We start from the raw sequence: 230,686 nt of genomic DNA on the forward strand, positions 1-230,686 counted from the left end.
ATCGAGGTGATCCCGCAGTGGCCGGGGTTGTGGTCGCTGCCGAGTGCCACGGTGACACCCTGGGCGAGCATGCGGCGGACCGGTGGCAGGCTGCCGCGCTGCAGTGCGGTGCCCGGGCAGACCACGGCGGGGACGCCGTAGCGGGCCAGGATCGCGATGTCCTCGTCGGTGGTGTGGTGGAGGAGGTCGGCGGAGGCGCAGCCGAGTTCGGCGGCGAGCTGGACGGCGCCGCGGCGGCTGTAGGCGCCGGCGTGGACGCGGGGCAGCAGGCCGACGTTACGGCCGGAGCCGAGGACCCAGCGGGCCTCCTCGGTGGTGAAGTGGCCCTCGTCGCAGTAGACGTCGACGCTGTCGGCGCCGGCCGCGGCGGCGTCGGCACACCAGGAGCCGACGGCTTCGATGTAGTCACGCTGGCGGCCGAAGTATTCCGGCGGGACGACGTGCGCGGCCATGAAGGTCACGTGCACCCGCGGCATCATCGGCTCTTTCTCGAGCTCGCGCAGCAGCCGCACGTCGGCCAGCTCACCGTCGCGGGTGAGGTGGTAGCCGGTCTTGGCCTCGACGGTGGTGGTGCCGCTGAGCAGCCAGTCGTGCAGTCGCTCGCGCACGCCGTTGCACAGGGTCCATGGGTCGGTGCCACGGGTCACCGTGACGGTGGAGCCGATGCCGCCGCCGGCCGCGGTGATGGCGGACGGCGTGGAGCCACTGGAGCGCATGGCCATCTCGGCGTAGCGGTTGCCCGCGTAGACCGGGTGGGTGTGGGCGTCGATCAGACCAGGTGTGACCAGCGCGCCACCCAGGTTCTCGACGTGGTCGACATCGACGATGTCGTCCACCACGCCGGGCACGCTCTGCGGCAGGTCGGCCGCGCGGCCGACCCAGGCGATTCGATCGTTGTGAACGAGGATCGCCGCGTTGCTGAACACGTCATTGCCGGTCCAGAGCCGGCCAATGTTGGTCAGAAGGCGGACCGTCATCGCATCACCGCCTTGTGTGCAGGGGAAGATACTGGGGAGGGGACCACTGCCGGGCGGGGGGAGCCGACCCAGACACCGCCGGGCGTTGTGCCCATCAGGCCCGCTCTGAGTACGGACGACATCGGGGGTCTCCTGCTCTCATCCGCGTATCTGTTGTGCGGCGACAGTATCGCCGAGATCATGATCGGGCGATTTCAGTTCAGTTACGTTATTTCACAAGTCAGCTCGTTGTACAGGCTAATGAGGAAGAACGCCGCTTCGCCGCGACCGCTTCTGGCCTACGGTTCCCCGGTCGCATCGAGCCTCGAGCGGCTTTTCACAGCTCAGACTACTTCTTCCTCGCCTGTCACAGTAGTCGCCAGAGCAACTTGCGTCATAGCATCTCGTTAGATTTGCCTTATGGTAGCAATCCAAACCTTGGTCGACCACTGTCGCTTTTGTGGCTTTTGTACGGTTTTGGAGCTCCTGTAGTGCAGCCCATGAGACCCGTTGAGCGCAAGCCCGCCCATTGAACGACGACCCCCGATCCGCCTACGCTGTTAATCGGAGGGGGCAAGCGGTGATCCCGAGGCCGACCCCGCGTCGCCGATCGGCTCGCCGCGCCGCGGACGCGGCCCGTGATGTCGTGACGGACCGTGACACCGGCTCGGGCGTGGTGCCGATGCGGGGTGTGATACAAGCGTGGCCGAGACCGCTGTGCCGACCCGGGCAGGCGTCGATGCGGTATTTGTGCCAGAACCGAGAAGGCGGTGACGATCCCATTCTCCCCGGCCTCTCCCCCCGAGGCCATATCCCTGGGAAGATTCTCGAAGTACGTAGTGGGGTCGACCAACCCGCTCTCGCATTCAGCCTGTCCGGTCTCGGATCGAAACAGGTCTCGCCGGACCCTCATACAGGCCCTAAGCAGGGCATTTCATGTAATCTTTCGTGCGAGCCATCCATAGGCCGCACGTATGGGAGTCACCTTGTCCATCCCCGCGGACGCCGGTCGGCGTCGCATCGAAGAGCTTCTCCAGGAGAACGAGGACCGCGTCTTCAAGCGCTGGCTTGAGATAGCCGCCGGTTCCGCCTCCGGCGGTCAGGTGGACCGCAGCAGCCTGGCCGGCCAGCTTCGTGAGCTCTACCAGGCCCTACGCCGGTCGTTCGGCGACTCCGGAGATCTGAGCGATCTGCGCGGTCTGCTCGCCGAACTCTCACGGACCCGCGCCCGCCAGGGGTTCACCTCGTCCGAGACCGCCGTCGTGGTCTTCGGGTTGAAGGAGGCCCTCTACGAGAGCGTCGAGGCCGACGGATCTCCGGAGGCCCTGAGAGGTTTCATCTGGTTCTCCCAGGTCATTGACGACCTTGGGCTCTTCACCGTGGAGACCTACGCGACGGCCAGGGAAAAGGTCATCCTCGACCAGGCCGAGCAGCTTCTCGAGCTCTCCACCCCGGTGGTCAAGCTCTGGGAGGGCATCGTCGCGGTCCCCTTGGTCGGCACGCTCGACTCGGCCAGAACGCAGGTGGTGATGGAGAAACTGCTGCAGATCCTGGTCGACACCGGTTCCGAGCACGCGGTCATCGACATCACCGGCGTGCCCGCCGTGGACACCCAGGTCGCCCAGCACCTGCTCAAGACCGTGGTGGCGGCGCGGCTGATGGGCGCGGAGTGCGTGATCTCCGGCATCCGCCCGCAGATCGCCCACACCATCGTCACCCTCGGGATCGAGTTCGGCGACATCGTGACCAAGGCCACGCTCGCCGACGCGCTCGCCCACACCCTGCGGGCGAGCGGCGTCGAGGTCAGCAAGGGCAGAGGGTCCCGCATCGCCGTACGGACGGTGGAGGACTGATGGACCGCGTGCCCATCCTCAAGCTCGGGGACATCCTCATCGTCTCCATCCAGATCGACCTTCAGGACCAGAGCGTGCTCGCGCTTCAGGAGGACCTGTCGGAGCAGGTGGTCGCGACCGGTGCCCGAGGGGTCATCATCGACATCAGCGCCGTGGAGATCGTCGACTCCTTCATCGGCCGCATGCTGGCCACCATCGCGGGGATCTCCCGGATGCTCGACGCCGAGACGGTCGTCGTCGGCATGCGACCGGCGGTGGCGATCACCCTCGTGGAGCTGGGCCTCTCACTCGGCGGGGTGCGCACCGCCCTCAACCTTGAGAAGGGCGTCGCACTGCTGAACCACATCGAGAACGTCCAGATCGCCGCGGTCACGCGGTGACGACGGCCGACGAGCTGCCCGTGAACAGCAACAGCGACGTGGTCATGGTGCGTCAGCACGTCAGGACCGCCGCCGTCCAAGTGGGGCTCTCCCTCGTCGACCAGACCAAGGTGGTGACCGCGGCCAGCGAGCTGGCCCGCAACGCGCTGGTCTACGCGGGAGGCGGCCAGGTGCGGATCGAGGTCGTGCAGAAGGGCGTGCGACAGGGGCTGCGGTTGACCTTCAGCGATGACGGACCGGGCATTCCCGACATCCAGCAGGCGCTCACCGACGGATGGACCACCGGCGGCGGGCTCGGCCTCGGCCTCAGCGGCTCCCGCCGCCTGGTCGACGAGTTCGACCTGCGGTCCGCTCCGGGAGAGGGAACGCTGATCACGGTGACGAAATGGGGCCGGTGATCCTTTCTCAGAACGACACCTGGGTAAGGACCGAGGACGCCAGCGCGATCGGCGCCCTGCGTCGCTCCGCCGTCGGGCTCGCCGAGCTGCGCGGGTTCGGCGAGGAGGACGCCGGACGGGTGGCCGTCGCCGTCAGCGAGGCCGCGTCGAACCTGGTCAAACACGCCGTCGAGGGGGTCATGCTGATCCGGCTGCACCCCGAGCTGGACTCGGCGATCGAGGTCATCGCGATCGACCGGGGGCCGGGGATGCACGATGTCTCCCGCGCCCTGCGCGACGGCTACTCCACGGCGGGAACGCTCGGCATCGGGCTGGGCGGCATCGCGCGGATGGCCAGCGGGTACGAGGTTCACTCCCTGCCCGGCCGGGGCACGGTGCTCGGCATGTACTTCATCGCCCAGAACGCTCCGCGGCCCGCGTCGCGGGTCAGCGGGGTGACGCGTCCGATCGGTGAGGAGTCCGTCTGCGGCGACGCCTTCGCGATCCTCGAGAACGGCGCCACGACGACGGTGATGCTCTGCGACGGCCTGGGACACGGCACCGCGGCGGCCCAGGCCTCGCAGGAGGCGGTACGGCTCTTCCTCGACCACGCGGACGGCCTCTCCCCGGTCGCCGTCCTGGAACGCATCCACAACGGTCTCGGCCAGACCAGGGGCGGGGCGGTCGCCGTGGCCCGGATCGACGGGCCGGCGGGCACGGTGAGCTTCGCCGGCGTCGGCAACGTCTCCGCGTGGATCGCCCATCAGGAGGGCCGCCAGGGGATGATCTCGGTTCCGGGCATCGCCGGTTACCAGGTCAGGACCCTGCGCCAGTACGAATACACCGTGCCGCCGCACAGCATGGTCGTGTTTCACTCCGACGGGCTCTCCGAGCGCTGGGACATCACCTCCTATCCCGGACTCCTCACCCGCGCCCCCTCGGTCGTCGCCGCCACGTTGCTGCGCGACGCGGGCACTCGCAGGGACGACGCCAGTGTGATCGCCGTGAGGCCGGAGTCGTGACCGCGGAAGAGCTGATCCGCATCCGGGTCCAGAACGACCAGGATGTGTTCGCCATGCGCAGGCTGGGCCGGGAGGTGGCGGAGACGGTCGGGCTGGAGGCCCAGGACCAGATCCGGGTGGCCACGGCGCTGAGCGAGATCGGCCGGGAGGTCCTCGGCGAGGGCATCGACGCGTCGGTCGCCTTCCTGATCCAGCAGGAAGGCCTGCTCATCACGATCGGCTTCGCCGCGGAGGCCGGCTTCCGCCCCTCGGACGGTGTGACGCTGGCGGGCCGTCTCATCGATCTCATCGAGCTCGATCCCGCCCAGGGCAGGATAAGCATGTTCAAACGGCTCCCACCCGGCCGCCCCAGGCCCTCGGCCGAGAACATACGGGCCAGGCTCGCCAAGCTGGCGCCCACGACGGCCCTCGACGAGCTGCGCCAGCAGAACCGCGAGCTCGCCGAAACCCTGGAGGAGGTCCTGCAGCTCAACACCGAGCTGCAGGAGACCAACCAGGGGGTGCTGGCCCTGTACAACCAGCTGTCGGAGGAGATGGAGGAGACCAACCGCGGCGTCGTGGCGCTCTACGCGGAGCTGGACGAGAAGTCCGGGCAGCTCAGGGAGGCGAGCGACGCCAAGAACCGGTTCTGGGCCACGGTCAGCCACGAGCTCCGGACCCCGCTCAACTCGATCATCGGGCTGGTCCGCCTCCTGGTGGGTCCCGGCGGCGAACCTCTGGCCGAGGAGCAGCTCCACCAGATACAGCTCATCGGCTCCTCCGCGGAGACGCTCCTGTCGCTGGTGAGCGAGCTGCTCGACATGGCCAAGGCCGAGTCGGGGCGCCTTGATCCGCAGTCGTCCGAGGTGGACCTGGTCGCGCTGGCCGAGCGGTTGCGCATGACGCTGCGTCCCACGGCCGGGACCGACGAGGTGGCGCTCACGGTGGAGGTGTCGGAGGCGTCGCCGGAGATGTTCGTGGACGAGGTCATGCTCACCCGGATCCTGCGCAACCTGCTCTCCAACGGGCTGAAGTTCACGGAGGCGGGCGAGGTCAGGCTGGCGGTGAGCCTCGACGACGCCACCCACGAGATGGTCTTCGAGGTGGCGGACAACGGGATCGGCATCCCGGAGGAGCACGTGGAACGCGTCTTCGAGGAGTTCTTCCAGGTGCCCGGACCGATCCAGGGACGGGTGAGGGGCACCGGGCTCGGCCTGCCGTACGCCCGCCGTCTGGCCGAGGCGCTCGGGGGCACGCTGCACCTGGCCAGCGCCGTCGGCGCCGGGACCACGGCGACCCTGCGGCTGCCGCACCGTCACGGCAGTGCCCCGGTGGTCGGGCGGGTGCTCCTCGCCGACGACGACGAGGAGTTCCGCATCACCGTCCGGCGGATGCTCACCGGCTTCGCCGCCCACATCGACGAGGCTTCCGACGGGTTGGTGGCGTTGGAGACGATGGCGGCGAACCCGCCGGATCTGGCCCTGGTGGACCTGCTGATGCCCCGGCTCGACGGCGCGGCCCTGATGGCGCGGATGGCCGACGACGAGCGGTTGCGAGAGGTCCCGGTGATCGTCGTGACCGTCGCCACCTCACGCCAGTATCCGCGGGAGGCCCATACGGTGATCTCCAAGCACGGGCTGCGCAGGGACAACCTGCTGGAGAGCATCCAAAACGCCCTGGGGCGCGGAGACCGGGGAGCGCCGGCCGAAGAGCAGGGGAAAAGCCCTGGAGCGCGAAGATGAGCGAGAGCGCGGCGACCGTGCTGGTCGTGGACGACACGCCGACCAAGCTCTACATCCTCTCCAGCTGGGTGCGCCGGTCGGGGCATCAGGTCGTGCAGGCCACCGGAGGTCTGGAGGCGCTCGCCAAGGTCAGGGAACTGCGGCCGGATCTGGTCATCCTCGACGTACGGTTACCCGACATGAGCGGCTACGAGGTCTGCGAGCAGATCAAGGCGGATAAGACGACGGCCTCGATACCGGTGATCCAGATCTCCGGAGCGGCGATCGCTCCCGCCGACCGGGCCCACGGGCTCGAACGCGGGGCCGACGCCTATCTGGCGGAGCCGGTCGAGCCCGACGAGTTCGCCGCGACGATCGAGGCCACGCTGCGCTATTACCGGGCGCGGCAGCGGGCGGAGCGGATGGCCGAACGGCTGGCCGCCCTCACCGAGGTCACCCTCTCGATGAACTCCGCCGAGACGTTCGACGAGCTCCTCGCCACTGCCGTCGAAGGCACCCGCAGGATCCTCGGACGCCCGGCGGGGACACTCGCGCTCCCGCCGGACGGCCGGATTCGCAGATTCGCCGCCATGCCTCCGGAGGGCGACGCCGTCTCCAAGGCCGCGGTGTCGAGCACGCTGCTCTCCCTGAGCGCGATGTCGCTGGGCAGTGCCGCGGGGACCCGGGTCTTCACGGTGCCGGCCGCCGACTGGATGAAGCTGATGCCCGACGCGGACATCGGCGGCGACGTCGCGGCCATCGTCTGCCGCACCAAACTCGGCAGGCCGCCCGTCTACCTCGGGGTCGACGCGGTGCCGCCGCTCGACGCGGACGAGTCCAACACCCTGCGCCAGCTCGGCCAGGCCCTGGCGCTGGCCGTCGACGCCCTGCGCGCGTACGCCGAGGAGCACGCGATCGCCCTCACCCTGCAGCGAAGCCTGCTGCCCGCGCAGTTCCCCGAGACCCCGGGCCTCACGATCAGCTGGCGGTACCAGCCCGCCGTCGACAACGTCGAGGTCGGCGGCGACTTCTACGAGGTTCTGCGGATGGGCGAGCGGGTGCTCATCGCCATCGGCGACGTCCAGGGCCACTCCCTGCGGGCCGCGACCGTCATGGCCGAACTCCGCCACGCGTTGCGCGCCTCCGTCATCGGCACGGAGGACCTGGGTGCGTTGATGGCCCTGCTGAACGAGGTGCTGCGGCGCTACCACCCTCGCATGACCGCCACCGTGTGCCTGCTTCTCATCGACCCGTCGACGGGAGAGATGGAGGTCGCGAACGCGGGCCACATCCCGCTCCTGTTCATCCACGACGGTGAGGCCCGCTATCACCGGCTGGGCAACCTCCTGCTGGGCGTGGCGCGGGAGACCTACCGGGTCGACCGGCTGACCCTGCCGGAGGAGGGCGCCGTGCTGATGTTCACCGACGGGCTCATCGAGGATCGCGACAAGCTGCTCGACGAGAGCCTGGAGATCGTACGGCATCTGGCGGAGAGCACGGGGGAGGATCTGGAGCTCTTCTGCGACCGGTTGATCCAGCGGTTCGGGGCCCGGGAGGACGACGTGGCACTGGTGATGTTCCGCCGCGAGATCGCGCACCACCGTATCGGCCCCTGAGGGAGGGGAGGGCGGGTGCCCGCCACCCGGTCCTTCCACGCGGAGCGCCGTTGCCGGTCCCCGGAAAGGGGCGCGGCACGGGTGGACGGAATGTGAGACGCCCGCCGTACCGGCCTCCGAAGAGAGGCGCGGCACAGCGGGCGGCGGTGTGCGGACGGGTCAGGCGACCTCGACGGTCTCGACGGGCTTGGAGGTCTTCTCCAGCTCGGCGAAGAGGCTGGGCAGAACCCTGGCGTGCAGGATCGTGCCCTCCTCGGTGTGCTCCACGTCGAGGACCTCGCCCTCCTGGTGGGCCCGGGAGATCAGGTCACCGCGCTGGTAGGGCACCAGCAGCTTGATCTCCTGGTCGAAGCGGGGCAGCTCGCGCTCGATGACGGCCATCAGCTCGTCGATCCCGGCACCGGTGCGGGCCGAGACCACGACGGTGTGCTTCTCTCGCGCGGTCAGCTGGGCCAGCACCACCGGGTCGGCGGCGTCGGCCTTGTTGATGACCACGAGCTCCGGGATGTCGCGCGCGCCCTCGATGTCGGAGATCACCTCTCGCACCGCGGCGAGCTGCGACTCCGGGTCGGGGTGCGAGCCGTCGACCACGTGCAGGATCAGGTCGGCGTCGCCGACCTCCTCCAGCGTGGAACGGAACGCCTCGACCAGCTGGTGCGGCAGGTGCCGGACGAACCCCACGGTGTCGGCCAGCGTGAACAGGCGGCCGTCGGGGGTGTGCGCCCTGCGGACCGTCGGGTCCAGCGTGGCGAACAGCGAGTCCTCGACCAGCACGCCGGCGTTGGTCAGCCGGTTCAGCAGCGAGGACTTGCCCGCGTTGGTGTAGCCGGCGATGGCCACGGCCGGAACCTCGCGCTCCAGCCGCCGCGACCTCTTGGTCTCGCGCGAGGTGGTCATCTCGCCGATCTGGCGGCGCAGCTTGGCCATCCGCTCGCGGATCCGGCGACGGTCCAGCTCGATCTTGGTCTCACCGGGACCACGACCGCCCATGCCGACGCCGCCCGCGGCGCGTCCGCCGACCTGACGGGACAGGTTGCCACCCCATCCACGCAGGCGCGGCAGCAGGTAGTTGAGCTGCGCGAGCTCCACCTGCGCCTTGCCCTCGCGGCTCTTGGCGTGCTGGGCGAAGATGTCGAGGATCAGCATGGTCCGGTCGATGACCTTGACCTGGACGACCTCCTCAAGCTGGCGGAGCTGGCCGGGGCTCAGCTCACCGTCGCACACCACGGTGTCGGCACCGGTGGCGGCGACGATGTCGGCGAGCTCCTGTGCCTTGCCCGAGCCGATGTAGGTCGCCGTGTCGGGCTTCTGGCGGCGCTGGATCAGACCTTCCAGCACCTCCGAACCCGCGGTCTCGGCGAGAAGCTTGAGCTCCAGGAGGGAGTTTTCGGCGTCGATCGCCGTACCCGAGGTCCAGACGCCGACGAGGACTACCCGCTCAAGCCGCAGCTGGCGGTATTCGACCTCGGTGACGTCCTGGAGCTCCGTGGAGAGCCCCGCCACCCGGCGGAGGGCCTGGCGCTCGGCCAGATCCATCTCGCCGTTCTCAAGCAGATCGTCGAACCGATCGATATCCAGCGGCTCACGAGTGTCTATGTCGTTCTCCTTCAAGGTTTGGTGCATATGCGGGTGGTTCGTATGCGTTCACTCATAGGAGTCAACGCTCGCGCACCCCGGGTCTCTTCCCTCTGATGGTGCCACGCGAACCTTTCGGCATCACCTGGTTATCGGTTCCGGATCGGTTCAGCCGAGCAGAACCTCGGCGTCGCCGGAGCCGGTCTGCACCGAGACGGTCCGGGGCGCGGAGGGGTCCTTGGTGACCTCGACGGTCTGGCTGCCGGACCCGGTCCTGGTGGTCACGTTGTAGGCGCCCTGCGGCAGCCGCGCCGTGACATCGCCCGAGCCCGTCTCGAGGTCGACCTTGTCGGGCATGACGGCGAACTTCGCCTGGATGTCACCGGAGCCCACGGCGGCGACGAACTGCTTGGCGCCCAGGGCGTTGGCCTCGATGTTGCCGGAGCCGGTGGCGGCGCTCACTCCCCCGGTCAGCCCGCGCAGCGTGACGGTGCCCGAGCCGGTGTCCAGCTTGACCTCGACACCCTTCGGGATCTCGACCTTGTAGTCCACCGAGCAGAACGACACGCACTTGTTCCGGAGGGTGAGCGTGCCGGCGTCGACGGGGTGCTCGGTCGCGGGCTTCTCGTTGCGCCAGTGGATCGTCTCGGTCACGCGGATACCGGACCGGCTCGACTCGTTGATCACGATCTCGCCGGCGCCGGAGGAGATGTCCAGGGCGCTCACCGTGTCGGTGACGTCGTAGGAGGAGACGGCCTCCTCCCCTCCTCCGAGGCTGAGATCGAGCTGGCAGCCGGAAAGCACGAGTGTCGAGCCCAGGAGAGCTCCCGCGGCGAGCATGTTCTTCTTCATGAGCTCAGTCCTCAGTTCGGGGAAGCCTGCCGCTTCCGTCTCCGCAACGACCCCTCGATGGAGGAGCTGATCTCACTGTGACCGAGTATGGCCGCCGGTTCATCAGGGAAGCCCCCCAGACCACCCCCAGTACACCCCCTGCTTTTGACCGGGATGTGATCGTAACGTAGCGTTGATTCCACAATTCAGAAGAGGTTTTCCACTAGACGGAAAGAGGGCTCATGGACGGCGTTGAGATCAGCGGCCCCCTGCACGACAGGTTCGACGAGATCCTCACGCCGGAGGCGCTGGCCTTCCTGGCCACCCTCCAGCGCGAGTTCGGCGCGCGACGCGTGGAGTTGATGGAGGCCCGCCAGGCCCGCCAGGCGGAGCTGTCGGCCGGGGGCACCCTCGACTTCCTGCCCGAGACCAGGCACGTGCGCGAGTCCGAATGGCACGTCGCCCCGCCCGCTCCCGGCCTGGACGACCGCCGCGTGGAGATCACCGGCCCGGTGGACCGGAAGATGACGATCAACGCCCTGAACTCGGGGGCCAAGGTCTGGCTCGCCGACTTCGAGGATGCCAACGCCCCCACCTGGGACAACACCGTCAGCGGCCAGCTCAACCTGCGGGACGCCCTGGACCGGGCCATCGACTTCGAGGCCGGCGGCAAGAGCTACGCGCTCGGGCCCGACGACAAGCTCGCCACCGTCGTGGTCCGCCCGCGCGGATGGCACCTGGAGGAGAAGCACCTCACCCTCGGCGGCGTCCCGCTCTCCGGCGCGCTCGTCGACTTCGGCCTCTACTTCTTCCACTCCGCGCGCAGGCAGATCGCCAAGGGCAAGGGCCCCTACTTCTACCTGCCGAAGCTGGAGTCGCACCTGGAGGCCCGCCTCTGGAACGACGTCTTCGTCAGGGCCCAGGAACTGCTCGACATCCCCCAGGGCACGATCCGGGCGACGGTCCTCATCGAGACCTACCCCGCCGCCTTCGAGATGGAGGAGATCCTCTACGAGCTCCGCGACCACTCCGCGGGTCTCAACGCGGGACGCTGGGACTACCTGTTCAGTGTGATCAAGAAGTTCCGCACCCGGGGCCGGGAGTTCCTGCTTCCCGAGCGCAACGCGGTGACCATGACCGCCCCGTTCATGCGGTCCTACACCGAACTCCTGGTCCGCACCTGCCACAAGCGCGGCGCCCACGCCATCGGCGGCATGGCCGCGTTCATCCCCTCCCGGCGCGACCCCGAGGTCAACAAGGTCGCCCTGGAGAAGGTGAAAGCCGACAAGACCCGCGAGTCCGGCGACGGCTTCGACGGCTCCTGGGTGGCCCACCCCGACCTGGTGCCGATCTGCCGCGACGTCTTCGACGGCGTCCTCGGGACCCGGCCGAACCAGCTCGACCGCCTGCGCGAGGACGTCTCCGTCTCCGCCGCCGACCTGCTGGCGGTCTCCAAGACCCCCGGCGACATCACCGAGGCGGGCCTGCGCAACAACGTGGACGTGGCGCTGCGCTACCTGGCCGCCTGGATGGGCGGGCTGGGCGCGGTGGCGATCCACAACCTGATGGAGGACGCCGCCACCGCCGAGATCTCCCGTTCCCAGATCTGGCAGTGGATCCACAACGACATCACGCTCGCCGACACCGGAGCCGTGGTCACCAAGGAGCTCGTCGAGCGGATCATCGACGAGGAGCTCGCCAAGATCAAGGCCGAACCCGGCTACGACGAGGCCCTTTACTCCCAGGCCACCGCGTTGTTCAAGGAAGTCGCCCTGGACGACGACTTCGTGGAGTTCCTCACCCTCCCCGCCTATGCCCGTATGCCGTGACATGACCGAACCGGTGGTGGGAAATCCTTCCTCCGAGAGGGGGATTTTCCACCCTGCCACCCGGATCGGGCCTGATGCGAACCCCGGCGACGACCGCTACTTTCCATGCATGGGCGATCACACGAACGGCGCGGGCGGCGACTCCGCCGACTGTGGAGACCCGCTCGACGCCGTCACCCGTGAGGTCGCCGGCGGCGAGCCGATCCGCCGGTTCGGATGGTCAAGGATCCCCATTCCCCCGGTCCGCTCGACACCAGTCGCACGGCCGGAAGGGGATAGCGGTGTTCCGTACTGAGCAAGAATGCGATATGAGAGCAATGTCCTCGATCAACCCGTAGGCAGGGGCGACGAGGACACGGGCGCAGCCAAGGTCCCGCGCACTCCGGAGGAGGAACGATGTCGACGATGACGCTGCAAGAGCCCGCCCGCAGGTTCGGGGAGCTCCTCGGCCACGGGGCGGTCATCACCGATCCCGTACGGCTGCGCACCTACGAGTGCGACGGGCTGACCCATCACCGCGTCACGCCCGGCATCGTCGTGCTGCCGGAGACCGCCGAGCAGATCGCCTCCGTGGTGAGGGCCTGCAACGAGTACGGCCTGCCCTTCGTGGCCCGCGGCGCGGGAACGGGGCTGTCGGGCGGGGCGTTGCCGAGGTCCGACGGCGTGCTGATCGTGACCTCGAAAATGCGGCGGATCCTCTCCGTCGACCTGGCGAACCGGCGGGCCGTGGTGGAGCCGGGCGTCACCAACCTGGCGATCACCGAGGCCGTCCGCCATCTGGGCTACTACTACGCACCCGACCCGTCCAGCCAGCAGGTGTGCACCATCGGCGGCAACGTGGCGGAGAACTCCGGCGGGGCGCACTGCCTGAAGTACGGCTTCACGGCCAACCACGTGCTCGCCCTGGAGATCGTCACCCCCGACGGTGACCTCGTCGAGCTGTCGGACGACGATCCCGGCTACGACCTGCTGGGCGCCTTCATCGGCTCGGAGGGCACGCTCGGCATCGTCACCAAGGTCACCGTACGGCTGATGCGGGCGCCGGAGACCGTGACGACCCTGCTCGCGGCGTTCAAGGACATCGAGCAGGGCGGTCAGGCGGTGTCGGCCGTCATCGGCGGCGGCATCGTGCCGGCCGCGATCGAGATGATGGACGCCCTGGCGATCGAGGCGGCCGAGGCGGCCGTGGCCTGCGCCTACCCCGAGGGGGCCGGTGCGGTGCTCATCGTGGAGCTGGACGGTCCCGCCGAGGAGGTCGCGCACCAGTTCGGCGAGGTGACGCGGATCTGCGAGGAGAGCGGCGCCTTCGAGCTGCGCGTCGCCGACGACCCGGCGGAGCGGGCCGCGATCTGGAGGGGCCGCAAGTCGGCCTTCGCCGCGGTGGGCCGGATCAGCCCCGCCTACATCGTCCAGGACGGCGTCGTCCCCAGGACCGCGCTGCCCGAGGTGCTGGCGAGCATCGACCGGCTGTCGCGGGATCACGGCATCCGGGTGGCCAACGTCTTCCACGCCGGGGACGGCAACCTGCATCCCCTGGTGTTGTTCGACGACGCCGAGCCCGGCGCGGGCGAGCGGGCCGAGATCGTCTCGGGGAAGATCCTCGACCTCTGCATCGAACACGGCGGATCGATCACCGGCGAGCACGGGGTCGGCGTGGACAAGTCCCGATACATGCCGAGGATGTTCTCCGCCGAGGATCTCGACACCATGCAGCTGGTGCGCTGCGCCTTCGACCCCCGAGGTCTGTCGAACCCCGGCAAGGTCTTCCCCACCCCGCGTCTGTGCGGCGAGGTTCCCGGGGTTCGCAAGGGTGTGCACCCCCTGGTCGAGTCAGGACAGGCGGAGCACTTCTGATGAAAGCACTGCGGCATGAGGCGGAGGCCCTGAGCAAGACGGGCGTGACGATCCGGGAGGCGGATCCCGGCGACGCCGTGGCCGGCGTGCCCCCTCGCTGGGTGGCGCTGCCCGAGAGCACCGCGGAGGTCGCCGCGCTGATGCGGGTCTCAGCCGAATACGATCTCGCCGTGGTCCCGGTCGGCGGCGGCACCAAGCTGCACTGGGGCGGCCCGCCCGAGCGCTGCGACCTGCTGATCGACACCTGCTGCCTGAACGAGGTGCTGGAGCACGCCACCGGTGACCTGATCGTCCGTACCCAGACGGGCGTGACCATGGACACCCTGGCCGAGACCCTCGCGGGCGGGGGCCAGGAGCTCTCCCTCGACGTCCCGCTCGACGGCGCCACGATCGGGGGCACGATCGCCACCGCCGCCGCCGGTCCCCGCAGGTTCCGGTACGGCACGCCCCGCGACCTGCTGATCGGTATCACGGTCGTGCTGGCGGACGGCACGGTCGCCCGGTCCGGCGGCAAGGTCGTCAAGAACGTCGCGGGCTACGACCTGGGCAAGCTCTTCAGCGGCTCCTACGGCACGCTCGGCGTCATCACCGAGGCCACCTTCCGCCTCCACCCCGTCCCCGCGGACCGTCGCTGGATCACCGTGGAACTGCCCGCGACCGAACACCGGGAAGACGGGGCGGGCGAGATGGTCACGTCCCGGCGGCAGAGCTTCCCCGGCGGCCTGGAGTCGCTCGTCGCCGGGCTCGCGGCGTCCCAGGCCGAGCCGAGCGCCGTCGAGCTGGACTGGCCGGACGCCCGGGGCGGGGCCGCCGTGACCGTCCTCGTCGAGGGAACGGCTGCCCGAGGACGGGCCCTCGCCGTGCGGACGCTGATGGGCGAGCACGGGACCGCCGGGATCGCCGACGCCCCTCCCGGCTGGTGGGCGACGCCGCCCGGCGAGGACGTGCTGCTCGAGCTGCGGATCCCGCCCGCCCACGCGCACGTCGCGCTGCGGGCGATCGCCGCCCGCGGACTGCCCGCGCGCGTGCGCGGATCGATCGCCTCGGCGGTCCTGACGGTCGCCCTGCCCGCCGACGTCGGCGAGGTGGCGTTCGCGGAGTTCGTGTCGGGCCTGCGCGAGGACCTCGGCCCTCTCGGTGGCAGGCTGACCGTGCTCGCCGCTCCGCCGGAGCTCACGCACCTCCTCGACCGCTGGGGCCCGGCGAGCGCGCTGCCGCTGATGCGACGGGTCAAGGAGCGGTTCGACCCCGGCCGGAGACTCTCCCCGGGCCGGTTCGTGGGAGGGATCTGACGTGGACCTCGATCTGATCAACGACTGCGTGCACTGCGGGTTCTGCCTGCCGTCGTGTCCGACCTACGTCCTGTGGGGCGAGGAGATGGACTCCCCCCGCGGCCGGATCCACCTGATGAAGCAGCATGTCGAGGGCACCGTGCTGACCCCGGAGATGGCGGGGCACTTCGACGCCTGCCTGGGGTGCATGGCGTGCGTGACGGCCTGCCCCTCCGGGGTGCGGTACGACCGGCTGATCGAGCAGACCCGGGCCGAGGTGGAGCGCGAGCACGTCAGGGAGCCGGACGACCGGGCGCTGCGGGCGATCGTCTTCCAGCTGTTCCCCTATCCCCGGCGTCTGCGGGCGATGCGGCTGCCGCTGCGACTCAGCACGGGACTGCGCCGCAAGATCATCCCTAGGCTGGAGCGGATCAACCCGTCCCTGGCCGCGATGGCCGACCTCGCGCCTCCGGTCTCGGCGAGGGTACGGCTGCCACACAGGATCGAGGCGAAGGGCCCGCGCAGGGCCACGGTCGGAATGCTCACCGGATGCGTGCAGGGAGAGTTCTTCCCGCAGGTCAACGCGGCCACGGCCCGGGTGCTCTCGATGGAGGGCTGCGACGTGGTGATCCCGCCGTCGCAGGGCTGCTGCGGAGCGCTGTCCCTGCACTCCGGCCAGGAGGAGCAGGCCAAGCGGTTCGCCAGGCGGACGATCGCCACCTTCGAGCGAGCGGGCGTGGACACGATCGTGGTCAACGCGGCGGGGTGCGGATCGACCATGAAGGACTACGCCGAGATCCTTGAGGGCGAATGGGCGGACAGGGCGCGGGCGATCCGGACCGTCGACCTGGCGGAGTATCTCGCCGAACTCGGCCCGGTGGCCGAGCGGCATCCGCTGCCGCTCACCGTGGCCTACCACGACGCCTGCCACCTGGCCCACGCGCAGGGGATACGGTCCCAGCCCCGTGAGCTGCTCTCCGCCATCCCCGGCCTGGAGCTGAAGGAGATCTCCGAGTCGGCCATCTGCTGCGGCTCGGCGGGAACCTACAACCTCTTCCAGCCGGAGGCCGCCCGAGACCTCGGTGACCGCAAGGCGGAGCGGGTGCTCGCCACCGGCGCCGACCTGCTGGTCTCGGCCAACCCCGGCTGTACGATGCAGATCACCTCGGCCATCCGCCGCCGGGGCGCCCAGGAGATCCCCGTGGCGCACACCGCCCAGGTCCTGGACGCCTCTCTCCGAGGGCTGGGGCACGTATGACCCACACTCCCCCTGAGAGACCCGAGGTCCTAACGGTTGCGGCAGGACGCCCCGGCGCTCCGGCCGACGGGCGAGGACCCGGGGAACGAGCGGACGGGCGAGCGAGGCAGGACGGAATGGACGGGCAGCCGCCGGTCACCGCCCGTCCGGACCGCGCGAACGGGGCGGGCCCCATCGGCACGGTGCAGTCGGTCGACCGCGCGCTGGACGTGCTGGAGGCGCTGGCGAAGCAGGACGGGGAGGCCGGGCTGTCGGAGATCGCGGCCAGGACCGGCCTGCCGTACGGAACGATCCACCGGCTGCTCCGCACGCTGCTCGCGCGAGGTTACGTGCGCCAGGAGTCGGACCGCCGTTACGCGCTGGGCGGTGCGCTGGTACGGCTCGGCGGGGTGGCCGAGCGCATGGTCGGCGTCTGGGCGCAGCCGTACCTGACGAGGATGGTCGAGCTGTCCGGCGAGACGGCCAACCTGGCGGTGCTGGAGGGCGACTTCATCGTCTACGTCGCCCAGGTGCCCTCGCCGCGACGGCTGCGGATGTTCGCCGAGGTCGGCAGGCGGGTGCTGCCGCACAGCACGGCGGTGGGCAAGGTCCTGATGGCCGACCGCGCCGACGCCGAGGTGACCTCTCTGATCAGGCGGACCGGCATGCCCCGGCGAACCGCCAACACGATCACCGACCTGCCCGGCATGCTCGCCGAACTGCGGCGGGTGCGCGAGCGGGGATACGCCATGGACCTGGGCGAGGAGGAGCTCGGCGTGCACTGCCTGGCCGTGGGGGTGCGCGACGGGACCCGCACGGTCGCCGCGCTGTCGGTGTCCGGCCCGGCCGAGCGGATCAACGCCCTCGACCGGGAGGACCTCGCCGAGGGCATGCGGAGGATCGCGCACGACTTCGGGGCCGAGCTGGGACCCGGCCCCGCGTGAGGAGCGGCACACGAAAGACGGGCGGGCCAGGTCGCCGTCGTCCCCGCTAGGGCTTCGGGTTCGGCGGGGTGATGTTGAGGTTGCTGCCCTGGGGAACCGGCACCACGGAGACCTGTCCCTTCTGGATGGCCTGCCAGAGCACGGCGCCCTGCGGGCCGAGGACCTTGACGAGGTCCTTGATGGATTCGATCTCGGTGCGGACCTTGGCGTTGCGCTGGAGCTGGGCCGCGTTCTCCGCCTTCGCGGCCTGCTCGGCGGCGAGGGCGCTCACCAGCGCCTCCGGCGGCTCGGGCTTCTGGATGGTCAGGGAGATGTCCGCGCACTCGCCGACGCCCGCGTAGTTCTGGTTGCAGAAGTAGTCGGCCCCGGCCGACGCCTTGATGAACTGCCGGGCCAGCACGCCGACCCTCGACTCCCAGGCCTGCTTCACGTTCGGGTCGTTGAACAGCCCGCGCCACTCGAACTCCTGCGACGCGGCGTCCATCGCGCGGTCCAGCGGCACGCGCATGTAGATGTTGAGCATCTGCCGCCATCCCGAGGACTCGCCGTCCTCGTAGTAGGCGCCGTACTTCAGGCCGATCTTCTCGTGGAACTGCTGCAACGTCTTGCAGTCGGTGTTCAGCGTGAACGTCGCCACCCCGGAGACGGTCATCTCGACGTTGTCCTTCGAAACGACGGACAACGGCTTGGACTCGGCGTCACCCATTCCGGAGAAGTCGAAGGTCCTCTGGCCGAACGGGTAGGAATACGCCGTGTCGCCCGGGCCGAGCAGCGTTGCGCCGCTGGAGGGATTGATGCACTCCTCGAACTTGATGGGCTCAAAGATTCCGCCCGCGTAGTGCAGGACCACCTCGTCGGGCTGGGTGCTCACCCGCGTGCATCCACTGAGAACGAAGCCGGACACCACCACCGCGATGACCGCCAGCACAAAACCCTTTAACAGCCACCGTCTGCCGCCGGCCTTCTGGGCGTTCATTGACTCTCCCTTTTGCGCCGCTTCACCGAATGCGGATCCTAGTACCGCGGAACCGCGGGCAACGGGGAAAATCAGTGTGCGCGCCGGCTTCCCCGGACGCGCTTTCGAGAGGGCTTTCATGCCCTGGACCGGCACGGTTTCCGGCGACCGTCCTGATGATCACACGCGGCGACTCCCGGCTCTGCCCTGGAGGGCGCCTCCCGGCCAAGGAGCGCCACCGCTCCGCGCTCCTTGACGATCTCCGACGGGCACCGGCGGACCACCGTGCCGGGAAGCTCGGCCGATTCCCGGTTGCCCGGATCCGGGCAACCGGGAAGTGCTCACCGTGCGGGACCGGCGCCACGGGGAATGCGGCCCCCATGCGACGATCAATCCGCCGAATGACACTCCCGGCCCGCGGCCGCGCCTTCGACGGCGATGACGCCCTCACAGTAGAACGGCACGGGGTTGCTGCTGAAGAGCATCATGCCCCTGCCGTCTTGAATGGCGGTGCAACCGGTCCCCACGGTCGCCGGATTGACGTCGCCGTCGATGGTGACGCTGCTGACGCGTGGTCCCTCCAGGCACTGGTACGACCGGGGCGGGCCTGCGTGGGCGGCGGAGACGAGGGTGAACGGGACGGCGATCGCGGTGACTGCGGCGGCCAGGCCCAGGGTGGCGCGGCGGGTGCGTGAAGACATACGGGATTCCTTCTGTTGGTAGGAGGCCCCGACCCGTTGTGCAAGGGTTGGCGACATGCGTCCCAGCACTGAATGCCAACACTCCGGCACGTGAGGGTGCGGAGGCGATCATGATGGTGTCGACCAGCGGAATTCGCTGTATGTCATCAAGCCATCACAGTATGGAGTGATGCCGCCAGCTGACACGCCGCTCGTAGGCTGATCGGCTGTCAGAACCGGACGCGTCCCGGGGTTCGATCCTCAACCGCGTGGCCGCCGCCTCGCGGGCGGCCGGCCGTACCTCGGCGGAACGCCCTTCACCGGCACCCTCTCGAAAACGTGAAGGCCGGATGGAGGCGGTGGGAACCGAATGGGAGCGTGCGACGGAGTAGGGGGTGAGGGCGCGGACGCGCCCCGTGAAAGGACCCCTCCCGATGACTGGACGAAACGGGTGGTGACGTCGGCTCTCCCCCACCGGGCGGAGCTGCCCGCACCTCCCCCGACCTCCGATGACACCGCCCTGATCAGGGAGTCGCTGACGGACCCCGACAGGTTCGCCGGGCTCTTCGACCGGCACGCCGATGAGATCCACCGGTACGCGGCACGACGGCTGAACGACGTCACCACGGCCGACGACGTGACGGCCGAGACGTTCCTCGTGGCTTTCCGGAAGAGAACCCGATACGACCTCACCAGGAGCGACGCCAGACCCTGGCTGTACGGCATCGCCTCCAAACTGATCTCCGGCCACCGCAGGGCCGAGATCCGCAGGCTCAAGGCACTCGCCCGGCAGGCCCCGGAACGGGCGGCCGAGTTCGAGGATCGCAGCGCCGAACGTCTCACCGCCGCCCGGCTCCGTCCCGCGCTGGCCGCCGCGCTCGCCGGGCTCGGCTCCGCAGAGCGGGACCTGCTCCTGTTGGTGGCCTGGGCCGACCTGACCTACGAGGAGGCCGCACAGGCCCTCGGCATTCCGATCGGGACCGTACGGTCCCGGCTCTCCCGCACCCGAACCAAGATCCGCCGCTCCCTGGAGTCGCACGCATGAACCACGATGAGATCCAGTTGGTGGCGGAGATCCGCCCGGACGCGCCTCCGTACGAGCAGGAGGCGAAGGCCGCGGCCCGGCGGGGGCTGGTCGCGGCCGCGAGGCCGAAGACGGTGAAGGCGATCTGGCGCAGGCCGTACTCGATGGTGCTGGCCGGAGCGCTCGCGGTGGCGGTCGGCGCGACCGCGGTCACGCTCGCGCGGACCCCGGGCGCCGGGCCTTCGGGAAAGGCCGAGGAGGTCGTGGTGACGATGCCGAGGATCGTCAACCTGTCGGCGAGCGAGGTGCTCGACAGGGCCGCGAAAGCCGCCTCCAGGACCGACCTCGCCCCGCGGGACGACCAGTTCATCAAGGTCGAGTCGCAGACGATGTACGGCTCCTTCGGCGGCGGAGCCGTCAACGGCGAGACGGGTGCGACCAGCGAGGAGACCCGCTACCTCTACCGGACCAAGCGGGTCATCTGGCAGTCGGCGGACGGCACCAGGGACGGCGCGCTGACGATCGAATACCTGAAGCCCAAGGCGTATCCGGGCTGGCCCATCCCCGAGCAGGCCTACGAGGACACCGGCACGGCGGAGCTTCCGCTGCCCATCTGCGGGGGAAAGATCCCCGACTACATGCGGACCGACTACGCGAGCCTGAAGAACCTTCCCTCCGACGCCGACGGGATGCGCGCCCACCTCTACACCGGCGACCGCGGCGGCGGCTCCAAGGACGGGGCGGCCTTCACCGCGGCGGGTGACATGCTCAGGGAGACCTACATGCCCCCGGCGCAGCGGGCCGCGCTGTTCAAGGCCGTGGGCACGATCCCCGGGGTCGGCGTCATCGAGACCGCCGAGGACGCGGCGGGGCGCAAGGGCATCGGCGTGGGCCGGGCCGGCCTGGACGGTGTCCGGCAGGATCTGATCTTCGATCCGAAGACCTACGAGTTGCTCGGCGAGCGCGGGATCGTGGTGGACGAGAAGGCCGCCAAGTCTCCCGTGGGGAGCCTGGTCGCCTCGACCGCCCAGCTCTCGGTCACCGTGGCCGACGAGGCTCCCGCGTTCAAGGACAAGAACGGGACCACCAGCGGCTGCGGCTGATCGCTCAAGGACGGCGTCACCGCCGGTCAGCCGGAGGCGGTGACGTCACCGGCCGAGGACGATGCCACCGCCGCCGGACGTTCGGGGCGGAGGCGCCACCGGCCGGAGCCGATCCCTCGGAAAATCGCGCCGTCGGCGCTGCATGTCGTTCGGGCATGTCGTTCGGGCGTGGCCGGTCAGTCGTGGATCCGGTGGATCGGTGATCCGTCGGCCGAGCAGCGCACCTCGACCTTGGTCTCCGCCTCGTCCGACTCGAACTCGACGCGGGCCCTGCCGGCCGGTCCCCGTTCGACCTTGTCCACGTGGAAGCCCTGCGCCGGACTCCACGCCCGGAGCGTGACCAGGCCGTCCTCGCATCGGGCGATCACATTCCCGCCCGCCGTGTCGATCACCCCGCTCCTGCCGGCCACCGGCTCGGCGGGCGGGGGCGTGGAAGCGGACGGAGACGGGGACGGGGACGTCGGGGTCGCGGCGGCCTGCGGCGTGGTGCGCGCGAGGGCCTCGTCGATCTCGGCCGGGGAGCGCGGGCGGAGGGCGGAGGTCGTCAGCGGCTCGCCGAGCAGGCCGATCACCGTCACTCCCGCTCCGGTGGCGATGAGTCCGGTGATCAGCCATCCGGCCACGACAAGGGGGAGACGCCTGCGCATGCGCCCACTTTCCCACCGCGAACACTAAGCCAGGGTTAAGGTGGAGATAATGCACTTTTGGCGCAGGTCAAGACGGTACTAACGTGGCGGCAAATGTCCAATGTGCTGCTCATCGAAGATGATGCCGCGATCCGTGCCTCGCTGACGCGGGGGCTGCGGGAGCGTGGCCATGCCGTGTCCTCCGCCTCCGCCGCTCTCGACGGCCTGCGGCTGGCCGTCGAAGAACGTCCCGACCTCATCGTGCTCGACCTGGGCCTGCCCGACATGGACGGCCTGGACCTGCTGCGCATGCTCCGCGCGGTGAGCCGGATCCCGGTGATCGTGGCGACCGCGCGGGACGGCGAGGCGGAGATGGTCACGTTGCTGGACGCCGGGGCCGACGACTACGTGATCAAACCGTTCGGTTCCACCCAGCTCGACGCCCGGATCCGGGCCGTGCTCCGGCGGGCGGGCGAGAGCCGCGCCGACAGCTCGGTCACCGTCGGCGGCCTGCGGGTGGATCCCCGTACCCGGGAGGCGACCCTGGACGGGGTGCCGCTCGATCTCAGCCCGAAGGAGTTCGATCTCCTTCACTACCTGGCCGCCCGGCCGGGCGAGGTGATCACCAAGCGCGAGCTGCTCACCCACGTCTGGCAGATCCCGTACGGCGGGGCCGACAAGACCGTGGACGTCCATCTCTCCTGGCTCCGCCGCAAAATGGGTGAGACGTCCTCCGACCCCCGCTACCTGCAGACCGTACGGGGCGTCGGCATCAGACTGGCCGCGCCGGCATGAGGCGCTGGCTGGCCCTGCTGGTCGCGGCTACCACCTCCCTCGTCCTCGTCGCCCTGCTGGTCCCGCTCGCGCTGCTGGTCCGTACGGTGGCCGAGAGCGGGGTGGTGAGCGAGGCGGGCGCCGAAGCCGACTCGGTGGCGGTGGCGGTGGGAACGGTGGACGCCGACACCCTGCGGCTCACCGCCGAGCGTGCCGCGCACCCGGTCACGATCTTCCTTCCCGACGGCCAGGTGATCGGCGTGCCCGCTCCCCGGTCCGCCGCCGTCGAGCTGGCGTCCCGCGGTCACAGCGTCACCGCCGCGGTCGCCGGCGGGCGGGAGATCCTGGTCGCGGTCCAGGGGGCGCCGGGAGGCACCGCCGTGGTCCGGGTGTTCCTGGACGACGCCGAGCTGACCCGGGGCGTGCCCCGGGTGTGGGCCGGGCTGGCGGCGCTCGGCCTGGTCCTGGTCGGGCTGGGCATCCTGGTCGGCGACCGGCTCGCCCGCGCGCTGATCAGGCCGATCATGTCGCTGGCGGGAGTGTCGCACCGGCTCGCGGCCGGCGACCTGTCCGCCAGGACGGTGCCCGAGGGGCCGCCGGAGGTCCACGCGGTGGGTCTCGCCCTGAACCACCTCGCCGGACGCATCACCGGCCTGCTCGCCGAGGAACGCGAGAACGTGGCCGACCTGTCCCACCGGCTGCGCACCCCGCTGACCGCCCTGCGGCTGGAGACCGAGTCCCTCGAAGACCCGGAGGAGGCCGCCAGGATCGAGGCCCGGGTGGACGCCCTGGAACGAGCCGTCACCTCGGTGATCACCGAGGCCAGGCAGCGGGCGCGGGATCGGGCCGAGTGTGACGCGGTGACGGTGACCGGTGCCCGGGTGGCGTTCTGGTCGGTGCTCGCCGAGGATCAGGCGCGGCACTTCACGCTCCATCTGTCCCCCGGCCCGCTCCTGGTCGCGGTCGCCGCCGACGAGCTCGCCGCGTGTGTGGACGCGCTGCTCGGCAACGTGTTCGCGCACACGCCCGAGGGGGTCCCGTTCTCCGTACGGCTGGAGCCCGCCCCCGGCGGCGCGCTGCTGACCGTCTCCGACGCCGGGCCGGGCTTCGCCACGCACGCCTCCCTGGAACGCGGTGAGAGCGGGGCCGGATCGACCGGGCTCGGCCTCGACATCGCCCGCCGCACCGCGGAGTCGTCGGGCGGCTCCCTGTCCCTCCGGAGCTCCCCGGAGGGCGGCGCAAGCGTGATTCTGTTCTTAGCGGAGGCTTAGCGCGCCCCTATCGTGATCGCGGCGAACCTGGATCCATGAGACAGATCACCAGAATGACCATCGCGACCATCGGAACCGCGGCCCTCCTGACCGGCTCGGGCGGCGTCGCCCTCGCCGCGCACCAGTCGGCCACCACGACGGCCACCGCCCGGACCACCGCCGCGACCACCGTCACGACCACGACCGTGGCCGCGCCGGCCTCCGCGGCGGCCATCTCCTACAGCAGGGCCCTGCAGATCGCCAAGAAGCGCGTCCCCGGCGCGCGCGTGACCAAGGCCGAGCGCGAGGTGGAGCACGGCCACCGCACCTGGAAGTTCGAACTGCGCAAGGGCGGATGGGAGTACGACGTCTACGTGTCGACAAAGACCGGAAAGATCATCAAGTTCAAGAGCGATCACGACGACAGCGGCCGTCACAGCGGCCGCGACGACAGCGGCCACCACGGCGGCGGCCACGACTGATCGGCGGTAGCGGGCCGATCAGCAGCCCGTGAGCGTTCCCCGCGGGGCGTTCTCGACCGGGTGTCCTTGGTCGGGTGTTCTTGACCGGGCGTGCCGCAGGGCACCCTCGATCGGCGGTCCTTGAACGTCCTCCGCGGGGCGTTCCCGATCAGCAGGCCTTGAACGTCCTTCGCGGGGCGTTCTCGATCAGCAGGCCTTGAGCACTTTCTGCATGGCGTCCTTCTCCGCGGACGTCACCCACAGGTCGTACTTGACCTTCACCTCGATCTGACGCTCGACATAGGTGCACCGGTAGGCGCGGCGCGGCGGCAGCCAGGTCGCCGCGTCACCGGCGCCCTTCTGGCTGTTCAGCGGCCCGTCCACGGCCATCAGGTTCAGCGGGTCGTTGGCCAGTTCTCGGCGCTTGGTCTCCGACCACTGCTGGGCGCCCTTCTGCCAGGCGTCGGCGAGCGCGATCACATGGTCGATCTGCACCGCCATGCTGGACGTCTGGCCGCGCTCGAACTTGATGGTCTTACCGCTGTACGGATCATTCAGGACGCCGCTCAGCACGATGCACTCCTTGGCGCCCTTCTTGAAGGTCTCATCCGTCAGGTCGCGCTTGAGAATGTCGTTGCGGGTGTCGCAGCCGTTGTGGTCGACGTCGCTCCACGCGGGCCCGAATTTGTCCCGGTCGTACCCGGTCATCGGGGCACGACCCTTGACCTGCAATTCGTTCAGTTCCCTGAGACCCGCCTCAGCGGACTGTGCCCCGCCTTCGTTACCGGGGGGCTGCTTGCCGAGCTCTCCCCCCGTGAGACCACAGCCTGCCAACGTGAACATGATCGTCGTGACGACCACACCTCGTCTCAGCGCAGTCCGCACCTTGCCACCCTTCACGCATAATCACTACCTCTGAGGTGGCAAATTACCCTAGAAAGCGTTCTTAACCTTAAAAGCCTCACCCAGTCTTTCCGGGAATGGGCGAGCCGTGACACCGCTAATCAGTCTCTCAGCGCCATGCGCGGCATATCACCACGTCAGCCGCCCTATCGAAAGGCGGTTTTCCGCTCGCGGTCGATTATCCGCTGCGCGATGAACTTCGCCCGTGAGGCACGCGCTCCGGGAGGGCGACGGCGCGCCCCTTCGAAGGCGCGCGTCTCCGGAGGGGTGGGGCGGTGCAGGCATGACCGCCTCGTGTCGGTCGGCGCCGGGTTCGGAAGCGCCGGCCCCAGCAAGCCGATCACGGCGGCCACCGCATGCGGCTCAGGTGATCAGAATGCCGCCGTCCACCGGGATCACCGCTCCCGTCACATAGGACGAGGCGTCGGAGGCAAGGAAGATCGCCACCGCCGCGAGCTCGGACGGGTCACCGGGGCGCTTCATCAGCACCCGGTGTTCGAGCTGCCAGGCCATGTAGCTCTCCGCGTACTGCTCGGTCATCTCCGAGGCGAAGAAGCCCGGCTCGACGCAGTTGACGCGGATGCCGCGCCGTCCCGTCCACTGCTGGGCCAGGTCGCGGGTGAGCCCGACGACCCCCGCCTTGGAAGCGCTGTAGGCGGCCTGGGGCAGACCGGCGGTGGTCTCGCCCAGGATGCTGCCGACGTTGACGATCGACGAGCCGGGCCTCATGACCTTGGCGCAGGCCTGTGCCATCCAGTAGGTGCCGTACAGGTTGATCTCGACGACCTGACGGAACTGGTCGGGAGTCTCCTTGAGCGCGGGCACCGCCGTACCGACACCCGCGTTGTTGATCAGAACGTCCACCGCGCCCAGCTCGGCGACCGCCGCCTCGACCAGCGCCTGGCAGTCCTCGGGCTTGGTGACGTCGGTGACGACCGCCACGCACCGCCTGCCGGTCTGCTCGACCAGCGCCCTGGTCTCCTCCAGGCGGTCCTTCCGGCGCGCACCGATCACGATGTCAGCGCCCGCCTCGGCCAGGCCTCTCGCGAACGTGACGCCGAGCCCCGAGGAGGCCCCGGTGACAATGGCGACCTTGCCGTCCAACCGGAATCGGTCCAGCATCCGGATTCTCCTTCGCCCGAGAACACACCGGAACAGATTCTAGAGCTGAAGAACAACACCGCCCGCGGGGGGATCCCCCACGGGCGGTGTCCTGTCGCGGGACGCCGAGCGGCGAAGAAGGCGACGCTCGGGCCGGTTCTCACGGCCCGGCGAGCCACACGGCCAGGGCTACAGGCCGTACTCCTTGGTGATGCGCTCGTGCCGCTCCACCTCGAGGCCGACGGCCTTGGCGAGTTCGAGCCAGGCCAGCGGGTGCACCCAGCGCTCGGTGGCGTCGTCCAGGAGCGCGTCCACCTCGACCGGGCCGACGTCCGGCGGGACCGCGATCCAGCCGAACACACCGGGCAGCGGCTCGCCCGAGGTGGGGTGGGTCACCCTGTAGTTGTCGTCGCTGTAGACCCACATCGGCCAGCCGCGCTCCGCCAGGACCTCGTTGAACTCGGTCCAGTCGGCCTCGCTGGGAGCGGCGCCGTCGAAGAACCAGCTGGTGTAGCCGCCGGGGCGGAGCATGCTGACCGCGGCGAAGGGCGGGACGAAGTTCTCCTGCTCGGCCGGGCTCTCCGGGATCGGCTCCAGCAGCTGCGGCTCGAAGACGACCAGGTCGCCCGCGTTGTAGTCCATGCCGGGAGGCTGCGGAATGGCCAGGCGCGCCGTCGCGGGGCCGGTGCGCAGGCTGATGACCTGACGCTGGGTGCCGTCGGGCGCGGGGAGGATGAGGCGCACCAGGCCCATCTCCTCCTCGATCGGCCCCTCGGTGGACTGCAGCGGCATGCCGACCTTGGCGGCGCCCAGGCGGACGGTCTCCCAGTCTTCGGCGGCCGTCGCCATGGTGATCATCCGCCAGATGTCCTCGCCCTGGATGTCCTCGGAGTCGAGGACGTCACGCAGGATGGCGGCACCCTTGGCGTTGTCGTCGGTCTGCTGCACCGCCGCGGACCACAGGCGGCTCGCCTCGATGCCCGCACCGGCGGCGACCGCCGCCTCACCCTCGGCCGCGGCCTGCTCCCAGCGCTCCCGCGCGCGGTGCAGACGCCCGAGGGCCAGGTGACGCTGAGCGTCGGGGAGCCGCTCGGCCATCTGCTCCAGGCGCTCGTCCTGGCGGGCCTCGATCAGCAGGCCCGTGAGGTAGGAGACGTCCTGCGGATCCGCGGTCTCGATCGCACCGGACTCGACCAGCATGGTCCAGTAGATGTCGGCGCCCTTGGCCGGGTAGCCGAGGAACCCCAGCGTGGTGGTGTGCCTGCGGGTGGCCTCCAGGTCACGGCCGGACAGGGGGGTCAACCATCCCACCCACCGCTCGGGGTCGGCGTTGAACCCGTCGGAGGCGTCGAAGGCACCGACCAGGTCGGCCTGCGGGCTGGGGGCCTTGGGCAGTTCGACCTTGTCCGCGGCGGTGCGCAGAGCCGCGATCCGCTCGGCGACGTCTCCGGGCTCCTTGAGCTCACCGGCCGCCGACTCGGCGATGTCGGCCAGCAACCGGGCCTGCCAGGCGCCCTGACGGGCGATGGCCAGGTCGCCGGCGACGAGCGTGAGCTCGACCCGCGCGCGGTAGCCGCCCATCATGGCGAAGTAGTCGATCCACTGCTTGAGCACCCTGCCGAGCTGCCAGGTGTTGGTGATCTGAGCGGTTCCCGCGAGCGCGCGGATGGCGTGCGCCCACTCGACCCAGACACGCGGGTGGTCGCCGACCACGTCGAGGTCGGGCAGAGCGTCGACGGACTCCTGCACCCGGCCCAGGGTGGCGAGCACGAGCGCGCGAAGCACGCCCTCCCTGTGCGCCTTGGCCACCGGGTCATCGGGCTTGAACCCGGTCGCGGCGTCGAGCGCGGTGAGCGCGTCCTCCGCGCGGCCGGCGGCGAGCAGCGCGCGGGCCGAGGCGGCCCCCAGCTCCCAGCTCGCCTCACGGCCCGCACCGCCCAGCTCCGCCACCGCCGCCTCGGCGTGGATGACGGCCTCGTTGACGCGGCCCGCGTCCACCAACGCCGCGACGTACTGCTCGGCGACGGCGGCGAAGGCCAGCGAGTCGGGCTCGATGTCGACCGCGGCGAGGAGCGCGAGCCGCTTGTCCGCGTAGCCGGGTCCGTCGGCGTTCGTCTGGGCGACGGTCAGCGCCACGAGGGCACCGAGCGCCGCCGGACATTCACGGACGTCGTCGCGCTTGGCGAACTCGACCAGCGTCTCCGCGTCGGCGATCGCCACCGCCCCCTGCGCACGATCGCCGACGCGGCCGATCAGATGCCAGTAGCGGGCGTAGAACTCAAGCCATGGCAGTTCGAGGTTCTCCGCCTGCTGCGCGATGGCGGGCGCGAGCACGTCGAGCTGTGAGTATCGGCCCTCCAGCGCCTGCGCGGGCACATCTCCGATCGCCATAGCCAGACCGGTGTTTCCTGCTTCGTGCAGTTGCCGCTGGGTGTCGCCAACCCAGGCCCAGATGTCCACGTCCATGAGACGTCAGTCTGCCAGGTAGTCGAGCATGCCCCAAACGACTGCTCGACTACCTCACCTTGATGGGTGATTCGACTGGTTCGACCGAGCCCGTCTCGTCACGTTCCTCCGGTATGGAGACCCCGGCTCTGCCCTCCGGAAGAAACGGGCGACGGTCACGCACGGTGTTTGGTACGGTACTGACTGCCCGAGCGGCGGAAGGCCGGGTCACCGGACCTGCCGCCCGAGACCACCGGCCTCACAGATCGAGGTCTCCCGAGGCGACCAGAACCGCCGGGCCCGCGAGATAGCTCGTGTGCTCGTCGAGGGTGACGGTGACGGTGCCGCCCAGCACCTCGACCGCCCAGGTGCCGGTGCTCTCCCCCGCCTGGTGCGCGGCCGCCACGGCCGAGGCGACCGCTCCGGTGCCACAGGATCGCGTCTCACCGGCGCCCCGCTCGAAGACCCGCATCACGACCCGGCGCGGCCCCACCGGATTGAGCAGCTCGATGTTGACCCCCGAGGGGAACCTCTCAGGGTCGAACACGGGCTGGTGACCCAGGTCGAGCTGGGCCACCGGATCGCCGATGACACAGGCCAGATGGGGGTTGCCCATGTCGACGTGGAGTCCTTCGTACTCACGTCCGGACACGCTCGTCCGGCTCGAACCCAGCACCCGGGGCAGACCCATCTCCACGCTCACGTCACCGGTCTCGGCGAGCCGCACACGCTTGACCCCTCCACGGGTGGCCACGCCGAACTCACCCGCGGCGGCCAGCCCCGTGTCCACCAGGTAACGAGCGAAGACCCGCGTCCCGTTACCGCACATCTCCGCGACGCCGCCGTCGGCGTTGCGATAGTCCATGAACCACTCGGCGTCACCCGCCTGGTCGGCCACCTCGGGACTGCGCTTCGTCCGCATCACGTGCAGCACGCCGTCGGCGCCGATCCCCGCACGCCGGTCGCACATCGCCGCCACGAGCGTCGCGGACAGTTCCAGTTCGCCTTCGGGGTCGGGAAGGATCACGAAGTCGTTCTCGGTGCCATGTCCCTTTGCAAATCTCATCCCTCAACTCTATCCACGCCGCCGATCGCCTCTCCGGCGTGGACGCCCGCCCTCGTCGCACCGGGCGGGCGGGGATCCGAACCTCCCGGAGCCCTCGGTGCGGGGAGCCGTCAGCGCCGGCGAAGCCACCGAGGGCGCGGGGTCACCGAGGGCGGGGGGGTCGCCGGGGTCGCCGGGGTCGCCGGGGTCGCCGGGGTCGCCGGGGTCGCCGGGGTCGCCGGGGTCGCCGGAGGTCAACGCCCGCCGGGTCCTCGCCGGTTCAGATCACCGGCGCACCGCGGCGAGCGCCCGGTCAAGGAGGCCGGGAGCCTGCTGGGGAAGCCAGATCACCCGAGGGTCGCGGCGGAACCACGACTCCTGACGGCGGACGAACCTGCGCGTCGCCCGGATCGTCTCCTCCCTGGCCTGCTCCTCGGTCCACTCGCCGTCGAGGAACCGCAGGACCTGGGCGTAGCCGAGGGCGCGGCTGGCCGTACGGCTTCCGGCGAGCCCCTGTGCGGACAGGCGCCGGACCTCCTCCACCAGCCCGGCCTCCCACATGCGTTCCACCCGCGCCTCGACCCGGGCGTCCAGCACCTCTCTCGGCACCTCCACCCCCAGTTGCACGCTGTCGTAGACGGCGTCGTAGGACGGCATCGTGGCCGAGAACGGCCGCCCGGAGAACTCGATGACCTCCAGCGCTCGGACGATCTTGCGGCCGTTGCTCGGCAGGATCGTCTCGGCGGCCTTCGGATCACGCTCCCTGAGCCGCTCGTACAGGACGGCCGTGCCCTCGCGCTCCAGCTCCGCCTCCAACCGGGCGCGGATCTCCGGATCGGTGCCGGGAAACTCCAGATCGTCGAGTGCGGCCCGCACGTACAGCCCGGACCCGCCGACCAGGATGGGCACGATCTCCTTGGCCAGCATGGCGTCCATCAGCGGACGGACCAGCGCCTGGTACTCGGCCACGCTCGCGTCCTTGGTCACGTCCCAGATGTCGAGAAGGTGGTGGGGAACCCCGCGCCGTTCCGTCATCGACAGCTTCGCCGTCCCGATGTCCATTCCCCGGTAAAGCTGCATGGAGTCGGCGTTGATGACCTCGCCCCCCAGTTCGAGGGCGAGATCCACGGCGAGGTCGGACTTTCCGGCCGCGGTGGGTCCGATGACGGCGATGACTGGTAGTTGACGCACGGGGACAAGTGTGCCAACTCGCCGGGGTGCGAACGCCGGTTCGGCGTTCGGGGGGCGATCCCGGCGCTCGAAAGTTCTCGAAATTTTTGGGAGGCGCCGGGACGCGAGGTCAGTCCCAGTCGAGCGTCGGCTGCAGGTAGCCCTCCATGGTCAGCAGCCACCGCTTGGACTCCACACCCTCGCCCCCGCTGAACCCACCGAGCCCGTTTCCCGCGATCACCCGATGGCACGGCACGATGACGGGGATGGGATTGGCTCCCATGATCGATCCGATGGCCCGCGCGGGCACGCCCGTCTGACTGCGAGCGGCCAGTTCGCCGTAGGTCACGGCCTTGCCGTAGGGGACCGTCTCGTGCAGCGTGCCCAGCACCCGGCGCTGCACGGGCGAGGTCAGCCGCCAGTCCACCGGGACGCTGAAGGTCCGCAACCTGCCCGCGTAGTAGTCGCCGAGCTCACCGAGCACGGCGGCCGTCCTGCCGGGATCGTCCACCTCGGCCAGGTCGAGCTGCTCCAGCACGCGGGCCCTGACCCTGCCCCCGTCGCCCCAGCCGCCCCGGTGGCCCCAGCCGACGCTCGCCACGCCCTCCTCAGTGACGGCGACGAACATGTCTCCCAGCTGCGTGGGGACGCTCCCGAACGCCACTGTTCCTGTCATGTGAGATGTGTCCCTTCGGATCTCGTCGCTCTCGGCCCCCGGCCGTGTTCCCGCCTTCTCACCGTAACCACTCGGCCGGCAGGCGGCGGACGGCGGCGTCCTCATGCGCGCGGGCCATGCCATACGGGAGGCGTACCGCTCCTCCCGAACCCGGCGGCGCCCGCGTGCGCACGGGCCGTGCGGATGACCGGATCCGTTCGGGACTGCGAGGTCTTCGATCGCTCAACGATCTCCAACGTCCCCGTGGCCGAGGGGCCTCCCGGCCCGCTTCCGGGGGCGTTTCCGGCGGGCTCCGGTGGGTGCGAGCTCACTCCGTCCAGCGAACGGCGAAGTAGCCGACCCCGTAGGGGGCGTCGTCGTAGAGGACCTCGCCGTTGAGGGAGCCCCCGGTTCCGGCGAGGACCTCCAGGGCCGCGCGGCCCGCGAACCACAGCTCGGCGGCCTCCGCGGGGTCGAACTCCAGAACCTCGCCCCGCGCGAGTGCCTTGACGGCCGCCTCGTTGAGAGGCCGTGCGCGAGGGTCCAGGAACCCCGGGGACTTCTCGGTGAGGCGGGCCGAGCCGTCGGCCATGACCAGCATCGCCACGCGTCCGGCCAGGTCCGCCAGCCGCCCGCCGAGCGCGGCGCAGTTTTGCGAGGTGGCGTCGAAGGGGATCGCGTGGAACTCCGCGGCGGCCAGGTTCGTCCTTTCGAGGAGCCAGCGGCCGATCGACAGGGAGAGCGGCAGGACTGGCTCGCCCTCGCCGGTCCGCACGTCGACGCCCCAGGGCGCCAGGGTCCCCGCGGCGTCGGCGCCGTAGGCCCCGGCCCGATCGGCGCCGCCGACCACCACGATCACGTCGGGCTCGGCGTCCCGCAGGGCACTCACCGCCGACGCACAGGCCGCCCGGAGATCGTCGAGCTCCCCGGCGGCGGCGCCGGCCAGCTCGGGGACCAGCAACGGAGGGTGCGGGCACACGGCCGCGGCGACAAGCACCTCGCCAGACTAACGGAGGCCGCCCGCCTCACGACCGCGAGGACGCCGGGGCACGGTGGAGAAGCCCGTGTCCCGGCGTCACAGGCGGGCCGTTCGAAACGGGGTCAGTATCCGGAGACGGGCCCCTGGGGCGCGACGTAACCGGTGTCGCCGTCGGAGCGCGGGTCGGTCTGCTCTCCCGGCGGCTGTTGCTGCGGGCTGCTCTGCGATTCCTTCGCCGGCTTGTCGGTCGCGGGTTTGTCAGCCGTGGACGTGCCGCCGGAGCCGCCGTTGCCCGCGCCCGTGTCGGCACCGGTTCCGGTTCCGGTTCCGGTTCCGGCGTCGGTGCCGCCGCCGGTGCCCGTGTCCGTGCCGGTGCCCGCACCGGCGTCCGCGCTCGACGCGCCGTCCTGATCTGACGGGTCGTCCGCCGCCCCTTCCGAGCTCTCGCCCGATTCGGGGTTCTGCTGGGCCTCCGGGGGGTTCTCCGGCGACTGTGACACCGAGACGCCGCCGGAGCCGGTCGGCGTGTCTTCGGCACCGCCGAGCACGACGTAGACGATGCCTCCGCCCAGGATGGCGGCGCCGAGGACGGAGAAAGCGGCTATGGCCAGGCCGTTTCTCCCTTTCTTCCGGCGTGAACGGGGCTCACCTGTGGGGCCGGTGATGACCTCCGTCTGTCCGACGGGACCGTTGAACGCCTCAGGACGAGGAATGTTGAACGTTCCGGGATGGGGACCGTTGAACGTCTCAGGACGAGGGCCGTTGGACGTTCCGGGGTGGGGACCGTTGAACGTCTCAGGACGAGGGCCGTTGGACGTTCCGGGGTGGGGACCGTTGAACGTCTCAGGACGAGGGCCGTTGGACGTTCCGGGGTGGGGACCGTTGAACGTCTCAGGACGAGGGCCGTTGAACGTCTCAGGACGAGGATTGTTGAACGTTTCGGGATGGGGACCGTTGTGTGCTTCGGGCTCTCTTGGACGGCCCGAAGCCGGAGGGACGTGCATGGGAACAACTCCCTGCGGTTCTCGAGGGGAAACCTCCACGGCTTCCGAGGGTGCGGAACCACATTAGCCACAGCGGGGAAATGCTCGCGCAACAATCACGGACGAATTACGAGTTACTACGCATTGAGGGATCTTTGCGATCTTCATCGACATCCGCCCTGGCAGTAGCGGTGGAGATCACCTGAAGCACCGATTTCCGCAGGGCACCCGAGGTCTCGCCTCCCGAATTCATCCGGCTCCGAATGCGCTTCCCGCCCCCGAATTACTCAAGATCGAAATTGTCCGGAACATTCAGATCATCAGGAGGGAACGGAGCAGCCGGAGGCCTCCGGAAGCGGGGCGGGACGGCCGACGGAGGGCATGCCGAGCATGACTCCGGGGCCCCCGGTCGCCGGGACGCCCTGCCGGGCCTCCCACGCGTCGCCCGCGCGCGTACGGCGGAGCTTCAGGGCGGGGCCGTCGGCCACCAGGTGGTGAGGCGCCGCATAGGTCACCTCGACACTCACCACGTCGCCGGGACGCGGAACCTCGGTCTCCGGAGCGCCGCCCCGCAGGTTCGGCACGAAGTGGACCAGGCGGTTGTCGGCGGCACGGCCGGACATCCGGTGGGTCGCCCCGTCCTTGCGGCCCTCGCCCTCGGCCACCAGCACCTCAAGCGCGCGGCCGACCTGCTTCTTGTTCTCCGACCAGGCGATCTCGGTCTGCAGGGCGACGAGCCGCTCGTAGCGCTCCTGCACGACCTCCTTGGGGATCTGGTCGTCCATGGTGGCGGCGGGGGTGCCCGGCCGGATGGAGTACTGGAACGTGAACGCGTTGGCGAACCGCGACTCGCGCACCACGTCGAGGGTGCTCTGGAAGTCTTCCTCGGTCTCGCCGGGGAAGCCCACGATGATGTCGGTGGAGATGGCCGCGTCCGGCATGGCCGCGCGGACCCGCTCGATGATGCCCAGGTAGCGCTCGGCCCGGTAGGAGCGGCGCATCGCCTTGAGGATCCGGTCGGATCCGGACTGCAGCGGCATGTGGAGCTGGTGCATCACGTTGGGCGTCTCGGCCATGGCCGCGATGACGTCGTCGGTGAACGCGGCCGGGTGCGGGCTGGTGAAGCGGACCCGCTCCAGGCCCTCGATGGTGCCGCAGGCCCGCAGCAGCTTGCCGAAGGCGAGCTTGTCGCCGAACTCCACGCCGTAGGTGTTGACGTTCTGGCCGAGGAGGGTGACTTCGAGCACACCCTGGTCGACCAGGGTCCGCACCTCGTTGAGGACGTCGCCGGGGCGGCGGTCCTTCTCCTTGCCGCGCAGCGCCGGCACGATGCAGAACGTGCAGGTGTTGTTGCATCCGACCGACACCGACACCCACGCGGCGTAGGCGGACTCGCGCTTGGTCGGCAGCGTGCTCGGGAAGGTCTCCAGGGATTCCTTGATCTCGACCTGGGCCTCCTGCTGGATGCGCGCGCGCTCCAGCAGCACCGGCAGCGAGCCGATGTTGTGGGTGCCGAACACCACGTCCACCCAGGGCGCCTTACGGACGATCTCCCCCTGGTCCTTCTGCGCCAGACAGCCGCCCACGGCGATCTGCATGCCCGGGTTGCTCATCTTAGAGGGACGCAGGTGCCCGAGATTGCCGTAGAGCTTGTTGTCGGCGTTCTCCCGCACGGCACAGGTGTTGAACACGACCACGTCGGCCGTCTCCCCCTGGGCGGCCGGAACGTATCCGGCGTTTTCCAGCAGGCCCGACAGGCGCTCGGAGTCGTGCACGTTCATCTGGCACCCGTAGGTACGAACCTCGTACGTGCGGGCGCTCTCCACGGTGACAGTCATCTCAAGACAAGGGTAGGCGCTCCGCCGACCTTCGGGTACGGCCCGGTGTCCTCCGCCCCGGGGGCGACGAACCGGGCCACGCGCCGAGGATTTCGCCCGGCCGGAACTCCGGGGCCGCACGCGGGGGGGCCGACGGCCCCGACTCACAGGAAACTCACAGGGGCGGCGGTGCGCCCGGGGCCTCGAAGCCCGCTGCGATCGGCTCCCGCCGTCGTGTCCGGACCGTTCGCACCCACCCGTCCCAGGCCTGTCGGCCGGGGCCGGAGGGCCGGGAGGCGAGGAGGCCGTGATCTGATCGGTACCGCAGGGTTAGCCCCAGGTGGCCTGACAGAATTACGTTGTCCACCATGACGCAGAACGGGGACAAGACGCCTCTGGTCGTTCTAGAGGATGTCAACAAGCATTTCGGCAGCCTGCATGTCCTTCGCGACATCAATCTGACGATCTCCCGGGGCGAGGTCCTCGTCGTCATCGGTCCTTCCGGCGGCGGCAAGTCGACCCTGTGCCGGACGATCAACCGGCTGGAGACGATCGATCAGGGGACGATCACTTTCGACGGGCAGCCGCTCGCGGTGGAGGGCAAGACCCTGGCCAAGCTCAGGTCCGAGGTCGGGATGGTGTTCCAGTCCTTCAACCTGTTCGCGCACAAGACGATCCTTGAGAACGTCACACTCGGACCGATCAAGGTCCGTGGCATCGCCAAGGACGAGGCCGAGCGGCGGGGCATGGAACTCCTGGAGCGGGTCGGCATCGGCGCCCAGGCCTCCAAGTATCCCGCGCAGCTTTCGGGAGGCCAGCAGCAGCGCGTGGCCATCGCCCGCGCCCTGGCCATGGATCCCAAGATGATCCTGTTCGACGAGCCGACCTCCGCGCTGGACCCGGAGATGGTCCAGGAGGTCCTCGATGTCATGATCGGCCTCGCCCAGGAGGGTATGACGATGATGGTCGTCACCCACGAGATGGGCTTCGCCCGCCGCGCGGCGAACCGCGTGGTGTTCATGGCCGAGGGCCAGATCGTGGAGGAGAACACTCCCGAGGAGTTCTTCACCAACGCCCGGACGGATCGGGCCAAGGATTTCCTTTCCAAGATCCTCACCCACTGAAGCTCTACAGCCGGCACACCCCAATAGAGAAGAAGAGGTAACGGAACATGCGAGTATTACGTGTTGGCGTGGCGCTGGCGGCTGCGAGCGCGCTCGCTTTGGGCCTCACGGCTTGTGGTGGCGAGGAGAGCTACGCCACCGTCGCCGACAAGGTGAAGGGTGCCAAGAAGATTGTCGTCGGCACCAAGTGGGACCAGCCGGGCCTCGGCCTGAAGAAGGGTGCGGAGCCCGAGGGCTTCGACGTCGACGTCGCCAAGTATGTCGTCAAGGAGCTCGGCGGCGGTGAGAACGTCGAGATCGAGTGGAAGGAGTCCGCCTCCTCCAACCGTGAGCCCTTCCTCGCCAACGGCACCGTGGACATCATCTTCGCGAGCTACTCCATCACCGACGAGCGCAAGACGAAGGTGACGTTCGGCGGGCCGTACATCGTGGCCCACCAGGACACCATGGTCCGCGCCGACGACGCCTCCATCACCAAGTCCGCCGACCTGGCGGGCAAGCGGATCTGCCAGGCCGCCGGCTCCAACTCCTACAAGCGGATCACCGACCCGCCGCCGGACGGCAAGCTCGACCTCGACGCCCAGCTCGTCGGCGCGGCCAACTACTCGGAGTGCGTCGCCAAGCTGAGCGGCAGCAACCTCGACGCCGTCACCACCGACGACCTCATCCTCGCCGGTTTCGCCACCCAGGCCGCCGCGTCCGGTGGAAGCTTCAAGGTCCTTGGCGACCCCTTCACCGACGAGAAGTACGGCGTCGGCCTGAAGAAGGGCGACACCAAGACCTGCGAGGCCGTCAACGCGGCGATCACCAAGATGTACCAGGACGGCACCGCCAAGCAGCTGCTGGACAAGTGGTTCGGCAAGACCCAGGGCCTCACGCTGCCCACCGAGCCTCCCGCGTTCGAGCCCTGCGCCTAGTCCGATCTCTCACGTAGCGGCCGGTGACCCGGCTTTCCGGGCACCGGCCGCTTGCCGTCCTCTGGTGGAGCACGATGGATGAACTGATCAAATACGCGCCGGACCTGCTGGGAGGTTTTCTGCACAATGTGCAGCTCTCCCTCGTCTGCGCGATCCTGTCGCTGATCCTCGGCACGATTCTGGTGTCCATGCGGGTCTCGCCGACACCGGTCCTGCGGGCGGTGGGAACGACCTATGTCAACGTCGTGCGGAACACGCCGCTGACCCTGGTCCTGGCCTTCTCCGCACTCGGGCTCAGCGACACCCTGGGCCTGGCCTTCTCCGACGAGCCGAGCAGCAACGCCTTCTGGCTGGTGGCGCTGGGGCTGTCGGCCTACACCTCGAGCTTCGTCTGCGAGGCGCTGCGCTCGGGCGTCAACACGGTCCCGCTGGGACAGGCCGAGGCGGCTCGCGCGATCGGGCTCACCTTCTTCCAGTCACTGCGGATGATCATTCTTCCGCAGGCCTTCCGCGTGGTCGTCGCCCCGCTGGGCAGCGTGATGATCGCCATGATCAAGAACACCACCGTCGCGATGGCCGCCGGCTATCTGGCGGACGCGGCGTTCATCATGAAGGAGACCTTTGACACGACCGGCGCCTCCATTCCCATCTTCCTCGGCCTCATCGTCGCGTTCATGGCGGTGACCCTGCCGATCGGCTTCCTCACCGGTTGGCTGGCCAACCGGCTGGCGGTGGTCCGATGAGCTCCCAGGCGAGTGTCCTGTTCGACGCGCCGGGGCCGCGCGCGCGGTTGCGCAACAACGTCCTGACCCTGCTCGCGACCGTCGCGCTGGTGGCGATCGTCTACTTCGTCTATTCCAGGTTCGACGCGAAGGGCCAGTGGGAGGGCAGGATCTGGCGGCCGTTCCTCGAGGCCTCCACCTGGATCGACTACATCATTCCCGGCCTGCTCGGGACCCTGAAGGCCGCGGGGCTCGCCGCGGTTCTCGCCCTCCTCTTCGGCGTGGTCTTCGGCATGGCCAGGCTCTCCGACCACAAGTGGATCCGGGTGCCCGCGGGCGCGGTCGTCGAGATCTTCCGGGCGATCCCGCTCCTGCTGCTGATCTTCTTCATCTTCTATCTCCTGCCCAGCGTGCTCGGGGGCGGCGACTACACCCTGATCGCGCTCGTGGCCGGCCTGACCCTCTACAACGGTTCGGTGCTGGCCGAGATCGTCCGCGCCGGCATCCGCTCCGTGCCCAAGGGGCAGTCGGAGGCGGCCTACGCGATCGGGCTGCGCAAGGGCGGCGTGATGACGCTGGTCCTGCTTCCGCAGGCCGTCACCGCGATGATGCCGGCGATCGTGAGCCAGTTCGTCGTGCTGCTCAAGGACACCGCGCTCGGCTACATCATCGCCTACGTCGACCTGCTGAACATGGGTTTCAAGATCATCCCTGCCGTCAACTTCGGGTCTCTCATCCCCGCCGCGATCGTCATCGGGATCATCTACGTCGGCCTCAACATGGTGCTCAGCTCCTTTGCCACCTGGCTGGAAAAGCGCAGCCGCCGCAGCCGGAAGACCTCGGCCCGGCCGGTCGCCCCGCCCGGGGCGGTCGTCGGCGCCGGACCCGCCGTAGCGGTCGACTGAGCCCGCTCCTCCCCTCTCGCCTCCCCGATCGCCCGCGCCGGAACAACGGCCTTCGGGGAGGCGGACAGGCCGCTGCGGAGGCGGCCCCGCTCCGCGCCCGCGCCGTGATCGTTCCCGACGGGGCGTCACCGCGTTCGGCGGCCGTCCTCACCGTCGTCTCCCCGCCTCCGGACACGCGGCTCACCTCACGCGAAGACACCCGGGACACGGGATGAGCGCCATACCGGCGACACGCGGCGCGTTATCGGGCAGGATTGCGGCATGTCCCCCGAGCAGGTCGTCCTGCCGTACGCCACCTGGCCTTCTCCGATCTCCACCTCCGGCGTGGCCCGGTCAGGGCTGCGCCTCGGGTTCCCCACGACGCTCGGCGAAGAGGTGTGGTGGACCGAGGACCGCCCCACCGAGGGCGGGCGGAGCACGATCGTGCACCGGGGAGCCGACGGCACGCACCGTGAGCTGCTGACCGCACCGTGGAGCGCCAGAACGCGGGTCCACGAGTACGGCGGGCGGTCGTACGCGGTGGTCCCCGATGGGGGCGTGGTGTTCACGAACTTCAGCGACCAGCGGATCTACCTGCTGGCACCCGGCGCCGAACCCCGGCCGATCACGCCCGAGCCCGAACTCCACGCCGGGCTCCGCTACGCGGAAATGGTCGTCCGCGACGGGCAGATCTGGTGCGTCCAAGAGCGGCACCACCGCAACGGCCGGGTGAGCCGTTCGATCGTGTCCATTCCGCTGCACGGCGAGGACGAGCCGCGCGAGTGGGTCAGCGGGAGCGACTTCTACGCCTCCCTCACTCTCTCCCCCGACGGCGAGCACCTGGCCTTCATCTGCTGGAACCATCCGCGCATGCCCTGGAACGGCACGGAGCTGCGCGTCGTCCGGCTGGCCGACGGCAGTTCCTGGACGGTCAAGGGCGGCTCCGCCGAGTCGGTGCTCGCCCCGCAGTGGCGTGACGAGCGGCACCTCTATCTGATCTCCGACTGGTCGGGCTGGTGGAACCTCTACCAGGTGGAGATACACGGCACCTCGTCCCAGGCGCTCTATCCGGTGGAGGAGGAGTTCGCCGGTCCCCTGTGGCAGCTGGGCGCCCTGCCGTACGCCGTGCTGGACGGCGGAGGTCTCGCGGTCCTGCACGGGCGGGGCAATCTACGGCTGGGCCTCTTCGACCCGGACAGCGGCGTGCTGAGCGACCTGGACGTGCCCTATGACGGCTGGGATCCGGTCCTGGCCACGGACGGACACACGGTCGTCGCGATCGGGTACGGCCCGGCGCTGCCTCGGTCGATCGTCCGGATCGACCCCGCCACCGGTCGGTTCGAGGAGCTCCGCCGCGACGTCGACGTGCTGCCCGACGCCGCCTACCTGCCGCTCCCCCGTGCCGTGGAGATCGAGGGCCGGTTCGGCCGCCCGGTGCACGCGTTCGTCTACCCGCCGTCGAATCCGCGGGCCCGCGGCGACGGCGCCCCGCCGTACATCGTGTTCGTCCACGGCGGGCCCACCGGTCACAGCACCAGCGCGCTCGATCTGGAGAAGGCCTTTTTCACCAGCCGGGGCATCGGCGTGCTCGATCTCAACTACGGCGGTTCCACCGGCTACGGTCGCGCCTACCGCGAACGGCTGCACCGCCAGTGGGGTGTGGTCGACGTCGAGGACTCGATCGCCGCGGCTGAGTGGCTGGCGAGGGAGGGCCTGGCCGATCCGGGACGAATCGCGATCCGGGGCGGCAGCGCGGGCGGCTGGACGGTCATGGCGGCCTGCTGCGCGTCCGATACCTTCGCCGGCGGCGTCTCCTACTACGGAGTGAGCTCGCTCCTCCCGTTCGTCGAGACCACCCACGACTTCGAGTCCCGCTACGTCGAGTGGCTGGTCGGCCCCGCCGACCCCGTCCTGTACAGCTCGCGCGAACCCCTCGGGCGGGTCGCCGGAGTGACCTGCTCCATGCTGCTCCTGCAGGGACTGTCCGACCCGGTGGTCCCTCCGGCCCAGTCCCAGGCGTTCGCCGACGCCCTCGCCGAACGCGGCATCCCCTGCACCTACCTCACCTTCGAGGGGGAGGCCCACGGCTTCCGCCGGGCCGAGACCCGCAGCGCGGCCCTGGCCACCGAACTCGCCTTCTACCAGCAGATCTTCCGCTCCTGACGCCTGGTCCACCTACCAGGAGTTTCGCAGGACGGCTTCGTGAGGCCGTCAGCTCAGCACCGAGCCGGGCAGGGACGTGGTCAGTGGGTGAGTGCGCCGGGGTGGGCCGAGGATGTCGAGGATCTCGGCGACGACTTCGCCGCCGGGTTTGAGGTGGCGCGATGGCGCGGGGATCGCTGTGCCGACGGGAGACCTCGGAAAGCGGTCGGGCGACGGAGGCCGGGAGACCCGCGGCGGTCATGTACGGCTGCCCGCGCGGGTTCGGCTCACAGGTCGCCACGGTGCCAGGCCTCGGTTTCGGCCGCCAGCGCGTCTTCGTCGAGCTTTGGTGGTTCCGCCCGCTCGATCCAGCGGCGTAGAAGAAGCGTGAGTTGATCCAGAGTCTGGAGTGTCGCGGTCCCATGGACGGCGAAGTAGGTGACGATCGGTCCGGTCGTTGGATCTTCCGCGTCGCAGCGGGTGCACAACAGCACCTGCGTGTTGCCGCGCACCCGCTTTCCGTTCGCGGTCGTCCAGCCGTTGGGGATCCGCAACGCGGCGAGAACGGTGTCCTGACCGCACCGGGGGCACGCCCACGCCGGATCGGTCATCGTGTCGACATCGACCGGCTGTATGCCTCGGCCGGTTCGTGGTGGTCGAGCCGTCATGCTCTGCCGATCGAGTTCGCACCCAGCAGGGATTTGACGTCGCCGTAGAACGCCGGCTCCGGGTTGACCTGGAACCATTCGAGGTTCACCAGCAGGCTCTTGGCTCCGGGTCGCCGCAGCCGCAGGTGCACGGGTGCGTGACCGGGGTGGGAGGCCAGGATGTGTTTCAGTTCCTGGACGAGTCGCGGGTTCACCCGGGTCTCCGCGAGAGAGATCACCACAGGCGGTTCGCCTCTGGTGGCCTGGGACACGTCGAGGACGGCGACGTCCTCACCGTAGATGTTCAGTGCTTCATCTCGCACATTGATCCGTCCTCGGATGGATACCACCCGGTCTTCGGTCAGTGCCTCGCTGTAGAGGAGGTAGCTCTTGGGGAAGATCAGGCATTCCACGGTGGCATCGTGATCTTCGAGGTTGACGATCGCCCAAGAGCTGCCCTGCTTGGTGACCTTGCGTTGCAGGCCCGAAATGATCCCGCTCACCCGCACCGTTCCGTCCTGGCGTCCGGATGTGAGGAGATCGGCGATGGTGGTGTCCCGATGGGCGTCCAGCACGCGTTCCGCCCCGTCAAGGGGATGGCTCGACACGTACAGGCCGAGCATCTCCCGTTCGAAGGCCAGCAAGGTGGTCTTGTCCCACTCTCCGTCAGGGATCTCCACCGAGAAAGCGGTGTCACCCGGCTCGTCGCCCGCACCGAACAGCGAGTCCTGTCCGTGGGCCTGATTGCGTTTGACGTCGATGATCGTGTCAACGGCCTGCTCATGGACCAGGACGAGGCCCTGACGGTGATGCCGCAGGCCGTCGTACGCGCCGGCCTTGACCAGCGACTCGATGACCCGCTTGTTGCAGACGACCGATGGCACCTTGGTGAGAAAGTCGTTGAAGTCGGTGTAGGCGCCTTTCTCTTCGCGGGCCTTGACGATCGCCTCGACGACGTTGGATCCGACGTTGCGGATCGCTCCCAGGCCGAAGCGGATGTCTCCGCCGACCGCGGCGAAGTCGAGTTCGCTCTCGTTGACGCAGGGAGGCAGGACCTTGATGCCCAGACGACGGCAGTCAGAGAGATAGACGGCCATCTTGTCCTTGTCGTCTCCGACAGAGGTGAGGAGTGCGGCGAGGTACTCGGCGGGGTGGTTGGCCTTCAGATAGGCGGTCCAGTACGACACGACGCCGTATCCGGCGGTGTGGGACTTGTTGAAGCCGTAGCCACTGAAGGGGACGAGGACGTCCCAGACCGCCTTGACGGCCTCGTCCGAGAAATTCCGATCCTTCATTCCGGCCGAGAACTTGTCCCATTCGGCGTCCAAGACCTCCTTCTTCTTCTTGCCCATCGCCCGGCGCAGCATGTCGGCACCGCCGAGGGAGTACCCGGCGAGCTGCTGGGCGATGGCCATGACCTGCTCCTGGAAGACGACCAGGTGGTAGGTGTCACCCAGGATCGGCTCCAACGCCTCCTTCAGATCGGGGTGGAGGGGTTCGACCTGCTGCTTGCCGGTCTTGCGGAGCGCGTAGTTGGTGTGGGCGTTCATCTCCATCGGCCCGGGCCGGTACAGGGCGGACACGGCGGCGATGTCGTTGAACTCGCTGGGCTGCATCAGTTTCAGGAGCGTTCTCATCCCGCCGCCGTCGAGCTGGAACACCCCCAGCGTGTCGCCCCGCGCCAGCAGCTCGTAGGTTCTGCTGTCGTCGAGCCGGACTTCGAGGATGTCAATGTCGATGTTCTTGTTGGCTTTGACCCCTGCGATGGCGTCGTTGATGACGGTGAGGTTGCGCAAACCGAGGAAATCCATTTTCAGCAGGCCCAAATCCTCGGCCTGAGCAAAAGGGAAACCCGTGATGATCGGACCGCCCGCTTTCGGCCTGACGAGCGGCAGCACGTCGATCAGCGGATCGGCGGACAGAATCACACCGGCGGCGTGGACGCCGGTCCCGCGAGTCAGGCCCTCTACGCCGACGGCGGTGTCGACGACCCGTTTGACGTCGGGTTCTTCCTCATACATCCGCCGTAGTTCCGCGGCCTCATCGTATCGGGGGTGGGTTTCGTCGAGGATGGCCGCGAGAGGGATCTCCTTGCCGCCGACCGCTGCGGGGAAGGCTTTGGTGATCCGGTCGCCGAGTGCATAGGGGTGGCCGAGCACCCGGCAGGAGTCCTTGATCGCGGCCTTGGCTTTGATCGTGCCGAAGGTGACGATCTGACAGACGTGGTCCTCGCCGTATTTCCGGGTGACATAGTTGATCATCTCCTCACGACGCCGGTCGTCGAAGTCGAGATCGATGTCGGGCATGGTGACGCGCTCGGGGTTGAGGAAGCGTTCGAAGATCAGCTTGTGCTCGATCGGGTCCAACCCGGTGATGCCCGTGCAGTACGCGACCATCGACCCCGTGGCTGACCCGCGGCCGGGGCCCAGCCCGACCCCGTTCTCGCGGGCGTGCCGGCAGATGTCGGAGACCACGAGAAAGTAGCCGGGGAAGCCCATGTCGTCGATGACGGACAGTTCGTAGTCGATCCGGTCCAGGACCTCTTGGGATGGTTCGCCGCCGTACCTACGCCGAGCGCCCCGCAGTGTCTCCCGACGCAGCCACGACGATTCGGTCTCCCCCTCCGGGACGGGAAACCTCGGCATCAGGTCCCGGTGGGAGAACACCTCGCCGTAGTCGCCGACGCGCTCGGCGATCAGCAGCGTGTTGTCGCACGCGTCCGGGACCTGCGCGTCCCACATCGCCCGCATCTCCCGGGCCGATTTGACGTAATAGCCGCTGCCGCTGAACCGGAAACGGCCCGCCTCGGCGAGCTGCTTGCCGGTGCCGATACACAGCAACGCGTCGTGCGCTCCGGCCTGAGTCTCGGTAACGTAATGCGAGTCGTTGGTGGCCAGCGGCGGCAGCCCGAGATCCTTGCCGATCTTCAGGATCTCGTCACGAACCCGACGCTCGATGGCGATGCCGTGATCCATCAACTCCAGGAAGTAGTTCCCCTCGCCGAAGATGTCCCGATACCGGGCAGCGGCCTCGATGGCCTTGCCGTACTGACCGAGTCGTAGGCGGGTCTGCACCTCCCCGGACGGGCAACCGGTCGTGGCGATGACGCCCTGCCCATGTTCGGCGAGCAGTTCGTCGTCCATCCGGGGGTATTTCTGCACGTGCCCCTCCAGCCACGCCCGTGACTGGAGCCGGAACAGGTTTCGCAGGCCCTGCGCGTCGGCGGCCCACATCGTCATATGGGTGTAGAGGCCACGGCCGGAGACGTCACCGCCCTCCCCTGTCACGTCATTGGACCTGCGCAGCGCGAGGTTGTCGCTCCAGAAGACCGGCTTCCTGTGGTGCCGCGATCCCGGTGCGACGTAGGCTTCGATACCGATGATCGGCTTGACGCCGGTCCTGTTCGCCGACTGGTAGAACTCATACGCCCCATGGACGTTGCCATGATCACTCATGGCCACAGCGGGCATCCCCTGCTCGGCCACCTCGTTCATCAGCGGGCCGATTTTCGCCGCACCGTCGAGCATCGAGTACTCAGTGTGCACATGCAGATGAACGAAGGAATCCATCACCCACTCCTCAAAGTTGTAGGGTTTCTTCGGCCTCCGCATTTGACCTGAGTAGGAGCAGGGTTGTCCAACAATCGACACCCCAAAGTAGACAACCAAAAGTTGTTGAAGGGGGCAGGATGGAGCTGGATCCCGGCGCGGTCCGCGCCTTCGCCGCCATCGCCGATGACCGCTGCTTCGGTGAGGCGGCCGCCCAGTTGGGAGTGCTTCGGCCGCGCCACCGGCCCACTCCACGAAGCGATCGAACACACGCCCGCCCACCCGGAGCCACTGCACATCCTGGTCAGCCGCCGGCACAGACTCGCCGACCGCTGCCGGGTGCAGATGTCAGACCTGGCGGGCGCGACGGCCTGGATGCCCGGCAATGCCCGCGACAGTGAGTGGGCCGGGTCCTATGGTTTCCTCAACGCTGGTTTCGCCGTTGACATCGACACGTCCGGCCCCACCTTCGGCATGGAACACTTCGTGGAGAGAATCAGCGGATCAAGCGACCTCCGCAGCTTCGTCGACGAGAAGACACGGATACCGTGGCACTCCGACGTCGCCCAGATCCCGATCACCGAGCCCACACCGGTGTTCCCCTGGTCGCTCCCCCGGCGCTCCCAGAACGGCCACCCAGCGCCACCCCCGCTCATCACCCACATCAAGAGCAGACACCGGCCACCATGAATGGCTTCCGGCTCCGGATCAGGCCCTGTTCCCGGTAGGAACGACCCATCCCAAAGCCCTCCACCCGGGGCCCGTATCACCAGGGGCACATTGGCTCTGCCCGTGTCTGGCGCCTGGTCCACACCGCCTCAGCGGCTGCCCGCGGCACGCTATCGGGCGAACTCGGTGGACCGGGACTCACGCACGACCGTGATGCGGATCTGACCGGGGTAGGTGAGCTCCTCCTCGATCTGCTTGGCGACGTCACGGGCGATCACCTGGGCCTGGATGTCGTCGACCGCCTCCGGCTTGACCATGACCCGGATCTCGCGGCCCGCCTGCATGGCGAAGACCTTGTCGACCCCCTCGTAGGAGACGGCGATCTCCTCCAGCCGCTCCAGGCGCTTGACGTAGGCCTCCAGCGACTCGCGCCGGGCACCCGGGCGGCTGCCGCTGATCGCATCGGCGGCCTGGGTGAGGACCGCTTCGACGGTCTTGACCTCGACCTCGTTGTGGTGGGCCTCGATCGCGTGGACGACGTCCTCATGCTCGCCGTAGCGCCTGGCGATCTCGGCGCCGATGAGGGCATGGCTCCCCTCGACCTCGTGGGTGAGAGCCTTGCCGATGTCGTGCAGCACGGTGCAGCGCTTGAGGAGCGTCGAGTCCAACCGCAGCTCAGCCGCCATGATCCCGGCGATGTGGGCGGACTCGACGAGGTGGCCGAGCACGTTCTGGCCGTAGGAGGTGCGGTAGCGGAGCTGGCCGAGGAGAGTGACCAGCTCAGGGTGCATGTCGGTGATGCCGAGCTCGACCAGGGCGTCCTCGCCCGCGCGCACGCACAGCTCCTGGACCTCGGCCTTGCTGCGCTCGTGGGCCTCCTCGATGCGCTGAGGGTGAATGCGCCCGTCCAGGACGAGCTTCTCCAGTGTCAGCCGTGCGGTCTCCCTACGGACCGGGTCGAAACATGACAGCAGCACCGCTTCGGGCGTGTCATCGATGATCAGGTTGACCCCCGTGGTCGACTCGAAGGCCCGGATGTTACGGCCTTCGCGACCGATGATGCGGCCCTTCATCTCGTCACCCGGCAGATGCAGCACGCTGACGACGGACTCGGCGGTCTGCTCGGTGGCCACGCGCTGAACCGCCAGCGTGACGATCTTGGTGGCGCGCTTCTCGCCCTCCTTACGGGCCTCGCTCTCGATCTCCCTGACGATCAGCGCGGCCTCGCGCTTGGCCTGATTCTCGATCTCCCTGACGAGCTCCGCCCTGGCCTGGTCGCTGGTGAGCCCGGACACCCTCTCCAGAATGGCCTTGCGCTCCTGGGAGACCCGGTCGAGGTCCTCGCGACGGTCGGCCAGCTCGGTCTCCGTCTCGGCGAGCTTGCGGGCCCGTTCGGCCTGGCGTCTGGCCTCCTCGTCAAGGCGCTGCTCACGCTCGGCCAGCCGGCTCTCCCTGCGCTCAAGGTCGGCGCGAAACTCCTTGAGTTCGTACTTCAGCACCCGGCCCTCGGCCTCCGCCTCCTTGCGCAGCTCGGCCGCGGCCTCAACCGCGATCTCGGACCTGCGCAGGATCTCCCCGGCATCGCTCTCCGCCTTGGTACGGATGTCGGCGGCCTCGTGCCTGGCCTTTTCCAGCTCGGCGAGGATCTCCGCCTCCTGCTCAGGGGAGGGACCGCTGACCTTGCCGCCCGCATCGCCGATGCGACGCAGCAACACGATCAGCACGGTTATCGTCATCACGGCAAGGGCCACAACCGCCACTACTGCCAATGTGACGACCACAACCGGATCCATACGCGCCTCACATTCCTCGCGTCGCAGATATCAAGCACGCGAGGGGTCACACCCACGGCACGGAAAGCCAAGACGGTGGCGTCATCAGGACAGATGTCAACTCAGGACCCGCTCCGCACCAGCTGTACCGCCAGTCCAGCGCCCGCCCGCACCGCCAAGCCTGCTCATCCGTAATGCACCGCTATGACAATCCGCACTGCGCGGAGTAACTCCTCACTGTCGTTGAGATTAAGCGTCAGAGAGGTAACGAGCAAGCAAAGACCCGCTGATAAGCAGCTTTGGGCTAGTCGAGCGGGAAGTCCACATCCGTAGGAAAAACAGGACTTTCCGGCTCCTCGTCCTCCAAGGCTTCGCGGATCACCCTAAAGGCCAGGCCGGGTCCGTATCCCTTCCTGGCAAGCATGCCGGCCAGTCTCCGGGTCCTGACCGCGCGCTCCAGACCGCGAGTCGACGAGAGCTTGCGCTCCACCAGGCGGCGGGCGGTCTCCGCCTCCTGATCGGAGTCGAGCTGCTCCACCGCTTCCTTCACGACCTCTTCGTCCACCCCGCGGTGACGGAGCTCCGAGGCGAGAGCCCTGCGGGCGAGACCTCGCCCGGCATGGCGCGAGCTCACCCATGCGGCGGCGAACGCCTCGTCGTCGATGAGCCCGACCTCGGAGAACCGCTCAAGCACGGCCTCAGCCGCCTCTTCGGGCACCTCACGCTTACGCAGCGCCTCCGCGAGCTGAGCCCGTGTGCGCGGCGCCATGGTCAGCAGTCGCAGGCAGATCCCTCGTGCCACCGCCTCCGGATCGGCGGCGGGCCCTCGGCTCGCCGGAGATCCCTCGACCGGCCCGTCGGGAACAAGCCCCCGGGAACCGCCTCGCGACCGTTTTCCGCCCGTGTCCTTGCCCCCGGTGAATCCCTCCCAGGCGCTCGGCTGATCCCTGCGCGAACGCCGAGACCGGCCACCTTTTCGCCTGCTCGCCCCGGAGGCGCCGGCCTCCGGATCGTCGGGCCAGGCACCCCAGTCTCTCGGCCCGGCCGCGTCAGCCGGACCGGAGTCAGGTTCCGTCATCGTCGATCAGCTCAGATCAGACGTCACCCGGCTTGACCTCCACCGGCTTGGAGGCGGCGGCCTTGGCACCACGACCAGACGCGGCGGGGACCGGAGCCGGAGCGGCGGGCGGCGGAGTGGCCGGACTGTCGACTCGGGGGCCGACGCCGAGCTTCTCCTTGATCTTCTTCTCGATCTCGTTGGCCATATCGGGGTGGCTCTTCAGGAAGTTACGAGCGTTTTCCTTGCCCTGGCCGAGCTGGTCGCCCTCGTAGGTGTACCAGGCGCCGGACTTGCGGACGAAGCCCTGCTCGACACCCATGTCGATCAGGCCGCCCTCGCGGGAGATGCCGACGCCGTAGAGGATGTCGAAGTCGGCCACCCGGAAGGGCGGGGCCATCTTGTTCTTGACGACCTTCACCCTGGTGCGGTTGCCGACCGCCTCGGTGCCGTCCTTCAACGTCTCGATGCGGCGGATGTCGAGACGAACCGAGGCGTAGAACTTCAGCGCCTTTCCACCGGTCGTGGTCTCGGGCGAGCCGAACATGACGCCGATCTTCTCGCGGAGCTGGTTGATGAAGATCGCGGTGGTGCCGGTGTTGTTGAGCGCGCCGGCGACCTTGCGCAGCGCCTGGGACATCAACCGGGCCTGGAGACCGACGTGGCTGTCGCCCATCTCGCCCTCGATCTCGGCCTTGGGCACCAGGGCCGCGACCGAGTCGATGACCAGCAGGTCGACCGCGCCGGACCGGATCAGCATGTCGGCGATCTCCAGCGCCTGCTCTCCGGTGTCGGGCTGGGAGACGAGCAGCGCGTCGGTGTCGACACCGAGCTTCTGGGCGTATTCGGGGTCGAGCGCGTGCTCGGCGTCGATGAACGCGGCGATGCCGCCGGCGCGCTGGGCGTTGGCCACCGCGTGCAGGGCGACCGTGGTCTTGCCCGAGGATTCGGGACCGTAGACCTCGACGATGCGTCCGCGCGGGAAGCCACCGATGCCGAGGGCGATGTCGAGCGCGATGGAGCCGGTGGGGATCACCTCGATGGGCGCCCGGGTCTCGTCGCCCAGGCGCATGATGGAGCCCTTGCCGAACTGCCGCTCGATCTGAGCGAGCGCGGTCTCGAGCGCCTTCTCGCGGTCGTTAGCTGCCATGGGAGCCCCCTGAAGGGTTGCGGGTTGAATCGGTTGCCAGAAAGCTACGGGGTGCCACCGACATTTTCGGAGGGGCACGCCACGAGCGCAGACATGTTCAATATAGCCGAACGACTGTTCGATCGTGGCCCAATGACATCACGTGTTCCCAGGAAGCACAGGCCGCGGTTTCCGGGGCGCTCCAGGCCGTGCCGGCCCGGCCACGGACCCGCGGCGAATCCCGCCACAGGCGCGGCGGACACCGGCGAGTCCCTCGCGAAAGGCCGCCGACCCCATCCGGGAGGCGACATTCCCGGGAATTCCGCCGGACGTGTTGTCACCGAGCTGACCTGGAGTGATCCTGAAGGCAAAGGATCCCGAGGTGCCCTCAGTGCCCAGCGCGTTCACGCAGCAACGCCTAGCCCATCTTGAGTCCCTGGCCGCCGAACTGCCCGACCGGGGGCTGGTCAGCCGCATGCTCGGAGGCGATGACCCCGTGCTCTGGGTGTGGCATCCGGGCAGCGGGAGACAGACGATCGTCTTCGCCACCCCCGCCAAGGACGGCTGGCTGTTTCTGTGGTCGCCGGCCGGTCAGGAGAGCGCCGACGATCCCGGGCACGTGGCCGACTCGGTGGGGAAACTGCTCCGCGCCGACTCCTAGCCCCGCTTCTTCGCACATGCCGTGTCGCCGCGGGTCGATGAGTGATCATCACAGGTCAACGGAGTGATGTGCGAAGAGCGGCCTAGCGGAGCCTGGGCGAGACGTCGGTCACCCCGCACACGGCGTTCCAGACCTCCTTGGCCCCGACGCCGTCGGCCAGCGCCTGGTTCGCGGTCCGGCCGCCCAGGTCCGCGATGACGTAGTCGCGAGCCCACGACTCGGCGTACGGATCGCCGAAGTGCAGCTTCATCCGCTTCCAGAACTCCGACAGGCGCATACCTCAAGTATGGGTGCCGCCGGAGGTGGAACCGCCGCCCCCGGGAGATCGGCCGGAGACTTCGAGCCGTCAGAGAACGCGGGAGCCGTACATCTCACCGAGCGGGTCGGCGAGCAGTTCGAGGCGGGCCCCGTCGGGGTCCGTGAAGTAGATCGAGGTACCGCTCTCGACCTGGTGCGGCACGCCCGCGGCCTCCAGCTTGCCCCGCAGTCGCTCCCAGGCCGCCGGGTCCACCGAGATGGCGATGTGGTGGAGCCCGCCGAGGACCTCCTTGTAGGGGCCGAGGTCCAGCCCGGGGAAGTCGAAGAAGGCGATCAGGTTGCCGTTGCCGATGTCGAAGAAGAAGTGGTTGGAACCCCGGTAGTCACGGTTTTCGATGATCTCCGTGAGGGGGAACTCCAGAAGATCCTGGTAGAAGGCGATCGTCTTCTCGACATCCGAGGAGATCAGGGCGAAGTGATGCAAGCCTCTCGCGCTGCTCTGCGGACGATGCTCTCTCACGTGTTCCGTCTTGATCCGCTCACGTGTCGCCTCGATGGCCTGATAGTCGATGCTCACCGTTAGCCCACCGCTCACTGCGTCGTATGTCTGTCAGTCGTATGTCTGTCAAAGGCTTCTGCCCCGAGGCCGGGGAAGGCCGGCCTCCTGCCGGTGGCCGCCCCGGGACGCCCCCGGGCTCCTCGGTGATTTAAATTTAAAGGAAAACGCCCAGTACTGGAACCCAGCCCCGAGGCGGCCCCGCTGACCCGGCCGATACGGCCGGAGCTCCCGGCGGCTGGACCTGACCGGGTCACCGCCTCCTCCGGAGGCATGAAGGGCTCGGAGACCGCGTTGACGCCAGGTCGCCGTAGCACCGGGTCTCCCTGGCCTCGGGGCCGCCACTCGCCGCGCCCTTCGCCGAACTGGTCCGGGGCGCCGGCTCTCTCCACGACGGTCTCGGGGCGCCTGAGCGGCCCCCTCAGCGTCCTCATGCGGTCTCATGCGGTCTTGGGGCGCCCGGAACGGCACCTGCGACGGCCTTCCGGCGATCCAGGAGCTCCGAAGCGGACCTTACGACGACCTCACAGCGGTCTCAGGGGCCCGGGAACGGCCCTTGCGGTGATCTCGCGGCAGCCCGCTCCGAGGCTACGGCCCCGCATCCCCTCCCCGCATCCTCTCCCTGTATCCCTTAGCCGCGTCCTCTCCCCGCATCCTCTCCCTGCATCCCTTAAGCCGCGTCCCCTCACCGCGGGTCTCACCGCGGAGGCGCCGGTGCTCACCTCCTACGGCCCGGCCGCCGATGACGGATTCTGTCGGTGAGGGGATGCACTATGGAGCCGTGACCCGAATGGGGCGATCACGTCGGCAGGGGGAGGCACGTGATGAGCGAGGCGGGCCGTGAACCGGCGAGCGGCGACGGGGCGCTCGGCCACTTCACCCAGATGACCAGAGACTGGTTCACCGGGGCCTTCGCCGCGCCCACCGCCGCGCAGGAGGGGGCCTGGGCGTCGATCGCCAGAGGCGACAACACCCTGGTGGTCGCGCCCACCGGGTCCGGCAAGACGCTGGCCGCGTTCCTGTGGTCCCTCGACCGGCTGGCCTCCGAGCAGGCGTCCGCCGGCGAGGTGCCCGCCGCGGGCGTCAAGGACGGGCGAAAGCGCTCTGGAAAGGACGAGCCTCCACGACGGTGCCGGGTGCTCTACGTGTCACCGCTCAAGGCACTGGCGGTGGACGTCGAGCGCAACCTCCGGGCGCCGCTGGCCGGGCTGAGGCAGACCGCGCGGAGGCTGGGTCTTCCGATGCCGGACATCTCGGTGGCGATCCGGTCGGGCGACACCTCCCCCGAGGAGCGGCGCCGGTTCGCGGCCAAGCCGACGGACATCCTCATCACGACCCCCGAGTCGCTGTTCCTGCTGTTGACCAGCCAGGCCCGTGAGGCGCTGCGCGGCGTGGAGACGGTCATCATCGACGAGGTGCACGCGGTGGCGGCCACCAAGCGCGGCGCGCACCTGGCCCTCAGCCTGGAGCGGCTCGACGCCCTGCTGTCCCGGCCCGCACAGCGCGTCGGCCTGTCGGCGACCGTGCGTCCGGTGAGCGAGGTGGCCGCCTTCCTCGGCGGCCCCCGCCCGGCGACCGTGGTCCAGCCGCCCTCGGAGAAGGTGATCGAGGTCGAGGTGATCGTGCCGGTCGAGGACATGACCGAGCTCGACATGCCCCCCTCCCCCTCCGTGCCCGGTGACGACGACCACTGGCCGGCCGAGCCCCCGGCCCGGCGGTCCATCTGGCCGCACGTCGAGGAGCGGCTGTTCGATCTGATCGGCGGCCATCGTTCGACGATCGTGTTCTCCAACTCCCGGCGGCAGGCCGAGCGGCTGTGCACCCGCCTCAACGAGCTGGCCTGGGAACGCCGGACCGGCGACCCGGAGCGGATCGAGCCAACCAGGCAAGCAGGACGGGCGCGGCCGGGCGGGCAGATAACAGAGGCCGCAGGGCAGGCGGAGGCGGCCGGGCAGGCGGAGCCGGTGCACTGGGCGCAGGGGTTTCCCGGCCCTCCGGCGTCCCTCTCCACCCCGGCGGGGGTGATGGCGCAGGCGGGGACGGCCAAGGGCGTGGTCCCGGAGATCGTGCGAGCCCACCACGGATCGGTGTCGAAGGAGGAGCGGTCCCAGATCGAGGAGGCGCTCAAGTCGGGGCGGCTGCCCGCCGTGGTCGCGACCTCCAGTCTGGAGCTCGGCATCGACATGGGCGCGGTGGATCTGGTGGCCTGCGTGGGGGCGCCGCCGAGCGTGGCGAGCGGCCTGCAGCGGATCGGCAGAGCCGGGCACCAGGTGGGAGCCGTCTCACGGGGAGTGATCTTCCCCAAATACCGCGGAGACCTGGTCCAGACGGCCGTGGTGGCCGAGCGGATGAGGAGCGGGGAGATCGAAGACCTCCGTTACCCGCGCAACCCGCTCGACGTGCTCGCCCAGCAGATCGTGGCGATGACCGCGCTGGACGAGTGGACGGTTGACGAGCTGGAGAGCGTGGTACGGCGCGCCGCACCGTACCGGGCCCTGCCCAGGAGCGCGCTGGAGGCGACGCTCGACATGCTCGCCGGGCGCTATCCGAGCGAGGAGTTCGCCGAGCTGAGGCCCCGCATCGTCTGGGACCGGGTCACCGGCACGCTGCAGGGCCGTCCCGGAGCTCAGCGGCTGGCCGTCACCAACGGCGGCACGATTCCCGACCGCGGGCTGTTCGGCGTGTTCCTGGTCGGGGAGAAATCCTCCCGGGTGGGCGAACTGGACGAGGAGATGGTCTACGAGTCGCGTGCCGGAGACGTGTTCGTGCTGGGCGCGACCTCCTGGCGGATCGAGGAGATCACGGCCGACCGGGTGCTGGTCACCCCCGCCCCCGGGCAACCGGGCAAGCTGCCGTTCTGGCACGGCGACACCGCGGGGCGTCCGGCGGAGCTCGGGCGGGCGATCGGCGCGTTCCTTCGCGAGATGTCCGCGGCGGGCGCGGACTCCGGGGCCAGGCCCGGTTCCAAGGCGGAGACGAACTCCGGGTCGAAGCCTGGTTCGGAGACCGGCACGACCTCCACGACGGATGCGGCCGACGGGTCGGGCACGACCTTCGCCTCGGGCCCGGACCTCACGTCAGGCGCGACCTCCGCGATGGGTACGGCCCCCGGCATCGGCGTGAACCCTGGGGACGGTCAGGCCCCCGCGAACGGTCAGGACTCCGGAGACGGTCAGGTTCCCGCGAACGGTCAGGACTCCGGAGACGGGCGGGGCTCCGCGAACGGTCAGGACTCCGAAGACGGGCGGGGCTCCGCGAACGGTCAGGACTCCGAAGACGGGCGGGGCTCCGCGACGGATGCGCGATCCGGGACGAAGCCCGGCTCCAAGGGACGTCCGGCGGAGCGGAAGAGCCCGGCCCGGGACGGGGCCCTGGAGCGGATCAGGGCGGCGGGGCTGGACGAGTTCGCCGCGGCCAACCTGCTGTCCTATCTGGCGGAGCAGCGGCAGGCCACCGGATACGTGCCTGACGACAGGACCCTGCTGGTCGAGCGGTTCCACGACGAGCTGGGCGACTGGCGGGTCGTGGTGCATTCGCCGTACGGCGCGAGAGTGCACGCGCCGTGGGCGCTGGCGATCGGGCGGCGGCTGCGGGAGCGCTACGGCGTCGACGTGCAGGCCATCCACTCCGACGACGGGATCGTCCTGCGCATCCCCGACACGCTTTCCGATCCCCCGTCGGATGTCGCGGTCTTCGACGCGGAGGAGATCGAGCAGATCGTCACCGAGGAGCTCGGCGGCTCGGCGCTGTTCGCGGCGCGCTTCAGGGAGTGCGCGGGGCGGTCGCTGCTGCTTCCCCGGCGCACGCCCGGCAAACGGACCCCGCTCTGGCAGCAGCGGCAGCGGGCCTCGCATCTGCTCACCGTGGCCGGCCGCTACGGGTCGTTCCCCGTCGTGCTGGAGACGATGCGCGAGTGCCTGCAGGACGTCTTCGACGTGCCGGGGCTGGTGCGGCTCATGCGGGACATCGCCGCGCGGCGGGTCCGGCTGGTCGAGGTCGAGACCGGCCAGGCGTCGCCGTTCGCGGCGTCACTGCTGTTCGACTACATCGGCGCGTTCATGTACGAGGGGGACGCCCCCCTGGCCGAGCGCCGCGCCCAGGCCCTCTCGCTCGACACGAGCCTGCTGGCCGAGCTGCTGGGCCAGGCGGACCTGCGTGAGCTGCTCGACCCCGACGTGATCGCCGACACCGAGCGTGAGCTGGCCCGGCTGGACCGGCCGCTTCGTGACCTCGAGGGCCTGGCCGACCTGCTCCGCTCGCACGGCCCCCTCCTCGCGGCCGACGTGAGCCTGCGCGAGGGCGACCCGGCGTGGCTGGCCGAGCTGGAGACCGCCCGCCGGGCGATCAGGGTGCGGGTGGCCGGGCAGGAGCAGTGGGCGGCGATCGAGGACGCCGCCCGGCTGCGTGACGCGCTCGGCGTGCCGTTGCCGGTGGGGGTGCCGCACGTCTTCCTGGAACCGGTGGAGGACCCGCTCGGCGACCTCCTCGCCCGGCACGCCCGCACGCGCACCCCCTTCCTCGTGAGTACGGCCGCCGCCAGGTTCGGGCTGGGCCCCGCGGTCGTCATCGACGCGTTGCGCCGCCTGGCGGCCTCCGGACGGGTCGTGAACGGCGAGTTCCGGCCCGGCGGGCGCGGTGAGGAGTGGTGCGACGCCGGGGTGCTGCGGATGCTGCGCCGCAGGTCCCTGGCCAGGCTCCGCAAGGAGGTGGAGCCGGTCTCCGCCGAGACCCTGGCGGCCTTCGCCCCCGCCTGGCACGGCATCACCGGCTCTCCGCAGAAGGGCAGGCCGCCGATCGACGCGCTGGTGGGCGCGATCGAGCAGTTGCAGGGTGCGGCGGTGCCCGCGTCGGCTCTGGAGACGTTGATCCTGCCTTCGCGGGTGCCCGGCTACGACCCGTCCCTGCTGGACGAGCTGACGTCCTCGGGCGAGGTCATCTGGGCGGGGCAGGGATCGCTGCCGGGCGGAGACGGCTGGGTGGCGCTGTATTTCGCGGACACCGCCCCCCTGCTGATGCCGGAGCCGGCCGAGATCACCATGACCCCGGTGCACGAGGCGGTCCTGGAGGTCCTCGGCGGCGGAGGCGCGCTGTTCTTCCGTGAGCTGGCGGGCCGGGTCGGCTCTCTCCTGAGCGGCGCGGCCACCGGCGACCTGCCGTTGGCGGCGGCGGTGTGGGATCTGGTGTGGGCGGGGCGGATCACCGGCGACACGCTGGCCCCCCTGCGGACCACACTCGGCACGGGACGTCCCGCGCACCGCCCGGCCCCCACGCGCAGACGACGGGCGGTGCTGCCCACCCGAAGCGGGCCTCCGACCGTGGGCGGGCGCTGGTGGACGCTGCCCGGCCCGGCGGACGACACCACCCAGCGGGCGCACGCCCAGGCCGAGGTGCTGCTGGAGCGGCACGGGGTGGTGACCAGGGGTGCCGTCACCGCCGAGCGGCTGCCCGGCGGGTTCGCCGCCGTCTACCAGGTGCTCCGCGCGTTCGAGGAGAGCGGCCGGTGCCGCCGGGGTTACTTCGTCGAAGGTCTGGGGGGCGCCCAGTTCGCCCTTCCCGGCGCCGTCGACCGCATGCGGGCCACCTCCACGTCACCGCAGGTCACGACGCCCGCGCCCGACCCGTGGAGCGGGCGGAAACCGGCCGAGGACACGCGGCGGGCGGTGGTGCTGGCGGCGGCCGATCCGGCCAACCCGTACGGCGCGGCCCTGGCATGGCCCGCCCATCCGGGCGAGGTGTCCCACAAACCGGGAAGGAAGGCGGGATCCCTGGTCGTGCTCGTGGACGGGCATCTGGTGCTCTACGTCGAACGCGGCGGCAAAACCCTGCTCTCCTTCGTCGACGGCGATCGCCTCCAGCCCGCCGTGGACGCCCTGGCGCTGGCCGTGCGCGACGGTGCCCTCGGCAAGCTCACCGTGGAGCGCGCGGACGGCACGGCCATCAACGACTCCCCTCTGGGAGCCGCCCTGGAATCGGCCGGGTTCCACCCGACTCCCCGGGGGCTGCGCCTGCGGGCCTGAGCCGGCGGGTCCTCACCCGGGGAGATCCTCAGGGTGAGGATTTGACGACCCGGCTCGGGTCAGGACGTCAGGTCCCGGCGCCGGAACAGCGCCGTTCCCGCCGCCGCCAGCGCCGCCGCCGTCACCACCAGTGCCACGATCGGCCCGGCTGAGACGTCCACCGCCGGAATCGACGGCACGTGACGGAAAGGCGACAGGTCGCGCACCGCCTGGGGCAGTCCGAGCACGTCCCCGAGCAGGCCGCCGGCGATGCTGACCGCCAGCCCGGCCCAGGCCAGCGTGACCGCGAGCCGGGGCAGGGCGCCGAACACCAGCACCACGAACCCCGCCAGGACCAGCGCCGCCGGCAACTGCGCCAGCCCGGCACCGATCAGCGTCACCACTCCCGTGTCACCACCCGCGGCGGCGTCCGCGATCCCGGCGCCGGCACCGGCGAGCACCAGCATCGCCGTCGCACCGCCGACCGCGCAGGCCAGATGCGAGGCCACCCACCGCGCCCGGCCGACCGCCGTGGCCAGCACCGCCTCGGCCGGCCCGCCGGCCTCCTCGGAGCGCAACCGCAGCAGTGCCTGGACGACGAAGCCCGCCGCGAGCACACCGAACACGTTCATCATCGCGGCGAAGAACAGGTCCACCAGGTCGGCGCCACCCGCGTTGGCGAGCTGCCCGATCAGCTTGGAGGCGCCCGTGTTGCCGGACATCGCGTCGTTCACCGTCCTGCCGAGCGAGCCGACCCCCACGCCGAACACGGCACTGCCGATCACCCAGCCGAGTGTCAGGCCGCGGTTCAGCCGCCAGGCCAGCCCGAGCGGGCTGAGCAGAGCGCGTGAGCCGGTCGCCGGTCCCGGCCTGTCGGGGATCAGACCGGCGCCCAGGTCCCGGCGGCCGACCAGGAGGAAGGCGCCCAGCACGCAGACGACGAGCAGCACGACCGGCAGTGCGAGCACCCACCAGCGCTCCTCCCCGTACGGGCGCACCTGCATGCCCCAGCCGATCGGGGACAGCCAGGACAGCCAGGTGCCGGTCACCTGGATGCCGTCCGGCGCCCGCTCGCCGAGTGCGTCACCGAGGCCGCGGACCAGGTAGGCCACCCCGACGGCGGTGGCGGCGCAGGCGTTCGCGGTGCGGGCGCTCTGGAACAGCTGCGCGGCGACGGCGGTGAGCCCGGCGAAGGCCGTCCCGGTCACGGCGCACGCGGCGCCGAACGCCAGCGCGCCGTCCGCCGCCAGGCCGGAGCCCAGCAGGGCGCCGGTCAGCGCCGCGCCGAACAGCAGGTTCGCGCCGGACGTCACGGCCAGCGCGGCGGTCAACCCGGCGTGCCGGCCCACGCCGCCCGCGCCGATCATCTCGGCCCGGCCGGTCTCCTCGTTCTGGCGGGTGTGCCGGATCATCGCGAACGTGCTCATCAGCGCGGCCAGCACCAGCATGAACGCGTAGTTGCGGAAGTTCACCGTGGCGCCGAGGTCGGTGCCGACCGGCGCGCCGCGCATCAGCAGGACGGCGGCGCTGCCGCCGGCGCCCCGGAGCGCGGCGACCCGTTCCGCCTCCTCGGGGAACTCGTCGACGACGGCGGCGACACCGGCCGCCAGCACGGCGGCCGAGCCGGCGATCCAGATCGGCAGCTGGACGCGGTCGCGGCGTACGGCCAGCCGGATCAGCCGGCCGGTGCCCGCGTAGGCGCTCATCGGGATGTCCCGGCCACGGGTGCGTCACCGTAGTGGCGCATGAACAGCTCCTCCAGCGTCGGCGGCCGGCTCGTCAGCGCGCGCACGTCGAAGCCGGCCAGGTGGCGCAGCACACCGGGCAGCTCCGCCGAGTCCACGTCGAACCGGGACCTGGTGCCGTCGGCCACCAGATCGTGGACGCCGGGCAGCCCGTCCAGCCCGGTGATCGGCTCGGCCGCCTCCACGTCGACCGCGGTCCGGGTCAGGTGACGCAGCTGCGCCAGCGTGCCGGACTCGACGGTGACCCCGTCCCGGATGATGCTGACCTTCGAGCAGAGCGCCTCCACCTCGGAGAAGATGTGGCTGGACAGCAGCACGGTCGCGCCGTTGCCGCTCACCTCGCGGACGGTCCGCTCGAACGCCGCCTCCATCAGAGGGTCGAGGCCGGAGGTGGGCTCGTCCAGAACGAAGAGTTCCACGTTGGAGGCGAACGCGGCGATCAGCGCCACCTTCTGCCGGTTGCCCTTGGAGTAGGTGCGGCAGCGCTTGGTCGGGTCCAGGTGGAAACGCTCCACCAGTTCCTTCCGCCGGGCCTTGTCCAGCCCGCCGCGCAGCTCGCCGAACAGGTCGATGGCCTCGCCTCCGGACAGGTTCGGCCACAGGTTCACGTCGCCGGGCACGTAGGCCAGCCGGCGGTGCAGCCGCACCGCGTCCTTCCAGGGATCGCCGCCGAGCACGCTCACCTGGCCCGCGTCGGCCCGCAGCAGGCCGAGCAGCACCCGGATCGTGGTCGTCTTGCCCGCGCCGTTGGGACCGAGGAAGCCGTGCACCTGGCCGGTGCCGACGTTGAGGTCCAGGCCGGAAAGGGCCTGGGCCGAGCCGAATGTCTTGACCAGACCGGCCACCGCTATGGCGTCAGTCATCGAGGTCCTCCTGGGACGGGGGCGGGGGTGGGGTGTTCTGGAGCCGGTCGAGGGCGGCCCGCACCAGGGCGGCGTCCTCCAGGCTCATCAGCGGGTGGGAGTAGATGTCGATCAGGGCCCGGGACAGCAGCAGGTCTCCCTCGGGGCTGAGCAGGTCGACGCCGACCACCCGGGACACCTGACGGTTCAGCACCGCGACGGCCAGCGCCATCGCGGTGCCCACCGCCGCTCGGGTCCGGAGGTCGACGTCGGGAGGTTCGGGGCGGTTCTGATCGGCCTCGGCGAGCCATTCCTCGGTCAGCCGGACCATCTCGTCGAACAGCGGTTCGGCCGACCCCTCGGCCAGGGCTCGGGCCATGTACTGCTGGTACGGCCTTGTCGCGGCGCGGGCGGCGGCCACGTAGTTCACGTCGGCGTAGGTGGTGTCGGCCCGGACCTGGTCGTTGAGCCGGCGGACCATCTTGACCAGGTGGGCGTCGCACGCCTCACGCAGTTCCTGCTTGGAGCCGAAGTGATGGCGCACCAGTCCTGAGGACACCCCGGCGGTCGCGGCGATCTCCCGGATCGTGGCCCGCTCGAACCCGTGCTCGCCGAAGTGCAGCATCGCGGCGTCCCTGATGCGGGCGCGGGCCGTGAGGTCCTCGGGGTCCGGTCCGGCTGTCGTCACTACTACCCGCCTATTCGGAGATATAGCCAACTACTCATACGTAAAGGAAGCTACACCCATGTGTAGTCCACGTCCAGGGGTGGGCAATGACCTCTCCGTGCGCCGCCCGGACCGTCTCCGAAGGACCGCTGCAGGAGGCCGGCGGCGACATCCGCGTCTCGGTGGTCTCGCCGGGCGTCACCGAGTCGGAACCGATCATCTCTTTGGCGGCTTCCCGGATTCGTTCATGGCCCCTACCGTGGACTCCACGGGGCACGGCTTGTGGATCAACGAGATGTGACGGGAGGTTCGGCGCGCAGGCGGATCGCCGAAAGCCGTGGGTGGGTATCTCCAAAAAGCGCGCATTTCCCCAGGAGGTTCTCCGTGATCCAGGAGCATCGTTACGTTGTGGTCGGCGCGGGTCCGGCCGGACTGCAGATCGGCTACTTCCTGCAGGCGCGGGGGGCCGACTATCTGATCGTGGAGCGGGAGCGTCTCGCCGGAGGCTTCTTCAGCCGGTTCCCCCGGCACCGCAGGCTGATCTCGCTCAACAAGGTGCACACCCTGTCGGACGACCCGGAGACCCAGCTCCGCTGGGACTGGAACTCACTGCTGAGCGACGACCCGTCGCTGCTGTTCCCGCAGTACAGCGACGACTACTTCCCCTCCCCCGACGACCTGCGCCGCTACCTCCACGACTTCCACACCACTCACGACCTGCGCATCGCCTTCGGCGTCGGGGTCGACCGGGTGGTCAAGGAAGGGGACGGGTTCCGGCTGGAGACGACCGGCGGGCCCGAACTCCGGGCCGAGTGCCTGATCTGGGCGGGCGGGTGGGGCTCGCCCAACATTCCCGGCATCCCCGGTATCGAGTACGCCGAGGGATACGAGGACATGAGTGTCGACCCCGAGCAGTTCCGCGGCAAGCGGGTGCTGATCCTCGGCAAGGGCAACTCCGCGTTCGAGACGGCCCACGAGCTCCTCGGCCACGCGTCGATGATCCACCTGGCCAGCCCCCGGCCGGTCCAGCTCGCCTGGAACACCAGGCACCCCGGGGACGTGCACGGCATGTACGGCGCGCTGCTCGACAGCTACCAGTTCAAGACGCTCCACGCCGTACTGGACTGCACGGTCGATCGGATCGCGTTCGACGGCGAGACCTACACCGTGGACATCTCCTACAGCCACGCCGACGGCGAGACCGCGACCCTGGAGTACGACGCGGTCCTGCGCTGCACCGGCTTCCGGATGAACACCGAGATGTTCGCCGACGGCCTGAAGATGGCCCCCTGCGAGAAGCTGCCCGCGGTGCGGGCGGACTGGGAGTCGGCCAATCTCGACAACCTCTACTTCGCGGGCACGTTGATGCAGGCCCGCGACCTGAAGCAGGCGTCCTCCGCGTTCATCGAGGGCTTCCGCTACAACCTGCGGACGATGGACCGCCTGCTCGCCGAACGCTACGACGGCATACGGCTGCCGCGCACCGCCGTCCCTCTCGACGAGCTGACCGGGTCGATCCTCGACCGGCTCAACGGGAGCTCGGCCCTGTGGACCCAGTGCCAGTATCTGGTCGACGCGCTGGTGGTCGCAGGCGGAGGCGTCGACCGCTACGAGGATCTGCCCGAGGACTACGCGGTCGAGCGCTTCGGAAACGTGATCACCGTGGGCCTTCGCTGGGGCAGCGGCCCGTACTCCGACGTGTTCGCGGTCGAACGCCATCCGGTGCCGTCGAGGGCGGCCGAGAGCTCCTTCATCCACCCGGTGGTCCGGGTGTTCGAAAACGGCGTGCTCGCCGAGGAACTGCACCTCCTTGAGGACCTCCTCGCCGAGTGGCGCCACCCCGACCGGCACGTGGCGCCACTGGAGGAGTTCCTGCGTCGGCTGCTGCCCCGCTGAGGTCCTCGTCCGACCGCGACGAGGTCAGCTCCGGACGGCGACCGCCTCGGCGGGCGTTTCACCGGATTCCCGCTCGCGGCGCCTCTGGATGGTCTGGAAACCGACCAGGTCGTCCGGGAGCGCGTCCGGCACGTCCACGTCGAACCGCGACAGCGTCCGGGTCCGCATGGCGACCAGCGCCGTGACGGCGATGGCGATCGCGAACAGGACGTACATCAGGCCGACGCCCCGCCCCTGCCCGGTTCCGAGCACCAGGCCGACGGTGTCCGCCAGGGGGCCTCCGGGCAGCAGCAACGGATCGAACAGCGCGCTGCCGTACGGCGCGACCAGGCCGAAGCCGATCGGCAGGGTGGACCAGGCGATCAGGGTGTTGAGCGCGATGACCCGGCCGTGGAAACGCTGGGGCACCTTGACCTGGACGATCGTGGCGTAGACGCCGTTGAGCATGGTCAGCCAGAACGACATCCCGAAGGCGCCGATCGCGATCAGGAGCAGGTTCTGCTGGAGACCCGTGATCAGGCAGAAGACGCTGAGGAGGAGGGTGGAGAGCATGACGCCGCGCAGCCGCCTGCGCCGAGGCCCGCCCCAGACGGTCATCGCCAGACCGCCGAGGAAGACCCCGAGACCTCCGGCGAACGCGATCCTGCCGACGTCCTCCAGCGTGGCGAAGCCCAGGACCAGCGGCGAGACGAGCAGGAACAGCGGGGACAGGAAGACGTTCAGCACCGCGAAGAAGAACAGCATGCCGCGGAAGCCCCGGTTGCCCCAGGAGAACCTCCAGCCCTCGACCATCTCGGCGACCAGGCTCTCCCTGCGCTTCCACGCCATGGTCTCCGGGAAGCGGACGACGAGCAGCACGATGATCGCGAAGGCGTAGGAGACGACGTCCAGGACGAGGATGCCCTCCAGCCCGATCGCCGCCATCAGGCCGACCGCGAGAAGCGGGACGACCAGCTGTGCGGTGCCGGTGACCATCTGCACCACCCCGTTGGCGTGGCCGAGGAACCGTTTGGGGACCAGCTGCGGGAGGGCGGAGTTGTAGGCGAGGCGCTGGAAGGTCAGCGCGACCGACAGCAGGACCAGAAGCGGGTAGATGTGCCAGGTCTGGAGATTCCCGGTCCACAGCAGGATGCCGAGGGAGAGCTGGGTGCCGAACGCGCCGACGTCTCCGGCGAGCATGACCTTGCGCCGGTCGTAGCGGTCGACGAGGGCGCCGGCGAGAGGGGACACCAGCATGCCGGGCACCAGCGCGAGGACCGAGAACAGGGCGAACCTGGCGAGTGAGCCGGTGTTGATGTAGATCCACAACGGGACGGCGAACTCGGTCAGCGACGACCCGATGATGGAGACGAGCTGCCCCGCCGCCACGGTGGCGAACCGCTTCATGCTCGGCTGCGGACCGGACCGCGCCGGAGGGTCCGTGGCGGTACGGTGTCCCGCCGGTGGCGCGCCGTTCGCGCCCGGACCTTCGAGGACGGGCGTCGCGTGCCCGGCGGACCCGGCCTGCGTCGCGGCGTTCCCCGCGGTGGGATGGGTGGAGCGTTCCTGGACGGACACGCCTTCGAGCCACCAGGAGGACCGTTCGGTACGGCCCAGCCCCGCGGTGTCGCCGGAGGCGATGGCCAGGTGGGTGCCGGTGAGGATGGTGGCGAGTTCCCCGGCCCGGTACTTCAGGAAGAAGTGACCGGCCTCGTCCAGCACGACCACGGCGGTGGAATCGGTCAGGAGGTGCCACTCGCGGTAGCGCTCCTGGTAGAACTCGGTGGCCGGATCGCGGTCGCCCGCCACGGAGATGATCGGCGCGTCGAGCGGTTCGACCCCCTCCTCGAAGAGCCGGGTGAAGTAGCGTTCCGCCTCCTTCGTGCCCTTACGGCGGTTGTCGATCATCAGCTTGAGCTGGTCCCGTTCGAGCTCCTCCACGTCGAGACCGGCGGCCTGCAGGGCGTTGGCCCAGATCTGGTCGCTGCGGAGGCGATCGGTCAGATTCGAGAGCCAGGCCAGCGCCGACGCCGGCTGGGCGAAGGGGAAGATGCCACCGAGATAGATCGCCTCGACCGGACGCCCCGCCGCCTCAAGACGGCGAGCGATCTCCACGGTCAGCATGACGCCGAGCCCGCAGTGCCCGTACAGCGCGAGCGGGCCCCTGATCCCCCGCAGGATCTCCTCCACGCACCCCTGGGCGACCTCGGCCACGGGCCGGGTCTCCTCGATCAGTCCCATCTCCTGACCGGGGACGGCGACCGCGTGCAACGCCCAGTCCGCGGGCATCGTGTCGGCCAGCGGCTGGTAGATGGCCGCGCTGCCGCCGCCGTACGGCACGCAGACCAGGGTGGAGGTGGCGGCGCGGGCCGGGGTGAGCCGGTGCAGGAACATGCGCGGGCCGTTGTCGCCCGCCTCGACGAGCTCCGCGAGCTCGCGGACGGTCCTCTGCTTGAACAGGTCCAGGATGGTCACCTGGCGCCCGCCCGCGGGGATGACCCTCCGCAGGCGGGCGACCACCTGTGCGGCGAGCAGCGAATGTCCGCCCAGGTCGAAGAAGTCGTCGAGCACGCCGACCTGAGCCAGGTCGAGCACCTTCGCCCACACCTCCGCGATCGCCTCTTCGAGAGGCGTCCCCGGCGGGACGAATCCGGCCTGCTGGTCCGGCCGCTCGGCGTCGGGCTCGGGCAGCCTGGCCCGGTCGACCTTGCCGTGTGACTTCAGGGGCAGCTCGTCCAGCCAGACGAACCGTCCGGGGATCATGTATTCGGGGAGCCGCTCGCCGAGCCGCGTCCGCAGCTCGCTCACGCTGATCCGGTCCCCGACCAGGTATCCGATCAGCCGGTCCTTGCGTAGTTCGACGACGGCGTGCGCGATCCCGGGCTGGTCGGCGAGCACCGACTCGATCTCCGGCAGCTCCACCCGGTAGCCCCTGACCTTCACCTGGAGGTCGCGGCGGCCGAGGAAGCACAGGTCTCCGGAGGGCAGCCAGCGTCCGAGGTCGCCGGTCCTGTACATGCGCGCGCCGGGCTCGCCGTACGGGTCGGGCAGGAAACGGTCGGCCGTCAGGCCGGGCCGGCCGAGGTAGCCCCGGGCGAGCCGGTCGCCACCGAGGTGGATCTCGCCGGTCATGCCGGGCGGGACCAGCCGCAGGTGCTCGTCCAGCACGTAGACCCCGGCGCCGGGCAGCGGCCTGCCGATCGGCAGGTTCAGCGCCCGCTCGTCCTCCTGCGTGACGGCGTACGTGGAGATGCCGACCGTGGCCTCGGTGGGGCCGTAGTGGTTGACCACCGTGGTGTGCGCGGCCAGCTCCCTGCCCCAGCTCCAGGTGGACGCCTCGCCGCCGAGGATGAGGAGCTTGCGCGGGAGCAGCTCGGCCGGGTCCGCCCCGGTGAGCAGCGAGGCGAGGTGGGAGGGGGTCATCTTCAGGTAGTCGGTACGGCCCAGCCGCCCGGCGAGCTCCTCGGCCGGGGTCTGCGGATCAATCAGGTGCAGCTCGCCGCCGGTCATGAGCGACAGGTAGAAGATCGTCACTCCGAAGTCGAACGAGAGCGACTGCAGCAACGTGTAGACCGCCGCGGGCTCGACCGCGAACCGCTCCCTGACCCCGGCCAGGTAGTTCAGCACCTGCCGGTGCTGCACCCCCACGCCCTTCGGCCGCCCGGTCGTCCCCGAGGTGTAGATCACGTACGCCAGGTGGCCGGGGGAGGTCTCGGGGCGCTCGAACCCGGTCTCGTCCAGCGCCTCGGAGTCCAGGCGGATCACCGGCGTCTCGGGGAGCCCGGGGAGCAGGTCGTGCAGGGCGGAGGTGGTGAGGACGGCGACGGCGCTGGCGTCGTCGAGCATGTACGCCAGGCGGTCGCGGGGCTGCTTGGGGTCGAGGGGCACGTAGGCGCCGCCGGCCTTCATGACGCCGATGACGGCCGCCGCGAGATCGGTGGACTGCTCCAGGAAGACGCCGACCCTGGTGTCGGGGCCCACGCCGTACCGGTTTCTCAGCAGGGCGGCGATCCGGGTGGAGCGCTCGTCGAGCCCGGCGTAGGTCAGCGAGCCACCGCGGACCGCGGACGACGCCCCGGAACCCGCGGAGCCGCCGCGCGCCACGGGCGCCGCGCCCGAGACCGGCGAGTCGTCGCAGACCACGGCCGTCGCGCCGGGGGTCAGCGCGGCCTGGGCGGTGACGAGGTCGTGGAGCAGATCGTGGCCGGCCGGCTCAAGGGCGGTGCCGGTGCCGAAGCCCAGGACCAGGTCCCGCTCGTCGCCGGACAGCAGCGACAGCTCTCCCACCCGCGTCCGGGGGGCCGCCACGATCGAGCGCAGCAGCGTCTCGAACCGGGACGCCATCACCTCCACGGTCTCGCGGTCGAACAGGGCGGTGCTGTACGTGATGTCGCCGAACAGCCCGTCCACGCCCTCGAACAGGTACAGGCCGAGGTCGAAGCGGGTGGTCCTGACCGGGAGCCCGAGATAGGAAACCCGCCCGTCCTCCTCGCCCGCCTTGAAGTTCTGCAGCGCGAACGTGACCTGCGCGAGCGGCGACCGGCTCACGTCGCGGACCACGTTCAGCTCGCTGACCAGCTGGTCGAACGGGAGTTCCTGGTGCCCGAGGGCGTCCAGCACCGCATCGCGCGTACGTTCCAGGAACGTTCCGAACGGCGGGTCGTCCGCCAGGTCCGCGCGCAGGACCAGCGTGTTGACGAACATGCCGACGACGCCGTCCAGTTCGGACAGTCCCCGGCCCGCGACCGGGGAGCCGACCGCGAAGTCCCGCTGCCCCGAGTAGCGGGCCAGCAGGACCTGGAAGGCGGCCATCAACGTCATGTACGGCGTGGCGCCGGCCGTCGCGCCCAGCTCGGTCAGCCGCCGGGTGAGGTCGGCGTCGAGGTGGACGCCGACGGCGGCCCCCTCGTGGCGCTGTTCGGGAGGGCGCGGCCTGTCAGTGGGCAGTTCGAGGGCGGGCAGCCCGGCGAGCCGCTCACGCCAGTGGCCGAGCTCCCCTCGGTGGTCACGGCTCCGCTGCCAGAGGGCGTAGTCGCCGTAGCCGACCGGGACGGGCGGCAGGGTCTCGCCGTCGTGCAGGGCGAGCAGCTCACGGATGATCACATCGCTGGACCAGCCGTCCGTGACGCTGTGATGGGCGGCGATGAGGAGCACGTGGTCGGCGGGTGCGAGCCGTACCAGCACGGTCCGGAAGAGCGGGCCCCGCTCCAGGTCGAACGGGGTGGCGAGGTCCGCGTCGAGCAGCTCGATCACGGCGTCCAGGTCCGGCGCCTCGGTGACGCGGAACTCGGCGGGGCGGGGTTCGTCGACGACGAGCTCGGGAGCACCGTCCTCGGTGGTGAGGAACCGCATCCGCAGGGCCTCGTGGCGCGCGACGATCTCGTCCAGCGCCCGGCGCAGCGCGTCGGCGTCCACGTCGCCGCGCAGCCGCACCGCGACGGGAACCGTGTAGGTGACGGTGCCCGGCCGGTACTGCTCCATGAACCACAGGCGTTCCTGGGCGTGGGACAGGGGCGGGATGGTGCCGGGCTCCCGGGCCTCGATGGTCCGGGACCCGTTCCGGCGCCGGAGCCGCTGGGCGAGCAGCGCCCGCTTGGCGTCCGACAGCGTTGTCTCCGTCATGATTCCAGCTCGCTCCGGAGTGCGGCGAGGAAGCGCGAGGCGTCCCGGCCATTGATCAGTCGATGGTCGTAGGCGAGGCCGATGTTCGCGACCGTCCTCGCCGTCACGGCGCCGTCCTCGCCGAGGACGAGTTCCCGCTGCGGCGAGGTGATCGCGAGCGCGCAGACCGTCCCGGGAAAGATGAGGGGGATCGCGAGGACGATGTCGGCGTCGGTGTGCAGGGTGACGGCGATGGTGGCTCCGGCGAGGTCCTGCTCGCGGAAGTCCCCCTCGGTGGCGGCCAGCCGGTAGCGCATGAGCGTGTCGGCGATGCCTCTGAGCGAGCCGGTGTCACGGACGACCGGTACGTAGAGACCCTCGCCCATGTCGAACGTGACGCCGATGTACGGCGCCTCCGCCGGCCGCGCCTCGTCCCCGTCGATCGAGGCGAAGAACAGCGGAAACCTCGGGTGCAGCCCGGCCACGGCCTGGACGAACAGCTCCACGAGCCCGACCGGCCTGCGGACCTCCCTGGTCAGCCCTCTGGCCCGTTCCAGCAATGGCCCGACCTCGAACTTCATCACCGTGTAGGCCGCGGGAATCGTGTCGTGGGAGGTGGTGACCGCGCGCGCGACGGCTCGCTGCACCCTGGAGAGCCGGTGCGTGCCCGCCGTGTCATCGGCGTCCGGGGTGCGGGGGCCACGCCGGGCCGGGGCCTCGGCACGGCTGACCGCCGGGGCCCCGGAGCGGTGGCCGGCCAGGGCCTCCACGTCGGAGCGGCGGACGACGCGCAGGCCCAGGGCCGTGACCTGGTCGTGGGAGACGCCAAGCTCTTCCATGGCCGCGCGGGCGGGGTCGGTCACCACCGGCTCGATGTCCGACGCCCCGGCCCCTGAGGCTCCGGTCCCGAGGACCGGGTTCCCGGGGACGGGGGCCTGGGGAATCGTGCTCTCGGCGACCGCGCTCACGGGGACGGCGGTCTCCGGCGACGCGGGAGACGTGACGGCGGTCTCCGGCGACGCGGGAGACGTGACGGCGGGGGCCGGGACCGCGGAGGAGAGGGCGGGTGCCGCGCCGGCCTCCCCCGCGGGCGGGACCGGCTGGGAGGTGACGCGGGCCAGGACCGCGCCGGGAGCGATCCAGGTGTTGAGCGCGGCGGCGTGGTGGAGGTAGCCGGACTCCTCCGCCTCCAGCTCGTCGGCCGCCTTGGAGGTCTCCAGGACGGCGACCGGGTCTCCGGCGCCGACGGGCCTGCCGTCCTCGACGAGCCACTGGACGATCAGGTACTCGGTGTCGTTGTCGTTGAGCTTGGGGACGCGGATGTCAGCCACGCAGGGCCTCCCGTACGGCGTGGTGAATCGTGGACTCCCCCACCAGCACCTGACTTTCGAGGTGCGCGGCGGTGGGGATCACCTCGGCCCGGGAGTGGACGAGGCGGACGGGTCCGCGCAGGCGGTCCCAGAGACGGCCGTGGAGGAGGTGCGCGACCTCGCTGCCCCAGGTGCCGCCGGCCGTGCTCTCCTCGGCGACCAGGACGACGTCCCCGACGAACGGCAGCAGCTTCTCGACGTCCAGCGGGTAGAGCCGGGAGGGCACCAGCAGACGGCAGGAGATCTCCTGCTCCACCAGCAGGGAGCGCATCGCGGCCAGGGCCCGGTGCGCCATCCCGCCGGGAGCGATGATCACGCAGTCGGGGTAGTCGTCCGCGTCGTGGAGCTCGACCACGGCCAGGTCGCCGTCACCGCGCACCCGGAACAACGGGTCCACCAGGTCCATCTGCCGGGTGTAGAGGACCTTGTCCTCGAAGAACACGCACGGCTCGCCCCGCTCCAGCATCGCCGCGAACACCGCGCGGTTGTCGTGGAAGGGGGACATCTCGTACAGCGACAGCCCCGGCATGCCGACGAAGTGCTTCTGCAGGCTCTGGCTGTGCGTGGGGCCGTAGCCCCGGCCGCCGCCGGTCGGGCAGCGCACCACCATCCGCAGCGGCAGCCGCCTGCCGTACATCGACACCGACTTGCTCGCGAAGTTGCAGAGCTGGTCGAAGGCGAGCGCCACGAAGTCGCCGAACATGATCTCGGCCACCGCCGTGTTGCCGGTCAGCGCCAGGCCGGCCGCGACGCCGGTCAGGGCGCCCTCGCTGATCGGGGTGCCGATCACGCGGCCGGGGAAGCGGGTGGACAGGCCCTTGGTGACCTTGAAGGCGCCGCCGTACGGGTCGAGGATGTCCTCGCCGAGGAGGTAGGCGGTGGGGTCGTCGTCCAGCAGCCCGTGCAGGGCCGCGTTGAGGTTCTCGGCTACGCGCACGATTCCTCCCTGCGGGAGGGCGGGCGCGCGGCGACCTCGTCGACGATCCCCTGGACCTCGGCTTTCACCGTGCCGTCGAGCCGGTGGAACTGCTCGGGATGGTCGTGGGCGTAACGGCCGTACCAGTCGTTGTCCCTGGCGGCCTGTACGGCGCCGGCCGGGCGGACGTCGTCGCCCTTGCTGTGCGGGCCGAGCCGGTGGGTCACGAACTCGGCCACCAGCGGCCGGCCCTCCCGCACCTCCGCGACGAGTCCTTCGAGCGAGATCCGGATCTCGTTGACGTCGGTGGAGACGACCAGGTGGTGCCGGATGCCGAACGCCGCCGCCCGGCCGGCCACCGTACCCGCCATCTGCGACGCGGTCGGGGTCGACTGGGCGACGCCGTTGTTCTCCACCACGACCAGCAGCGGAAGCCGCCAGAGGGCGGCGAGGTTGAGTGCCTCGTACACCGCGCCCTCTCCCCAGGTGCCGTCGCCGATGTGGACGCAGGCGATCGCGCCAGGCTCGGACCGCTTGAGGTGGAGCGCGACCCCGGCGGCGACCGGCAGGCTCTCCCCCTGCACGCCGGTGGACAGGTAGCGGTCGCGGTGGATGTGCTGGCTGCCGCCGACGCCGCCGCAGACCGCGCCCTCCCTGCCCATGATCTCCGCGAGCAGCCCGTGCGGGTCACGGAACCTGGACAGGTAGTGGCCGTGGCCGCGGTGGTTGCTGAAGACGTGGTCGCTCTCGCCGAGCAGCGGGCGCAGCGCGACCGGGACGTACTCCTGGCCGAGGCAGGTGTGCGTGGTGCCGTTGAGGTCGCCCCTGCCGTACAGCTCCAGAAGCTTGAGCTCGAAGTGCCGGATGAGCAGCAGCAGCCCCAGGTCGTCGTCGCCGAGGCGGGAGAGGCGGAGCCCGTCGAGGGTCTCAGTCATCGTCGGTGCCGGTGCCACCGCCGGCGGCGTCCAGGGATTCGACGACTCCGGCGATGGTCGGGTTGTCGAAGAAGTCGTCCAGCGAGACCTCGACGTCCAGTCGCTTGCGCATGCGGGCGATGATCTGAGTGATGGTCAGGGAGTGGCCGCCCAGATCGAAGATGTCGTCGTGATCGTCGATCGGTGAGATGCCCAGGACTTCCTCCCAGATCTCGCGTACCTGGTCGGTCAGCGTGGTGACGGAACCCATCTCGTTCTCCAGAATTTCGGTCAGTCGCAGGTCGGGGTCGTGATGAGCGCGTTCCAGAAGAAGACGCAGGTCGGCGGCCACCCTGTCGGCGTCGGGGACGGCGTCGGGATCGTGGCGCAGGCTGATCTCCAGCCCGCCGGGGCCGTCGACGCACTGCAGGTGCAGCGCGCCTCGGACGGCGTGGTTGGAGACCGTCCACTCCACCGAGGCGTCGAGCCCGGTGAAGGCCGGGTCCGGGTCGTGGCGGGTTCGATAGCTGACGGAGACGGGGACCAGCGCGGCGTGCGGCCGGATGCGCGGCATCGCGCGAGACAGCGGCACCTGCCGGAACCGGTAGACCTCGCGGAGTTCGGCGCGCAGGGCGGCGGCGAACGCGCGGAAGGTCGTCTCGGGGGACGGGCCGGAGGCGACGGGGAGCTCGTTGACGAACAGGCCGATGTGGCCCGCCGCCTCGGGTGGCCGGGTGGACAGATCGACGGCGGTGGTCACCTCGGCGTTGCCGTATCCGAGGAGGCAGACGTGCAGCGCGGCCAGCAGCGCCTCGAACCGGGTCAGCCCGGGGATCGAGGGATCGGCGGTGAACCGCACCACCCGGCCCTCACCCGCCCTCCGGGATCGCAGCACCCGGCCGAGCACGACGGTCTCGCCCGGGTCGCGCCACCTGGGCTTCCAGAACTCCCTGGCGGCCGGGAGCGCGGCGGCCACCCGGTCGCGTTCGGCCCTGCCGTGGTCGATCTCGGGCAGCGGGGGCGGCGGCTCACCGTTGTAGAAGGCGGCGAGGTCGCGCACCAGGATGTCCTTGGACTGGCCGTCGAAGACCAGGTGGTGCGCGACGAAGAGGAGCAGGTGCCGGTCCGGGGCGACCTCGAACAGGGTGAACCTGGCCAGCGGGCCCTTCTCCAGGTCGAACCCGCGCAGGATCTCCTCCCGCACGGCCGCGTGCGCGTCCCGCTCCGGCACGTGCGCGCCTTCTCCCGCGTGCGCGCCTTCCCCCGGCGTGTGCGTGTCTTGCCCCGCCTGTGCGTCCCGCTCCGGCGTGTGCGTGCCCTGCTCCGCGTGCGCGTCCCGTGCCGGCGCCCGCCGTACGGGAACCGGGGCGCCGGGCAGCAGCCGCAGCTCGTTGCCCGCCTCCGCCACCACGCTGCCCAGCATCGGATGCCGGTCGACCACCGCCGCGCAGGCCGCCAGCAGCGCCTCGACGTCCAGCTCGCCGTTCAGGTGGACGAGGAGCGGCATGTGGTAGGCGGACCCCGCGCTCGCGTTCTGTTCGGTGACCCACATCCCCTGCTGGGTGAATGTGACCTCCGCTCCCCGCTCGGCGAACGTGGCCTCGGTCATCACGCGTTCTCCGTCGTCTTGCGCAGGGCCCGCTTGTCGACCTTGCCGCCGGCGTTGCGGGGCAGGGCGTCGACCGTGATGACGTGCGCGGGCAGCTCGTACGGGGCCAGCCTGTCCTTGAGGAAGATCCGCAACTCCTCGGGCGCGAGGCGGCCCTCGGTGACCAGGGCGACGGAGACGACGGTTCCGAGCACGGGGTGCGGAACCCCGAACGCCGCGGCCTCGATCACGGCCGGGTGCTGGTAGACGGCCTCCTCGACGTGGAGCGTGGAGACCTTGTACGCGCCGGACTTCACCACGTCGCTCTCGCGGTCGACGAGATAGAGGTAGCCGTCGGCGTCGATGAAGCCGAGGTCGCCCATGCGCACCCAGCCGTTGCGGAAGGTCCCGCTCTCCGGATCGCCGTAGTAGGCGCGCGGCGCGGCCGGGGACCGCATCCAGACCTCGCCGGTCTCCCCCTGCTCCAGCGGCTCGCCCTCGGCGGTGGCGATCCTGACCCGTCCCCCGGCCACCGGGCGGCCGACGCTTCCCGGCCGCTCCGGATCGAACATCATGATCGTCTGGGCCGGGGCGGCCTCGGTGGAGGTGTAGTAGTTGGTGATCGTCGCATTGGGGAAGGCCTTGGTCAGCGCCTGGGCGACGGCCGAGGGCAGGGGCGCGGCGGCCGAGCCGAGGAGCAGGACGCCCGACAGGTCGTGCCGCTCCCCCACGCCCGCCTTCATCAGCTCGATGGCCATCGCGGGGACGAGGAAGACCGTTCCCGCGCGGTAGGACTCGATCAGCGCGGCGAAGCGGGCGGGAGTGAAACGCGGCAGCGTCACGACGGCCGGGTGGGCGTCGAGCGCGTTGATCAGCATCGTCTGCCCGGCGTTGGTGCCGATCGGGAAGGCGTGGACGAGGTGGGTGGAATGCGCGAACGGGCGGCGTTTGGCACCGCAGCCGTAGGCCAGATTGGCATGAGTGGCCGAGACCCCCTTGGGACGGCCCGTGGTGCCGGAGGTGTAGAGGATCTGCGCGAGATCTCCGGGCTCGGGATCTCCGAGACGGCCGGGCACGGGGCCGGAAAGGCCTCTGACCTCGTCGTCCGCGGCATCTCCGAGCATGAAACTTTCAGGCCGCCCGGGCTCGGCCGTGAGCCCTCCGGACCCGGATCCCGCGAGCCGCTCAGCGCCGGAAACCGTGGGATCTCCGTCCCCGGGAGCCGCGAAAACAGCCGTCTCGTAGGACGTTTCGGCGTGCAGACCGGCGACCGTCGCGCTCCAGCCGATCTCGGGCACGGTGAGCCCGCCGGCGTGGATCACTCCGGTCGCGCGGCAGTTTTCCAGCATGAAGCGCAGGTCAGCGGACGCGAGGCGATCCGACAGCGGCACGGCCACGGCTCCGGACGCCAGGACCCCGCAGAACGCCACGGCGTAGTCCACCCAGTCCGCGCCCCCGAACACCAGGCCCACGCGATCGCCTCTGGTCACACCGCGCGCGACCAGGCTGTTCGCGAGCGCGGTGGATCGCTCGTGCCATTGGCGATAGGTGAGCGACGCCGAGCCGTGGACGATCAGCGCGAGCCCGTCGGGGTCGGCGAGGGCTCGGTCTCTGAGCAATGCGGGGACGGTCAGGTTCACCAAGTGAACCTCCATAAAGGTCGGATGTATGCGAGCTTGACGCTTGCGAAATGATCACAGCCAAACAGGAAACAACCTTTACTATTTTACGCCAAGATTCAGTCTTACATGATCGCCTTGGCCCCGCAAGCCCCTCACGGAGGCGCGAAAGGGCGGCGAAATCACTGGTTGGACCACCCTTGCGCCCCCGGCGCGGAGGTGTAACACTAACCCCTCAGTGGACTAACTGGAAGGTTTCTTTCCAGAAACAACCCTTCCAAATACCTGTTTGATTCGGTGAACACGAGCGCGGAGTTGATCTTCGCGTACCCGGCCTTCGCCTCCACCTCATGAGTACGGGCCCCCGGTCGACGAAGGAGCTCTGCGTGTTCAAACCAGAGACCATTTCTCCCCGCCAGCCGGAGACCGAATACCCACTGTCATACGGTCAGCAGCGGTTGTGGTTTCTTTACCGGTTCGACCCGAGCGATTCCAGCTACAACACCTCCTATGTTTACACGTTGAAAGGTCGTCTTGACACGGTCGCGCTGGAGGCCGCGTTCACCGCCGTGGCAGCGCGGCACGAGAGCCTGCGCACCCGGTTCCGCGAGGTGGCGGGGGAGCCTCTGGCGGTCGTCGAGCCGCCCTCTCCGGTGACCGTGGAGCGGTTGACGGCCCGGGACGAGGAGGAGGCCCTCGCCCTGGTCACCGTGATCACCAACACGGCCTTCGACCTGGCGGCCGCGCCTCCGTTCCGGGTGTCGCTCGTCGAGCTCGGCCCCGACGAGCACGTGCTCTGCGTCGTCCTGCACCACATCAACGGCGACGGCTGGTCACTGAACGTCCTCCGCTCCGAGGTCGCCGCCCACTACGAGAGCCGGGGCACCGCGCCGCTGCCCGACCTCCCGCTGCAGTACGGCGAGCACACCCGCCTCCTCCGCTCCTCGGACTCCGAGCTCCGCGAACTCCGCGACCTCCGGTGGTGGGCCGACCGGCTGGCCGGGGTGCCGCCCCTGGAACTGCCCACCGACCGGCCGCGTCCCGCCCGGCGGACCAGCGAGGGCGGCGTCGTCGACTTCCTGATCGACGCCGACCTGGCCGCCGCGATCGGCGCCCTCGGCCGCCGCACGCGCTGCACGCCGTACATGGTGCTGCTCGCCGTCTACCAGGTCCTGCTGTCCCGGCACACCGGCCAGACCGACTTCTGCGTGGGCACCCCGTCCGCCGGCCGCGGCAGCACCGAGCTCGAAACCATGATCGGCTTCCTCTCGACCACGCTGACCCTCCGCTGCGACCTGTCCGGCGATCCCACCTTCGGCGACCTGCTCAAGCGCACCCGCAAGGTCGTGCTGGAAGCGCTCTCCCGGCAGGACGTCCCCTTCGAGCGCCTCGTGGCCGAACTCGACATGGAACGGGATCTCAGCCGTACCCCGCTGTTCCAGACCCTGTTCGGCTTCCACAACCACGAAGACGGGATCGACCCCGTGCCCGGGGTCACCGCCGCGCCCTTTCCCAACGGCTGGTCCCAGGCCCGGGTCGACCTGTCGCTGGACATGTACCCCGACGGCGAGGGCCGCCTGTTCGGCAGCGTCGTCTACAGCGCCGAGCTGTTCGACCGCGAGACCGTGGAGCGGATGGCCGGCCGGTTCAGGGAGCTGCTCGCGGCCGTCGTGGCGGATCCCGACGTGCCCGTGGGGTCTCTGCGGATGCTGCCGGACGCGGAGCTCGGGCTGCTGGAGCGGTGGAACGAGACAGCGGCCGATCTGCCGGAGATGACGTTCGCCGACCTGCTGCTCGAACAGGCCGCGGCGACTCCGGACGCGGTGGCGGCGGGCACGCTGACCTACGCCGGGCTGGCCGGGCTGGCCACGGAGTTCGCCGGGCGGCTGGCCGCCGCGGGGATCGGCCGCGGCTCCCTCGTCGCGATCCGGATGGAACGCGGCACGGACATGCTCGTCGCGCTGCTGGGCGTGGTGATGAGCGGCGCGGCCTACCTCCCCGTCGACCCCGACTACCCGCCGGCCCGCGTCTCGTACGTGATCGAGGACTCCGGGGCCGCGCTGGTCCTGACCGGCCTGGACGACCTCCCCCCGGGAACCGGGGCGCCCGAGCGACCCCGCCCGGACGACACGGCCTACGTGCTCTACACCTCGGGCTCCACCGGGCGGCCCAAGGGCGTGATGGTGCCCCACCGCGCGCTGACCAACTTCCTGCTCGCGATGCGGTCACTGGTCGGATCCTCACCGCGGGACGTCTGGCTGGCGCTGACCTCACTGTCGTTCGACATCTCCGCCCTGGAGCTCTACCTGCCGCTGGTGACGGGCGGCCGGGTCGTCGTCGCCGACGCGGAGACGGCGCGGGACGGCGTACGGCTCGCGCGTCTGGTCCGGGACGAGGGCGTGACACATGTCCAGGCGACGCCGTCGGGGTGGCGGGTCCTGCTCACCGGGGACCTGCCGCGCGTGGTGGGCCTGACCGGCGGCGAGCCGCTGCCCCCTCGGCTCGCGCGCGAACTGCGGCCCCGGGTCGACCGGCTCGTCAACGTCTACGGCCCGACCGAGACCACGATCTGGTCCACGGCCTGGGAGGTCCCGGAGAATCCCGGCGAGGTCGTCATCGGCCGTCCGATCGCCAACACCACCGTCCACGTCCTCGATCCCGCGGGCCGCCCCTGCCCGATCGGCGTGCCGGGCGAGTTGCTCATCGGCGGCGCGGGAGTCGCCACCGGCTACCTCGGGCGTCCGGCCCTGACCGCCGAACGCTTCCTCCCCGGTCCCGGCGGCTCGCGGGTATACCGCACGGGAGACCGCGCGCGCCACCGGAACGACGGCACCCTGGAGTTCCTCGGCCGGACCGACAATCAGGTCAAACTCCGGGGTCATCGCATCGAGCTCGGCGAGATCGAAGCCGTGCTGGACGCGCATCCCGCCGTACGGCAGGCGGTGGTCGCGGTACGCGGGGACCGGCTGGTGGCCTTCGCCGTACCGGCCGCGCCTCCGGCGACCTCCGCGAGCACCGCCCCGGCGACCGCCGTCGCCTCCCCCGCCGTCGCCTCCCCCACCGGCGTGACCGCTCCGGCGTCCCCGGACGGCGCCGGGGCCGCGCGACCGCTCGACGGGCTCAGGGACCACGCCGGGCGTGAGCTGCCCGGCTACATGGTGCCCAGCGTGTTCGTCGAGGTGGAGACGTTGCCGCTGACCCCGAACGGGAAGATCGACCGCAACGCCCTCCCGGAGGCGAACGAGGTGCCCGCGCGGGACGCGACCCCGCCCCGGACTCCGGGCGAGCGGCTGGTCGCCCAGGTCTTCGCCGAGGTGCTCGGGGTGACGGGGATCGGGGCACACGACGACTTCTTCGCGCTCGGCGGGCACTCGCTGCTGGCCACCATGGTCACCGCGCGGCTCACCGCGCTGACCGGGGTGGAGGTGCCGGTCCGGGAGGTGTTCCTGCGGCCGACGACCGCCGGGCTGGCGGAACTGATCATCGGCACGGAAGGCGGCGAACCGGCCGGACCCCGGCCGGAGCCGATCGCCGGCACGGGAATCGGCTCGGGAATCGGCTCGGGAATCGGCTTGGGGATCGGGGAGACGGACGGACCACGTCCACGGCCGGAGGGAACCGTCCCGCCGCTCTCCCACGGTCAGGAACGGCTCTGGTTCCTCAACCGGCTCGACCCGGAGGACGCCTCCTACACCATGTGCCTGGTCCACCGGCTGCGGGGACCGCTGGACCGACGCGCCCTCGGCAGGGCTCTGGACGGCACGGTCGCCCGCCACGAGAGCCTGCGCACCCGGTTCCCCGAGGTGGACGGCGCGCCGTCCGTGGTCATCGACCCACCGGGGCCCGTGCCGGTCGACGAGGTGACCGCCGCGGACGAGGCGGAGGCGCTGGAGCGCGTCGCGGCCCTGACCAGCACGCCCTTCGACCTGGCCTCCCGGCCGCCGCTGCGCGTCACCCTGATCGGGATCGCCGAGGACGACCACGTCCTGTGTGTCACGATCCACCACATCCTCGGCGACGGCTGGTCGCTCAACATCGTCTTCGACGAGCTGTCGCACCTCTACTCGGACCGGGGCCCGCTGCCCCCGGTCCCGCTCCAGTTCGGCGACGTCGCCCGCTGGCAGCGCGAGCGCGACACCGGCGACCTGCTCGGCTACTGGCGGGACAGGCTCGCCGACCCCACCCCGCTGGACCTGCCGGTCGACCGGCCGCGCACCGCCGGGACCGCCAGGCGAGGCGACGTGGCGACGATCCGGCTGGACGCGGACGAGGCCGCCGCCCTGGGCCGGTTGGGCAGGGAGCACGGCGCCACGATGTTCATGGTCCTGCTCGCCGCCTACCAGGTGCTCCTGTCCCGGCACACCGGTCAGAGCGACATCCTGGTCGGGGCGGCCGTCGCCGGCCGGGACCGGGTCCGGCTCGAACCGGTCGTCGGCTACCTCAGCGACACCCTGGTCCTCCGCGGCGACCTGTCGGCCGACCCCAGCTTCTCCGGCCTGCTCCAGGAGACCCGGATCCGCGTCCTGGACGCCTTCTCCCACCAGGGGGTCCCGTTCGAGGAGCTGGTGACGGCGCTGAGGGTCGAGCGGGACCTCACCCGCACCCCGCTGTTCCAGACCATGATCATCCTTCACACCCAGGACTCCGGCCGCCCCCGCGACGCCTTCGCCGGGCTGACCACCACGGGCTTCGACCACGGCATGCGGCAGGCCAAGCTCGAACTCACGCTGGAGGCCTGGCAGGACGAGCACGGGCTGGTGCTCAACCTCGCCTACGACGCCGAGCTGTTCGACCGGGCCACGGCCGAGGCGATGGCCGCGCGGTTCCGCCTGCTCCTCACCGCCCTGCCCGGGACCACCGGCGACCGGATCTCCCGGCTGCCGCTCCGCACCGCAGGCGACGACGCGTTGCTCCTGCGCCTTTCGGAGGGACCCGCGCAACCCGCCGCCCCCGCCGTACCGGACCTGTTCGAGGCGGCCCTGCGGAACACGCCCGACGCGGTCGCGGTCGAATGCGGGGACGCCACGCTGACCTACGCCGAGCTGGACGCCCGCGCGGACGAGCTGACCGCGCTTCTCCGATCGCGGGGCGTCGTACCCGGTGACGTGGTCGGCATCTGCCTGAACCGGTCGCCCGACGCCGTCGCCGCCCTGCTCGCGACCTGGCGGGCGGGGGCGGCCTACCTGCCGCTCGACCCGGAGCACCCCGCCGAGCGACTCGCCTTCATGCTCGACGACAGCTCCGCCTCCCTCGTGCTCACCTCCGCGGATCTGGCCGGCCGCCTGCCCTCCGCCGCCCCTCGTGCGCACACGACCGATTCCCCTTCCGTCCCGCCGGCCGGCGGGACACGGAGCCCGCTGCCCGGCCGGACTCCGGACCCGCTGCCCGGCACACCGGACCCGGTGGCCGGCGAGGGGACGGCACCGGGCGGTGAGGCCGCATACGTGATCTACACCTCGGGGTCCACCGGCATGCCCAAGGGTGTCGTGGTCGAGCACCGCAACCTGGCCTCCCGCGTCGCGTGGATGCGCCAGGCGTACGGCCTGCACCCCGGCGACCGGGTGGTCCAGTTCGCGTCGCTCAGCTTCGACACCCACGCCGAGGAGATCTATCCGGCGCTGGCCGCCGGGGCCCGCCTGCGGCTCCTGCCCGACGGCGGCGTCACCCTGCCCGACCACCTCGACCAGGTCACCGTGCTCGATCTGCCCACGGCCTACTGGCACGCCCTGGTCGACGAGATCGACCGGATCGCCTGGCCGCGCACCCTGCGCCTGGTGATCCTCGGCGGCGAGCAGGTGCAGGAGACCGCGGTGACCCGCTGGCGCGAACGCTTCGGCGATCGGATCCGGCTGGTCAACACCTACGGCCCCACCGAGGCGACGATCATCGCCACGGCGGCCGCGCTGGACGGCTCCCCCGGCCGGCAGCCGATCGGCACCCCGATCGGCGACACCCGGGTCCTGGTCCTGGACGGCCACGGTGAACCCGTGCCGCCGGGAGCGCCGGGCGAACTGTGCGTCGGCGGAGCCGGCGTGGCCCGCGGTTATCTCGGCAGGCCGGAGCTGACCGGCGAACGCTTCCCCCTCCTGGGGGGCGAACGGATCTACCGGACCGGCGACCGGGCGCGCTGGCGGGCCGACGGACGGCTGGAGTTCCTCGGCCGCGAGGACGGCCAGGTCAAGGTTCGCGGTTACCGGATCGAGCTCGGCGAGGTGGAGGCACGGCTTCTCGCCCACCCCGGCGTCGGCCAGGCGGCGGTGGCCGTGCACCAGGAGACCCTGGTCGGCTACGTCGTCGGCTCGGCCGAAGGCGAGGAGCTGTCCAGGCACCTGGCCGGCAGGCTGCCCGCCTACATGGTCCCCGCTCACTGGGTGAGCCTCGACGCCCTGCCGCTGACGCCGAACGGCAAGATCGACCGGGCCGCGCTGCCCGCGCCCGTGGCCGGGACCCGGGCGAAGGTCGCCCCGCGCGGCGACGCCGAGGAACTGGTCGCCGAGGTCTTCGGCGAGGTGCTGGGGATCGAGGGGATCGGCGCCTTCGACGACTTCTTCGCCCTGGGCGGGCACTCGCTGCTCGCCACCCGCGTCATCGCCAGGCTCCGTGCCGCCGTCGAGGTGGACGTGCCGATCCGCGCGCTGTTCGCGCGGAGCACCGTGGCCGGGCTCGCGGTCACGGTGGAGGAGTTGCTCATCGCCGAGCTGTCCGAACTGTCCGACGAAGAGGCCGCCCGCCTCATGGAAACGGGGAGCTGAGATTGGGTTACCGCGTCGTGGTCAACCACGAGGAACAGTATTCGATCTGGCCCGAGGGCCAGGACATTCCCGACGGCTGGCGGGCCGACGGTTTCTCCGGTGGCAAGGAGGAGTGCCTGGCCCACATCGACCAGGTCTGGACCGACATGCGCCCGCTCAGCGTCAGGAGGGCCGCGGCGGAGTCCGGCCCGGAGGTCGAAGGTGTCTGACGGACGGATCCGGATCTCGGCGAACGGTGATCGGAACGACGCGAGAGGGGCTCGAAATGGTTTCAGGAACGGTTAGGGAACGGCTGGCCGCGATGGTGGCCTCCGCCTCGGACGGGGCGGTCACGGCCAAGGAGGCGATGGCGGCCACGGTCCCGCTGTCGGCGCTGGGGATGACGTCCCTGGCGCAGATGCGGTTGATCGACGCGGTGGAGAACGAGTTCGGGGTGGAGATCGACCTGGCGGACGACGGGCTGGACCTGCTGGACGACCTCGGCGTGCTGGAGCGCTACGTCGTCAAGGCTCAACGCTCTGATTCCTGAACCTGGAGAAGCACATGGACATCCGGTTCTCGGGGAGCCGATCGGAAGTCGCACCGTTGACCTGGGGGCAGTGGGCCATCTGGGACGCGATTCAGAAGACGGCGCCGGACGACCGCTACTTCAACTTCGGCCGCGTGCTCGCGGTGCCCAAACGGGTCCGGCCGCTCACCGTGGAACGGGCCGCCGAGTCGCTGGGCGCGCTGGTGGAACGGCACGAGTCTCTGCGGACCCGGCTGAGGACGGGCCCGCGGAAAGGGGCGGGGCCGTACCAGGTGCTGGAGACCACCGGCGCCATCCCCCTCACCGTGTCGGGCGGTGACCCGGAGCTGCTGCTGGACGCGCTCGCGGCGACGGCCTTCGACTACGAGGACGAGTGGCCGCTGAGGGCCGGGCTCGTGGTCGCCGGCGAGGAGGTCACCCACATCGTGCTCGTCTTCTGCCATCTGGCCGCCGACGGCCTGGGCGCCGAGATCGCGATCACGGACCTGCGGCTGCTGCTGCTCCGCGGCGCCCTGCCGGGACCTCCCCCGCCCTCGCCCCTGGACCTGGCCCGCTGGCAGGAGTCCGGCCAGGGGCTGAAGGTCGCCGAGGCCGCCGCAGAGTACTGGGAGAGCCGGTATCGGCGCATCCCGCCGACCATGTTCGACCGGCCCGCGGACGCACCCGCGGCCCCTCCCGTCTGGCGGGCGCAGCTCGTCTCCCGGGCGCTGGACCTGGCCGTCCGGAGAGTGGCCGCGGCGCACGGCACGAGCACCTCGACGGTGCTGCTGGCCGCCACGTCCGCACTGGCCGGACGGATGTCCGGCCACGACGTGTGCGCGATGCTGCCGATCGTGGGCAACCGCTTCCGCGGCGACACCGCGAAGGTGGTCACCACGCTCTCCCAGGAGGGACTGTTCGTGCTGGACCTGCGCGCGAGCGACTTCGGCGACCTGCTGAGGGCGGCCAAGCCCGCCGCGCTGCGCGCCTACCGCTCCGCCTACCACGACCCGCGCGACCGCGACCGGCTGACCGCGCGGGTCAGCCTGGAGAGAGGCACACCGATCCACCCCTACTGCTGCTTCAACGACATGCGCCTGGTCGGGGTGACGGACTCCTCCCCTTCCCCCCACGACGAGCGGGCCGTACGGCGGGCGCTGGACGAGACGACCCTGACCTGGCCGCTCAGCCAGGACCGGCTCAACTGCCGGTTCTGCGTGCACGTGACCGGCGAACCCGGCGGGCTGGGCGTCTCGCTCACCGCCGACACCCGCTTCGTCTCCCGCGACGCCATGGAGCGCTACCTGCGCGACCTGGAGGCGCTGCTGGTCGAGGCCGCGTCCCGCGAGGCACTGGAGCCGGTCGGATGACGGTCCACGCCTACGCCGAGGCCACCTCCTGCGTCCAGGGCGGCGCGCTCCGTTTCCATCTCGCCCGCGCCTCCCGCGCTCCCCTCCGCGGCTCGGTGCTGGTGGAGGACGTGGCCGCGGACCTGGCCGTGCGGGGCGGGGAGTTCGGCGGCGCCCTGTGGACCCTCGACGTGCCCGAGGACTGGCCGAGCTCGCTCTACCGCGCGGTGTTCACCGCCGACGAGGACGTCTGCGAGGTCCACTTCGTCGTGCGGGCCGCCCGGCCCGGCTCGGCGATCCTGCTGTCGGTCCCGTTCCCGACCTGGCAGGCCTACAACCGGGCGGGCATCCCCGGCGAGTCCATCTACTGGAGCGAGCAGCCCACCCGGGCCTCGCGCGTCTCCTTCGACCGGCCGGGCGGCGGACCGCCTCCCGAGCGCTGGGAGGAGGGCATGATCCGCTGGCTGGGCCCGGCCGGATACGACGTGGACTACTGCTCGGGCCTCGACCTGCACGAGGGGCGCGACCTGCTCGCGGGTTACCGGCTGCTGGTGCTCAACGGTCACGACGAGTACTGGTCGGCGGGGATGCGCGACAACGTCGAGGAGTTCATCCGCCGGGGCGGCAACATGGCCGTGTTCTCCGGCAACACCTGCTGGTGGCAGTTCCGGCTGGAGGACGACGGGCGGACCATGGTCTGCTACCGCGACGCGGTCGCCGACCCGATGTCCTCCGTGGACCCGGGGCTCACCACGGTCGAGTGGTCCAGCGCTCCGGCGAACCGGCCGGAGAACGGCCTGACCGGCGTCAGCTTCCGGCTCGGCGCCGGGACCTGGGGGCCGTACATGCGGCTGATGCACGAGGAGTCCTACACCGCCCGGTTCCCCGAGCACTGGGTGTTCGAGGGCACCAAGCTGGGCGAGGGCGACGCCTTCGGCCGGGGCGCCATCGGGTACGAGACGGACGCCTGCGACTTCACGGAGGTGGACGGCGTTCCCGTGGCCACGGGGCGCGACGGGACCCCGCCGTCCTTCGTCGTCCTGGCCACCGCCGATCTGCGCCACTGGCACCGCTACGGCCAGGGCGGCATGGCCACCATGGGCGTCTTCGGTCTCGGCGCCGGGACGGTGTTCACCGCCTCCACCGTGAACTGGGGCAACACCCTGCACGACCCAGCCGTGGACCGCATCACCCGCAACGTGCTGAACCGGCTGGCCTCCCGCGTGAACGGCTGGGAGGCGATCGGCCCCGGCGGCTCGATCCGGGCGCTGACCGTGTGCGGCTCCCGGCTGTACGGGGTGGGCGTGGACGACCTCCTGTACCGCAGGGACGTCTCCGGCCAGAACCTGCGCTGGCGACGGATCGGCTCGGGCGGCGGCGTCGTCGCCATGGCCACCCCGCGAGAGGCCTCCACCACCAGACCCATCGGCCTGTACGGCCTGACCGGCGACGACCGGCTCGTCTACCGCGACCCGGGCTCGAAGGCTCCCTGGACCGTGCTCGGCAAGGGCCCCACCGGCGGGGTGGGACTGGCCCTGGTCGACGGCGACCTGTGGGCCGTCACCGCCGACGGCGGCCTGTGGCGCCTCCCCCCGGAGACCTCCGAGTGGAGCCTGGTCGACGACAGCGCGGACGCCGTCACCCTCACCGCTCTGAGCGCCCGCCTCTACATCGCCGACTCCACCGGCCGGATCCGCACCCGGCTCCCGGTGCCGGCCCCCGCCGAGTGGACCGACCTCTGCACCGCCGGCGACTGCACCGTCCTCACCGCCCACGCCGGACGCCTCATCGGCACCACCCCCGGCCACCCCCTCCGCTGGCGGACCCCTCTCCCCGACCTGTAGCCCGATCTTCCGCAGGAGCCGCCCGGTGCCGGGGCGAGGGCCCGGTCTTCCGACGGCCGCCGTCGCGGTCTCCCCGGCGCGGCTCCGGTCTCCGGATGGGCGCGAACGTCGGGCGGGTTCCGGGAGATCCACTCGGCCGGCCGGGAGTCGTTCCCATCACGATCCACGGCTGAACAATGGCCGTACCGTAAACGCCTCTTCGATATGAAGACCGAATGGACTCCGCTTTCACCTTTCGGCGCGTTTTGCCACCTATGATCTGATATACAGCGCCAGAGGTTACAAATTACGGCGTTTCCGTTTTTTATTCAGTGCGGACGCGACGGCAGTCAGCTCTAATGCCCACATCGCATCACCCCTCCGGACTAATCTGAAGCATGCGGTTAATCGGTCGGGATTCCGAACTGGCGGCGTGCCGGTTGGCGTTGTACGGCGGGCAGGCGCCGGTGGGCATAGTGATCAGCGGCGAACCCGGGATCGGCAAAACCCTGCTGTACCGGGCCGTCACCCAGATATCCGCGACATCAGGATGGAAAGTCCTGTCCACCACCGGACTGAAAAGCGGGTCCGGTGTTCCATTCATCAATCTTGCAGACCTGTTGGAACCGGCCGTTTACGACATTCTTCAAACAATGGCACCGGCGCAGGCGGATGTGTTGCGCGACACACTGCATTTGAAGGCGTTTTCCGGGCAGCCGGACACCGCGTTGATCGCCCGGGCGGCCGTGAACGCCCTGCGGGCCATAGCCGATACGGCGGAGGGAAAACGGCTCGTCGTCGCGATCGACGACGAGCAATGGCTGGACGAGGACACCAGACGGTTACTGGGAATGGCCGTCGCGTGGCTTCCCGACATTCCCGTGACGTGGATCGTGTCGGCGCGTTCCGAACAGGCCGAGGACGGCCTGGGCCAGGTCCTGGCGCATGAGATCGGGGCGGATCTGGTCAGGCTCGATCTGGCCGGGCTGGATGAGGCGTCGATCGTGAGCGTGATAACGGACAGATTCGCTGGTCGCTGGTCGTCACGCCTTCTCCGCCACATCATCAGGCTCGCCAACGGCAACCCCTACGTCGCCCTGGAACTCGCCAGGGAGACCATGACCGTCGCCGACCGCGACGCCGCCATCGCCCATCTCCCCCGCAGCCTGACCGGATCGCTGAGAGCACGCCTGAACCGGCTCGCCCCCACGACCATGGCCGTGATCCAGATCGCCGCCCTCGACACCCGTCCGACGCGGCAACTGCTCCGCGCCGTGGCCGGAGAGCATGTGGACGACGCCGTCGACGAGGCCCTGGCCTCCGACGTCCTGGAGTCCTCGCCGCCGAACCCGGTGCTGCGCTTCACGCATCCGCTTCTGCGCGAGGTGACCCGGGCGACGCTGAGCGGGCCGGTCAGGCGCCGGTTGCACCGCGCGCTCGCCGCGGCGGTGGCGGTCGAGGACCTGGACGAGGCGGCGGGACATCTGGCGGCGGGCGCCGAAGAGCCCGACGAGACCCTGGCCGCGACCGTTTCGGCGGCGGCGGAACGGATGTTGTCCCAGGGGGCTCCCGGCCGTGCCGTCATCCTGGCCGAGGCCGCGGTCGCGCTCACCCCCGACGCGAACGGGCTGCCGGCCTGGCGGCGGCGCCTCCTGGAGCTTGACTGCCTCATGGCGGCGAGTGAGTGGGATCGGTGTCGCGTCCTGGCCGAGCAGTGGGTCGCCGACGTGCCCGACCGGCTGCGGGGCGAGCTGACCGCCCGGCGGGGATGGATCGAGACAGACGTGGAAACCGCCGCTCGCCTGCTGGCGACGGCTCTCACCGAATTCGAGAACGACCCCGCCCGAGCCGCCCGCGTCGGCACGGAACTCGCCCAGCGGGTCGGGGTCCTGCTCCTGCGGCTCACCGAGGCGAAGACCGTCGCCCGCAAGGCGGTACGGCAGGCAAGGCGTGCGGAGAGTCCGGCCGTGCTCCGCGGGGCCCTCGCGACCGAGGGGTTCCTGGCGGCGCTCGCGGGACGGCCGGACGCCGGCCGGCTTCTGCGGAACGCGATCTCCGTGGCCGGTTTGGAGAGCATGCCTTTTCCCTACCGCTCTCCCGAGAGCCGGCTGGCGATGTGGCACATGTGGCGCGGGGAACTCGGCCCTGCCAGAGAGTTGCATCACGCGGTTCTCGAGGCGGGTGAGCGGCGCGGATCGGAGGAGAGCTGCAACGGGAGCCGCCTGCACCTCGCCGAGGTCGAATGGAGAGCCGGCCGGTGGGCGGAGGCAGCCCGGCATGCGGCGTCCGTCGAGCGGTACGGGCGTGAGACCGGATATCGGCAAACGGGCGGTGGAGCCTATGTCGTGTCCCTCGTCGCCGCCGGCCGCGGTGAGATCGAAAAGGCTCGTCGTCTCGCCGGCGAAGGCCTGCGAATATCGGAGCGGCAAGGGGATCTGATCTTCGCCGCCCAGTGCCGTTGTGTCCTTGGACAGCTCGAACTGTCCGTCGACGACCCCGCCGCCGCGATAACCTGGCTCGCCCCTCTCGTTCCGCTTCTCAAAGAACACGGATTCGGCGAACCAGGCGCCTTCCCCTACATTCCCGATCTCATTGAAAGCTACGCACGAGTCGGCCGAACCGATGAGGCCCGAGAATGCCTGAAATGGCTGAGGAAGGCGGCCGACCGGCTTCACCATCCGTGGGCGGGCCTCACAGGTGGGCGCGCCGAGGCCGTCCTTCATCTGGCGCTTCGGGATTCCGCCGCGGCCGTCCAGGCGGTAACCGGTTCGGTGCTGGAGGCCCGCGAGCGGAAACTGCCACTGGAACTCGGCAGGTCCCTCCTCGTGCTCGGCACCGCGCAGCGACGGGCACGCCGGCGGCGCGACGCCGCACAGACCCTCGACGAGGCGACAGCGGTCCTCGATCAGCTCGGAGCCTCGTGCTGGGCCGCGCTCGCGCGCGCTCAGCGGGCCCGGCTCGCTCACAGCAGTGAAGCCGTCCTCACCCCCTCCGAGCAGCGCGTGGTCGAGCTCGTCTCGCAGGGGCTCACCAACACCGAGATCGCCGCGATCATGCTCATCAGCGTCAAGACCGTCGAAGCGAACCTGACCCGCGTCTATCGCAAACTCGGGGTCCGCGGTCGCGTCGAACTCGCCAAGCGCATGACGGGCTGACCGCGACCCCTCCTCACGCATAGGGGATTCCCCGATGAAGCCTGCCCCGGCTCCGTCGACAGTGGAGGGGCACGCGGAGAGGCCAAGAACGTCCTCCGCCATGAATCAGGAGACCCCCTATGGCCACTCGCGGAAACCCCTCGCGCGAAACTTTGACACCCGGGCTCGCCGTCGTCACCTCGGCCGGACGCGGATCAGCGGGCTCGCCGGAGGGAAGGCCCGCCAGAACCACCCCCCGAGGCGGCCGGTTCGCCGCTCTCGCCGCGCTCACCGTCATGGCCCTTGCCGCCACGACCGGCGTCGGGCACGCGGCCGACGGATTCGCCCCCAACCAGTCGTGGACGTCGAACCCCTACTACGGCTCACGCGAAACGTCCTTCGCCGACGTCACCGGCGACGGCCGCGCGGACGCCATCGTCGTCAACAACGACAGGGTCATCGTCCGCCGCTCGACCGGCCGCGGATTCGCCCCCAACGAATCCTGGACCTCCAACCCCTACTACGGCTCACGCGGAACCTACTTCGCCGACGTCACCGGCGACGGCCGCGCGGACGCCATCGTCGTCAACAACGACAGGGTCATCGTCCGCCGCTCAACCGGCCGCGGATTCGCCCCCAACGAATCCTGGACCTCCAACCCCTACTACGGCTCACGCGAAACGTCCTTCGCCGACGTCACCGGCGACCGCCGCGCCGACGCCATCGTCGTCAACAACGACAAGGTCACTGTCCGCCGCTCAACCGGCCGCGGATTCGCCCCCAACGAATCCTGGACCTCCAACCCCTACTACGGCTCACGCGGAACCTACTTCGCCGACGTCACCGGCGACCGCCGCGCCGACGCCATCGTCGTCAACAACGACAAGGTCATCGTCCGCCGCTCAACCGGCCGCGGATTCGCCCCCAACGAATCCTGGACCTCCAACCCCTACTACGGCTCACGCGAAACGTCCTTCGCCGACGTCACCGGCGACCGCCGCGCCGACGCCATCGTCGTCAACAACGACAAGGTCACTGTCCGCCGCTCAACCGGCCGCGGATTCGCCCCCAACCAGTCCTGGACCTCCAACCCCTACTACGGCTCACGCGGAACCTACTTCGCCGACGTCACCGGCGACCGCCGCGCCGACGCCATCGTCGTCAACAACGACAAGATCACCGTCCGCCGCTCCAGATAGCTCCTTTGCCAGGCGACTGAACCGGCCGAGGCAGGAACGGATTCGTCCGATCCGCCTCGGCCTGACCCGTTCACACCGGCTCGTCGACGCGATCGAGCGGGCGGCCCAGGCCGGACCCACCCTCGCCCCGGCGGATGGCGCGTCAGAGCCCGAAGACCGCCAGAATGGTGAGGCCGAGGCTCAGCGCCACGAACGGGAGTGTCCTGGGATTCCGGACCGCCTCTCGTCGCGAGGAGATCACCAGCACGGCGCCCACGGCCAGGGCCAACAGCAGGTGCAGGCCGTACCACCAAGGAGTGGGCAGCTTTCCCAGGAAAGTGCGGAAGAACAGGTCGTCGGCGGATCCGTAGCCGGAGAGCACGCCGAGAACGCCCAGGCCCAGCGCCGCGAGTGCGTACCGGAACCGGCCGAGCAGGGCCCAGACGACGGTCCCCAGGACGAGCACAATCGAAGAACTGTGGTGCAGCCGCCGTACGAACGGCCCTCCGCGCACCTCGGAGTCGATCGTCAGGATCGAGTTGTAGGCGGCGCTCATGGGGGTGCCTCGCAGCGGCTCGTAAAAGCCGTTGTAGGCCACGACCTCGTTGCTGGGCGTGTAGAAGAACGTCAGGAAGCCGCCGGTGAGCAGGACGACCACAAAACAGTAGACCAGCACCTCGCCCATGAGCTGCCTCGTCCGCTCCATCCAACGTATTCCACCACAAAGAGGCAGCTCAAGATCTTGATATAGGCCGGCCCTCCCGCGTGACCCGGTCGCCGCGAGACAGCTCGGCAGACTCTGGGGGATCGGCGAAGGCGGTGCCGTAGGGAGTCAGAGGAGGCGGGAGCCGTAGAGGGCGAAGGCGGCTCCGGTGGTCATGGCCCAGTAGCGGTCGCCGTAGGACCAGTGCCACCACTCGGTGCGGTAGTTGACCAGGCCCGCCGACTCCAGGGCGACGCCGAGGAGTTTGCGGTTGTGGCGGGCCTCGGATGACAGTCCTGGGGCGTCGGTGTAGCAGGCGCCGTCGCTCTGCTCGGGGGTGGCGTTGAGCGGCGTGCCCATGTCGAGCTCGGTTCCGTCCTCGGTGCACAGCGTCAGGTCCACCGCCGCGCCCGCGGTGTGCGGGGCCACCTCGACGGGCGAGACGTAGCGGCTGGCCGCCACCCAGATCTCTTCGGGCGACATTTCTGGAAATGTCGTCCGCAACTCCGCCGAGTACCCATCGAAGATCTGCCGCTGTGTCGCCAGCGGCCGGTACCCCTCCACGACCAGCAGCCGGTATCCCGGCGGAAGCTGCGTCTGGGCGTCCTCCAGCCGGAGGAGCACTCCCTCCCGCAGGTGCGCGAAGGCCCCCTCGGAATCGGCCAGCCGATCATCGATTCGCAACCGCCCACGGACATCGGCCAACCGCTCTCCGGACTCCTCCACGGGGATCGAGACGACGCGGGGATCGGAGATCAAAACGATGTCGCGCATGCCGACAATTCTCACATCGTTTCAGAGAGCACCTGTTCCCGGGCTTGCCGGAGCCCGAAACCAAGGTGCTCCGGCAAGGCCGATCTCCCGTCACGATCCGCTAACGATCGTTTCTTTTAAGAAAGTTTCTTGTTAGTTTACAAAGGTCAGCCCGCAGGCAAGTAGTTGAACCGCGGGTTGCGGCAGCTCCGATCGCTCCCAGTGAGCACAGAGGGTCGCGGGGACCCCAGCCGATAACAGATGAGCGCAAAGCCCGGCGAAAGCCTGAAAGGGAGACCCCCAGTGAAGTTCGCGAGAATCGCCACCACGACGGCCACCACCGCCGCCCTCGCCCTGGGCCTCGCCGCCTGTGGCAGCGAGCCCGCGCCGACCACCGAGTCCGCCGCGTCCGCGCCCGCCGCCTCCGGCCCCAAGTTCGCGGGACAGACCTTGACCGTGTGGCGTCTCGGCGCTCCGGACGAGAAGCAGAACGCCCTCATGGGTGACCTGAACGCGAAGTTCAAGGAGATGACCGGCGCCGAGGTCAAGGTCCAGTGGGTGCCGTGGCCGGACGCGCAGGCCAAGTGGACCGCCGCGCTGGCCGGCGGCGAGGGCCCCGACGTCACCGAGTTCGGCAACGACCAGGTGGCCGCCTGGGTCGCGCAGGACGCCCTCACCGACATCACCGACATCGTCAAGGCCAACCCCGACTTCCAGCAGATCCCGCAGAACCTGTGGGGGTACGAGACGGTGGACGGCAAGATCTACGCCGCTCCGTGGGGCGGTGGCACCCGCGCCGTCCTCTACCGCAAGGACTGGTTCAAGGAGCTGAACATCGAGGTTCCCAAGACCTGGGACGACCTCGTCGCGGCCGGCAAGAAGATCGTCGCCGAGAAGGGCAAGGACGTCGACGGCTTCGCCTTCAACGGCGGCTCCGACGCCAACATGTCGCTCTCCCCGTTCGTCTGGTCGGCCGGTGGCGACTTCGCCGCGTTCGAGGGCGGCAAATGGGTCGGCAAGCTGACCGAGCCCGGCTTCAAGGAGGGCTTCCAGTTCTACACCGACCTGGTGGTCAAGGACGGTGTCTCGCGCAAGTCGGCCCTGACCCAGAACTCGGTGGACATCGCGACCCGCTTCGCCAACAGCAAGGTCGGCATGTACGTGACCGGCGGCTGGGACATCACCACCATCAAGGAGCAGAGCGGCGGCAAGGTCGACGACGCGAAGATGGGCTTCTTCTCGCTCCCGGCCAAGGACGGCAGCGGCCCGGCCCCGGCCTTCCAGGGCGGTAACGACATCGCCGTCTGGAAGGACGCCAAGAACGTCGAGCTCGCCGGCGAGTACGTGAAACTGGCCGCCGGCAAGGACTTCGGCACCCGCTACGCCAAGGACGGCGGCCTCCTGCCGCTGTACCCGGAGGCGCTGGCCGAGTACGCCGCCGACCCGGTGCAGGCTCCGTTCGCCGAGACCTTCAAGGTCGCCAAGGGCTTCCCGAACGACACCAACTGGGCCGAGGCCAACGACACCAAGGCCGTCCTGCAGAGCGCGGCCCGCTCCGTCATCGAGGGCAAGAAGGACGTCGACACCGCGCTGGCCGACGCCAACAAGGAACTCGAAGAGATCCTGAACCAGTAATCATGGCCAACACCTCAACCGTCGCCCGGGGCGGGGGCTCGTCCCTCTCCCCGGCGCGGGGGCGAAACACCACCAAGCCTCCGCGCAAGCCGGGCAGAATGCCCGCATGGGTGCTCCCCTACGCGCTGCTCATCCCCGGCCTCCTGGTCATCGCCGGCCTGCTGCTCTACCCGCTGTACCAGATGGTCGTCATGTCCTTCCAGAACGTGGGACTGCGGCAGATCCGGGGCGTGCCGGCCGAGTCCGTCGGCTTCGAGAACTACCAGAAGCTGTTCGAGTCGGAGCTGTTCTGGACGTCGCTCCGCAACACCGTCGTCTTCGCGGCCGTCACCGTGGCACTCACCCTGACGCTCGGCACACTGGTCGGCCTGCTGCTCCACAAGCTCGGCAAGAAGATGTCGACCTTCCTCATCGTCGGCATCATGGCGGCGTGGGCCACCCCCCAGATCGCCACCGCGATCATCTGGCGCTGGCTGTTCGACGCGGAGTCGGGTGTCATCAACTGGGGGCTCAACGCGCTCCCCGACTGGTTCTCCTCGCTGCTGTTCGGCCGCTCCGACTGGACCGGCGAGCCGTGGCTCAACGACGCGTTCACCATCTACGTGGTGCTCATCATCGCGGTGGTCTGGGCGTCGTTCCCGTTCATCGCGGTCTCGGTGCTCGCCGGGCTGAAGAGCATCTCCCAGGAGCTGTACGAGGCGGCCAGGGTGGACGGCGCCTCCGCGTGGCGCATCTTCTGGCGGATCACCTTCCCGCTGCTGAAGCCGGTCTTCGCGGTGCTGGTCGTGCTCTCCATCATCTGGGACTTCAAGGTCTTCACCCAGCTCTTCGTGCTGGCGGGCGGAACGTCCAACCGTGAGGCCTTCAACCTGTCGCTGTTCGCCTACACCCAGGCCTTCAGCGCTCCGCCCAAGATGGGCATGGGCGCGGCCATCGCGGTGGTGCTGACGCTGATCCTGCTCGTCATCACCTTCTTCTACGTCCGCCAGATCGTGAAGACGGAGGACGTGCGATGACCACTTTCGAGACGCCCGGACGGCCCAGCAGGCACGTCAAGGCGAACAGGAAACTCAAGCAGCGCAAGCGGCTCGGCAAGTTCGGCCTCAACACCGCGGCCGTCGTGGTGTTCGTGTTCGCCGTGTTCCCCGTCTACTGGATGGTGTCCACGGCGTTCAAGAGCAGTGAGCAGATCTTCACGACGGACTTCATCCCGTTCCCGACCGACCCGACTCTCGACCACGTCAAGCGGGTCTTCACCGAGGGCGTCGCGGGCCACTCCATCTGGCGCTACATGCTCAACAGCGCCATCGTGGCCGTCGGCACGGTGCTCATCGGCGCGGTCTTCTCCCTGCTCGCGGCGACCGCCGTGGCCCGCTTCCGTTTCCGCGGGCGCACCTCGTTCCTGGTCCTGCTCCTCATCGTGCAGATGGTGCCGGGCGAGGCCCTGCTCATTCCGCTCTTCATGATGGTCAGGCGGGCGGGCCTGTACGACCACCTCTTCGGGCTCATCGTGGTGAACATCGCGATGACGCTGCCGTTCGCCATCTGGATGCTCCGCACCTTCGTCGCGGCGGTGCCCAAGGAACTGGAGGAGGCGGCCTGGATCGACGGCGCGAGCCGGTTCGCCACCTTCTGGAAGGTCCTGTTCCCGCTGGTGGCGCCCGGTCTCGTCGCGACGAGCATCTTCTCGTTCATCACCGCCTGGAACGAGTTCGTGTTCGCGCTGACCCTGATCGGCGACCAGGCCAGCTACACCATGCCCGTGGCGCTGCGCTACTTCGTCAGCCAGCGGTCGGTGGACTGGGGCGGCATCATGGCCGCCTCCACCCTGATGACCATCCCGGTGATCATCTTTTTCCTTCTGGTGCAGCGGCGAATGGTCTCGGGTCTCGTCGCGGGTGCCGTCAAGGGCTGACCCCTCCAAAGCCGGTACGGCTCGCACCCACAAGGCGCGGGCCGTACCAGCCCTGTCCACATTCGACACCCCCCTATCTCAGGTAAGGAAATACGTAACGCCATGTCTGAGTTCATCGCGGGACACAGCGATCAGGGGCTGCGTCGACTCGCGGCCGGCGCGTTGCTTGTCGCGTTCCAAGGCACCACCGCCCCCGAGTGGGTCCTGCGAGGTCTGGAGAACGGTCTCGGCGGCGTCACCCTCTTCGGCTTCAACGTCGCCGACGCCACCCAGCTCTCCGCCCTCACCGCCCGCCTGCGCGAGGCCGGCGACCCGGTCATCTCGCTCGACGAGGAGGGCGGCGACGTCACCCGGCTCGCCTACCACGTGGGCAGCCCCTATCCCGGCAACGCCGCCCTCGGCGCCGTCGACGACGTCGAGCTGACCCGGCGCGTCTACCGGTCCATCGGCGACGATCTGGCCCGCTGCGGCGTCAACCTGGACATGGCCCCCTCGGCCGACGTGAACACCGCCGACGACAACCCGGTGATCGGAACCCGCTCGTTCGGGTCCGACGCCGCCCTGGTCGCCCGGCACACCGTCGCCGCCGTCCACGGCCTGCAGTCGGCGGGCGTGGCCGCCTGCGTCAAGCACTTCCCCGGCCACGGCGCCACCCGGCAGGACTCCCACCTGGAGATCCCGCTCGTCGACGCCTCCCTGGAACTACTGCGGGAGCGCGAGCTCGTCCCCTTCCGCGCGGCGATCGCGGCCGGGACCAGATCGATCATGACCGCGCACGTACGGGTTCCCGCCGTCACCGGCACGACCCCCGCCACGCTCTCCCCCGCCGCCCTGACCGGCCTGCTCCGCGGCGAGCTGGGCTACGACGGCGTGGTCATCTCCGACGCCCTGGACATGAAGGCGGTCACCGACACCTACGGCCTGGCCGGCGGCGCGGTGCTCTCCCTGGCCGCCGGCACCGACCTGCTCTGCCTGGGCCCGCTGCCGACCGAGGACGACGTCCGCGGGATCATCTCCGAGATCGTCGCCGCGGTGCTGGACGGGCGCCTGCCCCTGGCCCGCCTGGAGGCCGTGGCCGAGCGGGTGGCCGGCCTGCGCGCCTGGTTCGGAACGCCCCACGCGGGTGAGGCGGAGGAGAACGTGATCGGCCTGGCCGCCGCCCGTCGCGCGATCAGCCTCACCGGGTCGGCGTCCCCCCTGGTCGATCCGCTGGTGGTCGAGGTCGACACCCCGCCGACCATCGCGGTCGGCACCGTGCCGTGGGGCTTCACGCCCCTGCTGCCGCAGGCGGAGGTCGTCCGGGTCAAGCCGGAGGACGCCGACGTGCCGGGCCTCCTGGAGCGCGCCGCCGGCCGCTCGCTGATCCTCGTGGTCAAGGACGCCCATCGCTACCAGGCCAGCCGGTCGGTGGTGTCCGCGCTGCTGTCGGCCCGCCCCGACGCCACCGTGGTCGAGATGGGCCTGCCGATCTGGCGTCCCGAGGGCGTCACCTACCTCGCCACGTACGGCGCCGCCCGCGCCAACGCCCAGGCCGCCGCCGAACTGCTCGGCGTCTGAGTTCAGGCGACATGCCGGTACGGCTCGCGCCCGGGGGGATCCCGGGCGCGAGCCGTACCGGCAGGGGATCAGAACGCGTTCGCGGTCATGGGTCGGAGGATCTCCCGCCAGACCTCGCGCGTCCGCGTCACCGCGGGACTCACCGCCGCCTCGGTGACCGGAGGCGGCGGATCGGCCGCCGCTGATTCCTCGTCCGGTTCGGAATGGGCCGATGTGCCCGCCGTACCGGGCCCCTCATCCGATGCGGAATCGCCCGGTGCGGGATCGGCCGGTGTGAGGTCGGCCGATACGGGATCGGCCGGTGTGAGGTCGGCCGGTGCGGAATGGGCCGGTGCGGGAATCTCCGCGATCTTCGCGCGGGGCTCGGCCGCGACGGCCCGCAGAAGCGCGCGCAGGTGCTTCGCGATCTGGGACACGTCGTCGTGGTCGATCGCGGCGGGGTTGAAGCGGAGGCCGAGGGTGAGGCTCAGGTCCGCGTCCACGGCCTGGACGTGCAGCGCGCCACGGGCCACCCCGTTGAAGACCGTCCATTCCACCCCGGCCCCGACACCGTGGAAGCGCGGGGTGACCGCCCTTCTGCGGTAGCTGAACAGGACCGGGCGGCGGGTCCTCTCCGGCGGCAGGTGCCGGAACCGGTACAGGGAACGGAGCTCGGCCTGGACCGTGCGCAGGTAGGCGGGCAGGTCCTCATCCAGGCCGGGGTGCGGGACGAACGGCACCTGCGCGACGAACGACCCGATGTGGTCCCGCGTCTCGCCGGTCCGGGTGCCGAGGTCGAGGGCGAGCGGCGAGCCGGTGGTGCCGTAGCGGCGCAGCAGCACGCCCAGGGCGGCCAGGAGCAGTTCGAACCGGGTCGCGCCGAGCACCGTGGCCGCGGCGGCGAAGCCCTCGAACTCCGCCTGACCGAGCACCATCTCAACGATCTCCCCGGGACCGGCGCCGTGCGGGTTCGCCCGCAGGCCGGGCAGGACCAGCTCGGCGGGCAGCCCGGCGCGCTCCCTCCAGAACGCCTCGGCCTCCGGGGAGCCGTCAGCCGTGCCGTACGGCGCGGGCAGCGCGGGCAGCGCGGTGCGCGAGAAGTAGGCGTCGGCCAGGTCGCGGACCAGGATGTCCTTGGAGCTCTCGTCGAACACCCGGCCGTGCGCCGCGAAGATCAGCCGGCGGCGGTCCTGTCCCACCGTGACCAGCGTGAACCGGGCGAGCGGACCGCGATCCAGGTCGAACGGGCGAGCGGCCTCCGCCGCCGCGATCTCGGGGTAGCGCTTGGGAGAGGCCTCCATGCGGGTCACCCGGACCCGGCCGAGCACCGGGTGCCGGGCGACGACGGCGGCGCACGCGCCCAGCAGCGCCGGAACGTCGACGGCGCCGTTCAGGTGGAGCGCCAGCGGGATCCCCCGCAGATCGAAAGAGGCGTGCGACATGCTGTCCGTCTCCCTCGTGGATAGCTCCTCTTCGGCAGACGACGGGGGCATGAGCCGTCCCGAACAGGAATCATTAGGAAAGTTTCCTGTCTATTTATGCAATCGAATGCTACACACGCGCTACGCCCGAGACAAGCAACCCACGCCAAACCGACCCTGAGACATTGATGGCCACTCACAGAGGCCGTCCCACCCATTGAGCCGGTCCAGATTCCCATCGCTTCAGCGGATGAGCCGGCGACCGGTCACGCGGTCGCCGTCCTGGCTTCCGAAACGGAACCGACCCCCAGCCGAGGCTGCCGAGATGCTGGGCCCGTGTCGCCCATTTGTCGCCCGCCTTCTCGACCCCGGCGACATTCCGTCGACTTGTCTACCCGGAGGTCGCCACCGAGTGGTGCGCCTCGCCGATATCTTGACGTTCCAGGCGGCTCGCGACCGGCACCTTGACCTGGGCGGTCCGGTCACCCTGGCCGCCTGCTGACGTCGGCCCTCATCCGCACCCGGCCGGCAGCCGTGGATCGAGGATGAGACGATCGAAAAGCTCTTCCCGATATCGAGATGCCTGTGGGCAGATGGTCCTTGCCAGACTCAGTACGGGCTCATCTGATCCAGCACCTTGGTCGCGAGCGCCAGGAACTCCTCGGCTTTCACCATGTCGTGGGCAACGTCGTCGGGGGTGATCTCCGGAGTGTCGGCCCGGGGGTATTCGGCGCCGTTGCGTCGGCGGCGCATGCGGTCGAACGAGCGGAGCGACTGCCCGAGCGGTGGATCCAACTGGGCTGTGACGGCGTCCAGTACGGCCAGATGCCCACCCCTGCTGGTGGCCCGCAGTCCCTGGTTCTCCAGGATGGAGGCAAGCGCTTTTCTGGAGGCGTCGTAGAGAAGCTGATATGCCCCTGTCGGATCTGTTTCGGCGCCCGTGCGGGCGAGTTCGACGTGACGCCCGGCTTGGGTGATCAGGGTGTCGGCGTGTTCCCGGCTCGGTGGCACCCGTTCCAGCTGGCCCGAAGCCAGCATCGCGTCGATCCGGTCGCGTCCTTGCATCCATCTCATGTGGCGATCCGCCTCCGAATCAGGGGGTATAGGGGCTTGCTCCGCAAGGACGTCACGAACGGGTTGTCCGTGTCATCGGTCCACGATGCCGACGAGATCCGGCTGATGTTCACCTCGCGGCCGAGGATCCGCTCCGCACTCCGTGCCGCGTCGTAAAGTTTGTCGTCGTCCGCGGAGCCCACGATGAGAACGTCGACGTCACGGGGCACCGGGCCCGCCTGGTTGACGTGTCTCGCAGCCCAGGAGCCGTAGATGTATGCCTCGTCGATGCCGGAGATCGACTGGAGAAGGGGCGGCAGGATGGCCGCTGGACCGTAGGTCACCGCGAGCAGGTCGGTCAGTGGCTTCGCGACGATCGTGTCCATGTCCGCACGTATGAGGCGCAGGTTTCCGTGTCGTCTCTCGATGATCAGCCCAGCGTCTGCAAGCCGATCCATCTCGCGGCTCACCGTCGACTGCGATGTGCCCACGCGTGCGGCAAGATCGGTTGTCGAGTATTCATCTTCCGGATGGAGGTACAGCCAGGCCAGTAATTCGCCGACGGCATCGGATCGAAGTAACGGCAGCAGCAAAGGAGGGGATGCCCTCATAGATGCATAGTATCATGCATGAATAGCAAGTCAATCACTTAAAGTAATCACTTGACGCCAAGCAGTTCCGGGGAGTGTGGCGCGCCAACTTCCCTGAACCGTTTCGTGCGGTGGACGCGCTGCAGCCGCGCGACGGACAAGGCCCGGTCGACAGCCGGGCGAAGCCCCCGCGCCACGATGGCCTGCGTCGGCTCTCAGGCTGGAACCGTCCCGGTATCACGAGAGGCTTCCCACGGTCGCCGGGTGAGCCGCGCGATCCGTGAGGCGGGGACATCTCCAGTTCGTGGGGGGCGAAGCCCCGGCGCCGGAACGCCGAGATGGGCCGCCACGCTCGAGGAACCCGTTCCGGCGGGTTCTCAGGACGCGAAGATCTCCTCGCGGGCCTGGTCCAGAGCCGCGAGAACGGCGCCGCGCAGCACCGGGTTCCCGGCCACCGCGGTGGGCACCACCTGCGGGCGGATCGGGCACATGCGGGCCACCGCCTCCTCGACCCTGGTGGTGAGCGCGCTTCCGCCCGCCTGACTGACCTCTCCGGCGAGCACCACGAGCCCGGGGTCGAGCACGACGCACACCGACGCCACGCCCAGCGCCAGCCGTTCGGCGATCTCGTTCAGCAGGGGCTCGCCTCGCTCCCCCGCCTTGACCGCGGCCGCCACGCACTCGGCCGCGCTGTTGCCCGCGAAGCCGTGCGTCTTGGCGAGTTCGGCCACCGCCTCGGCGCTGACCAGGGACGCCAGGCCGCCGGCGAGCGAGGGCAGCCTTCCGGGCACGACCCGCACATCCTCCGCCAGCGGCACGCCGGGCACCGGCAGGTAGCCGATCTCACCCGCGCTGCCCGACCGGCCGCGGTACAGCCGGCCGCCGAGCACGACACCGAGGCCGATGCCGCGGCCCACCCACAGCAACACGAAGTCGTCGGCCTCGCGGGCGGCGCCCAGGGCGCGCTCGGCGAGGGCGACGAGGTTCACGTCGTTCTCGATCCTGACGTCGCGGCGCAGGTCGCGGGCGAGCCGCTCATGGATGCCCTCTTGCCATCCCCGCAGGTCGAAGGAGAACCGCACGTCCCCGGTCCGGGGATCGACCACGCCCGGGGTGCCGATCACGACCGCCCGCAGTTTGGAGAGCGCCACCTTGGCCGACCGGCACGCCTTGACGACCGCGCTGTGCACGAGGGCGACCGGGTCGTCATGCCCGTTCGGCGCGACCTTCACCTCGGCCACGATCTCCCCGTGGATATCGGCGATGGCGGTGGTGACGAATTCCGGGCCGACGTCCAGTCCCGCCACATAGGCTGAGGAGGAAATAATCCCATAAAGCGCCGCATTGGGCCCTCGACCACCGGCCTGCTCTCCCGCCACCTCGACCAGACCGCGCCCCTCCAGCCGGGCGAGCGTCTGTGACGCGGTCACCTTGGAAAGGCCCGTGAGCTCCCCGATCTGGCCTCTCGTCAGCGGTCCCGAGGCGAGCAGAAGCTCCAGGGCGGCCCGGTCGTTGATCTCCCTCAAAAGCCTGGGCACGCCAGGACGTCGCTCCATACGCATGCTCTCTTGTCGCCGTTTCCCCGTCGTAATTATATTCAATCAAAAATGGCGGTTCTATTCATTAATAAAGCTTCCTGATAGTTTAGCCCTGCGGAGGCCTCGCGGGGGGCCACGGGGGTGCCCCCCGCCGTGCCGCGACCCACGTTCCGCCCCGCCTCGCGGCCCCGGATCCGCCCCGCGAGCCCCTCGGCGCTCCGGCTTCCCACCACCTCGCCTCCCGGACTCTCCCGGCACCGCGACCCTTTTCACCTGGGGTTTCCACCGCGTGGTCCCGCCGTCCGCCGTCATCCGCCTTGTGCCCGGAAAGCAAGGCTTGCGACTCTCACCCATCGCGTGGAACACTCCCGAAAACGGTAAAGGTTCTTTTTAGTAAGACCCTTGCCGCGCGTGGCGAGGCAGGTCTGGACATGGATACCGTCATCACGATCGCAGCCGAATACACGGGACAGCCGACCCGGTACGGACCCGTCACGATGGGTCAGGCCAACATGGCCCGTTGCGTGCTCCGCGACCCGCCCCTCCACATGAACTTCCGCGTCACCAAGCGCCTTCCGGCGGGAACGACCCTCGACGCTCTCACCAGGGCGGTCGGGCTGCTGCTCTCCCGGCACGAGGGACTCCGGGCCACCATCCACTCCGGCACCCAGCGGGTGATCGGCTCCGGCGCGCTCGCCGTCGAGGTGCACGACGCCGAGCCCGGCGGCGAACCCGGCCTCGACGGCCTCGCGGAGGAGGTCGGCCTGCGGATGCAGGGCACCCGGTTCGACGTGGAGGCGGAGCTTCCCATCAGGGTCGCCGTGATCACCGAACGGAACGTGCCGCGCCTGGCGGTCTTCGTGTTCCCCCACACCTCGGTGGACGCGATCGGCCTGGCCACCGTCATGCGCGAGTGGGAGCGTCTGGTCCGGGGCGGCACCATCCCCCCGCCGTACCCGACCCAGCCCCTCGAACTGGCCGAGGCCGAGGGAGGCCCGCTCGGCCTGCGCCGCACCGCGGCGGCCCTGCGACACTGGGAGACCCGGCTTCGGCGGGCACCGCAGTCCATGTTCGCGATCGACGAGGTGCCCGACACCGACGCGATCCGTCCCCGGCTCCGGGTCCGCTCCGCGGTGGCGGGCGGGGCACTGGCCGCCGTCGCGAGCCGTACCGGCGCCAGCCGCTCGGCCGTGGTCCTCGCCGCGCTGGGCGTCCTGGTCGGCCTGCGCAACGTCCAGCGGACCTGTGTGATCGCCTCGCTGGCGAGCAACCGGGTCCGTCCCGAGCTGCGCGGCTACGTCGGGCCGCTGGCCCAGGACGCGCTGATGGCCGCCGACCTCGACGTCTCCACCTTCGACGAGGCGATCCGCCGCTTCCGTACCGCCTCCCTCAGCGGTTACCAGCACAGCCGGTTCGACTCCACCGAGCTCTGGAAGGTCATCGAGGCCGTCAACGCCGAGCGGGGAGTGAACTTCGCACGCGACTGTGTCTTCAACGACATGAGCGGGGTCACCGCCTCGGCACGCGAGCCCGCGCCGTCCGCCGAGATCGAGTGCGACTGGCTGCCCGCCGCCTCGCTTCCCGCGCACCTCGCGCTCTGGGCCGACCGACTGGAGGACGAGGAGGTGGATCTGACGTTCTGGATCGATCCCCGGGTGATGACCCGCGCGGAGGCGGAGACCTTCGGGACGGGGCTCGTCAGGCTGCTGATCAGGGCCGAGGACCGGATGATCCCCATGCGGGACGTCCTGTCGGTCTCCGGGATCGCCCCCGTCGAGTACGGCCCCCGCTGGATCCACAGCGACTCCTGCTGGGTGAACCTCGACGCGGTCGAACGGCTGGTCGGTGAGGCCGTCCGCGGACGGCCTCACCGGGTGACCCACGACGCCGACGGGCGTCTGACCTGCCATGTCACCTCCGGAACCCCGGAGAAGATCCACGCCGACTGCCTCGCCCTGCTCCAGGGCCGCACCTCCGCGATGGCGCCGCATCACTACGTCGTCCACGAAGCCGCGCCCGGCGACACCTGGCTGCGTGCTCCCGTGATCACCGAGGGCGACGGACGGGATTTCAGTTCGCGCGGGCCTCGCGCATAAGGAATCAATAGCAGGCGGGATAATCGGTTACATGCGCCTATCCGCTCGTGTCGACTATGCCCTACGTGCCGCCGCCGAACTCGCCGCCGCGGGTGACGGACCTACCACCGTGGGTGAGCTGGCCAAAGAGCAGGACATGCCCCCTAAATATCTGGAAAACATTTTGCTCCAGATGCGCCGGGCCGGGCTGGTCCGGGGACAGCGTGGCCCCGAGGGTGGTTACGTGCTGGCCCGCCCGCCCGCCGAGATCAGCCTCGCGGATGTGATCCGCGCGGTGGACGGCCCGCTGGCCAATGTGCGGGGCGAGCGTCCCGAGCATGTCGGCTACCGGGGCCCCGCCGAATCCCTCCAGCAGGTCTGGATCGCGCTGCGCGCCAGCGAGAGGGCGATCCTGGAGGAGGTCACGCTCGAGAACGTGGCCACCGGAGCCCTCCCGGCCCGGGTCCGGCAGCTGTCCGACGATCCCGCCGCCTGGGACTAGACCGTGCCGCCCCTGCCGCCCGGCGGGTTCCGTGCCCGAGGGTGACGTCGTCCACCGCGCCGCCGGGCGGCTCGGCCGGGCACTCGACGGGCGGGTCCTGACCCGCTCCGATTTTCGCGTGCCCCGTCACGCCACGGCCGACCTCACCGGACGGACCGTGCTGGAGACCGTCCCTCGCGGCAAGCACCTGCTCACCCGCGTCGAGGGCGGTCTGACCGTTCACACCCATCTGCGGATGGAGGGAAGCTGGCAGATCTCGGCCGCCGGCCACCGGTTGCCTCCGGGCGACGTGATCCGCCTGGTGCTCGCCAACGCCGAGTGGCAGGCGGCGGGAGTACGGCTCGGCATGGTCGATCTGATCCCGGCACGTGAGGAGTCCCGATTCGTCGGGCATCTCGGACCTGACCTGCTGGGGACGGACTGGGATGAGGCGGAGGCCGTGCGACGGCTGGCTCGAAGGCCCGAGGTGAGCATCGGGGAGGCGCTACTGGACCAGCGCAACCTGGCGGGAATCGGCACCATCTATCGGGCGGAGACGCTGTTTCTCGCGGGAATCTCGCCGTGGCGGCCCGTAGGCATGATCGAAGACCTGGGAGCGGTCGTGACGCTGGCGCATCGCCTGATGAACGCCAACAAAGGCCGTCCGAGCAGGGTGACGACCGGCGACCCCCGTCCGGGACGGGGCACCTGGGTCTACGGCAGGGCCGGAAGGCCTTGCCTGCGCTGCGGGCGTCGAATCAGTCGTGGGGAGATGGGCGCACAGCCGCAGGAACGGCTGATCGTCTGGTGTGGCCACTGCCAGCCGGAATGACCGGCCGACTAGGCGGCGACCATGTCGTTGACCTCGGGAAAGACGGAGTCCGGGATGGCGCCTGGGGGCACGGTTTCCGGAATCGGAAGACGCTCTCGCTCGGGGACATCGTTTGCCAGCACCGGAGCGTGCTGGAGCTCGGCCAACGCGAACTGATCGGAAACCTCGCGAAGCACCTGTGAAAGCGGCACGCCCAAGGCACCGCAGATCGACGCGAGCAGCTCCGAGGAGGCCTCCTTCTGGCCACGCTCCACTTCGGACAGATATCCGAGAGAAACACGGGCCAATGTGGAAACCTCACGCAAGGTGCGACTCTGGCGCACCCTAAGCCGCCGCAGCACGTCACCGAGCAGCTGACGCAGCAGGACCATCTGTCGCTCCCTCCCCGGCGCGGATGCCTTGACAACACTCCGCGCGACCGGTTCGTGCCGCCCGTTCTTTGAACGCGACCCTTGGTACATACTCCTCGCCGTCATCATCGCTTGACCTTTACATCACTCACAGTTCCACCGTACCCGTAACCACTGACACCACGGCAGACCATGGCGGGCATGTTCGCTGGGGACGTAACGCGGTAATCACCCGGAATGTTCCCTCACGCTCGCCTCCAGCAGGCCTTCGAGCAGGTCCACGGCCTCGTTCACCGTCCATTCGCGAATCTCCTCCCGCGTCCCGGCGAGGTGCAGATCTCGGTGCCATACCCGCCCGTCCGGGCCGCTAACGGCAAGGTGAACGGTGCCCACCGGTTTGCCGTCCTGGGGATCCGGCCCGGCCACCCCGGTGACCGCCAGGCCGTACGTGGAGCCCGTGAGCCCGCGGACGCCGTCGGCCATGGCCGCGGCGACCTGTGGATGCACGGCCCCCTCGCGCTCCAGCAGGCCCGTGGGGACCTCCAGGAGGCGGTGCTTGAGCTCGGTGGCGTAGGAGATGACCCCGCCCACGAAGGCCGCCGAGGCCCCCGGAGGGGCTGTGAGCGCCGCGCCGATCAGGCCGGCGGTCAACGACTCGGCCACCGACACCGTCTCACCCCTGCGGACGAGGAGCGAGAGCACGTTGGTGGCGCTGCGCAGGCGATGGTTCATCGGGCCCGCGCCCGCTTCGCCACCTGCCGCAGCTTGATCGCGCGTATCACGTAGTCGAGCCCGGTGCCCACCGTCACGACGGCCGCCGCGCCCATGACGATCCAGCGGATCAGATCCGGCACTCCCAGCCAGATGTAGGAGACGATCGCGGCGATCTGCAGGACGGTCTTCACCTTGCCGCCGTAACTGGCGGGGATGACCCCGTGCCTGATGACCGCGAACCGCAGCACGGTCACGCCCATCTCCCTGCCGAGGATCACGACGGTCATCCACCAGGGCAGTTCGTCCAGGATCGAGAGGCTGATCAGCGCCGCACCGATGAGGGCCTTGTCCGCGAGCGGATCGGCGATCTTCCCGAAGTCGGTGATCAGGCCGTAGCGGCGGGCCAGCTCACCGTCGAGCAGGTCGGTGAGCGAGGCGACCAGGAAGACCGCCAGGGCCGCGACCCGCCAGCCGGATCCCGGCAGGAAAAGGCAGACCACGAAGAACGGAACCATCGCCAGTCGTATCACCGTCACGACATTGGCGATGTTCCAGGCGCTCACCTTGGGGGCCATGGATGCCGCGGTCGAATCGGTGCCCGTCTCTGGCGTGTTGGTCATACGCCCTCCCGGCCCGGTGGCGCGCTCATGTGGCCGCCTTGATCCGTGCGATCAGGTCGACCCCTTCGGAGTCGACCACGACGGCCCGGACGATCTGCCCTGGGACCAGCCCGATGCCCTGGACCGTTACAGAACCGTCGACCTCGGGCCCCTGGTGGGCCGCACGGCCTTCGTAGCCGCCGTCTCCGAGGTCTTCCTCGATCAGGACGTCCACCTCCGTGCCGATCCGTTCCTCGGCCCGCTGGGCCATGAACTCCTCGGCCAGCTCGGTGAGGGCGGCCACACGGGCGTCGATGGTCTCCTGGTCCAGTTTCCCGGGGAGCGACGCCGCCTCGGTGCCGTCCTCGTCGGAGTAGCCGAAGATGCCGATCACGTCGAGCCTGGCCTCCTGGAGGAAGTCGACCAGCTCTCCGAACTCCTCCTCGGTCTCGCCGGGGAAGCCCACGATGAAGTTGGAGCGCACGCCCGCCTCGGGGGCGATCGCGCGGACCGACTCCAGGAGGTCGAGGAAGCGCCTGGGATCGCCGAACCGGCGCATCCGGCGCAGCACCGAACCGCTGGCGTGCTGGAAGGAGAGGTCGAAGTAGGCGGCCACGCCCTCGGTCGAGGCGATCATCTCCAGCAGCCCGGGGCGGAGCTCGGCGGGCTGCAGGTAGCTGATGCGCACCCGCTCGATGCCCTCGGTCGCGGCGAGGGAGGGCAGCAGCTTCTCCAGCGCCCGCAGGTCACCGAGGTCCTTGCCGTAGGAGGTGGAGTTCTCGCTGACCAGCACGAGCTCCTTGACGCCCTGCTCGCCCAGCCACGCGGCCTCTCCGAGGAGCTCGGAGGGGTCGCGCGAGACGTAGGCGCCGCGGAAGGCCGGGATGGCGCAGAACGTGCAGCGCCGGTCGCAGCCGGAGGCCAGCTTCAGCGAGGCCACCGGGCCGTCGCCCAGGCGCTTGCGCAGCGGCCGGGGGCCGCTGGCCGGCGCCATCCCCTCGGGCAGCTCGCCGTGGCCGGGGATGTTGGTCTTCGGAGCGGAGGCGCGCTCGACCGGGGAGATGGGCAGCAGGGTCCTGCGGTCACGAGGGCTGTGCGGGACGAGTGGCGCGCCCGCCAGCACGTCGTCGAGACGCCTGCCGATCTGGGTGTAGTCGTCGAAGGAGATGACAGCCGCGGCCTCGGGCAGCGCGTCGGCGAGCTGATCGCCGTAACGCTCGGCCATGCAGCCCGCGGCGACCACCTTGGCCCCGGAGTCGGCCGCGGCGAGCAGCGTGTCGATGGAGTCCTTTTTCGCTGAGTCGATGAAGCCGCAGGTGTTGACGACGATGACATCGGGGTCGTCGTCGCCCACCTGCCAGCCGGCAGCCTCAAGACGCGCGGCGAGCTCCTCGGAGTCGACTTCGTTGCGCGCGCAGCCCAGTGTGATCAGCGATGCGGTTCGGCGGGATGACATGGTGAACACTACGGTATCGGGAGTTGGCCACTACCCGATGCACCTCCCCCATTCCAAGCCCGTTGCAACCGCGCGAACGGCTAGGGCGTCCGAGGTTCGGAGAGCCCGTAGGAACGGTTGAGAACCTCTCCCGCCTTGCCCGGAGCTCCGAGGTTCTTGCCGTTCACCTGCAGCAGGACGGCTCCCCCGTCGCCGAAGGTGACCTTCAGCTTCTTCTTCGCCTTCCAGGTGGAAGTTCTTCCCGCCTTGAGGTTGCCCGAGAAGAGCACGCGGTCGCCTCCGTCCTTCACGTCGAGCCAGGACGTACGCTCCGCCTTGACCCGGACGACGACCAGCTCGCCCCGCTTGCCGGTGGTCAGCGACGCGGCCCGGCGCGGGTCGGACGTCTTGGACGTCGGCCCCGTCGACGCCGGAGCGGGGAAGAGGTCCGCCGTGGGCGCGCTGTTCCCGCCCATCGTCTTCACCACGCCGAAGACCGCGAGGATCATCAGTGCGACCGCCATGGCCATCGTCCAGTTGGGCGAGCGGCGCTCGCGGATCTTGATCGGTGTGTCGGCCTGGAACACGGCGGCCGCCCGCACCGGCGCCGGCACGCCCCCGTGCTGATCGTCGTATCGGTGGATCAGGGCCTCGTAGTCGAGCCCGAGGACCTTGGCGATGTTGCGGAGGTGTCCTCGCGTGTAGAAGTCGCCCCCGCAGAGGGAGAAATCCTCCCTTTCCATCGCATGGATCAGCGCCTCACGAACGCGCGTGCGCTCGCTCAACTGCCCGACGGTCAGTCCCATCGCCCGGCGGGCCTCCGCCAGATCGTTGCCAATACCCATAGCGCACGCCCTTCAGCCCCCGACGCTGCGTAGTGGGTCCCATTCAATCAGTAACCAATCGGAAGCCGTACGGTGGGGTCGGTCATTGTCCACGGAGATCGGCGAGGAGTCCCGGAAGCTCGTCGGGCTTGACCATAACCTCGCGTGCCTTCGACCCCTCGCTTGGTCCGACCACGCTTCTGCTCTCCAGCAGGTCCATCAGGCGGCCCGCCTTGGCGAAGCCCACCCGCAGCTTCCGCTGGAGCATCGAGGTCGACCCGAACTGGGTGGTCACGATCAGCTCGGCCGCCTGGATCAGCAGGTCGAGGTCGTCGCCGATGTCGTCGTCGACCTCCTTCTTCACCGAGGCCGCGGCCGTGACGTCCTGACGGTACTCGGCCTGCATCTGGGTCTTGCAGTGCGCGACGATCTCGCCGATCTCCTTCTCGGAGACGAAGGCGTTCTGCAGGCGCATGGGTTTGCTCGCGCCCATCGGCAGGAAGAGCGAGTCGCCCTGGCCGACCAGCTTCTCCGCGCCCGGCTGGTCCAGGATGACCCGGCTGTCGGCGAGGCTGGAGGTGGCGAACGCCAGGCGGGACGGCACGTTGGCCTTGATCAGACCGGTGACCACGTCCACCGAGGGACGCTGGGTGGCGATCACCAGGTGGATGCCCGCGGCGCGGGCGAGCTGGGTGATGCGGACGATGGAGTCCTCGACGTCTCGCGGGGCGACCATCATCAGGTCGGCGAGCTCGTCGACGATCACCAGCAGGTAGGGATACGGCGTGTAGACCCGCTCGCTGCCCGGCGGCGGCACGAGCTTGCCCGCGCGCACGGCCTTGTTGAAGTCGTCGACGTGCCTGAAGCCGCTGGCGGCCAGGTCGTCGTAGCGGCGGTCCATCTCGCCCACCACCCACTCCAGGGCCTCGGCGGCCTTCTTGGGGTTGGTGATGATCGGGGTGATGAGGTGCGGGATGCCCTCGTAGACGCTCAGTTCGACCCGCTTGGGGTCGACCAGGACCATCCGGACCTCGTCCGGGGTGGCGCGCATCAGGATCGAGGTGATCAGGCCGTTGACGCAGACCGACTTGCCCGCGCCGGTGGCGCCCGCGATGAGCAGGTGGGGCATCTTGGCCAGGTTGGCCACTATCGTGCGGCCTTCGACGTCTTTGCCGAGACCCACGATCATCGGGTGGTGGTCGGCCTGGGCGACCGGGGAGCGCAGGATGTCGCCCAGCGAGACGAGGTCCTTGTCGGTGTTCGGGATCTCGACGCCGATCGCCGACTTGCCGGGAATCGGGCTCAGGATCCGGACATCCGCAGACTTGACCGTGTAGGCGATGTTCTTGGTGAGCGCGGTGACCTTCTCGACCTTGACCGCGGGGCCGAGCTCGATCTCGTAGCGCGTCACCGTCGGGCCCCGGGTGAAGCCGATCACCTGGGCGTCGATGGCGAACTGCTCCATCACGCTGGTCAGCGCGTTGACGACCACGGTGTTGGCCTTGGTCTGCGGCTTGGGCGTGCTGCCGGAGCGCAGGAGCTGCGACTCCGGCAGGGTGTACGGCCCCGCCTGCGGGGACAGCACGAGCTGCTCGACCTTGCGCGGCGCCGGGGTCGGCTCGGGCGGCTCCGCCCTGCGGACCGGCGTCTCCTCCTCGTCCTCCTCGGCCAGGCCGGGCACGATCTCCGGGGAGTGCCCGGCGAGCTTGCCGGGCGGCTCGGTGATGACGGGCGTGTCGTACGGCTTGACGCTGTCGCCGAGGTTGGGCCCCTCGCCCGCCGGCTTCTTGCGCGAGGACCGCTTCTTGGGGGTGCGGGGAGTGGCCGGGGCCTCCCGGTTGAAGAGCATGTGCTTGATCTCGGCCAGCCGCTCGGGGACCCGGTGCACCGGGGTGGCGGTGATCACCAGGACGCCGAAGCCGGACAGGATCAGCAGCAGCGGGATGGTGACGAAGACGGGCAGGATGCTGGCCGGGGGCGCCGAGACGATGAAGCCGATCATGCCGCCGGCGGCCGACACCTTGTCCATGCCGTCGGAACCGCCCCCCGAGGGGTACGGCGTGCCCTGCGCGACGTGCACGACGCCGAGCACTCCGACGGTGAGGGCGGACCACCCGATGATCATCCGACCGGTGTCGGCGTTCTGGTCCGGGTGGCGCAGCAGCCGCCAGGCCAGCAGGACGAGCAGAATCGGGATGAGCCAGGTCAGCGACCCGAAAACGCCGTGCATGACGCTGTTGACCACGCCGGAGACCGTGCCCGCGTTCGTCCGCCAGGTCATGGCGGCCAGCACGATCGCCCCGGCGAACACCGTCAGGCCGAGCCCGTCCCTGCGATGCACGGGGTCGAGCTCGCGCGCGTTCTGACCCAGGGCGCGTGCCGCGCCGCCGATGCCCCCGGCGAGCAGCATCCAGATCCCCATGAACAGCTTGCCGATCACGGTGAGCACCCAGGTGATCGGATCGTGCTGCGGCGAGGGGGGCCTGCGCGCCGAGGACGTGGTCTTCGGCCGGGCCGTGGTCTTCGCCCTGGTCGTGGAGACGCGTTTGGCGGGAGCCGTACGGGCCGAGGAAGACCCGGACCGGCCAGAGGACCCCTTGCCGGGGGGCTTTCCAGAGGCGCCTTTAGACGTACGGGTGGCCATGGTAGGGAGGCTAGCGAGGCGAATGGGGTATCGGGCGGAGACTCGCCGGGAGCGGCGCGAAGCATGCTCGAACGGACATTGCATACCGACTACCACCACGTGACCACTCAGGTTTTCCGTTGACAACTATCCAAATCTCATGAAATGTTTTGTTTACACATGAAAGGTCGAGGTGGTGAGCAAGCCGAACGACGTCAGCGGTGACGCGCTCCTTGCTGCGCTCTCCGCTCTGTCGAACCCCCACCGGCTGCGGGTGATCGCGGTCCTGGCCGGCGGCAGGCAGTACGTCAGCCAGTTGGCAAGGGAGATGAACATGAGCAGACCGCTCCTCACCGTGCATCTACGCAAATTGGAGGCGGCGGGACTGGTGAACGGATCACTTGAGCTTTCGGAGGATGGAAAGGCGATGAAGTTCTACGAACTGGCGCGGTTCGCGTTCGTGCTGACGCCGCAGACCGTGGCCGAGGCCGCGAAGACCCTGTCGGGCGGTGACGGCGATGTTTGACAACCTCTTCGCCCTCGTGATCGTCGTCATCGTCTTGATCTTCCTCGCCGTGGTGACGAAGCAGGCCCTGACGACCTACCGCGTCAAGGTCGAGTCCTCCAAGGACCAGAGCTACCGGATGCTGGCGCAGGAGGCCGTCATGGCCCAGCTCCGCGCGGCCGAGGAACTGTCCGAGCTCCGCGCCCGCCTCACCGAGGTGGAGCGGTTGCTGAAAGAGATCGACTGAACGAACGTGGGCCGCCGAGCGGCAACTCGACGACCCACGACGGGATCCCTTTTCACCCGGCCGGCAAGCCGGGGTCACGTACCAGGCACGACTCGCGGCCGAGCACCAACTCACATCACCGCGGAACCCGTGCTGACCAGTACCTACGTCCCCTGGAAGGACAGCACACCGTGTACTCGTCACGCAAGTCACGCCGCCCGCGTCCCGGCGGCGCGCGGTGATCTCACCGTTGAGCGTCGTCGACACCCTGGCCGCACAGTCGCTCGCGGTCGTCGCGCTCACCACGTTCCTGTTCATGGTGACCGAGACCTCGCTCTTCGTCGGCCTCCTCGTCCCCGGCGACGTCGCGGTGCTGGTCTCGGGCACCACCGCCGGATCGGTCGCCGAGTACGCCGCACTGGTCGCCGCGGCCGCCTCGGGGGCGATGCTGGGCGAGACGATCGGCTACCTGCTGGGCCGCCGGTTCGGCTCGCGGATCAGGAGCTCACGGCTCGGCACGAGGCTCGGCGAGGACCGCTGGGCCCACGCCGAGCGGCTCGCGAGCGGCCAGAACACCGGATGGGCGCTGGTGACCGGCCGGTTCGTCCCGCTGCTGCACTCCATCGTGCCGATCGTCTCCGGAACCCTGAGGATGCCCTACCTGCGGTTCATCACCTGGGAGGCCGCCGCCTGCGCGGTGTGGGCGGCGACCTACGTCGCGATCGGCTCGCTGGTCGGCGGCGCCTTCCACGACCACGGCGGCCGGATCGGCTACGCCGTCTCGGCCGCGCTCGTGCTCGTCATCCTGACCGTGGCCACCGTGGGCAGGAAGGTGCGGGCCCGATGAGCTCGCCCCTTCCCCGCCCCGGGACCACGCTCGCCCGCGCACTGTAGAGCGAGATCCTCACCCCCCGGAACAGTCCGGACGCATCCGCCTTCCGGTCCGTCCGCTATGACGGAAAGCGTATTCCGTCCCATGTATTGACATTCCGTTTCATGTAATAGAACCTCCCACCAGCAGGGCGCGGGACAAGCCGCCCAAGGGACATGGCGACCTGTTCACCGGGCCGCACACGACACTCTTCCTCGCCCCGCCGTTCATCAAGACCTTCGAGCGCCACTGCGGCATGTGAAACCTGGCCCAGCGCTACCAGAATGCGGGCCGGCACTCTGGCCGTCAGGCTGGAGGTGAAAGCCCGCGCGGGAACGCCCGGCAGGGCGTGATCGTTTCTTGGTTTGCATATTTTCGAACTGGCAATCGGATACGGTCATCACGTGCAGCTTCGTTACAACTACCGTATGTACCCGAACGCGTCCCAGCGCCAAGCACTGGCCCGCGCGTTCGGGTGCGCGCGCACCGTGTTCAATGACGGGCTGCGCGCACGGATCGACGCCCACGAACAAGGCCTGCCATACCTCTCCGACGGAGACTTGTCCAAACGGGTCATCACCCAGGCGAAGCTGACCCCGCAACGCTCCTGGCTGGGTGAGGTATCAGCCGTGGTGTTGCAGCAGGCGCTCGCCGACCTGAACACCGCCTACCGCAACTTTTTCTCCTCCCTGTCCGGGAAACGCAAGGGCCCGAAGGTCGCCCCGCCCCGGTTCAAGTCCCGTAAAGACACCCGGCAGGCAGTCCGTTTCACGAAAAACGCCCGATTCGCCGTAACCACAGCCGGGAAGCTGCGCCTGCCGAAGATCGGAGACGTGGACGTCCGCTGGTCACGTTCTCTGCCCTCGGACCCGTCGTCGGTCACCGTCGTCAAAGACGCAGTGGGCCGATACTTCGCCTCGTTCGTCGTCGAAACCACCGACGAGCCGTTACCGACCTCACCGAACGCGGTGGGCATCGATTTGGGGCTCACGCATTTCGCGGTCCTGTCCGACGGCCGGAAGGTCGCGAACCCGCGGTTTTTGCGGCGGGCGGCGAAAAAGCTCCGTAAGGCGCAGAAAGCACTGTCTCGTGCCCTGCCGGGTTCGGCGAACCGTAAGAAGGCCACCCTCAAGGTCGCCAGGGCGCACGCCCGCGTGAGCGACATGCGCAACGACTGGGCGCACCAGCTCTCCACCACGATCATCCGCGAGAACCAAGCGGTGTACGTGGAAGACCTTGCCGTGTCCGCTCTGGGGCGTACGAAGATGGCGAGGTCGGTGCATGACGCCGCATGGTCGCGGTTCGTGACCATGCTGGAGTACAAAGCCGTCCGGCACGGGCGGACCTTCGCGAAAATCGGGCGGTGGTTTCCGTCATCGAGGCTGTGCTCGGCGTGCGGGATCATCGCCGCGTCGATGCCGTTGCAGGTCCGTGAGTGGACCTGCTCGTGCGGCGCCATCCATGACCGGGACGTCAACGCCGCTATCAACATCAAGACCGAGGGCGCTCGGATTGTCGCCGCTGGACGGAAACCCGCCGCTGGGACGCGGCGGGAGGCGGAGACATTAAACGCCTGTGGAGACCGGGTAAGACCACTGCCCGCGGTGGCTCAGGTCGAGGAAGCAGGAAGCCGCAGAGGTGCCGCGTGATTACGCGGCACGGGCTGGATCCCCGGTCTTCAGACCGGGGAGCGCGTCAAATGGCCTCTCCCTCGGGCTCTGCGGCGAAGCGCTCGGCCCTGCTGTCGAGCGCGCTGTAGCTGATCTGGCTGCTGACGCTGTTCATCCCGATGTTCACCGCGCCGCTCATCATGCCGGGCCTTGCGAATACCGAGGAGGCCTACATACGGGAAGTCGAGAAAGGGAAGGGGCCGGGGTTCACCCGGCCCCTTCCCTCGTGCCTATTTATCGGATTCCAGGATGCCGCCGTTGGCCACGTCGGACTTCTCGATCTCCCAGAAGACGATGCGCACCGACTCGCGACGGGCCTTCAGGATGTCCACGGCGGCGTCGGTCAGCGCGGCGACGAACTCGCGGCGCTGGTCGGGCGTCCGGCCGGACAGAAGTTCCACGGTGATGTTCGGCATACTGAATCCTCCAGGCCCATAATGTTGCATAACATAAGACCACATTCCATTACATGAAACAAGGAGTCGTCATGGACGTGGTCGTACTGGGCGAGCCGCTTGTGGAGTTCTCCGCGGACCACGCCCTGACCGAGGCCCGGACGTTCCACCTGTCCTTCTCCGGCGACGCGCTCAACGCCTCGGTGGCCGCCGCCGCGCAGGGGGCGCGCGTGGCGCTGGTGACCCGGGTGGGGACCGACGAGTTCGGCGAGCGCCTGATCCACTTCGCCGACGGGCACGGCGTGGACTCCCGGTGGATGACCAGGGGCGAGGGCTCGACGGGAGCCTACGTGATCGGCGCGGACCCGTCGGGTGAGCGCGCCTTCGTCTACCTCCGGCACGGCAGCGCCGCCTCCCGCATGGGACCCCAGGACGTGGACCGTTCTCCCGTGGCCACCGCCCGCGTGGTCCTGCTCAGCGGCATCGCCGCCGCGATCTCCGACTCCTGCGCGCAGGCCGTACGGCACGCGGCCGCGGCCGCCTCCGGGCGGATCGTCTACGACCCCAACTTCCGCTCCCGCCTCACCACCGCGGAGGACGCCGCCTCCGTGCTGCGCGACGTCGCCCCGCACTCCGCCCTCGTCAAGATCTCCTGTCCGGGCGACAGCGGTCCCCTCCTCGGTCTCACCGACCCCTACGAGGTCGCCCGAGCCTGCCTGCGCCTGGGAGCCTCGGCCGTCGCCGTCACCCTCGGGGAGAACGGCGTGCTGCTGGCGGAGGGCGGGGGCGAACCGGTGCCGATCCCCGCCTTCCGCGCGGAGCTCATCGTCGATCAGACGGGCGCGGGGGACGTCCTGGCGGGGACGGCCTGCGCCTTCCTGTCACGGGGCTCGTCACCGGCCGACGCCATCCGGGCGGGCATGGCCGCCTCGGCCATCAGCCTCTCGGGCCGGGGAGGCACCGGACGGCAGGCGACGCCCCAGGAGATCGAGAACCTGCTGCGGTCATGACCCCACGGCTGAGGCCGGGGGCTTGCAGTTCCTCGCCGCTCATCGGGTGTGAGGGTTCAGGGCGCGTGCCCGCATGACAACAGCCCAGCCCGCAACGCCGCGCGAGCGGCCGGTTCCACTGCCGGCACCTGCTCGCCGAAGCACCGTCGAGTGGGGCGGCCTGCATGTGTCGGTCGTAGAGTCGGGAACGTCTGAAACCTCATCAGGGCACGAACACGAGGCGGCCGCGTACTCCGCCCTCGGCGAAATGAACATGGGCCTTGGCGACCTCGTCCAAAGGGTACGTACCGGCAACACGGGTGATGAGGACGCCCTGGTCGACCAGAGCCGCGAGCTGATGTCCCTCAGGCAGTACGCCTCGGGCCCGCACGAAGGGAAGAGGCATTCAGCACGCGACCCCTGCCGCATACCGTCGTGAGACCGCCATGCCTTTGGGGAGGATTGGTACGGATTTCGACGTCGTCGTAACGGTTTCTGCCATCTTCGACGAAGGTGACTCTGTGCACGAATGCACGCGAGAGCAGTTGCCTGCACGCTTGCACTGAGCTGGCGTGCGGGTGGGGAAGCGGCTCGAGCTGAAGCAATCTCATGGGCGGACTCGCGCACGATGCGACCGAGCCGCAAGCGGGTGGTGGTGTCACACCGCCCGGTTGAGCGGTGTGGCTTTCGCGTCGTAGCTTTCGCGGTGACTTTACCGCCTTGGTCAGCCCCGCACCGGATGCCATCGCCAAAGCGCCCCGCGGGTGCTGCTGGTCGGGACGACCGGCGGCGGCCCGGGCGGCGGAACCGCTGATACCGAACGGTGACCACGATCCGGCAAGGGGTCAGGACGCGACCGGCATCGCCGGAAGAGGCTCGGGTTCGGCGGTGGCCCGGGCGTCGAACGCCTCGCGGGTGGCGAGGATCTCCGGGACGTGGGTCACCGACCACTCGGTGATCGCGGTGGTCAGCCGTCCGGCCTCGACGCCCAGGTCGGTCAGCGCGTACTCCACGCGGGGCGGGACGGTGGGATAGACCGTACGGCGGATCAGGCCGTCTCGTTCCAGCGCGCGCAGCGTCTGGGTCAGCATCTTCTGCGTGATGCCGTCGAGGAGCCGGCGGAGCTCGTTGAAGCGCATCGGCCCCTTCTGACGCCGTAGTGCCGCCAGAACATACAGCGTCCACTTGTTGGCGAGCACCTCGATGACGGTGCGCGACGGGCAGTCGCGGCGGTAGTTGGCGGTCCAGTGATCGGGGGCTCGCCCCGAGGTAGTACCCATGAGGTACCTAGATATCAAAAAGGTGCCTTCTTCACAAGAGGTACCTGCCCCTATCAGCATGGACATCACGATCAGACAGTCGTCATCTCGTGAAAGGAGCATGCAATGACCAGCTACATGCGCGCCGTGAGCCAACGGACCTTTGGAGGCCCGGAGGTGCTTGAGGTCATCGAGACCGAACGGGCGGAGCCAGGGCCGGGCGAGATACTGGTACGGGTCCGGGCGGCCGGGGTGAATCCCGCCGACTGGAAGACTCGTTCCGGGCTCTTGCGGAGGTTCGGCGAATCGCCGTTCACGCTGGGCCTGGACCTGTCCGGGGTGGTGGAGACGGTCGGAGAGGGGGCGACGCGATTCCGGCCCGGCGACGCGGTGTTCGGGACCGCGTTCCCGCCCCGGGGCTCCCACGCCGAGTACGCGGTCATACCGGAGGAGCGGCTCGCCGCCGTGCCATCGGGTCTCGACCACGTGCACGCCGCGGCGTTGCCGACCGCTGGGCTCGCCGCCTGGCAGTCGCTCGTCCACGTCGCCTCCGTGACCACGGGACAGCGCGTGCTGGTTCACGCGGCGGCCGGCGGGATCGGCCACCTCGCCGTGCAGATCGCCAAGGCGCGCGGTGCGTACGTGATCGGTACGGCCCGCGCGGGCAAGCACGCGTTCCTGCGCGATCTGGGCGCCGACGAGATCATTGACTACACGCAGATCGACTTCGCCGAGGCCGTACGGGACATCGACGTCGTGCTGGACCCAATCTCCGGAGACTACGGACCTCGTTCGCTGGACACGCTCGCGCCGGGCGGGACGCTCATCGACGTGCGCGGCACCGGCTCCGACCGCCACGCCGTACGGGAGCTGGCCGAGGCGCGTGGCCTGCGGTTCGTCGAGTTCGGCTTCACCCCGTCGGGAGCCGATCTGGAGAGCATCGCCGCGCTGGTGGAACGCGGCGGTCTGCGGGTGGTGGTCGAGGAGGTACTGCCCATGGGGGAAGTGGCCAAGGCCCATGAGCTCAGCGAGACCGGTCGGGTCAAGGGCAAAATCGTGCTGACCATGTAAGAAATAAGCTCTGGGTTTCCGAGTGCCTCCCCAGGTCGCCCAGCCCCAGGGCCAGGGCGTTTTTTCGTGTAGAGCGCGTTGGCCTGACAGTTGAGGGGATCTCGGGATCGGTGAGGCTTCTCCCTCGTTGCTGAGGTTTTTGTAGCGGTGGTGAAGCCGAGGAGTCGCGTGCCGGCCCCGGTCGAGGACGGCTCGGTCCGGTGCCGAGTGTCGCCCTGACAGAGAACGCCTGCTCACGCGGGGATGGGCTCTGTACACCAGCTCAGGCGCCCCAGCCGCTCGCGAGGCCGGGGCGGCCGCCGTCGTCTGCCCTGGGCACTGCCCGGTGCTGCTCGTCGTGGGGTTCCACGTGACCTCTGTCCATTCGATGGTCGGCGCCCTGCGCATCCACGTCGGCCTGGCCGAGATCAACGGTGACCGCCGAGCCGATTATCTGGTCCACGATGACCGGGGAGGCGTCAAGGCGTGGTTCAACAACGACGCGTCCGGTCCGGGCTCGGCTGGAGCTGCGCCCGGCACGACCAACCCCATGCAGAACGACCCTCAGCCGCCCCCGCCCGGAGGGCTGCCGCTCTGCGTGGCCGACCGCTGCTGACCTGAATCGCTTTCAGAACGTGAGACATGGCGTCCGCGCCAGGCCTGGCCGCCCTGCCGCTACGAGGCAGAGCACCCTTGGACTGTGTGCGGTGACCAGGCCGCAATGAGGTCGAGGCGAGGTCGCAGCGCTGTCGGCGGCGGTGCGGGCGAGCGCGAGGTGAGGGCACCGGCCCTCAGGCCGAGCGGCGGCTCGCGTTGCCGGACGGGTGGCGGTCGCGGAGCCTGGGCTGCGCGCGGACGGCCGACGCCATTGGTGCTTGGTCCATGCAACCTTCCTGGCGATCTTCCCTAAATGCCGACAGGGCCCCGGCGCCATGATGCGCCGGGGCCCACGAGGTTCAACACCATCTACCGGCCCTCAGGGCCGATCTGTCTGTTCCGCATTGGCCGCCCGATGGGAGCGGGGATGCGGGGATCGCGTATGCGTGACCGTAGACCACCTTCCGATCCATGGGACTGCGGTACCCGTGCGGCGAACATCAGCCGACAACGGGCGATCCTGATGGCGTTCAACACTCCTTTCACTCTGTGCCGGCGCTACTTCTTCAACCTCATGCATCACTACTTACAACAGCTGCGCCGTCCACGGCCGGAACCCTTCACCTACTAACGGTCCTGGCACGTCCGACGTTGGTACTCGTTACTCGTTCACTGTTGTTGCTGTGGCAGCGCGTCCACGGCCGGGACCCTTCAATCGCTCGGTCCTGGCACGTCCGACCTTCTGCCCTCTTCACTTTCACTGCGTCGTCTTTGTCATCCGGCTATCCACGCTCGTCCGGGCAGTTCGTCGTGATGCCTACGTCCTGCTCTGCCCTCGTGGATCCGTTCCTTGCGATGTCAGAAACTCTACCCCCACCCACCACAGATGTCTACTTCAGCCACTACAGATTTTTGGTGCTGAGACATAAAGGGTTGAGTCTTCACGCCGTCGGGAGCAGCTCGGCGACGGCGGGTTCGACGCTGTCGCGCAGCTCGAAGTGGGGGCCGGCAGGCCGGTACGTTGCAGCAGCTCAGTGGCTTCGAACTGGTCTGTCTGGCCGTGGCTTGGTCCCTGCTCGGCTACTACTCCGAGGCTCGCCGGCTGCGCTACGCGAACAAGCATCTGACCGGCATGCTCCCCTGCCTGCCGCAGCGAGCGGGCTACAACAAGCGGCTCCGCGCGTCCTTTCGTTTGGTGAAGTCCGAGGGCTCCTGGCGAAGGCCCGCTGAACCGGCGAGAGATCCGGCCACCCTGTCGAACCAACGAGGAGCCACATCCTGCCCCGCACCGACGGTTTCGGACGAGGCTGGGAATTTTCCCGCATCAGCGGTCGCGGACGAGGCCGGGAATCCATCCTCGTTAGCGGTTGAGGACGGGGTCGGGGGCGCCGAGCGCGAGGGAGACCTCGCGGGCGGCGGCGACGACCTCGGGCGCGAACCGCTCGAGGTCCTCCATGCTCATGTCCATCGCGAGACCGGAGATGGAGATGCCGCCGAGCACCTGACCGGTGTGGTCGAAGACCGGGGCCGCGACGCAGAGGATGCCGGGGAGGTTCTCCTCGTCGTCCAGCGCGTAGCCTCGGGCGCGCACGTCCACCAGGTGGGCCAGCAGGTCCTCCACGGTCGTCAGCGTGTTGGGGGCCGCGGAGGGCAGGCCCGTGCGGGCGACGATGGAGCGGATCTCCTCGGCCCCGAGCTCGGCGAGGACCGCCTTGCCGATCGCGGTGCTGTGCAGGCGCAGGCTCATCCCGACGCGCGAGGGCATCTGGTACGGCCGGCGCCCCTCAAGCTTGTCGACGTAGACCGCCTCGTCGCCGCTGCGGACCGCGAAGTGCGTGGTGTAGCCGATCCGGTCGTGCAGGGCGCGCAGCGCCTGGGAGGCCTGGCGTGCCGGGTCGAACCGGTTCATGACACGGCCCGCCAGCGTGAGGATCCGGGGGCCCGGCTCGTAGCCCCCGCTCCCGTCGGTCCGTGCGAACCCCCACTCGACGAGCGACTGGAGGATGCGGTGGACGGTCGACTTGGACACCCCCGTCGCCGCGGCGATGTCCGTCACGCGGTGGTGCTCGGCGATCGCCTCCAGCACCGCCAGCGCCTTGTCGATGGAACTGCCTTCCCTGACCACGATCGTGAGCCTACTGGTCAGCGCGCCAGCCAGCCTCCGTCAACCGCCAGCAGATGACCGTTGACGTAGTCGGAGGCGCTGGACGCCAGGAAGACGGCGGCGCCCACGAGATCCTCCGGCTCCCCCCAGCGGCCCGCGGGGATGCGGGCCCTTATCTTGGGTTCCCGCTCCGGATCGGCTCGCAGCCGCTCGGTGTTGCCGGTCCTGATGTAGCCGGGGGCGATCGCGTTGACCTGGACCCCGGAGGCCGCCCACTCGCAGGCCAGCGCCCGGGTGAGTCCCGCGACGGCGTGCTTGGCCGCGGTGTAGCCGGCAACGTTGACGCCTCCCTGGAAGGACAGCATGGAGGCGATCATGATGATCTTCCCCGAGCCCTGGGCCAGCATCCGCGCCCCGATGACCTGGCTGAGCAGGAAGACCGCGTCGAGGTTGACGTCGAGCACTTCTCGGAAGGCGGCGTAGGGATGCTCGGCCGCCGGGGCCCTGCCTATGATCCCGGCGTTGTTGACCAGCACGTCGATCCGGCCCAGGCGCTCCGCCGCCTCGGGGATGCGCCCGGGGTCCGACAGGTCGAGGATCCACCGGGAGACCCGCCGGCCGGCCTTTCGCACCTCGGCCTCGACCTCGTCCAGGTCGTCGTCGCGTCCGTGCAGGACCAGATCGGCCCCCGCCGCCGCCAGGCCCACCGCGAGAGCCCGCCCGATCCCGGTCCGCGCGCCGGTGACGAGCGCGGTCCTGCCCTCAAGGGAGAACATCAGCGCATCTCACCGATCGCGACCTGCTCCATGTCCTCGAAGGCCTGGTTCTCCCCGCCCATGGCCCAGACGAAGGAGTAGTTCGACGTGCCGAAGCCGCAGTGCACCGACCAGGGGGGCGAGACCACCGCCTGACGATCGGCGACCACCAGGTTCCGGGTCTCGTCGGGCCGTCCCATCAGGTGGATCACCCGGTGCTCCGCCGGCAGGTCGAAGTAGAGGTAGACCTCGGTCCTGCGCTCGTGCGTGTGGCAGGGCATGGTGTTCCACATGCTGCCGGGCTCCAGCACGGTCACGCCGAGCACGAGTTGGCAGCTCTGGATGCCCTTGGCGTGGATGTATTTGTAGATCGTGCGGTCGTTGGACCCCTCCTGGCCGCCCAGCCGCACGGGCTCGGCGTCCTCCAGCCCGGCCTTGGCCGTCGGACGATCGGCGTGCGCGGGAGTGGAGACCAGGTAGAACGCGCCGTCCTCGAAGACGACCTCGCGGGCCCCGCGGCCGACGTACAGGCACTCCCTGTGCTCCAGCCGGTACGGCGTGCCGTCCACGGTGACCACGCCCGCCCCGCCCACATTGACCATGCCGAGCTCGCGCCGCTCAAGGAAGTACGCGGACCTGAGCGGATCGGGACAGTGCAGTGTCAGCGGCCCGTTCTCGGGCAGCGCGCCGCCGACCACGATGCGATCCTCGTGGGAGTAGAGCAGGCGGACCTCCCCGGACACGAAGAGCTGCTCGGCCAGGAACCGGCCTCGCAGCCATTCGGTCGTCGCGCCGGGAATCTGGTCGGGCGCCGTGGCGTGCCGTACCTCCATCGACCCTCCATTGTTCTATTACATGAAATAACAAGCTGCTACATAGAACAATGTGAGCATACAGCGGCACCCCTTCCGGCGCATCTCACGAAGGCTCCCGCGCACCTCACAAAAAACGGAGGCCCGGACGGCGTCCAGCCGTCCGGGCCTCCGTGCGCGCTCTCGTCGCCGACCGGGGCCGGACCCCGGGCCCGCCAGCTCGCGGGTCCGGGGTACGGGGTCCTGGGTCCGGGGCTCCTCGTCCCGCCGGGCGGGCGGGACGAGTCGCACCGCCTCCGACGGCGGCTGGTCGCCCACGTGGACCAGCCGCCGGTTCGGCCCGGGAGGACTCCCCCGCCCTCCCGGCCCGTGGCGGTGGTGGCGCCGGCCACCACTCTTTGTCCGTGCCGTTCTTCCCGGCTCATGGCGAGCGGCATCCATTCACGCTCTAATACACTTAAGCCACCAAAAATCGTCACAGACAATGACATCGTTCGGCATAAGCTGAGGTTCTGGGAACCTAGAAGGTTCCAGGGTGGGGGGAGGCGCGGTAATGCGGACGATCCTCCTTCAAGCCGAGACGCCAGGCGCGGGACCGGCCGTCGTCGAGCTTTCTCCAGGCCGCGAGGTCACTTTCGGGCGTGGGGCGGAGAACGCTCCCGTCGACTTCCCGCTGGACCATCCGGGAGTCTCCAGGCGGGCCGGGGTCATCCGGGCCGTGGAGGACTACTGGCTGCTCACCAACCTCAGCCGCGACGCGACCCTGGCCGTGGAGAACCCCGAGGGCGGCGGAGAGTTCCTCAAGGTGGCCCCGGGGCGGGTGGCGGCGCCCATACCGTTCGAGTTCGCCCGCGTGGTGCTCCCCGTCGCGACCGGCCCCTGCTCCTTCCTGGTCTTCGCCTCACAGCACAGCTTCGTCGACTTCGACGCGCCCGAGGCCGCGGCGGCCGGCGAGCCGACGATCTCGGGGTTTCCCGTGGACGAGTCGGCGAAGTACTTCCTCGTGCTGGTCGCGCTCTGCGAACCACGCCTGCGCGACTGCTCGTCCTCGGTCATCCCGACGGTGCCGGAGGTGCTGGAACGGCTGCGCGGAGTTCCGGGCGGCGCGGAGCTGACCCGGGCCGCGGTCAACTTCCACATCGACTACCTGGCGCGCACGAAACTCCGCGTCAAACCGCTGTCCGGCGCGCGCAAGGCGGACTGGCAACGCGCCGCACTGGTCTCCATCGCGCTGCGCTTCGATCTCGTGAGAGAGGAACACCTGAAGCTGCTGGCCCCGTGATCACGGCTCGTAGGCGGCCCGGTGCGTCCGCACCCGCTCGACGTAGGCCCGAAAGCGCGCGGGGACGCCCATCGCCTCGCGGATCACGTCGTCGGAGGAGCGGAAGGCCGCGGCCCCCAGCAGCCCGGGGTCCCCGGGCACCCCGGCCAGCAGCGGCAACCGTACGCACAGGTAGCGGCCGACCGCGGGGATGCTGACCTCGGGCGACAGCGGCGGGGTGGGGACGACGTCCTGATGTTCGGGAGGCAGGTAGTACCTCAGCACCGACGGGGTCCAGCGCGCGATGCCGTACTCGTCCTTGGCGACGTCGGACAGGTTCGGGTCGAAGTCGCTCTCCGTCTTCAGCATCCCGGCGATCAGCGCCGGGCTCAGGCCCGGCTCGTCGCACCTCGTCCCGGCTTCGACGATCAACGCGCGGTACTCCGGGGGGATGTCGGAGCCGGTGCGCAGCCATCGGCCGAACGGATCGGCCAGGGACGGCGCGACCGTCCCGGCCCCCGAGACGGCGCCCAGCACCAGAAAGGCCATGAGCGTCGCCCCCGCCGTCCGCCAGTGCGTTCGCCGGGGCGGAGCCTCGACCTCCCCGGCCAGCATCCGCGCCCGGTAGAGCTGACGGCCCGCGCCGGGCCGGGACCTCGGGTTCGGCGCCAGGCAGTCGCTCACCCAGGAACGCCAGGCCTCGGGCAGTGAGGCCGGGAGCGTCAGAGGCCGCTCGCCCTCCGCGTACTCGGTGGCGGCCACGTAGCGCGCGCGAGCGGTCGGGGCGTCGAAAGGAAGGTGGCCGGTGAGCAGCTGGCAGGCCGTCACGCCCAGCGCCCAGATGTCGGCCGAGGTCCATACCGCGTAGCCCCGTTCGCTCAACGGCTCACCCCAGCGCTCCGGGGGCACGTGGTCCGCCGACCCCGCCGGGGGAAGGTATCCGTGGGTGCCGTCGATCTCGGTGGTCAGGCCGAAGTCCGCGAGCCGCACCGAACCGTCGGCCATCATGAGCACGTTGTTCGGCTTGAGGTCCCCGTGCACCCACCCCGCGGCGTGCATGTGCGCCAGTCCCTCGCAGATCTCGGCGATCAGTCTCTGCGCGCCGGGAACCGGGGTCCCTTTTCGGATCAGGTCGGCCAGCGACCGTTCCGCCTGATCCATCACCAGGACGCACGCGCCGTCGAGCTCGGGATTCTCGGCGTCGTCGACGACGAGCGTCTCCCGCAGCCGGATCAGGCGAGGGTGCTGGAGGCTGCGGTGCAGGCGTATCTCCCGCTGCGCCATGTCCTGGAGGTGCCGCAGCTGCCGTCGTGTGACGGTACCGGTGGCCAGGAACTTCAACGCCGAGCGAGCCGTGTCCTCCCCCTCTCGCCGTCCCTCGTAAACGCTCGCCCAGCTCCCCGTGGCGATGGGCCTGCCGACCTGCCAGTCACCGACGCGGTACCCCCGGGGGACACTGACCGCCCATCCCTCGGTGCCCATCGACCTTCCTTCCACCGTCTGAGAACAACCAAAATATGACTGCTTAAAGATATTTATGGTTGTTTACACCAGATAATCGGGCCTAGACAATCGAACAGTCAGTTTCTTGTCCATCCAGCCGAAACTCCCCTTTCCCGCACAGCCGAAGTCCGGGCCCGGGAATCCCGCAATGGCGGTCGCGTCCCAGAAATTCGGAAAAATAGATATTTGTCCGATTCGGCATGCGCGCCGTTCGACCGGGGTCGCACAGACCCGTGTGGCACCTGCCCTCAACGGACATCCGGATAAGTCCGGCGACCGTGCCAGGCCCCCGGCCGCGCGCCGTTCGCCGGATCACCAGACGCCACCGAGTTCGCGGGTGCAGAAGACGCCGCCGACAAGGGCGTGGACGGGGTCGGCGGGATCGGGTTCGCCGTGATCGGCGATGAGAGAGGATGCATACGACTCGGCGTCGTCCTCGGGGTGGTAGCCGATGGCCCGGCCCTCCTCCAGCGACCACCAGCGGCGGGTGTTGGCCGAGACGCCCCACACCACGTGGAAACCGCCTGCGACGAGGGACGCCTCCACCAGCCGGGCGCCGTCGCCGGGCGAGAGCCAGGTCGACAGCGCGCGGGTGTCGACCGGGCGCGCGGCGCAGGAGCCCAGCCGCATCACCACGACGTTCATGCCGAACCGGTCGTGGTAGAGACTGCCGAGCGCCTCGGCGGCGACCTTGCTGACGCCGTAGAAGGTGTCGGGCCTGGGAAACAGGTAGTCCGGCGCACTGTCCTCGGCCTCGGCGTCCGACGGCCGCGCCGCGTCCGGCGTGCGGGGGTGGAAACCGACCGCGTGGTGGCTGCCGGCCAGCACGACCTGCCGGACCCCTGCCCGGCGGGCCGCCTCAAGCAGCACGTAGGTGCCGTGGACGTTCACGTGGAGGGTGTCCGCCCACGGGCGCTCGCGGCTGAGCCCGCCCAGGTGGACCACCGCCTGCACGTCCTCCATCGCCGCCCGGACGGCGGCCTCGTCGGTCAGGTCGGCCGTGACGGCCTCCTCCCCCGGCCCGGGGTCGATCGAAACGAGGTCGAGCAGGCGCAGCACCCGGCCCGGCCGCGCGAGGCGGGGTCGGAGCATGGTGCCGACGATCCCGGCGGCACCTGTCACGAGAACACGCATGGTCATCCCCTCGGTCGTGCTTGACGTCGTCGCTCATCATCCACAGATCCGGATGATATTCACATCCATGTACATCATTCGGTGAGCCAAAGCGTTGACTGTGATCTGCCTCACTAGTTACCTTCTGCTGGACAAGTGCCACATCCACATAAGTTGTCCACATATGTGAACAGGAGGCGGTCTGATGTCACGTCGTCTACTCGGACTCGCGGTTGCCGTGGCCATGACCATCGGATCGGCAGGCTGCTCGTCGGCGCAGAGCTCCGACGAGGGGCTGGAGATCTGGATCCGCCAGGTCCCCGCCTCCGACTCGGCGAAGACCGCCGACAAGCTGGCGGCGGCGTTCACGAAGGCCACCGGGATCAAGGCGAAGGTCGTCGCCCTCTTCGACGACTTCGAGACCAAGCTGCAGCAGCAGGCCGCGCAGAAGAAGCTTCCCGACATCGTCATCAACGACACCGCGCAACTGGGTAACATGCAGCAGCAGGGCTGGCTGCGCGAGGTCGACAAGGCCAAGCTGGCCGGTGCGGACAAGATCTCGGAGCAGGCGTGGAAGGCGGCGCAGGCCGGTGACGGCAAGTTCTACGGGACGCCCTTCTCCGCCCAGGCGTTCGCGCTGATCGTCCGCTCGGACTGGCGGAAGAAGGTCGGCCAGGAGGTCCCCCAGAGCTGGGACGACCTCGCCAAGCTGGCCAAGGCGTTCACCGACGACGACCCGGACGGCAACGGCGCCAAGGACACCTCGGGCTTTGTCGTCCCCGCGACCACCACACGCGGGTACGCGTCCTGGTACGCCTCATCGCTGATCTACGCCAACGGCGGCGAGTTCCTCAGGCCCACCGGCGGGGGCAAGTTCGCGCCGGGGATGGCCGACCCGAAGGCCGTCGAGGCCGTGAAGTGGCTGCAGGACCAGTTCTGCACCGCGAAGACGGTCAACCCGGGCGCGGTCAGCAACGACACCACCGTCACGCACGAGGTGTTCGAGAAGGGCCAGGGCGGCATCTACCTGGTCGGACCCTACGTGCTGGCCCGGTTCGTGACCAACATCGGAACCGACAAGATCGAGGTCATCCCGGTTCCCAAGGGCCCGTCCGGCGGTCCCGGCACCCTCGGCGAGGGCGAGAACGTCTACATGATGGCCGGCTCCGGCGACGAGGCCGGACAGCAGAGGTTCGTGGAGTTCGCGGTCTCCCCCGAGGGCCAGCGGGTCGGCATGAACGGCGACGCCCCCGGTCCCATCGTCCGCCTGCCGATCAACAGCGGGGTGGACCTCGCCGCCGAACGGAAGGACCCGCGCTGGAAGGTCTTCCAGGACGCCTACAAGGACGCCAGGTACAGCCAGCCGGTGCCCAACTGGACGCCGTTCCGGCAGATCTCCGCCGACGCGATCAACGCGGTCTGGGCCGACTGTTCCGCCGACGTCGCGGCGGCGATGACCGCGCTCGACGGCAAGTTCACCCAGGAACTGCGGACCCAGCAAGCCTCATGACCACGCCTCTTCCATCCCCCGGACCGGCGCCCCGCTCCCTGCCGGGGCGCCGGTCCGGGACACTGACCGCCTGGCTCTTCCTCGCCCCCGCGCTGCTGCTGTTCCTCTACTTCAAGTTCATCCCCATGTTCGAGGGCCTGCGGATGAGCTTCTTCGAGGTTCGCCCGTATCTCGGCGACGAGTGGGTGGGCACGGACAACTACCGCACCATCCTGGCCGACAGCGCGTTCGTCAGCGCCATGTGGCACAGCACGCTGCTGGCGCTGGGGACCACGGTCGGCTCACTCGTCCTGGGCCTGCTGCTCGCTCTTCTCATCGAGGGCAAGGCCCGGTATCTGTGGTTCGTCAGGACCGCGGCGTTCCTGCCCGTGGTGACGACGATGGCCGCGGTCGCCGAGGTCTGGCGGATCATGTATCACCCGGGCGACACGGGAATGATCAATACCATCATCGGGTGGCTGGGCATCGGCCCGCAACCGTTCCTGGCCAGCGAGGACTCCTCCCTGCTTTCGATCATGGGAATGGGCATCTGGCGCGGCACGCCGTACGACATGATGATCTTCCTTGCCGGGCTGGTCGGGGTGGACCGAACGCTGTACGAGGCCGCGGCGGTGGACGGCGCGTCCACCTGGCGGCGGCTGCGGCACGTGACGCTGCCGGCGCTGCGCCCGGTGTTCTGGATCCTGTTCACCCTGGCCGCCATCCGGGGCCTGAGGGTGTTCGTCGAGGTCTACGTCCTCACCAACGGCGGGCCCGACGGCTCCAGCGAGGTGCTGATGACACTGATCTACAAGCTCGGCCTGCAACGAGGCGACCTCGGGGTCGCGGCCGCGGGATCGATCGTGCTGTTCGTCGCCACGCTGCTGCTGACCGTCCTGGTCCAGTTCCTGCGCAGGAGGCAGCCGAGATGAGATTCGACAGCGCGCTCGGCCTGGAGGCCAGGCGCGGACCGCTCGCGACCATCGCGAAGATCGTGCTCTACGGGGGCATGGTCATCGTCTTCACCGGGCCGCTGGTGGGGCTGCTGGTCAGCGCCTTCGGCGAGACGCTCGACCCGACCGGCTTCTCGATAGTGCCGGACGGCTTCACCCTGGAGAACTTCTTCCGGGCGGGCGAGATGGGCGTCTACGGCTATCTGCTCAACTCCTTCGTGGTGGTCGGGTTCGGGCTGCTGCTGCAGATGCTGGTCAGCGTCTTCGCCGCCTACTCTCTGGCGCGCAAGAAGTTCAGGGGCATGTCGATCGTGCTGCTGATCATGCTGGCCACGATGATGCTCCCCGAGGAGGTCATCATCATCCCGCTCTCGGTGGTGCTGGCCGACGTGCCACCCTTCCATCTCGACCTGATCGGCTCCTACGCGGGGATGATCCTCCCGGTCGGCGCCTGGGGGTTCTCCATCCTGGTCATGACCGAGTTCATGAAGGAGGTGCCGGTCGAGCTGGAGGAGGCCGCGCACATCGACGGGGCGGGCGAGCTGCGCACGTTCTTCACCATCATCCTGCCGCTGTGCAGGCCCGCGCTCGGCGTGATCGGGGTGTTCGGCTTCACGATGATCTGGGACCAGTATCTGCTCCCGCTGATCGTGGCCACGGAGTCGAGCCAGTGGACGCTGCCGATCGCCCTGCGCTCGCTGCGTTCGGACGAGGACTCCGGCATCGGCGTGCTGCTCGCGGCGTCCCTGCTGGCACTGCTGCCGTCGATCATCGCGTTCCTGCTCTTCCAGCGGCAGTTCATGCGCGGCCTGACCAGCGGCGCCATCAAGGGTTAGGGAGCCTCATGCGTCTGCCCGTGCACCGGCCCGCGCCCCCGTCCGCACGCCTCCTCGCCTCCTCGCCCCCGCCCGGCTTCTCCCTCACCCGCCCGTTCGTGCTTCCGTTCGCACATCCGCCCATGCGCCTGTCCATGTATATGGATGCCATCCAATATCCTGACAGCTATGGCAAACGTCCACGCAGATGGGACTCAGATGGAGCCGTCGCTGGTCAAGTCCGCGGAACGAGCGGTCCGAATCCTGGAGACCCTGGCGGCCTCACCGGTGAAGCTCAACCTGTCCGAGCTTCAACAGCGCGTCGGGTATCCGCGCAGCAGCCTGCACGCCCTGATGCGCACGCTCCTGGAGCTGAAGTGGATCGAGGCGGACGAGGTCCGCTCCGCGTACGGCATCGGCCCGCACGCGCTGCTCACCGGCACCGCCTACCTGGACAAGGACCCCGCGCTGCCGCTGGCGCAGGAGACCCTGGAGGATCTGCGTGCCGAACTCGGCCGCACGGTGCACTTCGCCCGTCGCGACGACGCGCACGTGCTCTACCTGGCCAGCCGCGAGTCCCGCGAGGCGCATCACGTCATCCCGCGGGTCGGACGGCGCCTTCCGGCCCACGTGACCGCGCTCGGCCAGGTCCTGCTGGCGGAGCTCACCGACGACGAGGTGGCCGCGGTGCTGCCCAGCCCCCTTTCCTCGATCACCGAGCACACGATCACCGACCTCGCCGCGCTCACCGCCGAACTCGACCGGGTGCGCACGCGCGGCTGGGCCTTCGAGTACGAGCAGGGCACCCCGGGTGTGGCCTGCGTGGCCAGCGCGGTCGACTACCGCATCCCCGCCACCGACGCGATCAGCTGTTCCATGCCCTCCGACCTGCCTGCCGGCGAGATCGAGAAGATCACCGAAGCGGTGGTCAGGCACACGCGCAAGCTCTCCGCCACGCTGCGCCGCGAGGGCATTCGCTGAGCTCCCTTCGCCGGGTGCCCTCACCCCCGGCCCTCCTCCGGCCTCCCCTCGCCGGACGACCTCTACCTCTCCCCACCGGGACCGGGCACGAGCGGCATCGGTCCTTCCCGTTTCCTCCCGGTGGGAGAAACCAGTGAACGACCGCGATGACAAGGGGTGGGACGTGCGTCTCAATGGTGTTCTCTTCTTTCCTGTGACGCCCTTCGGGGCCGACGGCGACGTGGCGGAGGAGGTGCTCGCCGAACACGTCGGCCAGGGGGTCGAGGCCGGGGCCGGAGGGGTCTTCACCGCGTGCGGCACCGGTGAGTTCCATGCCCTGAGCCTCGGCGAGTACGCCCGCGTCGTCTCCGTCACCGCCGCGACCGCCGGCGGCCGGGTGCCCGTGTTCGCCGGGGCGGGCGGCGCGCTGCCCTTCGCCCAGGCCTGCGCCGAGGCCGCCACCGCGAACGGCGCCGACGGCCTGCTGCTCCTGCCGCCCTACCTGGTCGGCGCCCCGCCCGAGGGCCTGGTCGACTACGTCCGCGAGGTGGCCGCCACCACCGACCTGCCGATCATCGTCTACCACCGGGGCAACGCCCGCTTCACCCCGGCCGCGGCGGCCGAGCTGGCGGACATGCCCGGCGTGATCGGCATCAAGGACGGGTTCGGCGACCTCGACCTCCTCCAGCGGATCATCCTGACCGTACGGCGGACGACGAGCCGCGAGTTCACCTTCTTCAACGGCCTGCCCACGGCCGAGATGACCGTCCCCGCCTACCGCGGCCTGGGCGTCACGCTCTACTCCAGCGCGGTGTTCTGCTTCGCCCCCGAGGTCGCGCTGACCTTCAACAAGGCCGTGACGAGCGGCGACGACGAGCTCGTCCAGCGGCTCCTCACCGACTTCTACCTGCCGCTGGTCGAGCTCCGCGACCTGGTCCCCGGATACGCCGTGGGCCTGGTCAAGGCCGGGGTACGGCTGCGCGGCCTCGACGTGGGCGGCGTCCGCGCCCCCCTCACCGACCCCACGCCGGAGCACCTCGCCCGGCTGGAACGCCTGATCGCGACCGGAACGGAGATCACGGGATGCTGATCCGGAGTCGTCTCCGGACGCCGGTCGAAAGACGCCGCCGAGTCCAGGAGACCGAATGCTGATCAAGGACATCCGGGTCACCCCCGTCGCCTTCCGTGACCCGCCCCTGCTCAACGCCGCCGGCGTGCACGAACCGTGGGCACTGCGCACGATCGTCGAGATCGTCACCGACGAGGGACTGACCGGCCTCGGTGAGACCTACGGAGACCTGGGTCACCTGGAGAAGGTCAGGGCCACGGCCCGCGAGCTGCTCGGGATGGACGTCCACTCCACCAACGCGATCTACGCGCGGGTGAGCGCCGCGGTCGGCGAGGCCGTCACCGACCTGCACGGGCTGACGGGCGTCGCGACCAGGGAGAAGAGCATCGACCGGGTCTTCTCCCCCTTCGAGGTGGCCTGCCTGGACATCCGGGGGAAGGCCATCGGCCGGCCGGTGTCGGACCTGCTCGGCGGGTCGGTCCGGTCCGCGGTGCCCTACAGCGCGTATCTGTTCTACAAGTGGGCCGGGCACCCCGGCGAGCCCGCGGATCGCTTCGGCGAGGCCCTGGACCCGGCGGGCCTCGTCGAGCAGGCCCGGCTGCTGATCGGCGAGTACGGCTTCCAGTCGATCAAACTCAAGGGCGGCGTGTTCCCGCCCGAGCAGGAGATCGAGGCCACCCTCGCGCTGCGCGACGCCTTTCCCGGCCTTCCTCTGCGCCTCGACCCGAACGCGATGTGGTCGGCGGAGACCTCCATCGAGGTGGGCCGGGCCCTGAGCGGGGTGCTGGAGTATCTGGAGGACCCGACCGGCGGCATCGACCACATGGCCGAGGTGGCCGCCGAAGTGCCGATGCCCCTGGCCACCAACATGTGCGTGGTCACCTTCGAACACCTGCCGCCCGCCATCCGGCGCGGCGCGATCGGGGTGCTGCTCTGCGACCACCACTACTGGGGTGGCCTGGTCCGCTCCACCCAGCTCGCCCGGCTGTGCGAGACGTTCGGCATCGAGCTGTCCATGCACTCCAACTCCCACCTCGGCATCAGCCTCGCCGCGATGACCCACCTCGCGTCGACGATCCCCAACCTCGGCCACTCCTGCGACACCCACACCCCCTGGCAGGACGGCCAGGACGTGGTCGCCCCCGGCGCCCTCCGCTTCGTCGACGGCGCCGTGCCGGTGCCCACCGGCCCCGGCCTGGGGATAGAACTGGACCGCGACGCGCTGGCCGTGATGCACGAGCAGTACCTCACGTGCGGCGTCACCGCCCGCGACGACACCTCCTACATGCGCCGTTTCGACCCGTCCTTCTCCGCGGCCCGGCCCCGCTGGTGAGCTCCTCCACTCCGTCCTTCTCCGCCGCCCGGGAGCGGCCCGGCGGCGGGACACCATCGGTATCACCGGCATCGCCGTACGGCGAACCTCCGAGGACACGACGTGAATGTGATCTACGCCTATCCCTGGGACGTCGTCGGTGACCCGGCCGCGCCCGCCCGGCTCGCGGCGCTCGGCGTGGACGCCGTCGCGCTGGCGGCCTCCTACCACTCGGTCCGGGCGGCCACCCCGTTCCACCCGGCGCATCGGCTCGTCGACGCGCGTGCCGCCTGCTACGTGCCGGTGCGCCCGTCGGCCTGGACCGGCCGGCTGGTCCCCGCCACCCCGTCGCGGACCTCGCCCGACGCCTTCGTCCAGGCCCGGGACCTGCTGCGGGCCGAGGGCCTGGCCGTGCACGCCTGGGTGGTGCTCACGCACAACTCCTCCCTCGGCTCGGCTCACCCCGACCTGACGGCCCGCAACGCCTTCGGCGACGCCTACCCCTACGCCCTCTGTCCCTCCCACCCCGAGGTCACCGGCTACTGCCGCACTCTCGTCAGGGAGATCGTCGAGCTGGGCGCCCCGGACGCGGTGATCCTGGAGGCGTGCGGCCCGATGGGCTTCCGCCACGGCGGCCTCCACGAGAAGACCGACGGCGCCGACTGGAGCCAGGTCCAGGCCGACCTGCTCTCCCTGTGTTTCTGCGCGGCCTGCGCGCGGCGGTATCCGCAGGGGCTCCCGCCGCGGGTGCGGGCCGGGGTGGACGGCTCTCCGGACTCGGTCGAGGACGCGCTGGGCGACCTGGCGCCCGCCGTACGAAAGGCGCGGACCGAGCTGGCCGGGGAGCTCCAGAGGCTGGTCGTCTCCGAGACGGGCGAGCTGCCGGTCACCCTGCACGCCAGCCCTGACCCCTGGGCGACGGGCTCGTTCGCCTGGGCCGGTCGCGGAGTTCCGATGCGGACGCTCGTGAGCAACTGCTGGGGCGACGTCGAGCCTTCCGCGGAGAAGCTGGCCCGCCTGCGCGCCCTCGCCCCACCCGGGACGCGTCTCGGGGCCTACGTGCTCGCGCTGCCCCCGCGCCCCGCCGATCCGGTCCGGATGCGCGAGGAGCTGGACCGCTACGCGAGCGCGGGCGCCGAGGAGTTCCACATCTATCACGGGGGCCTCGCCTCGGCCGGCCGCCTGCGCGCCGTCGCCGACGCCCTCGCCGCACGGCGGTGAGGACCCTCGGCTCCCCTGCCGTACGGCGGTTCCCATCACCGGCACCCTCGCCGTGCGGCGATGGGAACCGCCGCACGGCGGAAGGGTGTCAGACCTCGATCACCACGGGGACGATCATCGGGCGGCGGCGGTAGGTGTCGCTCACCCAGCGCCCGACGGTCCTGCGGACCACCCGGCGAACCTGCTGGACGTCCACCACCCCGTCGGCCGCGTTGTCCTGCAGCGCCCTCTCGACCTCCGGCAGGATCGCGTCGAACATCGACGGGTCGATGCCCGATCCCCTGGCGTGGATCTCCGGACCTCCGGCCAGCTTGCCGGTGGCGGAGTCGACCACGATGACGACGGAGATGAAGCCCTCCTCGCCCAGGATCCGGCGGTCCTTCAGGGCGAAGTCGGTGACGTCGCCCACCGAGGTGCCGTCCACGTAGACGTAACCGGCGGGGACCGAGCCCACGACCTTCGCGCGGCCGTCGTACAGATCCACCACGACGCCGTCCTCGGCGATCACGATGTGGTCGTCGGGCACCCCGGTCAGCGCGGCGAGCTTGGCGTGCGCCCGCATGTGCCGCCACTCGCCGTGCACCGGCATGAAGTTGGACGGCCGGGTCACGTTGAGCAGGTAGAGCAGCTCGCCCGCGGCCGCGTGGCCGGAGACGTGCACCTTCGCGTTGCCCTTGTGCACCACTCGGGCGCCCCAGCGGACCAGCCCGTTGATCACGTTGTTGACCGAGGTCTCGTTGCCGGGCACCAGCGAGGACGCCAGCAGCACGGTGTCGCCCTCGGCGATCCGGATCGGGTGGTCGCGGTTGGCCATGCGCGACAGCGCCGCCATCGGCTCACCCTGGGACCCGGTGCAGATGAGCACCAGATCCTCCGGCGGGTAGGACTCGAGGTCCTTGGGGTCGATGATCAGACCCGGCGGAACGGTCAGGTAACCGAGATCACGGGCGATGCCCATGTTGCGCACCATGGAGCGGCCGACCAGCGCGACCTTGCGGCCGTGGTGGTCGGCGGCGTCCATGACCTGCTGGACGCGGTGGACGTGGGAGGCGAAGCTCGCCACGATCACTCGCTTGGCCGCGGTGCGGATCACCTCGTCGATGACCGGAGCGATCTCCCGCTCACTGGTGACGAAGCCCGGCACCTCCGCGTTGGTCGAGTCCGCCATCAACAGGTCGACGCCCTCGGCTCCGAGCCTGGCGAACCCGCCCAGGTCGGTCAGCCGCCCGTCGCTGGGCAGCTGGTCCATCCGGAAGTCACCGGTGTGCAGCACGATGCCCGCGGGGGTCCTGATCGCGACGGCCAGAGCGTCCGGGATCGAGTGGTTGACCGCGAAGAACTCGCACTCGAACGGCCCGAACCGGTGCCGCTCTCCCTCGACGACCTCAAGCTTGGCCGGTTGGATGCGGTGCTCGGTGAGCTTCGCCTCGATCAGCGCGAGCGTCAGTCTCGACCCCACGAGCGGGATGTCGCGACGCTCACGGAGCAGGTACGGCACGGCGCCGATGTGATCCTCGTGTCCGTGGGTCAGCACCACGGCCTCGATGTCGTCCAGACGATTCCGGATGTATTCGAAGTCGGGCAGGATCAGATCGATACCGGGCTGGTCGGGCTCGGGGAACAGCACCCCGCAGTCGACGATCAGCAGGCGGCCGTCATACTCGAACACCGCCATGTTGCGGCCGATCTCACCGAGACCGCCCAGCGCGACGATGCGCAGCGCGCCCTCGGCCATCGCCGGCGGCGGCCCGAGTTCGGGGTGGGGGTGACTCATTCGGCCACACCTCTCTCATGCTTCTTACACGCTTCAGCGGACTCCCCGGACGACGGGACTGCTCCCTCGCCCAGCACTCCGTCCCCCAGCGGACCGTTATGTCCTCTGTCTCTCAAACTCCCGTTCCTCTCCACTGCGGCCGGCGAAGGCCGCACGTTCTTTCTCGTAACTTGCTTATGCACCAAATTCGTCGGACAGCTTCACGCCGCCCGCGATCAAGTCTTCGCGCAGTCGCGCCACCTGCTCCTCGGTGGCCTCCACCAGCGGCAGCCGCGACGGCCCCACAGGCTGTCCCACCAGGGACAACGCCGCCTTCGCCATGATCGCGCCACCGGCCTGCGTCATGATCCCGGAGATCACCGGAAGCAGCCTGCGATGGATGCCGAGCGCGCCCGAGACGTCTCCCGAGCGGTACAGCTCCATCATCGCCGCGATCTCGGCGCCCACAACGTGCCCGACCACGCTGACACACCCTGCGGCTCCGACCGAGAGCCACGGCAGGTTGAGCGTGTCGTCACCCGAATAGAAGACCAGTCCGGTGGCCGCCATCACCTGCGACCCTGCGAACAGGTCGGCCTTGGCGTCCTTCACCGCGATGATCCGCTCGTGGCGGGCAAGCCGTATGAGCGTCTCGGTCAGGATCGGCACGCCACTGCGGCCAGGAATGTCATAAAGCATAACCGGCAGGCCGGTGGCGTCCGCCACAGCGGTGAAGTGGCGGTAGAGGCCCTCCTGCGGCGGCTTGCTGTAGTAAGGCGTCACCAGCAGGAGACCGTGGGCTCCGGCGCGCTCGGCGGCCCTGGCCAACTCGACACTGTGATGGGTGTCGTTGCTGCCCGCCCCCGCCACGACCGCGGCGCGGTCGCCGACCGCTTCGACGACGGCGCGCAGGATGCGCTCCTTCTCGTCGTCGGAGGTCGTCGGGGACTCCCCTGTCGTGCCACTCACGATCAGGCCGTCGTTGCGCTGCTCGTCCACCAGGTAGGTGGCCAGGCGCTGCACTCCCTCGTAGTCGACCGCACCGTCACCGGTGAACGGTGTGACCATGGCGGTCAGCATGTGGCCGAAGGGGGCGTCGGAGGTTCGAATTGGCGCTGCCATAGACCGAACGCTACCTGGATCCATGGAAACGGTAGACCCCGCCACCCCGCCTAGCCTCCGTCCACCGATGGGTCAAAGAGTGGATATCCCCCCAAGTGGCCCTCCACACACCGTACAGGCGGATATGAGACATCGAAGCGGACCGCCCGTCGATCTTTCCGGGCGCCCCGGCCCCCTCGCCCCACACCCGTCGCCACCCCCTGCCACCCCGGGGAATCCGCACCCGGGAGCCACGAGAAGGGGGTGATCGACCGGCCAGATCCCTCCGTGTCGTCGCCGGCCCCAGCCGACACGGCGATCATCGGAGCGGCGGGGACGCCCCCCGCACGAGCGGGCCGGCATCCAGCCCTTCGTGCCGGATATGGGAAGTAATAATATTTTTGTCCGGTTTACGCGGCGGCAGCAGCCGGCCTTGAACGAGAAAGAGGCCGCCGATATGTGCTCGGGGGTACACACATCGACGACCTCTACCGTTCAATCGCGGGTGCTTACGTGGGTGTTACACGGTCTCTGAGATATTTTTCGCCACTTTCGGGAGACGCTCAAAGTTGGAGTCCCAAATTGCCTCCATTACCCTGAGTTGTTCGCCGAATACGACAGGATGGGACGACGCCTGTCGAACCCAGGGATGGACACGTGGCAAGCTCCGATCCGGTCTACCTGCGCGTCGTCGCCGATATCCGCCGCCAGATCGTCGACGGCTCCCTATCTCCCGGCGCCTCGATCCCCTCGCGCGCCCAGCTGACCAGAAAGTACGGCGTGGGCGAGACCGCGGCCCGCCACGCCCTGCGCGTGCTCGCCGCCGAAGGCCTGATCGTCGGCCGCGTCGGCTCGGGCCACTACGTCAGATCCCGGCCCCTGCTGCTGCCCCTGCATCGCTGGCGCTTCCACGACCACCACGCCCCCTTCGGCGCCGACATCCAGTCGCAGGGCACCCGGGCCACCTGGGACTGGCGGACCGAACCCGCCGACGCCACCCCCGACATCGCCCAGCGCCTCCGCCTGGAGGAGCCCGCCGCGGTGACCCGCACCAGCTACGTCTTCCGCGGCGACGGCAAACCAGTCCAGCTCGCCACCTCGTACGAACCCGCCGAGTTCGGCGAGCCCGTCGCCGAGGAGCACCCCCGCGGTCTGATCAGCCGCCTGTCCGCCCTCGGAGTGAAGATCACCGAGATCGTGGAGCAGGTCTACACCCGCGTCCCCCAGCCCGCCGAGAGCGACGCCCTCGCCCTGCCCGCGGGCGTCCACGTCCTTCATGTGGAGCGCACCCACTGGGCCGGAGACCGCCCGGTCGAGACCAGCGACATCATCATCCCCGGCGATCGCTTCCGCCTGGTCTACTCCCACCCGCTCATCCCCTGACGAAGCCCCGCCTCCGGCGGGCCGGCGACCCGGCGCGTCCTCCGACTCCGGCGGAGGAGGCACGCACCCCTTTTCCGGACCGGCCTCCACGGATGACCGGCCGGAGCCGTGGGCGGCCATCCGGAGCCGGATTGTCTGCGCCACCTGGTACAACCAGTCTGGTTTCCCGAGCCGGAGGTGCCGAGTGCGCGTCAAGGACATGTCCCCCAACGACCAGCCTCGCGAGCGACTGCTGTCGAGGGGCGCGACCGCACTGGCCGACCGGGAGCTGCTCGCCCTGCTGATCGGTTCGGGCAGCCGGGGCGCCAACGCGGTCGAGCTCGCCTCCCACCTGATCGCCCACTGCGGCGACCTGCGCGGGCTGGCCCGCTCCGACGCCCACCGCCTGATGTCGGTTCCCGGCATCGGCCCCGCGAAGGCCGCCCGGGTCATCGCCGCCTTCCATCTCGTACGGCAGGCGCAGTCCGAGCCGGAGCGCCGCCGCGTCAGATCCTCGGGAGACCTGGCCGCCGTCGCCTCCCCGCTTCTGCGCGGCCTCGGCCACGAGCGCGTGGTCGTCGTGGTCTGCGACCCGAGCGGGGCGGTGACCCGCGCGACGATCGTCAGCGAGGGCGGCAGCGACCACGCCCCGGCACCCGTCCGCGAGATCATGAGCGCCGTTCTCACCTCGGGCGGTTCCTCCTTCGGCCTGGCCCACAACCACCCCAGCGGCTCCCTCGACCCCAGCCCGGCCGACCTGGAGGTCACCGCCCGGCTGCGCGAGGCCGCCGAGACCCTGGGCCTGCGCTTCCTCGACCACGTGATCGTCACCGACACCGCATGGCGTCGCATCGCCCCGTGACGGTTCGCGCGCCGCTCTTCGAGGGTGGTCCCGCGCCCCGGCGGCGCGGGACCACCCTCCGCACCCGGCGGGACGTGGGATTCCCGCCGGAGTTGGACCGGTGGTTCCGTATCGCCCCTCCAAGGATCTGATACGGAACCACCGCCCTGCCTCCTCAGCCGTCTCTGGCCCGCCGAGGAGGCAGGGAGTCGTGAGGTGCCCGGCGGCGGGAAGCCTCACCCGCTTCCCGCCGCCGGGCACGCTTGTCGAGCCGTCGACGGGTGGTCAACGCGCACTGCCCATCAGCAGACGGAGCCACAGCTCCTGTGTCTCCCTCGCGACCGTCCAGGGCGACTCGTGCACGCTCACCACTCCTCTCAACCGGTGTGTCCGCCGTACGAACATCAGCCCGCCCGCCTGGCACAGCTCGTAGAAGGTCGCCAAGCAGTCACAGGTGTGCTCCTTCACCCGCACCCGACCGGCCCTCGGCAGTGTCGGCCGCCAGTCGATCGACTGATGCCCCACCCGCAACACCCCCGGATGGTGCCCGTGGTGCCGCTCCTCCAGCACCTCGGGTCACCTCCACCCCCTTCAGGCACCGGTCGATCATAGTTCACCTTACTCCTACTGGTTCAGTACACCTATACATTGGGTCGCCAGGCGTCTGATTTGTGAGGGCATGTACTGTTTGGTCTATCCTGTGAACATGCTTGACCGCGAGGGCCCCACACCGGTCTACAAACAGGTCGCCGAGATGATCCGCGCACGCATCCAGGTCGGCGAACTCGGTCCCGGCGAAGCCGTGCCCAGCGAGGCCGAACTCGAAGTCGAGTACGGCATCGCCAGGACGACCGCCCGCAGGGTCGCACGGGAGCTCCGCGAACAAGGTCTGGCGTACACGGTCCAGGGAGAGGGCACCTTCGTCGGCGAGCCGGGAACTCCACGGCCAGATGATCAGTTGCCGATATATCAGCAGATCGCAGCAGACATCCGAACTCGGATCCAGAGCGGCGAGCTACGCCCAAACCGGCGAGTCCCCAGCGAGAAGAAGCTCATGGAGAAGCACGGCGTCGCAAAGGCCACGGTGCGCCAGGCGATGGGTGCCCTGCGCGACCAGGGATGGGTGTTCACCGTGCCCTATCGCGGTACGTACGTATCACTCGTCGAAGACTGGCCCGAGCAAGGGGAACCGAAAAAATAGCCCCAAATCAACCTTATACGTCTAGCACTCATATCAATTGGTTCAGTCGACCACTGTCTCCTTTGCAGACCGATTACCCTGCGGTCGTGCTGGACCACGAAAGCGACATCCATCTATACGTTCAGGTAGCCGACATCATCCGTCAGCGCGTCCTGGCGGGACATCTCTCCCCCGGCGACGCCGTACCAAGCGAGACCGAACTGAAGAGCACGTTCGGCATCGCCAGAACCACCGCCCGACAGGCGATCAGAATGCTTCGGGACGAGGGTCTCGTGCACACCGCCCAGGGCGAGGGCACATTCGTCGGTTCGCCTGGCGAAACGATGCGCAAAAAACGAAAAACACCGCTATATCAAAAGATCGCGAATGAACTGGCCGACCGCGTCAAGCGTGGCGAACTCAAGCCCCGCCGCCCCGTTCCCAGCGAGAGCACCTTGGTGCAGCAGTACGGCGTCGCCCGGGAGACGGTACGCCATGCGATCGGACTCCTCCGGGAGCAGGGGTGGGTGTACACCGTCCCCCAGCGCGGTACCTACGTGTCACGGCCCGAAGAATGGCCGGACACGACAGAGGAAGACACCTGATACCTCCGACAAGTCAGCCTGCCTTTTCGATACGTCACATGACCCGGCCTTGTTCTTCGGGGGATCGGTTGCCGACAGCGTGGGATCGGCTTTGGGAAGGCTTTTACTGGGCGAAATAGACTGTTCTGTGATGAAGAACAAGCCTTCCTACGCTCTCGACTCGGTTGACAACGCCCTGTTGCTGGTACAGATGCTGCGCGACCAGGGAAGGCTCCGTGTCCGGCAGGCGGCGGAGGATCTGGGGATCGCCCCCTCCACCGCCCATCGGCTGCTGGCCATGCTGGTCTACCGTGATTTCGCCCGGCAGGACGAGAACCGCTGCTACGTTCCCGGGCCGGGCCTGTCGGCCCATCTGGTCGACGGTTCCACCGCCCAGCGCCTCCGGCGAGTGCTGCTGCCGTCCATGGACGTGCTCTGTGACCGCGTCGGCGAGACCGTGAACCTCATGGTGCGGGTCGGCACGCAGATCAGGTTCCTCGCCAGCGTCGAGAGCACGCAGACGCTCCACATAGGCGATCGGCGGGGAACCATCCTTCCCGCCGAGCGGTCGTCCGGCGGCAAGGCCATGCTCGCCGAGCTCGACCGCGAGGAACTGGCGAACCTGTACCTCGAAGGCGGCGAGGAGACGCTGGCACAACCCGTCGAAGGCCCCGAGGAGGACCTGGCGACGCCGCGGGCGCGCGCCGACGACAAGGAGAGGATGTCGTTCCCGGAGTTCCAGCGGCTGGTGAGGGAACTGGACATGGTTCGCGAGCGCGGCTACGGATTCAACCTTGAGGAGACGGAGACCGGGGTGTGCGCCGTCGGCCGATGCGTGTTCGACGTGTCGGGGCGACCGGTCGCGGCGATCGTGATCGCCGTGCCCTCGGTGCGCTTCACCAGAAACCGGATTCCCGGCCTGGTGAACGAGCTGCGGCGCACGACGGAGCAGGCCCGGTTGAGCCTGAGCGCGTGAGCGGGGCAGGGAAGACCGCCTCGGAGGCGGCTGTCAGGCCCCTCCACGGTAGGTGTCGGCCAGACCGAGCGCCTCGTAGACGGGCTCGTCGCTGAAGCGGAACAGATCGATGTCGCCGCCGGCCTCCAGTACCAGCTCGTACCAGGAGGGCACGACGAACAGGTCTCCCTTGGAGATCTCGAAACGCCGGTCGCCGACGGTGGCGACGCCCGTCCCCTCGAACACCTGCCAGACGGCGGAGCCGACGGTCTTGACCGGAGCGGTCCGGGTGCCCTCACGCAGCCGGTGCATCTCCGTACGGATGGTGACCAGCGAGTCCTTTCCCGTGGTGGGATTGGAGAAGCGGACTCCGGCGTGGCCGGGCTCGATGACGGCGGAGGGGACGTCTTCGGTCTCCATCTCCAGCTGGGCCCTCAGCGCCGCGTCGGTGTGCTCCCAGCGGTAGGCCGTCAGCGGGGAGCTGGGCCGGTCCGCCTGGCCGATCGGACGCAGCCCGGGGTGCCCCCACAGCCGCTCGCCCCGCGAGCGCTCCGGGGTCTCACAGGTGCTCAGGGTGTCGAGACCGAACTCGAAGAAGTCCGCGTCCAGCCCGTTCACCAGGGGGATGTCGAGCCCGTCAAGCCAGATCATCGGGCGGTCGGTGGCGTTGTGATGCTCGTGGTACGTCCAGCTGGGGGCCAGCAGGAGGTCACCGCGCCGCATCGCCACCGCGTCACCGTCCACGTTCGTCCAGACGCTCTCACCCTCGACGACGAAGCGGAACGCCGTCTGGCTGTGCCGGTGGGCGGGCGCCGTCTCCCGGGGGGCGAGGTAGTGGACCGCCGCCCAGAGGGTGGGGGTCGCGTACGGCAGGCCGGGCAGCCCGGGATTGGACAGCGCGATCGCGCGCCGCGTACAGCCACGTCCGGCCGGCACCAGCTTCCCCGAACGCTCCGCCAGCGGCAGCACGTCCGCCCATCGCCACAGGTGAGGAAGCGCCTGCGGACGCGGGGACATGGGCATCAGATTGTCTCGTATCGTCCACAGCGGTATCAGGCCCATGGTGTCGAACTCCGCGTACAGTTTGTTGAGCTTTTTTTGCTCATGCCCGTGCTGCGTGATCGTCATCGTCGTCTCCACATTGAACGCGGGGGCCAAAACCCTGAGATGCGGTCAACCGTCAATGAGCTCGACGTTAAGTCCATGTTTCTGAGAAGAAAACATCATTCCGCTATGTTCTTTTGAGCAGAACAGAGCCACATCTCCGCAGGTAGAAGCGGCGAGAGCGCCCTGGCCGATCAGGTTCGGGTTCGGGCTCGCAAGATCTCCAGGGCTCTGTCCGCGTGGGCCTGCGGGAGGCCCTCGCTGTGGATCGACCCGAGGAGACGGCGGTCCGCGTCGATGACGAAGGTCATCCGACGGGTGAGGAACGGTCCCACCGCGATGTTGCGGCGCGCGCCGAACCGCCGGGCCACGATGCCCTCCGGATCGGACAGCAGCGGATATCCCAGCTGGTTGACCGTCGCGAACTTCGCCTGCCGATCGACCGCGTCACGACTGATCCCGATCCTGGTCGCCCCCACGGCGGCGAACTCGGCGGCCAGATCCCGGAAGTGACAGCTCTCCCGGGTGCATCCCGACGTCATGGCCGCCGGGTAGAAGAACAGCACCACCGGCCCCTTGGCCAGGAAATCACTGAGGCGCCGCGGCGTCCCCGTCTCGTCGGGGAGCTCGAAATCCTCGACGACGTCCCCAACCGCAAGGCTTGCACCCACGACATGTCCTCCCTGCGTCACTGACCCGCGTCACCGGAGATCTCCGATGACCTACTTTCCGGTACTTCGCGACAATAGAGGCCGAAGGCGGTTCTCCGCCTCTGTCGCCGGCCGGAGTTTCCGCCGGAGACGGTCCTCCGGCGGCCCGCCCGTGAAACTCTCGGGGGAGACCTGGTCACTCACCCCCGACGAGGTACGGGCCGCGGCTTTCGCGCGTGCAGGCCCGTCATGACGATGGCGAGCGCGGTGAGCATGAACACCAGCGGGACCGCGGCCGCCCAGAGCCGCGCGACGTGCAGCAGCAGCGACGCGCAGAGCGCACCGCAGACGAGGGCCAGGACGATGCCGGCGCGATGGGCGATGTGGGAGGAGTTGCGGGACGCCAGCGACTCGGCCAGGGCGGTGAGGGTCCCGGTGACGAACGTGGTGGTGATTCCGGCGATGTCGACGCGGCGGGCCGCCGCCGCCTGTATGCCCATGGCGAAGGACCCCAGCGCGATGAGCACGAGCATCAGGGACGGTCCGGGCGCGCCCTCGCAGAGTACCCAGCCGACGAGGAAGGCGGTCTGGAGCAGGAGGTCGACCCAGAGCAGCCGGGTGACGGCCGCCGGCCATCGCTCCTTCACCCGCCCACGCTTGGGCATCCCGAAACCGGTCAGGAGCCCGACGCAGAAGACCACGCACGCGAGGCTCGCACGGAGCGCGCGGATCTCCCAGCCCTCTTCGCCGACGAGCGCGAGAAGGATCAGGTTCCCGGTCATGTTGGCGGTGAAGATGCCGCCGAGCCCCAGGAAGGCGACCGCGTCCATCGCTCCCGCCGCCAGGGTCATGAAGACCAGGACGACGTAGCTCCGCCGTCGCGACGGCGCGGCCGTACCGCTCCCGATGGTGAACACTGTTCTCACTTCTCCGACTCCGCCGGCCGTACTCGACGAGCAGGCCCGCCCCCTCCGGCGACCCGGAGAACGCCAGGATCAGAAGACCGGGATGATGTCCTCGGGGTCGAGGAATCCGACCTCGACGCCCTCGATGTCGAGTTCGGGGATGGCCGGGAACTCGATGCCCCAGCGCTCCACGATGGCGCGGATCTTGGCCATGGCCACGCGCCAGTTGTCGGCCTGCTCCTCGTAGGAGAGGACGCCCAGGCCCGCGTCACGGGCGTGGTCCATCAGGACGCGGTGATTGTGCAGGAAGTACGGCGGAAGCTCCCAGAAGCCGCCTGGGGGCTCCCAGAGGATCATCGAGAGGAAGACGAACCCGGCGCGGAGCTGGCGCGTGATCAGCGAGCGGGTGTCGTCGGTGAGACCCGGCCACTCGTTCTCCAGGATGGTCATGCAGATCTGGAGGTGGCGGGACTCGTCGCGGCCGATGCGCTGGAACATGTCCTGAAAGACCGGATGCCGTGCCCCGGTGGCCATGCCCCGGAACAGGGTGGAGGCGGCCATCTCCCCCATCATGAAACTGGTGAACAGCACCGGCAGGCTGTACTTGCCGACCGCGCTGCTGTAGCCCGTCCAGTAGCGGCCGCCGTTGTGGTAGAGCCAGCCGATGTTGTTGTGGGCGGCCTTCTCCAGATCGGTGGCCGGGGTCCAGTTCAGCGGCCCGCCCGGCCACAGCTTGGCGATGGAGCGCTGGCAGCACTCCTCGTGGTTCATCTCGTCACGCGTGATCGAGAAGAAGCACTTGCGGACCGGATCCTCCTCGTGCTTCTCGAAGGCCTGAATGGTGGCGCGGGCGAAGACCGCGGGCCCGGAGGCGTCGAAGTTGGCGAGCACGGAGAACCAGTACATGATCCCCAGGCGCTGTTCGGGGGTGAAGTCGTCGGGGTCGAGATCGTCCCAGGGCAGGTCGGCGGGGTTCCACACCATGCGCTTGGACTTCTCGTAGATGGCCGCGAGTTTCTCGGTCTCGACCCGCCATTCCATCGGGTAGATGTTCGGCTGGGGGATCTCGGGAGCGGGCCAGAAACCGCCCTCCGGGATTGTGAGATCTGCCATGATTCAACCCCTTTTGTGACAGTTACAGCTCACATCCTGTGCCTGAATGTCACATCTTTCAAGAGCGTGCCCGCTGCGTCATGGCGACACACGCCAGTACGGCCAGCGCCGCCCCGACCGTGGCCAGGCCGAACCTCTCGTCGAGCAGGAGCCAGGCCCACAGCAGCGTCAGCAGCGGCTGGGCGAGCTGGGTCTGGCCGGCCCGGGCGATGCCCCCCGCGGCCAGGCCCGCGTACCACGGGATGAAGCCGAGGAACATCGAGACGAGACCGGCGTAGGCGAACCCGGCGAGCGAGACCGCGCTGGGCCGCAGATCGGTGACCAGCATCAGCACCACCGTGATCGGGACGGTCAGCGGGGCCGCGAGGACGAGGGCATGGGAGATCACCCGCCAGCCGGAGGTCTCGCGGGCGAGCCTGCCGCCCTCGGTGTAGCCGACGGCGGCCGACAGCAACGCGCCGAGGAGCAGCAGATCGGCTCCGGTGACATGACCGCCGCCCATGCTCAGGGTGAAGGCCGTGGTCGCCACGGTCCCGAGGCCGCAGGCGACCCAGAACAGCGGCTTCGGCCGCTCTCCCCCTCGCAGCACGGCGAAGGCCGCGGTGGCGGCGGGCAGCAGCCCGATCACCACGGCGGCGTGGGAGGTGCTGGCCCCGGCGTGGAGGGCCAGGCCGCTGAAGACCGGGAATCCGAAGACGACCCCGGCCACGATGAGGAGATAGGGCCCGAGCCGGGACCTGGGCGGCAGCAACGGCGCCCTGGCGACGAGCAGGAACGCCACCGCCGCGACGGCGGCCACGGCGGCTCGCCCGATCGCCACGAGGTAGGGGTCGAAGCCCTCCATCGCGAAGACCGCCGCGGGAAACGACCCCGAGAACGACAGCACTCCCAGGCCGGCGAGCAGGGTCCCCCGCCACGCCGCGCCCAGGGGCGCCGGCCCTCTCGGACCCGCCCCCCGGAGCTCGTCTCGCGAGGAGCCCGGGGAGCCCGGGGAGCCCGGGGAGACAGCCGTCGAGGACGTGGTGCGAGGCTCGACCGCTACTCTGTTTGTCACGATAGCGCTATTCTTATCCCTCATGAATGACGATAGCAGTATTGTCCGTTTGGCCGACATGCTGCGAGAAGAGATGAAACAGCTACGGCCCGGCGACAGGTTACCGTCGAGCCGGGAGCTGATGCGGGTCCACAACGTCAGCCCCGTGACCGTGTCGCGAGCGCTCGGCCTGCTCGCCGCCGAGGGGCGAGTGATCACGAAACCCGGCAGCGGGGCCTACGTGGCTCCCCCGATCGCGCGAGCCGGTGACACGGCGGACCTGTCCTGGCAGACCGTGGCGCTCGGCGACCGGACGGTGGACGACACCGGGGTGAGCGGCCTGCTCACGCCCCCGCCGGACGGCGTCATCCCGCTCACCGGCGGCTACCTCAACCCCGCCCTGCGCCCCACCAGGGCCCTGTCCGCCGCGGCCTCCCGCGCGCTCCGCCATCCCGAGGTCTGGGAGCTGCCGCCCCTGACCGGCGTCTCCGGGCTCCGGCGGTGGTTCGTCCAGGAGATCGGCGGCGACGCCACCCCGTCGGACGCCCTCATCGTCAGCGGCGGGCAGGCCGCCCTCACCCACGCCTTCCGCGCCCTCGCCGCCCCCGGCACCCCCGTTCTCGTCGAGACCCCCACCTATCCGGGCGCGCTCGCCGCCGCCCGTGCCGCCGGGCTTCGCGCGACAGCCGTGCCGATGGATCACGACGGGGTGATCCCGGAGCTCCTCGCGGAGGCGTTCGCCGTCACGGGAGCGCGGGTCTTCTTCTGCCAGCCGACCCTGCACAACCCCACCGGCGCCACCCTCACCCTCGAACGGCGCAGGCAGGTGCTGGACATCGCCCGCGCCGCGGGGGCGTTCGTCATCGAGGACGACTACGCCCGGTACTTCACGACGGTCCCCACCCCGCCGCCGATGATCGCCCTGGACGCCCACGGCACGGTCGTGCACATCAACTCCCTCACCAAGGTCCTGTCGCCCAGCATGCGCGTCGCGGGGGTCGTCGCCCGGGGTCCCGCGGCGCGCCGGCTGCGGGCCGTCCAGATCGTGGAGTCGTTCTTCGTCGCCAGGCCGCTCCAGGAGACGGCGCTGGAGTTCGTCGGCTCATCCTCCTGGCGGCGCCACCTGGCCACGCTGGGCGCCGAGCTCACCGTCCGCAGGGACACCCTCGCCGCCGCCCTGACCGCCCGGATGCCCACCTGTGAGATCCACCTCGTCCCCCACGGCGGCCTGCACCTGTGGGTAAGGCTCCCGCCCGACCGGGACGAGGACGCCGTGGTGGAGGCGGCCTGGCGGGCGGGCGCCCTGGTGAGCCCCGGACGCATCTACCACCCGGCGGAACCCCCGGGCCCCTGGATCCGGGTGACCCACTCGGCGGCCGTTCACGTGGCGGAGCTCGCCGAGGGGGTCCGGCGGCTCGCGACGGCCCTGGACGCCCCCTGATCAACGGTCCGGGGACACGGGTCAGACGGCGGCGAAGACCGTGTAGTGGGTCGCCGTGAGCTCCCGCTCGACCAGGAAGCGATCGTCCTCGTCATAAAAAACGGCCCGCGAGGGTTCCTCCCCCGCGAAGGCGGTGATCGCCTCCCATGATTCCCAGAGCGTGGTCAGCACGAACTCGCTCCTGCCGCCCTCGTCCCGCCGGGTGAAGCACACTCCCCGGTTGCCTTCCGCTTCGGTGTAACCGACGTAGCCGGTGGCGAGCAGATATCTCTCATACGCGGCGGCGTCCTCGCTCCTCGTCCAGCCACGCCACATCCTCATGATCATGATTTTTCCTCCGGTACGGCTCACGTCTCCGGCCCTCCTGGAATGCGAGGCAGGCCGGGTACCACATGGCGACCTTCAACAAAACACCACTTAAGAGGTTATGAAGGTGTCGATCTGAACACAACCCCCTATTGGCGTACAGTGGTTGCGAAGAGGTGAGCAACCAATGACCCATCCCTCCGATCTGGTGTGCGACTTCGTGAACACCTATGACGTCGAGAGCGGCAGCGACACCGTGTCCTCTCCCGCCACGCTGGCCGCGTGGCTCCACAGGCGGGGCCTGGTCGGGCCTGACGACACCGCCCGCGACGAGGACCTCGCCGTGGCCGTCGACCTCCGCGAGACCCTGCGCGTGGCGCTCCGCCACAACCACGACCGCGAACCGGTCTCCCCCCACACGTTCCCCGCGTTCCCCCTGAGGGTCTCCCTGACGGCCGACGGGCCGGTTCTGGAGCCGGTCGAGGCCGGGGTGCCGGGCGGGCTGGCGAGGATCGCCGCGGCCGTGATGGGCGTGCGCGCGGACGGGATGTGGCCGAGGCTGAAGGTGTGCACGGAGAGCACCTGTCAGTGGGCGTTCATCGATTCGTCGAAGAACCGTTCGCGTTCCTGGTGTTCGATGAAGGTCTGCGGCAACCGCACCAAGACAAGGGCATATCGGGCACGACGGCAAGCGGAGACGGGTTGACGTCATCTGTGAGTCCGATTCCCCGATACGGTGTAAGAGCCTGCCTCACAGATCCACCCGCCTGATGCCCGCTCGCGTGGCACGTGATCCATGAGGCAGCGATTTCGAGGCGACGGCAGACGGCAGAGAAGGAGCGGGCCGAGATGGCAGACGTAGGCGTGCGGGCGGCTCGGCGCGAGGATGTCGCCGCGGTGACGGGCACCCAGATCCGCGCGTGGAAATTCGGCTATCGGGAGTTCCTTCCCGAAGGACCACTCGAGCAGATGACCGGCCCGGCAGCCGAGAGCATGTGGCAACGGCAGTGGGACGAGGCGATCTCCTTCCCCCCCACCCCGCGGCATCGGGTGCTGGTGGCCGTGGAGCAGGTCCTCCTCGACACGGACGCCTTCCCCGCGCTCGGTCCCGGCGGGATCGAGGCCGTGGCGGCGATGGCGGGTGCCGAGAAGATCGCGGGCCTCGCCTCGCACGCACCGGCGGAGGATCCCGACCTCGACCTCACCATCACCGGCGAGCTGCTCACCTTCCTGATCGACCCGGACTACGTCCGGCGCGGACACGGCAGCAGGCTCCTCAACGCCACGATCGACTACCTTCGTGACGACGGCTACCGCACTGTCGTGACCTGGGTGTTCGCCGACAACTACGCCGTGCGAGGCTTTCTGGAGTCGGCCGGGTGGGGTGTGGACGGCGCCGAGCGGGTCCTCGACATGGGCCGGTCGGTGCGCATGATCCGCCTGGCCACCGACATCAGCTAGAGCCCGAGAGGAAATCGCAACACCATGGCCACCCCGAGCCAGTGGATCGCCGGAGCACGTCCGCGCACCCTCCCCGCCGCCGTCGTGCCCGTCGCCATCGGCACCGGAGTCGCGATCGGATACGACGGGGCGGTGTGGTGGCGGGCTCTGCTCGCCCTGTTCGTGGCGCTCGCCCTGCAGGTCGGCGTGAACTACGCCAACGACTACAGCGACGGTGTGCGCGGCACCGACGACGACCGGGTCGGCCCGATGCGCCTGGTCGGCTCGGGTGCCGCGGCGCCCCGTCAGGTCCTCGCCGCCGCCCTCGGCTGCTTCCTGGCCGCCGCGGTGGCGGGGCTGGTGCTGGTCGTGGTCACCGGGGCCTGGTGGCTGCTCCTGGTCGGCGCGGCGGCGATCGCCGCGGCCTGGTTCTACACCGGCGGCCGGTCGCCCTACGGCTACCGCGCGCTCGGTGAGGTCTCGGTGTTCGTGTTCTTCGGCCTGGTCGCGGTGACGGGCACCACGTTCGTACAGCTCGAATACCTGCCCTGGCCGGCCTTGGCGGCCGCGATCCCGGCGGGCCTGCTGGCCTGCGCGCTGTTGATGGTCAACAACCTGCGCGACATCGTGACCGACGGTCCGTCCGGGAAACGCACCATGGCCGTGGTCCTCGGCGACAGCCGCACCCGCGTCCTCTACACCTTCTGCCTGCTCCTGCCGCTCGTCATCGCCCTGGCCCTGGCGCTGTGGCACCCGTTCGCGGCACTGGCCGTGCTCACCGCGCCGCTCGCCCTCGCCCCGGTGAAAGCCGTCAGGGAGGGCGCCACCGGCCCCGCGCTGATCGCCACGCTCCAGCAGACCGGCCGCTTCCAGCTCCTGTACGGCCTGCTGTTCGCCATCGGCCTGGCTCTCCTCTGACCTCCGGCGCCCCGGGGCGTCAGAGAAGGACCCTGCGCATCACGACGCGGGGCGCGAGCTCGATGCCCAGCTCCCGCTCGTGCTCCACCAGTGCCACCAGCTCGGGACCCCATTCCGCCGGGTCCAGCACGGCGAAACCGCGCTGCGCGTACCACGGCCCGTTCCAGGGCACGTCCCGAAACGTCGTCAGCGTCACGGCGGCGGCGCCCGCCGAGGTCGCGTGATCGCAGACCGCCTCCAGCAGACGCCCCCCGATGCCCCGCCTCCCGTGATCGGGATGGACGGCGAGCTGGTCGAGGTGGAGTGCCCCGTCGACCCAGCCGAACATGGCGAACCCCGCCGGCGGGGTCCCCGCCACCAGAACCCGTGACGGGTCGTCGGTCTCCTCGATCATCGTGGTCCCCGGCGGGAAGGTGATCCCCACCTGTGCGAAGACCCCGTCAGCGGCGACCTCCACCGCCGCCAGCCCGGCCAGCTCCTCCGGCCGCGCCCAGCGGACCTCGCCCGTGTCCGTGAATCGAGCACTCGTCATGGAACCGGAGGATATATCGGCATCGCGCGCGGGCCGTACGGATTATTCGGACCGCAGGGACCGGGGCGTCGAGGGCCCGGTCCGCCGGCACGAGACCCGTGCCGCCGACGGCGACCCGCTCCGGACGCGGCCCACCTCCCCACACACGGGGCGCCGGTGAGAAACGTGTCATGAGCCCCAAACGAGTCGGACGATGTTGCGAAGGCGTCGGTCGCCCGTGTTCTGGCAGACCGAAGCCACTCAGCGCAGTACGGCCGTCAGCAGGTCGGCGCCCAGCGCCGTCAAATCGGGGAGATTGAGGGTGTAACGGACGTAACGACCGTGCCGCCGGGCCGTGAGCAGGCCCGCGCGGCGCAGGACAGCGAGGTGGCGGGAAACCTCCGGGGGTGAAAGTTCCCAGGCCTGGGCCAGCTCACCGGTGGTGCACGCATCCCCGGTGTGGTCGGCAGCCATCTTCGTGGCCAACACGGTGCTGGTGGTCACCCTGCAGGTTCCGGTCACCGTCCTGCTGTCCCGCTTTCCCCGCCGGTCTGTGCTGGCTCTCTCCGGCGTGGTGCTCACCGCGTCCTACCTCGGCTTCCTCGCGGCCACCTCACTGGGGCACGGCTGGGGTGCCCCGGCCGTCGCCATGGTGTCCGTGGTCTGCACCATCGGCGAGATCATCTATGCCGGCAGCGCCACCGCGCTCGTCACCGCCCTCACCCCGGCTCATCTCCTGGGACGCGCCCTCGCCCGCTTCCAGCTCTCCACGGGCTTCGGTCTCGCCGTCTCCCCGGCGGTCATCACCGCTCTCGCACCCCACGGTTCGGCCACGCTCTGGGGCAGCCTCGCTGGTGCGACGCTCCTCTCCGCCTCCGCCGTCGCCACCGAGAAGGATCAAGGAACGCGGCTCAGCGGTTGCCGCCGCCGGGCGCGAGCAGGCTCGTGAGCTCGGCGATCGCCTCGGGGGACGGCTTGAAGTAGCGACGAACGTTCTCCGGCTTCTTGTACCGGGACTTCGCCGTCAGCATCAACAGCGAGGCGCGCTGTTCGCCGAGATGGGTCAGCGCCTTCCCGGCGTGCGTTTGCACGACGGCGGGCACCGCTTCCCCCTTGCCACAGATAACGGGGCCGCTTCACGTCGCGGCCCGAAGACGTCGCCGCAGGTCATGATCAGCCGCGCCGCAAATAACAGGGCGTTACCGTGGGACGACTTCAGGCGGCCCTCTGAGCCGACGCTCCGTCAGCCGCCCGCCAGGGTCGGCGAAGGCTTGGCGCACCTACGCGGGTCACAACAAGATCAACGCCGTTTGGGGCTCATGACAGCGTTCTCACCGGCACCCCTGCACCCGTACCTCCGGCTCCTGTGGAGCCCTACAGGTCGAGGAGGTGCTCCAGGCCGACGGTCAGGCCGGAAAGCTCGCCGACGCGGCGCACGCCCAGGAGCACGCCCGGGGTGAACGAGGAGCGGTTCATGGTGTCGTGGCGGATCGTGAGGAGCTCCCCGTCTCCGCCCAGGAGGACCTCCTGGTGGGCGATCAGCCCGGCCAGCCGCACCGAGTGCACCCGGACGTCGTCCACGGAGGCGCCACGGGCCCCGTCCAGCTCCGTGCTGGTCGCGTCGGGCATCGGCCCGGCCCCGGCCTTGCGCCGCGCCTCGGCGACCAGCTCAGCCGTACGGCGAGCGGTGCCGGAAGGGGCGTCGGCCTTGTTCGGGTGGTGCAGCTCGACGATTTCGACGGAGTCGAAGTAGCGGGCGGCCTGCTGGGCGAAGTGCATCATCAGCACCGCCGCGATGCCGAAGTTGGGCGCGATCAGCGCGTTGGTGCCGGGGTTGGCGTCCAGCCAGCCCCTGACGGTCGCCAGACGCCCGGCGTCGAAGCCCGTGGTGCCGACCACGGGGTGGATCCCGTGGGAGATGCACCATTCGAGGTTGCCCATGACCACGTCGGGGTGGGTGAAGTCCACCACCACCTCGGAGCCCGTGAGCCCTTCGAGCGGGTCGTCCTTGTCGACGGCCGCGACCAGCTCCAGATCGTCCGCCGCCTCGACGGCCTTGCACACTTCGATACCGACACGCCCGCGGGCGCCGAGAACTCCAACCCTGATCACGGCCCCAAGGCTATACCGTCCGCTCCCGCGGGGCCTTCGGGGATCGCCTGGTTTCCGGTACGGCCGGGCCACACCGCGGAGCGGCCCCGGTGCGTTCGCACCGGGGCCGCTCTCGACATGACCGTCAGCGGGTCGAACCGGCCGGAGGACCCGCCCTCCGGCCGATGGGAACCGGGTGTAAACCCTGCCCTCCAACCGGCGGGGAACTCTGTCCACCGGCCGGTCGGAGCCGGCCCGAGAGCCGGTCCTCAGCCGGTGGGACCCGGCCGAGGACCCTGCCCTCTAACCGTTCAGGACCCAGGTGAAGTCCTTGTCCTCGTAGGGACCGATGACCGCGAGGGACATCGGGCGGCTGAGAACCTCTCCGGCGACCTCGGAGATCTCCTCCGGGGTCACCGCCTCGATCCTGCCGAGGACCTCGTCGACCGAGAGCAGCTCGTCGAAGACCAGCTCGCCCTTGCCGATCCTGGACATCCGGGAGCCGGTGTCCTCCAGGCCGAGCACGAGACCGCCGCGCATCTGACCCTTGCCGCGGAAGATCTCCTCCTCGGTGATGCCGTCGGCGACCACCCGGAGCACCTCCTCCCGGCAGATCTTCAGCACGTCGTCGATCTTCGACGGCAGGCAGCCGACGTAGATGCCGAACTGTCCGGTGTCCGCGTGAGCGGAGGTGTAGGAGTAGGTCGAGTAGGCGAGGCCCCTCTTCTCCCTGATCTCCTGGAACAGCCGCGAGGACATGCCGCCGCCGAGCGCCGCGTTGAGCACGCCGAGCGCGAAGCGGCGCTCGTCGGTGCGGACCAGCGCGGTCGTGCCGAAGACCAGGTTGGCCTGCTCGGTCGGCCGGTGTACGACCTTGACGCCGGAGTGGGACTCCACTTCGGGGCCCGCCAGTCGCGGAGAGACCGGCGAGGCGTCCCCGCCGAGGGCTCCGGCCCGCTCGTAGGCCGCGGCGACGAGGGCCACGACCTGCTCGTGATCGATGTTGCCCGCCACCGACACCACGGTGTGCGTCGGCAGGTAGTAACGCCGGTAGTACTCGGCGATCCGGTCGCGGGTGACCTCGTTGATCGACTCGACCGTGCCGAGGATCGGCCGGCCGATGGGCGTGTCACCGTACAGTTCGGCGGAGAACTGCTCGTGCACCGCGTCCGAGGGGTCGTCGTCGTGCATGGCGATCTCCTCCAGGATCACGCCACGCTCGGCCTCGACGTCCTCGGGGGTGATGAGCGAGGAGGTCACCACGTCGGCGAGCACGTCGATCGCCACCCGCAGGTCCTCGTCGAGGACCCGCGCGTAGTAACAGGTGTACTCCTTGGCGGTGAAGGCGTTGATCTCACCGCCGATGCCCTCGATGGCCGCTGAGATCTCCAGCGCGTCCCGCGTGGGTGTTCCCTTGAACAGCAGGTGCTCAAGGAAATGCGAGGCCCCCATGTGCTCGGGTGACTCGTCCCGCGATCCGATGCCGACCCACATGCCGACCGCGACGGAACGCACGGTCGGCATGGACTCGGTCACCACCCGGAGCCCACCGGGGAGGACGGTGCGCCGCACCACCCCGACACCGTCTTTGCCGGGGTGCAGAGTGGTGGTTATCACGAGTTGCGGTCTTCTCCCCCACGGTTGCCGCCGCCACCGCCACCGCCGCTGCTGCTGCGCGTGCGGGTGCGACGGGGCCGGTCCTCACGGGGACGGTCGTCGGCGGCGGGCGCCGCCTCGGGCTCGGCCTCGGAGCCGCCGCCCTCGGCCTTGGCCGCGGCCTCCTTCTCGATGACCTCGACGGGCACCAGGGAGAGCTTGCCCCGGGAGTCGATCTCGGCGATCTCCACCTGGACCTTCTCGCCGACGTTCATGACGTCCTCGACGTTCTCGATGCGCTTGCCGCCGTGCAGCTTGCGGATCTGGGAGACGTGCAGGAGGCCGTCCTTGCCCGGCATGAGGGAGATGAAGGCGCCGAAGGCCGCGATCTTGACGACCGTGCCCAGGTAGCGCTCACCGATCTCCGGCATGTGCGGGTTCGCGATGGCGTTGATCGCCGACCGGGCCGCCTCGGCGGACGGGCCGTCGGTGGCGCCGATGTAGATGGTTCCGTCGTCTTCCAGGGTGATCTCGGCGCCGGTGTCGTCCTGGATCTGGTTGATCATCTTGCCCTTCGGGCCGATGACCTCTCCGATCTTGTCAACCGGGATCTTGATCGTGATGATGCGCGGAGCCGTCGCGTTCATCTCCGCCGGGGAGTCGATGGCCTCCTGCATCACGTCGATGATGGCCAGGCGAGCGCCCTTGGCCTGCTTCAGCGCGGCGGCCAGGACCGAGGCGGGGATGCCGTCGAGCTTGGTGTCGAGCTGGAGCGCGGTGATGACCTCCTTGGTGCCGGCGACCTTGAAGTCCATGTCGCCCATGGCGTCCTCGGCACCGAGGATGTCGGTCAGCGCGACGTAGTCGCCGCCCTCGTGGATGAGGCCCATCGCGATGCCCGCGACGATGCCCTTGAGGGGGACGCCCGCGTCGAGCAGCGCCATCGTCGAGGCGCAGACCGAGCCCATGGAGGTCGAGCCGTTGGAGCCCAGCGCCTCGGAGACCTGGCGGATCGCGTAGGGGAACTCCTCGCGAGCCGGCAGGACCGGGACGAGCGCCCGCTCGGCGAGCGCGCCGTGGCCGATCTCCCGGCGCTTGGGCGAGCCCACGCGGCCGGTCTCACCGGTGGAGTACGGCGGGAAGTTGTAGTTGTGCATGTAGCGCTTGGTGCGCTCGGGGTTGAGCGTGTCGATCATCTGCTCCATGCGGAGCATGTTCAGCGTGGTGATACCCAGGATCTGGGTCTCTCCGCGCTCGAACAGGGCCGAACCGTGCACGCGGGGCACGACGTGGACCTCGGCGCTCAGCTGGCGGATGTCCTTGACGCCACGGCCGTCGATGCGGATGCCCTCGGAGATGACCCGCTCACGCATGAGCTTCTTGGTCAGCGACCGGAACGCGGCGCCGATCTCCTTCTCGCGGCCCTCGAAGTCAGCGGCGACCTTCTCCGCGGCCAGGGCCTTGACCCGGTCGAGCTCGGTCTCGCGCTCCTGCTTGGCGGCGATGGTCAGCGCGGCGGCGAGCTCGCTCTTCACCGCGTTGGTCACGGCCTCCAGGACGTCGTCCTGGTAGTCGAGGAACAGCGGGTACTCGCGGGTCTCCTTGGCGGCGACCTTCGCGATCTTGGCCTGCGCGTCGCACAGCACCTTGATGAACGGCTTGGAGGCCTCAAGGCCCTGGGCCACGGTCTCCTCGGTCGGCGCGACGGCGCCGTCGGCGATGAGCTTGAGCGTGTCGCGGGTGGACTCGGCCTCGACCATCATGATCGCGACGTCGCCGTCCTCGAGGACGCGCCCGGCCACCACCATGTCGAAGGTGGCTGCCGCCAGCTCCGAGTGGGTCGGGAAGGCGATCCACTGGCCCTCGATCAGCGCGACGCGAACGCCGCCGATCGGGCCGGAGAACGGCAGTCCGGCCAGCTGGGTGGACAGGGACGCGGCGTTGATCGCGACCACGTCGTACAGGTGGTCCGGGTTGAGCGCCATGACGGTGGCGACGACCTGGATCTCGTTGCGCAGGCCCTTGACGAACGACGGGCGCAGCGGCCGGTCGATCAGGCGGCAGGTGAGGATGGCGTCCTCGGAGGGACGGCCCTCACGCCGGAAGAACGATCCGGGAATGCGGCCCGCGGCGTACATCCGCTCCTCGACGTCCACCGTGAGAGGGAAGAAGTCGAGGTTTTCCTTGGGGTTCTTGGACGCGGTGGTCGCGGAGAGGACCATCGTCTCGTCATCCAGGTAAACGACGGCGGAACCCGCCGCCTGGCGCGCGAGCCGCCCGGTCTCGAACCGGATGGTACGCATACCGAAAGAGCCGTTGTCGATAACGGCTTCACTGCTGTGGACACCCTCCACGGGGGACCTCCTTGTAGCTCGGTCGCCCGCGTCCCCCCAGGCGCGCGTGTCGCACCTGAGTCGTCTTCTTGCCGGCTCCCCGTAGGTGCAGCGCCGGTCTTCGATCGAAGCGCCCGGTTCCGTACGGCTTACGCCATGATGACCGGGGGCCACTACCGAGGACCGGCCCTCCGACGCCGTGGGGCGCGCTTGCTTGCGGACGCGGGGCACTGTCTCGGCTATTCAGTTTGCTCACTGGACGAGTGTCTTCACGGCGCGACGCGCCGACACTCACCCAGATGAGATGAGATGAGGGAGCGACGCGAACGCCGCTCCCTCGCAACTCTATCGGCGCAGGCCGAGACGCTCGATGAGCGAACGGTAACGCGTGATGTCCTTGCTCTGCAGGTACTTCAGCAGACGACGGCGGCGACCGACCAGCAGCAGCAGACCGCGGCGGCTGTGGTGGTCGTGCTTGTGCAGCTTCAGGTGCTCGGTGAGCTCGCTGATGCGCTTGCTGAGCAGCGCGATCTGCACCTCGGGGGAACCGGTGTCGGTCTCACCCTTGGCGTACTCACCGATGATCTGCTTCTTTGCGGCGGTGTCGAGCGACACGTGTCTCCTTGAACCTCTACGGGCACGCGCGATTTCAGATGCCCGAACGACCGTGCGTGCCTACAGTCGCCGTGGCGAGATCAGCACCGGGGTTGTAAAACCGCCGGTTACAGAGCTGACATGCCAGATTACCACCCGTCCTCGCGGTCCCGCACATCGTCCGGACGGGCGGCGGCGGCCCGGGACCACACGGCGACGTGATCACACGTCCACGCGGTTCACAGGATCACACGGTCAGGCGATCAGGCGGTCACGCGGCGGGCCTCGTCGACGTCGGCGTGCATCTGCTCGATGAGCGCCTCGATGGAGTCGAATTTGACGTTGCCGCGGAGTCGCGTGCCGAAGTCCACCGCCACGTGGGCGCCGTAGAGGTCGAGGTCGTCGCGGTCGAGCGCGTAGGCCTCGACCGTGCGGGGCACCCCCTCGAAGGTCGGGTTGGTGCCCACGGAGATCGCGGCGGGCCAGCGCTCGCCGTCGTAGACGGCCGGCAGGTGACCGGTCGAGATGCCCTGCAACCAGCCCGCGTAGACACCGTCGGCGGGGATCGCGGTGAACTCCGGGGACTCGACGTTGGCCGTCGGGAAACCGAGTTGGCGCCCGCGCTGGTAACCGCGGACGACCACACCCTCCACCCGGTGCGGGCGGCCGAGCGTCACGGCGACGGCCTCCATGTCACCGGCGGCGAGCTGCTCACGGATGAGGGTGGAGGAGATGGTCTCCCCGTTGCTCACCAACGGGACCCCCTCGGCCACGAAGTCGTATTTCTCGCCGAGCGTCCGGAGCGTCTCCACGTCGCCGGAGGCCTTGTGGCCGAAGCGGAAGTTCTCCCCCACCACGACCCCGGCCGTGTGCAGCCGGTCCACGAGCACGATCTGCACGAACTCGTCCGGGCTCATGCGGGAGAACTCCAGCGTGAACGGCAGCACGCACACGGCGTCCACCCCGAGTTCGGCGAGCAGCTCGGTGCGGTGCCTGGCCGTCGTCAGCCGCGGCGGGTGCGTGCCCGGCCTGACCACCTCTTCCGGGTGCGGATCGAAGGTCACCACCACCGAGGGCAGTCCGAGATCACCGGCCATCGCGACGGCCCGGGCCACCATCTGCTGATGACCGCGGTGCACGCCGTCGAAGACGCCGATCGTGACGACGGACCTGCCCCAGTCTTCGGGCACGTCGTCCAATCCGTGCCATCCTCGCACCGCAGCCTCTTCCCCTCGTAGCGGATCGACCCCTAAAGCCTGCCATGCTCCCCGGCCTTCTCTCCAATCGGGGAGGGCATAGCAGGACGAAAAGCCCTTTGACCTCGCCCGTAAGCCTGAGCACCGTCATCTCACGCGCAACACCGGTCAGGAGACGAACACGGCCAGGGACTTGGTGATCTTCCCGTGTTCCTCGACCAGGGCCAGCAGCGTGCCGTCCGGCCCGAACACGCCGATCGGGCCGTCGCCCAGCCCCAGCGAGGGCAGCCGCCCGCCGTGCGCGACGGAACTCGCCTCCTCGGCGGTGACGTCGCGCCGAGGGAAGACCGCCGCGACCGCGTCGGCCATCGGCAGGATCACGCAGTCGGCGGAGAGCTCTTCGAGGGTGCGCGCCATCGACAGGTCGTAGGGTCCCACGCGGGTGCGGCGCAGGGCGGTCAGGTGGCCGCCGGTCCCCAGGTCGGCGCCGAGGTCGCGGGCCAGGGCACGGATGTAGGTGCCGCTGGAGCAGGTCACCGAGGCGTCGACGTCGAGAAAGTCCCCGTGGCGGCGGATATCGGTGATCTCGAAGGCCGACACGGTCACCGGACGCGACATGAGCTCGACCTCCTCCCCCGCCCTGGCTCGCTTATAGGCGCGCTCGCCGTTCACCTTGATGGCGCTGACCTGCGGCGGGACCTGCATGATCGGGCCGGTGAGGGCGGCGACGCCCTTCCTGAGGTCCTCCTCGGCGACGTACGCCGCCGAGGCCGTGGCGACGAGCTCGCCCTCGGCGTCGTCGGTGTTGGTGGACTGGCCGAGCCGGATCGTGGCGTCGTAGCCCTTCTGGGTGAGCGCGAGGTGACCCAGGAGCCTGGTCGCCTTCTCCACGCCCACCACCAGCACCCCGGTGGCCATCGGGTCGAGGGTGCCCGCGTGGCCGACCTTACGGGTGCCCGCGATCCCGCGGAGCTTGGCCACGACGTCGTGCGAGGTCCAGCCGGCGGGCTTGTCCACGATGATCAGCCCGCTCGGTGGCGGGGTGCGCTTGGGGCGAGCCGTACTCATCGAGTTCCTCCTGTGGAGACCCCGGGCCTGGAGCCCTGGGGAGGATGTCGGTCGGGAAGGCCTTCTACAAGAGTGCCCGGAGACTCGCGATCGTCTCCTCGACGGGCAGATGGGAGGTGAAGCCCGCCGCCTTGGTGTGCCCGCCACCGCCCAGCGCCGTGCAGACGCGAGCGACGTCGGCTCCGCCCTTGGAGCGGGTGGACACCTGCCAGACACCGTCGTCGTCCTCCTTGAGGACCGCGGTCACGTCCGCCTCGTCGGTGCGCCTGACCACGTCGATGATCCCCTCCACCTCGTCGTACGGCAGGCCGTACGCGGCCCGGTCGGCCCGGGTGACGAACGTCCAGACCAGCCCGCCGCCCACCTCGGGCTCCAGGGTCACCCTGTCGAGGGCGACGCCGAGCACCCTGAGGTAGCCGAACGGGGAACGGTCCCACAGGTCCCTGGCGATCTTCTCGGGGTTCAGCCCGGTGGCCAGCAGGCGTGCGGCCATGGCGTGCACCGCGGGGGTGGTGGAGGAGTATTTGAACGAGCCGGTGTCGGTGACCAGCCCGACGTAGAGGCAGGTCGCGATGGCCTTGTCGATCGGCAGGCCGAGCCGGTTGAGCAGTTCCTCGGCGAGCACCGCGGTGGCCGCGGCGCCGGGGTCGACCAGGTTGAGCGTGCCGAAGCGGGTGTTGGACGGGTGGTGGTCCACCACGATCAGCTCGTGGGCCGCTCCCGCGCTGTCGCGCAGCATGGCGAGACGGGCGACGGTGGGGACGTCGAACGTGATCATCAGTTCGGGCGAGGCCGGATAGTCGTCCGGCCCGGCCAGAAGGTCCTGGCCGGGCAGGAAACGCAGCAGCCGGGGCACGGTGGTCCGGCGTTCCCCGAAGGAGGCCGTGACGTGCTTGCCCACCGCGCGCAGCGCCAGCCCGAGGGCGAGCATGGAGCCGAGCGCGTCGCCGTCGGGTGAGACGTGACAGGCCAGCGCGATCTTGTCCGCGGACGAGATGAGCTCGACGGCCCGGTCCCAGTCTCGACCGGATACCGGACCGTCGTCACGTGGCTCGGGCGTCACGTTGCGAAGTGTCCCGCGCGCTCCGAGGGCTCGTCGTCGTCCTCGAAGTCGCCGTCGTTCTCTTCGGGCCTGCGGTAGGGGTCCGCCTCGCCCGCGTGCTGCGCGCCCTCGGCCCGCTTGGCGATCTCGACGTCCCTGGCCTTCGCCTCGGCGAGCAGGTCGTCGAGGTGGCGGGCGGTGTCGGGGAGGGGGTCGTGGGTGAACGTCAGCGTCGGGGTGTGCCGCAGACCCGTCTGGCGACCCACCTCCGAGCGGATGAGCCCCTTGGCGCTCTCCAGCGCGGCGGCCGAGTCGGCCCTCTCCGCCTCCGAGCCGAACACGGTGTAGAACACCGTGGCCTCACCCAGGTCGTTGGTGATCCGCGTGTCCGTGACGGTCACGAAACCCAGTCTCGGGTCCTTGATCCGGCGCTCCAGCATCTCCGCCACGATCTGCTGGATCCTGTCGGCGATCTTACGTGCGCGTGCGACATCCATATCGCTCCCCCCTTCTCACAGTGACGGCCGACCGCGATGGACTTCCCGCGACCGGCCGTCTCTGTAGCTAGTCCTCGTCCTCGTTGTAGAGCCGATGCCTGGCGGACAGCAACTCGATTTCCGGATGGAAGGCGATCAGTCGCTCGCAGTCGTCCATCACCTCACCGCAGTTGGCGGCGGAGGAGGACACGACCGCGATCCCGATCTCTGTACGGCGGTGCAGATCCAGGTGGCCGGTCTCGGCCACGGCCACGGCCGGGAACCGTCGCTGCACCTCGGCGATGATGGGACGCACCACCGAGCGCTTCTGCTTCAGCGAATGAACGTCGCCGAGCAGGATGTCCATTGTCAGGGCACCTACATACATATTGAGTCACTCGCCACGGACGTCGCCGTGCCGCCGGTGACGCGGGGGACCCGCCCACCGGCCGAAGGCCCTCACCCCAGGGATGAGAACCGACGGCCGGCGGGTGGTCCCCCGCACCGATCCGAGGCATCAGACGCGCGGCTTCTCCCGCATCTCGAACGTCTCGATGACGTCATCGATCTTGATGTCGCTGTAGCCGACACCGATACCGCACTCGTAGCCCTCACGGACCTCGGTCGCGTCGTCCTTGAAACGACGCAGCGAGGAGACGGTGAGGTTGTCGGAGATGACGACCCCGCCACGGATGATCCGGGCCTTGCTGTTCCGGACGATCGTGCCCGAGCGGACCAGAGCACCGGCGATGTTGCCGATCTTCGGCACCTTGAAGACCTCACGGACTTCGGCGGTGCCCATCTGGACCTCTTCGAACTCCGGCTTGAGCATGCCCTTGAGGGCGGCCTCGATCTCCTCGATCGCCTGGTAGATGACCGAGTAGTAGCGGATGTCGACGCCCTCGCGCTCGGCGAGGTCGCGCGCCCGGACTTCGGGGCGCACGTTGAAGCCGATGATGACGGCGTTGTCGTCGGCGACCGCCAGGTTGACGTCGTACTCGGTGATCGCACCGACGGCGCGGTGGAGCACCCGCAGGCGCACCTCGTCGCCGACGTCGATCTTGAGCAGCGCGTCCTCGAGGGCCTCGACCGAACCGGAGACGTCACCCTTGATGATGAGCTTGAGCTCATCGATCTGGCCCTTCTCCATCTCGCTGAAGAGCTCTTCGAGGGTGCGGCGACGGCCGGACTTGGCCATGTCCGCGATGCGCTTGCGAGCCGCACGCTGCTGGGCGATCTGGCGCGCCATCCGGTCGTCGGTGACGACGAGGAAGTTGTCACCGGCTCCCGGCACCGCGGTCAGACCGAGGACCTGCACCGGACGCGACGGGTCGGCCTCGAGAATGGCCTCGCCCTTGTCGTCCAGCAACGCCCGGACGCGGCCGAAGGCCTCGCCACAGACGATCGAGTCGCCGACGCGGAGCGTGCCGCGCTGGACCAGCACGGTCGCGACCGGGCCGCGGCCCCTGTCGAGGTGCGCCTCGATGGCGACGCCCTGGGCGTCCATCGTGTCGTTGGCCCGCAGGTCGAGCTCGGCGTCCGCGGTGAGCAGGATGGCCTCGAGGAGGTTCTCGATGCCGATCCCGTTCTTGGCGGAGATGTCGACGAACATCGTGGTGCCGCCGTACTCCTCGGCGACCAGGCCGTACTCGGTGAGCTGGGCCCGGACCTTGCTCGGGTCGGCGCCTTCCTTGTCGACCTTGTTGACCGCGACCACGATCGGCACGTCGGCCGCCTGGGCGTGGTTCAGGGCCTCGATGGTCTGCGGCTTCACACCGTCGTCGGCCGCGACCACCAGGACTGCGATGTCGGTGACCTTGGCACCACGGGCACGCATGGCGGTGAACGCCTCGTGACCCGGGGTGTCGATGAAGGTGATCTTCCGCTCTTCTTCTTCGTGCACGGTGCTGATCTGGTAGGCACCGATGTGCTGGGTGATCCCACCGGCCTCGCGCGCCACCTCGTCGGTGTTGCGGATGGCGTCGAGCAGCTTGGTCTTACCGTGGTCGACGTGACCCATGACGGTCACGACCGGCGGACGCGCGACGAGATCGGACTCGTCGCCCTCGTCCTCACCGAACTCGATGTCGAAGGTCTCGAGAAGCTCTCGGTCCTCCTCCTCCGGGCTGACCACAAGCAGGTTGTAGTCGAGCTCGGCGGCGAGAAGCTGGAGCGTCTCCTCGTTCACCGACTGCGTGGCGGTCACCATCTCGCCGAGGTGCAGCATGATCTGCACCAGGGACGCGGGGATCGCACCGATCTTGTCGGCGAAGTCCGACAGGGAGGCGCCACGCGACAGGCGGATCGTCTGACCGCCACCGCGAGGAGCCTGCACGCCGCCGATCGCCGGGGCCTGCATGTTGTCGAACTCTTGACGCCTCTGGCGCTTGGACTTGCGACCGCGGGTCGGACGTCCTCCCGGACGGCCGAAGGCACCCGCCGTACCGCCGCCGCGGCCACGGCCGCCGCCACCGGGACGACCGGCGAAACCGCCGCCACCGCCACCGGGACCACCGGTGCTGGTGCCGGGACGACCAGCGCCGCCGCCACCACCGGGACGACCGGCGAAACCGCCGCCGCCACCGGGACGACCGCCGCCACCGCCGGGACGGCCTGCGCCGCCACCGCCACCGGGACGACCGGCACCGCCACCGCCGCCGGGACGGCCTGCGCCGCCACCGCCGCCGGGGCCGGCAGGACGGCCCTGCGGCATCATCATCGGGCTGGGACGGGGGCCGCCGGGACGCGGACCACCCGCGCCACCGCCGCCACCGGGCCGCGGACCACCCGCGCCGGGACCCGGACGCGCGCCGGGCGCACCGGGAGGACCGGAACGGGCGCCGGGCGGACGGGGACCAGCGCTGTCACGGCTCTGGTCGCGGGGACCACGGTCCTCACGAGGACCACCGGGACGAGGACCCCTGTCGCCGGGGGCGCCGTCACGGCCACCGGGACCACCGGGGCCGGAGGGGCCGCCGGGGCCACCCGGGCCGCCGGGACGCGGCGGACGGGCCTGGCCCATGCCGCTGGCGTTCGACGAGAACGGGTTGTTACCGGGGCGCGGGCCACGCGGGCCCGGACGCGGACCGGGCTTGGCACCGGCGCCACCGGGGGCGCCCGCACCGGCCCGGGGGCCCGAAGGGGCTCCGCCGGGACCACCGGAGGGACGGCCTTCCGGACGCGCCGCCTCGGGACGAGCCGCGGGGCCGGGTCGCGGAGCCGGGCGTGGGCCGGGCTTGGGACCGGGGGCCGCGGGACGGCCGACGTCGGTGCGGGGCGCCTCGAAACGGGGCGCCTGAACCGGAGAGGGCTGCTGCGGAGCCTGCTGGGGCGGAGCCTGCTGCGGCTGCGCCTGCTGAGGCTGGGGCACGACCGGCGGGGCGGCCTGCGGCGCGGGGGCCACGGGACGAGCCGGTGCGGGACCCGGTCGCGGTCCCGGCCTGGGGGCCGGTCCCGGCTTGGGGAATGAGGTCGGCGCCGCGGGGGCGCCGTTTCCGGCCTGGCTGTCGCCCGGCCGGGGGGCCGCCTGAGGCGGCCTGGGCGTTCTGTTACCGCCCCTGTCGGACGATCCCTTGGTGGGACCGCCCAAAGCTTCCGTGAGCCTGCGGACTACCGGTGCTTCGATAGTCGAGGACGCCGAACGCACGAACTCGCCCATCTCCTGGAGCTTGGCCATAACGACCTTGCTCTCCACACCGAACTCCTTGGCGAGCTCGTATACCCGGACCTTCGCCACTGCACTCCCTTGTCTCGGCCCGGGAGGCAGTGCCGCCGGACCGTCGTTACGTAGACGTACTCATCGCCGCATGCTCATCAGGCGCTCATAGCTATCTGACCAGCCCATCAAATCGGCGTCCTACATGACATTTGGTAACCATCTCACCCGATCCTTTCAGTCTGCAGCTCTTCAAGATGACCTCGCACTCGCGACAGGTCGAGCGGAACCGCAGTGCGAAACGCACGCGGAAACGCTCGTCGACGCTCAGCGAGGTCCAAACAGCTCAAGGAGGGATGCAACGAAGCACCACGTCCTTGGAGCCGTCGTCGCAGGTCAGGGACGATAACGCCCTCGACCATCACCAGGCGGAGCAGCTCGGAAGAAACCGTGCGAACCCGGCACCCCACACATGTTCTCAGTGGGGAAGCCTGGCCACCATATTCCAGCTTACCGTGTGGATGCATCTGCGGAACCGGCCGCGTCCCCCGCTTGGGTGTCAGGACGGATATCGATACGCCAGCCGGTGAGGCGATTGGCCAGCCGGGCGTTCTGGCCCTCCTTGCCGATCGCGAGGGAGAGCTGGTAGTCCGGCACGGTCACCCGCGCCGCACGCCCGTCGACGTCGATGACCTCGACATGGGAAACACGAGCGGGAGAGAGCGCATTCCCCACGAACTCCGCGGGGTTGTCCGACCAGTCGATGATGTCGATCTTCTCACCGTGCAGCTCGGCCATCACGTTGCGCACGCGCGAGCCCATCGGTCCGATGCAGGCGCCCTTGGCGTTCACGCCGGGACGCCGCGAACGGACCGCGAGCTTGGTGCGGTGCCCCGCCTCGCGGGCGATCGCGGCGATCTCGACCGTGCCGTCGGCGATCTCCGGGACCTCCAGGGCGAAGAGCTTCTTCACCAGGCCGGGGTGGGTCCGCGACAGGGTCACCGAGGGGCCCTTGTGGCCCTTCTTGACCTGGACCACGTAACAGCGGATGCGGTCGCCGTGAACGTACTCTTCGCCGGGGACCTGCTCGCTGTGCGGCAGTACCGCCTCGATCCTGCCCAGGTCCACCAGGACGACCCGGGGGTCCTTGCCCTGCTGGATGACGCCGGCCACGAGTTCGCCCTCGCGGCTGGCGAACTCGCCGAAGTTGATCTCGTCCTCGGCGTCGCGGAGCTGCTGCAGGATGACCTGCTTGGCCGTGGTCGCGGCGATGCGGCTGAAGTTGCCCGGGGTGTCGTCGAACTCCCTGAGCACCTCCCCGCTCTCGTCGTCGAGCTCGGCCGCGAAGATGGTCACGTGCCCGGACTTCCGGTCGAGCTCGGCGCGTGCCTTGGCGGCGGCGCCCTCGCTCCGGAAGTATGCGATCAATAGCGCGTCCTCGATCGCCTTGACGACCAGGTCGAAGGAGATGTCCTTCTCCCGCTCCAGGCTGCGCAGGACGCTCATGTCAATGTCCACGAGGCTTCCCCCTTAGCCTTCGTCGCCGTCTTCGCCGTCGTTTTCGGCGTCGTCGAGCCGGCGGAATTCCACCTGCACCCGTCCTCGGGTCAGGTCCTGATAGTCGATGCGACGCGGTGCGCCGTCGACGTCCAGCTCCACGCCGGTCTCGTCGGTGACGACGATCCGGCCCTCCACGGCGGTGCCGTCTCGCAGGTCGGCCTTGACCAGCCGCTTGACCGCGCGGCGCCAGTGGCGCGGCTCGGTGAGCGGGCGGTCGACCCCCGGAGAGGAGACCTCCAGCACGTACGGGGTGGCACCCATCGCGTCATCGGCGTCCAGCGCGTCAGAGACGCCGCGGCTGACCTCGGCGACGTCGTCCAGGCTCACACCGCCGTCACGGTCGACGATGACGCGCAGCAACCGCCGCTTGCCCGCCGGGGTGACCGTGACGTCCTCCAAGTCGAGCCCTTCGGCTTCGACGACGGGTTCCAGAAGCTTCATCAGGCGGTCGCGGGATGTGGCGCTGCCCATGCCGACCTCCCATTGTCACGATCTCAGCCGGGCGGACCTCGCCCATGCGATTAACCAGCCTATCCACACCAGGGCGTGGAAAGAGCGCCACTCGGTGTGGCGACGCCGTCCGAGAAGCGAGGTGACTGTGATGCCATGCCCGTACGATGTTAGATGCGTCAGCAACCCATGTCATAACCGGAGGTCGCTCGTGCGTTCCGTCTCCCGGCGTGCCCTGTTGCGGGGAAGCGCCCTCGGGGTGGCCGCCCTGACGGCGGCGGGGTGTGCCGCCGAGGAGCCGAAACCCGTCGTGGCCAAGGCCCCGGATCCGGAGACGGTGCTGCTCAATCAACTGATCGCGGGCAAGGAGCAGACCATCGCGCTGTACGTGTCGGCGGCCTCCGCCAAGCTCGCGCCCTTCACCGAGCGGCACAGGGCCCATCTGGCCGAGCTCCGCCGCAGGCTCTCCCAGCACGCCCCGCCCGCCTCCGCCCCGCCCTCTCCCACGCCTTCCTCGGCCACTCCCACGCCGGGTCGCAGACCCACCGTGCGGAGCCTGCGCGCTCTGGAGCGCAAGGCCGCGGCGCAGCGTCCCCTTCAGCTCGCCGGCGCCTCCCCCCCGCTGGCCCAGCTGATCGCCTCCATCGGCGCCTGTGAGGCCGCGCACGACCTGGCCCTGTCGAGGCCCCTGTGACGACCGGCCAGGAGCTCGACACGGCTCTGGCGGCCGAGCACGCGGCCGTGTACGCCTACGGGGTCATCGGCGCCAGGACCACGGGAAATCTGCGCGCCGTCGTGACGGCGGCCTTCAACGCCCACCGCGCCCGCCGCGACCAGCTCCGCACCTTGATCATCTCCGGTGGCGGCACCCCCGCCGAGCCGACCGCGACCTACGATCTCCCCGTCATCCCGTCCACCGCGGCCCAGGCGGTGGAGCTGGCCGTGCTGGTCGAGCGTGGGGTGACCGGCGCCTACCTGGAGCTGACCGCGTCCGCCGACGCGACCGTCCGCCGGATGGCCGCGCTGGCCATGCAGGAGTCCGTCACCCGCTCGTACGGCCTGCGCCCGGAGATCGTGGCCTTCCCCGGCATGCCCGCCGCCCCCGAGCCCGTCCCTGCGGCGGCCCCGTCGAGCAGTCCCGCCCCCTCCCAGTGAGCCGGTGATCTCCCGGCGACCTCGTCCCGGCGGATCCCCGGCGACGCGAGGCGCCGCCCCTCAGGTCGCGGCGGCCCCGTCGCGGTGAGCGCGGTCCGCCTGCGGTTCGCCTGCGGTTCGCCTCCACCGAGGCTCCCACCCCCTTTTGTCGCCATTGAATCCGCTTTGGCCACGTTTGCCTTGCTTATCGCAGGTGGTCATATTTACTGCGTTTATCGCGAGCCTGGCGGGTAGCTGAACTTCCGCGAATACGTCTAGGGAGGAAGCAATGGGTTGGGGCTATAGGAAGTCGATGAAGTTCGGTCCGTTCCGTCTTAATCTCTCGCGAAGTGGAGTGGGCCACAGCTGGGGAAACCGCGCCTTCCGGGTCACCAAGACGGCCGACGGTCGCCGCACGCTGAGCGTCAACCTCCCCGGCGGCTTCCACTGGCGTAAGACCCTCGGGACCAGCGCTCGCCGCTGACAGGGACCCGCCCGGGAACCATTCGACGACGTCCGTCGTTTTCAGGACACGTCACAAGGGTTTCGGGGAGAAGAGGCCATGGGCTGGGGATACAGAAAGTCGATCAGACTCGGTCCTTTCCGGATCGACCTGTCTCCGCGAGGGGTGGGGCAGAGTTTCGGCAACCGCAGATTCCATTTCGCGAGAACCCCTGACGGCCGTAAATACGTGACCGTCAATCTGCCCGGCGGATTTCATGTGAGCAAGCTGATCGGTGGATCTTCCCGGCGCCGTCACCACCGATACTGACGGCGCCGAGCGCCCCGTCAACGCCGACGCGGGCCGCGTGAGAAAAGGAGCGGCCCACCCGTGACGGGTGGGCCGCTCCTTTTCTCACGCGAAGGCGCCTTCCACGTGAAGGCGCCGGAGGTCAGGCGCCGCAGGCGGCCACGACGCGGTCGACGGCCTCGGCGATCGGGATCTCCTCCTTGATGCCGGTGACGCGATCGCGCAACTCCGCGACGCCCTGGGCGAGGCCCCTGCCGACGATCAGGATCGTCGGCATGCCGAGCAGTTCGGCGTCCTTGAACTTCACACCCGGGGAGACCCCGGAACGGTCATCGAGCAGGACGCGCAGGCCCCGGGCCTCAAGATCCTCGGCGAGCCGGGTCGCGGCCTCGATCTGGCCGTCCTTGCCGGTGCCCACGATGTGGACGTCGGCGGGGGCGACCTCACGGGGCCAGACCAGGCCCAGCTCGTCGTGCTTCTGCTCGGTGAGCACCGCCACGGCCCGGGAGACGCCGACGCCGTAGGAGCCCATGGTCACCCGGATGGGCTTGCCGTCGGGGCCGAGGGCGTCGAGTTTGGCGGCGTCGGCGTATTTGCGGCCAAGCTGGAAGATGTGACCGATCTCGATGCCCCGGTCGATGGAGAGGGCCGAGCCGCAGACCGGGCAGGCGTCGCCGGTGCGGACCTCGGCGGCCTCGATGGTGCCGTCGGCGACGAAGTCACGGCCGGCGACGACGTCCACGGCGTGCTTGCCGGGCTCGTTGGCTCCCGTCACCCAGGCGGTGCCGTCGACCACGCGAGGGTCGACGAGGTAGCGGATGCCGAGGCTCTTGAGGACCTGCGGGCCGATGTAGCCGCGCACCAGGCCGGGGTGCCTGGCGAAATCCTCGGCCTCGAAGATGGCGGGCTCGCCGGGGGCCAGAGAGGCCTCCAGCCGCTTGAAGTCGACCTCACGGTCTCCGGGCACGCCGACGATCACTGTCTCGGTCTTGTCGGAACCGGGCGTGGTCACCTTGACCACGATGTTCTTGAGCGTCTCGGCGGCGGTGACGTCGAGGCCGTGGTGCTCGTTGACGTAGGCGACCAGCGACTCGATGGTCGGGGTCCCGGGGGTGTCGAGCACCCGCTGGGCGGGCCGCTCCCCGGTGATCGCGGCGGGGGCGGGGGTGGTGACCGCCTCCGCGTTGGCCGCGTAGCCGCAGTGGTGGCAGGCCACGAAGGTGTCCTCGCCGGTCGCGGCGGGGGCGAGGAACTCCTCCGACGCCGAGCCGCCCATCGCGCCGGACGTGGCGAAACAGATCTTGTAGCCGAGGCCGAGACGGTCGAAGATCCTGATGTAGGTCTCGCGGTGCCGCTCGTAGGAACGCTTGAGGCCCTCGTCGTCCAGGTCGAAGGAGTAGGAGTCCTTCATGACGAACTCGCGGCCTCGCAGGATGCCCGCCCGGGGACGGGCCTCGTCGCGGTATTTCGTCTGAATCTGGTAGAGCGTCACCGGATAGTCCTTATAGGAGGAGTACTCCCCCTTGACCATGTCGGTGAACATCTCCTCGTGGGTGGGGCCGAGAAGGTAGTCGGCGCCCTTGCGGTCCTTGAGGCGGAAGAGCGTGTCGCCGTACTCCGTCCAGCGGCCGGTGGCCTCGTAGTACTCGCGGGGCAGGAGCGCGGGGAAGAGCACCTCCTGGCCGCCCATGCGGTTCATCTCCTCACGCACGATGCGCGTGACGTTCTCCAGGACCATCTTGCCGAGGGGCAGCCAGGAGTAGACGCCGGGTGCGATACGGCGGACATAACCGGCGCGGACGAGCAACTTGTGGCTCGGGACCTCCGCGTCTGCCGGGTCGTCCCTCAGGGTTCGAAGAAACAACGACGACATGCGCAGCAGCACGGCTACTCCTAGCTAGCAGGGAAACGATGTCCTACAGGCTATCGACTGGCGCAAGCGAGTTGTCTGCGTTGGCCGCTTCAGAAGCTCGCCGCGAAGAGGAAGTCCGCGGACGCGATGACCAGTGCGACCGCTCCGGAACGGACCCAGCCCCATCCCCTGCGCAGTGTGAGCACCAGTCCCAGCACGAGCACGCTCACGGTCGTGACGTTCCAGGGCCAGAACGCCAGGAGGTCCGTCCTGCCGGGCATCGCGCCGTTCATGCCCACGACCGCGACGAGCCCGGCCAGCACGCCGCCCGCCAGGTCTCCCCACAGGTCCTCTCGCCGGGTGAGGCAGGAGAGCACGCCGAACGACACAAGGGTGGCGAGCATGAGGTTCATGATGGTCCCGCTGCCGCCGAGGCCGCCGAACCGGTCTTCCGCGTGGAGGATCGAGACGGCCAGCGACGAGATGAGCGGCCCGAACGCGGCCAGCGCACCGGCCAGCAGCGCCCAGCCGAACCCGGCGGCGCTGCGTCCCACCATGACGACAAAAAGGATGTAGGCGTAGGGGTTGTAGACGCTGTAAAGCGGCTCGGGTCCGTAGGAGAGCAGGACTCCCAGACCCCCGAGCAGCATTCCCGCGAAGAGCGAGACGACCATGTGCTGCAGGATGGCCTTCTCACGGCGGTCTCCCGCGAGGAAGTCAAGCGTGTAGTTCCGTTCCACCAAAGCCACCGATCCCCCGATCAAACTGTCATGTGGCCACGCGCAGTATATCTGACCTGCGGTAATGCGGAAAAACCTCTCGCGTTCCTTGGCGGATCATGTGTTCGCCCAGGGGGCGGACCATGATCGGGGATCGGGTGGACACAACCGCTCCGGCGGACGATTCGATCACGTCGGCGCGCGATCCTGGCCGAGCGGCCCCCGTTGGTACAGAATCGAAGAGGGAATCGCGTTCATGACATCCAACGCCGAGGAGGCGATGTGTCACTCCGAGTCGCGATTGTGGGATCGGGGCCTGCCGGGATCTACACGGCCGAGGCGCTGATGAAACAGGCCTCCGGCGACGTCGAGGTGGACGTGCTGGAGCGGCTGCCCACGCCCTACGGCCTGGTCCGGTACGGCGTGGCCCCGGACCACACGTCGATCAAGTCGATCGCGGGCTATCTGCGCGGGGTCCTGGAGCTGCCGAACGTCCGGTTCCTGGGCGGCGTCGAGCTCGGCAAGGACATCGACGTGGCGGACCTGATCGACTGCTACGACGCGGTCGTCTACTGCACCGGCGCGATGGTGGACCGGCGGATGGACATCCCCGGCGAGGACCTGCCGGGGAGTGTGGCCGCCACCGACTTCGTGAACTGGTACTGCGGCCACCCCGACATGCCCGCCGATCGCTTCGTCCTCGACAGTTCCGAGGTCGCGGTGATCGGCGTGGGCAACGTGGCCGTGGACGTGGTGCGCGTCCTCGCCAAGACCGCGGAGGAGCTGCGCGCCACCGACGTGCCCGAGGAGGTGCTGACCCGGCTGGCGGAGAGCAAGGTCAAGGCCATCCACATGATCGGCCGACGGGGGCCGGAGCACGCCAAGTTCACCCTGAAGGAGCTGCGAGAGCTGGGCGAGCTGGCCAACGCGGACGTGTACGTACGGCCCGAGGAGTGCGTGGCGGACGTCACCGCGGCGTCACGGCAGGTCCGGGGGAACGTCGAGGTCCTGCGGAGCTGGGCCGCCCGCAGTCCCGTGGGCCGTCCCCGGCGGCTGGACGTGCGGTTCTGGATGCGCCCGGTGGAGATCCTCGGCGACGGCAGGGTGGAGGCGCTCAAACTCGAACGCACCCGGCTGGCGGAGGGCCGGGTCGTGGGCACCGGCGAGTTCGAGACCATCCCGGTCGGCATGGTCCTGCGCTCGGTCGGCTACCGCAGCGTGCCGTTGCCCGGCGTCCCCTTCTCCGAGGCCACCATGACCGTGCCGAACGAGGCCGGGCGGATCCAGGGCCGCGACCGCGAGTTCGTGGCGGGCTGGCTCAAGCGCGGTCCCACGGGGGTGATCGGCACCAACAAGTCCGACGCCGCCGAAACGGTCCGCACCCTTCTCGCCGACCTCGCCGGCCGCGAGCAGGTACGGCATGCGGACCTGGACGCCGTCCTCGCCTCACGGGGCGTCTCGCCCATCACCTACGAGCACTGGCTGGCCATCGAGGCGGCCGAGGCGGCGCTGGCGAAGTCCCTCGACCGCGGCGAACGTGTGAAGCTGCTCGGCCTCGCCGCCATGCTGAACGCCTCCGGCCGCCGATGAGCCCCGGCATGCGTGTCACGCTCGCCGACCCGCTCGCCCTGATCCCCGGCTTCGAGCGGGTCCACCGCGAGCAGTCGGCGAGATATCCCGCCCTGGCCGTGGAGTGGCAGCCGGTGCACACCGTCTACGTCCCGGCCGACCGGTTCGACGCCGCGACGGTGGCCGCGTGGGGGAAGGCGGCACTGGAGTCGTTCGATCGGCACCTGTCCGCGAACGACCTGGCGGAACTCTTCGAGACGGACGAGCGCATCGCGGGGGCCGTCCACAAGAAGGTGGCCGCGAAACTCGCCCGGGAGCCGATCGAGGACCTGCGGGTGGACTTCGAGGACGGGTACGGCCTGCGCCCCGGGGAGGAGGACGGCCATGTCGCCGCCGCCGCCGAGGCGATCGCGGCCCTGCACGCGAACGGGACGCTCCCGCGCAGGTGGGGGCCGCGGGTGAAGTCCTTCGCCGACGGCGACCCGGTCCGGAGCGTCAGGACCCTCGACGGGTTCCTGACCGGGGTGATCGAACGCGTCGGACACCTGCCGGCCGGGTTCGTCGTCACCTTCCCCAAGGTGCTCATGAAGGCCTACCTCGGCCAGTTCGCCGACTGCCTGGAGGCGCTGGAGAAGGGGCTGGGCCTCAGGCCGGGCGCCCTCAGGTTCGAGATCCAGGTGGAGGCCACCCAGACGGTGTCCTTCCTCGACGCGGACCTGGTCCCCGCTCTCGGCGGCAGGCTGGCCGCGGCGCACTTCGGGGTCTTCGACTACACGGCGAGCTGCTCCCTGCCCCCGCACGAGCAGCGGCTGGACCACCCGGCCTGCGACCACGCCCGGCACGTCATGCAGACCGCCTTCGCCGGGACCGGGGTGGAGCTGTCGGACGGCTCGCTGGCCGCCTTCCCCGCCTCCGACGACAGGCATGTGGTGCGGGACCTGTGGCGACGCCACGCGGGGATGGTCAGGCACTCCCTGAGTCACGGCTTCTACCAGGGCTGGGACATGCATCCGTCGCATCTGGTCAGCCGTTACGCCGCGGTCTACGCCTTTCATCTGTCCCGGTATGAGGAGTACTCCCACCGGGTGCGGGCCTGGGAGGAGCAGCGGGAGGCGGGAGGCGGCGTGATGGACGAGCCCGCCACGATCAAGACGATGGCCGCCGCCCTCCGCCGGGCGGATCTGGCCCTGGGCGACGCCTGACCCGAGGGTCTTCGGGCGGCGCCTCAGTCGATCAGTGCCCGCCAGTCACGGACCAGGCGCGCGTCGACCGGGTCGGACCACGAGGCCCGCACGGCGCTGCCGACGTGGAAGGCCCGCACGCCGTACTCCATCAGCAGCGGGACGTGCCCCGGCCTGAGCCCGCCGCCCACCATGATCAGCGGGCCGTCGCCGGCCTCGCAGCGGGTCTTGATCACCCGCAGGCCCTCCGTCACGCCACCGGGCGCACCCGAGGTGAGCACGGTGGCGAGGTTGGGCAGCAGGCGGACGGCACGCCAGCTCGCCTGGACGTCGGCCGCGTGGTCCACCGCCCGGTGGAAGGTCCAGGGCAGCGGGGTCACCGCGTGGATGAGCGCCTCGGTGGCGGCCAGGTCGACCGCCCCCGCGGAGTCGAGGAAGCCGAACACGAACCCGGCCGCGCCCGCCTCGGAGAGGGCCTTGGCATCGCGCCGCAGGCCCTCCAGCGACTCGGGCGTGGCCAGGAACGACGCGTCGCCGCGCAACATCACCATCTGCGGCAGCGCACACTCCTTGGAGATCGCCGCGACCGTCTCCACCGCCGGGGTGAGCCCGTCGGACGCCATGTCGACGACGATCTCCAGACGGTCTGCGCCGCCTTCTTCGGCCGCGACGGCGTCACGCACGTCAAGCGCGATCACCTCAAGCAAGGATCCGGTCATGAAGTGAGGCTATCGGATGACTTTGTCCGGGGATCGCCGTGGTTCAGACCTGCTCCGGCACGAGCAGCCCGCGACGGTCCACGAACGGCACCTCGGCTTCGGACGCCCTGCCACGAAGGCCCCCCGCCCGCTGGAACAGGGCTCCCGACGCGCGGTGCGGCAGGTCGACCGTGCGCAGGTGGGCGAAACGCTGCCCCCGATAGTAATCCTGAAGCCTCGGATTGTCCTTGGAACAGTCAAGCCGGAGCCAGCGCCGGCCCGTCGCCAGGACCCTCAGGCCCGCCCAGTCGAGCAGCGCCTCCCCCAGACCGCGGCCGGAGTAGCCTCGCGCGACGGACAGTTTGTGAACGTAGAGGGCCGTTCCGGGACCGTCCTCGGGGGCCCAGAACTCCGGATCCGCGTGACCGTCCAGGGCGATGGTGGCGGCCGGTCTCTCCTCTCCTCTTTCGCCGTCCAGCAGATACAGGACGCCCTCCGCGATCAGCGGGCTGATCCGCTCGGCGGGGAAGCCCCCGACCGGCCACTGGCGTACGCCGCGGCCGTTCAGCCAGCCGGCGGTCTCGGCGAGGAGCGCGAGCACTCCTTGGAGATCGCCGTTCGTGGCTCTGCGCAGCGTGAGCCTGCGCGTGAGGGTGGGGTTGACGGTGTTTGAGTGCATGATTCATCCCTTCGTTGCACTCGGTGCGTGAAGTGACACGGAAAGTGGCCGAACGACGGCGCACGGCATCCATGCCGGGCTAGGCGAAGCGCCTAGGGGCCTGAGGCGAGCGGGGAAAGGGGATCGCGCCCGGCCGCCCGGCGAGCACAGCCCGATGATCGCCCGCGGCGCGGGCGAAGGCGGGGCCGGCCCGTCGGGGCGGTCACGGAACCGTCAACGGCTTTCCAGCTCGTATCTGATCAGGTGCTTGTCCGAGGGAAGGACCGACACCGCGACCCGCACTGGGGTGTCGCTCTCGTCGTATCCGACCCGGACGTAGACGACGACCGGGGTGCCCAGTTCGAGCTGGAGCATCTCGGCCTCCGAACTGTTGGGCATCCGCGCCCAGATGTCGTCGACCATCCGGACCTGGGGGTGGCCGAGTTCCTCAAGCACCCTGTTGGCCCCGCGCATGATGTCGCCGGGGCGGGCGATCTCGGAGTCGGCGACCAGCGCCAGCGGGAAGTAGGAGTCGTTGGTGTTGTACGGCTGGCCGTCCACGAACCTCAGCCTGCGGCGGACCACGGCGAGCTCGTCGTCCTGGAGTTCCAGCCTGCTGGCGATCTCCTCGATCGGATGCACGATCGACACCTCGATGTTCTGGCTCGGCGCGCGTCCCTCCTGGGAGACCGCCCAGGCGAAAGCCTCCCTGGTCTCCTCGGGCTGCGGCTGGAGCTCCCTCTGGGGGTGGATGAGCAGCGGGCGGCGCTCCCTGACCACGGTGCCCCGACGGGGGGTGCGAGTGACCAGCCCCTCGTTCACCAGCTCACCGAGGGCGAGCCGCACGGTGTTGCGACTCACCTGGTGGGTGAGCATGAGCTCCACTTCGGTCGGCAGCTGATCCCCCGGTCCGAGCGCACCGGAGTAGATGGTCCTCCGAAGGTCGGAAGCCACCAGTTGATACAGCGTTGACCGTGCCATTTGGTCCCCTTTGTGCCAACAAAACTAGACGATCTGGTTCTAGTGGGGAACAGCCCCTTGACCCAACCTCCCAAGACCCGCATTATCCAATCGTTGGTACAAATCCATCGAAAGGTCGGCGATGGGACGGAGACCGGTGCTGTCGGCCCACGCGGGCACGCCGTATCCGCCTTGGCGCGACCCCCGCGAGGCAACGCGTTTACTGCGTTACGCGTTGCATCGTCAGGGATTCACTCACACCTACCAGAGCAATGCGAATGGGATGTCCGTGCTTTCGGTGCTGACTGATTTGACTGTGTGGTGCAGAGACGGGCTTTTCATCTGGAATGAGGACGGCGTAGAGGCCTCCCATCCGGCCGATGACCCGGTTGGGGCCGCACGTCTCATCTCCCGGCACTACCGGCGGCCGACGTCCGACGACGACCATCGCGAGGAGGAGCCGGAACCCCCGGTCCGAGCCTCTCCTCCCGCCGACTCCGCACGCGACTAGCGATTGAGGACCCCATCCCTCGCCGGGGTCCTCACGTCGCCGCGGCGGGGCGGAACGCGTCCTGGCGGGTCCCCCACGCCCGCCAGGGCGCGTTCTCGTCATGAGACCGCCCTTCGTGGGACACGGCCCCGCGGAACCCTCCCGCGCGGAGCGCCCGCCTCACGGGACCGCTCTCAGGCCGCCCCGAGACCCGCCTCACAGAACCGCCCTGAGGCCACCGGGACCCGCCTCACGGGATCGTTCTCAGGCCGCCCCGGGACCCGCTCCCGGGCCGCCCTCAGACCCGGACCCAGGTGTCCCCTCGAAGCCGTTCCCCAGCCACTCTCCGGCCGCTCGCGGGCCGCTCGCAGGGCCGGGACCCAGGTCCGCCCTCAAGCCGTTCCCCAGCCGCCCTCCGGCCGATTTCAGGCCGTTCTCCGCCGATTTCAGGCCCGTTCTCCGGCCGGCCTCAGGACGGGCGACTCCCCGGCGCCGCGGACCGCTTGACACCTTCCCGGGCACTCCCCTATTTTCCGAGCAAACGCTTGGTAATGTGACGTCAGGTGGCGGATGCCGTCCGCCGCCGAGCTCCCCTCGGGACCGATCGGGCACGGTTGAGGAGGCGAGTGCGATCATGAGCACCCCCGCAGCCTCCCCTCGGCCCGTCTCCCCCCACCTCGTCTCCCCCCACCCCGTCTCCCCTCGGCCTGTGGACGGCCGGCGGTTCCGCAGCGTTCTCGGCCGCTTCGCCACCGGCGTCGTGGCCATCACCGCCGTCGATCCCGACAGCGGCGAGCCGTGCGGCCTGACGGCCAACTCCTTCACCTCGGTCTCGCTGGATCCGCCGCTGGTGGCCTTCTGCGTGGCGCACACCAGCACGAGCTGGCCGCGCCTGCGCGCCGCCAGGATCCAGACGGTCAACGTGCTCGCCGAGCACCAGCGATCGGTCTGCGCGGCGCTCGCGAGCAAGGGCGGTGACAAGTTCGCCGGCCTGGGGTGGACCGAGTCCCCCGGCGGCAACCCCGTGATCGACGACGTTTTGGCCTGGATCGACTGCTCGACAGAGGCCGAGTATCCGGCGGGCGACCATGCCATCGTCGTCTCCAGGGTTCACAACCTGGGTATCCACGGCGACGGCGGCCCGCTGGTGTTCTTCCAGGGCGACTACGGCCGGTTCCGGGCGTGACGTCCCCTGGGGGCCGCCCCCAGGGCTTCTCGACCCGCGAAATCTCCGGCCCCCGGCCTGTCCGATCGCGGGGCCGTCCCATTTGATGACCGGCGCGTGAACAGGCGTCTAATTCTGCCGCGCACCCCGCTCTTCGGCCCCCGTCCCATTTCCGCCCCTCACATAATTCCAAGCAGAGGGGTTTTTGCGGAAATGGGGTGCGATGAAACGGTCCATCGGCGTCGTCCTGGCACTCCTCCTTGGCGCGGCGGTCGTGGCGGCGATCGTCCTGGGCAACGGGGGCGGCGACGGGCCGGTCACGGTTCGGGGTGTGATCGGCTCGGAGAAGAAGCCGTTCTTCGACGACCCCCGGGTGCGTGCGGCGTTCGAGAAGCACGGGCTGCGGGTCGAGGTGGACACCGCCGGATCCCGGCAGATCGCGACCGAGGTCGAACTCGACGACTACGCGTTCGCGTTTCCCTCCAGCCTCCCCGCCGCCGAAAAGATCAAGCAGGATCGGAAGGTCGCCCAGACCTTCTCGCCCTTCTATTCGCCCATGGCGATAGCGACATTTCAGCCTATTGTCGACATATTGACCAAGGCCGGGCTGGTGCGCGACTCGGGCCAGGGCTACCAGGTGTTCGATATGGAGAAATATCTGGACCTGGTGGCAAAGGGCACTCGCTGGGACAAACTTCCTGGTAACACCACTTATCCCGCGCGCAAGCGGGTGCTGATGACCACCACCGACGTCAGGACCTCCAACTCGGCGGCGATGTACCTGGCGATGGCCAGCTACGTCGCCAACGGCGACGACGTGGTCACCGCCCCGGCCCAGGTTCCCAAGGTGGCGGGGGCGGTGGCGCCGGTCTTCCTCGACCAGGGTTACTCCCAGTCCTCCTCCGAGGCCCCCTTCACCGACTACCTGGTCATGGGGTCGGGCAAGACGCCGATGGTCATGATCTACGAGGCCCAGTACCTGTCCCACGTCTTCGCGGGCGACGGCTCGATCCGCCCGACGATGCGGCTGATCTATCCCGCGCCGACCGTGCTGAGCAAGCACACGCTGGTCCCTTTCACCCCGCAGGCGACCGAGATCGGACGACTGCTGACCGAGGATCCCGGGCTGCGGAGCCTCGCCGCCCAGCACGGCTTCCGCACCGCCGACCCCAAGGCCTTCGCCGACCTGGTCGCCAAGCACCGGGCGCCGGTGGCCCGCGACCTGGTGGACGTCGTCGAACCCCCCACCTACGAAAACCTGGAGGGGCTCATCGCCGACATCGAGCGCCTCTACGCGAGCGGTTCCGTGCCTCAGCCCGAAGGAGGGCACTGACGATGACCGAGAGCGATCTGACGCTCACCCCGCCCGCCCCCGTCGCCGCCGTGCCCGCCTCGAAGGCGGCGACCATGCTCCCCCTCTCGGACGGCCGTGAGGCCGAGCTCGTCGCCAAGGCAGCGGAGTTCGCCTCGGAGCTGGCCGCGATGGACCCCCGGGTCCCGGACTTCACCCGCAAGGTCCACGACATCTCCTCGATGGGCGACGGCGAGATCCGCTCCGCCTCCCAGGTGGCCAACCGGATGCTGAAGCGGCCGGTGGCGGCTCTGGCCTCGGCCAAGGGAGAGGGCTCCGATGCCCAGGGCCAGGTGGCGAGCCGGCTGGCGGCGCTGCGCCGTACCGTGGTGGACCTCGACCCGAAGCAGGCGGCGAGCGGCCCGCGCAAGCTGCTAGGGCTGATCCCGTTCGGGGATCGGCTGCGCGACTACTTCGCGAAGTACCAGTCGGCGCAGAAGCACCTGGACGACATCATCCGGGCGCTGAAATCCGGCCAGGACGAGCTGCTGAAGGACAACGCCGCGATCGAGGGCGAGAAGGCGAACCTCTGGGAGACGATGACCCGCCTGCGGGAGTACGCGGTGATGGCCGCCGCGCTCGACGCCGCCCTGGAGGAGCGCCTCCTGCTCCTGGACGCGACCGACCCCGAGAAGGCGACCGCGCTCCGCTCCGACGCCCTGTTCTCCGTACGGCAGAAGCACCAGGACATCCTGACCCAGCTGGCGGTCTCCGTGCAGGGCTACCTGGCCCTCGACCTGGTCCGCAAGAACAACCTGGAGCTCAGCAAGGGCGTGGACCGGGCCACCACCACGACGATCTCGGCGCTGCGCACCGCGGTGACCGTGGCCCAGGCCCTGGCCAACCAGAAGCTGGTGCTGGACCAGATCACCGCCCTGAACGCCACGACCGGCGACCTGATCCTGGCCACCAGCGAGATGCTCCGCACCCAGGCGGGCGCCATCCAGACACAGGCGGCCTCGACCACCGTGAACATGGACTCCCTGCGCAGGGCCTTCGACAACGTCTACGCCACCATGGACATGATCGACTCGTTCCGGTCGCAGGCCGTGGAGAACATGGCCGTCACCGTGAGCAGCCTGAGCGTCGAGCTGGACAACGCGAAGACCTACCTGGAGCGCGCCGGCCGCGAGGTCGCTCCGTGAGCGCCGTTCGTCCCGCGGGCGGCCGCCGGGGCGTCCGGCTCGCCGTACGGCCGGCCGTGGCCGCCCTGCTGTTGCTGGCCTCGGCCGCCCTGGCGGCGTGCTCCTCGGGGGCGTCGGGCACCGAGGACGGCCCCGACGTGCTGCGGGTGCTGGCCGGCAGCGAGGTCAAGGACCTGGAGCCGATGCTGCGGCGCTCCGGGGTGAAGGTGAAGATCTCCTACACCGGCACGCTGGACGGCGCCGAGCAGGTCGCGAACGGCGGCGCGGACGGTTCCTACGACGCGATCTGGTTCTCCTCCAACCGTTACCTGTCGCTGATCGACGGAGCGCCCGCCCGGCTGTCCACCGAGACCCAGATCATGGCCTCCCCCGTACTGCTCGGCCTGAAGACCGCCAAGGCGCGGGAACTCGGCTGGGAGAGCGGAGCCGTGAGCTGGGAGCAGATCGCGACCGCGGCGCGCGAGGGCCGCTTCACCTTCGGCATGACCTCTCCCGCCTCCTCCAACTCGGGCTTCTCGGCACTGGTCGGCGTGGCCGCCGCCCTGTCGGACGCCGGAGAGGCGCTGAGCGTCCAGCAGGTGTCGGAGGTCACGCCGAAGCTGAAGGAGTTCTTCTCCGCGCAGAGGCTCACCGCGGGGTCGTCCGGCTGGCTCGCCGACGCCTACACCCGCGAGGGCGGCGTCGACGGCCTCGTGAACTACGAGTCGGTGCTGCTCGGGCTGAAGGACCTGACCGTGGTCTACCCGAGCGACGGCGTGGTCACCGCGGACTATCCGCTGACCCTGCTCGCCTCGGCCACACCCGGGAAGAAGGACCTGTACGGCAGGCTGACCTCCTGGCTGCGCACGCCCGCCGCGCAGAAGGAGATCATGACCACCACCCACCGGCGGCCGATCGTGCCCGAGGTCCGTCCGGGCCCCGAGTTCGGTTCGGCCCCGCTGCTGGAGCTGCCGTTCCCCAACCGCAGGGCCGCCGCCGACGGGCTGATCACCGCCTACCTGGACGAGGTGCGCGTCCCGGCGAGGACGCTGTTCGTGCTCGACACCTCGGGGTCGATGCAGGGCGAGCGGATCGACGCGCTGCGCCGGGCGCTGGTCACGCTCACCGGCGCCGACACCTCGGCGTCCGGTGTCTTCTCCCGCTTCCGCAACCGCGAGAACGTGATCCTGATCCCGTTCAACGGCTCCGCCGGGCGGCCGAAGCCCTTCGTGCTGCCCGAGCGGAACCCGGAGCCGGTCCTGACACAGATCAGGTCCTACGCCGAACGACTCCAGGCGAGCGGCGGGACCGCGATCTACGACGGTCTGCGCGCCGCGTACGAGCAAGCCGCCACGGGCGGCGACGGCCACTACACCTCCGTCGTGCTGATGACCGACGGCGAGAACACCGACGGCTCCTCCTACGAGGACTTCGAGGCGTTCCACCGGACGCTGCCCGAGGCACAGCGAAAGGTGCGGACGTTCGTCGTGCTGTTCGGCGAGAGCGATGTGGACGAGATGAAGAAGATCGCCACACTGACCCGCGGCGCCGTCTTCGACGCCCGCACCGGGTCTCTGGCCGCGGCGTTCAAGGAGATCCGTGGCTACCAGTGATCGCCCTGTGGTCCCCGGAGGAAGAGCGGGTCGCCGGCCTCCGCCGAGCGGCGGGAGTCACCGTGACCGCTGACCGGGTGCTGAGGTACCTCGGCTCCACCAGGAACATCGTCGGCTGCGTGCTGGCCCTGGTGGGGTTCGGCGCGCACTTCCTCGGTCTGGCGGGGACGTTCTGGCCGGTGGTGGTCGTCGGGCTGTACGGCGTCGGCGCGCTGCTGGCCCCGCCGGACAGGGTACGGCTGGCCGTCTCCCACGCCGAGGTCGAGACCACCGCGCTCCGCGCGGACCTCGAAGCGCTGCTGCGCAAGGTCGACGGCTCCCAGCGCTTCCCCGAGGACGTGCGGGCCAGGCTCGGCGGCCTGGCCGACGTGCTCGGCGGCGTGCTGGGCCGGGCCGAGGTGCTCACCACCTCCCCCGACCACCTGCACATCGTCTCTCAGACGATCCGCGACTACCTTCCCTCCAGCCTGGAGTCCTACGCCAACCTGCCCCGCGCCTACGCCCTCACCCGCGGCGCCGACCGCGAGCGCAGCGCCCACGAGGAACTCCTGGCCCAGCTCGACCTGCTGGACGCCAAGATGCACGAGGTGGCCCAGGCCGTACACCGGGGCGACGAGCAGGCCCTGCGCGACCAGGGCCGTTTCCTGCGCGACCGCTTCGGCCGCTCCGGCCTGGACCTCGATCCGTGATCGATCACCGGCCCACCGGCCGGCGACGGGCCCCATCGGGCCCGCGGCGGACCTGTCGCGAGGTGAGACGCCTCTCACCTCGCGACAGGTCCGTCGCGCGGGCTCCGGCTCGGCAAGCCCGGCGGCGAGGGCGGTCCGCCACGGGCAGGGGCCGGATCAACGATTGGCGCGTTCCATATTTGTGCGCTCCAAAAGTGGCGGAGTCCGGCCTTGGAGGCTTACCGTGCGCATCATGACCACCGATGGGCGCTCGGCGCACATTCTCGACGTCCTGATCACCGAGTTCGGTGACTCCATCAAGCGCGACCCCGCCGCCTTCCGGCGCAAGTTCCGGAAGATGGCGGCCACTCCCTTCGCCTTCTACCGCGGCAGCGCCTCCCTGTTCTACGCGGACATGACCGGCGCGTTCGCCGACGACGCCTTCCTGGACAGCCAGACCCGGCGGGTGTGGATCCACGGCGACCTGCACGCCGAGAACTTCGGCACCTACATGAACGCCTCGGGCGTCCTCGTCTTCAACGTCAACGACTTCGACGAGGCCTACGTCGGGCCCTACGTCTGGGATCTCAAGCGGTTCGTGGCCAGCATCGCCCTCATCGGGTACGCCAAGGCGCTGTCGGACGAGGTGATCACCGGTCTGGTGACCGAGTTCTCCCGCTCCTACGTCGCCGAGCTGACCGGTATCTCGCACGGCGGGGACGACGCGATCGGCTCGCTGACCCTGGAGACCACCACCGGCGTGCTCCACCGGGTGCTGCAGCTCGCCCGGCTGAACACCCGGGTGGCGTTGCTGGACCTGGAGACCACGATCGAGAACTTCGACCGCAGGTTCACCGTCATGGACGGCCGCTACCCGGTCGACCAGGAGACCAGGGAGACCGTGGAGGCGGCGTTCCACGACTACCTGACGACCCTGCCTCCCTCCGTCTCCAAGGTCGAGCACACGATCAAGGACTTCGCGCTCCGCAAGGGCGTCGGCATCGGCTCGGCCGGGCTGCCCTCCTACAACATGCTGCTGGAGGGCCACACCCAGGCCCTGGAGAACGACGTCATCCTCTACATGAAGCAGGCGCAGGTCCCCGCCGTGGCCAGGCACATCGTCGACGAGAAGGTGCACGGCTACTTCAAGCACCAGGGCCACCGCACCGCCGAGTCGCAGCGGGCCCTGCAGGCCTACGCCGATCCCTGGCTCGGCTACACCACGCTGAACGGCGTCGGCCAGCTCGTCGCCGAGGTCTCCCCCTACTCCGCCGACCTCGACTGGGGTGACGTCAACGAGCCGGACGAGCTCGCCTCGGTGATCCGCGACCTCGGCCGGGCCGTGGCCCGCATGCACTCGGTGGCCGACGACGAGTCCAGCCACGACCTGGTCGACTTCTCCACCGAGGACGCGATCATGGCCGTGATCGACGGTGACGTCGACGGCTTCACGGGCATGCTCGTCGGCTTCGCCCACTCCTACGGCGCGCAGGTCAGAGTCGACCACCAGCTCTTCGTCGACCTGTTCCGCAACGGCCGCCTTCCCGGGCTCTGACGAGAGGCGGGCCGCCCGGCCGGGCGGCCCGCGTCCTTTCCGGCGGCATACCCCGCCCGCGAACGACCGGGGTGTGCCGGGACCCGGCAGAAGCGGGATCCCGGGCCGTCCATCCCGGGCGGTCCGTCCCGGGCCGTCTATCCCGGACGCACCCCGGCGTAGTGGCAGGCGACGTGGGAGCCGGCCGACGACGGCGCGGCGGGAAGGACCATCAGGGGTTGCGACCCGCACAGCCCGTCGACCCCTGCCCTTGCCGCCTCGCCCGAGGCGAGGACCTGGCAACGAGGGTGGAAGCGGCAGCCGCCGGGGACCCTGGTCGGGTCCGGCGGCTCGCCGCTCAGCACCACGGGCGACGGGGAGTCGGGCAGCACCGACAGCAGCGCCTGCGTGTAGGGGTGGGTCGGCGCCTTCAGAACCTGCTCGACGGGGCCCGACTCGACGATCCGGCCGAGATACATCACCGCGACACGGTCGGCGATGTTCCAGGCCAGCCCGAGGTCGTGGGTGACCACCAGGGCGGACAGGCCCAGCTCGTCCCGGAGCCTCAGCAGCAGGGCGAGGATCTCGCCCCGGACCGAGGCGTCCAGCGAGGCCACCGGCTCGTCGGCGACCAGGAGCCGGGGGTCCAGCGCGAGGGCCCCGGCGATGACGACGCGCTGCCGCTGCCCGCCGGACAGCTCGTGCGGGTAGGAGTTGAGAAACCGCTCCGGCGGGCGAAGTCCCGTCCTCGCCAGCGCCGACACGACCCGATCGTGCTCGTCGGACATTCCATGGATGCGCGGCCCCTCGGCCACCGCCTCGTAGACGGTGTGCCGGGGGTTGAGCGACCCGGTCGGGTCCTGCAGCACCAGTTGCACCTCGCGGCGGTAGGCCTTCAAGGCGTGTGAGGAGTAGGCCAGGGGCTCTCCGCCGTACAGGACCGACCCCGAGGTGGGCCGCTCCAGGCCGAGCAGGGTGCGCGCCAGCGTCGTCTTGCCGCAGCCGGACTCGCCGACCAGTGCGACGATCTCCCCCTCGCCCACCGCGAGGTTCACCCCGTCCACCGCGCGGGCGCGCCGCCCGCGCGAGGCGAACTCCACGTGCAGGTCCCGGGCTTCGAGCAGGGGCCCGCGCTTCCCGGTCACCGGCACTCCCCCGTCGGGCTCCGGCAGGGACGCCACGCTTTCGGTGCTCTCACGCTGCTCGGTCACGGGCACTCCCCCACCGGTCGCACGATCGGGACAGCGCACTCTCACGCCACGCGATCACTGACGCTCCCCACCGGTCGCACGACCGGAACACCGCACTCTCACGCCACTCGATCACTGGTTCTCCTCCGTCGGTCGCGCGACCGGGACACTCTGCTTCTCCATGCCCTCGCCCGGTCCGGCGGGCTGGATCGTCTCCGGCCGGACGTGCACGCATGCGGCCGTACGGCCCTCGCCCGCCGCCCACAGCTCGACCTCCTGGGACGCGCACCCGGGCAGGGAGACCGGGCAGCGGGGGTGGAAGGAACACCCGGTGGGCAGGTGCATGGGGTCGGGCGGGTCACCGCCCAGGCCCCTGGGCGCCCGGCGGGAGGCGGGGTCGCCGACCGTGGGAAAGGCCGCCGACAGCGCCAGGCTGTAGGGATGCCGCGCGTCCTGGAAGACCTCACGCGAGGGACCCGACTCCACCACCCGGCCCGCGTACATGACCGCCAGCCGGTCGCACATGGAGGCCAGGACCGACAGGTCATGAGAAATCATGATCAGGCTGATGTCGTGCTCGGCGATGAGCGAGCGGATCAACGCGAGCACCTGGGCCTGGATCATCACGTCCAGGGCGGTCGTCGGCTCGTCGGCGATGATCAGGCGTGGCGAGCAGGCCAGCGCCATGGCGATCATCACGCGCTGGCGCTGCCCGCCGGACAGCTCGTGCGGGTAGCTGCGCGCCCTCCAGGCGGGCAGGCCGACCTGCTCCAGCAGCTCCCCCACCTTCCGTCGCGCCTCGGCCGGGGTCGCCGTCCCGTGGACCAGCAGCGGCTCGGCGATCTGCCGCTCGATCCGTTGCACCGGGTTCAGGGCGTGCTGTGCCCCCTGGAAGACCATCGAGGCCGACGCCCAGCGCACCGCGCGCAGCCGTCCCCAGTTCATCGTGAGGACGTCCTCGCCGTCCAGGAGGATCTCGCCGGTCACCCGCGCGTCCCGGGGAAGCAGCCGCAGCAGGGCCATGGCCAGCGTCGACTTCCCCGACCCCGACTCCCCCGCCACGCCGAGGGCCTGTCCCGCCGCCAGGTCCAGCGACACCCCGCGTACGGCGGGCACCTCGCCCGAGGCCGTCCGATAGGTGACCGCGACGTCGCGCAGTTGGAGCAGACTCATCGGGAAACCCCCCGCAGGCGTGGGTTGAGTACGGCCTCCAGCGCCCGGCCGCACAGCGTGAACGCCATGACGACCGCGACGATGCAGAGGCCGGGCGCGAGGACGTACCACCACGCGCCGGAGGTGGCGGCGCCCCAGTCGTAGGAGCCGCGCAGCATGCCGCCCCACGACACCTTGCCCGAGTCGGCGCCGAGGAAGGCCAGGGTCGACTCGGCGACGATGGCGCTGGCCACCTGCAGGGTCGTGTTGGCCAGCACCAGCGGGGCGACGTTCGGGAGCACGTGCCTGGTCATGACGTGCCAGTGTCCGGCGCCGAGGGCTCTGGACCGTTCGATGTACGGCCTGGCCTCGACGGACAGGGTCTGCGCCCTGATCAGCCTCGCCGTGGACGCCCAGGAGGTCACGCCGATCGCCAGGATGATCGTGGACGTGCCGCCGCCGAGGATGGCCGCGAGCACCAGGGCCAGCACGAGCGACGGCAGGACCAGGAACCAGTCGGTGATCCGCAGCAGCACGGCCGACGTCCAGCCGCGGAAGTGGCCCGCGGCGATTCCCACCACCGTGCCGATGGTCATGCTGAGCAGGGCCGACATGAAACCGATGAGCAGCGAGACGCGCGAGCCCCACAGGGTCATCAGCAGGACGGACCGGCCCGACTCGTCGGTGCCCAGGGGGAACTCCAGGCTCGGGGCGGCCATCTTGGCGCCCGTCGCCCTGGTGACGTCCATGCCGGCCGGGTCGGTGACCAGCGGGGTGAGGAGGGCCAGGATCACGGCCGCGATCAGGATCGCCGCGCCGTACAGTCCGGCCCGTTGCCTGCGGTAGTCCCGCCAGAAACGCGACAGCGCGGCCCTGCGCCGGGTCCAGGTGATGCTCACGCCGACCTCACCCTCGGGTCCAGGACGTGGTAGGCCACGTCGGCCAGCGTGTTCATGACGATCACCGCGGTGCACACCACCATGAACGTCCCTTGCATGACCGCGAAGTCCGGGCCCTGGATCGCCTCGTAGAACAGCAGTCCGAGCCCCGGCCAGGAGTAGACGGTCTCCACCGACACCGCTCCCCCGACCACGAACCCGATGTGGATGAACACCAGCGTCACGGTCGGCAGGAGCGCGTTGGGCACGGCATGGCGCCGCCGTACCTGGTCGTCGCGCAGTCCCTTGGCCCTGGCGGTGGTCACGTAGTCCTGGCCGATCTCGTCGAGCAGCGAGGAGCGCATGACCAGCAGGTACTGCGCGTAGACCACGGCGACCAGGGTCAGGCACGGCAGCACCAGATGGTGCGCGACGTGGAGGAGGTACATCGGCCCGCCGGGCGCGTCGATGTCCTCCATGCCCCGGGTGGGGAAGATCCCCGGGATCGGCCCCACCCCGGCCGCGAAGACCATGAGGAGCAGCAGTCCCAGCCAGAACGTCGGCACCGACCACAGGACGAGCGACAGACCGGTGGAGAAGCGGTCGAATCGGCTCCCGTGCCGCCACGCCGCCCTGGTGCCCTGCCACAGGCCCAGGCTGACCGCGATGACCAGTCCGGTGCCCACGAGCACCAGGGTGGGGCCCGTCCGTTCCGCGATGAGCTCGGTGACCGGGCGCTTGTACTCGTAGGACGTGCCGAGGTCCAGCCGGAGGGTCCGCCACACGAAGTCGAGGAACTGCTGCAACAGGGGCTTGTCGAGCCCCATCTGGCGGCGCAGCAGGTCGAGCTGTTCGGGGCTGAGCGGCACGTCGCGCGTGTAGGCGATCGCGGGATCGCCGGGGATCAGCCTGAACAAGAAGAACGTCGCGACGACGACCATGCCGATGCTGAGCGCGGCTCCGCCGATCTTCGCCAGCGCGTAGCGCGCCACCGTCCGGCCGGTGCCGCGCTCCCCGCCGGGGCCCGCCGCCGGACCGGCGGCGGGCTCGGCGGCCGGCGGGGTGTCGGGAATCACTGTCATCGAGGTGCTACTCGCGCTCGTCCGCCACGGAGCGACGCCGCCTGGCGAGGAGGAACCCTCCCGCGCCCAGGGCCACGACGATCACGACGGCGCCCACGATGAGGCCGGTGCCGGAGCCGCCGTCGGCCGGGCCGGCGGGGAGGGCCGCCGCCTGCAGGGAGTAGACGGGCCAGTAGCCGCTTCCGCCGTACAGGATGCCCTTGTCCTCGGGGATAGGGGTGATGGCGGCGATCCGGTCCTTGCGGTAGCCCTCCAGGTTGTTCGGGTAGTAGAGGGCGATGACCGGGGCGTCGGTGTAGAGGCGCCTTTGCATCTGCTTGATGAGGTCGACGCGCTTGGCCCGGTCGAGCTCGCTCAGCTGCTGCTGGTAGAGCTTCTCGTATTCGGGGTCGCAGTAGAACGACTCGGTGCCGCCGCCCTCGCCGCTCGCCGTGGGCCTGCGGCTGCACAGGTGGGTGGCCAGGACCTCTTCGGGGTCGGGGTTGACCGACCAGCCGCTGATCGCGATGTCGAAGAGGCCGGTGAACCCGGTCTCCTCGGTGAACTTGTTGGAGTCGAGCTTCTTCGTCGAGAGCGCGATGCCGATGTCCTTGAACCAGCCGGTCAGGAACTGCGCGAGCTTGTCCTCGACGGGCGTGTCCGTGTGGATGCTGAAGCGCATCTCCAGCTTGCGCTCGCCGTCGGGCATCGTCCGGATCCCGTCGGCGCCCTTCTTGTAGCCGGCGTCGTCGAGGATCTGGTTGGCCTTCGCGGCGTCGTGGGTGACGAGGTCGTCTCCCTCGGCCTTCCAGAAGAACTCCTGGTACATCGGCGGCACGATGGAGCCGTCGGCCGGCACGGCCAGGCCGTTCTGCACCTGCTCGACGAGCGCCTGCTTGTCGATCGCGTAGTGGATGGCCTGCCGCACCTTCGGGTCCTTCAGCGCGGGGTGACCGTCGCCGACCGGCTTGTTGTCGATCGTCTGCGCGCCGTGGTTCAGCTGCAGGTAGGCGGACCTGCGTCCGGGGGTGTTCCACTGCACGATGTTGGGGTCGCCCGCCAGGGCCTCGAACTGCGGGGCGTTCAGCCGGCCGATCAGGTCGATGTCACCCTTCTTCAGGCCCGCGTTGGCGGCCTCGGGGTTCTGGTAGAAGAGGACGTGCAGTTCGTCGATCTTGGGAGCGCCGCGCCAGTAGGTGGGATTGGCCTTCAGCTTGACGTAGGCGTCCTTCTTGTGTTCGACCACGACGTAGGGGCCGCTGCTGACGACCGGATACCGGTCGTTCTCGAACGCGCCGATGTCGCCGACGCCCTCCCAGACATGCTTGGGCATGATCGGGATCGGGTTCTCCAGCATCGAGGCCTGCGGCTTCTTGGTCTTGATGACCAGGGTCCGGTCATCGGGCGCCGTGACGCTCTCGAAGTTCTCGACCGCCGGGCCGTTGGCCTGCTTGGCCGCGTCGACGGTCATGATCGTGTTGAAGGTCCACACGGCGTCCTGCGCGGTGACGGGCTTGCCGTCCGACCATTTGGCGTCGCGGATCTTGAAGGTCCAGGTCAGGTTGTCGTCCGACGTCTCCCACGACTCGGCCAGGTCGGGGCTCGGCTGCAGGGTCTTGGAGTCGGGAACCGTGAGATAGCCGTACATCCACCGGTGAATCGAGGACGAGACCAGACGAACGGCCAGGAACGGATTCATCGAGTCCACGGCCTGCGTCACGCCCAGCCGGACGATCTTCTTACCCTGTTGAGGCTCCTGTACGGCCTGCGGCACCTGTTGTCCGGCCTGCGCCTGAGCTGCGGGCAGAGCCACCAGCAGAAGCGTCAGGCCCAGCGCCGCCAAGCGCGCGCCCACTCTCGTCATCGTGTGCCCACCTTCGAATCCGCGAACCGTTGTAGACGAAGGCACACCATGGAGAACCCACTGTCAACGACAGATGGAAGATTGTTTCACTCTTGTTTCATCTCGCGATATATTTTTTCAACCCGCCGTGGAACAAACGCGGCCATCCTCCGAGGTCGTGGAACCGACCGGTTGGTATGGACGCGAAGACCGGGGGTACGGCATCCTACGGAACATGACTCTGTTTTCGGTGGAAGGCAAGACCGTCGTCGTCACCGGCGGCTCGCGCGGGATCGGCCGGATGATCGCGGCCGGGTTCGTCGACGCGGGGGCCACGGTGTACATCTCCTCGCGGAAGGCGGCCGAGGTCGAGAAGACCGCCGCCGAGCTGGGATGCACCGCCGTACCCGCCGACCTTTCCACCGAGGACGGCGTCTCCGCGCTCTTCGAGGCCGTCTCGGCCCGGGAGTCCCGGCTGGACGTGCTGGTCAACAATGCCGGAGCGACCTGGGGCGCGCCGCTGGAGGAGTATCCGGAGCAGGCCTTCGACAAGCTCTGGGGAATCAACGTCAAGGGCGTCTTCTACCTGACCCAGCGGTTCCTGCCGCTGCTTCGCGCCGCGGCGAGCCCCGAGGACCCGGCCAGAGTGATCAACATCGGGTCGATCGACGGGATCCGGGTTCCCTCGATGGAGAACTACGCCTACTCGGCGGCCAAGGCGGCCGTGCACATGCTCACCAGGCACCTGTCCCAGCGGCTCTCCAAGGAGTCGATCACGGTCAACGCCATCGCGCCGGGACCGTTCGAGTCCAAGATGATGGCCTTCGCGCTCGACGATCCCGCGACTCGCTCGGCGATCGAGTCGCACGTGCCGCTCGGCCGGATCGGCAGCCCCGAGGACATGGCCGGCACCGCGATCTTCCTGTCCTCACGGGCCGGCGCCTACCTGACCGGGGCGGTCATCCCGGTGGACGGCGGCATCTCCGCCCACGGCTAGCCCGCCACGGCCTCGGCCAGCGCGCGGGCGAGATTCGCCGCCGCCTCGGGCGCGTAGCGCAGGAACAGGTAGGGCTCGGTGAGCTCCAGCTCGATGAGGACCGGAGTGCCGTCGGCGAGGCGGACCAGGTCCACGCGGGCGTAGAGCACGTCGGGGAACTCGCCGAGAACCCGCTCGGCGAGGGCGAGCTGGTCGGGGTCGGGCGCGCGGAGCTCGGCGCGGGCGCTCTCCTCGTCGTGCCCGGTGACGCCCGCGGCCAGCATCGGATTACGCCGTACGGCATGGCTGAACCGGCCGCCGAAGTAGAGCAGCGAGGTCTCCCCCTCGGCCTCGACCATGTCGAGATAGGGCTGGATCATCGCGGTCTGTCCCTCGGCGACCAGCTGGGCCACGTGGGCCTCGGCCTTCTTGCGGTCTCCGGTCCTGATCGTGCCGCGGGCTCCCGCCGAGATCGCGGGCTTGACCACGTACTCGTCGAGGATCGGGAATTCCACGGGCTCGCCCGGCGCGACCCAGGAGGTGGGGATGGTCGGCGCCTCCAGGTCCCGCAGATAGGTCTTGTCGGTGTTGCGCTCCAGCACGGCGGCCGGGTTGAGCATCCGGGTGACGGACTCGACGCGGTGGGCCCAGGAGACGAACTCCGCCCGCCGGTACACGTAGTCCCAGGGAGTGCGGACCACGACGACGTCGAACGCGGCCCAGTCGACCGCCGGATCGTCCCAGCGCACGGCACGCCCGGTGATTCCGACCTCGCCCCAGGCCGCGAGGGCGATCTCCTTCTCGTCGTCGGACCCGTCCGCGTCCGCGAAGGTCACGTACGCCGCAGAAACACCCACGAGCTATCCCCGATGTCAGTACCGACAAGACATCGGAGACCTTACCCAACGGCGCCTCGCCGGCCATGGGCCGTATCCCGCGGAAGGGGCCTCACCCCGCGCCGCCCGGGACGGTCACGCGGACCGGTTCGAGGGCCACCGGCTCGCGGCCCAGGTGGAGGCCGTTGAGCATGGCGCTCACCGTGTACAGGTTCCAGGCGAGGGCGGGCTGCTTCAGCTCCGGGACGTCCAGCAGCGCCTTCACCGCGTCGGGGCGCACGATGCCGGACAGCACGTCCAGATCGATGCCGTCTCTCAGCACCTCCGACAGCACCGGACCCGGCGAGGTACGCCAGTTCCAGCCACCGCCCTTCCTCGCCGCCGCCTCCGGGACCGGCCTGACCCTCATCCGGAGGCGCTGCGCGAAGGTGGGCGGGACGTCCTTCCTGAACCGCCAGGGGCTGCCTTCGAGCGGAAGCCCGCGCAGCTTGGGGGCGAGCACGCCGATGAGGTCGTGAACGACCTCCTCCGAGTGCCGCCACAGCGGATCGAGCCCCAGTGCCACCCGGACCACCCGGTTGTCGAGGAACGGCTGCACGGGGTCACCGCGACGGAGCGAGCCGGCCCGGGCGCTCGCGTGCCAGCGCCCCACCCGGTGCGTGACGTACAGGTGGTCGAGTGCCTCGCAGTGGTCCATCGCCTGCCACGGAGCCGCCAGTTCCCGGGCGTGCGCGTCGGCCTCGTCGGTGAACAGCGCGCCGTCCTTGAGAAAGAAGGCGTCCACCCGCCGGGCCAGTGCCTTCGGTGCCAGATTCCCCTGGCTGTAGAGAAACCCTCCCCGCAGGATCTCCCCGCTCTGCCCGTTCATCGTCGGTTTCGGGCTGTACGGCAGATAACCGACGATCGACTCGTACGCCGAGGTCATCCCCTCGCAGGTGCGCAGGGTCTCCAGGGTCCGCACCAGCGGATGGTCGACCAGGATCGCGTCTTTCCTCTCGGTCCGCTTCGGCGCGATGACCGTGTGCTCGATGCGCAGGGATCGGGCGATCCGCCGCGCGATGATCACATCGGGGTGATCGTCCAGGCCGTTGGTGGTGGCCCTGAACGGGATCCGCGCGGCGTGCAGGAGCGCCGCCATCAACCGGCTGTCCCGGCCTCCGGTGAGCGCCAGGTTGACCGGTTCGGTCGCGTTCCGCACCGGTTCGACGGCCGCGAGCAGCGCGCTCGCGAGCGTCTCGACCCCGGCGCGTTTCAGGCGGGCACCCTCCGGTACGGCTTCCGCCCGCGGCAGCGCCTCCGTCCTGATGACCCGGCTTCCGTCGCGTACCAGCAGCTCGGACGAGGGCGGCAGCGCCGAGACACCGTCGAACGGCGTCTCGTCGGACAGGAAGTAGCCTTGGCGGATCATGGACTGGAGTCCCGGCGCGTTCCACCGGACGCCTCCACGCGTGGCCAGGCGGACCTGCAGCGCCCGGCTGCCGACGACGTGAACCTCGTCGTTCTCCGCGTAGAAGACGGGACAGGCCCGGGTGACGGTCGTCATCGCGGACAGCTCTCCGGCCCCCGCCCGGAACACGGCGAAGCAGCCTCCGAGCGTGTCCGCGTGTTCTCCGGCGAGCAGCCTCGCCCCGTCCGCGGGATCGGCCAGGTAGCCGTTCACGCCGACGGCGTGCCCGTTCGCCTCGATGAGCAGCCCGGGGTCCCGGTGCGCGTCGCCCTCGTTGGACCAGGCCAGCAGAACCACGTCCGGCCCCCGCCAGACGGCGGAGGTCACGGTGTCCGCCGGCACCGGAAACACGTCCTCGACGGCGTTTCTGGCTTGTGCCACCAGCACCTCCGGAACACCCGAACCAGTGCGTTTCGCAATCAATCCCAGATAGACGCGCATGGCATGGGATGGTCCCACAGCATTCCGCGTCGTACATCCCGCCCTCGGGCCCGCCGTCGACGGCGGGCCCGAGGGCGCGGTCCGTGGGCGACCCGAACCGGACGCGATCGGGAGCGGGCGGCGGCTCCCCGGCCGTGACGGTCCCGCCGGGCGGCTACGTCCCGCGGACGATCCCCGGCTCCGCGGCCCCGGCCAGGAGTTTCGCGACCGCGTCACCGACCTCGGCCGGCTCCCACCGGCCTCCCCGGTCGACGCGTGGCCCGTGCCGCCAGCCGTCGGCGAGCGAGACGACGCCGCCCTCGACCTCGAACACCCGCCCCGTGACGTGGGCGGACTCGGCAGAGCCCAGCCAGGCCACCAGCGGCGCCACATTGGCCGGGTCCGCGGCGTCGAACCCGCCCTCGGGCCCGTCCGTCCCGGCGGCGAAGACCTCCTCGGTCATCCGGGTGCGGGCGACCGGGGCGATCGCGTTCACCGTGACGCCGTAGGGGCCGAGCTCGGCGGCGGCCACCTGGGTGAGTCCCGCGACCCCCGCCTTCGCGGCGGAGTGGTTGCCCTGCCCGACGCCGCCGAACAGCCCGGTCCCGCAGGTGGTGTTGATCACGCGAGCGTCCACGACCCGGCCCGACCTCGACCGCTCCCGCCAGTGCGCCCCGGCGTGGCGCAGCGGCAGGAAGTGGCCCTTGAGGTGCACCCGGATCACCTCGTCCCACTCCTGCTCGGTCATCGAGACCAGCGTCCGGTCGCGGGTGAACCCGGCGTTGTTCACCAGCACGTCGAGCCGTCCGTAGGCGCTCAGCGCCATCTTGACCAGCCGCGCGGCGCCGCCCCAGTCGGCGACGTCGTCGCTGTTGGCCACCGCCTGGCCGCCCAGGTCCCGGATCTCCTCGACCACCTCCAGAGCGGGACCGCCGGACCGTCCGGAACCGTCGCGTCCGGTGCCGAGGTCGTTGACCACGACCTTCGCCCCCTGCCGGGCGAACTCCAGCGCGTGTTCCCGCCCGATGCCCCGTCCCGCCCCGGTCACGATCGCCACGCGCCCATCGCAGATCCCGCTCATGACAAGGTCCCTTTCGCCGTGATCATGCAAAGCTTCCCGGCTGTTCACCTGTCATGTCCAGATGCGATCCGCCGCCGGCGAAACCTTCTCCGCACCGGCCCGAACGTACGGCGCCCACCCGACGGCGGGACGAGCCGGGACCGGGCATAGCCGGGCATAGCCGGGCAAGGCAGGGGTCGCGCGGGGCGAGAGGAGGCGGGACGAAGACGGGGTGCCCGTCCCTACCGGGCCTCAGGGCTGGGTGTCACCGGCGAGGAGCTCGGCGGCGGCCTGGCCGCAGACGCGAGAGGCCCCGTGGGTGGCGATGTGAACCGCGCCGAGGTCGGAACGGTTCGGCAGCCCCATCTCGACCACGACGGTGTCCGGACGGGCTGCCAGCAGGTGGCTCAGCGCGTCCATCTGCCACACGTGGCGGTGGGCGTCGCGGACGACGGTGACCAGGGGACGGTCGGCCGCCGCCGCGAGCGCGGCCTCGATCGCGCTTCCGGTGGCCGCCGAGGCGTCCAGCCGGGTCACCGTGGTGCCGGGGAGGAGCTTGCCGAGCGGCTCGCCGACGCCCCAGGGGGTGCTCTTCTCGATGGCGAGGTTCATCTCGGGCGCCAGTTCGACCACGTGGGGCGGGGCGAGCAGGGGAAGGACCACGTCCGCCGACCGGCGGGTGACCCGCAGGGTACGGCGGGCCGCGGTCAGGCCGATCGCGACGTCGCCGGGGCGGGCGGGCGCGGAGGGCCCGCGCACGGCGGACGCGCTCCAGAGGGCGAGCTCGCAGACCCTCCGGGCGGCGTCGGCCAGCCGTTCCTCCGGAAGCCGTCCTTCGAGCACGGCGTCCACGATGGCGTCGCGGATCGCGACGGCGGTGTGCTCGTCGGCGTGCTCGCCGCCCACGCAGATCGCGTCGGCGCCCGCCGCGATGGCCCGCGCCGAGGCGCCGCCGATGCCGTAGGGGCCGGAGACCGCCGTCATCTCGATGCCGTCGGTGACGATGACGCCCTCGAAACCCAGCTCGACCCTGAGGAGGTCGTGCAGCACTCCGCGGCTGAGCGTGGCGGGCATCGCGTCGTCGAAGGCGGGGACCAGCAGGTGCCCGGTCATGACCATGCGCACCCCCTCGGCGATGGCGGCGCGGAAGGGTCGCAGTGCCACCTCGTGGAGTTCCTCGGCGCCGGCGGCGACCAGGGGGACGCCGTGGTGGGAGTCGACGGAGGTGTCGCCGTGCCCGGGGAAGTGCTTGGCGCAGGCGGCGACGCCGGCGGACTGCAGGCCCCGGATCCAGGCCGCGGTGTGCCTGGAGACCAGATCGGCGTCCGCGCCGAAGGAGCGCAGGCCGATGACCGGGTTATCCGGATTGGAATTGACGTCGGCCGAGGGCGCGAAGTTGAGGTTGACCCCCACCAGCGCGAGGTCACGGCCGAGATCCCTGGCGATCTCCTCGGTGAGTTCGAGGTCGTCCACCACTCCGAGGGCGAAGCTGCCCGGCCGGGTGCTTCCCGCGGCGGCCTCCAGCCGCGTGACCTCACCCGATTCCTCGTCGATGCCGACGAGGACCTGTGGGTTCTCCGCGCGGAGCGCCGCCGTGAGCTCGGCGACCTGGGAAGGAGTCGCGATGTTCCTGGAGAAGAGCACCACACCGCTCATTCCGTCGGCCAGACGCCGGCGGATCCAGTCGGGCGGGGTCTTTCCCACGAACCCGGGAAGAACAACCGTGTCCGCCAGACGAAGCAGCTCTTGGCCGCGCTTCATGCACCCTCCTCCGCCTCACGGCCGGTCGGCACCTCATGCCGAAGACGCGCGGACACCGTGTTGTTCGGGCACCTCCGAAAGAAAGCGCTCCCAGAGGTCTGGGCGCTAATCTAATAGGAAACTTTCCTAATTGCTAGTGTGCTGACCATGGGCCTTTGACTCCGGGCCTGCGGATCGCCGAGACCCTCGCGCGGCAGGGGAGGCGAGACCGCGCCCTTCGGACACCTCCGCGGCACGGTCGCGGCCGGGGCCGTCCGCCCGGGAGACGACGGTCGCCGATCTCGACCCTCCGCGCCCCGGAGGCCCCCTGTAGAGGGCGAAGACCCTCCACGGCCGGCAGGGGCTCACGAGGCCCGGGAACCGGTCGCGTACGGACGATTTCGCGGGAGGAAAGCGGCGGGCCGTTCGGTGAGGAAAGAACCGGAACCGTTCAGGTCGTACGACCTCCGCGTAAAGCTCAGCCAAGAAAGGGATTTATAGCTATATAGAGCTATAAAATGGCCATCAGGTGAGTCCGTTGAACTATCGAGACCTGAAAACCGAGAGACCCGAACCCGGCGAGAGCCCGAAGGAACGCGTCGACCGGGAACTGAACGAACTCCTGCAGGGCTTGCGCGTCTCCGCCACCGGAGTCCAGGTTCTGTTCGCCTTCCTGCTCGTCCTTCCGTTCCAGAGCAGGTTTTCCGAGATGGGCCCGCTCGGCCACCGCCTCTTCTTCGTGGCCCTGCTCAGCGGCGCCCTGGCCTCGGTGTGCTTCATCGCCCCCGCGGCCCAGCACCGCCTGCTGTTCCGAACCTCGCTGAAGGAGAAGATGCTCCGCCGGGCCAACCGGATCGGCATCGTCGGCCTGATCTTCCTGATGGTGTCGATGGCCACCGCGGTCGCACTGGTCGTCGAGACCGTCATCGACGACGTCGCCGCAGTGATCTTCAGCGGCGTGGTGGCCCTGACCGCCGCCTGGCTGTGGCTCCTGCAGCCGATCATCGACCTCCACCGTCTCCGCACCTCCCGCGGCGGACGACCCTCCCGCTGACGGGCCCGCGAGTTCTGGCCTCCGCGTCCGGCGACACCCTTAGCAAGCGCTTGGTTACACCCAAAGCCGGGCATGAGCTGGAACGTTTATGTGAACAAGCGATTGCGCAAGGGCTCATAATGGAGGACGTGAACACGCGAAAGAACTCCGGCGCGACCGCGACCCCGGTCAAGCGCCAGGGCGCGGCGAAACGCGCGACCTCATCGGGCCCGGCCTCAGAGCGTCGCGACCACCTCGTCAGGCTCGCCGCCGAGCTCTTCGCCCGGAAGGGCTTCCAGGCGACCACCGTCCGCGAGATCGCGGAGGAGGCGGGCATCCTGTCCGGAAGCCTGTACCACCACTTCGACTCCAAGGAGACGATCGTCGACGAGGTGCTCACCACCTTCCTCGACGACCTCGTCGGCCGCTACCGCGCCGCCCTGGATCAGGACGGCGACCCCCGCACGATCCTCTCAGAAATGGTGCGCATCGGGTTCAGCACCCTCGAACCACACCGCGCGGCGATCACGGTCATGCAGAACGACTGGAGTTACCTGCGCTCCCTGCCCGGCGACCGTTTCGACTATCTGGTCAGAGCCGAGGACGAGGTCGAGCGCATGTGGGTCGAGCAGATCAAGCGGGGCCAGGCCGCCGGCCAGCTCCGCGCCGACGTCGATCCCAAGCTCACCTACCGCATGATCCGCGACACGATCTGGGTGGCGGTGCGGTGGTTCCGCCCGGGTGGCCGCCTCAACACCACCGGCCTCGCCGAGCACTACATCACCGTCCTGTTCGACGGCGTGGCGACCGGCGAGCGGAGCAGCCACAGCGGATGACGCCTTTCCAGAAGGCGGTGCGAATGGCGCTCGCCGACGCCGCCGATCCCGCCAAGGCTCAGGCGATGCAGGCCTACATGAAGTCCGAGATGCCCTTCCTCGGCGTGCAGGCCACTCCTCGCCGCGCCGCCCTGAAGAGGGCCTTCCTCGAGCACCCCATCGAGACGGCGCCCGAATGGCGCAAGGCGACCCTGGCCCTGTGGCGGGAGGCCGAATACCGCGAGGAGCGCTACGCGGCGATCGAGCTGACCGGTTTCCGGACGTACCGGAGCTTCCAGACGCTCTACGCGCTTCCGATGTACGAAGAGATGATCGTCAGCGGAGCGTGGTGGGACTATGTCGACGACCTCGCCATCCGCCGCGTCGGGGGCCTTCTGGCCGCCTTCCCCGACACCATGCGCTCGCTCATGCTCGACTGGGCCCACGGTGACGACCTCTGGAAGCGCCGTACGGCCATCCTGTCCCAGAACAGGTTCAAGACCGCCACCGACACCGGGCTGCTCTACGCCTGCATCGAGCCGAGCCTGTCCGACAACGACTTCTTCGCCCGCAAGGCGATCGGCTGGGCCCTGCGCGAATACGCCAAGACCAACCCCGGCGAGGTCGTGCGCTACGTCGACCACATGGGCATCACCGGCCTGAGCCGCCGCGAGGCCCTCAAGAACATCCCGGAGAGCGGGGTCCGGCCCGCTCGCCGGGCCCTCGGAGACCCGGCCGGCTGATCGCGAAAGGGGCCCAGCGGACCTTCCAGGACGGGGTCGCCGTCCTTGAGGAGATCGGGCTACTTGAGCGCTCCGGCGGTCAGGCCCTTCTGGATCTGACTCTGGAAGAGCGTGTACACGATCAGCATCGGAAGGATGGCCATGCTGAGCGCGGCGAACAGGGCCGACCAGTCGGCGTCGTAGCCCGCGGCGGTGGAGATGTCGGCGATGCCCTGTGTGAGCACCCATTTATCCCTGTCGGAGGTCAGCAGGACGAGCGGGAGCTGGTACTGGTTCCACTGGCCCAGCACGTTGAAGACGGTCACGCTGACGATGCCCGGTTTGGCCATCGGGAGCATGATCTGGAAGAACACCCGCGTGTGCGAGGCCCCGTCCACGAAGGCCGCCTCGGCCACCGCCCCCGGCAGCGTCCTGAAGAACGCCGCCAGGAAGAAGACGGTGAAGGGCAGCGAGTAGGCGATGTAGACCAGGACCAGCCCGCCGTGCGTGTTCAGGCCGATGAACTGGCCGATCAGCGGAATCGTTCCCATGTTCTGCACGACGAAGAACAGCGGGGTCAGCGCCAGGTAGACCGGGAAGGCCAGCCCGGAGACGAACAGCAGGTAGATCGCGCGATTACCGCGGAACCTGTAGCGGGCCAGCACGTAGGCGGCCATCGAGCCGAACAGCATCGTGCCGAACGTGCTGAAGGCCACGACGACGATGCTGTTCACCATGTACTGGCCGATGTGCGCCTGTTCCCAGGCGCGACCCCAGTTGTCGAAGCGGAGGGAGGCCGGCAACGACCAGGCGTTGCCGAAGATCTCATCCTCGCTCTTCACCGACGCGAGGAAGGTCCACACGATCGGCACCGCCACCAGGACCGTCCAGATCAGCAGCGCGGTGTGGGTCAGGACCGACAGGGGCCCCAACCGCCTCCTGCGTTCCTCACGCGCGTACGCCCGGCTCTTGGAAATCGCCACCTCTGCCACTAGAACTCGATTCGTTCACGCCGCGACAGGCGCAGGGCCAGCGCCGCGAACCCGATGGTGAAAAAGAACAGCACCACGCCCATCGCGGAGGCGTAGCCGAACTTGAAGTACTGGAAGGCGTTGCGGTAGATCTCCGCCGCCATCACCGTCGTGGAGTGGTCGGGACCGCCCTGCTCCGCCGTCATCACCCACACGATGGCGAAGACGTCCAGCGCCGCGATGCCGAGATAGACCCAGCCGACCTGGATCGTGTCCCAGAGCAGGGGCAGCGTGACCCTGAAGAACAGCTGCGCTCCCCCGGCGCCGTCGATCGACGCCGCCTCGAACAGGTCGCGCGGGATGGAGGCGATGCCCGCCGAGAAGAGCACCACGTAGAACCCGACCGCCTGCCAGACCAGCACGCCGAGAATCGACCAGAACGCGACGTCGGTGTCGGACAGGAAGCCGATCGGCTCAAGCCCGAGGGCGATCAGCGGCGCGTTGAGCATGCCGCTCTTGTCGGGCCTGAACACCTGCTGGAACAGGACCGCGACCACGGCGATGGCCAGCACCTGGGGGAAGAAGAACACCACCCGGTAGAACTTCGACCCCCAGATGCCCCCGGTACCGCCCCGCCCGCCCGCGTTGAGCAGGAAGGCGAAGAAGAGCGCGATCACAAGGGTGAGCAGCGGCATCAGGATCAGCAGGAGCAGGTTGTGACCGACCGCCCCCCAGAAGATCCCGTCGCCCAGGAGTCTCTGGAAGTTCTCCGTACCCACGAACCGCGGGCTGGCGCTCACTCCGCGCCAGTCGGTGAACGCGATGTAGAACGCCTGCGCGTAGGGGGCGATCACGTAGATCACGTAGAGCGCCACCGGGATCACGAGGAACCCGGCGACGAACCGCATCCTGCCGTAGTTCATGTGACTTACCGTTCCTCGTCCGACCCGCTCGCGCGGTTCGTCGTCGTCACCCCGTGAACCTCCCGCCCGCCGTCACCTCGCGAACCTCTCATCCGGCGCCACCCGGCGGACCGCTCACTCGCCGTCACCTCGTGAACTTCTTCACCGAGGAGTCGCTCTTGATCGAGTCGGCCTTCTTCTGCGCGCGGTCCATCCACTCGTCGACGGTCAGCTTGCCGCTCATCAGCTGCCCGGACGCGGCGGCCACCTCGTCGTGCATCTCGACGTACCACTTGCGGAACAGGAACCAGACGGCGTTGTCGCCCGCCGCGGTCAGGGCGTCCGAGGCGCTCTTCAGGCCCGGCTTGAGCGTGAGTCCCTCACCCGCGTTCTTGACGATGGTGAGCGTGGAGACCATCTCCATGAACTTGCCCGCGCCCTCCTTGGAGAGCATCGCCCGCATGTACTCCAGGCCCGCCCGGGGGTTGCCCGACTTGGACGGCACGACGTACTCCTCGCCCGGCTGGATGTGCATCGTGCCGTACGGCAGGGCGTCGGAGGGACCGAAGTCCGGCAGCGGGAACACCGCGTAGCCGAAGTCGGCCGGGGTGGAGTCCTTCTGCTCGTTCTCCAGCCAGGAGCCGCAGGGCAGCATGGCGACCTCGCCCTTGTTGTGCGCGAGCTGCGTCTGGATGTGGTCGAGGCCGGCGGTGCCCTGCATCAGGTAGTCGGCGCCGAGCTGGGCGAAGGCCGTCGCGGCCTGCTTGACCGGCTCGGCCTTCCAGGCGCCGTCCTCCAGGTTGTCGATGTTCTTCAGCACGTCCTTGCCGCCGATCTTCGCGGCGAGCGTCAGGATGGCCTCGTAGATGTAGAACGGGTGCTTGCCCGCGTAGGTGAACGGCGCCGTCTTGCCCGACTTCTTGATCGTCTCGCACAGGGCGATGAAGTCGGTCCAGGTCTTGGGGACCTGCCAGCCCTCCTCGGTGAAGAGCTTCTGCGAGTACCAGATGCCCCAGACGGTGTTGGCGTAGGGGAGGACGTACGGCTTGCCGTCGTAGCTGCCGAACGTGATTGCGGCCGGGTCGATCGTGTCGCGCACCTTGACGGCGGGGTCGTCCCAGCTCGGCGCGTCGTACAGGAGCGTGAGGTCGGTGAGCTGGTCGTCCTGGACCAGGGCTCCGAAGTCCATCGCGTTGGCGCCCGAGTTGTTGATGAACTCCGGCGGGTTGCCACCGGCGAAGCGCGGCTGAAGGGTCTTGGCGACCTCCTTGGTCGCGTTGTGCTTGATCTCCAGGGCGGGATGCTTCGCCTTCAGCAACGGCTCGTGGATGTCCTTGGCGTAGGCGTCGCCGAACCCTCCGTCGAAGACCCAGATCTCCAGTGGCTTGTTCTCGGCGAATCCGAGCGGGTTGGCCGCACTGGTGGCGCCCACGGCGGGCGCGGAGGAGGCGCCGCCGCCTCCTCCGACGGGACTGGCGCACGCGGACAGGGCGGGCAGGGCGATCCCGGCCAGGACCGCGCTGCGCAGGAGCTCACGCCTGGATAACTGGGTCATGCTTCCTCCTGGAGGGGGTGGTTAGGCACCTCGCCGGATCCTTCCGGCATAGCGGTTCTCAAGAGCCCGGTTGTGCTCGTCGCCGCCGATCACGTTGGCGGACCGGTAGATCGGCGGCGTCTGGCCCTCCTCGATGAGGCCGCGCACCACCTCTGCCACGACCATCTGCGCCAGCAGCGCCGAGGTGATCGTGGAGACCGCGCCGAACGAGCCGCCGTCCGGGAGCGGCAGGACCGCGTCGCCGTACGGGGCGCCGTTGTCGAGCACGACGTCGGCGAGGTCGAGCAGCTTGCGGCCCGAGGGATGGCGGGAGGTCATCGCGGTGCTGTGCTGGACGGAGGTCAGGGCGATCAGGTCGTGCCCCTTCTCCTTGACGATGGAGGCCAGCTCCACCACCGAACCGTTCACCCCCGAGCTGGAGATCAGCACGAACACGTCCTGCCGCTGGACCGGGGCCAGGTCGTAGATCTTCTGGGCGATCGTGGGGTCGCGCTCCAGCTCGGCCCCGTTTCCGAGGACGGTCACCGGCGCCCCGCCGTACAGGACGACGTCGCGCAGCGCGAGCCGGTTGCTGGGGACCAGCCCGCCCGCGCGCCCGGCGATCTCCATCGCGATCGCCTCGGAGTGCCCCGAGCCGAAGGCCTGGATCACCCCGCCGTCCCGCAGTGATCCGATCATCAACGCGGCCGCCTGTTTGACCGCGGTCCCCTGCGTCTGGACGACCTCGTCCATCAGGGCTCTCACTTCATGGACGTAGTCACCGGCTCCGATGTCCACGATCAGCTCCTCTCCACGCGGTGGCTCTCCAGTGCCCGGATCGTCCGCTCGAACGCCTCGTTGGTCTTCTCGTAGGTGCGTTGCGCGACCGCGACGTAGACGGCGTCGAGGACGAAGAGCTGGGAGTGGACGGCCGCCAGGCCGCCCAGTCTGAAGGTGGTCTCGCGGCTGGCGGTGGTCAGCACCAGATCGGCCAGCTCCGCCAGCGAGGACCGGGCGAAGGAGGTGACCGCGACGGTCAGCGCGCCCCGGTCTCCGGCCTCGGCGAGCGACTCCAGGACCTCCCGGGTGCGCCCCTGGTGGGAGATCCCGATCGCGACGTCGCCCTCGTCGAGCAGCGCGGCGTCGGCGAGCGCCTCGTGCGCGTCGGCGTGGCTCCAGCAGGGAACCCGGATCCGGCGGAGCCGTCCGCCCATCATGGAGGCCACCGCCCCGCTGGTGGAGACCCCGAAGATCAGGACCCGCCGCGCCACGACCATCGCGTCGGCGACCTTGGCGACGGTGTCCGCGTCGAGCTGGACCGCGGTCTCCTGGATGAGCCGGGAGTCCGCGGCGGCCATCACGCCGATCGCCGCGTCGAGCGGATCGGTCGGACCGATCTCGTGGCCCACCCCCGCGTCCCAGTTGGCCTGCGCGGCGCGCCCGTTCTCCGTCGCCAGCGCGACCCGCAGCCCGGCGTACCCGGCGAAGCCGAACACCCGGCAGAAACGGGTGACCGTGGCGGGTGAGCTGCCGCTCCGCTCGGCGAGCGTGATGATCGTGGACCGGGCGGCCTCCGCCGGGTCGGCCAGGATGGCCTCGCCGACTCGGCGGAGCGCCTCCGGCAGGCCGGGCGTCTCGGTCTGGATGCGCCCGAGGGCTCCTGCTGCCACAGGCATTCCTTTCACCCGATAAGCGAATGGGTGAAAATTATTCTTAACTTCGGCCGCCGTCAAGACGCAAACACAACGTCCTCCCATTTGACCGGCAACGCGCCGCATATGGTGCGCGATAGAGTTTGACCCGGTTCACCGTCACGCGTTAGGTGCCCATGCTCGATCAGCGACTTCAGCCCGTCCCGCCGTACACCGCACTCGTCTTCGACTGCGACGGCACCCTCGTCGACACCTCCTCCGCCAACGAGAGCGCCTGGCGGACGGCTCTGGCCACCTGGCGGGTCGAACTGGATCCGGCCTGGTACCGCGCCCGCACCGGCCTGTCCGCCGACCGCCTGCTGGCCGAGCTGGAGACCGAGACCGGCACCGAACTCGACTATCGGGCGGTTCAGGCCGCGGCACTGGACGCCTACCAGTGGCTGATCCACACCGTCACCCCGCACCGGCAGGTCAGCGCGATCGCCGAGGCCCACCGGGGCCGGGTGCCGATGGCGGTGGCCTCGGGAGGGTCCCGTCAGTCGGTGGAGGAGACCCTGCGCGTCACCGGCCTGCTCCCGCTCTTCGACACCGTGGTGACGAGAGACGACGTGCGGTACGGCAAGCCCGCCCCGGACGTCTACCTGCTCGCCGCCCGGCTCCTGGGCGTCGCCCCGCACGCCTGCGTCGCCTACGAGGACACCGACGAGGGAGTGGGCGCCGCGCTCGCCGCCGGCATGACCGTCATCGACGTCCGCCCCTCACTCCAGGGAAGAACGTGAACGGGGTCCGTCCAGGCCGATGATCGTCTAGCATCTCCACTGCGTCTGAGCAATCAGACAAAAAAGGAGAATGTCATGACCGAGGAGCAGTTACCCCCGGGAGTCGACCCCACGATCCCGAGCGTGGCGCGCATGTACGACTACTACCTCGGCGGCAAGGACCATTTCGCCTCCGACCGCGCCGCGGCCGAGGAGTTCATCGAGGTCGTCCCGGGCATCCGGATGATGGCGCGGGCCAACCGCGACTTCCTCCGCAAGGCGGTGACCGAGCTCGCCGGCCAGGGCATCCGCCAGTTCCTCGACATCGGCTCGGGGCTGCCCACCCAGGAGAACGTCCATCAGGTCGTGCACCGGATCATCCCCGACGCGCAGGTCACCTATGTGGACAACGACCCGATCGTCCTGGCCCACGGCCGGGCCCTGCTGATCGACAACCCCCACACCACCGTGGTCCAGGCGGACATGCGCGAGCCGAAGGCCCTGCTCGACCACCCCGAGGTGCGGGCGACCATCGACTTCGACCGGCCGGTGGCCCTGATCCTGCTGGCGATGCTGCACTTCGTCCCCAAGGACGACGACGCCGAGACCATCGTCGCCGCGGTGCGTGAGACGCTGTCGCCGGGCAGCCATCTGGTGCTGTCCCACGGCTTCGCCGGCCACGCCGGCCAGGAGACGCACGACAGGGCGCAGCAGGTCTACAGCTCCACCGCCACCGGCTCGCTCACCTCGCGCGGCCCCGCCCAGATCGCGGCCTACCTGGACGGGCTCGACGTGCTGCCCCCCGGGATCGTCCCGGTCGAGGCCTGGCGACCGGAGTTCGACGAGGACGTCACGATCGACTTCAACCAGCCGAGCATCCTCGGAGCCGTGGCCCGGGTCCCCTAGCGTCCGGCCGCCCATCGCGTCCATCCGCCAGGTGATCGCCGCCGTCGGCCCGCGAACGACCAGCTCACAGCCCCAGAACACCGTTGTGCGTTATTTTCACGGAGCTTTCACCTGCCCGAACGGCCCTGGGTAACATCCTGTTCACATACGGGCAACAGACGCGAAATCGCGACTTGCGACTCTTGCTGTGCAGCAGCCCCTCCCTTCGCAAGGACTCCGTAGATGAGCTTCAAGGCTGAATACATCTGGATCGACGGCACCAAGCCGACCGCCAAGCTTCGTTCGAAGACCAGGATCCTGGCCGACGGTGAGGAGCTCCCGATCTGGGGCTTCGACGGATCCAGCACCAACCAGGCCGACGGCTCCTCCTCGGACCGTGTGCTCAAGCCGGTCTTCACCTGCCCGGACCCGATCCGCGGCGGCAGCAACGTGCTGGTGCTGTGCGAGGTGCTCGACACCGACATGACCCCGCACGCCAGCAACACCCGCGCCGCTCTCGTCGAGGTCGCCGAGAAGTTCGCCGACCAGGAGTCGTGGTTCGGCATCGAGCAGGAATACACCTTCTTCAAGGAGGGCCGCCCGCTCGGCTTCCCGAGCGGCGGCTTCCCCGCCCCGCAGGGTGGTTACTACTGCGGCGTCGGCGCCGACGAGGTCTTCGGCCGCGAGATCGTCGAAAAGCACCTCGACTACTGCCTGGCGGCCGGTCTGGCGATCTCCGGCATCAACGCCGAGGTCATGCCCGGCCAGTGGGAGTTCCAGGTTGGCCCGGCGAGCCCGCTGGACGTCTCCGACCACATGTGGATCGCTCGCTGGCTGCTCTACCGCACCGCCGAGGACTTCAACGTCGCCGCCACGCTTGACGCCAAGCCGGTGAAGGGCGACTGGAACGGCGCCGGCGCGCACACCAACTTCTCCACCAAGGCGATGCGCGAGAGCTACGACCCGATCATCACCGCCTGCGAGGCCCTGGCCGCCAACGCCGCCGAGCACGTCAAGTCCTACGGCGCCGGCATCGAGGACCGCCTGACCGGCCAGCACGAGACCGCCCCCTGGAGCGAGTTCAGCTACGGCGTCTCCGACCGCGGCGCCTCGGTCCGCATCCCGTGGCAGGTCGAGGTCGAGAAGAAGGGCTACATCGAGGACCGTCGCCCGAACGCCAACGTCGACCCCTACCTGGTGACCCGTCTCATCGTGGACACCTGCTGCACCGCCCTGGCGAAGGCCGGTCAGGTCTGACCCACCCCACGGCGAGGCCCTGCGCGAGGCCGCGAACATCCTGCCGGGGGTGTTCGCGGCCTTTCGCGCTCCTATCGTCTGAGTTCACGTCTATTGAACCTGATTCGGTTTATGCGAAAACCGGAAAACGCCAGGCTCGACCGACCACCGCATCGATCTTCACGTCCCGAAGAGGCTTCTCACCTGCCGCTATCGGGGCGGGCGACCTCCGGCCCGGCCTGTTCGGCGGAATCAACCGCGGCGGGGAAGCGATTTCCAGCCGGATGACCAGGACATCTCTCACCGTTCTTGGCGGCGCGTTCACGGCCCGCGACCTGATATGACGCAAATTAAGTCAAATCAGGTGCTTTAGGACAGCACTAAACAGCTACCGCGAGCCGTACCATAACTGCGATGCGGGACGTGGTGGAGCAGTTGCAGCGCCTGGGCATGTCGGGTTACGAGGCCAAGGCCTACATCACCCTGGTCGGCGCCGGAAAGCCACTCAACGGCTACGAGGTCGCCAAACGTTCCGGCGTGCCGCGCAGCACGGTCTACGAGACGCTGGGCAAGCTGGTGTCCAAGGGCGCCGCCTACGAGCTGCACGGCTCCGACGACGCCACCGACTACCTGCCGCTGCCGCCCAGATCGCTGCTGGAGCGCATGCGCCGGGAGTTCGACGACTCGGTCGAGTCCCTGGAGTCCTCGCTTCCCACGATCATGGCGCCGCCCGAGGCCCACCTGACCCACAACCTCAAGGACGCGAGGGCCCTGCTCACCCGGGCCGAGGACGTGGTGGCCGGATCACGAACCGACCTGTTCCTGTCGATCTGGCCGCAGGAGATGGAGCGGCTGTCCCCCCTGGCCAAGCGGGCGGTCGAGCGCGGGGTCGACACCTCGGTGATGCACTTCGGACCCACCGCGGACCCGGTCGGGCACCTGTACGAGCACCGGTTCCCTCCCCCCGCGGTAGCCCTGGAGAGCCTGGGCTACCGCCTCCTGGTCATCGTCGGCGACCGGCGGGAGACCCTGATCGGCGGGTTCGTGGACGACTCCGCCTGGGGCGTCTACACCGAGGATCCGGCCGTGGTCATGATGGCGGCGGAATACATCAGGAACGACATCGCCATGGAGATCATCGCCGACCGGGTCGGGCACGACTCTTTACGCGAGATCTGGGCCGCCGACCCCGAGCTCAGGCGCCTGCGCACCGGCCACGGCCGCCCGGCCGCCCTTCTCCGTGCCGTCGGGGGGCCGGATCTTAACCTGCCGCTCACCTACTGATGGCAGGATTGCTGGAAAATAGATATGACATTCTTCGAGGGAGATTGTCGCCATTTTGGGGGAGACAGCGTATGGATAAGCCGGTCATCATGACGATCGACGATGATCCGGGCGTCTCGCGTTCCGTGGCACGCGATCTCCGGCGCCGCTATGGACAGTCCTATCGCGTCGTCCGGGCCGACACCGCTGCCGACGGGATCGCGAGCGTCCGTGAGCTGCGGTTGCGTGGCGACGACATCGCGGCGTTCCTCGCCGACTACCGCATGCCGCAGATGAACGGCGTGGAGTTCCTGGAGCAGGCCATGGACCTGTATCCGTACGCCCGCCGCGTTCTGCTCACCGCCTACGCCGACACCGAGGCCGCGATCCAGGCGATCAACGTGGTGGACCTCGATCACTACCTGCTGAAGCCGTGGGACCCGCCGGAGGAGAAGTTCTACCCCGTGCTGGACGCCCAGCTCGAAGCCTGGCAGCGGACGGATCGGCGCGAGACCGACGAGCTGCGGGTGGTGGGCGCTCGCTGGTCGTCACGGTCCTACAAGGTCCGTGACTTCCTGGCCCGCAACCAGGTGCCCTACCGCTGGCTGCTGGCCGACACCCCCGAGGGCGGCGAGCTGCTCGCCGCTGCCGGCGAGGTGAGCGACATCAGCCCGGCCAAGCTGCCGCTGGTCATCACCGCGGAGGGCAGGAAGCTCGTCGCGCCGAACACCTCCGAGCTGGCCGAGGCCGTCGGCCTGTCCACCGCTCCGGCCACCGACTTCTACGACCTGATCGTCATCGGCGGCGGCCCCAGCGGGCTGGGCGCGGCGGTCTACGGCGCCTCCGAGGGGCTGAGCACCGTGATGGTCGAGCAGCACGCCTCGGGTGGGCAGGCCGGTCAGAGCTCCCGCATCGAGAACTACCTGGGCTTCCCCGACGGCGTCTCCGGCTCCCAGCTCGCCGACCGCGCCCGCCGCCAGGCCCTGAAGTTCGGCGCGGAGCTGCTCACCGCCCGCAAGGTCACCAGCCTGGAGGTCAAGGGCCAGACCAAGGTGGTCGGTTTCGCCGACGGCGGCAGCATCGCCGCGCACACCGTCATCCTGGCCACCGGCGTCTCCTACCGGAGGCTGAACGCCCCCGGTCTCGACGACTTCATCGGCAGCGGCTGCTACTACGGAGCGGCCATGATCGAGGCGTCCGAGTGCCGCGACCGCGAGGTCTACATCGTCGGCGCGGCCAACTCCGCCGGACAGGGCGCGGTCTACCTGTCGGGGTTCGCCAGCAAGGTGCACCTGATCGTCAGGAGCGACGGGCTGGAGAGGACCATGTCGCACTACCTGATCGAGCAGATCGCGCAGATCCCGAACATCGAGGTGCACACCGAGACCCAGGTGATCGGCGCGGAGGGCGAGGGGCACCTGCAGCAGATCACGCTGAAGGGCCCGAACGGCGAGCAGACGAGAGAGGCCGAGTGGCTGTTCGTCTTCATCGGCGCCCAGCCGTTCACCGACTGGCTCGGCGACACGGTCGAGCGCGACGCCAAGGGCTTCGTCCTCACCGGGCCCGACCTGACCGCCACGGAGAACCGCCCCCGCAACTGGCCGCTCCGGCGCGAGCCGTACCATCTGGAGACCAACGTGCCGGGCGTGTTCGCCGCCGGGGACGTCCGGGCCGACTCGATCAAGCGGGTCGCCTCGGCGGTCGGCGAGGGCGCGATGGCCGTGGCGCTCGTCCACCGCTACCTGGAGAAGACATGACGGAACAAGACAACGTCTCCGGCGGCCGGGTCGGCCAGGGGGGTCGCGCGATCGGCAAGGACGTGCTCAAGGGGCTGTTCCTCTTCGAGAAGCTCGACGACGAGAAGCTCGCGTTGCTCGCCGGTTACGGCACCGAGCAGGACTTCGACGCGGGCGAGCGGATCGTGAAGCAGGGCGACCCCGCCGAATTCTTCGTCGTCCTCATCGAGGGCGAGGTCATGATGACCGTCGAGACCCCCGCCGGGCCGATCGCGATGAGTCCCACCTCCCAGCCCGGGGTCTACGGCGGGGCCTTCTCCGCCTACCTGGAGGAGCGCTCGCCGCAGACCTACGCCCACTCGCTGCAGGCGACCAAGCCCTCACGGTTCTTCGTCCTCCCGGCCGAGATATACGGCCAGGTCATCAACGAGTGGTTCCCGATGGCGGTGCACCTGCTCGACGGCGCGCGCATCGGCGGGATGGCGCAGCGCGAGCTCATCGACCGGCGGCAGCGGCTGACCGCGCTCGGCACGATCACCGCCGGGCTCACCCACGAGCTCAACAACCCGGCGGCGGCGGCCGTACGGGCGGTGGGCGAGCTGCGGGACAAGGTGAAGTCGGCACGGGAGGAGCTCGCCGGCCTGATCGAGGCGGGCATCGAGCCCACCCGGCTGCGCACGCTGATCGACCTGCAGGAGAAGTGCACGAAGAGCGCCTCGGACGCCCCCGGACGATCCCCGCTGGAAATCTCCGACGCCGAGGACGAACTGTCCGACGCGCTGGAGGAGGCCGGGGTGGAGGACGCCTGGGAGCTCGCACCGCCGCTGGTGGGCGCGAGGTTCGCCCTCGGCGACCTGGACGACGTCCGCACCACGGTCGGGGAAGAGCACCTGAACGGCGCGATGCACTGGCTCGCCGACGCCACCGAGATCTCCCAGATGCTGAACGAGGTGACCGACGCGACCGAGCGGATCTCCTCGCTGATCGCCTCCGCCAAGCAGTACTCCCAGATGGACCGCACGCCGTACCAGACGGTGGACGTGCGGGAACTGCTGGACAGCACGCTCACCATGTTCCGGGGCAAGATCCCGCCGGGGATCAGCGTGGTCACCGACTACGACCCCGAGCTGCCGCCGATCCCCGCCTACGCCGGGGAGCTCAACCAGGTGTGGACGAACCTGATCCACAACGCCCTGGACGCGATGGCCGGCACCGGCAGGCTCACCGTCCGCACGGCCGTCGAACACGACACGGTCGCGCTGATCGAGATCGGCGACACCGGCCCCGGCGTGCCCGAGAGCCTGCGCGAGCGGATCTTCGAGCCGTTCTTCACCACCAAGTCGGTCGGCGAGGGCACGGGGCTGGGCCTGGACATCTCCTACCGCATCGTCGCCGGTCGTCACGGCGGTGACCTGCGGGTGGAATCGGAACCGGGGAACACCCGCTTCCAGGTACGGCTGCCGCTGGTCGAGGCGCCGGCAACCTGAGAAGGCCCCGCCGTCCGGTGGGCGGGACGGTTTCCCCGCCGGGGCTCACGCGTGGCGCGTGTGCGACCTGCGGGCCACGCCACCCCGGAGGGCGCTCCGCGTCCCGTCCGCGGGCGCCCTTTCCCGGCGCCCGCGGACGGGACGCGGACGTCAGCCGTGAACGCCGTCGATCATGCCCATCAGGCGGGCGAGGACCTTGCCGTCGGAGACGCGGACGCCGTCGTGCTCCCACTCGTTGGTCACCCAGGCCCGCACGTTGCCGACCCTGCGGGCGGTCTCCATGGACAACCCCTCGTCGACGTACATGTCGTCGTAGTAGACGGCGGCGGCCACCGGAACCCGGTTGGCGGCCAGCCGCACCGGATCGTAGAGATCCGGCCAGCCGGAGTCGGCGGCGATGATCTCGGCGGCGCCCTTGAAAGGACGGAGGGCCGCGATCTCGTCGAACATCCAGGGGTAGATCATCTCGCCGGTGGGCAGCAACGGCTCGGCGTCCTCGTGGAACTCCCCGGGCAGCAGCCGGTGGGCCGCCCACCCGGTGGCGGCGCCCTGGGCGTAGATCGACTCGTGCAGGACCGCGTAGAGGGGGTTGCCGACGAAGCCGGTGGCCATCATGACCTCGTACAGGAACAGGTCGGAGAGTTTCCCTCCGGTCCACGCCTCGTCGAGCACCCAGTGCAGGTATCCGGCTCCGTCGCTCATCCCCAGGCACATGCCCATGCTCTGCAGGCGGCGCACGGTCAGCAGGTCGCCGTCCGGAAGCAGGACCTTCTCGCGGCGCAGGTGGTCGGCGATCTCCTTCAGGCGTCCCGCGTCCGCGGGGTGGCGGGCGAAGTAGCGGTCCGCCTTGGCGCGGACCCGGGGATAGGTGCGGGAGTAGACGTCGGCGGCGGTGGCGTCGAGCCCGGCCAGGCCTCCGGTCACGTAACAGGCCTTGAGACCCTCGGGAGCCCGGGAGAGATAGGTCAGCGTGATGAACCCGCCGTAGCTCTGCCCGAGGGTCTCCCATGGGCGGTCACCGCAGAGCTCACGCCGGATCAGCTCGGCGTCGGCCACGATCGAGTCGGCGCGGAAACGCTTGAGGTGGGCGGCGCGCTCGGCGTCCGTGCCGGTCACCGTCTTGGCGGTGAGAGGAGTGCTGCGACCGGTCCCCCGCTGATCGAGCAGAAGCACCCGGTGGGTCTTCAGCGCGTGTCCCAGCCAGCCGGCGGCCTCGGTCGGCCTCGGTGACTTGCCGCCCGGACCGCCCTGCAGGAAGACCAGCCACGGCAGGTCCTCGCCCTGCCTGGCCGGATCCACCGCCTCCCTGGCGAAGACCTCGATCGTCGTACCGTCCGGATCGGCGTGGTCGAGGGGAACGGTGAACACGTGGTCGGTGAGCGCCACACCGGGCAGAAGGACAGTCACTTACGAGAACCTACCCGATTCCTCGGAACGGGCTTCGACCACGTTGACCGCGCGACAGGCCACGGGGACGAACGTCCGGAGAAGGCCGCGTCGGCTCACCGCCGCTCCCCGCGAGGAGTGGCGTACGAGAAGATCAGGCGAGGGAAGGCGGTCGGGTGCGACGCGCGGCCGAGATCATTCCCCTCGCATCTCCGCGAGGGCCGTCTCGAAGGCGTCCATCTGGAGTTCGACGCGGCTCAGGCCGGTCGACGGCAGCGTCGACAGCACGGTGCCGACCCCCGCCCGCTCACACGCCTCGATCACCTTGGGATCAGAGGGGATGGCCATCATCACCACCCGCACCCGCTTCCCCGCCTCCTCGGCGCGCCGGAACAGCTCCGGCACCCGCTCCAGGATGCCGGGTCCGTACGTCGGCAACCAGCCGTCGCCGTAGGCCAGCACGCGGTCGAACACCTTGGGCCCCATGCCGCCGACCAGCACCGGAGGGTACGGTCGCTGCGCCGGCTTCGGCCACGACCAGAGCGGATCGAACGACACGAACTCGCCGTGATACTCGGCTTCCTCGCGGGTCCAGATCTGCTGCATCGCCTCGACGTACTCCTTCATCAGCGCGAAACGGCGTGCCGGATCGACCCCGTGGTTGCGGATCTCGGGTTCGTTCCAGCCCGCTCCCACCCCGAACTCGAACCGCCCGCCCGTGAGGGCGTCGACGCTCGCCACCGACTTGGCGAGGCTGATCGGGTGGTGCTGGGGAATCAGGCAGATGCCGGTCCCCACCCGCAGTCGCGTCGTGGCCAGACCCGCGGCGGTGCACGAGACCAGGGGGTCATAGGTGTGCCAGTACTTGCGGGGCAGCGGGTGGCCCTCTCGCATGAGGGGCGCGCCCGCCTGGATGTGCGTGTGCTCGGCGAACAGGAGCATCGAATGACCCCGCTGCTCGACCACCTGGGCGACCCCGGCGGGATCAACTGCATCGTCTGTTGCGAAATAGCTGAAACCAGAGTCCATATCTCAACGTATCCCGACACGGTTCAGTCTTCCCGGGCGACACCCGGTTACGTGGCGGACGTGTCAGGCGCGGTCCCGCAGGATCCGCTCGGTGTCGGAGACGAGTTCGTCGAAGTAGTCCTTGGCGGGACGCGGGCGGGCGAGCGCGGCCGCCTGCCCCGACAGCAGGCTGGAATGGTCCGCCGTCCCGGCCCTGCGGATGGGCAGCATGAGCTTGTTGAGGAAGGGGTACGGCGGGACGTCGTCCTCGAACGCCGCCTCCTCCCGAACGAACCGGTTGGGAATCACCCGAAGGTGACGTCCGGAGAACAGCCGGGTGAGCACGGTGACCCTCGCCTCGGGGCCGCTCAGGATCGCCCTGTGCACCGGGCTCGCGCCGGCCTCGGCGGTCATCAGGAAGCCGGTTCCGATCTGCACGCCGTCCGCGCCGAGGGTGCGCGCCGCGGCGACGCCCCGGCCGTCGGCGATCCCGCCCGCCGCGACGACCGGAACGGAGACGGCGTCGGCCACCTGGGGCACGAGGGAGAACGTGCCGACGAGCGACTCACCGGCCGGGCGCAGGAACGAGCCCCGATGCCCACCGGCGTCGTTGCCGGAGGCGATGACGGCGTCCAGCCCCGCCGCCTCGAGCGCGACGGCCTCGTCAACCGTCGAGGCCGTGCCGATCGTCACGATCCCGCGCCCGCGCGCCTCCGCGATCACCCGCTCCGGCGGCACGCCCATGATGAAACTGATCACCGGAGGCTCCGCCGCCAGCAGCGCCTCGATCTGGGCGTCGAAGTCCTGGCCGAAAGGCTCGTCCAGGTTCGGCGGACTCACTCCGAGTTCCTCGTAGTACGGCCGGAGCCGCTCGACGTGCCTGGCGAGGTCATCGGGCCGGTCGCTCTCGCCGGGCTGAGGCACCCACAGGTTGACCGCGAACGGCCGGGCGGTGGCGGCCCGCAACTCCCCGACCACCTCAGTGATCTGCTCCGGCCCGAGGTTGTTCGCGCCGTACGAGCCCAGCCCGCCGCTCTCCGACACGACGGCGACGAGCGCGACCGTGGACAGTCCCCCGCCGAACGGGCCCAGGACGATCGGATGCTCGATGCCCAGCAGGTCTTCGAGCCGTCGTGTGCTCATGGTCGTCTCTCCCTCCCCTCCGCCGCGAGGTCGCGGCGGTCACAGGTCAACTCTGCCCCCGCCCGGATCACCTCGCACCCGCCCCCCGGAACCCGCGGACCGACCCCGGCCTGCGAGACGTCCGTTCCCATCACGGAGCCACAGCGACAAGCCGGAAGAGGGGGCGCGGGACGCGCGCCCTCCGATCGCCGCGCCGGCGGCAGGATCCAGGAGATGCCGTCGAGGACGCGGGGACCTCTGCCCATAAAAACCCTATATACCTACTGGCTATATTGCTAAATATCACTTTACGATCTACGTTGGGGCGGGTGACGACCGGCGTTCCCGCAACCCGCGACGGTGCGGCGTCCCCCCCTTGGCGACCGGCCGGCCCGCCACGTCACGCGCAACCACTTGATCGCTTCAAGCTTTCAATCATCCCAATGCTCAGGAGCACCATGAAGTCACCCATGGAAGCGCTTCGCGGGAGCGGCGACGAAGAACTCGACAGGCTTCTGGAGCAGTTCGGCCAAGAAGTCACCGGGCTCGAGGAACTTCAGGAACGCATCGCCGGAGTCCGCGGCCGAGGCGAGGCGGCGCGGGGACACGTCGCCGTCGAGGCGTCGCCGGCGGGCGCGCTCACAAGCCTCACGATCGATCCTCGCGCCATGCGGCTCGGCTCCGCCGAACTGGCCGCGGCCATCCTCCAGGCGGCCGGCGAAGCGGCCCGAGACGCTGAGAAACAGGTGAAAGAGCTGGTGAATCCCTACGTCGCCGATACCCTGCTCGAAACCGTCCTGCCGTCCCACGGCGAGTAGTGAGCGTCGTATGGCATGCTCCCCGCGCGATCGGTCACGTCGCATGACGGCCGCGAGCGCTCCCGGGGTCATCCGTTGAGCGTCAGTCCCGGACGCGTCTCGGTATACGGCTTCGGCACGCTGGGCCTGGCGGCGTTCGTCTTCAAAATGCTCGCGGTCGACTATCCGGACGGTGATCCGGCCCGCTCCCGCCAAGCGGGAGACGTCTGGGCACGGCTCGCCGACCGCCTTGAGAAGAACCCGGACACCACCTATCCGTTCGCCGAGGCGGTGTGGAAGAAGAACGGCGGCGACAGCGTGGAGGCGTTCAAGGAGGCGATGATCTCCAAGCTCTACCCGCGCCCTCCGGAAACGAGTTTCCCCGACAGGCTCGCCCTCGCCTGCCGGCGGAACAGCCAGGCCTGTTACGAGTACGCCGAAATCATCGAGACGGCGCAGCACGCGTACTGGACGGCGGCATGGGCTAATTTCGCCAGCTTCGTCTTCCTCACCACTTTTCCCTGGCAGGCCGGAGCGGCCGGCCAGCTGACGCAGTTCCTCATCCGGCGGGCGCAGGCGAAACTGCTCGCCAAGCTTCTCGAACACGCCACCGCGAAGATCGTGCTGAGCAAACTCACGGAATACACGATCGGCAGCACGTTCTTCGCCGTGGGAGACGTCGCGACGGTGGCCGGCGTCCGCGCCCTGCGAGGCGAGAACCCGGGTTCACTCGGCGACAACGGCACCAAGGCGCTGAAGGAGTTCGCTGCCTCGATCGCTTTCTACGGCGTGTCCGACGCGGCCACGCCCGCGATCAAGGCGGTCACCCGAAATGCCGAACTGCAGTCCTTCCTGGGAAGGATGGCCGGAGGCTCGATCGGCTACGGCCCCTCGTACGACGCCCTGAACGGGCAGAGCCACGCGGAGCTCATCCCCACGTGGAAGGAGACCCTGGGCAGGGCCCTTCTCTATTTCACGATGGCCCACAAACCAGCGGGCTGACACCGCCGAACCACCGACCTGATTGCCGGGTGACGCCAGATGTCCTCACCAGAATCGACAGAGCCACCGGAAACCATCACGGTGACGCCTCCCGGCGGGGAGTACGACTCGTTGTGGAAGATCGCCGACGAATTCTTCGAGGACGGTTCCCGCTGGCAGAGCATCTACGAGGCGAACCGCGACGTTCTCAACGACCCGAACGGGCTCCGGGTGGGCATGACGCTCCGCCTGCCCATGGAGATCTACCCGCGTCACCTCCGATCTGTCGCAGATGCCTTCGACGTCGAGAGAGGTGAGCTCGCCGACGCTGTCAGACAGGCGGCGGCGGAGCTGAACAGCATCGGGGACTTCTGGGGCACCGGCAAGGAGGCGACGGCGTTCTTCAAGGGGCAGGGCGACGGCACGGGGTACGAGCTCGTCTCCGGCCGGGTCATGGAAGGCACCGAGGCTCTGCTGGACGCCCACAAGGACATCCCCACGCTTCTCCGCCTCATGGCCGACGGGGTCGAGACCGCCGACTGGGACAGCGTCGCCGCGATCCTCTCCATTCCTCCCGATCCCGACAAGGACCGGCCGGTGTGGGGGGAGTCCCGTTGACGCGGGTGATCCGACTGATCGCGATCTCTGCCGACGGGATCCGCCAGACCACCTCGCACCCGCCCCCGGGACCCGCGGACCGACCGCGGCCGCGAGCCTGCGGGGCCACCGCGCTACGCCGTACGCGGGTTCCCGCGGCGAGGTGAGTCAGGTCGTGCCCGCGACGGTCAGGGGGTGAAGATCTCCTGGACCTTGACGATCTCGCCGCGATAGACGGTGATCAGTGAGGGGTGGCCGCTGCGGGCGTATCGCTTGAGCAGGACGGCCCGTGAGCAGCGCTTGGCGCCGAGCCCGGTGCTCCGGGCCAGTGTGGGCTCGCCGCCGGACACCTTGCACCCGGACGCCGACAGGAAGACGACGCCCCTGGCGACGCGCGACGAGTAGGCCATCGCGTCGTTCTCCGGCGGGCCGACGAACCAGCCTTCGGTCTGGGTGCCCTTCTTCCACCTGATGGGCTCGTACTCGACCGTGGTGCCGCTGACATAGGTGACCCAGCCGCGCAGGATGCCGTTGCGGCGGGGGCTGATGCGCTTGGTGAAGTCGTGCCCGGGATCGGCCTGCAAGGTCGTGCCGAAGGTCTTCGGCGCCTCGTACCTCGGATAGGCCGCGGCGTCGGCGGCCATCCCGGACGACAGAACGACAGCCGTGGCCACGCCACCGGCGAACAGGGTACGCAGGAAAGTTTTCACATCCCTGAGATCCACCCGGGCCCGGAAAAGTTCGCCGCGAATCGCGTGATCCACAACACAGCGGCACGAATGCCGTGACGGCGCCCTGCCCCGCTGGACGACCGTCTCCCCGGACGGGGCGTTCGCCGTGCCCCGGCCATCGGGCCGGCTCCGGCACGAACGCGCCGAAGGCGCACCTCCGCACCGGGGCGTACCCATGGCGCGGGGCACTTGAGATCGACGTGGAGCCCCCACCTCGGCCCGACCAACCGCGACTCCCCCACCTATTGACCCTAATGTTTCTTAGGAGTTAAATTAAATAGCAAAATAAGGTATGGATTACAGCGTGTCGTAAGTCGGGTTCCTGCCCGCCGTTAGACCCCTTCACCCCCCGGATCCTTTGTGGAGACATGCATGAGAGGTCTATTCCGTCCTGCCGTTTTATGGACCGCTTCAGCGGTCCTGGCAGCCCTGGTCGCAGTACCGTCCGCCCCGGCCTTCGCGGATACGCTGTTGTCGCAGGGCAAGGTCGCCACCGCCTCGTCGACCGAGAACGCCGGCACCCCCGCCGGCAGCGCCGTCGACGGCAACACCGGCACCCGCTGGTCGAGCGCGAACACCAACGATCAGTGGCTCCAGGTGGACCTGGGAGCCTCGGCCGCCATCAGCCAGGTGACGCTGAACTGGGAGGCCGCCTACGGCAGCGCCTACAAGATCCAGGCCTCCTCGAACGGGACCACCTGGACCGACCTGAAGTCCGTCACCGGCGGTGACGGCGGCATCGACACCTGGGCCGTCACCGGCACCGGCCGGTACGTCCGGATGCTCGGCGTCACGCGGGCCACCGGCTACGGCTACTCCCTGTGGGAGTTCCAGGTCGTCGGCACCATCGGCGGCACCGACCCCGGCGGCGGAGGCCAGTGCGCGACCACCAACGCCGCGCTGAACAAGCCCTCCAGCGCTTCGTCGACCGAGAACGCGGGCACCCCCGCCTCCGCCGCCTTCGACGGCGACAACGGCACCCGCTGGTCCAGCGCGGTCGCCGACCCGCAGTGGGTCCGGGTCGACCTCGGCTCCGTCCAGAACATCTGCAAGATCGACCTGAGGTGGGAGGCCGCGTACGCGACCGCCTTCAAGCTCCAGGCCTCGGCCGACGGGACCACCTGGACGGACCTCAGAACCGTCACCGGCGCCACCGGCGGCAACCAGTCCTACGACGTGAGCGGCTCCGGCCGGTACGTCCGGATGAACGGCACCGCGCGGGCCACCGCCTACGGATACTCACTGTGGGAGTTCGCCGTGCACACCACCACGACGGGCGGTCCGACGGATCCGCCCCCGACCGGCGGCGGAGAGCTGGGCCCGAACGTCCACGTCTTCGACCCGTCCATGTCCAGCGCCGGCATCCAGAGCCAGCTGGACGCGGTCTTCACTCAGCAGGAGTCGGCACAGTTCGGCACCGGGCGCCACGCCTTCCTGTTCAAGCCCGGCACCTACAACGTGAACGCCAAGGTCGGCTTCTACACCTCGATCATGGGTCTGGGCCAGAACCCCGACGACGTCACCCTCAGCGGCGTGACCGTCGACGCGGGCTGGTTCGGCGGCAACGCCACCCAGAACTTCTGGCGCTCGACGGAGAACCTGTCGGTCCAGCCGCCCGGTGGCACCAACCAGTGGGCGGTCTCCCAGGCCGCGCCGTTCCGCCGCATGCACATCAAGGGCGCCCTGAACCTGGCCCCCACGGGCTACGGCTGGGCCAGCGGCGGCTACATCGCCGACAGCAAGATCGACGGCGCCGTCGGCCCGTACTCACAGCAGCAGTGGTACACCCGTGACAGCACCATCGGCGGCTGGGTCAACGGCGTGTGGAACATGGTCTTCTCCGGAGTGGTGGGCGCACCCGCCAACTCCTTCCCCGAGCCGCCCTACACCACGCTGAACACCACGCCGATCAGCCGTGAGAAGCCGTATCTCTACGCGGACGCCAGTGGCTACCGGGTGTTCGTCCCGTCTAAGCGGACCGACGCGCGCGGTGTGAGCTGGGCGAACGGCTCCACCCCCGGCACCTCCATCCCGCTCAGCCAGTTCTACGTCGCCAAGCCCGGTGACACGGCCGCGACCATCAACGCCGCGCTCGCCCAGGGCCTGCACCTGCTGCTCACCCCCGGCATCTACAACATCAACCAGCCGATCAACGTGACCCGCGCGAACACCGTGGTCCTGGGCCTCGGTCTGGCCACGCTGATCCCGAGCGGCGGCGTCAGCGCGGTCAAGGTGGCCGACGTGGACGGCGTGAAGCTCGCCGGCTTCCTCGTCGACGCGGGTCCCCAGAAGTCCGATGTGCTCATCGAGGTCGGCCCGCAGGGGTCGAGCGCGGACCACGCCGCCAACCCGACCACGCTGCAGGACGTGTTCGTCCGGATCGGCGGCGCCTTCGCGGGAAACGCCACCACCAGCGTGGTGATCAACAGCGACGACGTGATCATCGACCACACCTGGCTGTGGCGCGGTGACCATGGCGACGGCATCGGCTGGAACGTCAACACCGCCGAGACCGGTCTGATCGTCAACGGTGACGACGTGCTGGCCACCGGCCTGTTCGTCGAGCACTTCCGCAAGTACGACGTCGAGTGGTACGGCGAGCGCGGCCGGACGATCTTCTTCCAGAACGAGAAGGCGTACGACCCGCCGAACCAGGCGGCCTACATGAACGGCACCACCAAGGGATGGGCGGCCTACAAGGTCGGTCCCGCGGTCAACGTCCACGAGGGATGGGGACTCGGCAGCTACGTCTACTTCAACGTCGACCCGACGATCGAGGTGGAGAACGCGTTCGAGGTGCCGGTGAAGCCTGGCGTCAAGTTCCACAGCCTGCTCACCGTCTCTCTCGGAGGAAACGGGCGGATCAACCACGTGATCAACGGCGTCGGCGGACCCGCCCAGGGCACGGCGACGATCCCTTCCAAGATCGTCTCCTACCCGTAAATCCCCCACGACCACCTGGTCGGCGTTGATCGCCGCTCTCTCGCCGACCAGGTGCACACCCAGGCCGTGGGCCTCCGCTGACACAGGGAGGCCCACGGCTTCCGCGAAGACCACGCCCGTCCACCCGGGCGACCACGCGAAGGCGCGGCGCCGCCGTGTCAGCCGCGTGGTGCCGGCCAGAAGGCGAGGTTGTGGTCGGCGGCGTAGTCGACCGGTTCGATCGCGTCCGGCTCCAGTGACTGGGTGTGGGGGACGCGCGCGGCCCGGTCGAAGCGCTCCCAGCGCGGCAGCCCCCGGCCGTTGGGGTCGCCGTCGCGGGCGAAGTTGGTCCAGTAGGCGATCATCTGGTCGGACAGCCTCCACTGGGCCGGGGTGAAGACGACCTCCTTCTCGGTGAACAGGTACGGCATGTCACCCGCGTGGTAGGCGCCCCAGGGGAAGTCCGTCCCCAGCGGCAGGAACATCGGGGCCTCACGGTCGGCGAACTGGTAGGCGTAGGTCGGCGCTCTCTCGCTGAGCAGCTCGTTCTGCTCGAAGGTGGCCCTGGCCCACATGCGGTCGGTGACCACGGCGGCCCAGGCCAGCCCCGGCGAGCCGTACGCGGCGATCGGATACTTCGCGCGCACTCTCGCCGCGGCCTTGCCGAACGCGGCCCTCAGCAGCGTGCCGTACTGATCGGCGGTGACCGGCCTGCCCGCCACGTCGTGGAAGAGCCCGACGAAGATCCGGTGCTCGTCGCGGGTCGCCCCGGAGATCACCGGGACCCGGTGGGCCCGGCCGGCCCGGAACTCCGCGGGCGGCAGCCCGGGCAGCGTCTCGCTTCCGTAGGCGTAGGTCTGGAACATGTTCATGATCTGCGGAACCTTGAGGATCCTCTCCACCGGGAGGGCGCGCAGGCAGCGAAGGTCCTCGCAGCCGAGCTGCGGGGCCACGTGCGTCCCCATCCCCTCGACCTCCGCCACCGTGCGCCAGGCGAAGGACGGGTGGGCGGGGACGCCCTCGCCCAGGCTGCCGGCGAGCATGTCCATCATGCCCTCGCCGCTCTGCATGACGGCCCGGTCGAACAGCCCCCTGGCACCCGGCGAGGTCAGGTGCCCGCTGATGCTCAGCGCACCCCACGAGACACCGAACACCGTCACGTTCGCCGGGTCTCCGCCGAACGCGGCGGCGTTGCGGCGAACCCAGCGCAGGGCCGCCTGCTGATCCTGCAGGCCGTACGTGCCCGACCCCCTGAGACCCGGATACCCGAAGCCTCCGAACACCCCGAGCCGGTAGTTGATCGTGACGACCACCACGTCCCCCCGAGTGGCGATCCGGCGCACATCGCTGAGGTCGCCGGAGCCCAGGGCTCCGTCGCCGTGGATCCACACCATCACCGGCCTGTTCTTCCGGGGGGTGCGCGGTGCCGTCACGTTGAGGAACAGGCAGTCCTCGTCGGAACTGGCCACCTGCGCGTAGTCGCTCCCCACCTGCGGGCACATGCTGCCCGGCCTGACGGCCTCCCTGACCCCGGTCCAGGCCCTCACCGGCGCCGGCGAGCTCCAGCGCAGCTCGCCCACCGGCGGGGCCGCGTAGGGGATCCCCTGGAAGATCCGGTGTTCGCCGGCCACCGTCCCCCGCACGGCCCCCGCGTCGGTCCGGACCACGCTCGCGTCGGTCTTCTCCCGTGCCTGCCCCGCCGACGTGTTCGCGCACGCCGGCAGCAGGACCATCGCCGCCACGGCGGCACCCACCACCTTTTCTCTCATGCCCTCCACGCTGTCAAGGCGCGAACGGCCTGCGCAGATCCATCGATCCTGAATACCGCAGGACAAATGTCCCCTCCGAGCCCGGACGGTCTCGACCGGGCCTTCGCCGAGGAAACGGCCGGCGCCTCCGAGCCCTTGTCTCTGGGCCGGAACGGTCCCGATTGTTAGGCTCGCTTGCCAAACAAGCGTTCATTTTCCTAAGGACGGGTTATGACGACGGTTCACGGGACGTGCGACCCCCGGTTCTCCCGGGTGCGTGAGGTGTTCGACAGGCACTTCGCCGACGGAGAGGAGCTGGGCGCGGCGTTCGCCGTGTTCCTGGACGGCGAGCCCGTCGTGGACCTGTGGGGCGGGATCGCCGACCGGCACACCGGCCGGGCCTGGGAGAGCGACACCCCCGTACTGGTGTACTCGTGCACGAAGGCGGTGACCGCGACGGCGGCGTCGCTGCTGGCCGAGCGCGGGCTGCTCGACGTCACCGCCCCGGTCGCGGACGTCTGGCCGGAGTTCGCGCGGGGCGGCAAGGAGCGCGTCACCGTCGAGCACCTTCTCACTCACCGGAGCGGGCTGCCCGTGATCGAGGAGCAGGTCCCGCCGGAGGAGTTCGAGGACCAGGTCGCCATGGCCGACCGTCTCGCCGGGCAGACGCCGATCTGGGAGCCGGGAACCGCGCACGGCTATCACGCCCTGACGTACGGATTCCTGGTGGGCGAGGTGATCCGCCGGGTGTCGGGCAAGACCGTGGGCGAGATCGTGGCCACCGAGATCGCCGGGCCGCTGGGGCTGGATCTCTGGGTCGGCGCGCCGGACGACGTGGCGGCGCGAGCGGCCCGGCTGTCCGCCGGGACCCAGAGGAAGCCCGAGACGGGCGGCCGCCCGGACGACGCCTCCACCGCGGCCGAGCTTCCGGGGCAGGGCCCCGGCGATCCGGTCTACGAGATGGCCAGGGCCTCTCTCGACAAGAACAGCCTGATGAACCGGGCCCTGGGCAATCCGCCGATCCACAAACTCCAGGGGGGGCGCCAACCACCCGGTCATCCTCCGCGCGGGCTGGCCGGCGATGGGCGCCGTCACCACCGCCCGGGGTCTCGCGGGCTTCTATCGCGACCTGGTGGCCGGGCGGATCCTGCGCGCGGAGACCTTGGACGACGCGACGCGCGGGAGGGTCAGCGGGCCGGACAGGGTGCTGCTCATCGACAGCGCCTTCGGCCTCGGCTACATGCGCCCGTCCATGACCTTCCTCACCCCGGCGGGGGGCGCGGAATCCGCTTTCGGCCACACCGGCATGGGCGGATCGCTGGGCCTCGGCGACGTCGAACACGGCCTGGGCATGGCCTACACGATGAACAAGATGGCCGGCGCGGTTTCGGGCAGCTTCCGCGCCTACCGCCTCGCCGAGGCCGTCTACGCCTCTCTCCACGCCCGATAGGTTCGACGGCTCAACGCGTCGTGACACCGCTCCCGCGCGGCCGACACCTCAAGATCGACCGATATCCGACCCCCACGAACCCGAACGTCCGCCTGATCGCCGATCGAAGCCCCACACCTGGCCGAATCGGCTACCCATCGCATCCTCGTCGTTACGTTCCGACAAATTTTCCGGATCGTGACAACCAAGCGCATGGGTGAGACCGTCGAACAAGGCGACGGCACTCGGAAGGGGACCGAATGGTTCCGGGATACCGCGAGATTCGAGAGCTCGGCGCCGGCGGCGGCGGACGAGTGATCCTGGCCACGTATGCCGCCACCGGCGCCTACGTGGCCATCAAATATCTGAACGCGGCCTTGAAGGACGATCACCGTTTCCTGGCGCGCTTCCGCGAGGAGGCGCACGTCATGGTGGAGCTGCGCGACCCGAACGTGGTCCAGTTCTACGAGTACTACGAGGACGTGCTCGAAGCCGCGATCGTGATGGAGCTCGTGGACGGGGTCGCGCTCAGGAAGATCCTGGCCGACCACGGCAGCACGAGCCCCGAGGCCGCGCTGGTGGTGCTCAAGGGCTCGCTGCTCGGCCTGGCCTTCGCGCACTCGGCCGGGATCGTGCACCGCGACTACAAGCCGGAGAACGTGCTGATCCAGGCGGACGGCACCAGCAAGCTGACGGACTTCGGCATCGCCACCCACGTCGGAGCGCCTGACACGCCGGCGGGCACCCCGCCCTACATGGCGCCCGAGCAGTGGGCGGGCGCCCCGGCGAGCACGGCGACCGATGTCTACGCGGCCACGTGCGTGTTCTTCGAATGCCTCACCGGGCGCAGGCCGTACTCGGCCGACCATCAGGCCGCGCTGATGTACCAGCACCAGAACACGCCGGTGCCGGTCGAGCACGTGCCGAGCTCCGTCAGGGAGCTGGTCGCGCGGGGCATGGCCAAGTCCCCGGAGGACCGGCCGCCGACGGCACGGGCGTTCCTCGCCGAGCTGGAGCTGGCGGCGCTGTCCGCCTACGGACCGGAGTGGGAGCAGCGCGGGCGACGGCACCTGGCCGAACTGGCGACGCTGCTGGCGCTGGCGTTCCCCCTGGCCAAGTCCACGCCGAGGGCGAGCACCTCGGTCGCCCAGAGCGTGATCGGCCGGATGGGGAGGATGCGCCGTCCCCGGCTGGGTCCCCGGATGCTGGCCGGGGCGGGCGTGATCACCGTCGCGGTGACGATCGGGCTGGTGGCGGCCAACCAGCCCCCCGACCGGCTCGCGGCGGACACGATCTTCACCCCGCCGAGCCCTTCCGCCGCCGGGGACACCCCGGCCGGACAGAGCCGGCGACTGGAGTCACCCCCGCCGGAGCCGATCCTCACCCCCCGGACGTCCCGGCCCGCCGCCACCGACCGTGCCCGGCCGCCCACCGGCCACCCCACCCCGACCCCGTCGAGGAGCCGGGTGCAGGCCCCGGACCCCGTCCCCTCGAAGAGCGCCACGAGCACGTCGGCCCCGACCCCGGCCTCGCCCCCCACTCCGACCGGCTCGGGGACACCCCCCGCGCACACCGTCAGCGGCCTGTCGATCGTGGGGATCGACGCGAACGGGACCACGGTCGCCCTCCGCGCCTCCACGTCGGCGGACGTCGTGCTGACCATCGGATTCGCCGAGGGAGAAGACCCCGACCGGCTCACGGGGACACCGCCGGGCCGCTTCACCGTCAACGGGTTGAGAACCTACTCCCACACCGTCCCGCACACCTTCACCGCTCCGACCTGCGGTCAGACCCTCTACCGCCGGGTCACGGTCTCCACCTCGCCCCAGGCCTCCGGAGGCCCACGGAGCCTCACGACGAAGGTCAGCGGCGAGCCGTGCCCCGCGCCCCCGGTCGAGTCCGTGGACATCGCCGCCTGGAACGGTGCGGCGGCCACCGTCCAGGTCCGCGCGGGTGGTCCGGGCAAGGTACGGCTCACCGCCACCTTCACCCGCAAGGACGGCGGGGAGGACGAAAGCTCCACCAGGATCCTGGACACCCAGACCAGAACGCTGTCCGGAAAGACCGACTACAGCCTGAGCCTCTCCGCCCCCGTGCCCACGGTCGCCTGCGGCGAGCGGGCGCTGTTCGGGATCACGGTCGCCACCGACCGTCCGGCGGGCAACGGCACGCAGGTCAAGGAGATCTCGGTCGAGGGACCGAGGTGCGCGCCCCCGGTCGTCTCGATCAGCTCTTTCGACGGCACCACGGTCTCCTTCCGGGTGCGGACGCCCAATACCTCGGCGGTTACCGTGCGACTCGGGTTCGCCCAGAAAGCCGCCGGCAGGCTGACCGACAGCACGCAGGTTCTGCGGCTGTCCGGCGACACCGAATACACGCGGAGGGCCGTCGGGGAGTTCGCCGCGCTGCCCGAATGCGGGGAGGACGCCCAGCGGCTGGTGACGATCGCCACCGTCCCCGAGGGCGACACGCGGTCCCGGAACGTGAGACTCGATCTGCCCGACTGCGAGCTGGAGCCCTATCCCAGCTCCTCACCGCCGGAAGGGACCGTCGACGGAGATCAGTTCGTGGACGATCCCGCACCGGACGGCATCCTGTGAGGCGATCAGGCGTTCACCAGCTTGACGATCAATGGCCGGTAACGCCCGCCCGCTGGGCGTCCGCCGTCGTAGCGAGTCATCCAAGGAGCTTGAGATGGGTCTTCTGGACGGAAAGGTCGCGCTGATCACCGGCGGGGCCAGGGGTATGGGCGAATCCCACGTCCGGCTGTTGCTCCAGGAGGGTGCGCGGGTCGTCTTCGGCGACGTGCTCGACGACGAGGGGAAGGCCCTGGCCGAGGCCACCGGGGCACTGTTCGTTCATCAGGACGTGACGAGGCCCGAGGATTGGGAACGGGCGGTCAACACCACCGTCGAGACGTACGGCAAGCTCGACGTCCTGGTCAACAACGCTGGGATCATGAAATTTCGCCGGATCACCGATATGACACCGGACGAGTACGACCAGGTTCTCAACGTCAACCTCAAGGGCACCTGGCTCGGCGTCAAGTCCGTGATCGAGCCCATGAAGGCCGCCGGCCGGGGCTCGATCGTCAACATCTCCTCGATCGAGGGCTTCATCGGCGCGGCGGGCCTGTCCGCCTACTCCGCCTCCAAGTTCGGGGTGCGTGGCGTGACCAAGGCCGCGGCCCGCGAGCTCGCGCAGTTCAAGATCCGGGTGAACTCGGTGCACCCCGGCGCCGTCGCCACCTCCATGGTGCTGGACCCGGAGCTCATGGCCGAGGTGGACGGCGACGCGTTCATGAAGTCCATGGTGATCAAGCGCTTCGCCAAGCCGGTCGAGGTCTCCCACGTGGTGGCCTTCCTCTGCTCCGACCGGGCGAGCTACTGCACGGGAAGCGAGTTCACGGTGGACGGCGGCATGCTCACCGGCGCGGGCTACTGACTCCCGGCTGTCCCCTCCGTCCATAACCGGGGTGTGATGAACAGGCCGGTGGCCTCGACGAGGGGCGTGCCGTCAGGGAGGGCGATCCGGCCCTCGGCCCAGGACTTGCGGCCTTCGGTCCGGAGATACTCGGCGGTCGCCACCAGCGGCTCGCCGTACGGGACCCGGCGCACGTAGCGCAGGGTGAGAGTGCCGGTCATCCCGGCACCGCCCGCCACCGCGACGGCCTGTCCCAGCACTTGGTCGAGGACCATGGCGCTGACGCCCCCGTGGACCGAGGTGGGCGGACCCTCGTGGATCTGCCGGAAGCTCAGTTCCGCACGGATCGTCCCGTCGGAGGTGACCCGGGAGACCAGCGGGAGGGCGTACGGGTTGGCCGATCCGGTGACCGCGTTTCCCGCGTGCCGTGGCACGCCTTCGGGGTCGAACGCGAGGGGATGCCGGGAGGTCCGCCGCAGCGCGCGCAGCCGATCGGTGAGGGCGGCCAGCTCAGCGGTGATCTCGACGAGTTCGTCCTGCGGGACCCCCGTCAGCACGACCGCGTCAACCAGATCACGTACCTGCTGGGTGAGCAGGTCCAGCGCGGAGGGCCGGTCCCCGGCAGCCGCCGGGTCTTCGGTGTCCCCGGCGGAGGCGAGTTCGATCGTCATGGGCCCACTTTAGAACACGTTCTACAGAATTTTGTTCGGGCCCCCGGAATGCTCGTACCCCAGGGGTACAGGCCAGGGCGAACGCGACCACGATGTCGAGCGATCAGGCCGTGTATCGGCACATGACCGCAACGGCGAATGTCGCGCCCAGATGACTGGGCGCGACATTCGCCGCCTTCCACGACTTACCTCAGCTCGACGGCACCCCCTGCAGGGAGGTTCCACCCGTTTGTCCGGGCGACCTTGCACGGTATGGATTTCAGAACAAGGCCACCGAAAGGACTCGAATAGGCATCTTCGCCCCCTGTAGTGACAAGTTCGAAAAACTTACCGCCAATTCAAAAACATTGATTTCACATAGAACTCCGCCAGGCCAAAGAGCGAGGAGGAGTCCTACGGAACGGTCGGCCGAATCCAGAAGCCGAGAGGACCTGCTAGCAGGGTGCGCAGAGAGTGCCGAGAGTGCCGAGGCAACCCCCGCCGTATGGGACCAGAGGGACCAGAGGCCTAACACCTATGAGAGCCACCGGGCAGCTAGGTACCGGTTGAGGGACGGTGACAAAAATTTCGCCCGGAGGACCGGGAATACCATCTACACCGTCAGCACCTGCCGGACCCCTCGGTCCTTCAGGACCTGCTGGTCCCTCAGGACCGGTGGCACCTGCCGGACCCACTGGACCCGTCGGACCCCTCGGTCCCGCCGGACCCCTCGGTCCTTCAGGACCAGTGGCACCGTCGACGCCCGCCGGACCCTCAGGACCGACAGCACCGTCAGCACCCGCCGGACCCTGCGGACCAACAGGACCAGCAAGACCGATAGCACCGTCAGCACCCGCCGGACCCTCAGGACCGACAGCACCGTCAGCACCCGCCGGACCCTGCGGACCGACAGCACCATCAGCACCCGCCGGACCTTGAGGACCCTCAGGACCATCGGCACCGTCAGCGCCCGCCTGACCTTGAGGACCTGCGGGACCCACAGGACCTGCAGGACCCACAGGACCCGGAGGACCAGCAGGACCCGGAGGACCAGCAGGACCAGCAGGACCCTGAAGACCCCGATCACCCTTATCGCCCTTAGGCCCCTTAAGGCCCGGGTCACCCTTAAGACCCTGAGGACCCGGATCGCCCTTATCGCCCTTAGGCCCCTTAAGGCCCAGGTCGCCCTTAAGGCCCTTAAGACCCTGATCACCCTTAAGGCCCGGAGGACCCTGAGGACCCGGATCGCCCTTATCGCCCTTATCGCCCTTAGGACCCTCAACTTTGAGAATTCCAGGAGACGGAGGGTCCTCGGGAAGCGAAGGAGTCATTCGATCGTCCCTCCGCCCCTTGCCGTTGGTGTTGTTGTTGTTGAGGTTCACGTCGATTTTGTGATGCTTTTTCCTGCATTCGTGGCGGTGCCTTGTCGAGCACTCACAGTGATGCCTTCTGCAGCATCCGCAGCGCCTTCCCCGGCACCTGCAGTCGTCGCCCGCATGGAGAGCACTCCCTTCCGCGAGGCGCACAGGGGAGGCGGGTAGCCGGCTGACGCCGTCCCCGACGCGGGAGGTGGTCGCTCCCGTCTGCCCGGCGGCATCCGCCAGAGTCTGGGTCGATGAGATTACGAGGACGCTGGCCACGACTGACACGGCCAAGGCTTCGGCATATTTTCCGGAGATGGGACTCAATGTCCATCTATTTCTCCGATAAAACACTTAATTCCCCCGATGTAACTAATGACGGGAAATCCCGATCGGTCGCACCACTACAGTGGTGATCAGCCAGAAAATACCCCCAGAACACGGGAAGTCACCTATTGGCACAGTTGAAAAAAAGCAAAAAACGCCAACAAAATAAAGTCTTCGCGCCTTTTTGTGCGATTCGTCTCTCTTGTCGGAATTAAATACTGAATCCGACTTTATATTAATTCGATGAGAAAGCTGGTTTTGATGAGATATCCACCGGAGGTCGATCTCTGAAATCCGTGAACGGCCACGGGCCTTGCGACTCCTCAGTCGAGGTGGAGGGCCTCGCGCCCCGGCCAGAAGTCCTTGAATCCCGGCGGCGTTTGAGGTCGTGGCTGAAACCCACACCCGTAACGGGCTTGCCGCGCACGAACCCGATGCCGGTGTCGTCATCGCGACCGGCACGGGACATCGGAGATCGACCGGACAGGACCGAAGAC

General features: G+C 69.6%; 195 protein-coding genes and 2 pseudogenes (1 of these 197 running past the window's edge). 94 read left to right on the forward strand and 103 right to left on the reverse strand.

Annotated features, from left to right (window positions below):
- Positions 1-977: pseudogene (hutI, locus tag J2853_RS23975) on the reverse strand (imidazolonepropionase); its annotated part reaches 223 nt to the left of the window's first position; the annotation flags it as partial.
- A gap of 953 nt (positions 978-1,930) precedes the next feature.
- On the opposite strand from hutI, the gene J2853_RS23980 reads away from it, so the two are divergent.
- From J2853_RS23980 to J2853_RS24005, 6 genes are read left to right on the forward strand one after another with little or no spacing between them, the layout of a single operon-like run.
- Positions 1,931-2,809, forward strand: a complete 879-nt coding sequence (locus J2853_RS23980; RefSeq protein WP_307561559.1) for an STAS domain-containing protein — start codon at positions 1,931-1,933, stop codon at positions 2,807-2,809.
- Positions 2,809-3,189, forward strand: a complete 381-nt coding sequence (locus J2853_RS23985; protein ID WP_307561561.1) for an STAS domain-containing protein — start codon at positions 2,809-2,811, stop codon at positions 3,187-3,189. Before J2853_RS23980 ends, J2853_RS23985 begins: the two co-directional genes overlap by 1 nt.
- Positions 3,186-3,587 (forward strand): anti-sigma regulatory factor, encoded by a 402-nt coding sequence (locus tag J2853_RS23990; RefSeq protein WP_307561563.1) that lies wholly within the window; start codon positions 3,186-3,188, stop codon positions 3,585-3,587. The genes J2853_RS23985 and J2853_RS23990 overlap by 4 nt, the downstream gene beginning before the upstream one ends.
- The gene (locus J2853_RS23995) at positions 3,575-4,588 is read left to right on the forward strand and encodes an ATP-binding protein (protein WP_307561565.1); all 1,014 of its coding nucleotides are present in this window, start codon (positions 3,575-3,577) and stop codon (positions 4,586-4,588) included. The genes J2853_RS23990 and J2853_RS23995 overlap by 13 nt, the downstream gene beginning before the upstream one ends.
- Entirely contained in the window at positions 4,585-6,309 is a 1,725-nt protein-coding gene (locus J2853_RS24000; RefSeq protein ID WP_307561567.1) for an ATP-binding response regulator, read from the forward strand. The genes J2853_RS23995 and J2853_RS24000 overlap by 4 nt, the downstream gene beginning before the upstream one ends.
- A complete protein-coding gene (locus J2853_RS24005) occupies positions 6,306-7,904 on the forward strand; it encodes a fused response regulator/phosphatase (RefSeq protein WP_307561569.1) in 1,599 nt (532 codons plus the stop codon). Before J2853_RS24000 ends, J2853_RS24005 begins: the two co-directional genes overlap by 4 nt.
- A gap of 159 nt (positions 7,905-8,063) precedes the next feature.
- Here J2853_RS24005 and hflX read toward each other — a convergent pair whose 3' ends face one another.
- Together hflX and J2853_RS24015 are read right to left on the reverse strand one after the other, a co-directional pair.
- Complete coding sequence (gene hflX / locus J2853_RS24010; protein ID WP_307568793.1) at positions 8,064-9,440, reverse strand: GTPase HflX; 1,377 nt, start codon at positions 9,438-9,440, stop codon at positions 8,064-8,066.
- A gap of 207 nt (positions 9,441-9,647) precedes the next feature.
- Positions 9,648-10,331: a DUF4097 family beta strand repeat-containing protein gene (locus J2853_RS24015; protein WP_307561571.1), complete on the reverse strand. Its 684-nt coding sequence runs from the start codon at positions 10,329-10,331 to the stop codon at positions 9,648-9,650.
- A 221-nt stretch (positions 10,332-10,552) separates the two neighbouring features.
- Between J2853_RS24015 and aceB the strand changes: the two genes are divergently transcribed.
- The 5 genes from aceB to J2853_RS24040 all read left to right on the forward strand — a co-directional run bounded on the left by aceB (position 10,553) and on the right by J2853_RS24040 (position 17,445).
- Positions 10,553-12,139, forward strand: coding sequence for a malate synthase A (gene aceB / locus J2853_RS24020; protein WP_307561573.1), 1,587 nt, complete (start codon positions 10,553-10,555; stop codon positions 12,137-12,139).
- A 405-nt stretch (positions 12,140-12,544) separates the two neighbouring features.
- A complete protein-coding gene (locus J2853_RS24025; protein WP_307568794.1) occupies positions 12,545-13,993 on the forward strand; it encodes an FAD-binding oxidoreductase in 1,449 nt (482 codons plus the stop codon).
- Complete coding sequence (locus tag J2853_RS24030) at positions 13,993-15,285, forward strand: FAD-binding oxidoreductase (RefSeq protein ID WP_307561575.1); 1,293 nt, start codon at positions 13,993-13,995, stop codon at positions 15,283-15,285. The genes J2853_RS24025 and J2853_RS24030 overlap by 1 nt, the downstream gene beginning before the upstream one ends.
- Position 15,286: 1 nt before the next feature.
- Entirely contained in the window at positions 15,287-16,522 is a 1,236-nt protein-coding gene (locus tag J2853_RS24035; RefSeq protein ID WP_307561577.1) for a (Fe-S)-binding protein, read from the forward strand.
- Positions 16,523-16,638: 116 nt separating this feature from the next.
- Positions 16,639-17,445 carry an IclR family transcriptional regulator gene (locus J2853_RS24040; RefSeq protein WP_307561579.1) on the forward strand — a complete coding sequence of 269 codons (807 nt, stop codon included), beginning with the start codon at positions 16,639-16,641 and terminating at the stop codon, positions 17,443-17,445.
- 46 nt (positions 17,446-17,491) lie between these two features.
- Here J2853_RS24040 and J2853_RS24045 read toward each other — a convergent pair whose 3' ends face one another.
- Entirely contained in the window at positions 17,492-18,421 is a 930-nt protein-coding gene (locus J2853_RS24045) for an SPFH domain-containing protein (RefSeq protein WP_307561581.1), read from the reverse strand.
- A 368-nt stretch (positions 18,422-18,789) separates the two neighbouring features.
- Entirely contained in the window at positions 18,790-19,101 is a 312-nt protein-coding gene (locus tag J2853_RS24050; RefSeq protein WP_307561583.1) for a hypothetical protein, read from the reverse strand.
- Between the two features lie 433 nt (positions 19,102-19,534).
- On the opposite strand from J2853_RS24050, the gene J2853_RS24055 reads away from it, so the two are divergent.
- Together J2853_RS24055 and J2853_RS24060 are read left to right on the forward strand one after the other, a co-directional pair.
- The gene (locus tag J2853_RS24055; protein ID WP_307561585.1) at positions 19,535-20,125 is read left to right on the forward strand and encodes an RNA polymerase sigma factor; all 591 of its coding nucleotides are present in this window, start codon (positions 19,535-19,537) and stop codon (positions 20,123-20,125) included.
- Positions 20,122-21,207, forward strand: coding sequence for a CU044_5270 family protein (locus J2853_RS24060; protein ID WP_307561587.1), 1,086 nt, complete (start codon positions 20,122-20,124; stop codon positions 21,205-21,207). Before J2853_RS24055 ends, J2853_RS24060 begins: the two co-directional genes overlap by 4 nt.
- A 176-nt stretch (positions 21,208-21,383) precedes the next feature.
- On the opposite strand, the gene J2853_RS24065 is transcribed toward J2853_RS24060, so the two are convergent.
- Complete coding sequence (locus J2853_RS24065; protein WP_307561589.1) at positions 21,384-21,854, reverse strand: hypothetical protein; 471 nt, start codon at positions 21,852-21,854, stop codon at positions 21,384-21,386.
- A 93-nt stretch (positions 21,855-21,947) separates the two neighbouring features.
- Here J2853_RS24065 and J2853_RS24070 point away from each other — a divergent pair, with 93 nt between their 5' ends.
- The 3 genes from J2853_RS24070 to J2853_RS24080 are packed head-to-tail and all read left to right on the forward strand — an operon-like array spanning position 21,948 to position 24,339.
- Positions 21,948-22,628 carry a response regulator transcription factor gene (locus J2853_RS24070; RefSeq protein WP_307561590.1) on the forward strand — a complete coding sequence of 227 codons (681 nt, stop codon included), beginning with the start codon at positions 21,948-21,950 and terminating at the stop codon, positions 22,626-22,628.
- Positions 22,625-23,878: a sensor histidine kinase gene (locus tag J2853_RS24075; protein WP_307561592.1), complete on the forward strand. Its 1,254-nt coding sequence runs from the start codon at positions 22,625-22,627 to the stop codon at positions 23,876-23,878. The genes J2853_RS24070 and J2853_RS24075 overlap by 4 nt, the downstream gene beginning before the upstream one ends.
- Before the next feature lie 35 nt (positions 23,879-23,913).
- Entirely contained in the window at positions 23,914-24,339 is a 426-nt protein-coding gene (locus J2853_RS24080; RefSeq protein WP_307561594.1) for a PepSY domain-containing protein, read from the forward strand.
- A 186-nt stretch (positions 24,340-24,525) separates the two neighbouring features.
- On the opposite strand, the gene J2853_RS24085 is transcribed toward J2853_RS24080, so the two are convergent.
- From J2853_RS24085 to miaB, 10 genes are all read right to left on the reverse strand, one after another.
- Positions 24,526-25,203: an HNH endonuclease family protein gene (locus J2853_RS24085; protein ID WP_307561596.1), complete on the reverse strand. Its 678-nt coding sequence runs from the start codon at positions 25,201-25,203 to the stop codon at positions 24,526-24,528.
- A 381-nt stretch (positions 25,204-25,584) separates the two neighbouring features.
- The gene (locus tag J2853_RS24090) at positions 25,585-26,343 is read right to left on the reverse strand and encodes an SDR family NAD(P)-dependent oxidoreductase (RefSeq protein WP_307561598.1); all 759 of its coding nucleotides are present in this window, start codon (positions 26,341-26,343) and stop codon (positions 25,585-25,587) included.
- Positions 26,344-26,511: 168 nt separating this feature from the next.
- Positions 26,512-28,788 carry a tetratricopeptide repeat protein gene (locus J2853_RS24095; protein WP_307561600.1) on the reverse strand — a complete coding sequence of 759 codons (2,277 nt, stop codon included), beginning with the start codon at positions 28,786-28,788 and terminating at the stop codon, positions 26,512-26,514.
- A gap of 238 nt (positions 28,789-29,026) precedes the next feature.
- Positions 29,027-29,833 (reverse strand): diaminopimelate epimerase, encoded by an 807-nt coding sequence (gene dapF / locus J2853_RS24100; RefSeq protein ID WP_307561601.1) that lies wholly within the window; start codon positions 29,831-29,833, stop codon positions 29,027-29,029.
- A 9-nt stretch (positions 29,834-29,842) separates the two neighbouring features.
- Positions 29,843-30,070, reverse strand: a complete 228-nt coding sequence (locus J2853_RS24105; RefSeq protein ID WP_307561604.1) for a hypothetical protein — start codon at positions 30,068-30,070, stop codon at positions 29,843-29,845.
- Between the two features lie 27 nt (positions 30,071-30,097).
- A complete protein-coding gene (miaA, locus tag J2853_RS24110; protein ID WP_307561606.1) occupies positions 30,098-31,003 on the reverse strand; it encodes a tRNA (adenosine(37)-N6)-dimethylallyltransferase MiaA in 906 nt (301 codons plus the stop codon).
- Positions 31,004-31,112: 109 nt separating this feature from the next.
- Positions 31,113-31,658: a methylated-DNA--[protein]-cysteine S-methyltransferase gene (locus J2853_RS24115; RefSeq protein WP_307561607.1), complete on the reverse strand. Its 546-nt coding sequence runs from the start codon at positions 31,656-31,658 to the stop codon at positions 31,113-31,115.
- A gap of 307 nt (positions 31,659-31,965) precedes the next feature.
- The gene (locus J2853_RS24120; protein ID WP_307561609.1) at positions 31,966-32,634 is read right to left on the reverse strand and encodes a class III extradiol ring-cleavage dioxygenase family protein; all 669 of its coding nucleotides are present in this window, start codon (positions 32,632-32,634) and stop codon (positions 31,966-31,968) included.
- A gap of 104 nt (positions 32,635-32,738) precedes the next feature.
- The gene (locus J2853_RS24125) at positions 32,739-33,164 is read right to left on the reverse strand and encodes a hypothetical protein (RefSeq protein WP_307561612.1); all 426 of its coding nucleotides are present in this window, start codon (positions 33,162-33,164) and stop codon (positions 32,739-32,741) included.
- 755 nt (positions 33,165-33,919) lie between these two features.
- Positions 33,920-35,437, reverse strand: coding sequence for a tRNA (N6-isopentenyl adenosine(37)-C2)-methylthiotransferase MiaB (miaB, locus tag J2853_RS24130; protein ID WP_307561614.1), 1,518 nt, complete (start codon positions 35,435-35,437; stop codon positions 33,920-33,922).
- A gap of 347 nt (positions 35,438-35,784) precedes the next feature.
- Here miaB and J2853_RS24135 point away from each other — a divergent pair, with 347 nt between their 5' ends.
- From J2853_RS24135 to J2853_RS24155, 5 genes are all read left to right on the forward strand, one after another.
- Positions 35,785-36,540: an amino acid ABC transporter ATP-binding protein gene (locus J2853_RS24135; RefSeq protein WP_307561616.1), complete on the forward strand. Its 756-nt coding sequence runs from the start codon at positions 35,785-35,787 to the stop codon at positions 36,538-36,540.
- Between the two features lie 47 nt (positions 36,541-36,587).
- Positions 36,588-37,457, forward strand: a complete 870-nt coding sequence (locus J2853_RS24140; RefSeq protein ID WP_307561618.1) for a glutamate ABC transporter substrate-binding protein — start codon at positions 36,588-36,590, stop codon at positions 37,455-37,457.
- A 74-nt stretch (positions 37,458-37,531) separates the two neighbouring features.
- Positions 37,532-38,200, forward strand: a complete 669-nt coding sequence (locus tag J2853_RS24145) for an amino acid ABC transporter permease (RefSeq protein ID WP_307561619.1) — start codon at positions 37,532-37,534, stop codon at positions 38,198-38,200.
- Positions 38,197-39,084 (forward strand): amino acid ABC transporter permease, encoded by an 888-nt coding sequence (locus J2853_RS24150; RefSeq protein ID WP_307561620.1) that lies wholly within the window; start codon positions 38,197-38,199, stop codon positions 39,082-39,084. The genes J2853_RS24145 and J2853_RS24150 overlap by 4 nt, the downstream gene beginning before the upstream one ends.
- 261 nt (positions 39,085-39,345) lie before the next feature.
- Positions 39,346-41,226 (forward strand): S9 family peptidase, encoded by a 1,881-nt coding sequence (locus J2853_RS24155; RefSeq protein ID WP_307561621.1) that lies wholly within the window; start codon positions 39,346-39,348, stop codon positions 41,224-41,226.
- 266 nt (positions 41,227-41,492) lie between these two features.
- Here the strand turns inward: J2853_RS24155 and J2853_RS24160 are convergent, their stop codons facing one another.
- Both J2853_RS24160 and dnaE read right to left on the reverse strand, forming a co-directional pair.
- Positions 41,493-41,816 (reverse strand): DUF6300 family protein, encoded by a 324-nt coding sequence (locus J2853_RS24160; protein ID WP_307561623.1) that lies wholly within the window; start codon positions 41,814-41,816, stop codon positions 41,493-41,495.
- 53 nt (positions 41,817-41,869) lie between these two features.
- Entirely contained in the window at positions 41,870-45,424 is a 3,555-nt protein-coding gene (gene dnaE, locus J2853_RS24165) for a DNA polymerase III subunit alpha (protein WP_307561625.1), read from the reverse strand.
- A gap of 162 nt (positions 45,425-45,586) precedes the next feature.
- Here dnaE and J2853_RS24170 point away from each other — a divergent pair, with 162 nt between their 5' ends.
- The gene (locus J2853_RS24170; RefSeq protein WP_307561626.1) at positions 45,587-46,090 is read left to right on the forward strand and encodes a type 2 periplasmic-binding domain-containing protein; all 504 of its coding nucleotides are present in this window, start codon (positions 45,587-45,589) and stop codon (positions 46,088-46,090) included.
- A gap of 149 nt (positions 46,091-46,239) precedes the next feature.
- Here J2853_RS24170 and rny read toward each other — a convergent pair whose 3' ends face one another.
- The 3 genes from rny to recA form a co-directional block, all read right to left on the reverse strand.
- Positions 46,240-47,805, reverse strand: coding sequence for a ribonuclease Y (rny, locus tag J2853_RS24175; RefSeq protein ID WP_307561628.1), 1,566 nt, complete (start codon positions 47,803-47,805; stop codon positions 46,240-46,242).
- A 340-nt stretch (positions 47,806-48,145) separates the two neighbouring features.
- Positions 48,146-48,919, reverse strand: coding sequence for a recombination regulator RecX (recX, locus tag J2853_RS24180; protein WP_307561630.1), 774 nt, complete (start codon positions 48,917-48,919; stop codon positions 48,146-48,148).
- Positions 48,920-48,935: 16 nt separating this feature from the next.
- Complete coding sequence (recA, locus tag J2853_RS24185) at positions 48,936-50,048, reverse strand: recombinase RecA (protein WP_370879323.1); 1,113 nt, start codon at positions 50,046-50,048, stop codon at positions 48,936-48,938.
- 361 nt (positions 50,049-50,409) lie between these two features.
- On the opposite strand from recA, the gene J2853_RS24190 reads away from it, so the two are divergent.
- A complete protein-coding gene (locus tag J2853_RS24190; RefSeq protein ID WP_307561632.1) occupies positions 50,410-50,688 on the forward strand; it encodes a hypothetical protein in 279 nt (92 codons plus the stop codon).
- Between the two features lie 82 nt (positions 50,689-50,770).
- Here the strand turns inward: J2853_RS24190 and J2853_RS24195 are convergent, their stop codons facing one another.
- Both J2853_RS24195 and J2853_RS24200 read right to left on the reverse strand, forming a co-directional pair.
- Positions 50,771-50,965: a DUF3046 domain-containing protein gene (locus J2853_RS24195; RefSeq protein WP_307561633.1), complete on the reverse strand. Its 195-nt coding sequence runs from the start codon at positions 50,963-50,965 to the stop codon at positions 50,771-50,773.
- Between the two features lie 69 nt (positions 50,966-51,034).
- Positions 51,035-51,523: a VOC family protein gene (locus J2853_RS24200; RefSeq protein ID WP_307561635.1), complete on the reverse strand. Its 489-nt coding sequence runs from the start codon at positions 51,521-51,523 to the stop codon at positions 51,035-51,037.
- Positions 51,524-52,326: 803 nt separating this feature from the next.
- Between J2853_RS24200 and J2853_RS24205 the strand changes: the two genes are divergently transcribed.
- The gene (locus J2853_RS24205) at positions 52,327-57,519 is read left to right on the forward strand and encodes an Lhr family helicase (RefSeq protein ID WP_370879325.1); all 5,193 of its coding nucleotides are present in this window, start codon (positions 52,327-52,329) and stop codon (positions 57,517-57,519) included.
- 59 nt (positions 57,520-57,578) lie between these two features.
- Here the strand turns inward: J2853_RS24205 and J2853_RS24210 are convergent, their stop codons facing one another.
- From J2853_RS24210 to J2853_RS24220, 3 genes are read right to left on the reverse strand one after another with little or no spacing between them, the layout of a single operon-like run.
- Positions 57,579-59,204, reverse strand: coding sequence for an ABC transporter permease (locus tag J2853_RS24210; protein WP_307561637.1), 1,626 nt, complete (start codon positions 59,202-59,204; stop codon positions 57,579-57,581).
- Positions 59,201-60,106 (reverse strand): ABC transporter ATP-binding protein, encoded by a 906-nt coding sequence (locus tag J2853_RS24215; protein WP_307561639.1) that lies wholly within the window; start codon positions 60,104-60,106, stop codon positions 59,201-59,203. Before J2853_RS24215 ends, J2853_RS24210 begins: the two co-directional genes overlap by 4 nt.
- A complete protein-coding gene (locus J2853_RS24220) occupies positions 60,099-60,773 on the reverse strand; it encodes a TetR/AcrR family transcriptional regulator (RefSeq protein ID WP_307561641.1) in 675 nt (224 codons plus the stop codon). Before J2853_RS24220 ends, J2853_RS24215 begins: the two co-directional genes overlap by 8 nt.
- A gap of 363 nt (positions 60,774-61,136) precedes the next feature.
- On the opposite strand from J2853_RS24220, the gene J2853_RS24225 reads away from it, so the two are divergent.
- Positions 61,137-62,648 carry an NAD(P)-binding domain-containing protein gene (locus tag J2853_RS24225; RefSeq protein ID WP_307561643.1) on the forward strand — a complete coding sequence of 504 codons (1,512 nt, stop codon included), beginning with the start codon at positions 61,137-61,139 and terminating at the stop codon, positions 62,646-62,648.
- 24 nt (positions 62,649-62,672) lie between these two features.
- On the opposite strand, the gene J2853_RS24230 is transcribed toward J2853_RS24225, so the two are convergent.
- Genes J2853_RS24230 through J2853_RS24255 form a run of 6 tightly spaced genes read right to left on the reverse strand, consistent with a single transcriptional unit; the run spans position 62,673 to position 74,656 of the window.
- Positions 62,673-68,249 carry a non-ribosomal peptide synthetase/MFS transporter gene (locus J2853_RS24230; RefSeq protein ID WP_307561645.1) on the reverse strand — a complete coding sequence of 1,859 codons (5,577 nt, stop codon included), beginning with the start codon at positions 68,247-68,249 and terminating at the stop codon, positions 62,673-62,675.
- On the reverse strand, positions 68,246-69,559 hold the full coding sequence (locus tag J2853_RS24235) for a 2-oxo acid dehydrogenase subunit E2 (RefSeq protein ID WP_307561647.1): 1,314 nt from the start codon (positions 69,557-69,559) through the stop codon (positions 68,246-68,248). The genes J2853_RS24230 and J2853_RS24235 overlap by 4 nt, the downstream gene beginning before the upstream one ends.
- On the reverse strand, positions 69,552-70,535 hold the full coding sequence (locus tag J2853_RS24240; RefSeq protein WP_307561649.1) for an alpha-ketoacid dehydrogenase subunit beta: 984 nt from the start codon (positions 70,533-70,535) through the stop codon (positions 69,552-69,554). Before J2853_RS24240 ends, J2853_RS24235 begins: the two co-directional genes overlap by 8 nt.
- On the reverse strand, positions 70,526-71,449 hold the full coding sequence (locus tag J2853_RS24245) for a thiamine pyrophosphate-dependent dehydrogenase E1 component subunit alpha (RefSeq protein ID WP_307561651.1): 924 nt from the start codon (positions 71,447-71,449) through the stop codon (positions 70,526-70,528). Before J2853_RS24245 ends, J2853_RS24240 begins: the two co-directional genes overlap by 10 nt.
- On the reverse strand, positions 71,442-73,037 hold the full coding sequence (locus J2853_RS24250) for a condensation domain-containing protein (protein ID WP_307561652.1): 1,596 nt from the start codon (positions 73,035-73,037) through the stop codon (positions 71,442-71,444). The genes J2853_RS24245 and J2853_RS24250 overlap by 8 nt, the downstream gene beginning before the upstream one ends.
- Complete coding sequence (locus J2853_RS24255) at positions 73,037-74,656, reverse strand: class I adenylate-forming enzyme family protein (protein ID WP_307568797.1); 1,620 nt, start codon at positions 74,654-74,656, stop codon at positions 73,037-73,039. The genes J2853_RS24250 and J2853_RS24255 overlap by 1 nt, the downstream gene beginning before the upstream one ends.
- Before the next feature lie 365 nt (positions 74,657-75,021).
- On the opposite strand from J2853_RS24255, the gene J2853_RS24260 reads away from it, so the two are divergent.
- The 7 genes from J2853_RS24260 (at position 75,022) to J2853_RS24290 (ending at position 89,400) form a co-directional block, all read left to right on the forward strand.
- Positions 75,022-81,387: a non-ribosomal peptide synthetase gene (locus J2853_RS24260; protein WP_307561655.1), complete on the forward strand. Its 6,366-nt coding sequence runs from the start codon at positions 75,022-75,024 to the stop codon at positions 81,385-81,387.
- A 2-nt stretch (positions 81,388-81,389) separates the two neighbouring features.
- Complete coding sequence (locus J2853_RS24265) at positions 81,390-81,596, forward strand: MbtH family protein (protein WP_307561657.1); 207 nt, start codon at positions 81,390-81,392, stop codon at positions 81,594-81,596.
- Between the two features lie 56 nt (positions 81,597-81,652).
- Positions 81,653-81,916: an acyl carrier protein gene (locus J2853_RS24270; protein ID WP_307561659.1), complete on the forward strand. Its 264-nt coding sequence runs from the start codon at positions 81,653-81,655 to the stop codon at positions 81,914-81,916.
- Positions 81,917-81,930: 14 nt separating this feature from the next.
- Positions 81,931-83,265: a condensation domain-containing protein gene (locus tag J2853_RS24275; RefSeq protein WP_307561661.1), complete on the forward strand. Its 1,335-nt coding sequence runs from the start codon at positions 81,931-81,933 to the stop codon at positions 83,263-83,265.
- Positions 83,262-85,088 carry a N,N-dimethylformamidase beta subunit family domain-containing protein gene (locus J2853_RS24280; RefSeq protein ID WP_307561663.1) on the forward strand — a complete coding sequence of 609 codons (1,827 nt, stop codon included), beginning with the start codon at positions 83,262-83,264 and terminating at the stop codon, positions 85,086-85,088. The genes J2853_RS24275 and J2853_RS24280 overlap by 4 nt, the downstream gene beginning before the upstream one ends.
- A 377-nt stretch (positions 85,089-85,465) precedes the next feature.
- Positions 85,466-88,222: an AAA family ATPase gene (locus J2853_RS24285; protein ID WP_307561665.1), complete on the forward strand. Its 2,757-nt coding sequence runs from the start codon at positions 85,466-85,468 to the stop codon at positions 88,220-88,222.
- A gap of 119 nt (positions 88,223-88,341) precedes the next feature.
- The gene (locus J2853_RS24290; protein ID WP_307561667.1) at positions 88,342-89,400 is read left to right on the forward strand and encodes an FG-GAP repeat domain-containing protein; all 1,059 of its coding nucleotides are present in this window, start codon (positions 88,342-88,344) and stop codon (positions 89,398-89,400) included.
- Positions 89,401-89,542: 142 nt separating this feature from the next.
- Here the strand turns inward: J2853_RS24290 and J2853_RS24295 are convergent, their stop codons facing one another.
- Both J2853_RS24295 and J2853_RS24300 read right to left on the reverse strand, forming a co-directional pair.
- Positions 89,543-90,085 (reverse strand): hypothetical protein, encoded by a 543-nt coding sequence (locus tag J2853_RS24295; RefSeq protein WP_307561669.1) that lies wholly within the window; start codon positions 90,083-90,085, stop codon positions 89,543-89,545.
- Positions 90,086-90,211: 126 nt separating this feature from the next.
- Positions 90,212-90,856 carry a M15 family metallopeptidase gene (locus J2853_RS24300; RefSeq protein ID WP_307561671.1) on the reverse strand — a complete coding sequence of 215 codons (645 nt, stop codon included), beginning with the start codon at positions 90,854-90,856 and terminating at the stop codon, positions 90,212-90,214.
- 282 nt (positions 90,857-91,138) lie between these two features.
- Here J2853_RS24300 and J2853_RS24305 point away from each other — a divergent pair, with 282 nt between their 5' ends.
- The 4 genes from J2853_RS24305 to J2853_RS24320 all read left to right on the forward strand — a co-directional run bounded on the left by J2853_RS24305 (position 91,139) and on the right by J2853_RS24320 (position 95,942).
- On the forward strand, positions 91,139-92,470 hold the full coding sequence (locus J2853_RS24305) for an extracellular solute-binding protein (protein WP_307561673.1): 1,332 nt from the start codon (positions 91,139-91,141) through the stop codon (positions 92,468-92,470).
- A 2-nt stretch (positions 92,471-92,472) separates the two neighbouring features.
- A complete protein-coding gene (locus tag J2853_RS24310) occupies positions 92,473-93,486 on the forward strand; it encodes a carbohydrate ABC transporter permease (RefSeq protein WP_307561675.1) in 1,014 nt (337 codons plus the stop codon).
- On the forward strand, positions 93,483-94,385 hold the full coding sequence (locus J2853_RS24315; protein WP_307561676.1) for a carbohydrate ABC transporter permease: 903 nt from the start codon (positions 93,483-93,485) through the stop codon (positions 94,383-94,385). The genes J2853_RS24310 and J2853_RS24315 overlap by 4 nt, the downstream gene beginning before the upstream one ends.
- Positions 94,386-94,487: 102 nt before the next feature.
- Positions 94,488-95,942 carry a glycoside hydrolase family 3 protein gene (locus J2853_RS24320; RefSeq protein WP_307561678.1) on the forward strand — a complete coding sequence of 485 codons (1,455 nt, stop codon included), beginning with the start codon at positions 94,488-94,490 and terminating at the stop codon, positions 95,940-95,942.
- 68 nt (positions 95,943-96,010) lie between these two features.
- Here J2853_RS24320 and J2853_RS24325 read toward each other — a convergent pair whose 3' ends face one another.
- From J2853_RS24325 to J2853_RS24340, 4 genes are all read right to left on the reverse strand, one after another.
- Positions 96,011-97,363 (reverse strand): condensation domain-containing protein, encoded by a 1,353-nt coding sequence (locus J2853_RS24325; protein ID WP_307561681.1) that lies wholly within the window; start codon positions 97,361-97,363, stop codon positions 96,011-96,013.
- A gap of 588 nt (positions 97,364-97,951) precedes the next feature.
- On the reverse strand, positions 97,952-98,416 hold the full coding sequence (locus J2853_RS24330; RefSeq protein ID WP_307561684.1) for a hypothetical protein: 465 nt from the start codon (positions 98,414-98,416) through the stop codon (positions 97,952-97,954).
- Complete coding sequence (locus tag J2853_RS24335; RefSeq protein ID WP_307561686.1) at positions 98,413-99,006, reverse strand: ArsR/SmtB family transcription factor; 594 nt, start codon at positions 99,004-99,006, stop codon at positions 98,413-98,415. Before J2853_RS24335 ends, J2853_RS24330 begins: the two co-directional genes overlap by 4 nt.
- Before the next feature lie 356 nt (positions 99,007-99,362).
- Entirely contained in the window at positions 99,363-100,541 is a 1,179-nt protein-coding gene (locus J2853_RS24340; RefSeq protein ID WP_307561688.1) for an ROK family transcriptional regulator, read from the reverse strand.
- Between the two features lie 413 nt (positions 100,542-100,954).
- Here J2853_RS24340 and J2853_RS24345 point away from each other — a divergent pair, with 413 nt between their 5' ends.
- The 3 genes from J2853_RS24345 to J2853_RS24355 are packed head-to-tail and all read left to right on the forward strand — an operon-like array spanning position 100,955 to position 103,911.
- The gene (locus tag J2853_RS24345) at positions 100,955-102,619 is read left to right on the forward strand and encodes a condensation domain-containing protein (RefSeq protein ID WP_307561690.1); all 1,665 of its coding nucleotides are present in this window, start codon (positions 100,955-100,957) and stop codon (positions 102,617-102,619) included.
- A 31-nt stretch (positions 102,620-102,650) separates the two neighbouring features.
- Positions 102,651-103,100 carry an RrF2 family transcriptional regulator gene (locus tag J2853_RS24350; RefSeq protein ID WP_307561692.1) on the forward strand — a complete coding sequence of 150 codons (450 nt, stop codon included), beginning with the start codon at positions 102,651-102,653 and terminating at the stop codon, positions 103,098-103,100.
- 31 nt (positions 103,101-103,131) lie between these two features.
- Positions 103,132-103,911 carry a DNA-formamidopyrimidine glycosylase family protein gene (locus J2853_RS24355; protein ID WP_307561694.1) on the forward strand — a complete coding sequence of 260 codons (780 nt, stop codon included), beginning with the start codon at positions 103,132-103,134 and terminating at the stop codon, positions 103,909-103,911.
- An 8-nt stretch (positions 103,912-103,919) separates the two neighbouring features.
- Here J2853_RS24355 and J2853_RS24360 read toward each other — a convergent pair whose 3' ends face one another.
- From J2853_RS24360 to J2853_RS24385, 6 genes are all read right to left on the reverse strand, one after another.
- Complete coding sequence (locus J2853_RS24360; RefSeq protein ID WP_089210832.1) at positions 103,920-104,282, reverse strand: helix-turn-helix domain-containing protein; 363 nt, start codon at positions 104,280-104,282, stop codon at positions 103,920-103,922.
- Positions 104,283-104,489: 207 nt separating this feature from the next.
- Complete coding sequence (locus J2853_RS24365) at positions 104,490-104,993, reverse strand: CinA family protein (protein ID WP_307561699.1); 504 nt, start codon at positions 104,991-104,993, stop codon at positions 104,490-104,492.
- Positions 104,990-105,595 carry a CDP-diacylglycerol--glycerol-3-phosphate 3-phosphatidyltransferase gene (pgsA, locus tag J2853_RS24370; protein ID WP_307561701.1) on the reverse strand — a complete coding sequence of 202 codons (606 nt, stop codon included), beginning with the start codon at positions 105,593-105,595 and terminating at the stop codon, positions 104,990-104,992. The genes J2853_RS24365 and pgsA overlap by 4 nt, the downstream gene beginning before the upstream one ends.
- A 25-nt stretch (positions 105,596-105,620) precedes the next feature.
- Positions 105,621-107,030 (reverse strand): 30S ribosomal protein S12 methylthiotransferase RimO, encoded by a 1,410-nt coding sequence (gene rimO, locus J2853_RS24375; protein WP_307561703.1) that lies wholly within the window; start codon positions 107,028-107,030, stop codon positions 105,621-105,623.
- An 80-nt stretch (positions 107,031-107,110) separates the two neighbouring features.
- Positions 107,111-107,854 (reverse strand): helix-turn-helix domain-containing protein, encoded by a 744-nt coding sequence (locus J2853_RS24380; protein WP_307561705.1) that lies wholly within the window; start codon positions 107,852-107,854, stop codon positions 107,111-107,113.
- Between the two features lie 82 nt (positions 107,855-107,936).
- Positions 107,937-110,477: a DNA translocase FtsK gene (locus J2853_RS24385; RefSeq protein ID WP_307561707.1), complete on the reverse strand. Its 2,541-nt coding sequence runs from the start codon at positions 110,475-110,477 to the stop codon at positions 107,937-107,939.
- A gap of 175 nt (positions 110,478-110,652) precedes the next feature.
- Between J2853_RS24385 and J2853_RS24390 the strand changes: the two genes are divergently transcribed.
- From J2853_RS24390 to J2853_RS24405, 4 genes are all read left to right on the forward strand, one after another.
- Positions 110,653-110,982: an ArsR/SmtB family transcription factor gene (locus tag J2853_RS24390; protein ID WP_307561709.1), complete on the forward strand. Its 330-nt coding sequence runs from the start codon at positions 110,653-110,655 to the stop codon at positions 110,980-110,982.
- A complete protein-coding gene (locus J2853_RS24395) occupies positions 110,975-111,208 on the forward strand; it encodes a hypothetical protein (RefSeq protein WP_307561711.1) in 234 nt (77 codons plus the stop codon). Before J2853_RS24390 ends, J2853_RS24395 begins: the two co-directional genes overlap by 8 nt.
- A 229-nt stretch (positions 111,209-111,437) precedes the next feature.
- Complete coding sequence (locus J2853_RS24400) at positions 111,438-112,034, forward strand: DedA family protein (RefSeq protein WP_307561713.1); 597 nt, start codon at positions 111,438-111,440, stop codon at positions 112,032-112,034.
- A 428-nt stretch (positions 112,035-112,462) separates the two neighbouring features.
- Positions 112,463-113,707 (forward strand): RNA-guided endonuclease InsQ/TnpB family protein, encoded by a 1,245-nt coding sequence (locus J2853_RS24405; RefSeq protein WP_307561715.1) that lies wholly within the window; start codon positions 112,463-112,465, stop codon positions 113,705-113,707.
- Between the two features lie 251 nt (positions 113,708-113,958).
- Here the strand turns inward: J2853_RS24405 and J2853_RS24410 are convergent, their stop codons facing one another.
- Positions 113,959-114,144: a tautomerase family protein gene (locus J2853_RS24410; RefSeq protein WP_307561716.1), complete on the reverse strand. Its 186-nt coding sequence runs from the start codon at positions 114,142-114,144 to the stop codon at positions 113,959-113,961.
- A gap of 71 nt (positions 114,145-114,215) precedes the next feature.
- On the opposite strand from J2853_RS24410, the gene J2853_RS24415 reads away from it, so the two are divergent.
- Positions 114,216-115,133, forward strand: coding sequence for a sugar kinase (locus J2853_RS24415; RefSeq protein ID WP_307561718.1), 918 nt, complete (start codon positions 114,216-114,218; stop codon positions 115,131-115,133).
- A 202-nt stretch (positions 115,134-115,335) separates the two neighbouring features.
- Here J2853_RS24415 and J2853_RS47950 read toward each other — a convergent pair whose 3' ends face one another.
- Both J2853_RS47950 and J2853_RS24420 read right to left on the reverse strand, forming a co-directional pair.
- Positions 115,336-115,518: a zinc-binding dehydrogenase gene (locus J2853_RS47950; protein ID WP_370879327.1), complete on the reverse strand. Its 183-nt coding sequence runs from the start codon at positions 115,516-115,518 to the stop codon at positions 115,336-115,338.
- 439 nt (positions 115,519-115,957) lie between these two features.
- Positions 115,958-116,392 (reverse strand): winged helix-turn-helix transcriptional regulator, encoded by a 435-nt coding sequence (locus tag J2853_RS24420; RefSeq protein ID WP_307561720.1) that lies wholly within the window; start codon positions 116,390-116,392, stop codon positions 115,958-115,960.
- 105 nt (positions 116,393-116,497) lie between these two features.
- Here J2853_RS24420 and J2853_RS24425 point away from each other — a divergent pair, with 105 nt between their 5' ends.
- Together J2853_RS24425 and J2853_RS24430 are read left to right on the forward strand one after the other, a co-directional pair.
- A complete protein-coding gene (locus J2853_RS24425; RefSeq protein WP_307561722.1) occupies positions 116,498-117,442 on the forward strand; it encodes an NADP-dependent oxidoreductase in 945 nt (314 codons plus the stop codon).
- A 349-nt stretch (positions 117,443-117,791) separates the two neighbouring features.
- Entirely contained in the window at positions 117,792-118,037 is a 246-nt protein-coding gene (locus J2853_RS24430; RefSeq protein WP_307561724.1) for a hypothetical protein, read from the forward strand.
- Positions 118,038-119,378: 1,341 nt separating this feature from the next.
- Here the strand turns inward: J2853_RS24430 and J2853_RS24435 are convergent.
- Genes J2853_RS24435 through kduI form a run of 3 tightly spaced genes read right to left on the reverse strand, consistent with a single transcriptional unit; the run spans position 119,379 to position 121,710 of the window.
- A complete protein-coding gene (locus tag J2853_RS24435; protein ID WP_307561726.1) occupies positions 119,379-120,143 on the reverse strand; it encodes an IclR family transcriptional regulator in 765 nt (254 codons plus the stop codon).
- 17 nt (positions 120,144-120,160) lie between these two features.
- Complete coding sequence (locus J2853_RS24440) at positions 120,161-120,898, reverse strand: SDR family oxidoreductase (RefSeq protein ID WP_307561728.1); 738 nt, start codon at positions 120,896-120,898, stop codon at positions 120,161-120,163.
- Positions 120,898-121,710 carry a 5-dehydro-4-deoxy-D-glucuronate isomerase gene (gene kduI / locus J2853_RS24445; RefSeq protein WP_307561730.1) on the reverse strand — a complete coding sequence of 271 codons (813 nt, stop codon included), beginning with the start codon at positions 121,708-121,710 and terminating at the stop codon, positions 120,898-120,900. The genes J2853_RS24440 and kduI overlap by 1 nt, the downstream gene beginning before the upstream one ends.
- Before the next feature lie 532 nt (positions 121,711-122,242).
- Between kduI and J2853_RS24450 the strand changes: the two genes are divergently transcribed.
- The gene (locus tag J2853_RS24450) at positions 122,243-122,971 is read left to right on the forward strand and encodes an FHA domain-containing protein (RefSeq protein WP_307561731.1); all 729 of its coding nucleotides are present in this window, start codon (positions 122,243-122,245) and stop codon (positions 122,969-122,971) included.
- On the opposite strand, the gene J2853_RS24455 is transcribed toward J2853_RS24450, so the two are convergent.
- Complete coding sequence (locus J2853_RS24455; RefSeq protein ID WP_307561733.1) at positions 122,972-124,432, reverse strand: serine/threonine-protein kinase; 1,461 nt, start codon at positions 124,430-124,432, stop codon at positions 122,972-122,974.
- A gap of 333 nt (positions 124,433-124,765) precedes the next feature.
- Positions 124,766-125,587: an NAD-dependent epimerase/dehydratase family protein gene (locus J2853_RS24460; protein WP_307561735.1), complete on the reverse strand. Its 822-nt coding sequence runs from the start codon at positions 125,585-125,587 to the stop codon at positions 124,766-124,768.
- 184 nt (positions 125,588-125,771) lie between these two features.
- On the opposite strand from J2853_RS24460, the gene J2853_RS24465 reads away from it, so the two are divergent.
- The 7 genes from J2853_RS24465 (at position 125,772) to J2853_RS24495 (ending at position 133,385) form a co-directional block, all read left to right on the forward strand.
- On the forward strand, positions 125,772-127,076 hold the full coding sequence (locus tag J2853_RS24465; RefSeq protein ID WP_307561737.1) for a sugar ABC transporter substrate-binding protein: 1,305 nt from the start codon (positions 125,772-125,774) through the stop codon (positions 127,074-127,076).
- Complete coding sequence (locus tag J2853_RS24470) at positions 127,073-127,987, forward strand: carbohydrate ABC transporter permease (RefSeq protein WP_307561739.1); 915 nt, start codon at positions 127,073-127,075, stop codon at positions 127,985-127,987. Before J2853_RS24465 ends, J2853_RS24470 begins: the two co-directional genes overlap by 4 nt.
- Positions 127,984-128,844 carry a carbohydrate ABC transporter permease gene (locus J2853_RS24475; protein WP_307561741.1) on the forward strand — a complete coding sequence of 287 codons (861 nt, stop codon included), beginning with the start codon at positions 127,984-127,986 and terminating at the stop codon, positions 128,842-128,844. The genes J2853_RS24470 and J2853_RS24475 overlap by 4 nt, the downstream gene beginning before the upstream one ends.
- 168 nt (positions 128,845-129,012) lie before the next feature.
- Positions 129,013-129,804 (forward strand): IclR family transcriptional regulator, encoded by a 792-nt coding sequence (locus J2853_RS24480; protein ID WP_307561743.1) that lies wholly within the window; start codon positions 129,013-129,015, stop codon positions 129,802-129,804.
- Positions 129,805-129,967: 163 nt separating this feature from the next.
- On the forward strand, positions 129,968-130,873 hold the full coding sequence (locus tag J2853_RS24485; protein ID WP_307568798.1) for a 5-dehydro-4-deoxyglucarate dehydratase: 906 nt from the start codon (positions 129,968-129,970) through the stop codon (positions 130,871-130,873).
- Positions 130,874-130,928: 55 nt separating this feature from the next.
- Entirely contained in the window at positions 130,929-132,185 is a 1,257-nt protein-coding gene (locus J2853_RS24490; RefSeq protein ID WP_307561746.1) for a glucarate dehydratase family protein, read from the forward strand.
- Between the two features lie 102 nt (positions 132,186-132,287).
- Positions 132,288-133,385 carry a hypothetical protein gene (locus J2853_RS24495; protein ID WP_307561747.1) on the forward strand — a complete coding sequence of 366 codons (1,098 nt, stop codon included), beginning with the start codon at positions 132,288-132,290 and terminating at the stop codon, positions 133,383-133,385.
- A gap of 88 nt (positions 133,386-133,473) precedes the next feature.
- On the opposite strand, the gene J2853_RS24500 is transcribed toward J2853_RS24495, so the two are convergent.
- Both J2853_RS24500 and dapA read right to left on the reverse strand, forming a co-directional pair.
- The gene (locus J2853_RS24500) at positions 133,474-135,159 is read right to left on the reverse strand and encodes a ribonuclease J (RefSeq protein WP_307561749.1); all 1,686 of its coding nucleotides are present in this window, start codon (positions 135,157-135,159) and stop codon (positions 133,474-133,476) included.
- 174 nt (positions 135,160-135,333) lie between these two features.
- Positions 135,334-136,260 (reverse strand): 4-hydroxy-tetrahydrodipicolinate synthase, encoded by a 927-nt coding sequence (dapA, locus tag J2853_RS24505; RefSeq protein ID WP_307561751.1) that lies wholly within the window; start codon positions 136,258-136,260, stop codon positions 135,334-135,336.
- 636 nt (positions 136,261-136,896) lie between these two features.
- Between dapA and J2853_RS24510 the strand changes: the two genes are divergently transcribed.
- Entirely contained in the window at positions 136,897-137,622 is a 726-nt protein-coding gene (locus tag J2853_RS24510) for a GntR family transcriptional regulator (protein WP_307561753.1), read from the forward strand.
- 184 nt (positions 137,623-137,806) lie between these two features.
- Positions 137,807-138,463, forward strand: a complete 657-nt coding sequence (locus tag J2853_RS24515) for a JAB domain-containing protein (protein ID WP_307561755.1) — start codon at positions 137,807-137,809, stop codon at positions 138,461-138,463.
- A gap of 264 nt (positions 138,464-138,727) precedes the next feature.
- On the opposite strand, the gene J2853_RS24520 is transcribed toward J2853_RS24515, so the two are convergent.
- Positions 138,728-139,012: a hypothetical protein gene (locus J2853_RS24520; protein WP_307561757.1), complete on the reverse strand. Its 285-nt coding sequence runs from the start codon at positions 139,010-139,012 to the stop codon at positions 138,728-138,730.
- A 136-nt stretch (positions 139,013-139,148) separates the two neighbouring features.
- Here J2853_RS24520 and J2853_RS24525 point away from each other — a divergent pair, with 136 nt between their 5' ends.
- The 3 genes from J2853_RS24525 to J2853_RS24535 all read left to right on the forward strand — a co-directional run bounded on the left by J2853_RS24525 (position 139,149) and on the right by J2853_RS24535 (position 141,182).
- Positions 139,149-139,643: a GntR family transcriptional regulator gene (locus tag J2853_RS24525; RefSeq protein WP_307561758.1), complete on the forward strand. Its 495-nt coding sequence runs from the start codon at positions 139,149-139,151 to the stop codon at positions 139,641-139,643.
- An 86-nt stretch (positions 139,644-139,729) separates the two neighbouring features.
- Positions 139,730-140,227, forward strand: a complete 498-nt coding sequence (locus tag J2853_RS24530) for a GntR family transcriptional regulator (protein WP_307561760.1) — start codon at positions 139,730-139,732, stop codon at positions 140,225-140,227.
- A gap of 130 nt (positions 140,228-140,357) precedes the next feature.
- On the forward strand, positions 140,358-141,182 hold the full coding sequence (locus J2853_RS24535; protein WP_307561762.1) for an IclR family transcriptional regulator: 825 nt from the start codon (positions 140,358-140,360) through the stop codon (positions 141,180-141,182).
- A gap of 33 nt (positions 141,183-141,215) precedes the next feature.
- Here the strand turns inward: J2853_RS24535 and J2853_RS24540 are convergent, their stop codons facing one another.
- The 5 genes from J2853_RS24540 to J2853_RS24560 all read right to left on the reverse strand — a co-directional run bounded on the left by J2853_RS24540 (position 141,216) and on the right by J2853_RS24560 (position 145,987).
- Positions 141,216-142,289: a cupin domain-containing protein gene (locus J2853_RS24540; protein ID WP_307561764.1), complete on the reverse strand. Its 1,074-nt coding sequence runs from the start codon at positions 142,287-142,289 to the stop codon at positions 141,216-141,218.
- 170 nt (positions 142,290-142,459) lie between these two features.
- Positions 142,460-142,936, reverse strand: a complete 477-nt coding sequence (locus J2853_RS24545) for a peroxiredoxin (protein ID WP_307561767.1) — start codon at positions 142,934-142,936, stop codon at positions 142,460-142,462.
- Positions 142,937-143,115: 179 nt separating this feature from the next.
- Positions 143,116-143,832 (reverse strand): YoaK family protein, encoded by a 717-nt coding sequence (locus tag J2853_RS24550; protein WP_307561769.1) that lies wholly within the window; start codon positions 143,830-143,832, stop codon positions 143,116-143,118.
- 78 nt (positions 143,833-143,910) lie between these two features.
- Positions 143,911-144,933, reverse strand: coding sequence for a hypothetical protein (locus tag J2853_RS24555; protein WP_307561771.1), 1,023 nt, complete (start codon positions 144,931-144,933; stop codon positions 143,911-143,913).
- Positions 144,934-144,991: 58 nt separating this feature from the next.
- Positions 144,992-145,987 carry a DMT family transporter gene (locus tag J2853_RS24560; protein ID WP_307561773.1) on the reverse strand — a complete coding sequence of 332 codons (996 nt, stop codon included), beginning with the start codon at positions 145,985-145,987 and terminating at the stop codon, positions 144,992-144,994.
- A gap of 58 nt (positions 145,988-146,045) precedes the next feature.
- Between J2853_RS24560 and J2853_RS24565 the strand changes: the two genes are divergently transcribed.
- On the forward strand, positions 146,046-147,407 hold the full coding sequence (locus J2853_RS24565; protein ID WP_307561774.1) for an aminotransferase-like domain-containing protein: 1,362 nt from the start codon (positions 146,046-146,048) through the stop codon (positions 147,405-147,407).
- A 21-nt stretch (positions 147,408-147,428) separates the two neighbouring features.
- On the opposite strand, the gene J2853_RS24570 is transcribed toward J2853_RS24565, so the two are convergent.
- Complete coding sequence (locus J2853_RS24570) at positions 147,429-147,728, reverse strand: hypothetical protein (protein ID WP_307561776.1); 300 nt, start codon at positions 147,726-147,728, stop codon at positions 147,429-147,431.
- Positions 147,729-147,900: 172 nt separating this feature from the next.
- Here J2853_RS24570 and J2853_RS24575 point away from each other — a divergent pair, with 172 nt between their 5' ends.
- From J2853_RS24575 to J2853_RS24585, 3 genes are all read left to right on the forward strand, one after another.
- The gene (locus J2853_RS24575; RefSeq protein WP_307561778.1) at positions 147,901-148,419 is read left to right on the forward strand and encodes a CGNR zinc finger domain-containing protein; all 519 of its coding nucleotides are present in this window, start codon (positions 147,901-147,903) and stop codon (positions 148,417-148,419) included.
- Between the two features lie 143 nt (positions 148,420-148,562).
- A complete protein-coding gene (locus tag J2853_RS24580; protein ID WP_307561781.1) occupies positions 148,563-149,174 on the forward strand; it encodes a GNAT family N-acetyltransferase in 612 nt (203 codons plus the stop codon).
- A gap of 24 nt (positions 149,175-149,198) precedes the next feature.
- Complete coding sequence (locus tag J2853_RS24585) at positions 149,199-150,071, forward strand: 1,4-dihydroxy-2-naphthoate polyprenyltransferase (RefSeq protein ID WP_307561782.1); 873 nt, start codon at positions 149,199-149,201, stop codon at positions 150,069-150,071.
- A gap of 19 nt (positions 150,072-150,090) precedes the next feature.
- Here the strand turns inward: J2853_RS24585 and J2853_RS24590 are convergent, their stop codons facing one another.
- Positions 150,091-150,603: a GNAT family N-acetyltransferase gene (locus J2853_RS24590; RefSeq protein WP_307561783.1), complete on the reverse strand. Its 513-nt coding sequence runs from the start codon at positions 150,601-150,603 to the stop codon at positions 150,091-150,093.
- Positions 150,604-150,843: 240 nt separating this feature from the next.
- Positions 150,844-151,056, reverse strand: coding sequence for an ArsR/SmtB family transcription factor (locus tag J2853_RS24595; protein ID WP_307561784.1), 213 nt, complete (start codon positions 151,054-151,056; stop codon positions 150,844-150,846).
- On the opposite strand from J2853_RS24595, the gene J2853_RS24600 reads away from it, so the two are divergent.
- Complete coding sequence (locus tag J2853_RS24600; RefSeq protein WP_307561785.1) at positions 151,040-151,531, forward strand: MFS transporter; 492 nt, start codon at positions 151,040-151,042, stop codon at positions 151,529-151,531. The two genes, J2853_RS24595 and J2853_RS24600, sit on opposite strands and share 17 nt — an antisense overlap.
- On the opposite strand, the gene J2853_RS24605 is transcribed toward J2853_RS24600, so the two are convergent.
- The 14 genes from J2853_RS24605 to rimP form a co-directional block, all read right to left on the reverse strand.
- Positions 151,494-151,685 carry a hypothetical protein gene (locus J2853_RS24605; RefSeq protein ID WP_307561787.1) on the reverse strand — a complete coding sequence of 64 codons (192 nt, stop codon included), beginning with the start codon at positions 151,683-151,685 and terminating at the stop codon, positions 151,494-151,496. The genes J2853_RS24600 and J2853_RS24605 overlap by 38 nt on opposite strands.
- Before the next feature lie 271 nt (positions 151,686-151,956).
- Positions 151,957-152,694: a 4-hydroxy-tetrahydrodipicolinate reductase gene (gene dapB / locus J2853_RS24610; protein WP_307561788.1), complete on the reverse strand. Its 738-nt coding sequence runs from the start codon at positions 152,692-152,694 to the stop codon at positions 151,957-151,959.
- A 282-nt stretch (positions 152,695-152,976) separates the two neighbouring features.
- Complete coding sequence (locus J2853_RS24615) at positions 152,977-154,287, reverse strand: M16 family metallopeptidase (RefSeq protein WP_307568800.1); 1,311 nt, start codon at positions 154,285-154,287, stop codon at positions 152,977-152,979.
- The gene (locus J2853_RS24620; RefSeq protein WP_307561791.1) at positions 154,287-156,623 is read right to left on the reverse strand and encodes a polyribonucleotide nucleotidyltransferase; all 2,337 of its coding nucleotides are present in this window, start codon (positions 156,621-156,623) and stop codon (positions 154,287-154,289) included. Before J2853_RS24620 ends, J2853_RS24615 begins: the two co-directional genes overlap by 1 nt.
- Positions 156,624-156,947: 324 nt before the next feature.
- Positions 156,948-157,217, reverse strand: a complete 270-nt coding sequence (gene rpsO / locus J2853_RS24625; protein ID WP_307561793.1) for a 30S ribosomal protein S15 — start codon at positions 157,215-157,217, stop codon at positions 156,948-156,950.
- Positions 157,218-157,459: 242 nt separating this feature from the next.
- Complete coding sequence (locus J2853_RS24630) at positions 157,460-158,413, reverse strand: bifunctional riboflavin kinase/FAD synthetase (protein WP_307561795.1); 954 nt, start codon at positions 158,411-158,413, stop codon at positions 157,460-157,462.
- Between the two features lie 147 nt (positions 158,414-158,560).
- Positions 158,561-159,460 carry a tRNA pseudouridine(55) synthase TruB gene (truB, locus tag J2853_RS24635; RefSeq protein ID WP_307561797.1) on the reverse strand — a complete coding sequence of 300 codons (900 nt, stop codon included), beginning with the start codon at positions 159,458-159,460 and terminating at the stop codon, positions 158,561-158,563.
- Between the two features lie 64 nt (positions 159,461-159,524).
- Positions 159,525-160,523 (reverse strand): DHH family phosphoesterase, encoded by a 999-nt coding sequence (locus tag J2853_RS24640; protein ID WP_307561799.1) that lies wholly within the window; start codon positions 160,521-160,523, stop codon positions 159,525-159,527.
- The gene (gene rbfA / locus J2853_RS24645; protein ID WP_307561800.1) at positions 160,520-160,999 is read right to left on the reverse strand and encodes a 30S ribosome-binding factor RbfA; all 480 of its coding nucleotides are present in this window, start codon (positions 160,997-160,999) and stop codon (positions 160,520-160,522) included. The genes J2853_RS24640 and rbfA overlap by 4 nt, the downstream gene beginning before the upstream one ends.
- Positions 161,000-161,066: 67 nt before the next feature.
- Positions 161,067-161,366, reverse strand: a complete 300-nt coding sequence (locus tag J2853_RS24650; protein WP_307561802.1) for a DUF503 domain-containing protein — start codon at positions 161,364-161,366, stop codon at positions 161,067-161,069.
- Positions 161,367-161,495: 129 nt separating this feature from the next.
- Positions 161,496-164,714, reverse strand: coding sequence for a translation initiation factor IF-2 (infB, locus tag J2853_RS24655; protein WP_307561804.1), 3,219 nt, complete (start codon positions 164,712-164,714; stop codon positions 161,496-161,498).
- Between the two features lie 143 nt (positions 164,715-164,857).
- Entirely contained in the window at positions 164,858-165,160 is a 303-nt protein-coding gene (locus J2853_RS24660; protein WP_089207886.1) for a YlxR family protein, read from the reverse strand.
- Positions 165,144-166,139 (reverse strand): transcription termination factor NusA, encoded by a 996-nt coding sequence (nusA, locus tag J2853_RS24665; protein ID WP_307568801.1) that lies wholly within the window; start codon positions 166,137-166,139, stop codon positions 165,144-165,146. Before nusA ends, J2853_RS24660 begins: the two co-directional genes overlap by 17 nt.
- 24 nt (positions 166,140-166,163) lie before the next feature.
- On the reverse strand, positions 166,164-166,664 hold the full coding sequence (rimP, locus tag J2853_RS24670; protein WP_307561806.1) for a ribosome maturation factor RimP: 501 nt from the start codon (positions 166,662-166,664) through the stop codon (positions 166,164-166,166).
- 190 nt (positions 166,665-166,854) lie between these two features.
- Here rimP and J2853_RS24675 point away from each other — a divergent pair, with 190 nt between their 5' ends.
- The 4 genes from J2853_RS24675 to J2853_RS24690 all read left to right on the forward strand — a co-directional run bounded on the left by J2853_RS24675 (position 166,855) and on the right by J2853_RS24690 (position 168,549).
- On the forward strand, positions 166,855-167,337 hold the full coding sequence (locus J2853_RS24675; RefSeq protein WP_307561808.1) for a hypothetical protein: 483 nt from the start codon (positions 166,855-166,857) through the stop codon (positions 167,335-167,337).
- Positions 167,334-167,798, forward strand: coding sequence for a ferritin-like domain-containing protein (locus J2853_RS24680; protein WP_307561810.1), 465 nt, complete (start codon positions 167,334-167,336; stop codon positions 167,796-167,798). The genes J2853_RS24675 and J2853_RS24680 overlap by 4 nt, the downstream gene beginning before the upstream one ends.
- Positions 167,799-168,066: 268 nt before the next feature.
- On the forward strand, positions 168,067-168,261 hold the full coding sequence (locus J2853_RS24685; RefSeq protein WP_307561812.1) for a DUF4236 domain-containing protein: 195 nt from the start codon (positions 168,067-168,069) through the stop codon (positions 168,259-168,261).
- A gap of 78 nt (positions 168,262-168,339) precedes the next feature.
- Positions 168,340-168,549, forward strand: coding sequence for a DUF4236 domain-containing protein (locus J2853_RS24690; protein WP_307561814.1), 210 nt, complete (start codon positions 168,340-168,342; stop codon positions 168,547-168,549).
- 121 nt (positions 168,550-168,670) lie between these two features.
- Here J2853_RS24690 and J2853_RS24695 read toward each other — a convergent pair whose 3' ends face one another.
- Complete coding sequence (locus J2853_RS24695; RefSeq protein ID WP_307561816.1) at positions 168,671-170,413, reverse strand: proline--tRNA ligase; 1,743 nt, start codon at positions 170,411-170,413, stop codon at positions 168,671-168,673.
- A gap of 77 nt (positions 170,414-170,490) precedes the next feature.
- Complete coding sequence (locus J2853_RS24700; RefSeq protein WP_307561817.1) at positions 170,491-171,129, reverse strand: hypothetical protein; 639 nt, start codon at positions 171,127-171,129, stop codon at positions 170,491-170,493.
- A 252-nt stretch (positions 171,130-171,381) separates the two neighbouring features.
- Between J2853_RS24700 and J2853_RS24705 the strand changes: the two genes are divergently transcribed.
- Complete coding sequence (locus tag J2853_RS24705; protein ID WP_307561819.1) at positions 171,382-172,689, forward strand: FAD-dependent oxidoreductase; 1,308 nt, start codon at positions 171,382-171,384, stop codon at positions 172,687-172,689.
- Between the two features lie 8 nt (positions 172,690-172,697).
- A complete protein-coding gene (locus J2853_RS24710; RefSeq protein ID WP_307561821.1) occupies positions 172,698-173,870 on the forward strand; it encodes a DUF6986 family protein in 1,173 nt (390 codons plus the stop codon).
- Between the two features lie 23 nt (positions 173,871-173,893).
- Here the strand turns inward: J2853_RS24710 and J2853_RS24715 are convergent, their stop codons facing one another.
- The 3 genes from J2853_RS24715 to J2853_RS24725 all read right to left on the reverse strand — a co-directional run bounded on the left by J2853_RS24715 (position 173,894) and on the right by J2853_RS24725 (position 176,186).
- A complete protein-coding gene (locus J2853_RS24715; protein WP_307561823.1) occupies positions 173,894-174,568 on the reverse strand; it encodes a copper homeostasis protein CutC in 675 nt (224 codons plus the stop codon).
- A 43-nt stretch (positions 174,569-174,611) separates the two neighbouring features.
- Positions 174,612-175,226, reverse strand: coding sequence for a GNAT family N-acetyltransferase (locus J2853_RS24720; protein WP_307561825.1), 615 nt, complete (start codon positions 175,224-175,226; stop codon positions 174,612-174,614).
- Between the two features lie 213 nt (positions 175,227-175,439).
- Entirely contained in the window at positions 175,440-176,186 is a 747-nt protein-coding gene (locus tag J2853_RS24725) for a GntR family transcriptional regulator (protein WP_307561827.1), read from the reverse strand.
- 1,103 nt (positions 176,187-177,289) lie between these two features.
- On the opposite strand from J2853_RS24725, the gene J2853_RS24730 reads away from it, so the two are divergent.
- The 6 genes from J2853_RS24730 to J2853_RS24755 all read left to right on the forward strand — a co-directional run bounded on the left by J2853_RS24730 (position 177,290) and on the right by J2853_RS24755 (position 184,131).
- On the forward strand, positions 177,290-177,841 hold the full coding sequence (locus tag J2853_RS24730) for a flavin reductase family protein (RefSeq protein WP_307561829.1): 552 nt from the start codon (positions 177,290-177,292) through the stop codon (positions 177,839-177,841).
- A 202-nt stretch (positions 177,842-178,043) separates the two neighbouring features.
- A complete protein-coding gene (locus tag J2853_RS24735) occupies positions 178,044-179,153 on the forward strand; it encodes a hypothetical protein (protein WP_307561831.1) in 1,110 nt (369 codons plus the stop codon).
- Positions 179,154-179,155: 2 nt separating this feature from the next.
- A complete protein-coding gene (locus J2853_RS24740; RefSeq protein ID WP_307561833.1) occupies positions 179,156-180,316 on the forward strand; it encodes a toxic anion resistance protein in 1,161 nt (386 codons plus the stop codon).
- Positions 180,313-181,908, forward strand: a complete 1,596-nt coding sequence (locus tag J2853_RS24745) for a VWA domain-containing protein (protein ID WP_307561835.1) — start codon at positions 180,313-180,315, stop codon at positions 181,906-181,908. Before J2853_RS24740 ends, J2853_RS24745 begins: the two co-directional genes overlap by 4 nt.
- Positions 181,905-182,597, forward strand: a complete 693-nt coding sequence (locus tag J2853_RS24750) for a hypothetical protein (RefSeq protein WP_307561837.1) — start codon at positions 181,905-181,907, stop codon at positions 182,595-182,597. The genes J2853_RS24745 and J2853_RS24750 overlap by 4 nt, the downstream gene beginning before the upstream one ends.
- 232 nt (positions 182,598-182,829) lie before the next feature.
- Positions 182,830-184,131 carry a DUF2252 domain-containing protein gene (locus tag J2853_RS24755; RefSeq protein WP_307561839.1) on the forward strand — a complete coding sequence of 434 codons (1,302 nt, stop codon included), beginning with the start codon at positions 182,830-182,832 and terminating at the stop codon, positions 184,129-184,131.
- A 137-nt stretch (positions 184,132-184,268) separates the two neighbouring features.
- Here the strand turns inward: J2853_RS24755 and J2853_RS24760 are convergent, their stop codons facing one another.
- The 5 genes from J2853_RS24760 to J2853_RS24780 form a co-directional block, all read right to left on the reverse strand.
- Entirely contained in the window at positions 184,269-185,282 is a 1,014-nt protein-coding gene (locus tag J2853_RS24760; protein ID WP_307568802.1) for an ABC transporter ATP-binding protein, read from the reverse strand.
- A 150-nt stretch (positions 185,283-185,432) separates the two neighbouring features.
- The gene (locus J2853_RS24765) at positions 185,433-186,473 is read right to left on the reverse strand and encodes an ABC transporter ATP-binding protein (RefSeq protein ID WP_307561840.1); all 1,041 of its coding nucleotides are present in this window, start codon (positions 186,471-186,473) and stop codon (positions 185,433-185,435) included.
- Positions 186,470-187,351, reverse strand: coding sequence for an ABC transporter permease (locus J2853_RS24770; RefSeq protein ID WP_307561842.1), 882 nt, complete (start codon positions 187,349-187,351; stop codon positions 186,470-186,472). Before J2853_RS24770 ends, J2853_RS24765 begins: the two co-directional genes overlap by 4 nt.
- Positions 187,348-188,412, reverse strand: a complete 1,065-nt coding sequence (locus J2853_RS24775; RefSeq protein WP_307561844.1) for an ABC transporter permease — start codon at positions 188,410-188,412, stop codon at positions 187,348-187,350. Before J2853_RS24775 ends, J2853_RS24770 begins: the two co-directional genes overlap by 4 nt.
- Before the next feature lie 7 nt (positions 188,413-188,419).
- Complete coding sequence (locus tag J2853_RS24780) at positions 188,420-190,255, reverse strand: ABC transporter substrate-binding protein (protein WP_307561846.1); 1,836 nt, start codon at positions 190,253-190,255, stop codon at positions 188,420-188,422.
- A 214-nt stretch (positions 190,256-190,469) separates the two neighbouring features.
- Here J2853_RS24780 and J2853_RS24785 point away from each other — a divergent pair, with 214 nt between their 5' ends.
- Positions 190,470-191,231 (forward strand): SDR family oxidoreductase, encoded by a 762-nt coding sequence (locus J2853_RS24785; protein ID WP_307561848.1) that lies wholly within the window; start codon positions 190,470-190,472, stop codon positions 191,229-191,231.
- Here J2853_RS24785 and J2853_RS24790 read toward each other — a convergent pair.
- The 4 genes from J2853_RS24790 to J2853_RS24805 all read right to left on the reverse strand — a co-directional run bounded on the left by J2853_RS24790 (position 191,228) and on the right by J2853_RS24805 (position 196,734).
- Positions 191,228-192,067: an ATP-grasp domain-containing protein gene (locus J2853_RS24790; RefSeq protein ID WP_307561850.1), complete on the reverse strand. Its 840-nt coding sequence runs from the start codon at positions 192,065-192,067 to the stop codon at positions 191,228-191,230. The genes J2853_RS24785 and J2853_RS24790 overlap by 4 nt on opposite strands.
- Positions 192,068-192,158: 91 nt before the next feature.
- A complete protein-coding gene (locus J2853_RS24795; RefSeq protein ID WP_307561852.1) occupies positions 192,159-193,874 on the reverse strand; it encodes an asparagine synthase-related protein in 1,716 nt (571 codons plus the stop codon).
- 214 nt (positions 193,875-194,088) lie between these two features.
- The gene (locus J2853_RS24800; RefSeq protein WP_307561854.1) at positions 194,089-194,994 is read right to left on the reverse strand and encodes an SDR family oxidoreductase; all 906 of its coding nucleotides are present in this window, start codon (positions 194,992-194,994) and stop codon (positions 194,089-194,091) included.
- A 231-nt stretch (positions 194,995-195,225) separates the two neighbouring features.
- On the reverse strand, positions 195,226-196,734 hold the full coding sequence (locus J2853_RS24805) for a glycoside hydrolase family 3 protein (RefSeq protein ID WP_307561856.1): 1,509 nt from the start codon (positions 196,732-196,734) through the stop codon (positions 195,226-195,228).
- A gap of 517 nt (positions 196,735-197,251) precedes the next feature.
- On the opposite strand from J2853_RS24805, the gene J2853_RS24810 reads away from it, so the two are divergent.
- The 3 genes from J2853_RS24810 to J2853_RS24820 all read left to right on the forward strand — a co-directional run bounded on the left by J2853_RS24810 (position 197,252) and on the right by J2853_RS24820 (position 199,304).
- Entirely contained in the window at positions 197,252-197,767 is a 516-nt protein-coding gene (locus J2853_RS24810) for a DUF6328 family protein (protein WP_307561858.1), read from the forward strand.
- 128 nt (positions 197,768-197,895) lie between these two features.
- The gene (locus tag J2853_RS24815; protein WP_307561860.1) at positions 197,896-198,582 is read left to right on the forward strand and encodes a TetR/AcrR family transcriptional regulator; all 687 of its coding nucleotides are present in this window, start codon (positions 197,896-197,898) and stop codon (positions 198,580-198,582) included.
- Entirely contained in the window at positions 198,579-199,304 is a 726-nt protein-coding gene (locus J2853_RS24820) for a DNA alkylation repair protein (protein ID WP_307561862.1), read from the forward strand. Before J2853_RS24815 ends, J2853_RS24820 begins: the two co-directional genes overlap by 4 nt.
- Before the next feature lie 59 nt (positions 199,305-199,363).
- Here J2853_RS24820 and J2853_RS24825 read toward each other — a convergent pair whose 3' ends face one another.
- From J2853_RS24825 to J2853_RS24845, 5 genes are all read right to left on the reverse strand, one after another.
- Positions 199,364-200,266 (reverse strand): carbohydrate ABC transporter permease, encoded by a 903-nt coding sequence (locus tag J2853_RS24825; protein WP_307561864.1) that lies wholly within the window; start codon positions 200,264-200,266, stop codon positions 199,364-199,366.
- 8 nt (positions 200,267-200,274) lie between these two features.
- A complete protein-coding gene (locus J2853_RS24830; RefSeq protein WP_307561866.1) occupies positions 200,275-201,177 on the reverse strand; it encodes a carbohydrate ABC transporter permease in 903 nt (300 codons plus the stop codon).
- A 124-nt stretch (positions 201,178-201,301) separates the two neighbouring features.
- On the reverse strand, positions 201,302-202,711 hold the full coding sequence (gene ngcE, locus J2853_RS24835; protein ID WP_307561868.1) for an N-acetylglucosamine/diacetylchitobiose ABC transporter substrate-binding protein: 1,410 nt from the start codon (positions 202,709-202,711) through the stop codon (positions 201,302-201,304).
- Between the two features lie 21 nt (positions 202,712-202,732).
- A complete protein-coding gene (locus tag J2853_RS24840) occupies positions 202,733-203,488 on the reverse strand; it encodes a sugar isomerase domain-containing protein (protein ID WP_307561870.1) in 756 nt (251 codons plus the stop codon).
- Positions 203,489-203,490: 2 nt separating this feature from the next.
- The gene (locus tag J2853_RS24845; protein ID WP_307561872.1) at positions 203,491-204,366 is read right to left on the reverse strand and encodes a MurR/RpiR family transcriptional regulator; all 876 of its coding nucleotides are present in this window, start codon (positions 204,364-204,366) and stop codon (positions 203,491-203,493) included.
- A gap of 152 nt (positions 204,367-204,518) precedes the next feature.
- On the opposite strand from J2853_RS24845, the gene J2853_RS24850 reads away from it, so the two are divergent.
- The 6 genes from J2853_RS24850 (at position 204,519) to J2853_RS24875 (ending at position 211,707) form a co-directional block, all read left to right on the forward strand.
- A complete protein-coding gene (locus tag J2853_RS24850) occupies positions 204,519-205,121 on the forward strand; it encodes an HAD family hydrolase (protein WP_307561874.1) in 603 nt (200 codons plus the stop codon).
- Between the two features lie 75 nt (positions 205,122-205,196).
- On the forward strand, positions 205,197-206,006 hold the full coding sequence (locus tag J2853_RS24855; protein WP_307561876.1) for an SAM-dependent methyltransferase: 810 nt from the start codon (positions 205,197-205,199) through the stop codon (positions 206,004-206,006).
- Between the two features lie 222 nt (positions 206,007-206,228).
- Positions 206,229-207,242: a glutamine synthetase gene (gene glnII, locus J2853_RS24860; RefSeq protein ID WP_307561878.1), complete on the forward strand. Its 1,014-nt coding sequence runs from the start codon at positions 206,229-206,231 to the stop codon at positions 207,240-207,242.
- A 393-nt stretch (positions 207,243-207,635) separates the two neighbouring features.
- Positions 207,636-208,505: a TrmB family transcriptional regulator gene (locus J2853_RS24865; protein ID WP_307561880.1), complete on the forward strand. Its 870-nt coding sequence runs from the start codon at positions 207,636-207,638 to the stop codon at positions 208,503-208,505.
- Between the two features lie 71 nt (positions 208,506-208,576).
- Positions 208,577-210,241 (forward strand): NAD(P)/FAD-dependent oxidoreductase, encoded by a 1,665-nt coding sequence (locus tag J2853_RS24870; protein ID WP_307561882.1) that lies wholly within the window; start codon positions 208,577-208,579, stop codon positions 210,239-210,241.
- On the forward strand, positions 210,238-211,707 hold the full coding sequence (locus tag J2853_RS24875) for an ATP-binding protein (RefSeq protein ID WP_307561883.1): 1,470 nt from the start codon (positions 210,238-210,240) through the stop codon (positions 211,705-211,707). The genes J2853_RS24870 and J2853_RS24875 overlap by 4 nt, the downstream gene beginning before the upstream one ends.
- Before the next feature lie 150 nt (positions 211,708-211,857).
- Here the strand turns inward: J2853_RS24875 and J2853_RS24880 are convergent, their stop codons facing one another.
- The 3 genes from J2853_RS24880 to J2853_RS24890 form a co-directional block, all read right to left on the reverse strand.
- Complete coding sequence (locus J2853_RS24880) at positions 211,858-213,114, reverse strand: alpha/beta fold hydrolase (RefSeq protein ID WP_307561885.1); 1,257 nt, start codon at positions 213,112-213,114, stop codon at positions 211,858-211,860.
- Between the two features lie 174 nt (positions 213,115-213,288).
- A complete protein-coding gene (locus J2853_RS24885) occupies positions 213,289-214,122 on the reverse strand; it encodes an LLM class F420-dependent oxidoreductase (protein ID WP_307561887.1) in 834 nt (277 codons plus the stop codon).
- Between the two features lie 63 nt (positions 214,123-214,185).
- Positions 214,186-215,244 (reverse strand): NAD(P)H-dependent flavin oxidoreductase, encoded by a 1,059-nt coding sequence (locus J2853_RS24890; RefSeq protein ID WP_307561889.1) that lies wholly within the window; start codon positions 215,242-215,244, stop codon positions 214,186-214,188.
- Between the two features lie 308 nt (positions 215,245-215,552).
- Here J2853_RS24890 and J2853_RS24895 point away from each other — a divergent pair, with 308 nt between their 5' ends.
- The 3 genes from J2853_RS24895 to J2853_RS24905 all read left to right on the forward strand — a co-directional run bounded on the left by J2853_RS24895 (position 215,553) and on the right by J2853_RS24905 (position 217,619).
- Positions 215,553-216,041 carry a YbaB/EbfC family nucleoid-associated protein gene (locus J2853_RS24895; RefSeq protein WP_307561891.1) on the forward strand — a complete coding sequence of 163 codons (489 nt, stop codon included), beginning with the start codon at positions 215,553-215,555 and terminating at the stop codon, positions 216,039-216,041.
- A gap of 75 nt (positions 216,042-216,116) precedes the next feature.
- The gene (locus J2853_RS24900) at positions 216,117-217,022 is read left to right on the forward strand and encodes a WXG100-like domain-containing protein (RefSeq protein ID WP_307561893.1); all 906 of its coding nucleotides are present in this window, start codon (positions 216,117-216,119) and stop codon (positions 217,020-217,022) included.
- Between the two features lie 39 nt (positions 217,023-217,061).
- Positions 217,062-217,619 carry a LysM peptidoglycan-binding domain-containing protein gene (locus J2853_RS24905; RefSeq protein WP_307561895.1) on the forward strand — a complete coding sequence of 186 codons (558 nt, stop codon included), beginning with the start codon at positions 217,062-217,064 and terminating at the stop codon, positions 217,617-217,619.
- 167 nt (positions 217,620-217,786) lie between these two features.
- On the opposite strand, the gene J2853_RS24910 is transcribed toward J2853_RS24905, so the two are convergent.
- Positions 217,787-218,308, reverse strand: coding sequence for a hypothetical protein (locus J2853_RS24910; protein ID WP_307561896.1), 522 nt, complete (start codon positions 218,306-218,308; stop codon positions 217,787-217,789).
- Between the two features lie 393 nt (positions 218,309-218,701).
- Here J2853_RS24910 and J2853_RS24915 point away from each other — a divergent pair, with 393 nt between their 5' ends.
- A complete protein-coding gene (locus J2853_RS24915) occupies positions 218,702-221,272 on the forward strand; it encodes a discoidin domain-containing protein (protein ID WP_307561897.1) in 2,571 nt (856 codons plus the stop codon).
- Between the two features lie 158 nt (positions 221,273-221,430).
- Here the strand turns inward: J2853_RS24915 and J2853_RS24920 are convergent, their stop codons facing one another.
- Positions 221,431-223,020 carry a carboxylesterase/lipase family protein gene (locus tag J2853_RS24920; protein WP_307561899.1) on the reverse strand — a complete coding sequence of 530 codons (1,590 nt, stop codon included), beginning with the start codon at positions 223,018-223,020 and terminating at the stop codon, positions 221,431-221,433.
- Positions 223,021-223,230: 210 nt separating this feature from the next.
- On the opposite strand from J2853_RS24920, the pseudogene J2853_RS24925 reads away from it, so the two are divergent.
- From J2853_RS24925 to J2853_RS24940, 4 genes and pseudogenes are all read left to right on the forward strand, one after another.
- Positions 223,231-223,857: pseudogene (locus J2853_RS24925) on the forward strand (serine hydrolase domain-containing protein); the annotation flags it as partial.
- A gap of 223 nt (positions 223,858-224,080) precedes the next feature.
- Positions 224,081-224,449 carry a serine hydrolase domain-containing protein gene (locus J2853_RS24930; protein WP_307561901.1) on the forward strand — a complete coding sequence of 123 codons (369 nt, stop codon included), beginning with the start codon at positions 224,081-224,083 and terminating at the stop codon, positions 224,447-224,449.
- A 239-nt stretch (positions 224,450-224,688) separates the two neighbouring features.
- Positions 224,689-227,028 carry a serine/threonine-protein kinase gene (locus J2853_RS24935; RefSeq protein ID WP_307561903.1) on the forward strand — a complete coding sequence of 780 codons (2,340 nt, stop codon included), beginning with the start codon at positions 224,689-224,691 and terminating at the stop codon, positions 227,026-227,028.
- 94 nt (positions 227,029-227,122) lie between these two features.
- Positions 227,123-227,872 (forward strand): glucose 1-dehydrogenase, encoded by a 750-nt coding sequence (locus J2853_RS24940; RefSeq protein ID WP_307561905.1) that lies wholly within the window; start codon positions 227,123-227,125, stop codon positions 227,870-227,872.
- Here J2853_RS24940 and J2853_RS24945 read toward each other — a convergent pair.
- Together J2853_RS24945 and J2853_RS24950 are read right to left on the reverse strand one after the other, a co-directional pair.
- Positions 227,866-228,522, reverse strand: coding sequence for a PaaI family thioesterase (locus J2853_RS24945; RefSeq protein WP_307561906.1), 657 nt, complete (start codon positions 228,520-228,522; stop codon positions 227,866-227,868). The genes J2853_RS24940 and J2853_RS24945 overlap by 7 nt on opposite strands.
- 592 nt (positions 228,523-229,114) lie before the next feature.
- Positions 229,115-229,588, reverse strand: coding sequence for a hypothetical protein (locus tag J2853_RS24950; RefSeq protein WP_307561908.1), 474 nt, complete (start codon positions 229,586-229,588; stop codon positions 229,115-229,117).
- Positions 229,589-230,686 lie beyond the last annotated feature (1,098 nt).

It is taken from the genome of Streptosporangium lutulentum (assembly GCF_030811455.1).
In the GTDB taxonomy this organism is placed as follows: Bacteria; Actinomycetota; Actinomycetes; order Streptosporangiales; family Streptosporangiaceae; genus Streptosporangium; species Streptosporangium lutulentum.

Excerpts from the sequence above, each read along its gene's own strand:
- J2853_RS23980 (WP_307561559.1), top strand. The coding sequence starts at position 1,931 with ATGGGAGTCACCTTGTCCATCCCCGCGGACGCCGGTCGGCGTCGCATC.
- J2853_RS23985 (WP_307561561.1), top strand. The coding sequence starts at position 2,809 with ATGGACCGCGTGCCCATCCTCAAGCTCGGGGACATCCTCATCGTCTCC.
- J2853_RS23995 (WP_307561565.1), top strand. The coding sequence starts at position 3,575 with ATGGGGCCGGTGATCCTTTCTCAGAACGACACCTGGGTAAGGACCGAG.
- J2853_RS24005 (WP_307561569.1), top strand. The coding sequence starts at position 6,306 with ATGAGCGAGAGCGCGGCGACCGTGCTGGTCGTGGACGACACGCCGACC.
- hflX (WP_307568793.1), bottom strand. The coding sequence starts at position 9,440 with ATGGATCTGGCCGAGCGCCAGGCCCTCCGCCGGGTGGCGGGGCTCTCC.
- J2853_RS24015 (WP_307561571.1), bottom strand. The coding sequence starts at position 10,331 with ATGAAGAAGAACATGCTCGCCGCGGGAGCTCTCCTGGGCTCGACACTC.
- aceB (WP_307561573.1), top strand. The coding sequence starts at position 10,553 with ATGGACGGCGTTGAGATCAGCGGCCCCCTGCACGACAGGTTCGACGAG.
- J2853_RS24025 (WP_307568794.1), top strand. The coding sequence starts at position 12,545 with ATGACGCTGCAAGAGCCCGCCCGCAGGTTCGGGGAGCTCCTCGGCCAC.
- J2853_RS24030 (WP_307561575.1), top strand. The coding sequence starts at position 13,993 with ATGAAAGCACTGCGGCATGAGGCGGAGGCCCTGAGCAAGACGGGCGTG.
- J2853_RS24040 (WP_307561579.1), top strand. The coding sequence starts at position 16,639 with ATGGACGGGCAGCCGCCGGTCACCGCCCGTCCGGACCGCGCGAACGGG.
- J2853_RS24045 (WP_307561581.1), bottom strand. The coding sequence starts at position 18,421 with ATGAACGCCCAGAAGGCCGGCGGCAGACGGTGGCTGTTAAAGGGTTTT.
- J2853_RS24050 (WP_307561583.1), bottom strand. The coding sequence starts at position 19,101 with ATGTCTTCACGCACCCGCCGCGCCACCCTGGGCCTGGCCGCCGCAGTC.
- J2853_RS24060 (WP_307561587.1), top strand. The coding sequence starts at position 20,122 with ATGAACCACGATGAGATCCAGTTGGTGGCGGAGATCCGCCCGGACGCG.
- J2853_RS24065 (WP_307561589.1), bottom strand. The coding sequence starts at position 21,854 with ATGCGCAGGCGTCTCCCCCTTGTCGTGGCCGGATGGCTGATCACCGGA.
- J2853_RS24070 (WP_307561590.1), top strand. The coding sequence starts at position 21,948 with ATGTCCAATGTGCTGCTCATCGAAGATGATGCCGCGATCCGTGCCTCG.
- J2853_RS24075 (WP_307561592.1), top strand. The coding sequence starts at position 22,625 with ATGAGGCGCTGGCTGGCCCTGCTGGTCGCGGCTACCACCTCCCTCGTC.
- J2853_RS24080 (WP_307561594.1), top strand. The coding sequence starts at position 23,914 with ATGAGACAGATCACCAGAATGACCATCGCGACCATCGGAACCGCGGCC.
- J2853_RS24090 (WP_307561598.1), bottom strand. The coding sequence starts at position 26,343 with ATGCTGGACCGATTCCGGTTGGACGGCAAGGTCGCCATTGTCACCGGG.
- J2853_RS24095 (WP_307561600.1), bottom strand. The coding sequence starts at position 28,788 with ATGGACGTGGACATCTGGGCCTGGGTTGGCGACACCCAGCGGCAACTG.
- dapF (WP_307561601.1), bottom strand. The coding sequence starts at position 29,833 with ATGAGATTTGCAAAGGGACATGGCACCGAGAACGACTTCGTGATCCTT.
- J2853_RS24115 (WP_307561607.1), bottom strand. The coding sequence starts at position 31,658 with ATGACAGGAACAGTGGCGTTCGGGAGCGTCCCCACGCAGCTGGGAGAC.
- miaB (WP_307561614.1), bottom strand. The coding sequence starts at position 35,437 with ATGACTGTCACCGTGGAGAGCGCCCGCACGTACGAGGTTCGTACCTAC.
- J2853_RS24135 (WP_307561616.1), top strand. The coding sequence starts at position 35,785 with ATGACGCAGAACGGGGACAAGACGCCTCTGGTCGTTCTAGAGGATGTC.
- J2853_RS24140 (WP_307561618.1), top strand. The coding sequence starts at position 36,588 with ATGCGAGTATTACGTGTTGGCGTGGCGCTGGCGGCTGCGAGCGCGCTC.
- J2853_RS24145 (WP_307561619.1), top strand. The coding sequence starts at position 37,532 with ATGGATGAACTGATCAAATACGCGCCGGACCTGCTGGGAGGTTTTCTG.
- J2853_RS24150 (WP_307561620.1), top strand. The coding sequence starts at position 38,197 with ATGAGCTCCCAGGCGAGTGTCCTGTTCGACGCGCCGGGGCCGCGCGCG.
- J2853_RS24155 (WP_307561621.1), top strand. The coding sequence starts at position 39,346 with ATGTCCCCCGAGCAGGTCGTCCTGCCGTACGCCACCTGGCCTTCTCCG.
- J2853_RS24160 (WP_307561623.1), bottom strand. The coding sequence starts at position 41,816 with ATGACCGATCCGGCGTGGGCGTGCCCCCGGTGCGGTCAGGACACCGTT.
- J2853_RS24170 (WP_307561626.1), top strand. The coding sequence starts at position 45,587 with ATGACCGCTGCTTCGGTGAGGCGGCCGCCCAGTTGGGAGTGCTTCGGC.
- rny (WP_307561628.1), bottom strand. The coding sequence starts at position 47,805 with ATGACGATAACCGTGCTGATCGTGTTGCTGCGTCGCATCGGCGATGCG.
- recX (WP_307561630.1), bottom strand. The coding sequence starts at position 48,919 with ATGACGGAACCTGACTCCGGTCCGGCTGACGCGGCCGGGCCGAGAGAC.
- recA (WP_370879323.1), bottom strand. The coding sequence starts at position 50,048 with ATGGCAGCTAACGACCGCGAGAAGGCGCTCGAGACCGCGCTCGCTCAG.
- J2853_RS24195 (WP_307561633.1), bottom strand. The coding sequence starts at position 50,965 with ATGCGCCTGTCGGAGTTCTGGAAGCGGATGAAGCTGCACTTCGGCGAT.
- J2853_RS24205 (WP_370879325.1), top strand. The coding sequence starts at position 52,327 with ATGAGCGAGGCGGGCCGTGAACCGGCGAGCGGCGACGGGGCGCTCGGC.
- J2853_RS24210 (WP_307561637.1), bottom strand. The coding sequence starts at position 59,204 with ATGAGCGCCTACGCGGGCACCGGCCGGCTGATCCGGCTGGCCGTACGC.
- J2853_RS24215 (WP_307561639.1), bottom strand. The coding sequence starts at position 60,106 with ATGACTGACGCCATAGCGGTGGCCGGTCTGGTCAAGACATTCGGCTCG.
- J2853_RS24230 (WP_307561645.1), bottom strand. The coding sequence starts at position 68,249 with ATGACGGAGACAACGCTGTCGGACGCCAAGCGGGCGCTGCTCGCCCAG.
- J2853_RS24245 (WP_307561651.1), bottom strand. The coding sequence starts at position 71,449 with ATGACTGAGACCCTCGACGGGCTCCGCCTCTCCCGCCTCGGCGACGAC.
- J2853_RS24250 (WP_307561652.1), bottom strand. The coding sequence starts at position 73,037 with ATGACCGAGGCCACGTTCGCCGAGCGGGGAGCGGAGGTCACATTCACC.
- J2853_RS24270 (WP_307561659.1), top strand. The coding sequence starts at position 81,653 with ATGGTTTCAGGAACGGTTAGGGAACGGCTGGCCGCGATGGTGGCCTCC.
- J2853_RS24275 (WP_307561661.1), top strand. The coding sequence starts at position 81,931 with ATGGACATCCGGTTCTCGGGGAGCCGATCGGAAGTCGCACCGTTGACC.
- J2853_RS24280 (WP_307561663.1), top strand. The coding sequence starts at position 83,262 with ATGACGGTCCACGCCTACGCCGAGGCCACCTCCTGCGTCCAGGGCGGC.
- J2853_RS24285 (WP_307561665.1), top strand. The coding sequence starts at position 85,466 with ATGCGGTTAATCGGTCGGGATTCCGAACTGGCGGCGTGCCGGTTGGCG.
- J2853_RS24290 (WP_307561667.1), top strand. The coding sequence starts at position 88,342 with ATGGCCACTCGCGGAAACCCCTCGCGCGAAACTTTGACACCCGGGCTC.
- J2853_RS24295 (WP_307561669.1), bottom strand. The coding sequence starts at position 90,085 with ATGGAGCGGACGAGGCAGCTCATGGGCGAGGTGCTGGTCTACTGTTTT.
- J2853_RS24300 (WP_307561671.1), bottom strand. The coding sequence starts at position 90,856 with ATGCGCGACATCGTTTTGATCTCCGATCCCCGCGTCGTCTCGATCCCC.
- J2853_RS24310 (WP_307561675.1), top strand. The coding sequence starts at position 92,473 with ATGGCCAACACCTCAACCGTCGCCCGGGGCGGGGGCTCGTCCCTCTCC.
- J2853_RS24315 (WP_307561676.1), top strand. The coding sequence starts at position 93,483 with ATGACCACTTTCGAGACGCCCGGACGGCCCAGCAGGCACGTCAAGGCG.
- J2853_RS24320 (WP_307561678.1), top strand. The coding sequence starts at position 94,488 with ATGTCTGAGTTCATCGCGGGACACAGCGATCAGGGGCTGCGTCGACTC.
- J2853_RS24325 (WP_307561681.1), bottom strand. The coding sequence starts at position 97,363 with ATGTCGCACGCCTCTTTCGATCTGCGGGGGATCCCGCTGGCGCTCCAC.
- J2853_RS24330 (WP_307561684.1), bottom strand. The coding sequence starts at position 98,416 with ATGAGATGGATGCAAGGACGCGACCGGATCGACGCGATGCTGGCTTCG.
- J2853_RS24335 (WP_307561686.1), bottom strand. The coding sequence starts at position 99,006 with ATGAGGGCATCCCCTCCTTTGCTGCTGCCGTTACTTCGATCCGATGCC.
- J2853_RS24340 (WP_307561688.1), bottom strand. The coding sequence starts at position 100,541 with ATGGAGCGACGTCCTGGCGTGCCCAGGCTTTTGAGGGAGATCAACGAC.
- J2853_RS24345 (WP_307561690.1), top strand. The coding sequence starts at position 100,955 with ATGGATACCGTCATCACGATCGCAGCCGAATACACGGGACAGCCGACC.
- J2853_RS24350 (WP_307561692.1), top strand. The coding sequence starts at position 102,651 with ATGCGCCTATCCGCTCGTGTCGACTATGCCCTACGTGCCGCCGCCGAA.
- J2853_RS24360 (WP_089210832.1), bottom strand. The coding sequence starts at position 104,282 with ATGGTCCTGCTGCGTCAGCTGCTCGGTGACGTGCTGCGGCGGCTTAGG.
- J2853_RS24365 (WP_307561699.1), bottom strand. The coding sequence starts at position 104,993 with ATGAACCATCGCCTGCGCAGCGCCACCAACGTGCTCTCGCTCCTCGTC.
- pgsA (WP_307561701.1), bottom strand. The coding sequence starts at position 105,595 with ATGACCAACACGCCAGAGACGGGCACCGATTCGACCGCGGCATCCATG.
- rimO (WP_307561703.1), bottom strand. The coding sequence starts at position 107,030 with ATGTCATCCCGCCGAACCGCATCGCTGATCACACTGGGCTGCGCGCGC.
- J2853_RS24380 (WP_307561705.1), bottom strand. The coding sequence starts at position 107,854 with ATGGGTATTGGCAACGATCTGGCGGAGGCCCGCCGGGCGATGGGACTG.
- J2853_RS24385 (WP_307561707.1), bottom strand. The coding sequence starts at position 110,477 with ATGGCCACCCGTACGTCTAAAGGCGCCTCTGGAAAGCCCCCCGGCAAG.
- J2853_RS24395 (WP_307561711.1), top strand. The coding sequence starts at position 110,975 with ATGTTTGACAACCTCTTCGCCCTCGTGATCGTCGTCATCGTCTTGATC.
- J2853_RS24410 (WP_307561716.1), bottom strand. The coding sequence starts at position 114,144 with ATGCCGAACATCACCGTGGAACTTCTGTCCGGCCGGACGCCCGACCAG.
- J2853_RS24415 (WP_307561718.1), top strand. The coding sequence starts at position 114,216 with ATGGACGTGGTCGTACTGGGCGAGCCGCTTGTGGAGTTCTCCGCGGAC.
- J2853_RS47950 (WP_370879327.1), bottom strand. The coding sequence starts at position 115,518 with ATGCCTCTTCCCTTCGTGCGGGCCCGAGGCGTACTGCCTGAGGGACAT.
- J2853_RS24420 (WP_307561720.1), bottom strand. The coding sequence starts at position 116,392 with ATGGGTACTACCTCGGGGCGAGCCCCCGATCACTGGACCGCCAACTAC.
- J2853_RS24425 (WP_307561722.1), top strand. The coding sequence starts at position 116,498 with ATGACCAGCTACATGCGCGCCGTGAGCCAACGGACCTTTGGAGGCCCG.
- J2853_RS24440 (WP_307561728.1), bottom strand. The coding sequence starts at position 120,898 with ATGTTCTCCCTTGAGGGCAGGACCGCGCTCGTCACCGGCGCGCGGACC.
- kduI (WP_307561730.1), bottom strand. The coding sequence starts at position 121,710 with ATGGAGGTACGGCACGCCACGGCGCCCGACCAGATTCCCGGCGCGACG.
- J2853_RS24450 (WP_307561731.1), top strand. The coding sequence starts at position 122,243 with ATGCGGACGATCCTCCTTCAAGCCGAGACGCCAGGCGCGGGACCGGCC.
- J2853_RS24455 (WP_307561733.1), bottom strand. The coding sequence starts at position 124,432 with ATGGGCACCGAGGGATGGGCGGTCAGTGTCCCCCGGGGGTACCGCGTC.
- J2853_RS24460 (WP_307561735.1), bottom strand. The coding sequence starts at position 125,587 with ATGCGTGTTCTCGTGACAGGTGCCGCCGGGATCGTCGGCACCATGCTC.
- J2853_RS24465 (WP_307561737.1), top strand. The coding sequence starts at position 125,772 with ATGTCACGTCGTCTACTCGGACTCGCGGTTGCCGTGGCCATGACCATC.
- J2853_RS24470 (WP_307561739.1), top strand. The coding sequence starts at position 127,073 with ATGACCACGCCTCTTCCATCCCCCGGACCGGCGCCCCGCTCCCTGCCG.
- J2853_RS24475 (WP_307561741.1), top strand. The coding sequence starts at position 127,984 with ATGAGATTCGACAGCGCGCTCGGCCTGGAGGCCAGGCGCGGACCGCTC.
- J2853_RS24480 (WP_307561743.1), top strand. The coding sequence starts at position 129,013 with ATGGCAAACGTCCACGCAGATGGGACTCAGATGGAGCCGTCGCTGGTC.
- J2853_RS24490 (WP_307561746.1), top strand. The coding sequence starts at position 130,929 with ATGCTGATCAAGGACATCCGGGTCACCCCCGTCGCCTTCCGTGACCCG.
- J2853_RS24500 (WP_307561749.1), bottom strand. The coding sequence starts at position 135,159 with ATGAGTCACCCCCACCCCGAACTCGGGCCGCCGCCGGCGATGGCCGAG.
- dapA (WP_307561751.1), bottom strand. The coding sequence starts at position 136,260 with ATGGCAGCGCCAATTCGAACCTCCGACGCCCCCTTCGGCCACATGCTG.
- J2853_RS24525 (WP_307561758.1), top strand. The coding sequence starts at position 139,149 with ATGCTTGACCGCGAGGGCCCCACACCGGTCTACAAACAGGTCGCCGAG.
- J2853_RS24535 (WP_307561762.1), top strand. The coding sequence starts at position 140,358 with ATGAAGAACAAGCCTTCCTACGCTCTCGACTCGGTTGACAACGCCCTG.
- J2853_RS24540 (WP_307561764.1), bottom strand. The coding sequence starts at position 142,289 with ATGACGATCACGCAGCACGGGCATGAGCAAAAAAAGCTCAACAAACTG.
- J2853_RS24555 (WP_307561771.1), bottom strand. The coding sequence starts at position 144,933 with ATGGCAGATCTCACAATCCCGGAGGGCGGTTTCTGGCCCGCTCCCGAG.
- J2853_RS24565 (WP_307561774.1), top strand. The coding sequence starts at position 146,046 with ATGCTGCGAGAAGAGATGAAACAGCTACGGCCCGGCGACAGGTTACCG.
- J2853_RS24570 (WP_307561776.1), bottom strand. The coding sequence starts at position 147,728 with ATGAGGATGTGGCGTGGCTGGACGAGGAGCGAGGACGCCGCCGCGTAT.
- J2853_RS24575 (WP_307561778.1), top strand. The coding sequence starts at position 147,901 with ATGACCCATCCCTCCGATCTGGTGTGCGACTTCGTGAACACCTATGAC.
- J2853_RS24580 (WP_307561781.1), top strand. The coding sequence starts at position 148,563 with ATGGCAGACGTAGGCGTGCGGGCGGCTCGGCGCGAGGATGTCGCCGCG.
- J2853_RS24585 (WP_307561782.1), top strand. The coding sequence starts at position 149,199 with ATGGCCACCCCGAGCCAGTGGATCGCCGGAGCACGTCCGCGCACCCTC.
- J2853_RS24590 (WP_307561783.1), bottom strand. The coding sequence starts at position 150,603 with ATGACGAGTGCTCGATTCACGGACACGGGCGAGGTCCGCTGGGCGCGG.
- J2853_RS24595 (WP_307561784.1), bottom strand. The coding sequence starts at position 151,056 with ATGGCTGCCGACCACACCGGGGATGCGTGCACCACCGGTGAGCTGGCC.
- truB (WP_307561797.1), bottom strand. The coding sequence starts at position 159,460 with ATGAGTACGGCTCGCCCCAAGCGCACCCCGCCACCGAGCGGGCTGATC.
- rbfA (WP_307561800.1), bottom strand. The coding sequence starts at position 160,999 with ATGGATGTCGCACGCGCACGTAAGATCGCCGACAGGATCCAGCAGATC.
- J2853_RS24650 (WP_307561802.1), bottom strand. The coding sequence starts at position 161,366 with ATGTATGTAGGTGCCCTGACAATGGACATCCTGCTCGGCGACGTTCAT.
- J2853_RS24660 (WP_089207886.1), bottom strand. The coding sequence starts at position 165,160 with ATGCATCCACACGGTAAGCTGGAATATGGTGGCCAGGCTTCCCCACTG.
- nusA (WP_307568801.1), bottom strand. The coding sequence starts at position 166,139 with ATGAGCGTCCTGCGCAGCCTGGAGCGGGAGAAGGACATCTCCTTCGAC.
- rimP (WP_307561806.1), bottom strand. The coding sequence starts at position 166,664 with ATGGGCAGCGCCACATCCCGCGACCGCCTGATGAAGCTTCTGGAACCC.
- J2853_RS24685 (WP_307561812.1), top strand. The coding sequence starts at position 168,067 with ATGGGTTGGGGCTATAGGAAGTCGATGAAGTTCGGTCCGTTCCGTCTT.
- J2853_RS24690 (WP_307561814.1), top strand. The coding sequence starts at position 168,340 with ATGGGCTGGGGATACAGAAAGTCGATCAGACTCGGTCCTTTCCGGATC.
- J2853_RS24710 (WP_307561821.1), top strand. The coding sequence starts at position 172,698 with ATGCGTGTCACGCTCGCCGACCCGCTCGCCCTGATCCCCGGCTTCGAG.
- J2853_RS24715 (WP_307561823.1), bottom strand. The coding sequence starts at position 174,568 with ATGACCGGATCCTTGCTTGAGGTGATCGCGCTTGACGTGCGTGACGCC.
- J2853_RS24720 (WP_307561825.1), bottom strand. The coding sequence starts at position 175,226 with ATGCACTCAAACACCGTCAACCCCACCCTCACGCGCAGGCTCACGCTG.
- J2853_RS24725 (WP_307561827.1), bottom strand. The coding sequence starts at position 176,186 with ATGGCACGGTCAACGCTGTATCAACTGGTGGCTTCCGACCTTCGGAGG.
- J2853_RS24730 (WP_307561829.1), top strand. The coding sequence starts at position 177,290 with ATGAGCACCCCCGCAGCCTCCCCTCGGCCCGTCTCCCCCCACCTCGTC.
- J2853_RS24735 (WP_307561831.1), top strand. The coding sequence starts at position 178,044 with ATGAAACGGTCCATCGGCGTCGTCCTGGCACTCCTCCTTGGCGCGGCG.
- J2853_RS24740 (WP_307561833.1), top strand. The coding sequence starts at position 179,156 with ATGACCGAGAGCGATCTGACGCTCACCCCGCCCGCCCCCGTCGCCGCC.
- J2853_RS24755 (WP_307561839.1), top strand. The coding sequence starts at position 182,830 with ATGACCACCGATGGGCGCTCGGCGCACATTCTCGACGTCCTGATCACC.
- J2853_RS24765 (WP_307561840.1), bottom strand. The coding sequence starts at position 186,473 with ATGAGTCTGCTCCAACTGCGCGACGTCGCGGTCACCTATCGGACGGCC.
- J2853_RS24775 (WP_307561844.1), bottom strand. The coding sequence starts at position 188,412 with ATGACAGTGATTCCCGACACCCCGCCGGCCGCCGAGCCCGCCGCCGGT.
- J2853_RS24780 (WP_307561846.1), bottom strand. The coding sequence starts at position 190,255 with ATGACGAGAGTGGGCGCGCGCTTGGCGGCGCTGGGCCTGACGCTTCTG.
- J2853_RS24785 (WP_307561848.1), top strand. The coding sequence starts at position 190,470 with ATGACTCTGTTTTCGGTGGAAGGCAAGACCGTCGTCGTCACCGGCGGC.
- J2853_RS24800 (WP_307561854.1), bottom strand. The coding sequence starts at position 194,994 with ATGAGCGGGATCTGCGATGGGCGCGTGGCGATCGTGACCGGGGCGGGA.
- J2853_RS24805 (WP_307561856.1), bottom strand. The coding sequence starts at position 196,734 with ATGAAGCGCGGCCAAGAGCTGCTTCGTCTGGCGGACACGGTTGTTCTT.
- J2853_RS24820 (WP_307561862.1), top strand. The coding sequence starts at position 198,579 with ATGACGCCTTTCCAGAAGGCGGTGCGAATGGCGCTCGCCGACGCCGCC.
- J2853_RS24830 (WP_307561866.1), bottom strand. The coding sequence starts at position 201,177 with ATGAACTACGGCAGGATGCGGTTCGTCGCCGGGTTCCTCGTGATCCCG.
- ngcE (WP_307561868.1), bottom strand. The coding sequence starts at position 202,711 with ATGACCCAGTTATCCAGGCGTGAGCTCCTGCGCAGCGCGGTCCTGGCC.
- J2853_RS24845 (WP_307561872.1), bottom strand. The coding sequence starts at position 204,366 with ATGCCTGTGGCAGCAGGAGCCCTCGGGCGCATCCAGACCGAGACGCCC.
- J2853_RS24850 (WP_307561874.1), top strand. The coding sequence starts at position 204,519 with ATGCTCGATCAGCGACTTCAGCCCGTCCCGCCGTACACCGCACTCGTC.
- J2853_RS24855 (WP_307561876.1), top strand. The coding sequence starts at position 205,197 with ATGACCGAGGAGCAGTTACCCCCGGGAGTCGACCCCACGATCCCGAGC.
- glnII (WP_307561878.1), top strand. The coding sequence starts at position 206,229 with ATGAGCTTCAAGGCTGAATACATCTGGATCGACGGCACCAAGCCGACC.
- J2853_RS24865 (WP_307561880.1), top strand. The coding sequence starts at position 207,636 with ATGCGGGACGTGGTGGAGCAGTTGCAGCGCCTGGGCATGTCGGGTTAC.
- J2853_RS24870 (WP_307561882.1), top strand. The coding sequence starts at position 208,577 with ATGGATAAGCCGGTCATCATGACGATCGACGATGATCCGGGCGTCTCG.
- J2853_RS24875 (WP_307561883.1), top strand. The coding sequence starts at position 210,238 with ATGACGGAACAAGACAACGTCTCCGGCGGCCGGGTCGGCCAGGGGGGT.
- J2853_RS24885 (WP_307561887.1), bottom strand. The coding sequence starts at position 214,122 with ATGGACTCTGGTTTCAGCTATTTCGCAACAGACGATGCAGTTGATCCC.
- J2853_RS24890 (WP_307561889.1), bottom strand. The coding sequence starts at position 215,244 with ATGAGCACACGACGGCTCGAAGACCTGCTGGGCATCGAGCATCCGATC.
- J2853_RS24905 (WP_307561895.1), top strand. The coding sequence starts at position 217,062 with ATGTCCTCACCAGAATCGACAGAGCCACCGGAAACCATCACGGTGACG.
- J2853_RS24915 (WP_307561897.1), top strand. The coding sequence starts at position 218,702 with ATGAGAGGTCTATTCCGTCCTGCCGTTTTATGGACCGCTTCAGCGGTC.
- J2853_RS24920 (WP_307561899.1), bottom strand. The coding sequence starts at position 223,020 with ATGAGAGAAAAGGTGGTGGGTGCCGCCGTGGCGGCGATGGTCCTGCTG.
- J2853_RS24930 (WP_307561901.1), top strand. The coding sequence starts at position 224,081 with ATGGGCGCCGTCACCACCGCCCGGGGTCTCGCGGGCTTCTATCGCGAC.
- J2853_RS24935 (WP_307561903.1), top strand. The coding sequence starts at position 224,689 with ATGGTTCCGGGATACCGCGAGATTCGAGAGCTCGGCGCCGGCGGCGGC.
- J2853_RS24940 (WP_307561905.1), top strand. The coding sequence starts at position 227,123 with ATGGGTCTTCTGGACGGAAAGGTCGCGCTGATCACCGGCGGGGCCAGG.
- J2853_RS24945 (WP_307561906.1), bottom strand. The coding sequence starts at position 228,522 with ATGACGATCGAACTCGCCTCCGCCGGGGACACCGAAGACCCGGCGGCT.